Origin of the sequence: Streptomyces griseus, from assembly GCF_900460065.1 — a bacterium.
GTDB lineage: Bacteria > Actinomycetota > Actinomycetes > Streptomycetales > Streptomycetaceae > Streptomyces > Streptomyces griseus.
Map to the genome: position 1 here is coordinate 57,672 of NZ_UAVD01000026.1, position 230,686 is coordinate 288,357.

The window sequence follows — 230,686 nt, forward strand, 5'->3', positions numbered from 1 at the left end:
AGAATGTTGGCGCCATCACGGTTGATGGCGCCCGGCCCCAGGGCTCTCCGGGCAGGAAGCTCTCGACGCTGCCGCTGGCCGACTTTCGGCTTTCCCTGAGGGCGCCGACGCTGTCACGCTCGCCGGCCCGAATGCCGTGGCCGAAGCCGTGGCGCAGAGAGGCGCAACGTTTTCCAGCTGCGGATGGCTATGGCACGGGTGACGGCGCGTGAGGTCCGCGTTTGTGTAAGAGCCGGTGGTCCGTCATAGCTCCGTCCGAGTGACCCGGACGGCGAGGACCGCCACGTCGTCCCGTTGCGGGATGTCCGCCAGGCCCTCTGAGAGGGCTTCCAGAAGGAGGGGCAGGGGTCTGTCGTGGTGGCGGGCGAGCACCGCAGCCGTGCGGGCGGTACTGACGTCGATGTCCGCGTCGCGGCGTTCGACCAGGCCGTCGGTGTAAAGGAGGAGCACGCTGCCCGGCGGGAGGTCGCGCGCGTGGTCGTGGCGGGGCAGGTCGTCCTCCGACGTGCCGAGGAGGAGCAGATCGTGGTCGACCAGGGGCAAGACACCCTCCTCCCGGGTATGCAGCAGCGGCGGCGGGTGTCCGGCGTTGGACCACGTCAGCCGCCACTGACCGTCGTAGAGGTCGAGGCGGGCGTGGACCGCTGTGGCACCCAGCCCCAGGGGCAGGGTGCCGATGGCCCGGTCGATCGCGTCGAGGGCGGCGGACGGAGAGTGGGTCGGGTCGTCGAGGCTCGCCTGTCGGAGCATGCTGCGGATCTGGCCCATCACTGTGGCGGCCTGGACGTCGTGCCCGATGACATCGCCGATCGAGACCATCAGGGCGGGCCGGGTCGCGGGCGGCACCATCGGCAGCGGATACGCGTCGTACCAGTCGCCGCCGACCATGTCCTGGTCGGCGGCCGGCAGGTACAGGGCCGCCATGTCCAGGCCCGGCACGTCCGGCAGCTCAGTGAGCATCGCGGCCTGCAGCTGCTCCGCGGTGCTCAGCCGGTTGGCCACGAAACGGGTGCGCTCCACCGCCTGGCTCACGTACCCCGCCACCGTGGTGAGGACGGCCTCCTCCGTCGGTGCCAGCACATGGGGTCGGGACCAGCACCACGTCAGGACACCGCGCCGGTCCGGCAGCGGAACACACATCACGGACTCGAGGCCCAGCGAGTCGTACCCGGCGACGGCCTCGGGCCCGAAGCCGCGCAGGAGCGTGGGGCGGTCCGGTACGAAGACGGCGCGTTGCTCGCGCATGGCCAGGGTGCTGGGGAAGGAGGCGTCCCACTCCAGATGGTCGATGGCGCTCTCCACCGGCCGTACGTCCTCCGGGTCGATCACGCGCCACAGCTTTCCGCCGTCCGCCAGGAGCAGGCCCACGAACGTTGGCTCGGCCGGCCCCTGGAACAGGTGGCGCAGGCGCCGGGTCAGATCTGTGAGATCGCGGGCGTGGGCGAGCTCGATGGACGCGCGCAGAAGGAGGCCGGCGTGATCGCGGTCCCGCTGGATCAGCTCCGAGGCGATCCTCAGCCTCAGCTCCATCGAGCAGGCCGCAGCCAGATCCTCAAGATCGCGCATCTCTTCCGCTGTCCACTCGCGAGGCTCGTGATCGATGGCACAGAGCGATCCGAGGACGTGCCCGTCCGCGTCGGTGAGCGGCATACCGGCGTACGCGACCACCCGGAGGTCGGGGATGGCGAGGCTGTCGCAGGTGCGGGGAGACGACCGGGTGTCGCTGAGGATCAGCGGCTTGCCGTCCGCGACGACGTGCTGGCAGAAGGAGTGGCTCAAGGGGGTTTCGCGACGGGCCGCCCAGACCCCGGACAACCCGACCATCCCGGGAAACACCTGCCGGTCGGCCTCCAGCAGCGAGACCAGGGACACCGGAACGCGCAGAACGCGCGTGACCAACCGGGCGAAGCGGTCCATGCCGAGGTCGGCCGCCGCGGTCAGCCCCGCCAGCCGCAGCGCCTCCAGCCTTCCGGGTCCCTTCATCCTGCGACCTCCGTCGACCTGGCGGGGGGAGGCGTGACCTCTGTCGAGCGCATTATCAGAATATAAAATGAAAAGACCGTGATATCCCAGCTAGGTGCGGTGCCGAGATGTCCAGCGCAGGACGCGGCGTCGCCCAGGACGATCCAAGGAGACGGTCAGCGCGCGGCCGGACGGCCTTACGGCGAGGCGCCAATAATCGAATGTTCGTTCCCTTCTTCGCCTCTGTTGAGTACGCCGGCAAGTCGGCAGGCTGACTCGTCCGGCTCCGGACCGGCAGACCCTGCACCTGCTGATGCGCCCGCGCCACGGCGACGCCGACGCGTGCCTGGCCTCGGGCTTCAGCGTCGGAACCATGACGGCTCATCGACACTTCCGCGGGGCCGTCGACCTCCTTGCCGCACACACGCCCACGTCGGAACGGTCATGACGAAAATTCGAAAAGCGTACGCGATCCTCGGGAGCAGGATGTACGCCATCGACGCCACGGTCGCCGAGGTGCCCCTGCCAGGGTCCGCCGCACCGCCGCCCTCGTGCCCCCTCATGCCCCATCCGTGCCCAGCAGAACGGACAACAGCGGTCAGGTACAGCCTCCAGAGACCATGACCACCCCAGCTTCCCCTCAGGAAGAAGCAGGTCAGAGCACTTCCCGACACTCAAGCACCGCTGATTCCCAAGCTCAGAGCGCGAGTTCGATTCTCGTCACCCGCTCTTTGTTGGAAGGCCCTGGTCGGAGACCAGGGCCTTTCTTGCGTTCGGGATCGGCCCGACTGTGGAGGCTCTGAGGACGGCTGGAACTACGGGGTTGGCGGCGAGCGTGGTGTTCTAGCGTGTGCAGACGTGAAGGATCACAGCTCACGGGTGGGGAGGCTTCCAGTGGGTGACGGGGCAGCTCTGGCGGATCGGATAGCCGAGCGCCGGGCCGGGGTCGGTGATCCGCGGGCCTTGGTGGGTGAGCTGCGGCGGGTCCTCGTGCTGGTGCCGTTCGACCGTGGTGGGCTGTGGACCGCCGAGTTCGGGGGGATCCGGTGGGTGTGCGGGTTCACCGATGAGGCGGCGTTGGCCCGGTTCGCGGCGGAGCGGGCTGTGGTGGAGGGGGCCGGGGCCGCCTCGCGGAGTTGGGAGTATGCCGTGTTCCGGGGGGCTCGGTTGCTGGATGAGGTCATCCCGGCCATGGGGGTGCCGGCCGGCGTCGCGGTGAACGTGGCCGACCCGGACGGGTCGATGCTGTTTCCGCCGGTGGTGGGGATCGTGCCGGATGCTGTCGCCGTCGACGCGGACGTCCCGGGCGGGGGGCAGCAGCGGTGAGCGGTACGGGGGCGGAAGACCTCAACGTCGATCCGGTCAGTGTTCAGCAGATCACCAGCGGGCTGCGTGAGGCCGTTGCCGAGTTGAGGGAGATCGGTACCGGTACTGGCGCCGTGCTCGGCAAGGGGCTCTCGGACCTGTCGATGACCGGGATGGAAGCCGGTCACCACGGGCTGTCGGTGGACTTCGAGGACTTCTGCGAGCGGTGGGAGTGGGGCGTCCGCGCGCTGGTCCAGGACGCCAACGCCATCGCGGCGAAGCTGGGGCTCGCGGCGGGGATCGTGTGGGAGGAAGACCAGTACGTCCACGGGACGTTCAAGATCGCCGTGAACGCGGGCGTGGGGAATCCGCATGCGTCCGAGGACGAGATCGTCAAGCAGGACTGGGGCGATGTGTTCACTCCGGACTACCTGAGTCCGGATTACAGCCGCGAGTCGTTCGACCGGACTGCCGACGAGGCCGGTCAGACCTGGAAGGACACCGGGCGGGCGCTCGTCACCGAGGGGAACGGAGGACGTCAGGCGGACCAGCTGAACGAGATGTTCGGCCTGGACCAGGACACGTTCGACCGGTCCGTGGACGAGGCGTTCGGGCCTTCACCGGAGGAGCGGGCGGGACAGCAGGGGCAGGACGGGGGGAACTAGGTCATGGGGATCGGGGATTTCGTCCGGGACATCACGCCCGACGTCGTCGAGGACACGGTCGAGGACGGTGTCGAGTGGGTCGGTGACCGGGTCGAGGACGCCGGGAACTGGACCGGCGACCGGCTGGAGGACGCCGGCTGGGAGTCCGGGGCGGACTGGGTCCGGGAGAAGTCCCGGTCCGTCGCGAACCGGATGGGTGCCGAGGTCGACGAAATGGACCTCGGGCAGACCGAGGACAAGAGCAAGCTCATCTACGGCAGCCCGTCCGAGATCCGTTCCACCGCTACCCACCTGCGCAAGCTCCAAGGCGCGTTCGACAAGGTCGGCGGTGGGCTCAAGGGAGTCGATGCCTCTGCACTCAAGGGCCAGGCGGCGGACGCCTTCCGATCATCGGTGTCGGTCGAGCCGCCCAAGTGGTTCAAGGCCGCCGACGCCTTCGAGAAGGCGGCCGCCGCGCTCGACGCCTTCGCGGGGACCGTGGAGTGGGCCCAGGGGCAGGCGCAGACCGCGATCGACAAGTGGAAGGCCGGGACCAAGGCGTCGGAGGAGGCCCGGGACGCGTACAACGAGAAGACGACCACGTACAACAAGGCCGTCGACGCCTACAACGCCAAACCCGCCGACGAGCGCGACCCCTCCACCCTGCCGTCCAAGCCGGGCACCTTCAGCGATCCGGGCACCGGGCGGATGAAGGAAGCCCAGGAGTTGCTCGCCGAGGCACGCAAACAGCGCAACACCGCCGCCGAGACTGCCCGCAAGGCCGTGACCGCGGCCCGGGACGCCGCCCCTCAGAAGCCGCGCTACGCCGAGCAGGCCACGGACGGGCTCGCCGAGTACCAGGTGATCAAGACCCATCTCGCGGGCGGCGTCGTCAAGGGCGCGGCGGGCATCCTGACCTTCGCGCGCAGCGTCAACCCGATGGATCTGTACAACATCACCCACCCCGCCGAGTACGGGCTCGCGCTCAACAACACCGCCGCCGGGCTCGTCCGGGTCGCCAACGACCCCTGGGGCACCGGCAAGCAGATGGTCAGCGACTTCATGAGGGACCCGGCCGAAGGATTCGGCCGGCTTCTCCCCGACGCCGCCCTCACGCTTGCCACCGGCGGCGCCGGGGCGGGCGTCAAGGGTGCCCGGGTGGTGAAGGAGGCCGCCGACATCGCCTCCGACGCCCGCAAGCTGGAGAACCGCTCACCCGAAGGAACCCACAACCGACCCGACAGCGAGCGCGCCAGCGGGGACACCGACCCCGTCGACCTCGCCTCCGGTCGCATGTTCCTCCCCCAGACCGATGTGGTGCTCCCCGGTGTACTGCCCCTGACGTTCACGCGCCGCTTCGAGTCCGGGTACACCGTGGGACGCTTCTTCGGCCCCTCCTGGTCCTCCACCGTCGACGAGCGCCTGGAGGTCGATGCCGGCGGAGTCATCCACGTCACCGACGACGGGCTGCTGGTCACCTACCCGCACCCCGTGCCGGGGACGACCACGCTGCCGGACTCCGGGACCTCACGGAGCACCCTGAGCCGCGACGAGGCCGGCGACTACACCCTCACCGACCCCGACAACCGTCTGACCAAGCACTTCGCCGCCCCTCACGGGGCAGAGCCCGGTCAGGACGGAACCGCCTGGCTCATCCAGATCGGCGACCGTAACAGCAACACCATCAGCTTCGATCGGGCCGACGACGGCACACCGCTGGCGCTGGTACATTCCGCCGGCTACCACCTCGTCCTGGCCACCGTCGAAGCGCGGGTCACCGGGGTGTCCCTTCGGGACAAGGACGGGGCGGCGCTCCCCGTCAGGTCCTACGGCTACACAGAGGGCAACCTCACGACCGTCACCAAGCCCTCCGGCGCCACCCTCACGTTCACGTACGACGACCACCGCCGGATCACGGCCTGGATCGACTCCAACCGTCGTCGCTACGACTATGCATACGACGACCGCGACCGCGTCATCGCTGAAGGCGGCGAGCACGGGCATCTGCAGGTCGTCATCGATTACAGCGAACCGGATCCGGCCACCGGCCACCGCGTGACCATGCTGACCAACGTGCAGGGGCACACCACCCGCTACTTCATCGACGGCCACTGCCGCGTCGTGGCCTCCACGGACCCGCTCGGGCACACCACCCGCTTCGCGTACGACACGCACGGCAATCTGGTGTCCCGTACCGATCCGCTGGGCCGTACCACCTCCTTCGTCCATAACAGCGAAGGGCGCCTCACCACCGTCGTCCGCCCCGACGGCAGCGAACACCACAGCGAGCGGGACGCGACGGGCTTTCGGTCCACCTACACCCTTGCGGACGGCACCCGTTGGCAACAGCAGTTCGACGACCGAGGCAACCGCGTCGCGCTCACCGGCCCGTCCGGTCACACCACGCGCTACTCGTACGACAACCACGGCCGGTACGTCTCCGTCACGGACGCGCTGGGGGCCGTGACGGAGGTCCAGTGTGATTCCGCGGGATCCCCCCTCCGTCTGACCGATCCGCTCGGGGCCACGACCTGCTTTGAGTTGGATGCGTTCGGCCGTCCCGTACGGATGGAGGATCCGCTGGGAGCCGTCACGGAGTTCGAGTGGACGGCCAACGGCGAGTTGTCTCGACGCACGGGCCCCGGCGGTGTGGTGGAGAACTGGAGCTATGACGGTGAGGGCAACCGTCTCACCCACACCGACCCCGCGGGCGGTACAAGCCGTTTCGAGTACACCCACTTCGACCTGCTTTCCGCCCGCACAGGACCGGACGGCGCCCGCCACACGTTCGTCCACGACGCCGATCTGCGTCTGACAACGGTCGTCAACCCGCTGGGCATGGCCTGGTCGTACACCTACGATCCGGCTGGGCGGCTGATAGCCGAGACGGACTTCGACGGTCGCACCCTTGCGTACGGCGTCGACCCGGCCGGTCAGGTGACCAGCCGGACCGACGTGCTGGGTGACAGAGTGGATTACGAGCACGATCTGCTGGGCCGCGTGATCCGCAAGAACGTGGCGGGAGAGATCACGACGTACGCCTATGACAAGGCCGGGCGCATGATCCGGGCCGCCGCCCCGCAGAGCGAGCTGATCTACCAGTACGACCGATCGGGCCGGGTCAAGACAGAAATGGTCGACGGTCAGGTCATGACGTACGCCTACGACGCCCGGGGCCGCCGCAGCCGCCGCGTCACTCCCACGGGGCGGCTCACGACCTATGGGTACACCGACGCGGACCGTCTCGCCCATCTCACAACAGACGGTCATCGGATCGCCTTCGACTACGACGCGAACGGCCGCGAACGCGAGCGTTCCTTCGGTGACATGGTGACGCTCACGTCGAGCTTCGACGAAGCAGGCCGTCTCTGTGCCGAGCGTTTCGTCAACGCCACCCGAACGCTCATCAGTCGCACTTACAGCTACCGGCCGGACGGACATCTCCTAGGTCTGGACGACACCGCACGTGGCGCGAGGTCGTTCCGGCTGGACGCCGCAGGCCGAGTAACCGCAGTCACCGCGGCGGACTGGAGAGAGACGTACGCGTACGACTCGGCCGGCAACCAGACGGCGGCTTCGTGGCCGCCGTCCCAATCGGGCGGCGCAGCCAACGGCTCCCGCTCCTACGAGGGCACTGTCGTCACACGTGCGGGAGACACCCGTTACGAACACGACGCGCTCGGCCGCATCACCCTGCGGCAGAGGACCAGGCTGTCCCGGAAACCCGACACGTGGCGGTACACCTGGGACGCCGAGGACCGCCTCACGGAGGCCATCACCCCGGACGGCACTCGCTGGCGCTACGCATACGACGCGTTGGGGCGGCGTACCCGCAAGCAGCGACTGGGCGACGACGGGCAAACCGTGGTCGAGGAGACCAGGTTCACCTGGGACGGCTTCACCCTCTGCGAGCAGACCACCACCTCGGCGGACATGCCCCACACCGTCGCCCTCACGTGGGACCACCAAGGAGTGCGGCCACTGGCACAGAGCGAGCGCATCCTGGCCGGGGACGCCGCCCAGTCGACCATCGATCAACGGTACTTCGCCATCGTCACCGATCTGATCGGCGCACCGACGGAGCTGATCGACGAGTCCGGCGATCTCGCCTGGCGCACGCGGAGCTCTCTCTGGGGAACGACCACCTGGGCGAGGGACAGCACCGCTCACACCCCACTGCGCCTTCCCGGCCAGTACCACGATCCGGAAACGGGTCTGCATTACAACGTCAACCGCCACTACGACCCGGAAACCGCCCGCTACCTCACTCCGGACCCGCTCGGTCTCGGACCCGCTCCCAACCCGGTCGCCTACGTCCACAACCCCTATAGGTGGTGCGACCCGCTCGGCCTCGCCCCGTACGACCCTCTCCGCGAGGGCTACACCTCGTCACCGGGCTTTGAGAGGGACCCCTATCACCCTGACGTCGTCGAGAGGCGAATCGAGGGGAATCGCGAGCTTTACGGCGTCAAGGACCCTGACGCCAAGGGGATGATCGGGGCCAACGGCACGCAGATCACCAGCAAGACGTTGTGGAACCATGGACCGTACCGGATCGACGTGGAAAATCCGGACCCCGGCGGACGACCGGGACAGCTCCACTTCCAGGACCAGAGCAACAAGGCCGCGAAGTACCAGTACGACTTCGAGACCGGAAAATTCGAAGGGCTTCCACGCAGCGTCGAGAAAGCCGTCGGAAACAATCCGGGCTTCATCGCAGGGATCAGAAAGGGGCTCGCCGCACTCGGCGAGGGATAAGCATGCGGAGTAACCCTCGGATGCGGGAGATCCTGCGGACGGCAGAGATCACCAACCTGAGCGATCAGGACGTCCCCCCCATGTTCCGTGAGGTCGCGGAGCGCGGGTGGTCCGTCACAGCCGCCGGTGGGCGCGTACTGACCGATCTCCGTCCGGAAACATCTGGCACCTACGTCGACCGGCTCGCGGAGGAGACAACGATCAACGGGAGGGGAATGACCGACTACGACCTCCCGGCCGCACCGGGTGAGCGCACGCCCCTTCTCGTCCGGAGATGCCTGGCGTATGCGTGCGCCTGCCTCAGGAAGGCACAGGAGGAGTTCCGCGACACTCAGGTCAAGGCGTATGTCTCCCTCTCCTTCGCCGATACCGAGGAGGCCCTGCTCACCTCGAACGTCACCTTCTGCACCCCTCTTCCTGATGTTCGCCCTTACATCCCGAACCTGGAGACTGTGACGGGCGCGGCCATCGCGGAGATCTCGCTGGAGGACTGCTCGGCTTGGTCATGAGGACCCCCTTGGGCCTCTGCTCGTGCCCCATCCGTGACCAGCGGAGCGGACAACAGCGGTCGGATGTGGCTCCCAGAGACCGGGAGCCATTGATCTGCCCACCCCGAAATCGCATGTCAGAGCCTCTGCAGCAACCCAAGTCCCGCTGATTCCCAAGCTCAGAGCGCGAGTTCGATTCTCGTCACCCGCTCCACCACCTAGGCCTAGGTCATCGACCCGGGCATTGTTAGTTGTCCGGACCACTTCAGGCGTCGCGCACCAGATCCGGACCAGGCAGCGCGCCCTCAGTACGGACCGACCGGCCAACCAGCGGTCGCGCCCCTCCGACACCCGTCCTCCGCCGGGGCGCCCCCTCAAGGTCCGGGCTTCCCTTCCGTCGCCTCGCGCCGCCGAGCTCCGCCGCGAGAATCCGGGTGCCAGACGTCAACCGCTTCACCTCGCAGCTGCCTGCCCGCCCGCGCACGCCCGCTATAAACGATCTTGGTATGACGAGCCAGGAATGAGATCCTGTTCGCATCTGCATTCAGTGAACACAGCTTTGTTCGGGGGGACTTCGCACTGTGGCTGTAACCGTGCCCGATTGGGCCGACACCATGCTTGATCTCATCGGGATCAACTGGCCGAACGTCGACGAAGACGCGTACCGGGACATGGCCGACGCTCTCCGGGAGTTCGCCGACGATGTCGAGGACGACGGTCACCTTGCCAACCAGCACGTGCAACGTCTGCTGTCCTCCGGTAGCGGTGAAGCCCTCGATGCACTCAACGGTCACTGGGGCAAGGTCAAGAACAAGCACGTGAAAGACCTGGCCAGTGGCGCTCGCACGATCGCCGGCGCCCTGGACAACGCGGCCACAGCGATCGAAGCCATGAAGTACGCGGCAATAGTCCACCTGGGCGTGCTCGCCGGCAAGGCGGGCATCTCCATGGCGCTGATACCGGTGACCGGCGGGCTGTCCATGCTCATCGGCGGGGCGGCCATCGCCGTCGCCCAGCAGGCCATCCGCCGGATCATCAAGGAGTGCATGGAGGAGGTCGTCGGTTACATCGTCTCCGCCCTGACCGAGCCGGCCGTCGCCGCGCTGGAGAACATGGCCGCGGACCTCGCCGTACAGGTCGGTGCCAACGCGCTCGGCCTCCAGGACGGCGTCGACATGAACCAGGTCGGCCAGTCGGGCAAGGAAGGCTTCACGGAAGGAGTGGCGGGGGCCAAGGATTCCCTCCAACTCGCCTCGGCCGGTGGCTCCGGCCCCGGCCCCGCACCCGGCAAGGGCGTGCACATCGAGCACGCGGAACACACGCGCGCCGGTACCCAGCTGAACCTGGTCAGCGTCAACGTGCACGGCAGGACCGCGGGCAAGCTCTCCAAGGCCAGGACGTCCCACGGACGCACCCGCGGCAAGGACGACATCGCCGGCGCCCTGGACCCCGTGATCGACAAGGCCATGAATGCGCTCGGCAAGGCCAACAAGGCCATGGGCGACCACGTCGGCAAGGCCCTGCCCAAGGCGGTCAAGGAGATCTCCGACAACCAGAAGAAGATCGAACTGGACATCAAGGAGATGATGTCCAAGGGCGTCAAGGTGCAGAAGGGCGACAAGGAAGACGGTTCGCGCCCCGATGCGCCCCGGAACTCCGCACGCACCAGGGCCGATGCCCTGAAGAACGCCAAGGACGAGCCGCGCCGTAACGCCATCTCGCTGGAGAAGAAGACCTGCGAGAACGACCCGGTGGACGTCGCCACCGGCGAGATGACCCTCCCGCAGACCGATCTGGCCCTGCCCGGAGTCCTTCCTCTGGTCCTTCGCCGGACCCACCTGTCCGGCTACCGCTGGGGCCAGTGGTTCGGGCGTAGCTGGGCCTCCACGCTGGACGAGCGGATCGAACTGGACCCCCTCGGCGGGGGCGCGGTGTGGTCCCGGGAGGACGGTTCGCTCCTCGTCTACCCGCGGCTGCCCCTGCCCGAGGACGACGACGGGGTGCTCCCCGTGGAAGGCCCACGGCTGCCGCTCCGGCACGGAGGCCAGGGCAACGGCGAAACCACCTATCTCGTCTCCGACCCCCGTTCAGGGCTGACGCGTTCCTTCCGCGGCGGCCCCTACAATGCGTCCCCCGCCTACTGGCTCCGGGAGATCGAGGACCGCAACCTCAACCGGATCGACTTCGCCCGCCTCAAGGACGGCAGTCCGACCGCCGTCGTCCACTCCGGGGGCTACCGGGTCGCGCTGGCAGTCGAGGACTCCCGCGTACGGGAGCTGTCCCTGCGTACACCCGACGGTCCCGTCACCGTCCTGCGCTACGGCTACGACCCCCTCGGCAACCTCGACGCCGTCATCAACTCGTCCGGTCTGCCGCTGCGTTTCACGTACGACCCCGACGGCCGGATCACCTCGTGGACCGACCGTAACGACTCCACGTTCCGCTATGTGTACGACGAAGCGGGCCGCGTGGCCCGCACGGTCGGCCCGGACGGCTACCTGTCGTCGACGTTCGCCTACGACGTCCATCCGGTGACGGGCGACCGCGTCACCCGGTACACGGACTCCCTCGGGGCGACCAAGGTCCACCAGTTCAACGACCGGCTCCAGGCCGTCGCGGAGATCGATGCGCTGGGCGGCGTCACCCACCGCAGCTTCGACCGGTACGACCGGCTGCTGTCCCTGACCGACCCTCTCGGGCGTACCACCACGTACACCTACGACGATCGTGGAAACCCGGTCCGGGTCGAGCACCCCGACGGCACCGTCGCCCGGGTCGAGTACAACGAACTGAACCAGGTCGCCGGCGTCACCGGCCCCGACGGCGGGACTTCGCTGCAGGAGTACGACGACCGGGGCAACCCGACGCTCTTCACCCGGCCGGACGGGTCCACCACCCGGCTCACCCACGGCCCGCAGGGCCAGCTCCTCGGAGTCGACGACTCCCTGGGCGCGCTGGACCGGCTGCGCTGTGACGCGGCCGGTCTGCCGCTGGCGGTGCGCGGGCCACTCGGTACGGTCACCCGCTACGTCCGGGACGCATTCGGACGCCCGGTCCGTATCACTGATGCCCAAGGCCGCACCACCGAGCTGGAGTGGACGGTCGAGGGGAAGCTCGCCCGCCGGACGGACCCCGACGGCTCACAGCAGTCGTGGACGTACGACGGCGAGGGCAACTGCGTTGCGCACACCGACGCAGCGGGTGGTGAGACCCGCTTCGAATACACCCACTTCGATCTGGTCTCCGCCCGCACCACGCCGGGCGGCGCACGCCAGGAGTTCACCCACGACACCGAGCTGCGCCTGACCCGGGTCACCAATCCCCACGGCCTGAGCTGGGACTACACGTACGACGCGGCAGGTCGCACCAGCTCGGAAACCGACTACGACGGCCGCACCCTCCGCTACTCACACGACTCCTGCGGCCAACTCCTCTCCCGCACGAACGGACTCGGTCAGACGGTCCGCTACGAACGCGACCGCGCGGGCCGGGTCACCGCCAAGGACGCCGACGGGAGCGTCAGCCGCTTCACCTACGACATCCACGGTCGCCTGGTCTCGGCGATGGGCCCGGACAGCGAGCTGTCGTACGTACGCGACGTCTCGGGCAGGGTCCTCCGGGAGGTCTGCGACGGCCGCGAACTGGTCAACACCTACGACGAGACCGGGCGGCGCACCCGTCGTGTCACCCCGTCCGGTGCGGTCAGCTCCTGGTCCTTCCCGTCCGGTCGCACCGCTGAGCTGACCGCCTCCGGCCACCGGCTGGGCTTCCACTTCGACGGGACGGGTCGCGAGACCGGCCGCCGGATCGGTGACGCGCTGACCGTCGACCTCGCGTACGACCCGGCAGGGCGCCTGGTCGACCAGCTCGTCCGGACGACCGATGACCGGGTCCTCCAGCGCCGCACGTACACGTACGGCCTCGACGGCCATCTCTCCTCGGCCGAGGAGCTGAACGGAGGCCTCAAGCGGCTGGAGGTCTCCCGTGACGGCCGGGTCACCGGCGTCACGGCGGAGAACTGGTCGGAGCAGTACGCGTACGACGAGGCCGGGAACCAGACCAGTGGATCCTGGCCCGGTGCGGGCGATGCCTCCGGGCCGCGCGAGTACGCCGGAACGCGCATCACCCGCGCGGGCCGTGTCCGGTACGAGCACGACGCCCAGGGCCGCGTGATCCTGCGCCGGAGGACCCGCCTCTCCCGCAAGCCCGAGACCTGGCGCTTCGGCTGGGACGCGGAGGACCGTCTGGTCTCGGTCACCACACCGGACGGTACGCGTTGGCGCTACCTCTACGACGCCCTGGGGCGGCGCACGGCCAAGCAACGCCTGGCCGAGGACGGGGCGACGGTGGTCGAGGAGGTGGCGTTCACCTGGGACGGCGACACCCTCTGCGAACAGACCACATCCATGACGGGCTCCCCGAACTCCGTCGCCCTCACCTGGGACCACGACGGCGTGAAGCCGGTGACCCAGGTGGAACGCCGACTCGTGGAACAGGCGGAAGTCGACAGCCGCTTCTTCGCGATCATCACCGACCTCATCGGCACACCTCGTGAACTGGTCGACGAGCAGGGCGAGGTGGCGTGGCGCACCCGTTCCGCTCTGTGGGGCGCCACGTCGTGGAACCGCGACGCCGGCGCCTACACCCCTCTGCGCTTCCCCGGCCAGTACTTCGACCCGGAATCGGGCCTCCACTACAACCGTCACCGCCACTACGACCCCGAGTCGGGCCGCTATCTCTCCCCCGACCCGCTCGGTCTGACCCCGGCCCCGAACGCGGTCACCTATGTCGACGACCCCACGCGGTGGATCGACCCGCTGGGTCTTGCGGGGTGCCCGCACCGGAGCGGGGAGCACAGGCACAGTGTGGTACTGGGCATCAACAAGAAGCCCGACTTCGCCTCGAATTCCCTTGCCGAGCATCTCCGCGCAAACGGTGATCCGGGAGCCCACACCTATAACGGAGACGACTATGCCGGAGTCGAGGAAAGTGGGCCGGTCTGGATGACCAACGTGATGGGGGCCATCGGGGATCGCCGCACCTCTCTGTCGATCACACTCGACGGAATGCCCAACAGCAGCGGCAGGATCGGGAACTGGAGTTCACCCGAGGATATTGTCGACGCTTTCCAGAACGCGGCACGGAATGGAGCTCCGTTCAACACCCTGCACGAGGACAACTACCCGGGCCAAGGCCACGGCACAGCATGGGAGATGAGCGAAGTAGCCTACGCAGTGCGCAATTACGATGGGGCAGCCGCTTGGGGAGACCCGGATGACGAACGTCCTGGGCGACCGTGGGAGGAGATAACGTGGTACACGCGAACCGATGAGGGGGGATACAGAGAAGTCACCGTACCCAAGCCTGACATTCCCGAGATACAACCAGACCTGTCGAACCTGCCGGCACACTTGAGGAAATAAATCATGGCGAGCAACGAAAAGTCCCGAAGCGCGGCAGAGATCGTGGCAGCAGAGTGGTCCGATATCCTGTCCTACGGCAGGGACCTCATCAATCCGGCCGTTCCCCGAGCTGCTTACCAGCACCCGTCGCTGCGCGAGCTCTGGCCCATGGTCAGCCACGGCGTTCTGTATCTGAGCCGGTGCACCCGGTGGCCTTGGACGAACGATGTCGGTACGGCCTACCCGCTGGTGGAGGGTGGATACCGAGTGCGTCGCAGGTCCGACAAGTCCCTCCTCGGCGTGGTCGACACCGTCGAAGAGGCCTACGCGTTGATCGCCGCCAGTCTTCCCGACGGTTGCGGGCCTGCAGTCGACGGAACCCCTGACGATCTGTGATGACACCGTCGGAAGCGGGGATGTATCCCTATGCGCGGTTGATCTCGTGGAGGTGGCGTGGTCCCAGAACATGCCCGCCGAAGGCAGTGACCTGAGTATGAGCGCCCGTGCGGAACTGATCACCGCCGAAGAACCGTGCTTCCAGGAAATCGGCGCCGATGCCTCGCTCCCGCACTGCATGACCATCCGACCTCCGGCCTCTGGCCTCTACAAGCCCCGGTGGCCCCCGCATCGTGGACCTGCCCGCAGGACGCGGCTGGCTCATCCACACCTTCGTGCACCGCCACGCCGATCCGCAGATCATCGTCACCGAAGCCTTCTGAGCCTGACGTCTGCGCCACCGGAGCGTCTGCAGCACACCCGCTCCGGCCCAGAGCCTCAGACAGACCATGCCCATCTCCGTCGACCGAGGTAAAAGCGCAGCTCAGAGGCTCCTCTGCAAGCCAAGCACCGCTGATTCCGAGCTCAGAGCGCGAGCTCGATTCTCGTCTCCCGCTCTTTGATGAAGGCCCTGGTCAGTGATCAGGGCCTTCACCTTCTTCCGAGATCCATGCGGGTCCGTCGCGTGCGTATTCGGGGTCGCCCCGAAATGCGCGTGGATGTCCGAGGCGGGCCCTCTCAGCAACCGAGTGCCTCGGAGCCCCCAGGGCTCGGCGCGCCTGTACATGTCATGCGGTTCGCCGCCGCACGAGGAGTGGGCCGGCGCGTTTGATTCTGCGGCCGGTCAGCGCGGTCTCGACATGGCGGATTCCCTCCAGCGCTCCCAGCCGGTCCGTCAGGTAGTCGTGCAGGGCCGCGGGACTGCTGAGTTCGAGGAAGGCGAGAACGTTGGTCGGCCCGGTCGTCGTGGAGGCAAAGGCGACTTCGCCGTGGGTTGCGAGTTGCTTCCCGACGGCGGCCAGCCGGGCCGGTTCGACATCCAGCCAGCAGATCGCCTCGGCCGTGCGGCCGTAGAGCCGCGGGTCGATCTCGACCTCGAACAACAGCAGGCCGTTCTCGGTGAGATCGTTGACGCGGCGCCGTACCGTGGACTCGGGAGTGGCTGTCAGGTGCGCCAGGGCAGCGATGCTCGTACGGGCGTCCTCGGCGAGCAGGCGCAGGAGTCGTTGGTCCTCCGGAGTTGGTGTGACCCGGGCGTCACGCTCATGGGACATGACGGTGTTCGGGGCAAGTTCGGACTGCTCGTCCAAGGTCAGTGCGCCGAGACGTCCGGCCCAGCCGCCGACTCCGGCCACCGGGGCGAGCAGGCACTGTGCGGTGAGGGAGGAGATGTTCCTCCTGCGGCCGAGCTGGTCGAAGACGGTGCCAGGTCTGTCGACGTCCGCCGGGTCGGCCTGGACGATGCAGGTCAGCTCGGTTCCCGGGGCCATGGAGGCGACCCAGGAGGTGTCCTCACGACCGGCAAGCGCGGCGCCGATCGAGTCGACCGCTTCGGGCATCGAGCGGATCCGGACGAACCAGTCGAGATGACCAAGGCGCCGCGCGTCGGAAATGCCCACGACGCGGAGCGCGAGATGGGAGCGCAGGCGCTGGTAGCGCCGGGCCACCGTGCGCTCGCCGAGGTCCAGCACAGCCGCGATGCGGCTGAACGAAGCCCGCCCGTCGACCTGAAGCGCGTGAATGATCCGCCGGTCCGTGGCGTCGAGCGTGACGCGATCCCCCGTCATGTCCCCTTCCATGGACCTGTTCCACCGATGTGCGCCGATTCTACGTTCGAAAGCTGACCGGAACGCGAGGCTGAGAGCTCGGTTCCGCGGCGCGATCCCTCTGGGCCCACCCGCCGCACTCAGCAGTCTGCCGAGGAGAGAGCATGCTCACTGTCCTGCCCATCCGCTATGTCGCCGACATCGAAGCGTCCCGCAGCTTCTACACCGGGCTCGGTCTGATCTTTCGTTCCGAGGAAAGCGTGCCGGTCTGGGCGCACCTCGCCGCGGGGGCCGGTGCGGTTGGGCTCCACGACGCTTCGGTCTCCAAGGGCCGACCGGCCGGGACGGTGGAACTCGGCTTCTCCACCGACGAGAAGCTGGAGGATGTCGCCGCCCGGCTCACGGCCGCCGGCTACGCGCACGAACTCGTCGAGGAGGACTTCGGGCGCAGCATCCGCGTCACCGATCCGGACGGCGTCGTCGTCCAGATCCAGGAGATCGATACCGACACCATGCGCCGCGCGCAGTCACTGCTGTGACGTCTCGCAGGCCGTTCTGTCGAGAGGAGCATCATGGAACCTCTGATCACCCTGCTCGTCGTGTCCGGCGTCACTCTCGCGGCGAACGCCATGTGGTTCCACCGCGATCGGGGCCTTGAGCTCGCCCTTCGCGCAGGACTCTGCGCTCTGTTCCTGCTGACGGGAACCGTCCACTTCGTCGGCATGCGCGCGGAGCTCATCGACATGGTCCCGAGCCGACTGCCCTTCGCCGGGCTGCTGGTCACGGTGAGCGGGATCCTCGAACTCGCCGGTGCACTGGGCATGCTGGCGAGCAGACTCGTCCCCTGGGCGGGGCTGGGGCTGAGCACCCTGCTCGTGGCCGTGTTCCCCGCCAACGCCGTGTGGGCGCTGTCGGAGCCGAACCTCCCGTGGTGGGACGAGCTGCTCCCCCGCACCGTCATTCAGATGGTGTACCTCGCGGCGACGCTCACTCTGGTACGGCTGACGTCACCGCGGCGGACCCGGCCTGAGGGCCCGGTGGACGGCCCCTGCGCCGAGCCGGACCGGTCCGAGGCCACAGGCCGCCCGCCTCCGCCACGACGCTCCTGAAGTCGCGTGCGCCGCGTCGCGACAGCCACTCACCCGGCGGCGGCCAGACAGGGGACCAGCCGCCTGCCGGCTGGAGTAGCCCGGTTCCGACTCCCTCTGGCAGCCCCGGCTCGACGCCGATCAAGCTCGCGTCTACTGGACGAAGTCATTCCGGCCAGGGGAGTACCGGCAGGGTCGCGGTGAAGGCGGAACCAACGCCTCGTCAGTCGTGCGCTTGATCGTGACCCGGCTGTCGCTCATGCGCACTCCTGCGGCTCAGCCCGCCCTTGACCGCACCAGACTGCGACGAGGGATCGCCTACTCCCACATTCGTCGGCTGCACTGCGCGTTGCCCTTCAGCCCCGACCACCGGACGGGCGGCAGGGCGAAGTTCTAGTCTTTCCTGTCATGGAGTGGATACCGCTGGTCAGTACGGGACTTGGTGCGGCGATCGGGGTCGGCTCCACCTTGTTGGCCGATCGGGCCCGATGGCGCAGGGACCGCGCCGGCCAGGACCTCGATGTGCGCCGGCAGCTGTACGCCGACTACACCGCTGCCCTCTCACGGATCCGCTCGGCCCTCCATGAGTGCGCGCAGGAGGACACCCCGACCGCCGAGCGGACGCGGAGAGTCCGCGAGGAGTTCCTGGCGCCCGGCGCGTACGAGATCCGACACCAGTTGGCCATCGTGGCGCCACCGGAGATCGTGGACGCCGCACGATCCGCGTTCGTGGTCCTGAGGGACACCCGGGACCTGGTCGCGGCGGGTGCCTCGGTCGGCGACGTGGCCTATGCGGAATTGGAGGAGCGGCTCGACGCCGCCGTGGCCGCGCTCCGCGCTGTCATGCGCCTCGATCTCGGGGCGGCCAAGTCGATCACGCGGCGATGACAGGGCCCCGGTGGGACGCCAGCCCGTGGCCGCGGCAGGCTCTCAGCGGTTGTGCGGCAGTCCGGACGGCCCCCTGCGGTCAGCGGCGGCTGACGGTGAGGAAGGACCTGATGGTCCCGTGGGGCTGACGTCCCAGTGGAGCCTCTGCTCCTCATCCACTGCGGGCGTGTGGTTGCCCAGGGGCTGGCTGGTCTCGATCGATGTGGCGATCGCTTCCATGAGCGTCGGCAAGGACGCCCACGCCTCGTGTGATCCGCGCCGAACACCTTCCGTCGCCTCGGCCTGGTGGACGCGCCCCCGGTCGGTCTCGGGGCGGTGGTCCAGGAGCAGGTGGCCTCCGCCTGGCTCCCGCGCGAAAGGGATCAGCCGCGGGTGGCCGTACAGGACTCTGCTGGAGCCGGTCCTCATGAAGTCGTGGTCCACCTCCTCTCCCTCCATGTCCGCTGTTCGCTTGTCGTGGAAGCGCGTGAAGCGTTGCCAGTCAGCCGCCGCCTCTCGTGCGCTCATCGGCCGGTAGGACCCGGGGAGCAGCGAGCACGACGGGTCGACGATGCCGTCGTGCCGCAGCAGTGACGTCACCATGGGCCTCAAGAGCGGTCGTCCGACGGTGCGTTCGGCCGCGGCGATGTCCGCCGGGTTCGCGGGTGGCGCCAGTGCGGCGTAGGTGGCCGGAGCGTGCTCGGCCAGCCAGTTGTCGATGCGCGTCCACGACTCACTGATCGAAGCGGTCATGGCCGGCATCCTGTCATCCGGCGATGGCGGACCCCTGTCTGGCTCCCGCTCCGCGTCATCGCTCGCGGCGCTGGAGGATGTGCGGGATGCGGCGGTCGCGGGGATCTCCTCAAAGGGCCGCTCGGCGTGGTGCCGCGGCGCTCGGTCCGTCGGCCGGGACGTTGCACGCGGCAGGAGAGGGGAAGCAGGGGGACATGGGAGAACTCGTGGATCGCGTCGACGAGCATGACCGGGTCATCGGCGTCGTGGACCGGAGTGAGGCGGTGGCGGCCGGGTGGCTGTATCGCATGTCCATGGTGTTGTGCCGGGACGAGGAGGGCCGCTATCTGGTGCACCGGAGGCCCGAGGAGAGTTCGCGGTTCCCGGGCCAGTACAGCTGGTTGGTCGCCGGCGCGGTGGGGGCGGGTGAGTCGTACGGGGAGGCGGCCGTCCGTGAGCTCCGGGAGGAGATGGGGGTCCGGGCCGCCGTCCGCCCGCTGTTCACGTTCCTGTGCCGGGGCGAGCTGGGTCCGTACTGGTTCGCGGTGCACGAAGCCACCGTGGGCCAGGAGGAGATCCGCCCGCAGCCGGCCGAAGTGGCCTGGCACGGCTGGCTGTCGGCCGCGGGGTTGAGGGAGGCGATGGCCGGCTGGACGTTCGTGTCGGACAGCCGCGACGCCTACCTCCGCTATGTGCGGTTCACCGCGGACCGCCCGCTCTGACGGTGCTCCCGTCAGAGCGGGCCGGCTGCTCCGGCGTTGTTACGTCGCCCGGGCCGGCCGCTCCGGCGGTGCTCCGTCGCCCGGGGCCGCCCGCTCTCCCGGTGTCACGGCTCCCGGGCCGGCCTGTCCCCGCCGCCTTGGCGCCGCGGGTGCCCCGCCGCGAGGAGGGTCCGCTCCACCGCCGCCGGATGACCCGAGCGAGCTCAGCGTCAGGAACGTGTGGGACTCCGCGCCGGCACCGGCCGCGGGCCGACGCCGTCGGCGGGCGGCCGGCGGCCGGTTCTCGATGGGCTTCGCCACCTCTCCGATCGGCGCCGTCCTGGCACGGGGCCCCGGCCGTACGCCGTCAGCCGTGCATGGCGGAGGTGTACGCGAACAGGGCGATCAGACCGGCGACGAACACGATGATCACGCACGAGCCGAGACCGGTGTGCCTCCCCCGCCCGTTCCGTCGCGCGGATCCGCGGGATCGGCGGGGGCGCCGGGTCCGCCCCGAGGCCGCCCGGTCCGGGGCGGGACGGGCCGCGTCGGCCGCCGCGTCGGCCAGCAGGCGCCGGCAGGCCGCGGCGAGCACGCCCGTACCGGCGGAGAGAGGCACCACGGCCTCCGAACGCGCCGGAGCGGTGGTGCCGCCGTCCAGGATGCGACCGGCGCGTACGAGAATCTCGTCCCGGCCGCCCGCCGGAGCGAGGCTGATCCACCGCCGTACGTGCTCACCCCGGATGACCATCCCCCCGGACCGCTCCCGGTACACGGTGTGCTCCCGCCACAGCAGGACCGCCAACTCCTGGGCCGTCTCTCTCAGTTGTGCGCCCACCATCCATCCCCCCACCTCGCGTCGATTCGAACAAGCATCGAACTCTACTGGTGGGCGCGGATTCCGGGGCAGCAGCCCCACCACCGTGGCGATGACGGCCGGGGCAGGTAGGGGCGGGGGCTCGGTCAGCGCACGGGGAACCCGAAGGAGTAGCCCTGATCCGCCAGCCAGGGCAGGACCTCGCGCAGAGCGGCCAGCGTCTGGGAGCGTTCCCCGCCCGCGTCGTGGAAGAGGACGGTCGGCCCGCCCGCGATCTCGCGCTTGACGGTGGCGACCATGGTGTCCGCACCGGGGTGCTCGAAGTCCTTGGTGTCGACGTTCCAGCCCAGCGGTCGCATCCCGTGGGACGCGGCGAGCTGCCGGCTGTACGGGGTGAAGGCGCCGCCCGGGGCGCGGTAGTACTGCGACCGGACGCCCCCGGACGCCTTGACGATCATGGCCTCGGCGTCCAGGATCTGCTGCGCCTGGTAGGCCTCGGACTTGGTGTCCATGGCGGTGTCGTGCGAGACGGTGTGGTTGCACAGCCGGTGGCCGTCCGCCACGACCTGCTTGACCAGGTCCGGATACGCCCGGGCCTGGGTGCCCACCATGCAGAACGTGGCCTTCACGCCCTCGTCCTTCAGCAGGCGCAGCACCTGAGGCGTCCAGACCGGGTCCGGTCCGTCGTCGATGGTGATGTTGACGCCCCGGTCCCCGGCGTCCGAGGCGTGCGCGATGTCCGCCGCCACCTTGGCGGCGGGCCGGTCCCGCTCGTCCGGCGAGGCGACCCCGCCCGTCGGACGCCCCCCGGTCGTGTCGGCCTGCGCGGTCCACACGGAGGTGGCGGCGGCCAGCGCCGTCACGCCGAGCGCCGCCGCGAGGAGCCGGCTGTGCCATGCCCTTCCCTTGTGCTTCGCCATCTCCGCCCGCCCCTTCTGCCGTCTCCACCGATGCCGCGCACCCCTGCTGTGCACGCCTGCTGTGCACCCATCCAGACAGGCGAACCTCCCGGTGGGATGCCTCGGTTACCGTCCGGGGACACGGTTGCAGGCTGTCAGCGACAAACGGGGCCGTCGGGAGACCTGGTCAGCGGGGACCGCCCGCGCCCTCCGCGAGGGTGTGGGCGACCAGGGCGTTGGCGTGCCCGTGGCCCAGTCCGTGTTCGGACTTGAGCCAGGCCACCAGCTCCATGTGCCTGGTCAGCGGAGAGGTCCGGATGAGGTCCTTCCACTCGGAGACCGGGCGGCCGTACTTCTTCTCGATCGAGGGGAAGTAGCTGGCAGGGCCCTTCACGGCGTCGGTCATGGGGTGTCCCGTCTGTCGTGCCCTTCCCGTCCGGAAGGCGTCGGGGGTATGACCGGCGGCGAGCGGTGAATTCATCGGCTCCCGCGAGTGGTTCGGGTCACAGACCCACCCCCGCGCGGCGCGCGGATGAGGGCCCGAACCACCGGAGGCAGACTCCGTTCTTTACTCAGACTTTGCCCGGGTCGGGGTCGGTGCCGGGATGCCGGGGCGGCTCGGGCGTGTTGGGGCCGGGTGGACACCCCCGGCTATCGACAGGAAACCGACGTGACAGAAGTGACAGAACGTGCAGGCGTGACGGCCCACGACGCGCCGACAGGCGCGGCAGCCCGCGCGGCGGACATCCTCTCCCGCCCGTTCACCGTCCGCGGGCTCAGCAGCCGCAACCGGATCGCGATGGCCCCCATGACCCGGCAGTTCTCCCCGGACGGCGTTCCGGGACAGGACGTGGCCGACTACTACGCCCGGCGAGCCGCCGGTGACGTCGGGCTGATCATCACCGAGGGCACCTACGTCGACCACGCGTCCGCGGGAACCAGCGACGCCGTCCCGCGCTTCCACGGCGAGGCGGCGCTCGCGGGCTGGGCGGGCGTCGCGGACTCCGTGCACCGCGCGGGCGGGACGATCATCCCGCAGCTGTGGCACGTGGGCGTCACCCGCACCGAAGGCGCCGGGCCCGTACCGGCCGCCGAGCCGGTCGGCCCCTCGGGTCTGTCCCTGAGCGGCGAGCCCAAGGGGCGCGCCATGACGCAGCAGGACCTCGACGACGTCATCGCCGCCTTCGCCGACGCGGCGGCGAACGCCGAGCGCCTCGGCTTCGACGGCATCGAACTGCACGGCGCGCACGGTTACTTGATCGACCAGTTCCTGTGGTCCGGCAGCAACCGGCGTACCGACGCCTACGGTGGCGACCTGGTCGCCCGGACCCGTTTCGCGGCCGAGATCGTGGCGGCCTGCCGCGCCGCCGTCTCCGACGCCTTCCCCCTCTTCTTCCGGATGTCCCAGTGGAAGGCGGACAACTACGAGGCGAAGCTCGCCCGGACCCCGCAGGAGCTGGACGCCCTGCTCACTCCGCTGGCCGAGGCCGGTGTCGACGTCTTCCACGCGTCGACCCGCCGGTACTGGCTGCCGGAGTTCGAGGACTCCGACCTGAACCTGGCCGGGTGGGTGAGGAAGATCAGCGGCCGGCCGACCCTCACGGTCGGCTCGGTCGGCCTGGACGGCGACTTCTTCAGCGCCTTCCAGGGCAACGACTCCAAGGTCACCGGCATCGAGCAGCTGCTGGACCGGATGGAGCGCGACGAGTTCGACATGGTCGCGGTCGGGCGGGCGCTGATCGCCGATCCCGAGTGGGCGGCGAAGACCCTGCGCGGGCGGACCTCGGACATCACCCCGTTCACCGCGGAGATGCTGAAGACCCTGCGCTGAATTGTGGGTCCCGCCCCGGCGCCCGTGCCCGGTCCGCCGCCGCCGGGAGGTCCGCGCGGATCGCGGCGATCAGGGCGCGGCTGGCCTCGTGGGCGGCGGCGCTGCCCTCGGTGGGGTCGGTGCCGGCGCGCTGGTGCAGGACGACTCCGAGGATCAGGCGGGAGGCTCCGGCGACCTTCTGCGTGGTGGCCCAGACGAGGTTGCCGCCCGCCGGGGTGGAGGAGCCCGTCTTCAGGCCGATGACCCCGTCGCGCCCGAGCAGCTTGTTGGTGTTGCGGAAGGTCGCCCCGGCGCCCGGGGCCGTGACGGAGGCCGTCGCCACGACCTGCCGGAAGACCGGGTCCTTCATCGCGGCGCGGGCCAGTCGCAGCTGGTCGTCCGCCGTGCTCCTCGTACTCGTCTCCATGCCGCTCACCCCGGTGTACGTGGTGGCGCGCATCCCGAGGCCGGCGGCGGCCCGGTTCATCTTCGCGACGAACGCCTCCTCGTCGCCCGCGTCCCAACGGGCAAGCAGGCGGGCTACGTTGTTGCCCGAGGGCACCATCATCAGCTCCAGCAGCCGTCGTTGGGTGTACTCCTTCCCCGCGAGCACGGGGGCGGTCGTCTCGACGGAGGAGTACGACTCGTCGGCCGCCCGCCGGTCGGCGACCACGGTGGCGCCGTGGGAGTCCGCCCGCATCGGGTGGCCCTTGAGGATCACGTAGGCCGTCATGACCTTGGTGACGCTGGCGATCGGGACCGGCTTCTGCTCGCCCCGGGTGCCGAGGCTGCCGATCCCCTCGACCGTCACGCTCGCCTGGCCCTCGCGCGGCCAGGGCAGGTGCAGCGACCTGGCGAGCGGCGCCACCTTCTCGCCCGGGGCGTCGGCGGGGGCCGGCCCGACCGTGGAGCTGCCGCCGCCGGCCGCGTACCACCCGCCCGTACCGACCAGGAGGGCCACGGCCGCGGTCAGCGGTACGAGGACCGAGCGGCGGAGTCGGAAGCGGGAGCGGGAAGGGGAAGGGGAAGGGGAAGGGGAGAGGATCCGGAAGCTGCTCCTGGCGGCCGGGGAGGGGACAGGTTCGGCGGGGGCACGTTCGGCTGGGGCACGTTCGGCTGGGGTGTCGGGCATGGGCTCCTCCAGGTGACCGGTGCGGTTTCCCGTACGTCTGTCACCTTCGAGGAGTCGTTCTTCCGCACCCGTGCGGCACCGTTTCCGCTCCCGCGAGAGTGCGTATCGGTTCCGTATCAGGCGGTCGGGCGCGGGGCCAGGTCGAGGGTCGCGAGTGCCCCGCCGTCCGGGGCGTTCGTGAAGGCCAGCCGCGCTCCGAGCACCTCGGACTGGCCCTGGGCGACCGTCAGGCCGAGACCGTGGCCCCGGCCGCGTTCGCTCGCGCCGGTGCGGAAGCGCTGCGGGCCCCGCTCCAGCAGGTCGGACGGGAAGCCGGGCCCGTGGTCGCGTACGGCGATCCGCGCCCCGGTCACGGTCACCTCGACGGGGCCCGCGCCGTGCCGGTGGGCGTTGGCGACGAGGTTGACCACGATCCGCTCGACCCGGCGCGGATCGGTCTCCACCTCCTCGGCGGCCCCGACGTCGACCCGGGTGTCCGTGCCCGTACGCCGCACCACGTCGGCGACCAGCTCGCCCAGCGGAACCGGGTCGAGGCGGGCCAGTTCGACGCCCGCGTCGAGGCGGGAGATCTCCAGCAGGTCCTCGACCAGGGCGTTCAGGGCCCGCAGCCGGTCCCGTACGAGACCGGTCGCCTCGTCGTCGTCGGGCAGCAGCCCGGCGGCGGTGACCAGGCCCATGAGCGGGGTGCGCAGTTCGTGCGCGACGTCGGCGGTGAAGCGCCGCTCGGTCTCCAGCTTCTGCTGGAGGGCGCCGGCCATGTCGTCGACGGCCGCCGACATCTCGGTGATCTCGTCGCGGGCCCGCCCGGCGGAGCCGATCCGCGCGTCCAGGTCGCCGTCGGCGATCCGGCGGGCGGTACGGGCTCCGTGGCGCAGCCGCCGGTTGATCGGTTCGGTGGCGAGGGCGGCGAGCGGGACGACGAAGACGAGGGCGGCGAGAACGGATTTCGCGATGCTGCGGTCGAGCAGTTGGAGGCTCCGGACCTCGGCGCTCATGTCCTCCCGGACGACGAGGATCCGGTCGTCGCCGACGGCCGCGGCGCCCCACATCCAGTACCAGTTGGGCGGGTCCACGTCGTACCAGGTGGCGTACCCGCCGTCGGTGGCGGGGCGGCGTTCGGCGAGGTCGCGCGCCAGCGCCTCCGGCAGCTCGGCCCTGGTCCGTACGTCGATGTCGGCCGGCGCCTTCCCCGTACGGTCGAACTCCCGCTCGGCCGCGATCAGCCGGGTGAGGGTCCGGTCGTGGCCGAGGCGCAGCCCGCGCTCCCGCGTCGCGTCGTGCACGAGGAACCCGACCACGGCCGCGACCGCGCAGCACGCGGCGGCTGCCAGTGCGGCGATCTTCCAGCGCAGGGCGCGGGGGTTGAGGAAGCCCATCGGGTGCGTCGGCCGCTCAGCCGCGGACGAGCTTGTAGCCGAAGCCGCGGACGGTCTCGATCCGTCCGCTGCCGATCTTCTTGCGCAGCCGGAGCACGCACAGGTCCACCACCCGGGTGTCGCCCTCCCAGCCGTAGTCCCACACCTCACGCAGGAGGCGGCGGCGGTCGAGCACCGAGCCGGGCGCGGCGGCGAACTCCAGCAGCAGGCGCAGCTCGGTCGGTGTCAGCGACACGGGCTCGCCGGCCCGGCTCACCTCCATGCCGAGGGTGTCCACGCTGAGGTCGCCGAAGACCAGCACGTGGTCGGCCCGGCCGGAACTGCCGGCGGCCGCGGGGCCCTCCGGGTCCGGGCGGAAGGTGGCGCGGCGCAGCAGGGCGCGGATCCGGGCGACCATGACGCCGGTGTCGACGGGCTTGATCACGTAGTCGTCGGCGCCCGCCTCCAGGCCCGCGACCACGTCGAGGGCGTCGCCCCGCGCGGACATCATCAGGACCGGGACGGGGCTCTCCTCGCGGATCCGCCGGCACAGGCCGATGCCGTCCAGCTCGGGCAGCATCACATCGAGGATCAGCAGGTCGTGCGCGCCTGCCCGGAAGGCCTCCAGGCCGTCGAGCCCGTCGGCGGCCACGTCGACCCGGTAGCCGTAGCGTTCCAGGGCCAGTTGGACGGCGCGGCGGATCGTGGCGTCGTCCTCGACCACGAGCACGCTGACAGGGGCCGGGCCCCGGGCTTCGGACACGCTGCCTACCTGGGCGTTCGAGGTCATCGGTCGCTCGCATCGTAGTCGGGGGCGGGCGGCGTAGCGGGTCACGGGCCCAGCGTGGCCGCCACCGGAAGGTGGTCGCTGCCGGTGGCGGGCAGGGTCCAGGCGGCGCGCGGGGTCATCCCCCGTACCAGCACGTCGTCGATGCGGACCACGGGGAACGCGGCGGGCCAGGTGAACCCGAGGCCGTCGCCCGCCTCCCGCTGCGCGGAGCGCAGCTGCGAGGTCACGGGGGCCAGCGCGCCGTCCAGGTACGTTCCGTTGAAGTCGCCCAGCAGTACGACCCGGGGCGCGGGCTCCGCCCGGAGCGCGGCGGCGAGCTCCCGGGCCGCCGCGTCGCGCCGGTCCGTGGTGAACCCGGCCGCCGAGACCCGTACCGACGCCAGATGGGCCGCGTACACGGCGACGGGCCCGTCGGGGGTCCGGGCCGTGGCGCGCAGCGCGCGGGTCCACGGCATGATCGGCACCGCCTCCACGTCCGACAGCGGGTACCTGCTCCAGATGCCGACCCCGCCGATCACCGCGTGGTGCGGGAAGGCGGCGGCCAGTTCGCGGGAGTAGACGGTCGCCGACGCGTCGGACAGCTCCTCCAGCGCCAGGATGTCCGCGCCCGCCCCGACGAGTGAGCGGGCGGTGCCGGCCGGGTCGGTGTTGCCCTCGTTCACGTTGTGGCTGACCACCGTCAGGCCGCCGCCGCCCGAGCGCTTGTCGGTGAGCGCGCCGCCGAAGATCGTGGCCCAGACGACGGCGGGCGCGAGCACCGCGACGGCCGCGGTCCGGGACCGGCGTACGGCGGCGAGGACGAGGAGGAGGGGCACGCCGAGGCCGGTCCAGGGCAGGAGTGTCTGGAGGAGGCTCCCCGCGTTGACCCCCGTGTTCGGGACCCACGCGTGCAGCGCCATCGGTACGGCCCACAGCACGGCGACGACGGCGAGCAGCCGGCCCGGTCGGCGGAGGCCGCGCGGGCCGGCGTCCACCGTCGGGCCGTGGACGCCCGGGGGCTCCTGGCCCGCCACCGCCTCGTAGGCGCTCACCGTTTCTCCGGGGCCCACCGCCTCACGGCGGCCCGATGCTTCACCGGGGCCCATCGCCTCACGGCGGCCCGACGCCTCGCCGGGGGCCGACGCCTCACGCGGGCCCGGGCCGCCCTTCCGGGTGCTCTGCACAGCACGGGTCTCCCCACCTCATGTACACCGGAGGTCGGGTACGCCCCCAGCGTCCGCGAGCCGTGCTTCCAACCGGTCAGCGCACTGCTTCGGGGACCGCGCGGGTCTGTTTCGGTCGTGTGTCGGTCAGCGTCCCGGAAGGGATCCGCCGGCCCGGCGCACGGCCTCCTCCGGGTCCAGCCGGGCCCCCCTCCCGTACGCCTCCGTGAACGCGTCCGCTCCCAGCGTGGCCCTGACCCCGGCGGTGACACGGTCGACGTCGGCGCGTTCGGCGGGCGGCAGCGGGGCCCCGGCCCGTCGCCGGGCCGCCGCCGCCGCGCCCAGCAGGACGGCCGCCCGGGTGGCGGCGGGGGCGTCGCCGAGCAGCGCGGCCGCGCCTGCCAGGCCCTCCAGGGAGAGGGCCAGGGCGCGGGGCTCCGCGAGGGCGCGGGCGATCTCCAGGCCGGCCAGGTGGTGGGCGGCCGCCCCGTGCGCGTCGCCCCGCAGCTCGGCGACGAAGCCGAGCTCGGCCCGGAGCAGATGGTCGCCCGCCCGCGAGGAGACATCGGCGTGGCCGTCGCGGATGCGCAGCAGGTGCCGCTCGGCCCCGTCGAGGTCGCCCGAGCGGCGGGCCCCGAGGGCGAGGCCCATCTCGGAGTGGATCTCGCCGTACTTGTACCCCTGTTCGGCGGCGATCCGGCGTGCCTGTTCGTGCAGCTCACGGGCCCGGTCCCAGGCGCGGGCGAGCAGGGCGAGCCGGCCGAGCCCGGAGAGCCGCGCGGACACTTCCGCCTCCAGCCCCCACTCCCGGGCCAGGCGCAGCCCTTCGTGCTGGCGGCGCTCGGCGTCCTCGTACGCTCCCTTGATCTCGGCCAGCGCGGCGAGCGGGGACACGGTCTGCAACTCGCCCCACCGGTCGCCCAGTTCGCGGAAGATCAGGGCGCTGCGCGTACCGTCGCGACCGAGACCGTCGAGGTCGCCGGAGCCCAGCGCGAGCATCGCGCGCAGGCCGAGGGCGGCTGCGATGCCCCACGAGTCCTCCGCCGTGGTGAACAGGGACAGGGCCCGGGCGTTCAGCTCCCCGCTCCCCGCCGCGTCACCCGCGCTGAACAGGCCGTACGCGCAGAGCCAGAGCGCCCGGGCCCGGCGCACGGGGTCGGGGATCGCCGCGGCGACGAGGGCCGTGTCCGTACCGGGGCCGGGTCCGGGGCCGGCCGCCGTGGCCGCCACTGCCGCGGGATCTCCCGTGAGCAGCGCGAACGCGGTGTGCAGGAGGGCGAGTTCGGGTGGGCCGTCCGTCACGGCCAGCACCGCGCCCAGGCTCCGGCGGGCCTCGGTCAGCCGGCCGCGCAGCAGCCACCACCGCGCGAGTGCCGTGGCCAGCCGGACCGCCTCCGCCGGCTCCCCCGCCGCCGCCCTGCGCACCCCTTCGTCGAGCGCCGTCCGCAGGTTGCCGGCCTCGGCGTCCAGCCGGGCCAGCCAGGGCCGCTGCCCGGCCCCGCGCAACCGCGGCTCGGCCTCCTCGGCCAGCGCCCGGTAGTGGCGCAGATGGCGGTCCCGTACGGCGGTGAGGTCCTCCATCTCGTGGAGCCGCTCGGTCGCGTACGCGGCGACGGACTCCAGGAGCCGGTAGCGGGGGCCGACGGGCCCGTCCACCACGACCACCAGGGACCGGTCGACCAGCCGGGTGACGAGGTCGAGCACCTCGTCCCGGGCCACGCCGTCCCCCGCGCAGACCGCTTCGGCGGCGGCCAGGTCGCAGCCGTCGCTGTGGGCGGCCAGGCGGCGCAGCACGATGCGTTCGGGCGCGCTGAGCAGCTCCCAACTCCAGTCGATCACCGCCCGCAGCGTCTGCTGGCGGGCCGGAGCGCCGCGCTGTCCGAAGGTGAGCACCCGGAAGCGGTCGTTGAGTCGCCCGGCCAGCTCCCGCACTCCCAGGGCCCGTACGCGGGTGGCGGCGAGCTCCAGCGCCAGCGGGATGCCGTCGAGGCGGCGGCAGATCTCGGCGACGGCCCGGCGTTCGGGCTCGGCCGGTGCTTCCGGGTCGCGGGGGAAGCCCGGGGTGGCGGCGGCAGCGCGCTCCATGAACATCCGGACGGCGTCGGCGGGCGGCAGGGGCTCGACCAGGAACATCGCCTCGCCCGCCAGGCCGAGCGCCTCCTGTCCGGTGGCGAGGACCCGCAGGCCGGGGGCGGTGCGCAGGAGCAGCTCGGCGAGTTCGGCAGCCGCGTCGACGACCTGCTCGCAGTTGTCCAGGACGAGGAGGGTGCGCCGGTCGCGCAGGGCGGCGGCTAGGCGGTGCGGGAGGGAGGGCGTGGCGGACCCGGTGCCGGGCAGCGAGCTCGGGGCGTCGTCGCGGATGCCGAGGGTGGCGGCGACCACCTGGGCGAGGTCGGCGGGGGTCCCGGCGCGGATGCCGGAGAACTCCACGAGCCAGGCGCCGTCGGCCAGTTCACCGGGGCGGGCTCCGTCCCGCTCGGTGGTGGCCGCCGCCACGGCCAGCCGGGTCTTGCCCACACCGCCGGGCCCGGTGAGGGTCACCAGTCGTGCGTCCGCGAGGAGTCGGGCCAGGTCGGCGAGCGCCTGCCGACGGCCGACGAGGGGGGTGAGGGGGACGGGGAGGTTGGAAGGGACGGGTGCGGGGGCCGGGACAGGGGCCGGGCCGGAGGCCGGGGCGCGTGTCGCGTCGGGGGCCGGGGCGCGTGTCGCGTCGGGGGCCGGGGCTGAAGCGGGGCCCGAGGTGGGAAGCCGACCCGGAGCGGCGGCCGAGGACGGCGTCGGAGCAGGATCAGGAGCGGCGGCCGAGGACGGCGTCGGAGCCGGGGCAGAGGTAGGCGCAGGAGAGGCGGCCGGGTGTGGCGTCGGGGCCGGGGCGGCGTCCGAGGAGGGAGCCGACACGGAGCCGGCAGCCGGGGCGGCGGCCGGGGATGAAGCCCGGACCGGCGCGGGGGCAGGACCGGCGGCCGGGGAGGGAGACGGCCCAGAACCGGCAGCCAGGGCTGAGGCGGGGCCGGTGACCGCCGGGTACGAACCCGCGCTCAGCCCCGGCTCCTGGCGCAGCACCGCCCCGTGCAGGGCGGCCAGTTCGGGGCTCGGGTCGACGCCCAGCTCCCCCACCAGCCGGGTGCGCAGCTCCTCGTACGACGCGAGCGCCTCGCTCTGGCGGCCCGCCGCGTACAGGGCTCTCATCTGGACGGCGCGCAGGCGTTCCCGCAGCGGGTGGAGCGCCACGAGGTCGGCGAGCTCCCCGGCGAGGAGTGCGTGGTCCCCCGCCTCCACGCGCGCCTCCGCCTGCTCCTCCAGCACCGAGAGCCGCTGCTCCGCGAGGCGTTGGGCAGCCGCCCGTAGGAAGAGGCCGTCCGCGAAGTCCGCGTACGCCGGTCCTCGCCACAGCTCCAGGGCCTCGGTGAGCAGTGCGGCCCGTGCGCGCGGGTCGCGGACCGGGCGGGCCCGCCTCACCAGGGCCCGGAACCGTTCGGCGTCCACCTCGTCGCCGTCCCCGTCGAGCCGCAGCCGGTAGCCGGGGGGCTGGCGGACCACCCGGTCACGCCCGATGACCCGGCGCAGTTGGGAGACCTTGGCCTGGAGAGCGCCCGACGGCCTGCCCGGGGGCGCGTCGCCCCACAGGTCGTCGATGAGGCGGTCGGTGGAGACCGGGGCCCCGTCGTGCGCGAGCAGATCGGCCAGCAGGGCCCGGACCTTGGCTTCGGGGACCCTGACTTCCCGTCCCTCGCCGTCCCACACCACCAGTGGCCCGAGCACCCCAAACCGCATGGTGGCCACCGTACAGGGCCCTCGGACCGGCGCTCCGGCCCATCGGCCGCCCCGGCACCGGATCGGCCACCATCGCGCGTGGTCCCGCCGCCCGTTCCCACCCGGCCCTGCCCGGTCGCGCCCGGCCGCACCGCCCGGTCCGTCGGTCGTCCGAAGCTTTCCCGAAGGTTTCCCGAAGTGCCCGGGCGCAGAGTCGTCCCCGCCGGTGGCCCTGTTCCACCGGCGGGGAACGGGCGGCCCGGAGGGAGCGGCGACCATGACCAAGTACGCGCGCAGAAAGGCCCTGGTCGCCGGTGAGGCGACCGGCATCGGGCTGGCCATCGCCAAGCGCCTCGTGGAGGGCGGGGCGACGGTCCTGCTGACCGCCCGCACCGAGGAGGAGCGCGTACACGCGGTCGCCGAACTCGGCTCCGCCGCCCGCGTCGTCACACCGTCGGCCGTGTCGGCCGCCCTGGCGGGGGGCGGCGGGTCCGGCTTCCCCGCCGGTGGCGTCGATCTCCTCTTCGCCGACGCGATCCCCACCGCGCGCCCCCTGCTGCCGCACCTCGCGGACGGCGGCTCGATCGTGCTGACCGCGCCCACCCCGTGTCCCGACGCCGTGCGGGCGCTCGCCGCGGAACTCGCCTCGCGGGGCATCCGCGTCAACGCGGTGGCTCCGGGCTGTATCGAGTCGCCGGGCTCGGCCGCCGTGCCCCTGCCGCCGCTGGGGCGGCTCGGGGCGGCCGAGGAGGTGGCGCGTGCCGCGCTGTTCCTCGCCACGGAGGCGACGTTCACCACGGGGGCCCGGCTCCCCGTCGACGGCGGCCTCGGCCGCCCGTGAACCCGCGCCCGCCGCCGCACACCGGCCCGCGGCCTCTCCGTCCCGCTCTCCCGCCGCCGTTCCGCCTCCCCCTCCCTCCGTCCCTCCGTCCAGCCACCGTCCCCGCGTCCGTCCTCCACCACCCATCCGGAAACCAGGAGCACACCTCATGAGCACCGCACCCGACACGGCGTCCGCCGCCCCCGCGGCACCGGACCCGACGAACGCGGGCGAGGATCAGCAGAAGCTTCCGCTCTTCGCGCTGCTGGCCCTCGCCACCGCCGTCTTCATCACCAGCCTCACCGAGACCCTCCCGGCCGGGCTGCTGCCCGCGATGAGCGGGAACCTGCGGGTGAGCGAGTCCGCGACCGGCCAGACGGTCACCGTCTACGCGATCGGCACCGCGCTGACCGCGATCCCGCTCACCGCCGCCACCGCGGGCTGGCGGCGCAAGAAGCTGCTGCTCACGGCCATGGGCGGGTTCGCCCTCGCCAACACCGTGACGGCCGTCTCGTCCGTCTACGAGCTGACGATGGTGGCCCGGTTCGTCGCCGGTGTCGCGGCCGGCCTCGCCTGGGCCCTGCTCGCCGGGTACGCCCGCCGCATGGCCCCCGTGCACCTCCAGGGCAAGGCGATGGCCGTCGCCATGGCCGGTATCCCCGTAGCGCTCTCCCTCGGCGTGCCCGCCGGTACGTTCCTCGGCGACTGGCTCGGCTGGCGCGTGGCGTTCCTGTCGATGACGGCGCTCACCGTCGTCCTGCTGGTGTGGATCTTCGCGGCCGTACCGGACTTCCCGGGCCAGGAGCGCGGCGCGCGGCCGAAGCTGCTGCCGACCCTGAAGATCCCGGGGGTCTCCCCGGTCCTCTTCGTCACGCTGGTCTTCGTCCTGGCCCACACGATCCTGTACGCCTACATCGCCACCTACCTCGAAGACCTGGGCCTGGGCGGTTCCACCGGCCTGATCCTGCTGGTCTTCGGAGCCGCCTCGCTGGCGAGCATCTGGATCGTCGGCGCGCAGATCAACCGGCGGCTGCGCGGTCTCACCGTCGGCGGCGCGCTGCTGGTCGCCGTCGCCTCGCTGGTCCTGGCCGTCCTCTCCGACACCACCGCCCTCGTCTACGTCGCCGCGGTGCTGTGGGGACTGGGCTGGGGCGGGGTGCCGACCCTGCTCCAGACCGCCGTCGGCGACGCGGGCGGCGCTTCCGCCGACGCCGCGCAGGCGATGCTCGTCACCCTCTGGAACGTCGCGATGGCGGGCGGCGGCATCGTCGGCGGCATCCTCCTGGACACCCTCGGCAGCGAGTCCTTCCCCTGGGCGGTCCTGCTGCTCCTGCTGCCGGTGATCGCGGTCGTGCTCTACGCCCGCCGGGCGGGCTTCCCCGCCCGCCGGCCGGTGGCCGAGTCCTCGTCCGGGACGGAGTCCGAGACCGCCTCCGGGGCGGAGGGAGCCCCGGTCGCGGCAGCCTGAAGACCGACCGCCGGAGGACACCCCTCCCCCGTACTCCGGCGGTCCCCCTCCCCTCGCGGACGGTCCCGGGAAACGCTCCCGGGGACCGTCCCCGGGGCATGTTCATGATTTGTTGACACTTCACCGGACGCCCGCCGGGCAGGGTTCCACCCGGGTAAAAGCGGGTTTTCCGCCCAGACATGACCCCCGCCCTCGCCCCTACGCAGCGCGTTTACGCAGGTCAGACAGCGAACTTGCAAAATCGGCGGCCGACCCGGGCAAATTCCGCCACGGACGGTACTTTCACCCCGTACTGATGTGCCATGTATCCACTCGGGTGCGAGCGATGACGAGTATCGAGGGGGCGTAGCGTTTCATGTCGTCAACTGAGGTGCGCGCGGCGATGCCGGGCGAGGGCGCGTGCATGCGGACGTTCATGGACGAGATCTTCCGGGCGTTCCGGCGGCCGGAGCAGCGCCGTTGGGCCCAGGCGTACCTGTGGGCCCTGATCCACGCGTCGGGCAAGAAGACGCCCCGCCGCATGGCGCTGACGAAGCCCTTGCCCCCGGCCGCGGCACACGGTCTCCACCAGTTCATCAACGCCAGCCCGTGGGACTGGAATCCGGTACGCCACCGGCTCACCGGGCTGGTCGCCGAGCGGACGGCCCCGCACGCCTGGACCGTCGCCGAGCTCATCATCCCCAAGCGCGGCGAGCACTCGGTGGGCGTGCACCGCCGCGTGGACCCGGCGACCGGACGCACCGTCAACTGCCAGCGCGCGCTGGTCTTCTTCCTCGTCTCGGGCGGCCGGAGCTATCCGGTCGGCTGGAGCCTGCTGCTCGACCGTACGTGGGACTCGGACCGGGAGCGCCGGCGCCGTGCGCGCATCCCCGGCTCCGAGGCCGGACGCACCCCCGCCGACCACGTCACCGGGTACGCCGCCGAGATCGCGGCACAGCCCCGGCTGCCGCGCGTCCCCTGGGTGCTGGACCTCACCCGGTGCCCCGAGGCGGCCGGGGTCCTCGCGGGTCTCGCCCGGCAGCGGGCGGACGTGGTGTGCGAGGTCCCGCCCGATCATCACGTGCTCTCCGCGGGAGCTCACTCGCCCGTTGTGACAGGTGTCAGCGCGCTCATGGAGACGCGGCACGCCCGGCAGACCCATGTCCTGCTCGGGCGTGCCCCCGACGGCCGGGTCCGTGCCGTACCGGTCCACACCTACGCGGGCACGGTGACCACACCCCGGAGCGCCCACGGCGACGACGGGGGCGGACGCGCCTACCGTGTGCTGGAGAGACCCGACCCGGACGGCCGGCAGCCGTCCCGTTACTGGCTCACCACGCTCACCGAGCACCGGGTGGAGGAGATCCTGCGGCTGGCGCGCAGCCACACCTCGGCGCTGTCGGCCGTGGCCGTGCTGGGCCAGCGGTTCGGGGTCCTCGACTTCGAGGGCCGTTCCTTCCCCGGCTGGCACCACCACATGACCATGGCGTCGGCCGCCTACGTCCACCAGCGCCTGTATCCGGGCCCTGGTTCCGGTCCGGGTTCAGGTCCTGGCGCCGGTGCCGGTGCCGGTGCGGGTGCCGGTGCGGGTGCCGCGACCGCGTCGCCCGGGGCACCGACGCGCCGGGTCCCGGCCGCCGCGCTGACCGGCGCCTCCCACTGACGTGGGACCGAGGAGAGAGGTGGGGCAGATGAGACGGGTACTCGTGGTGGAGCCGGACGCCTCCGCAGCCGCGGCCGTGGTCGGCGATCTACGACGGCAGGGGTTCACCGCCCACGGTGTCTCCAGCGGGGAACGGGCGTTACGGGCGTACGGCTCCGCGGATCTGGTGCTGTTCTCCCTGGATCTGCCCGACATCGACGGCCTGGAATTGTGCCGGGCCCTGCGGAACGGCGGGGACACGGCATTGATAGCGGTCAGCGACGCCGAAGCGGAATGCGAACGGGTCCTGGTACTGCATGCGGGCGCGGACGACTGCGTGATGAAATCCTGGGGATTCCGGGAGATCGGGGCCCGCATCGAAGCGGTTCTGCGCCGCACCCGGCCCCGGCAGGCCCTTCCCGCCGCTATTTCCCTGCACGATCTGCATATCGATCCGGATCTGCGGGAAGTGCGGCTGCACGAACGCCTCATCGATGTCACGTCGAAGGAATTCGAGCTGCTGTACACCCTCGCGGCCACTCCGGAGACGGTCGTGACGCGGAAAGAACTCATGGCCCGGGTCTGGGGAAGCGACTGGGGGCACACCAGCCGCACGATCGACACGCATGTGAGCAGCCTCCGCGCGAAGCTCGGCTCCGGCGGCTGGATCATCACGGTCAGGGGCGTCGGCTACCGCATGGGCCACGCCTGGCGGATGCCGGAGACCTCCGCCGGCTGAGAGGACGCCCACCGCCCGAGCGGGCGTCCGTCGGCCGAGAGGAAACCGCCGGCCGGCCGTGGGTCCCGTCGGACGGGAAGACGCCCACCTCCGGGCCTGGGGCCCGTCGGCCGGGCGGGCGTCCGCCCGGTCGGCGGGACGCCCGCCGAACGCCGGCCGCCGTCAGGCCGCCGCTTCCTCCAGCCGCCGCAGCAGCGGGTGGTGGGCCCCGCCGCTCGCCCCCGCCGCCCGCCGCGCCCACCAGGCCGACGCCAGGTTCGAGGTCAGCAGCGGCCGGGGCGGGTCCTGCCGGGCCAGCTCGGTGAGGGCGGCGAGGGTGCCCATGCCCGTCCCTGTGAACAGCAGGGCCGTGTCCGCGGGCAGCTCCCGCTCCCGTATGCGCCGCAGGATCGCCCCGGTCGTCACCGCGTAGGGGTCGAACCGGGCCTGACCGCCCGGGGTCGCGGCCTCCTCCGCCGGGACGAGCACCACCCCGTCGACCGTGAGGCCGGCCTGCTCCCAGAAGGCGCGGGAGGTGTCGGTGAGCCACGGCTCGTACGGGGAGACGAGCGTCAGCCGGTCCACCCCCAGCGCCTCGCAGCACGCGAGGATCGCCTGCGTGGAGGAGTGCACCGGCGCCCCGGCGCGCTCGGACAGCTCCTCGCAGAAGGCCCGGTCGCCCTCCGGCTCCAGCAGGTAGTGCGAGGCGCTGCACGCGACCACGGTGGCGTCCAGCCGCAGTGCGCCGAAGCTGCCGAGCACGTCGGGAAGCACCGCGTTGTACGTCTCCAGCATCTCCCGGAGGCCGGCCCCGGGCGTCACCGGGAAGCGGGCGGTGTGCACATTCATTCCGGCCCCGAGCAGCTGGTTGAACTCGGGTTCCGCCGTGGGGTTCTCCGGCGGCACGACGACCCCCAGGCGGGGCAGCGAGAAAAGGTCCATGGCCGCACGGTAGGACGCACCGCCCGTCAAGGCGCTTCCCGTGTGTGCTATTTGGCACTCCCTTTCCTTCTCTGACGTCCCTTGACACTCCTTGACACTCCGCAACACAGCTCTGACACCACAGACATTGCCCTTTTCGGCCAGGAGCCGAAGGATACGAGTCAGCGAATGCAGCCCCGATCGCCCATCCCTTTCACGGAAAGCGGAGCAAAGGAAATGGCAGCAGAAGAACCGGAAAAGCAGGAGAGACCGCCCCTCGTTTCGGATGCGACGTTGCGGGATTCCGCGCACATGGCGGGGGTGGAGTTCAGCCCCGCCGATGCCGCCGCCATCGCGGATCTGCTGGTCCGGACGGGCGTCGAGCTCGTCGAGGTGGGCATGGTCTCCGGACCGGACTCGAAGGACGCCGAACTCGTCCTCGCCACCCATGAGGCGGTCACCCCCGAGCGCAGCATGACGCTCGTCGTCGTGCGCGACCGGCGGCAGGTCGCCCGCGCACTGGACGAGGCCGAGCGGCTGGGCGTGCGCCACATCATGTACTCCATCCCCACCTCCGAGGAGCACGCACAGCTGAAGCTCGACTCGGCGAGTCCCAAATTCCTCCAGGCGCTGGCCCGTTCGGCGATCCAGCAGGCGAAGGAGCGGGGCTTCCACGTCACCTTCAGCGGTGAGGACGGGGCCCGTACGCCCCGCGAGCGGCTCGTCCCCTACGTGGCGGCGGGATTCGCCGCGGGGGCGGACCGGTTCCGGCTCGCGGAGACCGTGGCCTACCTCTCGCCCTGGCAGATGGAGGAGGTCATCGCGGACCTCACCGCGATCGACGGCTCCGAGATCGAGATCCACTCGCACAACATGCTGGGCCTGGCCGTCGCCAACTCCCTGGCCGCCGTGCGGGCGGGGGCCCGGTGGATCTCCGCGACCGTCGGCGGCATCGGCGAGCGCGGCGGCAACGCCCCGCTGGCCGAGCTCCTCACCTCGCTGCGCGTCCTCCACGGCGACACCCGCTTCGACCTCACCCATCTCACCGAGCTGTCCCGCATCGCCCTGCGGGGCGCCGGGCTCGGGGACGCCTTCCAGTCCGGGCCGACCACCCCGCACGCCTTCGCGTACGAGCTGCCGGGCCAACTGAGCCACCCGCAGGCGTACGAGACGCTGCCCGCCGAACTCGTCGGCAACAGGCGCGAGTTGCGGGTCCGGACCCGCCTCACCACCGCCCTGGTCCGCTGGGCGCTGACCGACTCGGGCCTCGACGTCGACGTCGACGCCTTCACTCCGTGGCTGGCCGAGCGGCAGGAACGGGACGGCCGCCCGCTGCTGGACCGGGACACGATCCGCAAGGCCGCCGTGGACTTCCGCCCGGTCCCGGCGTAGTCCGGCCGGCACGCGCGCAACCCGCCCGACCAGCGTGGTCCGGCGGCCGGCACGCGCGCAACCCGCCCGACCAGCGTGGTCCGGCGGCCGGCACGCGCGCAACCCGCCCGACCAGCGTGGTCCGGCGGCCGGCACGCGCGCAACCCGCCCGACCAGCGTGGTCCGGCCCGCACGCGCGCAACCCGCCCGACCCCACGTGGTCCGGCCCGCACGCGCCCGGCCCACCCGGCCCCCGCGCAGCCCGGCCCGCGCGTGCCCCACCCACCCCGCACCGCGTCGCCCTGCCCGGCCCCGCCCGCGCGCCTGACTCACCCCGCTTCCGCGAGGCCCGGCCCCGCCCGGCGCTGCCCTGCCCGCACCCACGTATCCCATCCGCCCCCGCGTAACCCGCCCGACCCGTATACGGAGTTCACGATGCCCACCGCCACCCTGACCGGCGTATGCCCCGAGTGCGAGACCGATCTGACCGTCCCCCCGGTCACCCCGGGCGAGACCCTCTCCTGCCCCGAGTGCGTCCTGACCCTCCGCGTCGAGGCCGTCGAGGACGGCAGGCTGACGCTGGAGATGGTCGAGGTGCAGCTGCGCGACTGGGGCCAGTGAGATGGGCGCCGACCACCGCGTCGCCCTCGTCGCGGACCGGATCGCCTGGGAGGAACGCCTGCTCATCGAGGCGGCCCCGGCCTTCGGTCTGCGGATCGACTGGGTCAACGACGAGTCCCTCTCCCTGGGCCACCCGGACGCCCCGTCGATCAAGGGGTACGACGCCCTCCTCGTCCGCAGCCGCAGCTACACCCGGGGCGGGCTGATCGCCACCCTCGCCGAGGCCGCCGGGGTCCCCACCCTCAACACCGCCCGGGCCATCCACGCCTGCGAGAACAAGGCCGCCCTGCGCGCCCTGCTCCGGACCGCGGGCGTACCCGTCCCCGACCACCGGCTCGTCCTCTCCCGCAAGGACTTCGACCGGGCGCTCGCCGATCTGCCGCTGCCCCTCGTCCTCAAACCCGTCTTCGGCGGGATGGGCAAGCGGGTCACGCTCATCCGGCACGCCGACACCGCCCACTCCGTCTACGACTACGTCGAGGACCTGGCCCACGCCTTCGAGCAGGCCAGTGTGGTGGAGCCGTACCTCGGCGGCAGCTCCGTGCGCTGCCTGGTCGTCGGGCGGGAGCTGGTCGGGGCCGCCGAGTTCGAGAGCGGCGGCAGCGACTGGCGCAACAACGCGGCCCTCGGCAACAAGAACCGCGCCCTCGCCCACGACCCGGACGTCGTGAAGATCGTCGACGGTGTGGTCGACGTCCTCGGACCCGGGATCTACGGGGTCGACCTCTTCGCCACCCCCGACGGCCACGTCGTCAACGAGGTCAACCACGCCCCCGGCTTCCGGGCCGTCGCCTCGGCCACCGGAGCGGACATCCCCTCGGCCATCGGCCGCTATCTGCAGGAGTCGCTCGCATGATCCGCGCAGGAGTCGTCGGCGCCTCCGGGCTCGCCGGCGGCGAACTCATCCGCCTCATCACCCAACACCCGGACCTGGAGCTGGCCTTCCTCGGCGGCTCCTCCCACATCGGCCGCCGCCCCTCCGAGCTCCACCCCGGCCTCCGGCTCGGCAACGGGCTGACCGTCCGGCCGGTCACCGAGGACGTCGCCGACCAGGTCGACGTCCTCTACCTGGCCACCCCGGCCCCCGTCTCGGCCGAACTGTCCGCACGGTTCGCCGACCGCGTCCCGGCCATCGTCGACCTCAGCGGCGCGTTCCGCATCCGTACGCCGGAGCTGCACGACCGCTGGTACCCGAAGGTCCAGCGGCGCACCGACCTGGCGGACCGCTTCGTCTACGGCGTACCGGAGCTGATCGGCGACCAGCTGAAGGACGCCCCGCTGATCTCGCTGCCCGGCTGCTACGCCACCGCGATCACCCTGAGTCTGGCCCCGCTCACCCTCGGCCTCGGGCTCGACCTGAAGACGGTGGTGGTGGACGGCAAGAGCGGGTCCAGCGGCGGCGGCATCCAGCTGCGCACCTCCGACCTGCACCCCTTCCGGGCCGGGGCCATCGCCCCGTACTCCCCGACCGGGCACCGGCACGCCGCCGAGGTCGGCGACTTCCTGGAGCGGAGCAAGCCCGGCACCATCGGGAACCTGACGATGTCGGCGTACGGAGTCCCCAACGTACGGGGACTGCTGACCAGTTCCTACGTCTTCACCGACGAGAAGGTGGACCAGCGCGAGCTGAACCGGGCCTACCTCCGCTTCTACAAGGGGCGGCCCTTCGTCCGGGTGCGGCGGCACGACGAGACGCTCGTCCCGGTGCCCGACCCGCAGGTCGTCCTCGGCTCCAACTACGCCGACGTGACGGTCCTGCTCGACGAGGACGGCGGCCGGATCGTCGTGCTCGCCGCCCTCGACAACCTCGTCAAGGGAGCCGCGGGCCAGGCCGTGCAGGCGACGAACCTGCGGTTCGGCCTGCCGGAGGAGACGGGGCTGACGCAGCTGCCGGTGATGCCGGCATGAGCGCATCGCCCGCCACCCCCACGGTGGTCAAGCTCGGCGGCAGCTGCCTGGACGACCTCGACGGCACCTGGTGGGACGACCTGGCCCGGATCGGCCGGGACCGCCCGCTGATCCTCGTCCACGGCTGGTCCAAGCCGCTGAAGAAGCTCGACGCCCGCTACAGCGAACCGTCCGCGATCCTCCGCGACCGGTACGGCAACCAGAGCCGGTGGACCACCCCCGAGGTCATCGACGACATCAAGACCGTCAGCGCCGTGCTGGCGGAGGACGTCCTCGCCCGGCTGGCGGGCCGCGGCATCACCGCGGAGCGGCTCCTCGGCAGCGACGGGCTGGTCGCCGCGGGCCCAGGCGAACGGTGGTGGTGGCGACAGAAGCAGCTCGTCGAGCTGGAGAACCTCGTCGGCCCGATCACCGGGGTCGATCCGGCCCCGCTCAAGAACCTCCGGCCGGGCCACGCCCACCTCGTCACCCCGCTCGCCCGGAACGCGGCGGGCCGGGAGGTCAACACCGACGCCGACCGGGCCGCCGCCGCCATCGCCGGGGCCACCGGCGCACCGGACCTGGTCCTGGTCACCGACGTCGGCCACCTGCTGATCGACGACCGGCCGGTCCGCCGGATCAGCGCGGCGGACGCGGCGGCCTTCCGCGACAAGGGGGCCAAGGGCGGCATGCGCAAGAAACTGCGGGCCGCCGGCGAGGCCCTGGACCACGGCGTCGAACGCGTCGTCATCGGCAGCGCGGCCGTCTCCGAGCTGCTGGACGGCTCCACCGGCACGGTGATCACCGGTGCCCGCACCCCTACGACCGGAGTGAGCGCATGAGCCGCACCCGCGTGCTGGTGGTCAACAACGGAACGCTCTCCCTCCCACAGCTCCGCGCCCGCTTCGAGGAGCTGGGCTCGGACACCGAGGCCGTCGACGCCGCGTCCGTACCCGCCCGGCTGAACGGCCGCTACCAGGCGATCGTGCTGAGCGGCACCAAGGTGCGCGCGTACGACAGCACGTACTACCGGCCCCTGATCGACCTGGTCACCACGGCGGACGTACCGGTCTTTGGCATCTGCGGCGGGATGCAGATCCTCGCCGTCGCGGCGGGCGGGCGGCTCGTCGAAGGGCCGCAGCGGGTCGGCGGCCACGAGGCGCAGGTGGACACGGCGGAACCCCTCTTCAGCCATGTGAAGCCCACGGTCACCGTCTTCCACCGGCACACCCTCTACCTCCAGGAGGCCCCGCCCGGCTACCGCTCGATCGGCCGCTCCGAGCACGCGCCCGTGGAGTTCCTGCGCTCCGACGACGGCCGGATCCACGGATCCCAGGCCCATCTGGAGTTCCGCAGGGACGGCCTGGAGATCCTGCGGGGCTTCGCGCAGCTCTACCAGTGACCCGCGCCCGCGCCCGCGATCGTCAACGACCCTTCGTACCGGACAAGGACGTCACCATGAGTACAGCAGCAGTGGAAGAACCGCAGGATCCGGCCCTCACCGTGCATCTGGGCGGCAGCGGCGGCGACATCAAGGGATGGGTGGTGATCGACACCCTCGTCGACGGTCTGGCGATGGGCGGCACCCGGATGACCACCGGGGTGACCGAGGAGGAAGTCGCGGGCCTGGCCCGGGACATGACCGAGAAGTTCACCCTGGCGGGGCTGCGCATCGGCGGCGCCAAGGCGGGAATCGTCGCCGACGCCGTCAACTCCGTGGGCGCGGGGCGCGAGGAGACCTTCCGCACCTTCGGCCGCACGGTCAAACCCCTCCTGCACGGCGGCATCCACCTCGGCATCGACATGGGCGTCACCCCCGCCGACCGGGCCGTCTTCTTCGAGGAGGCGAAGTACGACCCCCGCTACCGGCTCGGGGCCCCGGACATGCCGATCGACTGGCGTACGTACTACGAGCCCCTGATCGACGCCACCGGCCACGGCGTCGGGGTCGCCGCGATCACCGCCCTGGAGGCGAGCGGCCGCACCGGACCCGCCCGGGTCGTGGTGCAGGGGTTCGGCGCGGTGGGGCGGGCGGTGGCACGGTTCCTGGAGGACCGGGGCCACACCGTCGTGGGCATCGCGGACGTCGGGGGAACGATCAGCGCCGACCGGCTGCCGGTCGCCGAACTGGTCGCCGTCACCGACCGGTTCGGGGCGATCGACCGCACCCGGCTGCCGCAGGACGTGAAGCTCTCCGGGGAGCCGGACGCCTGGCTCGACGTGGACGCCGACATCCTGATCCTGGCCGCGCAGAAGTACGCGATCAACGCCGAGAACGCCCACCGGCTGCGGGCCGGCCTGGTGGTCGAGGGCGCCAACCTCGCCTCCAGCGCGGCGGCCAAGGAGAAGGTGGCCGCCTCGGGGGCCCGGCTGGTCCCGGGCGTGATCGCCAACATCGGCGGCGCGGCCTCGGCCGCCCTGGCCGTGACCCGGGTCGTCCCCTTCGACCTGGCGGCCGAGGCGCGCAAGGCCTGGGTCTTCGACTGGGTCGGCGCCCGGGTCCGGCAGAACACCCGGGACCTGCTGGAGATCGCGGCCGCACGGGCGGGCGATCCGCTGCCCGAGCTGCTCGCGGCCCGCCGGAAGGAGCGCCGATGAGCACGTCGGCGAGGGAGCGGGCGACCGTGGCGGCGGGGGGCGCCGGGACGGTCTCCGCCGAGCGCGCCGCCGAGTACCGCCGCCGGGGCTGGTGGCGCGAGGAGACCTTCCTCGACGACCTGCGCCGCCGGGCGCGCGAGCACCCGCGCCGCCCGGCCGTCGCCGGCCGGCGCGTGGCGGAGTCCCGCACCGACACCCTGGACTACGCCGAACTGAACCGGCTGACCGACCGCTTCGCGCTGGCCCTGCTCGAACTGGGCGTCGGACAGGGCGACTTCGTCGCCGTACAGCTCCCCAACCGGTGGGAGATGGTGCCGCTGATCTTCGCCTCCATCCGGGTCGGCGCGGTCATCATCCCGATCTCGCCCATCTGCACGGAGGAGGAGCTGCGCCACCGCCTCGGCCTCACCGAGGCCAGGGTGTGCGTCACCCTCCCCGCGTGGTCGGACACCCCGCTGGCCGAGATCGCGACCCGGCTGAAGGACGAACTGCGCACGCTGGAACACGTGCTGGTGGTGGACGGGCCGGTGCCCGAGGGCGCGCTCCCCTTCCACGGCCACTTCGTGGCGGAGGAACGGGAGGAGCGGGAGGGCGCCGCCGCCCGGCTGGACGGGCTGGCGCTCGGCCCGGACGACCCGTTCGTGGTGCTGTTCACCTCCGGCACCACCGGTCCGTCCAAGGGCGTGCTGCACAGCCAGAACACCGTCCACTCGGCCGTACGCGGATACGTCGACGCGTACGGGGCGGGCGAGGACGCGGGGGACGGCGGCGGCTGGGTGGCGGCGGTCTCCACGCCGCTCGTCCACTACTCGGGCTTCGCCCAGGGGGTCCTGGCCGGGGTCATGCTCGGCGGCACCGTCGCCTTCCAGGACGTCCGCCACAACGAGGCGCTGCTGGACCTGGTGGAACGGTACGGGGCGACCCTGCTGTACGGGCCGCCCGCGACGCTGGCCGACGTGGTCGCGTCCCAGCGGGCCGAGCGGCGCGACACCAGCACGCTGCGGCACGTGGTGATCGGCTCGGCCCCGGTCCTGGAGGAGCTGGCCGACGAGGTGCACGCGGTCCTCGGCGCGCGCGCCCACTCGCTGTGGGGCATGTCGGAGAACGGCCCCGTGACGACCACCCGCCCCGAGGACCCCGAGGGTTGGGCGGCGCGGAGCAACGGCAGCGCGATCGACGCCATGGAGACCCGGATCGAGACGTCCCGGGCGTACGGGAGCACCGGGGCCACTGGCGCGGTGGGCCGGCTCAAGGTGCGCGGCGCGTCCCTCGCGCTCGGGTACCACCGGCGTCCCGAGGCGTTCGCCGCCGAGCTGGACGAGGACGGCTGGTTCGACACCGGCGACCTCGCCCGGGACGACGGGCGCGGCGGCATCCGCATCATCGGCCGGGCCCGGGACGCGGTGGTGCGGGACGGGCGGGTCGCGCCGATGACGGAGCTGGAGGCGGTGATCGGGAGCCACCCCAGGGCGGAGGAAGCCGCGCTGGTCGGTCTCGAAGCGCCCGGCGGGCAGGGCCCCGGCAACGTGATCGTCGCCGTCGTGGTCCCGCGCGGCGGCCGGGGGCCCACGCTGGAGGAGATCCGGGCCCGGGTCACGGGGGCGGGCCACGACGCCCGCTTCCTGCCGGACCGGGTGGAGCTCCTCGCCGCCCTCCCCAAGACCCTGACCGGGAAGGTCCGCAAGGCCGAACTGCGCGAGCGGTACGCCGCGGACACCGCCCCCGCCTGACCCCGCCGCCCCGCCCCTTCCCCACCGAGCGCTGGAGCTGTCGCCATGCCCGAACGCACCCCGTCCCCACCGGCCCCCGTGCCGGACCCCCCTCCCTCCGTGCCGGTCACCCTGTCGGCGACCCTCGCCGCCGACGAGGCCCTGGCCCGACGCCGGCGCGCCGGGGAGCGGGTCCTGTCGATGGCGAGCGGGGAGATCGGCCTGCCCGTGCTCCCGGCGCTCCGCGACCGGCTGGCGGCGGCGGCCGACGAGAACGCGTACGGCTCCGTGGCCGGGAGCACCGCCCTGCGCACCGCCGCCGCCGGCTACTGGCAGCGGCGCGGTCTGGGCATCGACCCGGGGCTGGTCGTGGCGGGTCCGGGCAGCAAGTCGCTGCTGTTCGCCCTGCTCCTGGCCATCGGCGGGGACGTGGTGGTGCCGGTGCCCAGCTGGGTGAGTTACGCCGCCCAGGCCCGGCTGGCGGGAGCCCGGGCCGTACCCGTGCCGATCCTGCCGGGGCAGGGCGGGGTGCCCGACCCGGACCGGCTGCGCGAGGCGGTCGCCGACGCCCGGGCCGCCGGGCAGCACCCCCGGGCCGTCGTCGTGACCGTGCCGGACAACCCGACCGGCACGGTCGCATCGGCGGCCACCGTACGGCGGTTGGCGGAGGCGGCCCGCGAGCTGGACCTGGTCGTCGTCTCCGACGAGATCTACGGCGACCTGGTGTACGACACCTCCGCACCGGCCGTCTCCCCGGCCCGGTACGCACCCGAGCGGACCGTCGTCACCACCGGGCTCACCAAGAACCTGGCGCTCGGCGGCTGGCGTACGGGCGTGGCCCGGCTGCCCGACAGCGAGCGCGGACGCGCCCTGCACACCCGGCTCGTGGCGGTCGCCAGCCAGATCTGGTCGAGCCCGCCCGCACCCGTGCAGACGGCGGCCGCGTACGCCTTCGGGGAGCCGCCGGAGGTCGTCGAACGGGTCGCGGCGAGCCTGCGGCTGCACGGGACCGTGGTGCGCGCGGTCGCCGCCCGCTTCACCGCCGTGGGCGCGGAGCTCGCCCCCACCGCCGCGACCTGCTACCTCTACCCGGACTTCGAGCCCCTGCGGGAGCGGCTGGCCGCCGCGCACGGCGTGCACGACGGGGACGGGCTGGCCGGGCTGTTCTCGGAGCGGTACGGAGTCGGCGTACTGCCGGCGAGCGCGTTCGGGGAGCCCGGCCGGCCCCTGCGCATCCGCGCGGCGACGAGCCACTTCTACGGCGACACCGCCGAGCAGCGGACGGCGGCCCTGGAAGCGGCGCGGGCGGCGGATCCGCTCGCCCTGCCGTGGATCCGGGGATCGGTCGACCGGATCGGCGAGGTGCTGGCCGATCTCGCGGGCGCCCCGGCCCCGGCCCCCACGCCCTCCCCGCACGCCTGACGCCGCCCGTCCGCCTCTGTCCTGTCCATCCCCGACGTCGATCCGTCCGACCATCCCCGTCCCTTCCCGTCGATTCCCGACCATCCCCGTCCCTTCCCGTCCGTCCCTGACCGTCCCCGTAACGAAGGAGCAGACCGATGCCCCACTCCCACCTCCCCGTCCTCTTCGAGGCCCTCTACGACGGCGAACGCCACGTCGGCTTCGGACACCCCGAGGACGGCGCCCCGCACACCCTGTACCGGGTGGAGGACGGCCGGGTCGCCGCCGCCTTCATCGCCACCGACGGCTCTCCGAAAGCCCTGCGGGCCGCCCTCACCGAAGGGGCGGCGAGCGTCGTGGTCCCGGCCGGGGATCCGGGGCTGCGGCTGCTGCCGCCGCTGCTGCCCGGGGGGTCCGGCAACGCGCTGCTGAGCGGCTTCATGGGCACGCACAAGAAGAAGTGGGGCGGCGAAACAGCGCCGGAGGACGGCGAGTTCACCCCGCCCAAGTGGTTCTTCAAGGGGTTCGGCGACTGGGTGAAGCTGCCCGGCGAGGACCTGAACGTGCCCGCACGGCCGGTCGCCCTCATCGAGGAGCCGGAGGTCGCCCTCGTCTACGTCAACGACGCGGACGGCACACCGCACTACGCCGGCTACACCTTCGGCAACGACCTGTGCGACATCGGCCTGCACCGCCAGGACCCGGGCTACAACCCGTACTGCAAGCTGTGCGACACCGCCCTCGCCCCGTGGCTGTTCCTCGGCCCGCCGCCGCGCACGGTCACCGGCCGGGTCACGATCGTGCGGGACGGCGCGACGGCCTGGGAGGGCCCCTTCGACTGCGGCGACGACGCCCTCTACTACCGGGTGCGGGACATGGCCGACCACCTGTTCACCTTCCCGGCGGTACGGCGGCCCGGCCTGGTCAACTACGTCCTGCTGGGCGCCGACGAGGCCAGCTTCCACGACGGGTTCCGGATCGCCGACGGCGACCGCATCGCCATCGACGTCAAGAGCCACGGGATCGCCTTCGAGAACCGGGTGCGGTACGTCTCGCCGACGCCGTCCACCACACCCGCCGCCGCCCCCTCCCCCGAGGCCGCCGAGGCGACCGAGACCGCTGAATCCGCCGCGACTGTCGCGACGGCATGAACACCTCGTGAAACGGGGCCGGTCGATCTGTGCAGAGGCAGTCCGGCACCGGCACGCTCTCATCACCACCATCCCCACACACCCCGACACCGCCGGACTTCGCAGGAGGAGACCGCACCGTGCCCGCCACACCCAAGAAACAGGTGCATCTCGCAGCGCAGCTGCCCGGCATCCACAACGTGACCGTCTGGTCGGACCCGCGCTCCGAGAGCCAGATATCGATCGACTCCTTCATCCGGCTCGCGCAGACCGTCGAACGCGGCAAGTTCGACTTCTTCTTCCTCGCCGAAGGGCTGCGGCTGCGCGAGCACAAGGGGCAGGTCTACGACCTGGACATCGCGGGACGCCCGGAAAACCTGACCGTGCTCAGCGCCCTGGCCGCCGTCACCACCCGTCTGGGCCTCGCCGCCACGGTCAACGCCACCTTCAACGAGCCGTACGAGGCGGCTCGCCGGTTCGCCACCCTGGACCGGCTCAGCGGCGGGCGGGCCGCCTGGAACGTCGTCACCAGCTACGACGCCTTCACCGGTGAGAACTTCCGCCGCGGCGGCTTCCTCCCCGAGGCCGACCGCTACACCCGCGCCGCCGAATTCCTCACCACGGCACGGGAGCTGTGGGACAGCTGGGCGAGCGACGATCTGCGGGCCGACGCGGCGGCGGGCGAGTTCACCGCCCCCGGGGCCGGCCGCTTCGCCCACCGGGGGCGGCACTTCGACATCTCCGGCCGGTTCACCACCCCGCCGGGCCCGCAGGGCCACCCGGTGATCATCCAGTCGGGCGAGTCCGACGCGGGACGGGAGTTCGCCGCGTCCGACGCCGAGGTCATCTTCAGCAAGCACAACCGCATCGACGTGGCCCGGGACTTCTACCGGGACGTGAAACGACGCCTCGCCGCGTACGGCAGGCGCCCCGAGGACCTGCTGATCCTCCCCACCGCCAACGCGGTCGTCGCCGACACCGACGAGGAGGCCGCCGCCTACGCGGAGGAGATCAGCCGCGAACTGGTCAGCCCGCAGACCGCGATCGCCCACCTGGAGGCGGTCTGGGGCCGCGACCTGTCCGCGTACGACCCCGACGGGCCGCTCCCCGACATCGAGCCCGAGGACGACGCCCACTTCCTGAAGGGGCACTCCGTCTTCCGCAAGGGCCGGGCGGAGACGGCCCGGCAGTGGCGCGAGCTCGCGGCGGAGCGGAAGCTCTCCATCCGGGAGCTGGTCATCGAGGTCGGCGGACGCCAGACGTTCGTCGGCAGCCCGCGAACGGTCGCCGACGCCATCGACGACTACGTCCAGACCGAGGGCGCCGACGGCTTCGTCCTGGTGCCCCACCTCACCCCGGGCGGTCTGGACGACTTCGTGGACCGGGTGGTGCCGATCCTCCAGGAGAAGGGCGTCCACCGCGACGACTACACCGGCACCACGCTCCGCGAGCACCTGGGCCTGTCCGACGCCCCCCGCCCGGCCGGATGGGGCGGCCCCGGGCAGCCCCTGCGCACCGGACGCGACGACAAGGAGACCTCCGCATGACCGGCACGACGCGCGCCCCCGGCGCCGGCGCCCCCCTCCATCTGGCCGTCGCCCTCGACGGGGCGGGCTGGCACCCGGCCGCCTGGCGCGAGGAGGGTGCGCGCCCCGGCGAGCTGCTGGACGCCGCCTACTGGGCCGACCTGGTCACCGAGGCCGAGCGCGGCCTGCTCGACTTCGTCACCTTCGAGGACGCCCTCGGCCTCCAGTCCGCCGTCTTCCACCTCCCCGACGACCGCACCGACCAGGTCAGGGGCAGCATCGACGCGGTGCTGCTCGCCGCCCATCTCGCCCCGCTGACCACGCACATCGGCCTGGTGCCGACCACCAACGTCACCCACACCGAGCCGTTCCACCTCGCCATCGGCATCGCCACCCTCGACCACGCGAGCCGGGGCCGGGCCGGCTGGCGCCCGCAGATATCCTCCCGCGCCGCGGACGCCGCCCACTTCGGCCGCCGCACCACACCGCAGCTCACCGAGGACGACGTGACGGACTCGGAGCGGATCTCCAGGCCGCTGCGCGCGCTTTTCACGGAGGGCGCCGAGGTGGTCGAGGCGGCACGGCTGCTCTGGGACAGCTGGGAGGACGACGCGGAGATACGGGACGCGGCGACGGGCCGCTTCATCGACCGCGACAAGGTCCACCACATCGACTTCCAGGGCACGGACTTCAGCGTGAAGGGCCCCTCCATCACCCCGCGCTCCCCCCAGGGCCGGCCCCCGGTGGTCAGCCTCGCGCACGCGACCACGCCGTACGAGTTCGCGGCGCGTGCCTCCGACGTCGTCGCCGTCACCCCGCACGACGGGGCGGGCACGGCCGCGATCCTCGCCCAGGTCGCCGAGGCGGTGGAGCGCACCGGCCGGGACGTGCGCGAGCGCCCGCTGCGGACCTTCGCGGACCTGGTCGTCCTCCTGGACGACGAACCGGGCGCCGCGGCCCGTCGCAAGGACCGGCTGGACCGGGTGGCCGGGGCGCCGCTCGCCTCCGACGCCGAGATCTTCACCGGCACGCCCGCCGAACTGGCCGACCTGCTGACCGACCGGCACTCCACCGGCCTGGACGGCTTCCGGCTCCGCCCCGCCGTCCTGCCGCACGACCTCACGGCGATCACCCGGGGCCTGGTCCCGGAACTCCAGCGGCGCGGGGTGTTCCGTACGGAGTACACCTCCACCACCCTGCGCGGCCATCTGGGTCTCGAGCGTCCCGCCAGCCGGTACGCGAAGGCCGGTTGACGCCCACGAGCGGGCCGGACGGGTGACCGGCCCCCGTCCGCGGGGGCCGGCGCCCCGGAGGCCGGCCGGCCGGCGTCAGTCGGTCACCGTGAGCGGACCGTACGCGTCCGGGCGGCGGGTGGTCAGGAACGGGAACAGCTCCAGCCAGTCGCGGCGGGCGTCGAGATCGAGATCGGCGACCAGCACGGCGGGCTCGTCGCGCGGGGCCTGGGCCAGGACGCGTCCGTACGGGTCCACGATGAAGGAGCTGCCGTAGAAGGTGAGGCCCCCCTCCGCGCCGATGCGGTTCGGCACGACCATGAAGGTGGCGTTGGCGATGGCGTTCCCGGTGATCACCTTCTGCCAGAGCGGCTGGGAGTCGAAGCCGGGGAAGCCGGGCTCGGAGCCGATGGCGGTCGGGTAGACGAGGACGTCGGCCCCGGCCAGCGAGTAGGCGCGGGCCAGCTCGGGGAACCACTGGTCCCAGCAGGTCGGCAGGCCGAGGCGGGCCTCGTCGACCTCGACCAGCGGGAAGGCGTCGTCGCCCGCGGGGCCGGCCCGGAACCAGTCGTCCTCGTAATAGCCCTCGGTCACCGGAATGTGGGTCTTGCGGGTCCGCTGGGCGAGGGTGCCGTCGGGGGCGACCAGGATCGCGGTGTTGTAGCCGAGGCCGTCGTCCTCGCCGCCGGGCGCCGGGGCCTTCTCGTACAGCGAGGCGTGCACGTACACCCCGTGCTCACGGGCCGCCCCGGCCGCGAACGTGAAGGTGGGCCCCGTCAGCAGCTCCTCCGGCGCGGCCGGCTCGGGGTGGTCGGCGCGGCGGACGACGGCGAAGTACGGCGAGAGCGTCAGCTCCTGGAGGCAGACCACCCGGGCGCCCTCCGCCGCGGCGAGCCGGATGCCCTCCAGCAGGGCGGCCCGGTGCTCGGCGGGGTCACGGTGCCAGCGCTGCTGGACCGCCGCCACACGCAGGGGTTCGCGTTCGGCGGGGCGGGTCCGGGTCGGGGCGGCGGGCGGGCCGTACGCGGTGATCAGACGCATGAGCGGTTCCTGGGGAGGGAGGGGCCGGCGGGGGTGGCACGACGGGCGCGAAGCGGGCCGAGCGGAGCGCCGGAACGTTCCGGCACTGGTCGGAATCTAACTCCGCCGGAACGTTCCGGCAACCCTTCGGCCCGCCCGTCGGCCACCGTCTAGACTTCACCCCCGTGACCTCCCGGACCGTGACCCTGCTCGACGTCGCCCGCGCCGCCGGGGTCTCCAAGAGCACCGTCTCCGACGCGCTCCAGGGCTCGGGACGGGTCGCGGAAGCCACCCGGGACCGGGTCCGCGCGGTCGCGGAGGAGCTCGGCTACCGCCCCAACAGCGCCGCCCGCCGACTGCGCCGCGCCAGCACCGGAGCCGTCGGTCTGCATCTGCCGGCGACCGCGACCCGGCTGGACTACTACATGAACCTCGCCTTCGGGGCGGTGGAGCGCGCCCAGGAGGACGGGCTCGACATGATGCTGCTCGGCCCCTCGGGGGCGACGGGCGGGCGGATCGCCTCACGCGTCGACGGCCTGCTGGTGATCGACCCCGAGTCCGGGGACAGCGCGGTGCCGGGACTGCTCGACGCGGGCGTCCCCGTGGTGACCGGCGAGCGCTACCTCGGCCCGGCCGGCGGCCCCAGCGGCGCCGTGGTCTGCGACAACGCCGCCTCCCTGACCGCACTCCTCGACCACGTCACCGAGCGCGGGGCCCGCCGCCCCGCCGTCCTCGCCCCGTCCGGCTCCTCCGCCTGGGCGACCGCCCTGCGCGCGACCGCCGGATCCTGGGGGCGGGCCCGCGGGGTGCCGGTGACCCTGCGCACCGTGCCGTTCGCCGCGACCCCGGCCGAGGCCGAGGCGGCCACCCGGGAACTGCTCGCCGCCGACCCCGCCGTGGACGCCGTGATCTGCGCCCCCGACGGCTCCGCCCCCGGCGTCCTGCGCGCGGCGGCGGCCCTCGGCCGGCCGGTCGGGAGGAGCGACGGAGCCAGCGGGAGCGACGGAGGCAGCGGAAGAGGCGGGAGCGGCGAAGGAGCCGTCCACACGGCCGACGAGAGCCGCGGGAGCCGAAGCGGACACGGCGGCGAGGGCGCCGGGCCCGGCGGGGGCGGGGCGACCGCCGACGGCTCCTCGGGCGCCCCCCTGCTCGTCGCGTCCTGCGTCGACGGCACCGCGACCCGGGGCGCCGAACCGCCCGTCACCGCGGTCGACCTGCGCCCCGCCGCGTACGGGCGCGCCTGCGCCGCGCTGCTCTGCGACATCCTGGCGGGGCGTACGGCCCCCGACACCGTCCGGGGCCACGCCTGGTCACTGGAGATCCGGGCCTCCACCGGGCCGTCGGCGGCGCCCGCGGGCCCGTAGCGGCCGGCGCCTCCGGCCGTCCGCCCGACCTCCGGCGAGCGACGACCGATTGCCGTCCTCCAGGTCTCCGCAATGTGAACGTTGTGAGTCGACTGGCAACTGGCGTGGCGGCCTTGACATTTCACCGCACGGCCGATGGTAAGATCATCTTACTTCCAGTGGGCTGATGGCGTATGGGGGCATTCCGGGAGGGATGAAATCCTCGGCCCCACCTTCGGAGGGACACCTCCCGAAGCGGCGCACGGTCGTGGCGAACGAGCCCTGGCTGCGTGCCGCCTGACGGGGTGTCAAGCCGTTTCCGCCATGGCACTTGAAGTGAGTCTCATGACATTTCCACAGGGCCCCGTCACCTGGGCGCTGGTTGTCGTAGCACTGGTCGCCGTGGGTGCCGTCCTGCGGGCTCGCGCGACCAACGTCAAGCTCCGCAGACACCACGCGGAGCTTCGCCAGGAGCGCGACGCCCTCCTGCACCAACGCGACGAACTCCACGTCGTCCACAACGGTCTGCTCCAGCGTCAGTCCACCGAGCTGGCCGAGGTCCGCAAGGACGCCGAGGAGGAGACCAAGGCGGTCCTCAAGGCCGCCGTCCGCACCCTCCAGGGCCTCGCGGACGAACAGCAGGTCGTGATCGAGAAGGCCCAGCGCAAGTACGGCGACGACCCCGGGATCCTCGCCGACCTGATGGCCATGGACCACGCCAACAGCCAGTTCGGCCGGCGCGCCCAGGGCATCGCGGTGCTCTGCGGCGGCTGGCTCGGCCGGCGCGAGACCGTGGCCTCCGTCTTCGACGTGGCCCGCAGCGCCCAGGGCCGCATCCGGCACTTCGACCGGGTCCGGGTCAACGGCCAGGTGAACTTCTCCGTCGTCAGCCGGGCCGTCGAGCCCGTCGCCGTGGTCCTCGCCGAGCTGCTCGCCAACGCCACGAACTACTCCGCCCCCGGCACCCCGGTCGAGATCAACATCCAGGCCGTGCCGACGGGCGTCTGCCTCATCGTCGACGACGCGGGTCTCGGCATGGGCCAGGAGGAGAAGGACCGCGCGGCGGCCCTCCTCTCCCCCCAGGCCGCGATCAGCGTCTCCAGCCTGGGCATCCCGCCGCAGTTCGGGTTCGCCGTCTCCGGGATGCTCGCCGCCCGCTACGGCTTCCGGGTCTCGGTGGACTCCGTTTCCCCCTATGGAGGAGTACGCGCGGTGGTCCTCATCCCCGACGAACTGCTCACCACGGAGGCGCCGCCCGCCGCGCCGGCCGAAGCGCCCGAAACGGCCCTTCCCCAGACGCCGCAGGTGCAGCCGGTGCGGCAGCCGGAGCAGTGGCAGGCCCCGGCCCCGGCGCCCACCCCGCTCTTCCCGCCCGCCCAGCAGCCCGACACCGCCACCCAGCCGCTGGCCCAGATCACCACCACCGCCGGGGGACTGCCGAAGCGTCGTCGTAAGAGCCCGGTCTCCGCCGTGCCCTCGGCGGAACCGGAGCCCGTGCGCAGCAACGAGGAGACCGCATCCCGACTGGGCGCGTTCCAGCGCGGCACCCGGTCCGGACGCGACACGACGACGACGGAAGGAACCGAGTTCCAGTGAACCCCGATCTGTCCTGGGTGCTCAACGACCTGCTCCAGGTACCCGGCGCCCGGCACGCGATCCTGGTGTCCGCCGACGGCCTGCTGCTCGCCAACTCCAGCGAGATCGGCCGGGACGACGCGGAGACCGTCGCCGCGGCGATGAGCTCCATGCAGTCCCTCAGCCGGGCCGTCGCCCCGTTCATCGGCACCCGTGACCCGGGCCGCTGGCGGCAGACGCTCCTGGAGTACGAGGACGGCTGGATCTTCCTCATCGCCGCCGGCACCGGCGCCTACCTGGCCGCCACCGCCGCCGCCGACGTGGACATGGAGGCGATGTCCTTCCGGATGCAGCAGCAGGTCACCGCGCTGGGGAAGGCGATGACCACGCCGCCCCGCCAGAACGCGAGCAGCGACATATGACGGCGCCGGGCGAGGAGCAGCAGGTCAGCAGCGGGTTCGTCCGGTCCTACGTCATCACCGGCGGGCGGGGGCTGCCCGACGCGGACGACCTCTCCCTGGTCACCCTGGTCACCCTCGCGCCCGACCGCCAGCCGCCGCCCAGCGCGAGCCCCGAGGTCAGGGCGATCTGGGAGCTGTGCTCCGGCGGCTATCTGTCGGTGGCCGAGGTCGCCGGCCACCTCGGCCTCCCGGTCGGGGTGGCCCGTCTTCTGCTCCAGGATTTAAACCAGCAGGGACACCTGCTGCGCCGGAAGGCGCCGCCGCCGGCCCAGCTCGTTGACAGGAAGATCCTCGAAGAGGTGTTGCATGGACTCCAAGTCCGGTTCGGCTGAGAGCATCTATGTCCCGGACGCGGTACAGCGCGCGGCGAAGATCCTCGTCGTCGGGCACTTCGCCGTGGGCAAGACGACGCTGATCGGCACACTGTCCGAGATCACGCCGCTGCGCACCGAGGAGCGGATGACCCAGGCCGCGGCCCAGGTCGACGATCTGCGGGGCGCCCCCGACAAGACGACGACGACGGTCGCCCTGGACTTCGGGCGCCTGACGCTCAGCGACGAACTGGTGCTGTACCTGTTCGGTACGCCGGGCCAGCAGCGGTTCGTCGAGCTGTGGGAGGACATGGCGCGCGGTTCGCTGGGGGCGCTGCTCCTGGTCGACCCGGCGCGGCTCGCCGACACGTTCCCCGTCATCGACCTGGTCGAGACGTACGGGCTGGAGTACGCGGTCGCCGTCAACAGCTTCGACCCGCACTCGCAGCACGCCGAGGACGAACTGCGCGAGGCGCTCGACCTGCTGCCGGACACCCCGGTCGTCTTCTGCGACGCCCGGGACCAGAACTCCTCCGCCCAGGCGCTGATCACCCTGGTCCGCCACCTGCTGGCGCACGCGGCCTGACGCACCCCCAGACGTATCCCGAGCCGGGGCCCACCGGGCCCCGCGAACACACCGAGGAAGCCGACATGGACCCGCAGCCGGGAGCCACCCCGTACACCGCCCCCGCCGGGTGCCCCATGCACCAGCAGCGGACGGCGCTGTACGGGCCGGAGTTCGCCGCCGATCCGCACCGCTTCTACGACGCGGCCCGGACGCACGGCCCCGCCGCGCCCATCGAGCTGTCTCCCGGGGTGGAGGCCACGCTGATCGTGCAGCACGAGGCGGCGCTGCGGGTGCTGCAGAACCCGGCGCTGTTCGCCCGGGACTCGCGGCGCTGGGCCGCGCTGCGCGAGGGCGCCGTGCCCATGGACAGCCCCGTCCTGCCGATGATGGTGTACCGGCCCAACTGCCTCTTCACCGACGGCGCGGAGCACCTGCGGCTGCGCAAGGCGGTCACCGAGTCGCTGTCCCGGCTCAACAGCTCCCGGCTGAGCCGGGACGTCGAGCGGATAGCCGACTACCTGATCGACCAGTTCATCGAGCGCGGCACGGCCGATCTGCTCAACGAGTACGCCAAGCTGCTGCCGCTGCTGCTGTTCAACCAGCTGTTCGGCTGCCCCGGCGACATCGGCGACCGGCTGACCCGTTCGATGTCCGCCATCTTCGACGGCGAGGACGTGCTCCGCGCCAACGCCGAGCTGACCGAGTGCCTGATGGAGCTGGTCGCGCTCAAGCGCCGCCAGCCCGGCGAGGACATCACCTCCTGGCTGATCCAGCACCCGGCGGGGCTGCGGGACGAGGAGCTGAAGGACCAGCTGGTGGTGCTGATGGGCGCGGGCGTGGAGCCGGAGCGCAATCTGATCGCCAACGCCCTGCTGCTGATGCTCGCGGGCGAGGCGCCGGGCGCGCCCGAGCGGCGCGGTTCGGGGATGCTCGTCGAGGACGCGCTGGACGACGTCCTGTGGAACAACCCGCCGATCGCCAACTACGCGACCCACTTCCCGGTGCAGGACATCGAGCTGGACGGGGTCGTGCTGAAGGCGGAGACCCCCGTGCTGATCAGCTTCGCCGCCGCGAACAGCGACCCGGGGCTCACCGACGCCCGGCAGACCCTCAGCAAGGGCGCCCACCTCGCCTGGGGCGCGGGCCCGCACGTGTGCCCGGCCAAGTCGCCCGCGACGCTGATCGCGCTGACCGCGATCGAGAAGATCCTCAACACCGTCCCGGACCTCGCGCTGGCCGTCCCCGCCTCGGGGGTGGCCTGGCGGCCCGGCCCGTTCCACCGGGCCCTGGTCGCGCTGCCCGTACGGTTCACCCCGACGGCGGCGCGGCGTGCGGCGACCGGGGCGCAGCCCGCGGCCCCGGTCTCGGCCCAGCTGCCCGACCCGTTCCGGAACACCCCCTCCGCGCCTTCCGCGGCACCCCGTCACGCCCAGGAGCCGGCCAAGAAGCAGAAGGGCTGGTGGAGTTCGTTCCTCGACGTGTTCCGCGTCTGAGCCGGGGGCGACGGCGCGGACGCCCCGGCCCGGGTGCCGGCCGCCACCCGGTTGGCCGATCCCGTGTTCCTCGGGCCGGAGCCGGTGGCACCGGCCGTGGCGGCCGGCCGGTGCTCCCCGGCGGGCGGCGACGGATCGGGCGGGTCACACTCGGAGAAAATCGAGTGGGAGGAGCCCGGCGTGGACGTGCCGGTGTGGCTCTGGATCGTGTTCGCCGTGACCGTCGTCGTCTCGCTGACGGTCGACCTCCTGGCACACCGCAAGGCGCATGTCATCGGCTTCAGGGAAGCCGGGCTGTGGAGCGCCCTGTGGGTGGGCCTCGCGCTGGTCTTCGGGGCGGTCGTCTTCCTGACGCTCGGATCCACGGCGGGGACGGAGTACACGACGGCCTGGCTGCTGGAAAAGAGCCTCTCGGTCGACAACCTCTTCGTCTTCGCGTTGATCTTTACGTATTTCAAGGTGCCCAGGGAGTATCAGCACCGGGTGCTGTTCTTCGGCGTCGTCGGCGCACTCGTGTTCCGCGCGGTGTTCCTGACGCTCGGCGTCGCGGTGGTCAACCGTTTCACGTTCGTCCTGTTCCTCTTCGCCGCGATCCTTTTCTACAGCAGCTACAAGATCCTCAGCGGTCAGGAAGAGAATTTCGACCCGGGGAAAAGCTTCGCGGTGCGGATGCTGCGGAAAGTGATGCCGGTCCAGGACCACTACTCCGGCACGCACTTCGTGGTCCGCGAGGAGGGGCGGCGGGTCGCCACTCCGCTGCTCGCGGTGGTCGCCGCGATCGAGGCGGCCGACCTGATCTTCGCGGTCGACAGCGTGCCGGCGGTGCTCGCGGTCAGCGACGACCTCTTCATCGTCTACACCAGCAACGCCTTCGCGATCCTGGGGCTGCGGGCCCTCTACTTCCTGCTGGCGGGGCTGCTGGACCGCTTCCACTACCTGAGTCACGGGCTGGCGGTCATCCTCGCCTTCATCGCGGTGAAGCTCGTGCTCCAGGCCTGCCACAAGATGATCAGCACCTCGATCCCGGAGATCCCGTCGCCGGTGAGCCTCGCGGTGATCGTCGTCATCCTGGCCGTTTCGGTGACCTTGAGCCTGCGCCGTCCGGCGAAAAGCACGGGCTCCGCGGACGCCTCCGACACCGATACGAAAGAGTAGGGTCACGGAAAGCAACGCCACTTCCCGGTCATGCGGAGGGAAAGACTTCCCAAAATATCCCGCCCTGCCTATCGTGAATAAATGGCAAGCAAAGAGCGTGATACCCGGCAGCGGGCCGCTTTCATGTGCCCGACCTGCAAACAGCCCGTCCCCTCCGAGATCCACCGCCACAAGTCCCTCGGGATCTTCGTCCCCGTGTGGCGCGCGGGTCCCTGCGCGAACCCCGACTGCGCGGACTACGCCGCCCCCGGGCGGCCCGCCCGGCACCGGGCCCGGGGGTGACACGGGAGCCCCCGGGCCGGCGGGGACACCCCGTCCGGCTCCTCTCGCCCGCCCTTCTCAGCCGGTGGCCAGGCGTTCGGTGAGCCGCGCCTTCGCCGCGGGCCACTCGTCGGCCAGCAGCGAGAAGTAGACGCTGTCCCGCCAGCTCCCGTCCGGCCGCCGCCGGTGCCTGCGCAGGACACCCTCGCGGCGGGCCCCGAGCCGGGCGATGGCCGCCTGGGAGCGCTCGTTGCGGTGGTCGGTCTTCAGCTGGACGCGCCCCATGCCCAGCTCCTCGAAGGCGTGCGTCAGCAGCAGGAGCTTGGTCTCGGTGTTCACCGCCGAGCGCCAGTACGCCCGGCCGTACCAGGTCCAGCCGATCTCCAGGCGCTCGTCCGCCACCGCCACGTCGAGATACGTGGTCCAGCCGACGGCCCGCCCGCTCGCGCGGTGGACGACGGCGAACGGCACGTACTTCGCGTTGCCGAGCACGCCCTCCATGCGCTCGCGCAGCTCCTCGCGGGTCCGCGGCGCCGGGCCGCCCTGCCAGCGCCACACCTCCTCGTCCCCGCCGCCCGCGGCGAAGAGGTCGTCGAGGTGATCGAAGGTCAGCGGGACCAGTTCGACGTGCTGCCCGGTCAGCGTCACGGGCCGAGGAGGAAGTGCGGACACGGACCGATCCTAACCCACGACCGCTTTCGTACTAGCACGCATTTTCCATGCACTAGTACATAACCGGCCCAACGCGCGGACCGGCCCCCGGCTGACTAGCGTTGCCGGTGCGGGCGGGGGCCCGCACGGGTGGGGCCGAAGGCAGGGACTCCAGGGAAGGACCGGCACCATGGCTGTACAACCCGAGGGCACTCCGTGCTGGGCGGACGCGATGTTCGCCGACGTCGAGGGTGCCAAGAGCTTCTACGGTGACGTGCTCGGCTGGACGTTCGGCGGCAGCGCGTCGGAGTTCGGCGACTACACGCAGGCGTACGCGGACGGGAAGGCCGCCGCCGCCGTCGTCCCGCCGATGCCGGGCGCGGAGGGCCAGTCGGCGTGGTGCCTCTACCTCGCCTCGCCCGACGCGGCGGCCACCGCGGCGAAGGTCCGCGCGAGCGGCGGCGAGGTGCTGATGGAGCCGATGAAGGTCGGTGAATTCGGCACGATGGCCCTGGCCCGCGACCCCGGGGGCGCGGTCTTCGGCATCTGGCAGGCCGGCAGCCACGAGGGGTTCGAGACGGAGATGGGCGCTCCCGGCGGGTACTGCTGGGGCGAGGTCTTCACCCGGGACCCGGAGAAGGTGGACACGTTCTACCCGTCGGTCTTCCCCTACACCCTGCGGAAGTTCGACGACGAGACGATGGACTTCTCCATGTTCGACGTCCGGGGGAAGACGGTCCTGGGCCGGATGGCGATGGGCGACGACTTCCCGCCGGAGGTGCCCTCGTACCTGAACGTGTATTTCGCCGTGCCGGACTGCGACGCCGCCGTGGCGAAGGCGACCGAGCGCGGCGGGGTGCTGCGGTACGGGCCGGTGGACAGCCCGTTCGGCCGGTTCGCGGCGCTGAGCGACCCGCAGGGCGCCTCGTTCACCGTGATCGACGTGACCACCACCGAGGGCGAGATGCCGGCCACGAGTCCGGCGACCTGACACGGGCCCTCACACGGCGCGGGCCGCGACCGGAGAACCGGCGCGGCCCGCGAACGCGCGCCCGGCGGGGCGATGCACGGCGTACGCGCCGCCCGTACGCTCGCCGCGCTCCCCGGCCCGTACGTTCCTCCGACACCTCTCGCACCTGCGATGGATCATCGTCCAGAGAATGGTAAATGCCAGCCCAAATGGCCTAGCGTGTCGCACATGCAGTCCTACACAATCGGTCAGGCAGCTCGACTTCTCGGGGTCAGCCCCGACACCGCCCGCCGCTGGGCCGACGCCGGCCGGGTCGCGACCCATCGCGACGAGGCCGGCCGCCGTCTGATCGACGGCCGCGCGCTGGCCGCCTTCTCGATCGAGGTCGGCCAGGGCGCGGGCGGCGAGGACGAGGCCGTGTACACCTCGGCCCGCAACGCGTTCCCGGGCATCGTCACCGCGGTGAAACTCGGCGACGTCGCGGCCCAGGTCGAGATCCAGGCCGGTCCGCACCGGCTCGTCTCGCTCCTGACCCGGGAAGCGGTGGAGGAGCTGGGGCTGGAGGTCGGCATGCAGGCGACCGCCCGGGTGAAGTCGACCAGCGTGCACATCGACCGCGTCTGAGACCGGCCGACGACGAGAATCCAAGGAGCCCGACCCTCATGTCCCCGCTGATCAACCACCGCCGCGCGATCACTCCCCGCCGTGCGGCCGCCGCCGTCCTGACCACCGCCCTCCTGATCCCGCTCGCCGCCTGCGGCGACGGTTCCGGCTCGACCGGGGACAAGAGCGAGGGCCCCGGCCCGGCGGCCACGAAGGGCGCCCCGAAGGCCGACCTGACCGTGCTGGCCGCCTCCTCCCTCACCGACGTCTTCAAGGCGGCGGGGGCCGCGTACGAGAAGGAGAACCCCGGCACGAAGGTGACGTTCTCCTTCGCCGGCTCCCAGGAACTGGCCGCCCAGGTCAAGCAGGGCGCCCCCGCCGACGCCCTGGTCACCGCCGACACCAAGACGATGGACGGCCTCTCGGGCGACACCGGGAAGCCGACCGTCATCGCCAAAAACCGCCTCGTCATCGCCACCGGCGAGGGCAACCCGGAGAAGGTCGGGAGCCTGAAGGACCTGGCCGACCCGAAGCTGAAGGTCGTCCTGGCCGCCCCCGAGGTGCCGGTGGGCCGCTACAGCGCACAGATCCTCGACGCCCGGAAGATCGAGGTGAAGCCGGTCTCCCAGGAGCCCAACGTGCGCGCGGTCCTGTCCAAGGTCTCGCTCGGCGAGGCGGACGCCGGGCTCGTCTACAAGACCGACGCCGCGACCGCCACCGACAAGGTCGACGCGATCGACATCCCGGACGCGGAGAACGCCATCGCCTCGTACCCGGCCGCCACGCTGAAGACGTCGAAGAACGGCGAGGCCGCCGACGCGTTCGTCGCCTGGCTCTCCACACCCGCCGCGCAGCAGATCCTCCGGGCCGCGGGCTTCCAGCAGCCGTGACCGCACCCCGCCGGCGTCCGTGACACACCCCGCCCGGCAGACCCGAACCACCCGGCAGACCGTCCCGTCCGACGGGCCTGCCGGGTACCGCACCGCACTCCGAGCCCGACGAGGTTCCCGATGAGACGTCCCGGCCGCCGCACCGCGGGGGCCCGCGCGCCCCTGCTGCTGACGGTGCCCGCCCTGCTGGCCGTGGCGTTCCTGATGCTGCCGCTCGCCGGGATCCTCGTCCGCACCTCCTGGGGCGAGCTCGGCGCCCACCTCACCGCCGCGGCCACCACCGAGGCGCTGCGGCTCTCGCTGCTGGTCTCCCTGTGGGCGCTCGGGCTCTCCCTGCTGCTCGGGGTGCCGCTGGCCTGGCTGCTGGCCCGGGTGCCGTTCCGCGGCAAGGCCTTCGTCCGCTCGCTGGTGCTGCTGCCGATGGTGCTGCCGCCCACGGTCGGCGGCGTCGCCCTCCTGCTGGCGTTCGGGCGGCGCGGGCTGCTCGGCCCCTGGCTGGAGGACACCTTCGGCGTCACGCTCCCCTTCCACACCTCGGGGGCCGTGCTCGCGGCCACGTTCGTCGCGATGCCGTTCCTGGTCATCTCCCTGGAGGGCGCGCTCGGCGGGCTGCGCCCCCGGTACGAGGAGACCGCGGCCTCCCTCGGGGCCTCCCCGGTCCGGGTGTTCCTCACCGTGACGCTGCCGATGGTCGCCCCCGGGCTGATCGCCGGGGCCGCCCTGACCTGGGCGCGGGCGCTCGGCGAGTTCGGCGCGACCATCACCTTCGCGGGGAACCTCCCCGGCACCACGCAGACCCTGCCGCTCCAGGTCTACCTGCTGCTCCAGGACTCGCCGGAGGCCGCCACCTCGGTGTCGCTGCTGCTCCTGGCCATCGCCATGATCGTCCTGATCGCGCTGCGGGGCCGCTGGACCGGCACCCCGGGCGACCACCGGGACCCCGCGAGCCGGGCGGCGGACGTGCGCCCCGAGGACCCGGCCGCCACGGCCCCCCTCCCCGAACCGGCCCTCCCACGCGCGTCCGCGCCGGAGCCCTGGCCGCTGCACGCCGACGTCACCGGCTTCACCCGCCTCACCCTGGACGCCGGCCCCGGCACCACCATCGCGGTGGTCGGCCCCAACGGCGCGGGCAAGACGACGCTCCTGCGGGCCCTGCTCGGCCTCACCCCCCGCGCCCACGCCGCTCTCCGCCTCGGCGACGACGACGTCACCGCCCTCCCCCCGCACCGCCGGGGCGTCGCCTGGGTGCCCCAGGACGGCGCCCTCTTCCCGCACCTGAGCGCCCTGGCCAACACGGCGTACGGGCTCCGCGCCCACGGCGAGCCCCGCGCCGCGGCCCGCCGCGCGGCCCAGGACTGGCTGGACCGCCTCGGGGTGGGCCACCTCGCCCACCGCAAGCCCGCCCAGCTCTCCGGCGGCCAGGCCCAACGGGTCGCCCTGGCCCGCGCGCTGGCGGCCCGCCCGCGCCTCCTGCTGCTGGACGAACCGCTCGCCGCCCTCGACCAGACCACCCGGGCCCGGGTGCGGCACACCCTGCGCCGCCACCTCGCGGAGTTCGGCGGGGTCTGCCTGATCGTCACCCACGACCCGGTCGAAGCGGTCTCGCTGGCCGACCGGGTCCTGGTGCTGGAGGACGGCCGGGTCCTCCAGGACGAGCCGCCCGCCGAGGTCACCCGCCACCCGCGCTCGCCGTGGGTGGCCAGGATGCTGGGCCGCAACGCCTGGCCCGGCACCGCCACCGCCGACGGCCTGGCCCTGGCCGGCGGCGGCCACCTCGTGGTCGCCGAACCGCTCCCGGCGGGCACGGACGCCCTCGCGGTCATCGCGCCGGAAGCCGTCTCCGTACACCGGGAGAGGCCCACCGGCTCCCCGCGCAACGTCTGGCCCGGCACCGTCCGGGAGATCACCTCGGCCGGCAGCCGGCTACGGCTGCTCATCACCTCCGCCGAGGCCCCGGACCTGGTCGCGGAGATCACTCCGGGGGCCGCCGCCGACCTGGGCATCGCCGACGGGAGCACCGTCTGGACCAGCGTGAAGGCCACCGAGGCGACCGCCGTCCCGCTGTAGGCGCGACGGCGGCCGGGAGGTGTCGGCCGGCCGGGTCCGGGAACCAGAACCCCCACGGCACACGTACTCCCGTACGACACCACGGAGAAGACGGAGAAACGGGGACCCCATGGCACTGTTCGGCAACGCCCACACGATCAACCCGGCCACCGCCCAGCAGGACTACGCACGGCTGCTCGGACAGGGCGAGCAGGTGCACGCCGCGTTCCTGCTGATCCGCGACACGATCCTGTTCACGGACCGGCGCCTCATCCTCGTCGACAAGCAGGGCATCACCGGCAAGAAGACGGAGTACCACTCCGTGCCGTACCGCAGCATCACGCACTTCGCCGTGGAGACCGCCGGGACGTTCGACCTCGACGCGGAGCTGAAGATCTGGATCTCGGGCAGCCAGACCCCGCTCCAGAAGACGTTCACCAAGGGCGTCGACATCTACGAGGTGCAGGCGATACTCACGCAGTTCGTCGCCCGGTAGCCCTCCGGAGCGGGAGCCCGGGACGTGCGGGCGCGTCAGACGTACGGGCGCAGCCGGGCCGCGGCCGAGTGGCCGGGGGCGGCGGCGCGGGTCTTGGCCACCCGCTCCCGCAGCTCGGGCAGCAGTCCGTAGAGCACATCCCCGGGGCAGCCGGTCTCGAAGCTGTCGCGGTGCCCGGAGATGACGTGCAGCCGGGCCACCTGGCCCTCGTCGAAACGGCTCTCGTCGTTCGTCGAGACCAGCTCGACCGTGCCCAGCGGGTCCGCCCCGGGCCGCAGTTTCCAGGCGGCCAGCTTCACCAGCGCGTCCATCATCGGCTTCGGGACCTCGGCGCCCGGGCCGAAGTCCCCGATCGCCGCGATGCCGACCGTGTCGGCGTTGAACCCCTTGGTGTGGGCTCCGAGCACCGAGCGGCCGACCCCGCCGGCGCGACCCTCGTAGATGGTGCCGCAGCGGTCGACGAGGAAGTTGTAGCCGATGTCGTCCCAGCCGTCCTGCCGGACGTGGTCGCGCTGGACCGCCCGGATCAGGTCGGGGGCGTCCGCGCAGTCGTAGTCGTTGGGGTTGCCGGTGTGGTGGACGAAGACCGCCCGGGCCGCGCCCGTGTAGTGCGGCCCCTCCCGGACCAGTTGCTCGTCCGCGTGCCATTCCCGGCGGCTGACGACGGCCGGCTGCGGCAGACCGCGCGGCGGGCGGGGACCGGAGGCCAGTTCGGCCCCCGGCACGCGGAGGGCCGGGCCGTCCCCGAACACCAGGAGGGCCAGGGGCAGGACCAGAGCGCCCAGGACGAGTCGGCGGGACCACATGCACTCCACCCTGCGCTCCGGCCTCCGGCTTCGCAGAGGAGCGGGCCGTTCGGGTGACGGGTCACCGGCGGGGGCGTTCCGTCCGGAATGCGGGTGTCGCCGGGTCTCCCTACGATGAGATCCGGATGATCGCCCGCTCCCGGCGGGGGTGCCCGGCGGAGCGAGGAACCATGGCCCACGACCATGTGCGGGAGGAACCGGCGGTCGGCCTCAGGCCGAACGCGATCGGGTTCGTCGACGCCCTTGTCATCGGTCTCAACGCGACCTCTCCCGCGTACTCGCTGGCCGCCGTGATCGGCCCGATCGTCGCCCTGGTGGGGATCTACGCCCCGGGCGTCATGTTCGCCTCGTTCGTGCCGATGCTGCTGATCGCCTCGGCGTTCTACTACCTGAACAAGGTCGACCAGGACTGCGGTACGACGTTCTCCTGGGTGACCCGGGCGATGGGCCCCTGGGCCGGCTGGCTCGGCGGCTGGGCGATCACCATGACCGGTGTCCTGGTGGTGGGCTCACTGGCCGACGTGGCGGTGAGCTTCACCCTGCTGGCGGTGGGCCTGGACGGCTGGGTCGAGAACGACTTCGTACGCCAGCTGCTCACCGTGCTGCTGATCATCGTGATGACCGGCCTCTGCGTGATCGGCACCGAGCTGTCCGCCAAGGTGCAGAACGTGCTGATCCTCCTCCAGATCGCGTTCCTGCTGGTCTTCGTCGTGGTGGCGCTCTACCGGGTGTACGCGGGCACCACCGGCTTCGACTCCGTCGAGCCCTCCGGGAGCTGGCTCAACCCGTTCGGCGCGGGCGGGGCGGCGCTGACCGGCGGGCTGCTGCTCGGGGTGTTCATCTACTGGGGCTGGGAGTCCGCGGTCAACCTCACCGAGGAGACGGAGAACTCGGCGAGCGCACCGGGCCGGGCGGGCCTCTGGTCCACCGTGGTGCTCCTGGTGACCTATCTGTCGGTCGCCATCGCGGTCGTCGCCTTCGCGGGGACGGCGTTCCTGGCGGAGAACGCGGGCGAGGAGGAGTTCATCTTCGCCCAGCTCGCCGGGGACGTGCTCGGCGGCTGGGACTGGATCCTGCTGCTGGCCGTCGCCACCTCCGCGATCGCCTCGACGCAGACCACGATCATCCCGGCGTCCCGGACCGCCCTGTCCATGGCCCGCCGCCAGGCGCTGCCGCGGCACTTCGGGCACATCAGCCCCCGGTTCCGCACCCCGGACGTCAGTACCTGGTGGGTCGCCGGGATCGCCATCGCCTGGTACGTGGTGGTCAACCAGATCTCCGCCAACGCCCTCTTCGACTCGCTCACCGCGCTGTCCCTGCTGATCGCCTTCTACTACGCGCTCACCGGGGTGGCCTGCGCCGTCTACTACCGGCGCCACCTCACCGAGAGCGTGCGCAACTTCCTGCTCATCGGCCTCGGCCCGGTGGTCGGGGCGGGACTGCTGACCTGGCTGCTGGTGCGCTCGGTCATCGACATGTCCGACCCGGCCAACTCCTACAGCGGCACCTCCTGGTTCGGCCTCGGCCCGCCCCTCGTCATCGGCATCGTGATCTCCCTCGTCGGGGTGGTCCTCATGGTGGTGTGGCGGCTGCGGGACGCGGTGTTCTGGCAGGAGCGGCCGGGGGTCGCGGACCCGGACCTGGTGCGCGCCACCACCCGGAAGGAACGCTGAGATGTCGGTCGTCCTCGGCTACGACGAGTCCCCCGGCGCGGCCCGTGCCCTGCGCATCGCCATCGAGGTGGCGGCGGCGTACGGGGAGGAGCTGGTGCTCGTCTACGGGGCCGCCGCCCCCGGGCTGCGCGACGGGGCGGAGTACCGCAGCCACTACGAAGCGATCCGGCAGGCCGGCCGCACCGGCCTGGAGCACGCCCTCACCGCCGCCGAGGAGGCGGGCGTACCGGCGAGCGTGGAGGTGCTGGACGAGAGCCCCGCGCAGGCCCTCCTGGAGGCCGCCGAACGGCACGGGGCCCGGGTCATCGTGGTCGGCACCTGGGGCGAGAGCCCGATGCGCGGGGCCCTGCTCGGCTCGACCCCCCACAAGCTGCTGCACATGTCCTCGATCCCGGTCCTGTGCGTACCGACCGAGGACAGCCCCTAGGGTCTCACCAGGCCTCGCCGGTCTCCGCCGTCCGGCCCGGCACGGCCCCGCCCCCGCCGTCTTCCTCCCGGCGCAGCAGCCGGAACGCCAGCAGCGGGAAGACCAGGACCGACACCATCGCGGCGGCGACCAGAGCGGCGGCCTCGCCCGCCCCGATCACCTTCTCGTCCAGGCCGATCGCGGTGATCGCGACCACCAGCGGCAGACAGGTGGACGAGAAGAGGCCGAGGGCGGCTCGCGGGGCGCGCCCGGTCAGGTCGCGCGGGGCCAGCAGATACGCCGGAACCCCGCGCACCAGCAGGAACAGCAGCAGGAAGACCGGCAGGAGCAGCAGCGGGCGCCCGCCGTCCAGGAGTGCCGCGAGGTCGAAGTCGATGCCCGTGACGATGTAGAAGAACGGCACGAGGAAGCCGAAGCCGATCGCCTCGACCCGCTCCAGGATCGCGTCGCTGCGCTCGGGCACCGCTCCCTGGAGCACGAGCCGGGTCAGCATCCCCGCGGCGAACGCGCCGAGCAGGGTGTCCAGGCCGAAGACATGGGCGAGCCCCAGCATTCCGGCGAGCAGCAGCATCACGAAGCGGACCGCGAACTGGCCGCTGGAGTGCAGCGTCACGGCGATGATCCGGGCGAACCACGGCGGCCGGGGCCGCATCGCCCAGAACACCGCGCCCGCCGTGACGATCGCGAACACCGCCAGCACCGCGCTCGCCGCCCCCGGGCTCCGGCCGCTGAACAGCAGGGCCATCGCGATGATCGGCCCGAACTCCCCGACCGACCCGAACGCCATCACCACCGAACCGAACCGCCCCTCCAGCCGCCCCGAGTCCCGCAGGATCGGCAGCACCGCGCCCAGCGCCGTACTGGTGAGCGCGGTGCCGATGACCAGACTCTTCGCCAGGTCCGCCCCGCTGAGCAGCAGCGCGACGCCGAGCCCGACGGCGAACGAGAGGACCCACGCCCCGCCGGCCCGGCGCAACGTGTCGCCGCGGACCTCGGCGAACCGGATCTCGTAACCCGCCAGGAAGATCAGCATCGACAGCCCGAGGTCGGACAGGGTGTCGATGACCTGGTCGTGGTGGGCCCAGCCGAGCACATCGGGCCCGGCCAGGACTCCGAGGACGATCTCGAAGATGACGACGGGGACCGGCAGCCACCGCCCGGTCGCGTAGCCGAGCAGCGGGGCGAGAACCGCCAGGGCCATGATCAGGACGAGGGTCCCGGGGTGCTCCATCGCTCGTGTATAGCAAGGAACATCCAGGAATCAGCCGTTATGACACCCCCGGGGCGGCGGCCCGGTCCGGACAGCGGGCGTCCCGGGCGGGCCGCTCCCCGGCCACCCGGAAGTCGCCGCCTTCCGGGTCCGGGCCGTCGGGGAAGGAGCCTTGCCGAACCGGGTCGCGCCGCCCGGCCGCCGCCGTCACCCGTTCCCCCGCACCGGCGTGCCGGGCGGCGGACCAAGCCGTTGAATGCGAAGTCCGAAGCGTCTCGGCCGGGGATCCGCGCCGGAGCGGGCAGGAAGCAGGCACCGCATGCCCTCGTCACAGGCCCCCACCGACGGGAAGGCCACCCCACGCCGCCGGGGCGCGCTGCGCCGCACCGGCGAATGGTGCGCCCGGCACTTCGTGACCGTCCTCGTCCTGTGGGTGGCAGCGCTCGCCGGGCTCCAGGTCCTCCAGCACGCGTACGGCGGCGACTACTCCGACGACTTCTCGCTGCCCGGCACCCAGTCCCAGGAGGGCCTCGACGTCCTGAAGGCGCACGCGCCGCAGGCGGGCGGCTACAACGCCCAAGTGGTGCTGCACGACGCGGACAAGCCGCTGACCTCGCTCTCCGACCAGGTCGCCACGGCCGTCGCCGACCTCCAGAAGCTCCCGGACGTGCTGTCCGCGCAGAACCCGCTCCCGCCGTCCGGCTCCACCCCGCCCCCGCCGCCCGACCCGAACACCGGCCCGCTCTCCACGGACGGGAAGACCGCCTACATCACCATCCGGTTCAGCTCCCAGCCCTCCACCTTCGACCCGTCCTACCTGGACGGCGTCGACCGGGCGGTGCAGCCGCTGCGGTCGGCCGGGGCGACCGTGGAGTACGGCGGGTCGCTCGGCGAACTGGCCCGGCCCGAGCCGAGCGACCGCACCAGCGAGGCGATCGGCTTCGGGGTGGCGATCGTGGTCCTGCTGATCGGCTTCGGCAGCCTGCTGGCCGCCGTGCTGCCGCTGGTCACCGCCCTGGTCTGCGCCCTGTGCGGGCTGGCCCTGCTCGGCCTCTTCGCCGCAGCCGCGACCTTCGCGACCGTCTCCCCGACGCTCGCCACGATGATCGGCATCGGCGTCGGCATCGACTACGCCCTCTTCCTGGTCACCCGGCACCGGCAGAACCTCGTCGACGGCCAGGACCCGGTGACCGCCGCCGGGAACGCCGCAGCCACCAGCGGGCACGCGGTGCTGCTCTCCGGCTGCACGGTGATCATCGCGCTGTCGGGGCTGTGGGTCTCCGGCATCGGCTTCATCGGCAAACTCGGCCTGGCCGCGGCGGTCACCGTCGTCACCGCGGTGCTCGGCGCCCTCACCCTCGTACCGGCGGTCCTCGGTCTGATCGGCCGCCGTATCGACCGCGTGCGGGTGAGGAGACCGGTCGCCGAGACCGTCCCGGCCCCCGAGGGCGCGAAGCCCGGCGGCTGGCACCGGTACGCGCGGCGGGTGGAGCGGCGGCCGTGGTGGTTCCTGGCCGGCGGGGTGGTGGTGCTGGCCGTCCTGTCCTTCCCCCTCCTCTTCATCCAGCTCGGCCACATCGGCGACGGCGCCGACCCGAAGTCGTTCACCGACCGGCGCGCCTACGACCTGATGTCGAGCGCCTTCGGCCCCGGCTCCAACGGCCCGCTGACCCTGGTGATCGACCAGACCAAGGTGTCCTCGTCCGACCGCTCCGCCCTCGCCGACCAGGCGCAGAAGGCGCTGACGGGCGTCCAGGACGCGGAGGTGATCACCCCGCTCACCGCCACCTCGGACGGGGACGTGCTGACCGCCACCGCCTACTCGGTGGCCGCGCCGCAGGACGGGCGGACGACGTCCCTGACGAACCGGCTCACCGACGACGTCCTGCCGCGGGCCGTCTCCGGCTACGACGCGAGCACCTACGTCACCGGCACGACCGCCGCCCAGGTCGACTTCCTGGACATCGTCTCCAGCAGGCTGCCGCTGATCATCGCGGTCGTCGTGGGCCTGGCGTTCCTGGTGATCCTGGCCGTCTTCCGGGGGCTGCTCGTCGCGGTGAAGGCCGCCGTGCTCAACGTCCTGTCGATCGCGGCCTCGTACGGGGTCGTGGTGGCCGTCTTCCAGTGGGGCTGGGGCGGTCCGGCCCTGGGGGTGTCGGGCGACGTCCCGATCGAGAGCTACGTCCCGATGATGATGTTCGCGATCGTCTTCGGGCTGAGCATGGACTACGAGATCTTCCTGCTCTCCCGCATCCACGAGGCGTGGGTGCGCACCGGGGACCCGCGCGCGAGCGTGGCGCACGCGCTGGAGATCACCGCCCGGGTCATCACCTGCGCGGCCCTGATCATGGTGAGCGTCTTCGCCGCCTTCGTCATCAGCGACAACATCGTCGTGAAGATGCTGGGGCTCGGGCTCGCCGCCAGCGTGCTCATCGACGCCACCGTCGTACGGCTGCTGCTGGTCCCCGCCGTGATGACCCTGCTCGGCCGGGCCGCCTGGTGGATCCCGGGCCCCCTGGACCGGATCCTGCCGCACCTGTCCGCCGAGGGCGGCGCGGAGCCGCCCGCCCCCACCGGGCGGGAGTGACGCACACCACATAGCCCGGAGGGAACGCTTCCGCGCTCTAGGGTGTCAGGATGCCTTCCCCCCTCACCTCCGAGCAGCCGCGCCCCACCGCCGCTGCCGGCGCCCCGGCGACCGGAACGCCGCCGCCCGCCGGCCGCGACCACTTCTTCGACAACGCGAAGTACCTGGCGATCGTGCTGGTGGCGATCGGGCACGCGTGGGAGCCCCTGCCCCCGGGCCGCCTCGTGGAAGCCGCGTACACCTTCGTCTACACCTTCCACATGCCCGTGTTCATCCTGATAGCGGGCTATTTCTCGCGGAACTTCGAACTGCGGCCGGACCGGGTGTGGAAGCTGGTCACCAGCCTGCTGGTGCCGTACGTCCTGCTCGAAATCCTCTACACGCTGTTCCACCGGGCGACCCGCGACCCGGACTTCGCCCTCTCGCTGCTGGAGCCCTACTGGCTGCTGTGGTTCCTGCCCGCCCTGTTCCTCTGGCGGCTGTCCACCCCGCTCTGGCAGACCGTGCGCTTCCCGGTGCTGGTCTCCCTCGCCATCGCCGCCCTGGCGACGGTGTCGCCGGCCGCCGACGGAAGCCTCCAGATCCAGCGCATCCTGCAGTTCCTGCCGTTCTACGTCCTCGGCCTGCGGCTGCGCCCGGAACACTTCGCGGCTCTCCGCTCCACCTGGGTGCGGATCGTCTCGATCCCGGTGTTCGTGGCGGGGATGCTGCTGGCGTACTGGCTGGTGCCCCGGACCTCGACCTCGTGGTTCTTCCGCAAGAACAGCACCGAGGAGCTCAGCGTCTCCGAGTGGACGGGCCCGACCGCCACGCTCCTGCTGTTCGCCGCCGCGATCGTGCTGGGCGCGTGCTTCCTCTCCTGGGTGCCCAAGGGCCGCAGCTGGCTGACCACGCTCGGCATGTGCACGCTGTACGGGTACCTGCTCCACGGCTTCGTCGTCCGGGGCCTGCGGTACGGCGGCTTCTACGACGACCCGTTCTTCGACACCACCATGGGCACGGTCGCCGTCACCCTGGGGGCGGTCGTCATGATCACCCTGCTCTGCACGCCGCCGGTCCGGTGGCTGCTGCGCCCGCTGCTGGAGCCGCGCATGGCGTGGGCCCGGCAGAAGCCACCGGCCGCCCGCGCGTCCTGAGACGCCGAACGGCCGGGATCCGGCGGGAGGTTCAGTCCACGATGATGTTGTGGCCGAGGACCGCGACGTGCTCCAGCACGTCCTCCAGCGGATCGTCGATCTGGCCCGTCGCGATCAGGGCCACCTGCGGGCCGTTGTGAGCGTCGGTGTGCGTCTCGTCGGCGTGCGCTGCGGTGGCGGGCAGTACGGCCGCCACCACCGTCACGCCCAACGCGGTCAGCTTCCTCATCATGGCGGCGATCATCGCACGCCCCGCGACGCCGGAAGCCGGCGTCGCGGGGCGGGAAAGCAGGGCTCAGACCCCGTCCGCCCGGGGCGCGGAGACCGCTCCGGGTGCCCCGCTCCGCACCTCGGCCGGAGTTCCCAGGAGCGCGGAGGCCGTCTCCAGCGGGGTGCGGGCGGGGGCAGGCGCGGGCACGGCCGCCTCAGCGGTACGACAGGTGAAACCGAGCCTGGACAGCGCCCGGACCACCTCGGCGGAGCTGAAGTCCCGGCGGTCCTGCCGGGTGATGACCTCACCCACCTGCTTGACGGGGTAGACCCGTCGGCTGATGACCACCGCGTCGCCGGTGACGGGCTCGGGCTTGATGCCCCTCATCGAGTCCTCCACCTCGTTCTTGAACAGATCGAAGGGGAAGCGGGCGATGACACAGCGCATGGTTCCTCAGCAGGGGTCGAGTGCACGGAGGGACGTGAAGGAGCACGGACGAGGGGCCCGGGTGCACGCACCGGCGGCGGACCGCCGGCCGCACGGATCACGCGGCGCGGTTGTTCCGGCGCTGCGCGGCGGCCGCACGGGCCTCGGGCGTCGGCACACCGGGACGGCCGCGCCGGGACGGGGCCCCGCCGCCGCGCTTGGTGCCGCGCCCCATGAACGCGGCGCCGCCGCGGCTGCCGCGCTCCTTGGGCGGGGCGGAGACGACGACCGGGACGCCGGAGGGCGCCTGCGCACCGGTGATCCGGCTCAGCTCGGCCTCGCCGGAGCGGACCTGGGCGATCTGCGGGGTGATCCCGGCGTCCGCCATCAGCCGGGTCATCTCGCGGCGCTGGTTCGGCAGCACCAGCGTGACGACGCTGCCGGACTCCCCGGCGCGGGCGGTCCGGCCGCCGCGGTGCAGGTAGTCCTTGTGGTCGCTCGGCGGGTCCACGTTGACGACCAGGTCGAGGTTGTCGACGTGGATGCCGCGCGCCGCGACGTTGGTGGCGACCAGCACCGTGACGTGCCCGGTCTTGAACCGCTCCAGGGTGCGGGTGCGCTGCGGCTGGGACTTGCCCCCGTGCAGCGCCGCCGCCCGGACCCCGCTGTGCAGCAGGTGATCGGTGAGCTTGTCCACCGCGTGCTTGGTGTCCAGGAACATGATCACGCGGCCGTCGCGGGCCGCGATCTCCGTCGTGGTGGCGTACTTGTCCGCGCCCTGGACGTACAGGACGTGGTGCTCCATCGTCGTGACGGCGCCCGCGGCCGGGTCGACGGAGTGCACGACCGGGTCCTTCAGATACGTGCGGACCAGCAGGTCGACGTTGCGGTCCAGGGTGGCCGAGAACAGCATCCGCTGCCCGTCGGGGTTGACCTGGTCGAGCAGCTCGGTGACCTGCGGCATGAAGCCCATGTCGGCCATCTGGTCGGCCTCGTCGAGGACGGTGATGGTGACCCGGTCCAGCCGGCAGTCGCCGCGCTCGATCAGGTCCTTGAGGCGGCCCGGCGTCGCGACGACGACCTCGGCCCCGCCGCGCAGCGCTCCGGCCTGGCGGCCGATGGACATGCCGCCGACCACGGTGGCGATGCGCAGCTTCAGCGACCGGGCGTACGGGGTGAGCGCGTCGGTGACCTGCTGGGCCAGCTCCCGGGTGGGGACGAGCACCAGGGCGAGCGGGCGCTTGGCGTCGGCGCGGCGGCCGGCGGTGCGGGCCAGCAGCGCGAGGCCGAAGGCCAGCGTCTTGCCCGAGCCGGTGCGACCGCGGCCCAGGACGTCCCGGCCGGCCAGCGAGTTCGGCAGGGTGGCCGCCTGGATCGGGAAGGGCACGGTCATGCCCTCGGCGACCAGCGCCGCCTTCAGCGGAGCGGGCATCTCCAGCTCGCCGAAGGTCTCGGCGGCGGGGAGGGCCGGGGTGACCGTCACCGGCAGGGCGAACTCGCCCTTGACGCCGGAGGCGGAGCGGCGGCCGTAGCCACCGGACCGGCCGGAGCCGCCGGAGCGCTTGGGTCCGCCGCCGAAGCCCGCGGCGCGGCGCTCTCCGCCGCCACCGGAGTAACGGGGGGCGCCGCCGGAGCGGGTGCGGGAAAAACGGTCGTTCGAGCGGGGGGTGCGTTCGCGGTTCATTCAGAACCTTTCCTCGATGGGGCACGTATCGAGGGATTCTTTTTCGGGAAGCGACCGTGAACGGCACCCAGAATCGCAAGAACGAGCCGATGAAATGACAAAAGAAAACGAAGCCCGGCCGCCGGGAAAAAGTGCACCGGACGCGGCTCCGTCGAGGGGCGCGCGGTGCGGGCCCCGGAAACGACAACGAGCCGGGGCCCGCACCCCAAGGTGCGGGCCCCAGCTGCGCCGTACTGCCCGAGTGATCAGGCGGGGGTGATGTTCTCGGCCTGCGGGCCCTTCTGGCCCTGCGTGACGTCGAAGTTCACCTTCTGGCCCTCCTGCAGCTCACGGAAGCCGGAGGCGGCGATGTTGGAGTAGTGGGCGAAGACGTCGGCGCCGCCGCCGTCCTGCTCGATGAAGCCGAAGCCCTTTTCCGAGTTGAACCACTTCACGGTTCCAGTAGCCATGTCATATCTCCTTAGGGGCAGAGCCCGCGGGCCCACACTGTGCGGGCCCCACGTCGCGCGATGATTACCCCGTCCGGAAGAACACCGGAAATACAAAAGCATGCCCGCCGACATCTGACCGGCAAGAACACTTGAAGTTTTGGGAACCACAACTGCAACTGAGATCAACACTAGCACGGTGGGTACGGAAGATGCGGGTGCCTTATATCACCGGCCGTGTCGGAACAGACCGGGAAGAGAAAAGCCTCATCGCGCATTGCGCGAAATTCTGTGCTGGCGAATACAGATATCCGCCCGGGGTCGCCGGCGGCCCGGCGTGGCCGGTGGCGCGGCGCCCGTCAGCGCTCGGCGGAACCGCCGGAGCGGGCGGACCGGCCGCGCAGCTCCTCGTTGAGGCGCAGCGCCTCCTCCAGCTGGTCCTCCAGGATGACGATGCGGCAGGCGGCCTCGATGGGCGTGCCGGCGTCGACCAGTTCGCGGGCGCGGGCGGCGATGCGCAACTGGTAGCGGGAGTAGCGGCGGTGGCCGCCCTCGGACCGCAGGGGGGTGATCAGCCGGGCTTCGCCGATCGCCCGGAGGAACCCCGGCGTCGCACCGATCATCTCGGCGGCTCGCCCCATCGTGTAGGCGGGGTAATCGTCGTCGTCGAGCCGGTCGGTGGCGTGCGAGGGGGTCTCCGGGGGCATCTGCACCTCTTCCGTCACGCGCGACCGGAGGAGCCGGGCGCCGTACGCCTGCGGGGTGCGCCTCTGCTGCGTACACCTGTTTCACGTGACTGCACGAGAAACCCTAATCGCCGGACAAGGTCATGTCTATCGCGGCCGGAACAGATTTGGACCCCCGGGAAGGGCTCGGCGGAACCGCCCTCGCGGATCACTGACCGACCGGTCAGTTGTCGCCGGGAGGACGGTGGGGCCATAATGCACGCGTAGCCCTTCACGCATCCCCCGTCGTGAAGGGCTACACCCCTGTCCGGAGCCCGCTCCGGGCGTCGTGGGGCACAGGCTCATTCACGGGCAAGGGACTCCCCTCGTGGTCCCCTGCCCGTGTTTTTTCGAGTTAACAGTGACGTAGAGTGTTTACGCAAGCTCAGTTCCGACTCCGAGGTGATCGTGGAGGCCCGGATGGCCATGGAGGACGGCGACGAACGCGGTCCGGAACCCGTCGAACCCCCCGGTCCGGACGAGCTTCCCCGCCTCGGCTCGCTGCGGGAAAAAGTCGAGTACATGGTCGAGAAGACCTTCCCCGGCCAGAAGATCTCGGGCCGGGTCTTCGCCGAGCTGGTCCGCGACCGCGGCGGCTCGCTCTCCCACAGCTACTTCTCCAACATCCTGGCCGGCAAGGTCACCCAGCCCTCCGAGGACATCCTGAAGGCCCTCGGCCTGGGGTTCGGCGTGGACTGGCGCTTCTTCAAGGAGGAGTCCGAGGTCGTCGACGACGTCGTCGCCGGACTCCAGTTCCTGGCCAAGCGGCGCACCGGGGAGATCAGCGGCCTGGCCGGCCGGGGCCTGGACGACGACGGGCTCCCGCCGGAACTGCTGCGGTTCGCCCTCTCGCTGCTGGAGGACGCGGCACGCGAGAAGGACGGGCCGGAGGGGAGAAGCGGCGGCAACGATTCCGCCGCGAACCACCGCCCGGCGGGCCCGGCAGCGTAGCGTCTTCGTCATGTCCCTGCGGAAACTGCGGAAAGAGTGCGAGGCCGGGCTCGCCGACCTGCCCATTCCGGTTCCCTTCACGCTGGACCAGCTCGTCGCCAACATGGAGGAGGCGAGCGGGCGCACGATCCGGCTGCACGAGATGCCGGACCGCCTCGCCCGCGTCAACGCCGCCTGCGGGCTGCGCCTGAAGGCGGGCGGCACCAGCCTCGTCCTCTACCGCCGCAGGCCCACCGCCTACCAGACCCAGCACGTGATCCTGCACGAGCTGTGCCACGAGTGGTTCGACCACGGGACGACGCTCGACGCGGAACAACTCCGCACGCTCCTCCCGGTCTTCGACACCTCGCTGATCGCCCGGATGATCTCCCCGGCCGCCGCCCGGTCCTTCGCCTCCGGCGGCGGCACCGTCCAGGCCCGCGCGCAGTACGACACCCACGACGAACGCATGGCCGAATTCGGTGCCTCGCTGATCCCCCGGATGGCGCGGGACCTCACCACCGATGACATGGTGGGGCGGCTGGACAACTCCCTGTCCCGCCCGGTGGCCCACCGACGGCGCGGTCTCTTCCCCGGAAGACGCTCCGGCGAAGCCTGACACGTGCCACCGGCCCCGCAGCGGGCCCCCGCCCCGCGCTCCCGACCCCGAGGACGAAGACCGCCGTGACCCCCCTCGATCTCGCCGGCTACCTGATAGCCGGCCTGATGACGGCCGTTGCCCTGTGGCGTATGCCCGCTGCCCTGTGGGGCGACGAGGAGGACCGCAGACGCCGGGCCCTGTGGGGCTGCTACGCCGGATTCGCCATCGCCCTGTGGACGAAGACCGAGGCGGTGCGCATCGGCCTCAACAACAGCGCCGTCACCGACCTCGCCGTCCTCATCAAGCACTACACCGCCACCGTGGCAATTCTGGCCATCCTCAGCTACATCGTGGCCATCTACGGCAGCTACCCGGAAGCGGGCGCGGTCCCCCGGCACGTACGGTTCGCGCGGCTCGTCCAGAAGCTGGCGGCCAAGGCGTCCGTCGCCACGCTGATCCTGCTGACCGTCCTCTTCTTCACCGTCGTCGACCGCTCCGAGCCCTCGGACCGCTTCGTCTCCGACCACGCCGGGGAGTGGGGCGCCACGCTCTACATGAGCGTCTTCTACCTCTACCTCGGGGCCGCGTCCGCCGTCTGCGCCTTCCAGTGGGCGCTGGCCACCCTCGACGCCCGCCGCCGCCACCTGCGCATCGGGCTCGGGATGATGACCTTCGCGATGTTCATCGGGGTCGGCTACACCGTCAGCCGCACCCTGTTCCTGTGGATCAGCGTGGTGGACGAGCCGAGCGAGGCGTTCGCCCTGAGGTTCGACCAGATCACCGAGGCCGCGCAGCTGGTGCTGTTCGCCTTCTTCGCCCTCGGCGCGTCGGTCCCCGCCTTCGCCGCCGGAACCCGCCGCGCCCGGCTCTGGCGGGCCCAGGTACGGCTGCACGCCCTCTGGTACGAGCTGATGACCGCGTTCCCGGACCAGCCGTTCGACCCGCCCGCCTCGCTGGGACGCGAGCTGACCCGGTTCAACGTCCCGGCCGACCTGCGGGTGGACCGCTGGGCCGCCGACATCGCGGACGCCGCCGAGAAACTGCGCCACTACGTGCCCGACGGGCTGCTCGCCGCCGCCGGGCGGGCCGCCGCCCGCGACACGGACGACCCGCGCCGGGCCGAGCCGCTCACGGACGCCTACTGGATCCGGGCCGCCCTGCTCGCGAAGGACTCCGGCGCGCCCGCCGGCGGGGCCGCGACGGTGGCCGCCCAGCACGCGGCGGACCAGGACGGCGAGGTGGCCCGGCTGGTCCGGGTCGCCGCCGCCTACCGGACGGTCGACGAGGAGCGCGCCCGCGCCGTCCTCGCGGACGCGACGGCCGAGGCCGCCCGCACGGCGGGGACGAGCTCATGAGCGGCGGCACGGCCCCCACCACCGACGGCGCCCCGGGCCGGGGGGCGCCCGGCGAGGGGATCCCCACCGCCTCCGCCCGCACGGCCTCCGTCGCGCGCACCGTCACCGACGTCCTCCAGCCGCGCAACGTCCTGCTGGCGGGCATGCTGGGCATCGGTCTGGCGGCGGCCGGCGACTGGACCGGACTGCTCTGGGGCTTCCTCGGGGCGCTCTGCGCCGGGCTGGTCCCGGCGGGGTACATCGAGTGGGAGCGCGGGCGCGGCACCTGGGGCGACCGCCATGTGGTGGACCGCACCAAGCGGGCGCCGATCTTCTTCGTGATCCTGGGCTCGATCGGCGCCGGCTCGGTGGTGATGGTGCTGGGGAACGCGCCCACCGGCATCCTGCTCGCGATGCTCGCGCTGTGGGTGATGACGATCGGCCTGCTGGCCGTCAACACGGTGTGGAAGATCTCGGTCGACTCGGCGGTGGCCTCGGCGGCCGTCTCCCTCCTCGCCGTCGTGCACTCCCCCTGGTGGATCGCCGCGTACACGGTGACCACGGCGGTCTGCTGGTCCCGGGTCGCCCTCGGCTACCACACCGTCGCCCAGACCGTGGCGGGCGCGGGCCTGGGCGCGGCGACGACGGTGGCGTACGTGTTCGGCTGAGGGCCACCGGGACCGGGCGACCGGATCACGCCGACCGGGGCCGCGCGACCCGGGGCACGGCGACCCGGGCCGCGTGACCGGGTCAGAGCTCGGCGCACTGCCCGGTGCGCGGGCCGCCCACCTGGTTGGCGCGGCCCGTGTCGTCCACTCCCGGCCGGTTGCCGGAGCACACCAGCGGGCCGCCGACCGTGTTCGCGGCGAGCAGCACGCCGCCCGCGTTGCCGGTGAGCACGACGGGGCCGGTGACCGTGTTCGCGGTGCAGCCCGGGCCCCCCACCCGTACGGGACCGGTGGTGCGGCCCACGGAGACCGGGCCCTCGACGCGCGAGCCGCAGAGGTGGACCGCCGCCGCCCGGTCGGCCTGGAGCGGGCCGTCCAGCGTGGAGCCGGTGACCACGAGCGCCGCGCCGGGGCGGACGACGACCGGGCCCCGCTGGGCGGCGCGGTCCAGGCAGGTGACGCCGCTCGCGACGGTCAGCGGGCCGTTGCGGGGGCCGGTGACCGTACGGGTGCAGGCGGGGGCGGCCACGACGCGGGCCTTGTGGTCGAGGGCCTCCGCGAGCTTGCCCGGCTTGGGGTCGCTCAGCGGTCTGCCCAGCTTGGCGAACTCCCCGCCGGTCTCCTTCTTCCCGCCGTTCCACGCGTCGATCCGGCCGAGCTGGGCGGCGGTCCTCCCGTCGTCGACGACCGCGTCGGCGTCCAGGGCCGCCATCGACTTCGAGGCGCCCTTCACCAGGTCGAGGTAGGGGCCGGGGGCCGTCAGGTCGTACGCGCTCACGTCGTGCTCGCCGCGCAGCCACGAACCCCACGAGAACTCCAGGAACTCCGTGGCCCCGTCCGGGACCTCGTAACCGATGTCCCGGGTGAAGTAGACGAGGCTGCGGTACGGGTCGTCGCGGAAGTGCGTGATGCCGAGCCGGTCCGGCAGCCGCTCCACCCCGAGCGGCCGGTCGTCCTCGTCGCGCAGCCAGACCTTCTTCTGCTCGGTCATCCGCTGCCAGAAGGCCGGGACGGACAGGGAGCTGAAGTTGTCGGTGACGCGGAGCCGGACGCGCAGGTCGGCGGAGCCGTCGGGCCCTTCCAGGAAGGACGTCAGCGTGTGGTGCCCGTCGGTCAGGTACAGCTTGCCGCCGGGTCCGACCACGGCCGTCTTCATCGGGGCGATCGTCCCGGCCGTCTCCTGCCCGACCGGGACGGTGCAGGAGAAGCTCGACGGGTCGTCCAGCCGCGCGCCGGGGCCGGCCGCCGCCGCCTTCTCCTGGCCGTTGGTCTCGCACCAGTCGTCGAACCGCTTGTTGACGCCGCCCGCCGCCTCGTCGCGGTCGCTTCCGTACCGGCCGAGCTTGTAGAAGACCTGGTCGAAGCCGAGGACGGCCTGCGTCGGGTGCAGCTCGCCGAGCCTGACGTCGATCAGGTCCCCCGGCTGCGCGCAGACGCGCGGCAGCGGCCCGCTCCCGGCGCACGGGCCGGCGGCGGCCCCCGTGCCCGCACCGGCCACGACCGTGCCCGCCGCCAGCGCCCCGGCCAGCAGCAGCGCCCCGCTCCGCGGCATCCGTGCTCCCGCCCTCGATCCGTTCATGAACATCCCCTCCCGTGTGGTGGTCTTCCCGCGGGGACCATCGCAAGGCGCGACGACGCCCGCGCGGACATGGTGTGAACGAGGGATGGCGCCGGGGTGCCGCGGTGGGACGGGGCCGCGCGGCGTCCGCGCGGCCCGTCCCGTTTGCGGGGGCGGCGGACACCCGGTTACGTGGACGGGGAGGGCGGCCCCGACCGGGACGCCCCGCAGGCTGGAGGTGCCTCCGATGGCGAAGAACCGGTCCGCGCCCGCCAAGGGGCTGCGCGGCAGCAAGGCCGGGCTCGTGCTGAGCCTGGGCAGCAGCGCGCTCGCGGTCGTCAGGGCGTCCAAGCAGGTGCGCCGGGCCAGGGGCACGCACGACAAGCTGAACACCGCCGACGCGGTGGCGGGGCTGCTGCCGCTGATCACCTCGGCCGCCCTCGTCCTGCGTCAACTGCGCGGGCGGCGCGGGGAGGACCCGGAAGCGGCCTGAGCGCGGCCGGCCCTCCGGGCGGAACCGGCGCCCGGGCCGGCGTCGTCCGAAAGGCCGGAAATCGCCCTGCCCCGGGCCACTGAACGGCCACCCGCCGGGGTACGACTGTGCCGTGCCGAAACCTTTCGAGATCACCGCGGCCCGCGCCGAGGACATCGTGACGCTGGGCGAGTGGGCCCACGAGGAGAGCTGGAACCCGGGCCTGGACGACGGCGGGGTGTTCTTCGCGACCGACCCCGGCGCCTTCCTCTTCGGCCGGCTGGACGGCGAACCGGTCACCTCCGTCTCCGTGGTCCGCTACGGCAGCGACCACGGCTTCCTGGGCTTCTACCTGACCCGCCCCCATCTGCGCGGACAGGGCTACGGGCTGCGGACCTGGCAGGCCGGCACGGCCCGCCTCGCCGGACGCTCCGTCGGACTGGACGGAGTACCCGCCCAACAGGACAACTACCGCCGCTCCGGTTTCCGCACCTGCTGGAGCAACGCACGGTACGAGGGCACGCCCCCGCCCCCGCAGGACGTCCCGCCGCCGGACGGCACCGAGCTGGTCGACGCCAGGAGCGTGCCGTTCGACCTGCTCGCCGCCTACGACCGCCGCTACTTCCCGGCCGCCCGGGACACCTTCCTGGCCGCCTGGATCACCGCCCCGGGCCGCACCGCCCTGGCGGCGGTCCGGGACGGCCGGCTCCAGGGCCTCGCGGTGCTGCGGGCCTGCCGCGCCGCGTCCCGGATCGGCCCCCTGTACGCCGCGTCCCCCGCGGTGGCGGCGGCGCTGGTCGGCGCGCTCGCGGCCACCGCCCCGGAGGCGCCGGTCGCGATCGACGTGCCCGACGCCAATCCGGCGGCGGTGCGGCTGGCGGAGGCGCTGGGCCTGGCCCCGTCGTTCGACACCGCGCGGATGTACAGCGGCCCGGAACCGGTCGTCGACCGGACCGGCATCTACGGCATCACCAGCCTCGAACTGGGCTGACCCCGCCTCACCCCGCGGCAGCGGTCACCGCGTCGCTCCGTCGCTCCCGGAGGGGGTCGGCCGCACGACCGGCGGCCCCTCGCGGATCCGGGAGGCCAGGACGGCGATGTCGTCCTCCGCGTCCTCGCCGAACCGGTCCAGCACCCGGTCCAGCAGGTCCTCCAGGCGCCCGCCGGGCGGCAGGGTCAGCGAGGCCAGCCGCTCCACGGACACGTCGATGTCCTCGCCCCGGCGCTCCACCAGGCCGTCGGTGTACATGAACAGCACGGTCCCGGGGCCGCAGGGCACGGACGCGGTCCGGTACCCGCCGAACCCGGTGCCGAGCGGCGGCCCCACCGGCACCGGGACGACCCGGGCCCCGGCGGGGTCGGGATCGATGAAGACCGGGGGCAGGTGGCCCGCGCTGGCCACCTCGCACACCCCGCCGAACCGGTCGACGACGGCGAGCAGACAGGTCGCCGCCCGGTCCAGGCCCGACCGCTCCACCATGGTGTCGAGCCGCTCCAGGATCTGGTGGGGCGGCAGGTCCTCCCCCGCCAGCAGCCGCAGCAGGGAGCGGTACTGGCTCATGGCGACGGCCGCCTCCACCCCGTGGCCCATCACGTCGCCCATCGCCTTGAGGTGCCGGCCGTCCTGGAGCGGCACGACGTCGAACCAGTCGCCGCCGACCAGGACGCCCTCGTCGGCGGGGCGGTAGCGGGTGGCGATCTCGACGTGCGGGTGGGGCCCCCAGGGCTCGGAGAGCAGGGAGCGCTGGAGCTCCCGGGCGATGCTGTGCTCGTGGTCGTAGCGGCGGGCGTGGTCGAGGCCGACGCCCGCCCGGACGGCGAGTTCTCGGGCGACGGCCACGTCCTGGTCGCTGAAGGCCGGTGAGCCCTCCGCCCGGACGAGGGTGAGCGCGCCGATCGGCCGGCCGCGGGCGGTGAGCGGGACGACGAGCGCCTCGCGCAGCCCCAGCGCCCGGGAGGCGGTGATCCGGTCGGAGGTGATGGCGCTGCGCCCGCGCTGGTGGTTCTCCCAGTCGTCGAGGACCGGCTCGTTCTCCGCCAGGCAGCGGGTCACCGCGGAGTCCGCCGCGAAGTCGACGTACTCCCCGGGGTGGCCGAACCGCTGCACCTGCTCGTCGAGTTCGCCGTCGCCCCGCAGCGCGGCCCGCCGGAGCCGTACGACGCCGGGCGCCGGTCGGCGTACGGCGTGGCCCACCTCGGACGGGAAGACGTCGACCGCCGCGACGTCGGCGAAGTCGGGCACCACGAAGGCGGCCAGCTCCCGGCAGGTGGTGTCCATGTCGAGCGTCGTGCCGATCCGGACGGCGGCGGTGCTGAGGAGGGCGACGTGGACCCGGGCCTCCGCCAGTTCCTCGCGCTGGCGGGTGAGGTCGGTGATCTCGACGACGATCGCCATCAGACCGCACGCCGCCCCGCCCGCGTCCAGCCGGCTGTAGGTGGCCCGCCAGAACCGCTGTCCGTCGTCCGGCCCCTCCACCGCCCAGGTCCGCCCCCGGATCGTCTCCTCGCGGGGCTTCCCGTCGGCCAGGACGTCGTTGAGGACGTCCTCCAGGTCGGCGCTCTGACCGCGCAGCTCGGGCAGCACCTGGGAGAACGTCCGCCCGATGTGGGAGGCGGCGGGGAGCCCGTTGAGCCGTTCGAGGGCCGGGTTGACGTAGGTGTAGCGGAGATCGTGGTCGAGGACCGCGACGGCGGCCGGATTCCCGTCGAACATGGCCGCGACGGTCCTGGGATCGAAGGACGACGGCATCCCCTCGTCGCACGTGTCGGCCTGCAAGAGCCCGCCTCCCGCCGTCGTCGGCTCCCGGACCCCTGCTCCGGATCCCGGCTCCCGGCCCCCCATCGTCGGCCGCCCGCTCCCGTACCGCATCCTCAGCGCGGCCGGTCAGCGTGCGGCGCCCGTCCGGTCCTGGAACGGACCGGGGCCGAGATCGGCGTCCAGGTCGAGGGTGCCCTCGGTGGGCTCGGCGGTGGGCGGCAGGGCGAGTGCCGCGCCGACCGGACCCGGCAGACTGCCGGAACCGAGCAGCCCGGTGACCAGCGCCGTGGTGAGCCGGTGCCAGGCGGCGGCCCGGCGGATCATGGCGTGGTCGCCGCCCCGGACGGTGACCATGCAGCTCCGGGCTCCGGCGCGACGGGCCCGGGCGGTGAGGGACTGGGTGGCCTGGGGACTGGTCATCCGGTCCCGGTTGCTGTGGACGAGGACGATGTCGCGGCCCGCCAGCTGGGTGACCGGGTCGCCCGGCGGACACCAGGGGGCGAGCCCGACGACGCCCCGCACCAGGGGGTGCCCGGCGGCGCGGAGGGCGGCGCGTGCCCCCATGGAGTGGCCCAGGAGCACCACCGGCAGCTCCTCGCCCGCCTCCTCCCGCAGGACGTCGAGGGCGGCCACGGCGTCGTGCAGGGGGTCCGCGCGGGCGCCGTTCCAGCCCCGGTGGGCGTACCGCACCTGCCGCACGAGCACCTCGTCGCCGGAGGCGCGGGTGGCCCTGGAGACGGCCCGGACGAAGGGGAGCATCCGGGTGCCGGGCAGATTCAGCGGCCCCGACGGCGGGGGCCCGGTCCCGGTCTCACGCCCCCCGTGCAGGACGAGAACCGCTGCCGACGCCGGTCGTTGGGCCACGCGTACCTCCAGGTGCGGGTGCGGGGCGCGCTGCCCCTCGCCCCGTATTCGGCGCCGGAGCCGCTTCGGATGGGCGTACGGACCCGCCGGACCGAAGGACCCCCGTCGCCGCCCGACGGGCCGGCCGGGGGCGGAGTGTCCTCCACTGTACGGTCACGCTCGCGGAACCATCCGTACCCCCGGCACCATCCCCGTATCCGACAGCGAAGGAGCCTCCCATGGCATCAGGACCTCAACTCGGCAGCCCCGCACCGGACTTCACCCTCCCGGGCGGCGTCCTGTCGGGCGACGCCTTCGAGCGCGCCGAGTACCGGCTGTCGTCCGCCCGCGGCCGGTCGGTGGTGCTGGCGTTCTACCCGGGGGACAACACCAGCGTCTGCACCAAGCAGTTGTGCTCGTACTCCTCGGGCATGGAGGCCTTCGAGGGCCTCGACGCCGACGTCTGGGGAATCAGTCCACAGGGTGTGGACAGCCACGAGTCCTTCGCCCGCTCCTTCGGGCTGCGCATGCCGCTGCTGGCCGACGAGGGCCGGGAGACCGCCCGCGCCTACGGGGTCGCGGCGCCGGGCATCGGGGTGCGGCGGGCGGTCTTCCTCATCGGCCCGGACGGGGTGCTGCGCTGGAAGCACGTGGCCCTGCTCGGTGCGACGTTCCAGTCGCTCAGCACGCTCACGGACCGGCTGTCCGGCATCAAAGACGCGTAAAGATTGCCGGAATCCGGCAGTGACCGAAGCAGGTGCTGTATGGGATCATCCAGCCAGATCGACGGAAAACACTCGGGGGACGTCGGCAGCGGCGGCAACAGGGGAGTGATCGCGTGACCATTTTTCTCGGTCTCGGCATTGCGGGGATCGTGCTGCTCACGCTCTCCCTGATCTTCGGCGGAGTCCTCGAAGGGCTCCTCGACGGTGTGCTCGACGGCCTCTTCGACGGGCTGCTGTCGCTGCCGGTGATCGCCGGCTTCATCTCGATGCTCGGCTTCGGCGGAGCGATCGTGCTCGGCTCGACGAGCGCCGGAACCCTCGTGGCCACGGCCGTCGGCGTCGCCGCCGGCCTGGTCGCGGGCTGGCTCACCTGGAAACTCAGCAAGGCCCTGATGCGCGACCAGACGGACGCCACCCCGCGCGGCTCCGACCTGATCGGCACCTCGGGGTCCGTCGTGACGGCCATCCCGGCCGGAGGTTACGGCGAGGTGCTGCTGCGCCTGGGCGGCCAGCCCGTGAAGTTCTCGGCCAAGTCGGCCGCGCCCGTCGCCCGCGGCACCGAGATCTGGGTGGAAGAGGCACTGTCGACCACCTCGGTCGCGGTCCGCCCGGTGGAGCGCTGACCACGCGTCCACCCCGACGACCCACCGTTCCGCGGCACCCACCGCACCGGTCAACTCCACAGCACCGCCACGCTCCACAACAATCTGCCGTCCCCCACGGGAGGCAGGGGGGACACATCACATGAGTCCAGTAGTCATCGCCGTCATCGGCATCGTCGTACTCCTCGTCCTGCTCGGCCTCGTCGTCATCACGCGCTACAAGGTGGCCGGGCCCAGCGAGGCGTTCATCATCACCGGCCGCCGCGGCAAGAAGTCGACGGATCCGGTCACCGGCCTCACCAGCATCGACAACAGCGGCCAGAAGGTCGTGGTCGGCGGCGGCGTCTTCGTCGTACCGTTCGTCCAGCAGAAGTTCACCCTCGACCTGTCCAGCCGGCACATCCCGATCGCCGTGCGCGGCGCGGTGACGCTTCGCGGCGTCAAGTCGAACCTCGAAGGCGTCGCGATCGTCAAGGTCGGCGGCAGCGAGGACGCGATCCGCGCCGCGGCGCAGCGCTTCCTCCAGCAGCAGGACGGCATCGTCGGCTTCACCCAGGAAGTGCTCTCCGGCGCGCTCCGCGCGATCGTCGGCCGGATGTCGGTCGAGGACATCATCCGGGACCGGGCCGCGTTCGCCGGGCAGGTCGCGGAGGAGGCCGAGGCCAGCCTCTCCGGCCAGGGCCTCATCCTGGACGCCTTCCAGATCCAGGACATCACCACCGAGGGCTCCTACCTGGAGGACCTCGGCCGCCCGGAGGCCGCCCGCGCCAAGCAGGAGGCGGACATCGCCGAGGCCATCGCGAAGCGGGCCTCCGAGCAGGCCCGGCTGAAGGCGGCCGAGGAGATCGCCATCGCCGAGCGGACCTACTACCTGAAGCAGGCCGAGATCAAGGCCGAGACGGAGGCCGCGGCGGCCAAGGCCAACGCCGCGGGACCGCTCGCCGAGGCGGCCCGCCAGCAGGAAGTCCTCACCGAGCAGGAGAAGGTCGCCGAGCGCCAGGCGGCGCTGACCGACCGCGAGCTGGACACGAAGGTCCGCAAGCCCGCCGACGCCGCCCGCTACCAGGCCGAGCAGGAGGCGGAGGCCCGCCGCATCGCCCAGGTCAAGGAGGCCGAGGCCGACGCGGAGCGCTCGCGCCTGACCGGTCAGGGCGAGAAGCTGCACCGTTCGGCGCTGGCCGACGCCGTCCGCATCGAGGGTGAGGCCGACGCCGCGGCGATCGCCGCCAGGGGTGCGGCGGAGGCGGAGGCCATGCAGAAGAAGGCCGACGCGTTCGCGCAGTACGGCGACGCGGCCGTCCTCCAGATGCTGGTCGAGGTCCTCCCGAGCGTCGTGGCCAAGGCCTCCGAGCCGCTGAGCGCCATCGACAAGATGACGGTCATCTCCACGGACGGCGCGAGCCAGCTGGCCCGCACGGTGACCGACAACGTCGCGCAGGGCATGGAACTGCTGACCTCGACGACGGGCGTGGACCTGGCGTCCCTCCTCCAGAACCTGAAGGGCCGCGCGGGCACGGTGCCCGCTCTCACGACGCCGGACGCCCCGGAGACAGACGCGGCGGCCTCGAAGAACGGCGAGATCGAGATCAAGGGCTGACGCGCGAGGCGTCCCCGGGGGCTCGGCCCCTCACCCGTGCCCGTGCCCGGCAGCGACCCGTTCGCCGCCGGGCACGGGCACGTCCGCGTCGGCCTCCGCCCCCCGCGCCGACCGGACCGGGGCGGGAAACCCGTGGCCGACGGCGAAGCGCCTGCGGGATGCTGAGCGGGCGAGCGAGGGGGAACGGCATGACGCGGTCATGGGGGCGGGCCGGGGCGGAGGACGCCGGCGGAGCGTTGGACCGGTACGCGTACGCGTACCTCGCGGGCGGTGGCCGGCGCGTGGCCGAGTCCGCCGTCGTGGCCCTCACCGAACAGGGGGCGCTGTCCCTGCGGGCGGGACGGCTCCGCCCCACGGGCGACGGCGTCCCGGCCGCCCACGCCGTCGAGCACGCGGTCATCGCCGCCTGCCCCCGCAGCACCCGCGTCCGGGAAGTGACCGAAGCCGTCGGGCGCTCCCAGCCGGTCGACGACATCGCCCGGCGGCTGGTGCGCCTCGGGCTGCTCGGCGGGAGGCGACGCCGGACCACCCGCGCGGGACGGCGGCTGCTGGCCGCCGCCGCATCGGAAGGGGCGCTGCCCGGATACGTACTTCACGGCCCGACCGCTCTGGCCACCGGCCCGATCCGGCACGGGCTGCTCGGCGCCCACCCGGTCCCCGACGGCCTCGGCCGCACCCTCCGCCGCATGGGCAAGGCCCTGGACGACGACCACGGCTCCTCCGCGGAGGCCGCCCCCGGTGGCGGCCACGGGTGCGGCGGCTCGTCGGGGGGCGACTGAACGACGCCACGCCCCGGGCGGGCCGCCCCGGCGCGGTGGCCCGTCACACCTCACCCCGCGGGTCCGCCCCGCACGCCCCACCGCGCCCTCAGCACGCTCCCCGGTCCCGCCCCACCGCGTAGAGGTGGCTGTCCCGGAACTGCTCCGCGCCCAGCGTCCGGCCCACCATGATGACGGCCGTCCGGATCACCCCCGCCGCCTTCACCTGCTCGGCGATCGAGTCCAGCGGGCCCCGCAGGATGATCTCGTCGGGGCGCGACGCCATCGCCACCACCGCCGTCGGGCAGTCCGCCCCGTAGTGCGGGAGCAGCTCGTCGACCACCCGGTCCACGTAGCGGGCCGCCAGGTGCAGCACGATCAGGGCGCCGCTGCGGCCCAGTGTGGCCAGGTCCTCGCCCTCCGGCATCGCCGTGGCGCGCTGCGCGACCCGGGTCAGGATCACCGTCTGGCCGACCGTCGGCACCGTCAGCTCGCGCTTCAGCGCCGCCGCCGCCGCGGCGAACGCGGGCACGCCGGGGACCACTTCGTACGGGATCCCCGCCTCGTCCAGGCGCTTCATCTGTTCGTTCACCGCGCTGAACACCGACGGGTCGCCCGAGTGCAGCCTCGCCACGTCGTGGCCCTCCGCGTGGGCCCGGACCAGCTCGGCGGTGATCTGCTCGATGTCCAGCTCCGCCGTGTCGATCAGGCGGGCGCCCTCCGGGCACTCGGCCAGCAGCTCCACCGGGACCAGGCTGCCCGCGTACAGGCAGACCGGGCTGGCGGCGAGGACCCGGGCGCCGCGCACCGTGATCAGGTCGGCCGCGCCGGGGCCCGCGCCGATGAAGTACACCGTCATGATCGATCTCCCTTGTGCGTACGTGCCCCGGAACCCGGGGGCTTGACGGCCGACCACTGCGTCACGGGCATGGCCTGGCGCCAGCCGGTGAAACCGCCGACCGGGACCGCGTGGGCCACCGCGAGGCGCACCAGTTCGCCGCCGTGCGCCTTGTGCCACTCGGCCAGCAGCGCCTCCGACTCCAGCGTCACCGTGTTCGCGACCAGCCGGCCCCCCGGCCGCAACGCCGCCCAGCACGCGTCGAGCAGGCCCGGCGCGGTCAGGCCGCCGCCGATGAACACCGCGTCAGGCGCCGCCAGTCCGGCCAGGGCGGCCGGCGCCGGGCCGGTGACGACCTTCAGCGCGGGGACTCCCAGGCGTTCCGCGTTACGGGTGATCCGCTCGGCCCGCACCGGGTCCCGCTCCACGCTCACCGCCCGGCAGGACGGGTGCGCCCGCAGCCACTCGACCGCGATCGAGCCGGAGCCGCCGCCCACGTCCCAGAGCAGCTCCCCGGGCGCGGGCGCCAGGGTCCCGAGCGTGGCCGCCCGGACATGGCGCTTGGTGAGCTGGCCGTCGTGCTCGTACGCCTCGTCCGGCAGCCCGGGCACCGCGCCCAGCCGCAGGGCGTCCGCCGACGCCCGGCAGTCGATCGCGATCACGTTCAGCCGGTCTCCCGGGGGGTGCTCCCAGCTCTCCGCGAGACCGTCCGCGCACGCCTCGTCCGCCGCGCCCAGCTGTTCCAGCACCCGCAGCCCGCTCGGTCCGAAACCGCGCTCCGTGAGCAGCGCGGCGACCGTCGCGGGGGTGCTCGCGTCCGCGCTCAGGACCAGCAGGCGCCGGCCCTCGTACAGCGACGCCGCGAGGCGCGCCGCCGGACGGCCCACCAGCGTCACGACCTCCGTGTCCTCCACCGGCCAGCCCAGGCGCGCGCAGGCGTACGCGACGGACGACGGGTGCGGCAGCACGCGCAGCCCCTGCGGGCCCAGCTCCTGGGCCAGCGCCCGCCCGATCCCGTAGAACATCGGGTCCCCGCTCGCCAGCACCGCGACCCGCCGCTCCCGGTGCTCGGCCAGCAGCCGGGGGACGGCCGGCCTCAGCGGGGACGGCCAGGCCACCCGGACGCCGGCGCACTCCGGCGGGAGCAGATCCAGCTGACGCGCCCCGCCGATCAGCACCTCCGCCTCCCGCAGCGCCCCGCGGGCCGTACCGGACAGGCCGGGCCAGCCGTCCGCGCCGATCCCCACGACGGAGACGGGGTGCGTGGGTGCGGCGGGGGGAGGGGCGGCAGACACGGTCGGGACCTCGTTCGGCGGGGCAGGAGGCGTGGGGACAACGCTGCCGAACTTTACTGAACCCCCGCTTCCGCCCCCTCCGGCGGGTGAATCCGGAAAGACTCCGCGCGTGGTGTCGAGAACCCCGCACCGGCTCCGACGTCCCCTGTGCAGGAGGAAGAAACGGCACCGAGCGACCAGGAGGCGACGGTCATGAAGTATCTGGTGATGGTCCAGGGCAGCCAGGCGGACTACGACGCGCAGACCGGCAAGGGGAGCGCGGACAGCCCGGCCTGGGACGAGAAGGCCATGCGGGAGATGTTCGCCCACATGGGCAGCATCAACGACGACCTCGCCGAGTCGGGCGAGCTGGTCACCGGCTACGGGCTGCGGGAGCCGGCGTCGGGCCGGGCCGTCAGCCTCGACGCCGAAGGCCGCCCGGTGGTCTCGGACGGGCCCTACAGCGAGACGAAGGAGCTGCTCGCCGGGTTCTGGGTGCTCGACTGCGAGAGCCTGGAAAGGGTGACCGAGATCGCGGCCCGCGTGGCACGCTGTCCGCAGCCGGCCGGGGCGCCCGCGTACCCGGTGCTCATCCGGCCCGTCGACGGCGGGATCGACGACTGACGGACCGATCCCGAGGACACGGATGGATCGCAGGACCGACGTCACCGTCGAGGAGCTGCTGCGCCGCCACGCGCCGCAGGTCCTCGGCGCGCTCGTGCGCCGGTACGGGCACTTCGACCAGGCCGAGGACTCCGTCCAGGAGGCCCTGATCGCGGCCGCCGGGCAGTGGCCGGGGGACGGGGTCCCCGACAACCCGCGCGGCTGGCTGATCCGGGTCGCCTCCCGCCGCCTCACCGACCGGCTCCGCAGCGACGAGGCCCGCCGCCGCCGGGAGGAGACCGCGGCGGCCCTCACCCCGGCCGACGCGTTCGTCGCGCCACCGCCCGGCGAAGACCCCTCCGGCACGGGCCGGGCCCCCTCCGAGGACGACACGCTCACTCTCCTCTTCCTCTGCTGCCACCCCGCGCTCTCCCCCGCCGCCCAGATCGCGCTGACCCTCCGCGCGGTCGGTGGCCTGACCACGGCGGAGATCGCCCGCGCCCATCTGGTGCCGGAGGCGACGATGGCGCAGCGGATCAGCCGGGCCAAGCGGACGCTGCGCGGTACGCGGTTCCGGCGGCCGGACGCCGAGGACCGCGACCGGCGGCTCGCCGCCGTGCTCCAGGTGCTCTACCTGATCTTCAACGAGGGCTACACCGCCACCGCCGGCCCCGACCTCCACCGCACCGACCTGGCCCGCGAGGCGATCCGGCTGACCCGCGCCGTCCGTCGGCTGCTGCCCCACGAGGGGCGCGTGACGGGGCTGCTGGCGCTGATGGTCCTCACCGAGGCGCGCGCCCCGGCACGCACCGGACCGGACGGCGAGCTGGTCCCGCTCGACGCACAGGACCGGGCGCTCTGGGACCGTACGGCCATCGCGGAGGGCACCGCGCTGGCCGAGGAGGCGCTCGCCCAGGGCCCCGTCGGGGACTACCAGCTCCAGGCCGCCGTCGCCGCCCTCCACGACGAGGCGGAGCGCCCGGAGGACACCGACTGGCCGCAGATCCTCGCCCTCTACGACCTCCTCGTGCGGCGCACCCCCGACCCCGCCGCCGCGTTGGGCCGGGCGGTCGCCGTGGCCATGGTGGACGGGCCCCGGGCCGGGCTGGCGGCGGTGGACGCCCTGACGGGCACGGTGGAGCCGCGCTTCCGCCTCGACGCCGTGCGCGGGCACCTCCTGGAACGGGCCGGGGAGCCGGCCGCGGCCCGCGCCGCCTACCGCTCGGCCGCCGACGGCACGCTCAGCGAACCCGAGGCCCGCTACCTGCGCAGGCGCGCGGACCGGCTGGACCCGTAACGGCCCCTCCGGGCCACCCCGTTCACTCCCGCCCGGTGGGCCCGCTCGCCGGACACCTCGGCAGCCGTTTCCGCCGCGCCGCTCATCGCGCTCGCGGGCCCGATCCAGCCCGCCGTGCCCGTCGTCCCCGCCGTGTCCGTGGTGCTCCTGCTCGATGTCGTGCGCGTCCATGCCGGGGCATCCGGAACCGCCTCATCGGGCAGCACGGCGACACGCACGGACGCGCACTCCACGGCCGCCCCACTCCCCTGCCCCTCCCCGCTCCCCGCGCCCCTCCCTACTCCCTTCGGCCGACAGGGAAGAGGCCATCGGCGCAGTACCGGTCGCCGTCGTCCGCCGTGCTCGCGATGATCGGCAGCATGACCACGCGCGACAGCGGCAAGGACCTCACCCTGCGGATCGCCCAGAACCCGGAGGCCGACGAGCTTCTCGGCCGCAGCCCGCTGGCCGCTCTGGTCGGCATGCTGCTGGACCAGCAAGTCCCGATGGAGTGGGCGTTCACCGGCCCGTACACCCTCGCGGAACGCATGGGCTCCGACGACCTGGACGCGGGGCGGATCGCCGCCTACGACCCGGACGCCTTCACCGAACTGTTCACCACCAAACCGGCCCTGCACCGCTACCCCGGCTCCATGGCCCAGCGGGTGCAGCAGCTGTGCCGCTTCCTGGTGGCGGAGTACGACGGCGACGCGAGCGCGGTGTGGCGGGGCGCGTCGACCGGCAACGAGCTGCTGAAACGGCTCAACGCGCTGCCCGGCTTCGGCGAACAGAAGGCACGGATCTTCCTGGCGCTGCTCGGCAAGCAGTTCGGCGTACGGCCGACGGGGTGGCGGGAGGCGGCGGGCCCGTACGGGGAGGCCGGATCGCACCGGTCGGTCGCCGACATCACGGGGCCGGAGTCGCTCGCGGAGGTGCGCGCGTACAAGCAGGAGGCCAAGGCGGCGGCCAAGAAGGCGAAGTCGGCCAAGGCGGGCAGGGCGGCCAAGAAGCCGGGCGGGCCGTCGGGCACGTAGTCATCGAGCAGTGACGTGGTCGAGTGCCGGATCAGGCCGACACCCGCCCTTCACCGATCGAATCCGGCCACATCTGTTCACAGGCGTCACCCCACTCGCTAGCTTTCGCAGCACATTTGTTCAGCCGTTCAGGTGCTGAGCCGCTCGGAGCGCCGGCGGTTCAGGTACTGAGCCGCTCCGAGCACCAGTCGTTCAGACCGGAAGGACTCCTGTGCACGCAACACGTCGCAGAGCCATAGCCGTCGTGGCCGCCACCGCCCTGGCCACACCGCTCCTCCTGGCCGCGTCCCCGCACCCCGGACGCCCCGCGCCGCACGACCCCGGCAAGGAAGCGGCCAAGCTGTCGAAGGAGCTGGTGAAGAAGGCGTCCGCACGCGACGCCTACCGCCACCTCCAGCAGTTCCAGGCGATAGCCGACTCGACCGACGGCCACCGCGCCGCCGGTTCGCTGGGCCACGACGCCTCGGCGGCGTACGTCTACCGCCAGCTCCAGCGGGCCGGGTACAAGGTCTCGTACGAGAACTTCCGCTTCACCTACACGGAGACGCTGGCCGAGAAGCTCGCCGTGGTGACGCCGACGCCCCGCGACGTCACGATCAAGGCCATGACGTACACCCCGTCGACCAAGGTGGGAGGCCTGACGGCGGCGCTCGTCGCGGTGCCCGTCGACGCGACGACGGGCTGCGAGGCCACCGACTACGCGTCCGCGACCTTCACCGGCAAGATCGCGCTGATCAAGCGCGGCGGCTGCTCCTTCGCCGAGAAGCAGGCTGCCGCCGCCGACGCGGGCGCGGCCGGGGCGGTCATCTACAACAACGTCGAGGGCGCGCTGTCCGGCACGCTCGGCGAGGTCGCGGCGGGCAGGATCCCGACCGGGGGCCTCACCCAGGCCGAGGGCGAGAAGCTGGCCGCCGACCTCGCGGGCGGCGAGGTCACGGTCTCCTTCGAGATCCGCGAACTCCAGCAGGACCGCCCCACCCGCAACGTCATCGCGGAGACGCCCGGCGGCAGCCCCGCGCGCACCGTGATGCTCGGCGCCCACCTCGACTCGGTGACCGAGGGCCCCGGCATCAACGACAACGGCTCCGGCTCCGCCGGCCTGCTCGACGTCGCCCTGAAGCTGGCGAAGTCGCAGAGCAAGCCCGCCAACAAGGTGCGGTTCGCCTGGTGGTCGGCCGAGGAGAACGGCCTGATCGGCTCGGAGAAGTACGTCGCGGCGCTCTCCGAGAAGCAGCGCGAGCAGATCGCGCTCTACCTGAACTTCGACATGATCGCCTCGCCGAACGGCGTCCAGTTCGTCTTCGACGGCGACAACTCCGACGAGGTCGGGGAGGGCCCCGGCCCGGAGGGCTCGGCCCAACTGGAGCGCGACATCAACGACTTCCTCGACGGCAAGGGCAAGCCGCACGAGGGCACCGACTTCACCGGCCGCTCGGACTACGGGCCGTTCATCGAGGTCGGCATCCCCTCCGGCGGCACGGACACCGGGGCGGAGGGCATCAAGACGGCGGCCCAGGCCGAGGTGTTCGGCGGCGAGGCGGGGATCGCGTACGACCCCTGCTACCACGCGGCCTGCGACGACCTGGACAACATCGACATGGGTCACTTCGACACCAACATCGACGTGATCGCCAACGCGGTCGGGACGTACGCGCACGACCTGCGCTCGCTGACCCGCCCGGTCGACGCCGGCACCGGCACCCCCGGCAGCGGCGGCAGCGGCGGCGGCCTGCGCGAGGGGCACGGCCGGGTCGCGGAGTAGCGGCGGCGGCCCGGAGCGGTCCGTCCCGTCGGCGGCGGAACCCGGGCGCGCGGGACACACCACCAGTGGGCCCGGTACGGAATCCGCGGCGATTCCGTACCGGGCCCACTCCCGCGACCACCCCGCGGCTCCCCCGACCGTCCGCCACCGCCCACGACCACCCCCCCGCTCACCCCCGCGGCCACCGGCACGCCCCCCGACCGACCTGCCGCGCCCCCTGCGCACCCTGCGCCCCCTGTCCAGGTATCCAGCCTTATACGGCCTTGCACGACTTTTGCGCCGTCGGCGCTGTGCGCTTCCCTGGCTGCGCCCGGTGGCCCTTGCCCGGTAGGCTTTCCGTGTGATCTTCAAGCGCATCGGAAATGGGAAGCCATACCCCGACCACGGCCGGGAAAGCACCCGACAGTGGGCGGATGTCGCGCCGCGTCCGGTTCGCCTGGACCAGCTCGTGACCACCAAGGGCCAGCTGGACCTGGAGACCCTCCTCGCCGAGGACTCCACGTTCTACGGCGACCTGTTCGCCCACGTCGTGAAGTGGCAGGGCGACCTCTACCTGGAGGACGGCCTGCACCGGGCGGTCCGGGCCGCGCTCCAGCAGCGCCAGGTCCTGCACGCCCGCGTCCTCGACCTGGGCTGACACCGCCCGGCCGAGCGCACCCCACCGCGAGGGCGCCCGCACACCCCACCCGGGTTTCCGCACCGCACCGACGCCCGGTTCGGGCCTTTCGGGTGCTTTCCCGCTCATCCGGGTGCCATACGTTGATCATTTAGTACGCATCATCACCGGGTCGCACTACGCTGCGTCCATGAGCATGCTCACTCCCCCCGGCATGGGCGGAAAGTACCGCATCACGGGCGACGCCTATCCCCGTATGCGCCGACCCCGGCACCGCCGCAGGCTGGTCCTGGCGGGTATCGGAGCCGTCGTCGCCCTCAGCCTGGCCGGCTGGGGCACGTTGCAGCTCATCGACGTCTTCACCGGCGGCGACAAGAGCGTCGGCGCGGCCGACCACAAGCGGGACTGCCCCACGCCGAAGCCGTCGGCGGCCCCCGCCAAGGCGCTGCCGAAACCGGCCGCCATCAAGGTCAACGTCTACAACGCGACGCCCCGCAGCGGGCTGGCCAAGTCCGCCGCCGAGGAGCTCAAGAAACGCGGTTTCACCATCGGCGAGGTGGGCAACGCGACGAAGGCGTACGACAAGAAGGTGCCCGGCACGGGCGTCCTCCTCGGCGCACCGACCGCGACGAACGGCAGCTTCACCGTGCTCGGCACCCAGCTGGCGGGCACGGTGCAGAAGACGGACACCCGAAAGACGGGCGAGGTCGACCTGATCCTCGGGACGAAGTTCAAGGCGTTCAGCACCCCGCAGGAGGCCACCGCCGCGATGACGGCACTGACGAAACCGGCCCCGGCCCCGTCGCCCTCCTGCTGACCCCCGGCACGATGGAGCGCCCCGTTCCCGGCGACGCACACCCCCGCGCGTCGCCGGAAACGGGGCGCGCACGCGTGGACGACCCGACCCGACCGGAACCGACCGGACCCGGCACGGCCTCAGGCGCGGGTCCGGCACCCCGTGCGGGTCCGTCCCCGCAGGCCCGGCCCTATTCGGCCGTGCCGTACATCCGGTCGCCCGCGTCCCCGAGGCCCGGCACGATGTAGCCGTTCTCGTTGAGCCGCTCGTCGACGGAGGCGGTGACGACGGTGACCGGGGTCCCGGCCAGCTCGCGCTCCATCACCTCGACGCCCTCGGGCGCCGCGAGGAGGACGACGGCGGTGACGTCGTCGGCCCCGCGCTCGATCAGCTCGCGGATGGCCGCGACCAGGGTGCCGCCGGTGGCCAGCATCGGGTCCAGGACGTAGACCTGGCGGCCGGAGAGGTCCTCGGGCATCCGGGTCGCGTACGTCTCCGCCTTGAGCGTCTCCTCGTTGCGGATCATGCCGAGGAAGCCCACTTCGGCGGTGGGCAGCAGCCGCACCATGCCGTCCAGCATGCCCAGACCGGCCCGCAGGATCGGAACGACCAGCGGCCGGGGGTGCGAGAGCTTCACCCCGGTCGTGGGGGTCACCGGGGTCTCGATGTCGACCAGCTCGGTGCGCACATCCCTGGTGGCCTCGTAGGCGAGAAGGGTGACCAGCTCGTCGGCGAGCCGCCGGAAGGTCGGGGAGTCGGTGCGCTTGTCGCGCAGCGTGGTGAGTTTGTGCGCCACCAGCGGGTGGTCGACGACGTGGATCCGCATGTGTCAACAGTAACCGCGTCGCCCCGGCACTCTGCGCTGGCATCAACCACCTGTTCGGGGGGAAGGTGGGGGCATACGGACCCAGCACTGGGGTGGTGTGTCGATGGCTGACGGCGAACTGCGGCGTGACCCGGCCGCGCGCGGGCCGCGCGAGGAGCGCGAGGCCGAGGGCGCGGCGAGTGACGTCGAGGACGCGCAGGAGAGTGACGCCGCCCGCCGTCGCCGACGCGCCCAGTTCCTCCGTGAGCTCCACGAGGCCAAGCAGTTGCGCGACCGCGTGCAGCCGCGCCGAGCCCGTGCGGCCCGTATGCGGCAACAGATGCGGATGCGCACATTCCGTTGGTGAATCCTGCTCGTACCACCGGCGCACTCCCCCCGCTGATCGCCTCGTCAGGGCGACGGCCGACCAGGCACTCCTGGAACTGATGGCCGACGCAACGGCCGAAGAGGTCTCGCTCAGCGCTTGTTTCTGCCACGATGCCGGTTGGGCGGGGCGCAGGGCGGACGGATCACCGTTCGTCCTCCCGCCGGACCGATTCGCCTATGACCAGTGGGAGAGTCACGGTGTACTTCGCCGCACTGCTCGCGCGCACCGAAGACGGGTGGGAAGCGAGCGACACAGAGCTTGACGACGTGGAGACCCTGTCCGATCTGACAGATCTGGCCCGGGAGGCCTCGGTGGACGAGGACACGGTCCTGGTCTACATCGAGCAGGAGGACGCCTGGTTCGGCGTCGTCCGGGTGGACGGTGAGGAGGACCCCCGGATCTACGTCTCGGACGCGTCCGCCGCCGCCCGGTCCTCGTACGGGGAGATCCTGCTCACCGACGAAATGCTCGGCCGCGAACCGGGGGCCGAGGACGAGATCGCCGCCCTGGAGGAGCTCGTCGACCTCGACGGCACCGAGGACGGCGAACCGGAACGATCCGCGCCCGCGCCCGTCGACCCGGACGAGGACGGCTCCGACCCGGACGCCGTGCCGGCGGGACCGATCGGCGAACTCGGGGTCCTCGCCGACCTCGGGATGTCCGAGAAGGAGCTGCTCACCCTGCAGACCGACGCACTCTCCGAGATCGCGGAGGCCGTGGGAGCGGCGGAGGTCCTGGAGTCGGTCCGCTAGGCCGACCGGCAGGCGCCCCCGTCACTCCACCACCCATCCCACCCATCCCACCCGCCCCGTCCCTCCTGTCCCGTCCGTTAGGGTCCGCGGGGTGACCGCACGACCGTCGGACCCCTCACCCGATCCCGCCCCGGAACCCGTACGCGTACCCGAGCCCGACCCCGTACGCGCCCCCTGGCAGGCACCGATGCGCCGCGCCCTGGCCGAGGCCGGGCGGGCGGCGTCGGCCGGCGATGTGCCGGTCGGCGCCGTCGTCCTCGGCCCCGACGGCACCGGGCTCGCCACCGCCCACAACGAGCGCGAGGCCACGGGCGACCCGACCGCGCACGCCGAGATCCTGGCCCTGCGCCGGGCGGCCGAGGCCCACGGGGAGTGGCGGCTGACCGGCTGCACGCTGGTGGTCACCCTGGAGCCCTGCACGATGTGCGCGGGCGCCCTGGTCCAGTCCCGTATCGCCCGGGTCGTCTACGGAGCCCGCGACGAGAAGGCGGGCGCGGCCGGCTCCCTCTGGGACGTCGTCCGCGACCGCCGCCTCAACCACCGCCCGGAGGTCATCGCGGGCGTCCTGGAACGGGAGTGCGCGGAGCAGCTGACGGCCTTCTTCCGAACCCTCTGACCAGGCCAGGCCTCAAGTCCTGGCCACGTTGGGCTCCTCCCCCGAGAACCGATTTCTGTCCACGGCCCGGGATGGTCTAAGCTCTCTCTCGGTAGCGTGTCCGAGCGGCCGAAGGAGCTCGCCTCGAAAGCGAGTGTGGCGTAACCCGTCACCGTGGGTTCAAATCCCACCGCTACCGCTCTTACAGAAACCCCCTTGATCCGCGGAGACGCGATCAAGGGGGTTTCTGCGTTGGGTACCTGCTCCATGGCCCGAAGGCCATGGCTGACTAGCGGCCCTGCCCATGGCGGGACCATGCGCACGTGCGGCGTCCGCGTACGCGCCTGCGGACGAGACCACCGCAAGGAAGTCCGCCGTATCGGACGCGCTCACGAACCACCTGTCACGCCCCCTCTCTCGGCTGACCGTCATTTCCCCAACCGAGATCGCCGCCGCCGACGCGTCGAAGCCGCTGAGATGCGAGCCTGGACGGCCACCAAGCGTCCTGGCCGCGCTCGCGGTTGCCACGGTGACCACCACTCTCTTTTCAGGAGGCTGCTCTTATGGACTGAAGAGAGGCAGAATGACTGCTGCCGCACAGCGCTCTGCGAGTACGATCACCTTCGAGGTGGGCGATATGTCTCTTTCTGAAGAAGTAAGTAAATTCAGCTCCGTCACCTCATAAAACCGCAGGTCACGAAGTGTGGTCCCCGCGCGTGCGGGGGTGTTCCCCCGTTGGCTGACCAGCACGGTTCGCGCGCGATGTGGTCCCCGCGCGTGCGGGGGTGTTCCCATCAGCGGCCCTGGAGGGTCTTGGCCACGCGGGTGGTCCCCGCGCGTGCGGGGGTGTTCCCATTGCTACAACCCCCCAGAGTTGAACATGCGCGTGGTCCCCGCGCGTGCGGGGGTGTTCCCAGATCGGGACCGTTGGCCGTGGGCACGTTCTCGTGGTCCCCGCGCGTGCGGGGGTGTTCCCGTCGCCGAAGCAGTTCGCATCATTCGACCGGAGTGGTCCCCGCGCGTGCGGGGGTGTTCCCCGCCAGCGACAAGTTGATGTCCCGCTCTGCAAGTGGTCCCCGCGCGTGCGGGGGTGTTCCCCTTACGTCACTTGCATGCCGCGCGGGAGGATTGTGGTCCCCGCGCGTGCGGGGGTGTTCCCCAGAGGCACGGTGATGGCAGCGTGGGTGGAGGGTGGTCCCCGCGCGTGCGGGGGTGTTCCCTGCACTCCGTCCGCGACGCCCACGGCCGGGTCGTGGTCCCCGCGCGTGCGGGGGTGTTCCCGACTGCGGCTCCGTGACCATCGGCACGACGACGTGGTCCCCGCGCGTGCGGGGGTGTTCCCGATGTCGGCGACGGCATCCGGTCCGTGGCGTCGTGGTCCCCGCGCGTGCGGGGGTGTTCCCCACTGCGACGCCAGCTCACTCGATGACCCGATGTGGTCCCCGCGCGTGCGGGGGTGTTCCCGGACCGCCGTCGGTGATCACGGCCGCCACCAGGTGGTCCCCGCGCGTGCGGGGGTGTTCCCGCGGCAGCTACCAGTTCCGTGGCGTCGACTCTGTGGTCCCCGCGCGTGCGGGGGTGTTCCCCGGCAGGGCCCCAGGAATTCGACAATCGCCAGGTGGTCCCCGCGCGTGCGGGGGTGCTCCCGGAGCCGCGAGACGGCCGGCCGCACCCACCGCGTGGTCCCCGCGCGTGCGGGGGTGTTCCCGAGCACGACCGTTCTGCGCTGTCGTGAGTCTCGTGGTCCCCGCGCGTGCGTTCCGTGCCGCCGTGATCGTTGCGTAGACGCGCGGGGTCCACCTCAAGAGCGTCCGCGACCGCTTTGAGCACCTCGTCGCTGGACCGTCGGACACCTCGCTCGATGGCACGAACCATGGCATAGGAAACGTGGGGGGCGCCGCGAGTTCGGTTTGTGTGAGCCGGCGACAGGCGGCGATTCGCCTGCCGATTTCCTGCGGACTACCGAAAGACACCCGCTGACCGTACGCACACGAAGAGTTTCCGGCGGTAGATTCCTCTACTTCTGTGCGATCTCGATGAGTTACGTCAGTGACTGGATCACCCAGTCGGCAGTTGCGTGCACTTGGTGGTCACCGCCCCATAGTGCCCCCATGGGCCGCGGCGGATAGGGGCCATGCGCAGCCCGGCCTGGCGGCGGGGAATGCGTCGTTCACCGGGTGATCACCGACGTACACGGTTCCTCCCGCCGGAGCACCGGACGTGTCGAGGATCCGTTCGAAGAACTGCGCCGACGGTTTGGCACAGTCCCACTCCTCGGAGGTGACGACGAGATCGGCGGGCAGGTCCAGCGCTCGGAGCAGTTCACCTGCGCGGACAGTCTGGTTGCCGACGACGACTACGCGCATGCCGAGATTCCGCAGCCCCGTGAGCGCGGGTCGGACGTCCTCGTAGAGGTAGAACTCGTCGAGGTGCTCGCCTCGTCCGGCTGCCTCGCGGGCGGCGTACTCGGCCGGAATATCCATGCCCGGCTTCATTAGCCTCAGAGATTCGGTGTTGTCGAGTCCCCGCGCGGTCACGGCACCGACCAGGGCTGACAGCGTGTGCCTTGGCGCATCTAGCCAATCGGCCCAGGAACCCCAGTAACGGTCGTCGCGGACGAGAGTCTCACCGATGTCGAATACGAACGTTTCCACATATCGGGCGTAGGGGGATCATCAGACGCTGCGACGGTCTCCCGGCCATGGGCCCGGGCCGCATGGCACGATGCGCGATTGGCCAGGGTCGTGCCGAGGTCCTGGCACCGATGATCGAGGGGACTGACGATGGGCAAGGATCCACTGCCGGACGATGAGATTGCCCTGAGACTGACCGAGCTACCGGGATGGGTACGCGAAGGACACGCAATTGCCCGTACGTTCGGGATTCGCTACCACGGCGGCGTCGCGCTGATCGTGAGCGTCGCGGACGTCGAACGGCTCGTCGGACACCATGCGGACATCGACCTGCGCTGGGACCACGTGCGATTCCGGATCACGACGCACGACGCCGGGCACCGGCTCACAGCGGCCGACTTCGAGCTGGCCGCACGGATCGACCGGATCGCTGCGGCGCACCAGGCACAACCTCACAACTCCTGATCGGGCAAGCGGCCCCCTCACCTGAGCCCGAGCGGGAGCGTCGCGACTGATGACCTGTCGGCGATGGACCGCTTCCCGTACGACGCAGGCGCGCTCAAGCAGACGTCACGCAGAGGGTGGTGGGTGGCCGGGGCGCGGAAACTCGGGGCCCGAGCGCCGGGACTCGGGACTCGGGACAGCCTGGTCACCCTTCCGGGTGTACGTGAGCAGAGCTGCGGCCCGAAGCTCGGGTGCCGGGACTCGGGGGTCGGGACGCGGGACCCGAGGTTCGAGCGCCTTCTCTAACCGGTAGGTAGCAGTAGGGGTTTGGAAGAACCTCCCCCGCCTCCCCACCTCTGGCGCAACCAGCAAATATTACTAATCGTGACAACTTGCGGCGCAGCGTGACGACTGTTTACGGTGCGAGAACCGAACGACCCCGACGCGGTGTTGTCGCACCAGGCCGGGGTCTCACCACAAGATCACTACCCAGAGAGACGATCCCGTGGCTACCCAGCACCTTAGCCCTGCCCTGCGTGCCCCAGCAGCCTCACCCGCCTACCCGATGGCCAAGCCCGGCTACGGCAAGCGCAGCGCTCCGGACCAACAGGAGCGCACACCACGCGACTTCGCCCTCCTGCCGACCCGTGAGCGGTACGTCGCCGGGTTCATCGACCACCTCCCCGAGGGCGCCGCGATGAGCGTGAAGGAGCTCGCCAAGCAGCTCCCGCTCTACGGCCAGCAGGCCATCTCCACCTCCCTGACCAGCCTGTCCGTCGCCGGGCACCTACGACGCGTCCGGTGCCCCCTCGGCATGGGCGACGAGACCCGCTGGATCTTCCGCACCTTCTGGTCCCGCACCGCACGCGACAACGAGTGGTGGAACGCCTACCTCGCCACCGAGCAAGCCGCCCTGGCCACCGCCCCCATGGCCAAAACCCCCGCCCTGGACACGGCCCCACCTCCGAGGCCCCCGGCCGAAGAGGCCCCGCCGCCGCCCGCACCGGAAACTCCCCTCGCGGAAGCCCCCTGCCCGGAACAGGCCCCCGAACCCACCGCCGTACCGCACCAGCGCACCCCGGCCGGCTCACCGTTCGACGAGGCCGCACCGCACGCCCCGGACACCCAAACCGCAAGGCCCCACACTTCCCCGGCCGGCCCTTCCCCCGCCTACCTCGCCTTGGCCCGCCTCGGCCGCGACGACCACCGCCTCATCCTCTCCGCCGACGACTGCACCACTCTGGAACCGCAAGCCGCCCAATGGCTCGACCGAGGCGTCGATACCGACCACCTGACCCACGCCCTCACCGCAGGACTCCCTGCCCAAGTCGACAACCCCCGCGCCTTCCTCCATCACCGCCTCACCCACAAAATCCCACCCCGGCTCACCACCGACCATGCACAACCCCCCGCCCCCACCCGCCGCATCCTCATGGAATGCACCGACTGCGGACGCCCCGGCCCACCGGAAGCCCTCCCCGACGGCCTCTGTCACCCCTGCCGCACAACCCACACCGCAGACCCCGAAAACACACCCCACCCCGCCGACATCGCCGACATCAGGGCCCACATGAGCAACCTCCGCAGCCTCCTCAAACCCGTCTGAGCTCAACAACCCGCCTGCCTCACAGCCCCGGCACGGACAGGCCTCAGCGAGGTGCACCGACGTCCTCCTTCAAGAGGCCGCCTCTCGCCGCCTTGGAAGGGCAGAATCACTCCCGACACGCTTAAAGCTTCGAGCAGGCCTATGCACACCAACCAGAGGGCGATATGTCCATTTCTCGGGAAGTTGTCAAAAAGCACCACGCGCCTGAGTAAACCCGCAGGTCACGGACTGTGGTCCCCGCGCGTGCGGGGGTGTTCCCGTCACCGCCGTCGACATGAGCGACGACCTGACGTGGTCCCCGCGCGTGCGGGGGTGTTCCCCACCGGTTGGACCGACAGCGCCGGCCGCGCCTGTGGTCCCCGCGCGTGCGGGGGTGTTCCCACCGGGCAGGACGTCCTGACCCGGGTGCGCGCCGACGTGGTCCCCGCGCGTGCGGGGGTGTTCCCATCGCCGAGGCCGACACCTACGGGCCCGCCACGTGGTCCCCGCGCGTGCGGGGGTGTTCCGTGCTTGAGCAGCCCGAGCAACGTTGTCGCCGAGTGGTCCCCGCCCGTGCGGGGGTGTTCCCTCGGGCGGGCGGAGCGGGCGCGCAGCACCCGGGTGGTCCCCGCGCGTGCGGGGGTGTTCCCCGCGACCTGAACCGCATCCTCGGATGGCCCGAGTGGTCCCCGCGCGTGCGGGGGTGTTCCCTCTCGCCCCGCCCCGCCGGGCCCCGACCGCATGTGGTCCCCGCGCGTGCGGGGGTGTTCCCGGGCGGGGACTGCGTATGGCGGGCCCCCTCCAGTGGTCCCCGCGCGTGCGGGGGTGTTCCCGGCGCGCAGTCCCATGGCCGCGCCCCTCTAGTGGTCCCCGCGCGTGCGGGGGTGTTCCCGCGACACCGCCCCTGACCACTGGAACAACACCGTGGTCCCCGCGCGCGCGGGGGTGTTCCCCCGCCGCCGGTGAGCCAGCCGAGGGGGATCTCGTGGTCCCCGCGCGTGCGGGGGTGTTCCCCGCCGACCGACTGCTCAAGGCCCTGCGCGACGGTGGTCCCCGCGCGTGCGGGGGTGTTCCCTCGGCGTGACCGGACCTCAGATGATGGGGGCCGTGGTCCCCGCGCGTGCGGGGGTGTTCCCTGACGCTGACGCAACGAGCCCAGCAGCGCCCAGTGGTCCCCGCGCGTGCGGGGGTGTTCCCAACACCCTGTTGTAAGAGGTTGATGTGAGCGAGTGGTCCCCGCGCGTGCGGGGGTGTTCCCGACGACGAGAGGTCGTGGTCGTAGGCGAGCATGTGGTCCCCGCGCGTGCGGGGCTTTCCCATCCGGTCGACGGGGTAGAAAGACGCCCCCCTTTGCATGGGCCCGACGCGCAGGGGCGCTCCCCCACAGCACACTCGATCAAATACGCGCACTTGTATTCACTCTCGGTCATCGCGACCGTGCGGGACGTCGACGATGTCCAATACGCCCATGAGCCGCGATCATCCGGAAAGCCTTTCGGCATACGCCCGCCTGTCCCCCGTATCCCGCACCGCCTGGGGCAAGCACGATCGGCAGACCGAGCAGTGGCTCCCCCTCTGGCGGCACATGGCGGACAGCGCCGCTGTCGCGGAGCGGCTCTGGGACCAATGGGTGCCCGACAACGTCAAGGCGCTCATCGCGGACGCGTTCCCGCAAGGCGCTCAGGACGCCCGGCGAGTGGCCGTCTTCCTCGCCTGCGTCCATGACATCGGAAAGGCCACACCCGCCTTCGCCTGCCAGGTGGACGGGCTCGCCGACCGGATGCGGGCAGCCGGGCTCTCCATGCCGTATCTGAAGCAGTTCGGACTGGACCGCAGGATGGCTCCGCACGGGCTGGCCGGGCAACTGCTTCTCCAGGAGTGGCTGGCGGAGCGGTTCGGGTGGAGTGAGCGGGCCTCCGGGCAGTTCGCGGTGGTAGCGGGTGGTCACCACGGCACGCCGCCGGATCACCAGCACATCCACGATCTCGGACTCCGGCCCCACCTGTTGCGTACTGCCGGGGAGAGCCAGGACACGTGGCGGAGCGTCCAGGACGAGCTGATGGACGCCTGCGCCGTTCGGGCCGGCGTGGGGGGCCGGTTCGGCGCGTGGAGGTCCGTCCGGTTGCCGCAGCCCGTTCAGGTCGTGCTCACCGCGATCGTCATCGTCTCCGACTGGATCGCCAGCTCCTCCGAGCTGTTCCCGTACGATCCCGCCTCCTGGTCTCCCGTGGGGCCGGAAGGGGAAGGCCGCCGGCTCACGGCCGCCTGGGGTGGGCTGGACCTGCCGGGGCCCTGGCGCGCCGATCAACCGGACTGCACCGCGGCCGAGTTGTTCGGGAAGCGGTTCGACCTACCGGAGGGTGCCGGGGTCAGGCCCGTACAGGAGGAAGCCGTACGGGTCGCCCAGGAGCTGCCGGGCCCCGGGCTCCTGATCATCGAGGCGCCCATGGGCGAGGGCAAGACCGAGGCCGCCTTCGCGGCTGCGGAAATCCTGGCCGCCCGGACGGGCGCCGGCGGGTGCCTCGTGGCGCTGCCGACCCGTGCCACCGGGGACGCCATGTTCCCCCGTCTGCTGCGCTGGCTGGAGCGACTGCCCTCGGACGGACCGCGCTCCGTGGTCCTCGCCCACGCCAAGGCGGCCCTCAACGAGGTGTGGGCCGGGATGACGAAGGCCGACCGGCGGAAGATCACGGCAGTCGATCTGGACAGCCAGGTGGAGGACGTCTCCAGCGCGGGAGGCGCGCGCCGGGCCAACCCGGCGTCGCTCCACGCCCACCAGTGGCTCCGCGGCCGCAAGAAGGCCCTGCTGTCGTCCTTCGCCGTCGGCACCGTCGACCAGGTGCTCTTCGCCGGGCTCAAGAGCCGGCACCTGGCACTGCGGCACCTCGCCGTCGCCGGCAAGGTCGTCATCGTCGACGAAGTGCATGCCTACGACGCGTACATGAGCGCCTACCTCGACCGCGTACTGGAGTGGCTGGCCGCCTACCGGGTGCCCGTCGTCATGCTCTCCGCCACCCTGCCCGCGCACCGCCGGCGCGAGCTGGCCGCCGCGTACGCCGGGGAGGAGACCCCCGAACTCGCCGATGCCCTCGCCCTGCCCGACGACGCCTATCCGTTGATCACCGCCGTCGCCCCCGGAGGGCTCGTCCTGACGGCCCGGCCCGAGCCCGCCTCCGGGCGGCGCACCGAAGTGGTTCTGGAGCGGCTGGGCGACGGACCGGCGCTGTTGGCAGCGCGGCTGGACGAGGAGCTGCGGGACGGCGGCTGCGCCCTCGTCGTACGCAACACCGTCGACCGGGTCCTGGAGGCCGCAGAGCACCTCCGCGCCCACTTCGGTGCGGAGGCCGTCACCGTGGCGCATTCCCGGTTCGTCGCAGCCGACCGGGCACGCAACGACACGGTGCTGCGCGAGCGGTTCGGGCCCGGTGGCGACCGCCCCGCCGGGCCGCACATCGTCGTGGCCAGCCAGGTCGTCGAACAGTCCCTGGACATCGATTTCGACCTGCTGGTCACCGACCTCGCCCCCGTCGACCTGGTGCTCCAGCGCATGGGGCGGCTGCACCGCCATCCGCGTACCCGGCCGCCCCGCCTCTCACGGGCCCGTTGCCTGATCACCGGGGTGGAGGACTGGCATGCCGAACGGCCCGTGCCCGTACGCGGCTCCCTCGCCGTGTACCAGGGGCCGCACACCTTGCTGCGGGCCCTCGCCGTGCTGGGGCCGCACCTCGACGGCGTACCGCTGGTGCTGCCGGACCACATCAGTCCCCTGGTGCAGGCCGCCTACGACGAACGGCCGGTCGGGCCCGCGCACTGGGCGCCCGTGCTGGACGAGGCCCGGCGTCAGTACCTGACCAGGCTGGCCGAGAAGCGGGAGCGGGCCGATGTGTTCCGGCTGGGGCCGGTGCGGCGGCCCGGTCGGCCCCTGTTCGGCTGGCTCGACGGCAACGCCGGGGACGCGGACGACAGCCGCACCGGGCGTGCGCAGGTGCGGGACAGCGAGGAGAGCCTTGAGGTTCTGGTGGTCCAGCGCCGCGCGGACGGCAGGCTGACCACGGTGAGCTGGCTCGACGGCGGTCGCGGCGGGCTGGATCTGCCGGAGCATGCGCCTCCGCCGCCCCGGGCCGCCGAGGTCGTCGCCGCGTGCGCGTTGACACTGCCCCGGTCGCTCACGCATCCGGGAGTGATCGACCGGACCATCGCGGAGCTGGAGCGCTTCGTCGTACCGGCCTGGCAGGTGAAGGAATGCCCCTGGCTGGCAGGCGAGTTGTTGCTCGTTCTGGACGAGGACTGTCAGACCCGTCTGTCAGGGTTGGAGGTCCACTACAGCACCGACCAAGGACTCCGGGTGGGTTCTGTCGGCACGCGCAGCACGAACAGAGCAAAGGGGCTCGAAGCGGTGTCAGTGGCTTCTTTCGACCTGGTCTCCCGGCCGTGGCTGCCCGTCCAGTACGAGGACGGCGCCACCGGCGAGCTGTCGCTGCGGGAGGTCTTCGCGCGGGCGGGCGAGGTCCGACGGCTGGTGGGCGACCTCCCGACACAGGAGCTGGCCCTGCTGCGCCTACTGCTGGCGATCCTGTACGACGCCTACGACGAGGCCCCGGGCCGATCGGGCGGCGCCCCGGCGCAGTTGGAGGACTGGGAGGCGCTGTGGGACGAGCCGGACTCCTTCGCGGTCGTCGCCGGCTATCTCGACCGCCACCGGGACCGCTTCGATCTTCTCCATCCGGAGCGCCCGTTCTTCCAGGTCGCGGGATTGCACACGCAGAAGCACGAAGTCGCCTCGCTGAACCGGATCGTGGCGGACGTGCCGAACGGCGAGGCGTTCTTCTCCATGCGCCGGCCCGGTGTCCATCGGCTCGGTCTCGCCGAGGCCGCCCGGTGGCTCGTCCACACCCATGCGTACGACGCGTCCGGGATCAAGTCCGGCATGGAGGGCGACGCACGGGTCAAGGGCGGAAAGGTCTACCCGCAGGGCGTCGGCTGGGTGGGCGGGCTCGGCGGCGTCTTCGCCGAGGGCGCGTCCCTGCGCGAGACCCTGCTGCTCAACCTGATTCCGACGGACGAGGACATCCTGACGTCGGAGCCGAAGGCCGATCTTCCCGTATGGCGCCGTGAGACGCCCCCGGGGCCCGGCGTGGTGGAAGGCGACCCTTCCGCCCCTCGCCCGGCGGGGCCCCGCGACCTCTACACCTGGCAGTCCCGGCGGCTTCTCCTCCACACCGAGGGCTCCGACGCCATCGGGGTCGTCCTCGGCTACGGCGACCCGCTCTCCCCCGCCAACCGGCAGAAGACGGAGCCGATGACGGGCTGGCGCCGCAGCCCCGCGCAGGAGAAGAAGCTCGGCCGTCCCCTGGTCTACCTCCCGCGCCAGCACGACCCCGGCCGGGCGGCGTGGCGCGGCCTGGCGAGCCTGCTGTACCCCCAGGGGGAGGACGGCGACACGACCGGGCGGGGCACGGACCGGAGCCGTCCGGCCGGGATCGTGCGCTGGCTGGCCCTGCTCAGCACCGAGGGCGTGCTGCCGAAGGGTTCGCTGATCCGTACGCGGTTGGTCGGCGCGGTCTACGGAACGCAGCAATCCGTGGTGGACGACGTGGTGGACGACTCCATCGCCCTGCCGGTCGTACTGCTCCACCAGGACCGACGCCTGCACGGGGCGGTCGCGGTCGACGCGGTCGCCGACGCGGAGCGGGCCGTGTCCGCGCTGGGGCACCTGGCCGGGAACCTGGCGCGGGCGTCCGGTTCGGAGGCCGGGCCGGCCACGGCCACCGCCCGGGACCAGGGATTCGGCGCACTGGACGGGCCGTACCGGCGCTGGCTGGTGGATCTCGCGGAGGACACGGATCTGGAGCGGGCCCGTGCCGCGTGGCGGGACACCGTCCGGCTCGTCGTGCTCGGCATCGGCCGTGAGCTCCTCGACGCGGCGGGCCGGGCGGCGGCCGAGGGGCGGGTGATCGAGCTGCCGGGTGTGGGCAAGCGCTGGATCGACAGCTCCCGGGCGGACCTGTGGTTCCGGACCCGGATCAACAGGGTGCTGCCCAGGCCGCTACCGGAAGCGCACGCTCCGACCGCTGACATCCACGCCGGCCACGCCGTGCGCGCCGACGAAGCTCTCTCGGAGGAGACCGTATGACCATCACCCCTACGATGACCGGCGCCGACGCCTCACAGCCGCGCCGGGACCGTGGTCCCGCCGCCGAACGGCTGCCCGACCACCGGCTGGTCGCCCACGCGACGGGCAGGTACATCGCACGGATCCAGCCTCAGTATCTGTCCAACACGTCCTCCGCCGTGGCGGAGCTCGCGCGACTGCGACGCGGCGCGGGAAAGCGGGTCCACCAGGTCCAGGACCTGTGGGGCATCGGTGGGACGGAGGAGTTGGCCCGGCTGCTCGACGGCCGGGATGAGTTCATCCGCCCCGCATTCGCCGAGGAGGCCGTCTTCCTCGCCTCCACCCTGTGGGCCCTGCACCAGCAGTCGTGCCGGGACGCAGGCATGCACGATAGGCGGCAGAACCTGGGCGGGGCCGTCCGCACGCTGATCCGGCTGAAGGGGGCCTCGGCCGAGGACGAGGAGGACTCCCCGCTGCGCAAGCGCCTGGTGCGGGCCGGGACGGCGGAGTCCCTCGATTCGGTCGCCGTACGGCTGCGCGAGATCGTGCTGCTCCTGCGGGGTGCGCGGGAACCCCTCGACTACGCCCGCCTGGCCGGTCAGCTCTACCGCTGGCAGCACCGCCCGGACCGGGCCGGAGTGCAGCGGGAATGGGGCCGCGAATTCCATCTCGCCGCGGTCACGGGCAAGGGCAGGCCGGGCTCGGTCCACGACACCGGCGACACCGGCAAGGCGGGCGACGCGGTCGACCGGGCACTGACCCCGGACGAGGAGTACGGAGGCTACGCGGCAGGGGAATGAAGCTCCGCGCTCACCCCACGGCCACCCCCCTCGGCCCTTAGCCCTTAGCCCTTAGCCCTTGGCTTGTCCTCCTCCCAGGACATCTCTCACGCACGACGAACAAAGGAATTGAGCACGCGTGGCCCTGAACCGGACGATCCTCGACATCCACATTCTTCAGACCGTTCCCCCGAGCAACCTGAACCGCGACGACACGGGGACGCCGAAATCGGCGACCTACGGGGGCGTGCGGCGCTCCCGCGTGTCCAGCCAGGCATGGAAGCGAGCGACCCGTAAGGCGTTCGCGGAGCTGCTCGACCCGTCCGAACTCGGCATTCGCACCAAGAAGGTCGTGGAGGTCCTCGCCGACCGGATCCTGGATCTGGATCCGTCGCTCTCGCGTGCCGACGCTCAGGGCCTGGCGGCGGAGACCATCACCACGGCCACCGGCTCGAAGGTCGTCCCCGCCCGCAAGAGCAAGCAGGACGGGGAGGATCCCGCCGCGGAATCCGCCTACCTGATGTTCCTGAGCGGACGGCAGTACGACGCCCTCGCGGCGATGACGGTGGAAGGGGGGAAGGGGGGCGACGTCAAGGCGCTCAAGGAGTTCTTCAAGGACAAGGAGAACAGGTCGCGGGTCAAGCAGCTCGTTCTCACCGAACACTCGGTGGACATCGCCCTGTTCGGCCGCATGGTCGCCGATTCGACCGACCTGAACGTGGACGCTGCGGCCCAGGTCGCCCATGCGCTGAGCGTGCACGCGGTCGAGGTCGAATCGGACTACTACACAGCGGTCGACGACAGGAACACGGACGCCGAGACCGGTGCCGGGATGATCGGAACCGTCGACTTCAACTCCGCCACCCTGTACCGCTACGCCGCACTCGACGTGAACCGCCTCCAGGAGAACCTGGGCGCCGGGCACGACGGCGCCCGGCCCGCGGAGCCGACCCGGCGGGCTGTCACGGCCTTCCTCGAAGGGTTCATCACCTCCCTCCCCACCGGGAAGATCAACTCCTTCGGCAACCAGACCCTGCCGGCCGCGGTGATCGTGAAGATCCGCTCCCGGCGCCCGGTCAGTTACGTGGCAGCGTTCGAGGAGCCCGTGACCGTGGGCAGGGAAGGCGGGTTCCTCACGGGGAGCTGCGCGAAGCTGGCCGAGTTCGTGCCGGACCTGGAGGCGGGCTTCGGTCTCTCCGACGGCCCGGAGGGCTGGGTCGTCCGAGTGGGCAGGGAGACGAAGGCGCTGGAGGCGCTGGGCACGTCCGTGACCCTGCCCGAGCTGCTGGCCTCCGTAGGGGACGCCGTGGCCGCCCGCCTCGCCCCCGAGGCCGCAGGACGAACCGCCGACGGATCGGGCCCCGGCACGGCCGATGCCCCGGACCTCGCGGCGGAGCTCAGGGCATGACCGTGCTGCTGTTGCGGCTCGCGGGCCCTCTCCAGTCCTGGGGGTCCGCTGCCCGCTTCACCCGACGGACCACGGAGAACGCGCCGACCAAGAGCGGTGTCATCGGCCTTCTCGCCGCCGCACAAGGCCGCAGGCGGGACGCCGATCTCACCGACCTCGCGGCGCTGGAGTTCGGTGTCCGCATCGACCAACCGGGGAGCCGGCTGCGCGACTTCCAGACGGCACGCCACAGCGACACGCTCAAGGCCATGCCGCTGTCGGAGCGCTTCTACCTCGCCGACGCGGTGTTCGTAGCCGGAGTGAGCGGTGAGGCCGGGCTCGTACAACGACTGTACGAGGCACTGCTGGAGCCGGTGTTCCTCCCCTACTTGGGCCGTCGTTCCTGCCCGCCGTCGCAGCCGGTGACGATCACCGAGCCACTGGACGGGGAACTGGAGCAGGCCCTCAGGGAAGCACCGTGGGAGGCGTCCGGCTGGTACCGGACCCGCCGCGACACCTCGTTCCGACGCCAAGGCCAGTCACCGCCCGCCGAAGTGCGCCTGGATCTCCTGCTGGACAGCCCGCCCGGCCCTGGCCGGTTGCCGGACATCACGCTGCGGGATCTCCCGGTGAGCTTCGATCCGCGTCACCGCCGGTACGGGCTGCGGGGTGTACGGACGACCGAGGCCAGCGTGCCCACAACGGTCGGGACCCGAACGGCACAGCCGCCCCACGAACCCACGGCCCTGCTCACGCCCGTCACGCCCACCACGTCCGCCATGCCCGTCACGCCCACCACACCCGTCCCGCCCGTAACAAGGACCGACTGATGTACCTCACCCGATTCCGCGTGAACACCGGCCGGTCAGAAGGCCGTCGGCTGCTCGGCTCACCACATCGCGTGCACGGCGCGGTGAACGCCTCCTTTCCCACCCCGCCCTCCCGCGACGGTTCCGGCCCCCGGGTGCTGTGGCGGGTGGACCGCAACACGACCTCCGAGACGCTGCTCTACGTCGTCAGCCCCAACCGCCCCGACCTGACCCACCTGGTCGAGCAGGCGGGCTGGCCCGCCTCGGACGAACCCGGGTGGACGACGTTCGCGTACGCCGATTTCCTCTCCGCGCTCCACCCGAACGACATCTGGGGATTCAGGCTCACCGCGAACCCCGTGCACAACGTGCGCCACGCGTACGTGAAGGAGGGGGAGCGGACCAAGCGGGCCGCGCACCGGACTCCCCGTCACCAGATGAACTGGCTGCTGGCGCGGCAGGAGAAGGCCGGCTTCGAGGTCGTGCGCAAGCCTGTGGAGCGACAGCTGCTGCCCGAGGGCGACGCGTACGAACTGATCGTCCGCGACCAGATCCCGCTCCAGTTCCGACGTACGTCGGAGCCGGCGCGCGGGAGCGGCGACGTACAGATCACCAAGGTCACCTTCGACGGGCGCCTCCGCGTCACGGACCCGGACCTCTTTCGCCGCACGCTCACCCACGGTCTGGGAAAGGCGAAGGCGTACGGCTGCGGTCTGATGACGCTGGCCCCGGTACGGCGGGAGGGGGAAGGGTGAGCACGGTCGGCCGCCGGGGGGCCTCCGCTCCTCGCGAGCTGACCCGGGTCGGCGACCGGCTCTCGTTCGTCTACCTGGAACGGTGCACGGTCCACCGGGACTCCAACGCCATCACCGCCGAGGACGCGGACGGCGTCACGCACATCCCGTCCGCCACGATCGGAACCCTGCTGCTCGGCCCCGGCACTCGCGTCACCCATCAGGCGATGGCGCTCCTCGGCGACAGCGGCGCGGGCGTGGCTTGGGTCGGCGAGCACGGAGTCCGCTACTACGCGGGCGGCCGGGCGCTCACCCGTTCCTCGGGCCTGATCGAGGCCCAGGCGACGGCCTGGGCGAACCGGCGCACCAGGCTCGACGTGGCGCGCGCCATGTACCGGCTGCGGTTTCCGGGCGAGGACACGACAGGCTGCACCCGGCAGAATCTCCTCGGCATGGAAGGCCGACGGCTGAAGGAGTGCTACAGACGGGAATCCGTACGCACGGGCGTCCCTTGGCGACGCCGCGAATACCACCGCGGGGACTTCTCGGCCGGTGACGCCCCCAACCAGGCCGTCACGGCCGCCGCGCAGTGCATGTACGGGGTCTCCCACTCCGTGGTCGCGGCACTTGGCTGCTCCCCCGGGCTGGGATTCGTCCATTCCGGACACGAGCGCTCGTTCGTCATGGATGTCGCGGACTTCTACAAGACGGAGATCGCCATTCCGGCCGCCTTCGACGCGGCGGTCGAGGGGACGGACGACATCGCCTCCCGGACCCGCCGGATGCTCCGGGACCGCATCAATCGGGCGGGGCTGCTGGACCGTTGCGTTCAGGACATCAAGGACCTCCTCGGCTACGACGGCACCCGCGACACGGCCCGGGAGGACGGCACGCCGTCGGATCGGGTCACGCTCCAGTCCGACGGAGACGTCCTGGTCGAGGGCGGCCGCAACTACGGAGACGAGATCGTCTGGTGACCGTCATCGTCCTCACCAATTGCCCGCTGGGCCTGAGGGGTTTCCTCACCCGCTGGCTGCTGGAGATCTCCCCGGGCGTCTTCCTCGGAGCCCCGTCCACCCGCATCCGTGACCTTCTGTGGACCGAGGTACGCACGTACGCCGGCCAGGGCCGTGCCCTGCTCGCCTACCAGACGGACAGCGAGCAGGGCTACGCCTTCGAAACCCACGACCACACCTGGCACCCGACCGACCACGAAGGCCTGACACTCATCCACCGCCCGACCGCCCGCGTCCCACGCGCGGAAAGCCCGGGGAGCCCGGGGAGCCCGACGGTCGATGTACCCCGCCAGGGCTGGAGCAAGGCGTCGAAGCGACGGCGGTTCGGGGGCGGGAGGTAGCCGGGGGTGCGAGGGCAGGGATGGACCGATGTCCGATAGAGGACACAAGGACGGATATGCCGGAATTCGGAGAAGTGAGTAAAAACAGGACTCCGTGTACATAGAACACCAGGTCAGCGAGTGTGGTCCCCGCGCGTGCGGGGTTGTTCCCACTACGCCCGCAGCCCGTACCCGATCAAGCCGGTGGTCCCCGCGCGTGCGGGGTTGTTCCCCACGCACACACGGAGGCCCGCCATGGGTGACAGTGGTCCCCGCGCGTGCGGGGTTGTTCCTCCTCGCCGGAATCCTCCTCGGCCTCTCCCAAGGTGGTCCCCGCGCGTGCGGGGTTGTTCCCACCCCCTGACCCCCGGGCTGCCCTGTCGCCCCGTGGTCCCCGCGCGTGCGGGGTTGTTCCTTCGGCGGGGGTGTTGATCGGGGGCCCGTGCATGTGGTCCCCGCGCGTGCGGGGTTGTTCCCATGCCCCAAGCGCCTATGTGCCGGGTCTACGAGTGGTCCCCGCGCGTGCGGGGTTGTTCCTCCGCGGCGCTCGTACGGCATCCACTCGGCCCGGTGGTCCCCGCGCGTGCGGGGTTGTTCCCTCGGCCTGTGTCAGGCGCCCATGTTTCTGCCAGTGGTCCCCGCGCGTGCGGGGTTGTTCCCGTCCACTCGGGCTCGACGCCTTGTTCGTCGAGGTGGTCCCCGCGCGTGCGGGGTTGTTCCCCGGCCGGACACGTACTGCCAGATCTCCGGGGAGTGGTCCCCGCGCGTGCGGGGTTGTTCCGATCATCGGCTGGACTACAGCCGCTTGGGACTGGTGGTCCCCGCGCGTGCGGGGTTGTTCCCTGGACGCTCAGCAGGGGGGACATCGGCGTGAGGTGGTCCCCGCGCGTGCGGGGTTGTTCCCAGGCCCTTGTGGGCCTCTTGTTTCGTGATCCGTGGTCCCCGCGCGTGCGGGGTTGTTCCCCTGCGGCAGATCGCGGGCTCGTGGACCGTCCCGTGGTCCCCGCGCGTGCGGGGTTGTTCCCTGGCTGATGCCTGCGTTACGCGGCCGGAGCAGGTGGTCCCCGCGCGTGCGGGGTTGTTCCCTGGCTGATGCCTGCGTTACGCGGCCGGAGCAGGTGGTCCCCGCGCGTGCGGGGTTGTTCCCTGGCTGATGCCTGCGTTACGCGGCCGGAGCAGGTGGTCCCCGCGCGTGCGGGGTTGTTCCCTTCTCCGGCGCCGACCAGGCCCGCACCGTCATGTGGTCCCCGCGCGTGCGGGGTTGTTCCCGGGGGCAGCCTGTTCCCGTACGCCGACGCGTCGTGCTCCCCGCGTGCGGGGTTGATCCCCCGAGGACGGACGCGCGGGACTTGGTGCGGCCGGTGGTCCCCGCGCATGCGGGGGTGTTCCCAGGTCCCGGCCGCAGTAGTCCTCGACGAGCCCGTGGTCCCCGCGCGTGCGGGGTTGTTCTGCCGCAGACGGTCAGGCCCGTGTGCGTGCTCTCCGTCTCCTCAGGTGCGAGGTCGCTCTCTGGTCGGGCGGCTCCCGCTCTCCCGCTGGACGCCCAGGGGGCTCACGGCGGGAAGCCTGCGCCGGTCGTCGCCCTGCCTTCGATCGCGGTCGCCGCCGCCCGTCGCGCTGCGGTCGGCGTACGGCGGAACGGCAGAGCGCCCGGCCGCCGTACAGAGAAGGTACGGCGGCCGGGCGCTCCGGTTCACGGTTCAGGTCGGGGGAAGCGGCATCGGGGGGACAAGCCGCTTCCCCCGGTGAGAACAGGGCCTGCTGGTCCTCCGCCGCGGTCAGGGGGGATCGCGCGGCGGTGACCCCACAGAGAGGCCCTGTTCCGGGCCCTCCGGGTCCTGCCTGGTCCCGTTGGGCTCGCTCTCCATCCTGCCGGGCGGCGGGAGCCGTGTGGTCGGGCGAAAGGCCTCGATGGTGGGGACGTAGGTCCCTAAAAGACGCATCAGTGATCGAAAACGGCCACCGGATGCGCCCATCCGTGCGGATACAATCGCCCGATCGCACACGGGGTCGACGGGGAGGCAGGATTGTGGCCAAGGCAAAGACGATCATCATCTACATAGTGGTGGTCTTCGTGCTGTACACGATCATCATGTCTCCGCAGCGGGCCGCCGAGCTGGTCCAGGTAGGGTTCGAAGGCATTTCCACCGCCGCGCAGAGCGTCGGTGACTTCATGTCAGAGCTGGTGAAGTAGGAGTAGTGCGATGATCCGCCACCTGGTCCTTTTCAAGCTGAACGAGGGCGTCGAGCGGGACGATCCGCGGGTCGTCGCCGGGGACCGGGCGTTCCGGGAGCTGGAGGGGCAGGTTCCGGAGCTGGAGTTCTGGGAGTGCGCCTGGAACATCACCGACCGGCCGATCGCGTACGACTACGCCATCAACTCCGCCGTCGCCGATGAGGACGCGCTCAAGCGCTACATCGAGCACCCGGCCCACCAGGCCGCCGCCGGCCAGTGGCGGGAATTCGCCACTTGGGTGATCGCCGACTACCCCTTCTGACCACCCCCCGGCGCCGGCTCGTCCCGGTCCCGGCAACCCCTCGCCCGCCGGGTGGGGGGTTTCTTTTGTTCTGTTTAAACCCTTATGAACTCAACACGGCACTATGAGGTGCTTGCACACAGTGGACATGTCTTGTGATGCTATGACCGCTTTTGACGGATGAGTTGACCGTAGTTGACCGCAAAGGGGTGGCGTCACCGTGCCGGCCAGTACAGCGCCTCAAGTGCCTCCCCAGACCGTCCAGACCGTTCAGGCCGTCCGGGCCGAGGAGATCCAGACCGAGACCCCGGACCCCTCCGCGCGGCCCGCCAGAACCCGCGGCGCCGACACCAGGGCGCTCACCCAGGTCCTCTTCGGCCAGCTCAAGGGCCTGGAGCCGGGCACTCCGGAGCACCGCCGGGTCCGGACCGCCCTCATCGAGGCGAACCTCCCCCTCGTGCGGTACGCCGCGGCGCGGTTCCGCAGCCGCAACGAACCGATGGAGGACGTCGTCCAGGTCGGCACGATCGGTCTGATCAACGCCATCGACCGGTTCGACCCGGACCGCGGGGTCCAGTTCCCCACGTTCGCGATGCCCACCGTCGTCGGCGAGATCAAGCGGTACTTCCGTGACAACGTGCGCACCGTCCACGTCCCCCGCCGGCTGCACGAGCTGTGGGTCCAGGTCACCGGCGCCACCGAGGACCTGACGACCGCCCACGGCCGGTCCCCGACCACCGCCGAGATCGCCGAGCGGCTGAAGATCTCCGAGGACGAGGTGCTCGCCTGCATCGAGGCGGGGCGTTCGTACCACGCCACCTCCCTGGAGGCGGCCCAGGAGGGCGACGGGCTGCCGGGGCTGCTCGACCGGCTCGGTTACGAGGACCCCGCACTCGCCGGCGTCGAGCACCGCGACCTCGTACGCCACCTCCTCGTCCAGCTCCCCGAGCGCGAGCAGCGGATTCTTCTGCTGCGCTACTACAGCAACTTGACCCAGTCTCAGATCAGCGCCGAGCTGGGCGTCTCCCAGATGCATGTGTCAAGGCTTCTCGCCAGAAGTTTCGCCCGGCTGAGATCCGCAAACAGGATCGAGGCGTAGTCGGAACGGGTAGACCGTCCAGAGAGCAGTTCTGACGGCATAAAAGACCTACACCCCCTGTTTCCAGGGCGGATTCGGCGCTGACTTGTCGACATGTCACTACAGCGTGTTGCCGACATGTGACATTCTGCTCGAAGCGCGTTTGCCGCAGCCCCGCCTCCGGTATTCAGGTGGAGGCTGCGTTCCTCCGATGGTCGCGGTCACCGCGACCGTCCGCGACCTCAAGGGGGTGGCATGTCCGAAGAACAGGGCAGCTCGAAGGTGCTCACGCTCACGAAGAGCGTGCCGGCACCCGCCGTGCTCACCAGCTCGCCGGAAGCCATCGACACCCGCACGCTGTCCCGCTCCCTGTTCCTGCGGCTCGCCGCGCTCGGCCCCGCTTCGGGCCCCGAGGGAACGGACAGTCCGGAGCGGACCTATGTGCGGGACACGCTGATCGAACTGAACCTCCCGCTGGTGCGGTACGCCGCGGCGCGGTTCCGCAGCCGCAACGAACCGATGGAGGACATCGTCCAGGTCGGCACGATCGGCCTGATCAAGGCGATCGACCGGTTCGACTGCGAACGCGGCGTCGAGTTCCCGACCTTCGCGATGCCCACCGTCGTCGGCGAGATCAAACGCTTCTTCCGCGACACCTCCTGGTCCGTGCGGGTCCCCCGACGCCTCCAGGAGCTGCGGCTCGCCCTGACCAAGACCAGCGACGAGCTCGCGCAGAAGCTCGACCGCTCGCCGACCGTGCCGGAGCTGGCCCGGGCGCTCGGGGTCTCCGAGGAGGACGTGGTCGACGGTCTCGCCGTCGGCAACGCCTACACGGCCTCCTCCCTGGACTCCCCCTCCCCCGAGGACGACGGCGGCGAGGGCTCCCTCGCCGACCGCCTCGGGTACGAGGACGCGGCGCTGGAGGGCGTCGAGTACCGCGAGTCGCTCAAGCCGCTGCTGGCCAAGCTCGCCCCGCGCGAGCGCCAGATCATCATGCTGCGGTTCTTCGCGAACATGACGCAGTCGCAGATCGGCGAGGAGGTCGGCATCTCCCAGATGCACGTGTCCCGGCTGCTGACCCGCACACTCGCGCAGCTCAGGGAAGGGCTCATCGCGGACTGAGCCCGCCCGTCGGAGTCCGGCCGGACTCCGACGGTCCCCGCACCGGGGTTCTTATTTGACGGACCGTCAGCCACACTGGCGCGATGCGACGTCAGACATTCGGCTCGACCGGCCGCCGGGGCACCGCCATCGCCGCCTCGGCGGCCGCGCTGTGTCTGGGCGGCGGCCTCCTGACCGCCTGCGGAAGCGGACCGGGCGACGACGGATACGTGGCCGTGGGCGCCGCCGCCGACGGGGACCGGCCGTCGAACGGCGACGGAAAGCCCTCGGGCAAGGTGACCCTGGTCCCGCTGGACGCGAACGGCCCCGAGGGCGGCAGGAGCGGTGAACGCGGCCCCGGCGGTCGCGGGGCCGACGGTCCCTCGTCCGCGCCCTCCTCCCCGGGTACGAGCGAGCCCGGGCGCGCCCAGGACGGTCCCGGCGGGGCGGGCACCCGGACGCCGGGCGGCCAGGGGGGCGGTTCGCCCCGCGGGCCGGGTGCGAAGCCCTCGGGCCCGGCCGATCCCTCGAAGCCGTCGAAGCCGGGCGGCGGGCCCGGCACGCCTTCCCCTCCGGGCGACGGCGAACCCGGCACCGGCAACCCCGGCAACCCCGGGGGCCCCGGCAGCCCCGGAAATCCGGAACCTCCCGCTCCGCCCGCGACCCCGGCCGCGCTGACGTTGAGCACACCGCAGCGCGAGGCGGCGGACAAGCGGTGGTGCGAGAAGGTGACCGTCGAGTTCCACAACACCGGCGGCTCCCCGGCGCGCTCGGGGACCGTCACCTTCGCCACCCACATCATCGGCGCCCTGGGCGTCGACTGGGCGACCATCACCTCGTCGCAGCCCCTGCCCGCGCCCATCCGCGCGGGCGCGGCACGCTCGGAGACGTACACCGTCTGTGTGGATTCCTGGCGGGTCCCGCTGGGGATGCGCGTCGAGACACGCGACGTCACGGCCGTGTGGAAGTGAGCTGACCGGCCGACCGGAGGCGGGGAGCCCGTCACGCGCGAAGGCCGCCCGGGGCGGAGCGGCGGCCGATCGCGCGGCTCCGCCTTCCGTCTCCCGTGCGGCCGGATCGAGCGGTCGTACCCGTTCCGCGGTCCTACCCGTGCCGGCGGTCGTACCCGTTCCGCCCGCCGTACGTGGCGTTGTGGTCGCCGCGGGCGCGCACGCGTAGGTTCCGCCGCACGCGTTGCCTCGCCGCCGTACGCGCAGCACGCGTCGCGGCGCCGCCCGACGCGGTCGCACCCGCCCGACCCGTCGTACGTGGAGAACGCGTCGTACAGGGCGCGCACGCGCCGCCCCGGGCGGCACTACGAGCGCTGGTCAGCCCAGGGCGAGCCAGGCCACCGCGCCGAGGACGACGACGACCGCGATCACCGCCGCGATCACCCCGACCTTCGGCCCGGAAGAGGTCGCCGCCGGCTGCTGCCGGCGCTGCGGCTCGCCCTCGTCGACGAAGGCGCGGAACATCTGCGTGCTGCCCGCCGGGTCAGGGGTGCCCTCGGGGCCCGGCTGAGGGGCGTGGGGGTTGTGTGCCATGGGGCAGGACCCTAGCGAACTCGGGCCCACCACCCAACCCCCGGGCCACCTCGCACCCCGTCCGACCTGCGTCGCCGCAGCCGGGGAACGGGCTTGACCCGGACCCTACGGAGGCTTTTGCGTTCCTTTACTTCTGCAAGGCCGTTTTCGTTTGCCTGTAGCAACCAACGGCTTCTATCGTTGCCCTAAGCAACAACATGGTCGTGAGTGTGCTGGGGGTTCCCGTGGCCGCACGGAGTAGTTACGAGGAACTGGCCCGGCAGCTCAGCGCCGTCGGGGCCGTCAAGAGAGGGCTGGCCCGGGCACTGCCCCACGAATGTCCCGCGGGATCCGCCGCCGTACTGACCCTCCTGGACCGGCACGGCGAGATGCGGATCAGCCGGCTCGCCGAGCTGCTGTCCGTGGACATGTCGGTGACCAGTCGCCACGTGGCCCATGTGGCCGATCGCGGCTGGATCGAACGGTCTCCGGACCCGACCGACAAGCGGTCCCGCATCCTGCGGCTGACCCCCGGCGGGCACGAGCAGCTCGACGAACTGACCCGGCGGACCACCGAGGTGTTCGGCCACAACCTCCAGGACTGGACCGACGACGACGTCGGCCGGCTCGTCGCGCTGCTGTCCCGGCTGCGCGACAGCTTCGCCTGTCGCGGCTCCGGCGGTTGCACCCCCGGAAGCCACAGCGGCGAGTGCAGGACCCGCCTCGGCGACGAGGCTCACACCCGTACACCTGTGTAACAGAAGCAAATTCGCACGGATAAGGAACTCAATGGCTACGACCACACCCACCGGTGTGCGGGGCGGCCACGCCAAGCACGGAGGGCACGGTGGCGCCGGCGCCACCGGCGCCTCCGACGGCACGCCGATGACACACCGGCAGATCATGGAAGCACTGACCGGGCTGCTGCTCGGCATGTTCGTCGCGATCCTGTCGTCGACGGTCGTCTCCAACGCCCTGCCCGAGATCATCTCCGACCTCGGCGGCGGCCAGAGCGCCTACACCTGGGTCGTGACGGCCTCGCTGCTGGCCATGACCGCCACCACCCCGCTCTGGGGCAAGCTCTCCGACCTCTTCAGCAAGAAGCTGCTGGTCCAGATAGCCCTGATCATCTACGTCCTGGGCTCGGTCGTCGCCGGTCTGTCGACCAGCAGCGGCATGCTCATCGCCTGCCGCGTCGTCCAGGGCATCGGCGTCGGCGGCCTCTCCGCCCTCGCCCAGATCGTCATGGCCGCGATGATCGCCCCGCGCGAGCGCGGACGCTACAGCGGTTACCTGGGCGCGGTCTTCGCCGTCGCCACCGTCGGCGGTCCGCTGCTCGGCGGCGTCATCACCGACACCAGCTGGATGGGCTGGCGCTGGTGCTTCTACGTGGGTGTGCCGTTCGCGATCATCGCGCTGATCGTGCTCCAGAAGACCCTGAAGCTCCCCGTCGTCAAGCGCGAGGGCGTCAAGGTCGACTGGACCGGCGCGTTCTTCATCAGCGCCGCCGTCTCCCTGCTGCTGGTCTGGGTGACCTTCGCGGGTGACAAGTACGACTGGCTGTCGTGGCAGACGTACGTGATGGTCGCGGGCTCGGTCCTGCTCGGCCTGATCTTCGTCTTCACCGAGTCGCGGGCCAAGGAACCCATCATCCCGCTGCGCCTCTTCCGCAACCGCACCATCACGCTGGCCTCGATCGCCTCGCTGTTCGTCGGCATCGCGATGTTCGCGGGCACCGTCTTCTTCAGCCAGTACTTCCAGTTGGCGCGCGGCAAGTCGCCGACGATGTCCGGCGTCATGACCATCCCGATGATCGCGGGCCTCTTCCTCTCCTCGACCGTCTCCGGCCAGATCATCACCAAGACCGGGCGCTGGAAGGCGTGGCTGGTCACCGGTGGCTTCCTGGTCACGGCCGGGCTCGGCATGCTCGGCACGATCCGGTACGACACCGCGTACTGGCACGTCGCGGTCTACATGTTCGTCATGGGTCTCGGCATCGGCATGATGATGCAGAACCTGGTCCTCGCCACCCAGAACCAGGTCGCTCCCGAGGACCTCGGTTCCGCGAGCTCGGTCGTCACCTTCTTCCGTTCCCTCGGCGGTGCGATCGGCGTCTCGGCGCTCGGCGCGGTCCTGGGCAACCGGGTCACCCACTACGTCAAGGACGGCCTCGCCGACCTCGGCCCGGAGGGTGCGGCGTTCGGCCACGGCGGCACCGGCGGCGGGGGCATCCCCGACCTGGACAAGCTGCCCGAGCCGCTGCGCCTGGTCATGGAGGCCGCGTACGGGCACGGCGTCGCCGACGTCTTCCTGTACGCCGCTCCGGCCGCGCTCGTCGCCTTCATCGTGACGATCTTCATCAAGGAGGTGGCGTTGAAGAGCAGCGTGGCGAACGACGCCGCCGCGGACGCTCCCACCGGCCCCTCCGCCGACGCCCCGTCCGCCGTGGAGACGGCCGAGGTCCCCGTGCCCGCCGCCGTCGGCGCCGCCGGGCTCGCCTCCGAGGGCGCGGCCGGGGTCACGACGGTCGACACGGCCGAGGCCCCCGCGCCCACCCCCGCCACCGGGTCCGCCCCGTACGGCACCGGCGACCCCGCCCAGGGCACCCCGGTGCACGGTGTAGTGCGCGGTGCGGAGGGCGCTCCGGTCGCCCGCGCCGCCGTCACCCTGATCTCGCTGGGCGGCCGGCAGCTCGGCCGCTCCGTGGCCCGGCCCGACGGCGGCTACACCCTGGACGCCCCCGGCTCCGGCAGCTACGTGCTGATCGCCTCCGCCGACGGCTTCCAGCCGCAGGCGTCCACGGTGGTCGTCGGTGAGGAGCCGCTCGCCTTCGACATCCTGCTCTCCGGTACGAGCGGACTGGCCGGAACGGTCAAGGCCGCCGAGTCCGGCGCACCCGTCGACGGCGCGATGGTCGTCGTGACCGACGTCCGGGGCGACGTGCTGGCCACCGGCGCGTCCGGCCCGTCCGGTGAGTTCGCCTTCGGCGAGCTGATCCCGGGCTCCGTGACCGTCGCGGTCAACGCGGCCGGTTTCCGTCCGCTGGCGCTGCCCGTGGAGATCGGCGGCCAGGGCGTCACCCGCGTCGAAGCCGCGCTGCGGTCCGGTGCGCTGGTCCGGGGCGTCGTGCGGGCCGGGTCCGCCCGGAGCCCGCTGACCGACGCGCGGGTCACGCTGATCGACGCGGCGGGCAACGTGGTCGCCACCGCGACGACCGGCGAGGACGGGGCGTACGCCTTCACCGACCTGGACGCGGGCGAGTACGCGGTCATCGCGACCGGCTACCCGCCGGTGGCCGGATCGCTGACCGTGAGCGGCCCGGGAGTCGACGGGCACGACATCGAACTCGTTCACCCCGGTGAGTGATTGATCCCCGCGGCACCGGCGCGCGTGCACCTATAGGGATGCGCGCCGGCACGTGAAGGGATCGCGAAGACCCCTGGTCGGACGGCACTTTCAGCGGAGAGGCTGTCACGACCGGGTGGAAATGGGCCCCGGTGGCGGGTACGGCGAGCAGGGGACGGCCTGCCGTGACCGCCCCGGGGCCCGACTCATGTGGCCCCGGGTTCCTTCGGGCCGGCCCCGGGTCATCGAGCTAGAAGAGAGAGATACGGGATGGGACTTCGCGCACAGGTACGGACACGGGACGGCTGGGCGGTCCAGCACGCCGTCGTCACCGTCACCGACATGACCGGCGCCCAGGTGCTGCGCGCCGCGGCCGACGAGGACGGGGCCGTCCGCACGGACGGTTCCCTGGCGGCCGGCGCGTACACGGTGATCGTCACGGCGGTCGGGTACGCGCCCGCCGCCTCCACCGCCCTCGTCACCGCGAGCGGTCGGATCGAGGGCGGCCAGATCGTGCTGGCCCGCCAGGGCGGGGTGGAGCTGCCGCCGCCCGGCGTCTGGTCGCTGGACCCCGCGCACTCCTCGGTCGGCGCGGTCGCCCAGCACCTCGGGATCTCCAGCGTGCACGGACGCTTCACCGACTTCGGCGGCCGGATCGAGATCGCCGAGGACGTCTCCCGCTCCCGGGTCGACGCGGTGATCAGGGCGGCCGGCATCGACACCGGCAACGAGATGCGGGACAAGCACCTGCGCTCACCGGACTTCCTGGACGTGGACCGGTACCCGGAGATCGCCTACCGCTCCACCGGCCTGGACCCGGCGGGCCCCGACCGCTGGACCGTCCACGGCGAGCTGACCATGCACGGTGTCTCGCGCCCCGTCGACCTGGACCTCAGCTACCTCGGCACCGGGCCCGACCCGTGGGGCGGGGTGCGCGCGGCCTTCCACGCCACCGCCGAACTGCGCCGCGCCGACTTCGCGATGAACTACAACCAGGTCGTGCAGGCGGGCATCTCCGCGATCGGCACGACCCTGCGCGTGGAGCTGGACATCCAGGCGGTCCAGGGCGAGGCGCTGCCCGGCTAGGCCCTGTCGTCGGGGCGCTTCCCCGGGCCGGGCCCGGGCCGGTCGTAGGGTGGTGGGCATGGCACCGAACATCGCGACCAACACCGCCGTGGAGCTCGACGAGTTGCTGGCGTTCGTACGCCCCCGGCACCGGGCGGTCCTGCTCACCGTCCGGGCCGACGGCCGCCCCCAGGGATCCCCGCTGACCTGCGGCGTGGACGACGCGGGGCGGATCGTCATGTCGACGTACCCCGAGCGCGCCAAGACCCGCAACGCGCGGCGCGACGAGCGGGTCAGCGTGATCGTCCTGTCGGACGAGTGGGACGGGCCGTGGGTGCAGGTCGACGGTTCGGCGGAGGTCATCGACGCCCCGGACTCGGTCGAGCCGCTCGTCGAGTACTTCCGGAACATCTCGGGCGAGCACCCGGACTGGGACGAGTACCGGGCCGCGATGGTGAAGCAGGGCAAGTCGATCATCCGGGTCACCCCGGAGCGCTGGGGCCCCGTCGCCACCGGAGGCTTCCCGGCCCACCTGGCCCCGGGGAGCTGACCGCGCGATGACCGGAGAAGCCGGAAGGGCCCGTGAGGCCTCAGCGGCCGGTGGGGCCTCAGGGGCTGGTGGGGACTCAGGGGCCGGTGGGACCTCAGGGGCTGGTGGGGCCAGTGGGGTGGCAGGGGCCGACAGGGCAACAGGCACCGCGGGCGGCGGGGAGAGCGGGAACGCCGCCTCCGTTCCGCCGATAGCCGTCCCCGGGCAGCCCCACTCCCTCCTCGGGTGCGGGATGCCCGTCCCGACCCCACTGCCCTCGCCCGACGCCCTCGCGAAGGCCCGGCTGCTGGTCGCGCCCTCACTCGACGGCGGTCTGGTACGGGACCTGGAGCGGATCACCGGGCGGGACGCGGCGCCCCTGGAGTCGGTCCCGCCGCCCTCGGACGCGCCCCTCCTGTGCGTGGGCGAGACCCTGCCCGACGCGCTGCGGACGAACCGGCTGCTCTGGTTCCACAGCGTCAACGCGGGGACCGACCCGCTGTTCGCCGGAGGGCCCTGGCCCGGATCAGCGCTCCTGACCCGGACCGTGGGCCGGATGGGCGAGCGGATCGCCCAGTACGTCCTGGCCTGGATGCTCGCCGAGTGCCAGTCCGTACCGGAGTTCACCGCCCTGCACGACCGCGCGCACTGGGAGCGTCTCCCCTCGGAGCTGGTCGTCGGGCAGACCGCGGTGATCTACGGGACCGGGCGCATCGGAGCTGCCGTCGGGCGGCTGCTGGGCGCCTGCGGGGTGCGCACGGTGGGCGTCGCCCGCACCACACGGTTCGGGCCCGCTCCGGGCACCGCCCGGGTGGTGCCCGGCTTCGACCGCGTGATCGGGGCCGCCGAGGACGGCGAAGCGCTGGGCGGGGCGCGCTGGGTGATCTCCACGCTGCCGCTGACCGGGGCCACGGAGGGCTTCTTCGGGGCCGCCCGGTTCGCCGCGGTGCGCGGGGCGACGTTCGTCAACGTCGGGCGCGGCGCGACCGTGTACATGGGGGCGCTGGAGGCCGGGCTGCGTGACGGCCGGGTACGGCGGGCGGTGCTGGACGTCCTGCCGCGGGAACCGGCCGCGCCCGGCGACCCGGTGTGGCGGCTGCCCCGTACGGTCATCACCGCGCACTCCTCGGGGATCACCACCGACGAGGACGTCTCCGCCGACTTCAGCGCCTGCTGGGAGGCCGTGACGGCGGGCCGACGGCCCGAGCTGACCGTGGACCCGGGGCGCGGGTACTGACACCGGTGCGCGACCGACGAACGCCCGGTACCGCGATGCGGGGGCCCGGGAGCGGGATCAGGGGCCCCGGGCCCGGTAGCCGAGGCCCGAGCCGCCCCGGGTACGCGGCTCCGGGCTCGGTACCGCGAGCCCGGGACCCCGGATACCCGGTCCTGGGCCCGGCTCAGGTACGCGGAACACGGTGCCGGGGCGTCGCCCGGAGAAGCGGCTACCGGGTCGCCGAGCCCGACCGGTCGCGGACCGCCTCGATGCCCGCGATCAGCAGGTCCAGCGCGAACACGAAGTCCCGTTCGCGCATCTCCTCGACCGTGTCGCCGCCCCGGGCCGCCATCAGGTCGTCCGACGCCTCGGTGATCTGCCGCAGGTGCGGCTGCGCCCGGATCGTGGTCATCGCCTGCCGGTGGTACTCGTCCTGGGTCAGCCCCGTCGCGTCGCACCGCGCCTTGAAATGGCCCTCGACGGTGCCGAATCCGTACACGAACTGGAAGACCGCCGAGAGCGCCCCCGTCTGCCGTTCGAGCGGCAGCCCGGTGGCCCGGACGATGTCCTGGACGGCGTACGAGAACAGCATCGAGTTCGGGCCGATGTTGAGGAACGTCCCGGCCAGCGGGGAGATCCAGATGTGGCGGACGAGGAGCTCGCGGTAGCTGCGGGCCAGGTCCCGCAGCCGGTCCTGCCACGCGGCGTCCTCGCGGGGCGGGGCGATCTCCGCGTAGACCGAGTCGAGCGCCAGTTCCAGCAGGTCGTCCTTGGTGTCGACGTACCAGTAGAGGGACATCGCGGTGACGTCCAGCTCGGCTGCGAGCCGGCGCATCGAGAACTTGGCGAGGCCGTCGGCGTCCAGCAGCCGCACCGAGGCCTCGGTGATCCGGTTGCGGTCCAGGCCCGCCGGGGACTCGGACCTGCGCGAGCGCGAGGGGGCCCGGTGGTCCAGCCATACGCTGGTCCGCGCGGCGTTGTTCGCCGGGCCCGAGCCGGAGTCCGCGGACCCGTGCCCGGTCCCGGCCCCGGTCGCGTCCGCGGACTCCGGCTCGGGCCCGGTCCCGGGCTCCCGGTCGGACCCGCGGTCGGCCTCGCCGTCGGACTCGGACACCATGGCGCACTCTCCTCGTCTCGCGCGGGCCTGCCGGAAGGGCGGGACCGAGCCGTCCTGCCGGAAGGACGGCCCACCGGACGCTGACGGTCCGGTACGCGCGTCCGGTCCGATGCTATGCCGCCGGTCCCGTCGAGTCTGCCCGGTCCCCGGGCTTCGCGCCCCCGGCCTGCGCGGCCCCGGCCACCGGCGGCTCCGCGGCCTCACCGTGCGGTGCCTCCACCGCATCGGCCCGCGGCGTCTTCGCGGCGCCGGCCGGCGGCGTCTCTGCCCGCTCGGCGCGGCGCAGCAGCAGCGCGGCGAGCAGACCGCCCGCCAGCACCGCGACCGCGCCGACCAGTTGGCTGACCTCCAGACCCGAGGCGAAGGCGTCCTTGATCTGCTCCCGGGCCGCGGGGCCGTCGGCGGCGGCCAGGGCCGCGGGCAGCGAGGCGGCGCCGACGGCGGCCGGCACGAGGGCGGCGAAGCGGGCGTTCAGCACCGCGCCGAGCACCGCCACGCCCAGTCCGTTGCCGAACTCCGCGAGCATGCCGTTGACCCCCGCACCCACTCCGGCCTTCTCCGGCGGGATCGCGCTCATGATGGCGTTGGCCATCGCGGGCATGGCGAGGGCGACGCCCGCACCCATCACGACCAGGCCGAACAGCATGCCGCCGTACCCGCCGTCGCCCCCGCCGAGCACCGCGATCGCCGCGAGACCGGCGGCCAGGCAGCTCATCCCCGCCGCGATGACGACGGGCGTGCCGAACTTCAGCACCGCGCGCGCCCCGAGGCCCGTGAGATTGAGGACGACCACGGTCAGCGCCATCGGCGCCGTCCGCAGGCCGGCCTCCAACGGCTCGTAGCCGAGGACGAACTGCAGGTGCTGGGTGAGCAGGAAGAGGGACCCGGTCATCCCGAAGGCGACCAGGATGGCCCCCGCCACCGCACCGACGAACTTCTGGTTGCGGAAGAAGTGCATGTCGAGCATCGGGTGCGGAACGTGGAGCTCCCACAGCACGAACCCGGCCAGCACCGCGACCCCGACGAACGCCGTGAGCAGCACCTGGCCGGACGTCCAGCCGTGCTCGGGCCCCGAGATGATCGCGAAGACGACGGCGGTCATGCCGATCGTGGAGAGCAGCGCGCCCAGCAGGTCCGGCCGCTCCCCCCGGCCGCTCCTCGACTCCGGTACGAGCCGGACGACGGCGACCAGGGCGATCAGGGCGACCGGGATGTTGATGAGGAAGATCGCGCCCCACCAGAAGTGGTCGAGGACGAACCCGCCGAACAGCGGGCCGGCCGCGAAGCCGAGGGAGGAGACGGTCGACCAGATGCCGATCGCCTTGACGCGCTCGGTGTCGTCGAAGATCTGGACCACGACGGCGAGCGTGGTGGTGAGCAGCAGCGCGCCGCCGACTCCCATGCCGGCCCGGGCCGCGATGAGCTGGGCCGAGGACTGGGAGAGCCCGGCCACGAGCGAGCCGACGCCGAACAGGCCGAGGCCCACCAGCAGCATCTTCTTGCGCCCGTAGCGGTCGGCGGAGCTGCCGGCGGTGAGCAGCAGCCCCGCCTGGACGAGGGAGTAGGCGTTGATCATCCACTGGATGTCGGCCGTGGAGGCGTCCAGCTCCGCGGTGAGGGAGGGGATCGCGACGTTGAGGACGGTGTTGTCGAGCAGCACCGTGAGCTGGGCCAGGCAGATGACGCCGAGGATCAGCCAGCGTTGCGGATGCCGCCCCTGGGGGGCGAGGTCGGGTCGCTGTGCGGCGGGCGCCGTCATGCGGGCTCCTTGGGCTCCGGTGTCCGGTGCGGTGGCAGCTCGCTCCGGAAGGGCCGCGCAGCACGGGAAGTCCGGGACTGTACGGCGTATGGCAGGATGTGACTTACACCGTAAGGCAGCCCTGTACAACGTACAAGTCCATTCCGTGCCCCCGGACCCGTCGCGCCGGTGGGTCCCCCGGGGCGGCCGAGCGGTACGGTTCTCGACGCTGACCTGACAAAGAGCGCGATTCTCGGCCGGTTGGAGAGCCATGCCCCTGCGTCGCCGCACCTCCCGTCTCCCTCGACTCCTCCTCACCGCGGCCCTCTTCGGCGCGCTCGTCGCGCCGCCCGCCGCAGCGGCCACCACGGACCGCTCCCCTTCCGGCCGGGACGTGCCGCTGCGGGTCGCCACGTACAACATCCATGCCGGGGCGGGCGTGGACGGCGTCTTCGACCTGGACCGGCAGACGGCGGAACTCCGCGCCCTGCGCGCCGATGTGATCGGCCTTCAGGAGGTGGACCGGCACTGGGGGGACCGCAGCGAGTGGCGGGATCTCGCGGGAGAGCTCGCGCGGCGACTGCGCCTGCACGTCTCGTTCGCCCCGATCTACAGCCTGGACCCGGCCCGGCCCGGCGACCCCCGGAAGGAGTACGGGGTGGCCGTGCTGTCGCGGTACCGGATCGTGAGCGCCGAGAACCACGAGATCACCCGGCTCTCCACCCAGGACCCCAACCCGGCCCCCGCTCCCGCGCCGGGCTTCGGCGAGGTCGTCGTACGGGTGCGAGGACTTCCCGTGCACGTGTACACGACCCACCTCGACTACCGCCCGGACCCCGCCGTCCGCGTCGCCCAGGTCGCCGACACCCGGCGGATCATGGCCGAGGACCGGGGCCCGAAGATCCTGCTCGGCGACTTCAACGCGGAGCCCGCCGCCCCCGAACTGGCCCCGCTGTGGCGGGAGCTGGCGGACGCCGACCCGGGCGCGCCGACCTTCCCGGCGCAGGACCCGGTCAAGCGGATCGACTTCGTGGCCGTGTCGAGGGGCGGACCGGGCACCGGGATCACCGTGCGGAAGGCATGGGTTCCCGAGAGCGTCGCCTCCGACCACCGCCCGGTGGTGGCGGACCTGTCGGTGCGGGGAGGAAGGGACCGATGAGTCCCGGGCGGGCCGGGAGTCATCCGTCCCGGCACACGCGGTCATCGACGAAGGACGGCCCATGACCACCACCACGCCCCTGCTCGACCTGCTGGACGCCCACATCGCCGAGGGGTCGATGCCGGGCGCGGTGGCCCTGGTCGCCCGGGACGGGAGGACCGAAGTGGCGACGGCCGGTACGGCCGGCCTCGCCGGATCCGCGCCGATGCGGCGGGACTCGGTCTTCCGCATCGCCTCGGTCACCAAGCCGATCGTGGCGGCGGCCGCCATGACGCTCGTCGAGGACGGCCTGATCGCCCCCGCCGACCCGGTCGCGGCATGGCTGCCCGAGCTGTCCGCGCCCCTGGTCGTACGGACCCCGCGGAGCCCGGTCGACGACGTGGTGCCGGCCCTCCGCCCGATCACGCTGCTGGACCTGCTGACGTTCCGGGCCGGCTACGGCATCCCGTCCGACTTCTCGCTCCCGGCCGCGGCCCCGCTGCTCGGCGAGCTCAGGCAGGCCCCGCCGCCGCCGGGGGCCGTCCTCGCGCCGGACGCCTGGATGGCCGCGCTGTCCCGGGTCCCGCTGCTGCACCAGCCGGGCGACGGCTGGCTCTACAACACGTGCTCCGACATCCTCGGCGTCCTCGTCTCCCGGGTCGCCGGCCGCCCGCTGCCCGCGTACCTGGCGGAGCGGCTGTTCGAGCCCCTCGGCATGAACGACACCGGGTTCGCCGTGGAGCCGGCCGCGCTGGACCGGTTCACCAGCTGCTACCGGCCCGGGGCGGACAGCGGAAGCGAACCGGTGCTGGTCGACGCCCCGGACGGGCGGTGGAGCAGCCCGCCCGCCTTCCCGTCCGGGGCGGGCGGGCTGGTCTCGACCGTCGACGACCTGGCCGCCTTCGGGCGGATGCTGCTCGCCGAGGGCCTCGACGACGCCGGTGACCGGGTGCTCGCGGGCGAGTCCGTCCGCCAGATGATCACCGACCACCTCACCCCGGAGCAGCGCGCCGCGAGCGGGCTGTTCACGGAGGGGCAGGGCTGGGGGTTCGGCGGGTCGGTGGACGTCGAGATCACGGCCCCCTGGAACGTGCTCGGCCGCTACGGCTGGGTCGGCGGCACCGGCACCACGGCCCACGTCATCCCGGCCACCGGCACGGTCGCCGTGCTCCTCACCCAGATGAAGATGACCGGGCCCACCGCGCCCGGGGTGATGCGGGACTTCTGGACCTACGCGGCCGGGTTCTGAGCCCTTGCGCCGACCCCGGCCGCCGTCGCCCCCGGTGCGTCAGCCCGTGGGCTGTGTCAGGTCGTAGAACGTGGCGCCGCCGACGGTGACCTCGGTGAAGTTCTCCGTCACCCAGGAGGTGATCAGGGCGGAGGCGCCGGAGGATCCCCCGGGGCCGCCGCCCATGCCGCCGCCCGAGACGAAGTAGTGGATCCTGCCGTCCGCCACGTACCTCCTGAACTGGGCGAGCGTCGGCGACGGGTCGCTCCCGTTGAAGCCGCCGATCGCCATCACCGGTTCCCCGGTCGCGAGTTGGTAGCTCGCGGCGTTCTGCGCTCCGACGGCTGCGGCGACCCAGGTGTAACCGTCCGCGCCCTTCGTCAGGAGCGCCTCGGCCTCGGCGCCGACGGTCGCGCCGTTCAGCAGGCCGCCCCTACCGCCGCCCCGCATTCCCTCGCCGGAACCGGGAAGAGTGCCGGGGCCGGTGCCCGTAGCGCCGGGCGCGGTTCCGCCGTCGGGCGGGGCGGGCATGCCCCCCGGAGCGTTGCCCTGCTGGTTGCCCCCGGCCTGGCCCTGGGGCGCCTGCCTCTGGGCCTGGGGCCGCTGCCCCTGCTGCCCCTGGCCCTGGCCGGGGGGCTGCTGCGCGCCGCCGCGCTGCCCGCCGTCGCCGCCGCCGGGTCCGCCGGGTCCGCCCCGGCCGCCGCCGCCCGGCCCGCCCATGCCGAACCCGCCCGCCGAAGGACCGGCGGTCACGATCGAGCCCTGGTGACCGCTGTTCAGGGTGGAGACGGTGTACGCCGCCGGCCCCGCCAGCGACGCCGCGCAGCTCAGCCCCACCGCGACCGCCGCCAGAACCCGCCCGCCGAACCGGCCCACGACCAGCAGCCCGAGCGCACCGGTCAGCCCTGATGCCAAGACCGCCCACCGCAGCCACGGCAGGTATTCCGGCGTACGGCCCAGCAGGACGAACGCCCAGCCGGCCGTCACCCCGACCGCGCCCGCGAGCACCGCACGCGGCCACCACGCGCCCCGCTCCTCCCACAGCACCGTGACGCCCATGGCGACGAGCGCCGCGATGTACGGGGCGAGGGCCACCGTGTAGTACTGGTGGAAGATCCCGGCCATGAAGCTGAACACGGCCGCGGTCATGACCAGCGCCCCGCCCCAGGCGACGAACGCCGCCCGCGCGGAGTCCGTCCGCGCCGCCTTCCGGGTCAGCCAGAGACCGGCCACCAGCAGGATCAGCGCGGCGGGCAGCAGCCACGCGATCTGACCGCCCACCTCGGCGTTGAACATCCGCCCGATGCCGGTCTCGCCCCAGCCACCGCCCCCGCGGCCACCGCCGCCCCCGCCGACGCTTCCGGTCTCCTCGCCGTTGATGCGGCCGAGCCCGTTGTAGCCGAAGGTGAGCTCCAGGAACGAGTTGTTCTGCGAGCCGCCGACGTACGGCCGCGAGGACTCCGGCATCAGCTCCACGATCGCGACCCACCAGCCACCGGCGACGACCGTCGTCAGCGCGGACAGGGCGAGCTGGCCGAGCCTCTTCCGTACGGGGACCGGGGCGCACACCGCGTACAGCACGGCCAGCGGCGGCAGGATCAGGAACGCCTGGAGGGTCTTCGTCAGGAACGCGAACCCGACCGCCGTCCCCGCCCACAGCAGCCACGCCGTCCGCCCCCGCTCCAGGGCCCGCAGCACGCACCACACGGTGACCGTCATCAGCAGGGCCAGCAGCGCGTCCGGGTTGTTGAAGCGGAACATCAGCGCCGCGACGGGGGTCAGCGCGAACACGCCCACCGCGAGGAGCCCGGCGACCGGCCCGAAACGACGGCGTACGGCGGTGTTCAGCACGGCCCCCGTGGCGACCGCCATCAGCACCTGAGGGGCCAGGATCGCCCAGGAGCCGAGCCCGAACAGCCGCACCGACAGGGCCATCGGCCAGAGCGCGGCGGGCGGCTTGTCGACGGTGATGGCGTTCGCCGCGTCCAGCGACCCGAAGAAGAGGGCCTTCCAGCTTTGGCTGCCCGCCTGGACGGCGGCGGAGTAGAAGGAGTTGGCGTAACCGGAGGCGCTGAGGTTGTAGAAGTAGGCGAGGCCGACGGCGAGCAGCAGCCCGTACAGCGCGGGGCGCGCCCAGCGGGGGTCTTCCCTCCCGGTCGGCGGCGCGGCGACGGGGGTCGCGGGGGCGGCGGTCGTGGTCATCGGACGTCCTCGGGTTCGGGGCAGGCGCGGGCCGGGAAGACCCAGGCGCGCAGGAGCAGGAAGCGCAGCACGGTGGCCGCGAGGTTGGCGGTGATCAGCACGGCCAGCTCCGTGCCGTGCGAGGCCGATCCGGAGGCCGCACCGAGCGCCGCGAGCGAGCCGCTGGTCAGTGCGAGGCCGATCGCGAACACGACCAGGCCCTGGGCCTGATGGCGGACGGCCCCGCTCCGGCCGCGCACGCCGAAGGTGAGACGGCGGTTGGCGGCGGTGTTGGCGACGGCGGAGAGAAGCAGCGCGCCGCCGTTGGCGAGCTGCGGGCCGACGCCGAGCCGGAAGAGGGAGTAGAGCGCGAGGTAGAACAGCGTCGACAGCGCGCCCACGACGCAGAACCCGACGAGCTGGCGGGCCAGTCCGCGCTCCACCCCGGTCACCGCCCGGTCGCGCGGATCGTCCCCGAAGGGCCGGGCCAGCCGGTCCAGCGGCAGCGCGCCGACGGCCAGCGCCCGTCCCACCCGCCACACCCCTTTCAGGTCCTCGGTGGCCGTCCGCACGATGTGGACGCTCGATTCGGGGTCGTCGATCCAGTCGACGGGCACCTCGTGGATGCGCAGCCCGGCCCGTTCGGCCAGCACCAGGAGCTCGGTGTCGAAGAACCAGCCGCTGTCCTCCACCATCGGCAGCAGCCGCTCGGCGACCTCGCGCCGGATCGCCTTGAACCCGCACTGGGCGTCGCTGAACCCGGCGGCCAGCGAGGAGCGCAGGATCAGGTTGTAGGCGCGCGAGACGAACTCCCGCTTCGGCCCCCGCACCACCCGCGAACTCCGGTCCAGCCGGGAGCCGATGGCCAGGTCGGAGTGGCCGGAGATCAGCGGGGCGACCAGCGGGAGGAGGGCGTTGAGGTCGGTGGAGAGGTCGACGTCCATATAGGCGAGGACCGGGGCGTCGGAGGCCGACCACACCGTCCGCAGGGCCCGACCGCGCCCCTTCTCCTCCAGCCGCGCGTACCGCACCCCGGGCAGCTCGGCGGCGAGCGCGGCGGCCACGGCCGGGGTGGCGTCGGTGCTGGCGTTGTCGGCGACGGTGATGCGGAAGGGGTACGGGAAGGTCCGCGCGAGATGGCCGTGGAGGCGGACCACGCAGGGGCGGAGGTCCTTCTCCTCGTTGTACACGGGGACGACGACGTCGAGCACCGGCACGGCGGCTGCCGTGGCGACCGGCTGCCGGGCCGGAAGGTGCTCCCGGCCCGGGAGCCGATGGTCGGCCCCGCCGTCCCCGCCGTGCCTGCTGCTACTGCGGCGGCCGGTCGTTCCGGGGCCGCTCCGGAGGCTGCTGTCGGTGGTCATGCTCCGACACTCGCCAACCGCGCTGTCACACCGGTGTGGTGAGCCTGTCCCCGACCTGTGAGTCCACGCGGACCACGTCGTGGCCCGCCGGTTTTCCGTCCGCCGAGACGCAGTCCGCCGGTACGCGGCCCGTCGGCAGCTCGACCGCGAACACCGTGCGGCCCGGCGCGGACTCCACCCGTACGTGCCCGCCGTGCGCGGAGACGACGGCCTGCACGATGGCGAGGCCGAGCCCGGTGGAACCGGTCGCTCCGCCGCCGTCGGCGCCCCGCGCCCGGGAGGCGTCCCCGCGCGCGAACCGTTCGAAGACGTGCGGCAGCAGCTCCGCCGGGATGCCGGGCCCGTCGTCGCCCACCTCCACCGTGACCGGCCCCCCGGCGCGCGCCGGAGGCCTGACCGCCACGGTGACGGTGGTCCCCGGCGGAGTGTGGGTGCGGGCGTTGGCCAGCAGGTTGACCAGGACCTGCTGGAACCGGTCGGGATCGGCGCGTACGGTCACGGGCTCGGCGTCCTCGGGCAGTTCGAGCCGCCAGCGGTGCCGGGTCTCCCGGTCCTGCGGCCCCCGGTCCACCGCCCGGGCGTCGCTCACCGCGTCCACGACCAGCGGCAGCAGATCCGTGGTGCCGTACGAGAGCGGGCGCCCGGCGTCCAGCCGGGCCAGCAGCAGCAGATCCTCCACCAGTCCCGTCATCCGGTCCGCCTCCGACTCGATCCGCCCCAGCGCGTGGCGGGTGACGGGGCCGGGCTCCGGGCCCGCCGTCTCCCCGGCGGCCCGCCGGGTCAGCTCGGCGTAGCCCCGGATCGAGGCCAGCGGGGTGCGCAGCTCATGGCTGGCGTCCGCGACGAACTGCCGGACCCGCGTCTCGCTCTCCTGGCGGGCGGCGAGTGCCGAACCGACGTGCCCGAGCATCCGGTTGAGCGCCGCGCCCACCTGCCCGACCTCGGTGCGCGGGTCGGCCTCGGCGCCCGGCACCCGCTCCAGGAGCGCCACCTCGCCGCTGTGCAGGGGGAGTTCGGAGACCCGGGTGGCCGTGGCGGCGACCCGGCGCAACGGCCGCAGGGCGACCCCGACGAGCACCGTGCCCGCGATCGACGCGGCCAGCAGCCCGGCGGCGGTGACACAGACCTCGACGACGATCAGGGTGGTCAGCGCACCGCTCACCTCGGCACTGGGGATGCCCACCAGGACCGTGTACCCCTCGGCGGTGCTCGCGGCCTCCACGCGATAGCCGCCGAGCCCCGGAAGATCGACGCTCCGGGCCCCCTCGCCGGTGGCCGGAGCGGCCGATTCCAGGGCGCTCCGCTGCTCGCCGGTCAGCGGCTTCGCGCTCTCCTGGGCGCGCAGCCCGCTGTCCACGACGACCTTCGACGCGGTGACGTCCCCGTCCTCGCCGAGAAGGGCCCCGAACGTGCCGAGCGGCTGCCCGCCCCCGCCGACGAAGCCGAGCGGCCCCGCCTCGCGCAACGCCTGCGGCACCGGGCCCGGCGGGCGCTGGGCCCGCTCGGCGACGGAGCGCAACTGGTCGTCGAGCTTGCCGTACATGTAGCTGTGGAAGGCGATCGCGGTGACGGACCCGATGACGGCGGCGACGACGGCGATCAGCGAGACCGCCGACACGACGAGCCGGGTCCGCAGCGTCCAGGGCCGGCGCGGCGCCCTCATGGCGGGGCCCCTACTCACCGGGCTTGATCAGATACCCCGCGCCGCGCCGGGTGTGGATCATCGGCGTGCGCCCGGCGTCGATCTTCTTGCGCAGATAGGAGATGTAGAGCTCGACGACGTTGGCCTGGCCGCCGAAGTCGTAGTTCCAGACCCGGTCGAGGATCTGCGCCTTGCTGAGCACCCGGCGCGGATTGCGCATCAGGAAGCGCAGCAGCTCGAACTCGGTGGCGGTGACGTGGATCGCGTCCCCGCCCCGGCTCACCTCGTGGCTGTCCTCGTCGAGCACCAGGTCCCCGACGGTGAGCGTGGACTCGGCGCGGCCGGCGGCGACGGCCGAGCCCGAGCGGCGGATGAGCCCGCGCAGCCGGGCCACGACCTCCTCCAGGCTGAACGGCTTCGTCACATAGTCGTCGCCGCCCGCCGTGAGCCCGGCGATGCGGTCCTCCACGGCGTCCCGGGCGGTCAGGAAGAGGACCGGCACATCGTCGTACTCACGGCGCAGCCGGCCCAGCACGGACAGCCCGTCCATGTCCGGGAGCATCACGTCCAGGACCACGGCGTCCGGGCGGAAGTCCCGCGCGGCCCGGACCGCACCGGCCCCGTCACCGGCGCTGCGCACCTCCCACCCCTCGTACCGCAGGGCCATCGAGAGCAGCTCGGCGAGCGGAGCCTCGTCGTCCACGACCAGGACCCGCACGGGGGTACGGTCCGGCCTGAGCAGTTCGGTACGCCCCTGGGGCGAGGTCGTCGTCGTCATGGGCACCACTCTGTGAGGCACCCGTGAGAGAACCCTGACCCGTTCCTGTGAATTTCCTGAGAAAGCGGCACGCGTGCGGACACGACAGGACCTAGGAGCCGTCCGCGGGGAACAACGCGGCGGCGTTCCCATGGCAGACCGCCCGCAACCACGCGTCCCCCAGCCCGAGCCGTTCCAGCGCCTCGAGCTGATGGACGTACGGGTAGGGGATGTTCGGGAAGTCGGTCCCGAGCAGCACGCGGTCCCCGAGGTCGGCGAGCCGCCCCCGCTCCGCCGCCGGGAAGGGGCTGAACCCCTCGCTGAAGTCGGTGAACGCCATCGTCGTGTCGAGCCGGACCTCCGGATACGCCGCCGCCAGCGCCAGGAACTCCGCGTACTCCGGCATCCCCATGTGCGCGACGACCAGCCGCAGCCGGGGGTGGCGCGCCAGCAGCCGGCCGATCGGCTCCGGCCCGGTGTGCGCGCCCGGCGCGGGCCCCGACCCGCAGTGCGTGACCACCGGGATCCCGGCCTCCGCGAGCAGCCCCCATGCCGGCTCCAGGAGCGGGTCGTTGGGGTCGTACGCGCCGACCTGGAGGTGCGCCTTGAAGACCCGCGCCCCCGCCTCGACGGCCTCCTTGACGTACACCTCGACGCCCTCCTCCGGGAAGAGGGTCGCGGTGTGCAGGCAGTCGGGCGTGCGGGCGGCGAAGCCGGCGGCCCAGCCGTTCAGCCAGCTCGCCATGCCCGGCTTGTGCGGGTAGACCATGGAGGTGAAGCGCCGCACCCCGAACGACCGCAGCAGCTCCAGCCGCCGCTCCTCCTCGTAGCGGTAGGTGATCGGCCACTCCAGGCCGGTGAGCGGTCCGGCGGCGTCGAAGTAGGCCCACACCTTGCGCAGGACCCGTTCCGGCATGAAATGGGTGTGCACATCGATGATTCCGGGCAGCCCGAGCCGTTCCCAGAACCGCACCACGTCATCGCTCTCCGGCCCCACGGACGCGCTCCCTCGGTCGACGGTCAGAACAACCCACCCTGCACACCGCCGGAGCCGATGTCGATGAGGGGGACACGTACACCACTCTCCGCCACGGCGGGCGCGGTCTCCGCGGCGCCGGTCCCTTCGGCCGCGGTCCCCTCGGCCGCATCCGCGGGGACGGCCTTCGCGGGAACGGCCTCTGCCGGGACGGCGGCGAGGTCCCACCCGGTGATCAGCCGCGTGTCCAGAACGACCACGCCCACGCCGTCCACCGCCAGGTGCAGATCGGGCCCCGCCGCCGCGACCAGCCGCCCCGCGACGACGCCCCCGTCCACCAGCTCCCGCACCGCCCGCACCGGAGCGGGGGCCCGGTCCAGCCCGAACAGGGCGACCTGATCGACGACTTCGAGGGGCAGCCGCTCCAACGACTCGGGCCAGCCGCGCCCTTCGAGCCGCTCCGCCCGCCCGTACAGCTCCGCCACCTCGGCGGCCCGCTCCTCGCGCCCCGGAAGCCGCCCGCGCACGGCCCGCTTCCCGGCGTACGGGATCCGGTCGGGCACTCCGAGGGCCGCCCGGAGCACCTCCTCGGTCCGCCGGGCCGCCATGAGGGGCCCGCGTCCCAGCCAGCTGAAGGCCACGGCCCCCTGTTCGCGCAGCCGGGCCGCCCCGCGCTCCTCACCGGTGATCCCGACCTTGACCATGCCGGGCCCGAACCACGCGAGGTAGACGCGGTACGTCCGGGGGTCGTCCGCCATCGTGTCGGCGGCCACCGAGTGCGCCCGGTCCAGCCGCGCGCACTCGGCGCACCGCCCACCGGTGGAACGCCCCGGCACCACCGCGCCCAGCGGGCACACGTTCCCCCGGGCGCCCTTGCAGTGCCGCTCCCCGAGGGCCCGGAAGCCGAGGCCGCCCCCGTACGCGAGCACGCTCACCCGCCGGTCGCCGCCCCTGCTCCACCCCAGCTCGGGCGCCTGCCCGGGCCACCGCACCCCGGCGCACCACCACCCACCGGACACCCGGACCCCGCTCTCTCCTCCACCGGCATCGGATCACCGGTCGCATCGGTCCGGCGATGCTACGCGTAGCCTCCGACACCCTCGATCCGCCGCCTCATCGCGGCCATCCGGCGCTCGAACCGCCGGTTGAGCCAGATGATCCAGCCCATGAACCCCACGCCGAAGCCGAGGCCCCACAGCCCGATCGGCACATTGCCCGCGGCGAACCAGAGGACCGGCATCCCGAGGAAAAGCAGCCCGAGGAAGGGCAGGGCCCACCACCGGTTGCGCCGCAGCTTCTCCTCCCGCCGCCGGATCAGCCGGACCATGGCCGCCTGTTCGGCCGGGTCGTCGGGCAGTTCGCCGTTCCTCGCGATGCGCCGCTCCAGCTCCGGCACCCGGGCCGCCTCGGTACCCACGGCACGCGCGTCCCGCCGCCGGCGCCACATCAGGATCGACGTCATCAGACCCGCGTACACGAACCCGCCGACGAGGATGCCCGGCCACCCCGACCACCCGTAGAAGGCCAGCTGGATGCCGACCCACACCACCAGCACCAGCAGCCCCATCGCCCACCACCGGTCCTGCCAACGATCTTCCCGCCCGTGCTGCTCCTTCGATCTCATCGTCGACCTCCGAGAGGAACGCGTCCGTCACGCCCCGTACCACGTCGGCTACCCCGCCATCGGCCCTCCGAACGACCGCCGCGGCGGGCCGTTATGATCCGGCCCATGGCGCTGACCGGGGACCAGGTGGATCTGTTCGAGGCTTCCATGCCCCGGCTGAAGGCCATCGCCTACCGCCTCCTCGGCTCCGCGAGCGATGCCGAGGACGCCGTCCAGGACACCTTTCTGCGCTGGCAGTCCGCCGACGCCGACCGCGTCGAGGTCCCCGAGGCCTGGCTGACGAAGGTCCTCACCAACCTCTGCCTCAACCAGCTCACCTCGGCGCGCGCCCGGCGCGAGACCTATGTGGGCCAGTGGCTGCCCGAACCGCTGCTCGCCGGGGACCCGATGCTCGGCCCCGCCGACACCGTCGAGCAGCGCGAATCGGTCTCGTACGCGGTCCTCGCCCTCATGGAACGCCTCTCCCCCAACGAGCGGGTGGCGTACGTGCTGCGGGAGGCGTTCGCGTATCCGCACGGGAGGATCGCCGAGATCCTCGACACCACGGAGTCCGCGAGCCAGCAGCTGTACCACCGCGCCAAGAAGCACATCGCGGACGGCCGGACCCGGACCGAGATCGACGAGGCCGCCGCCCGGCGGATCGTCGAGGAGTTCCTCACGGCCGCCACCAGTGGCCGGACCGAACCGCTCGTCCGGTTGCTCACCGCGGACGCGGTCGCGATCGGCGACGGCGGCGGGAAGGTGCCGGCCCGCGCCAAGCCGTTCGAGGGCGCGGCGGCCGTCGCGACGTTCATGCGGAGCCTGTTCACCCCCAACCAGGCCGCCCGCAGACTCCTCGGCGGCACGGCGGAGGTCCACGTCTCGTACGCCAACGGGCTGCCCGCACTCGTGATCACCGTCGACGGCCGGGTCATCGGCGTCATGTGCCTGGAGATCACGGCGGACGGCATCGCCGCGTTCCGCAACCAGGCCAACCCCGACAAGCTCGACCGCGCGACGCGTCAGTGGGCGGCGACCGACCACGGAGAACCGACCCTCCGCATCCACTGAGCCATGTGACGCACGTCACAGCTTCCACCTGTCAGGAATCGCCGGGCTGCCCTGTTCAAGGGGCGAAACCGCGCGAGACAGGAGCGAAGGACATGCAGCAGAACATCCAGCGGCACCGCGTCGTCGTCATCGGAGCGGGCTACACCGGAGCGAGCGCCGCCGGCCGCCTCGCCCGGCGACTGCGAAGCGAGGACGTCTCCATCACCCTCGTCAACGCCGAACCGGACTTCGTCGAGCGCGTCCGGATGCACCAGCTCGCGGTGGGCCAGGACCTCCGCCCCCGCCCCTTCCACCGGATGTTCGCCGGCACGGGCGTCCGGCTGAAGCTCGCGAAGGTCACCGGGATCGACGTCGACCGCGGAACGGTCTCGGTCACCGACGCGAACGGCGCCGGGCAGCCGGAGGACCTGGAGTACGACACCCTCGTGTACGCCCTCGGCAGCGCCTGGAACACCCGGGGCGTCCCCGGCGCCACGGAGCACGCCCACGAGATCGCCGGCCGCGAGGGAGCCCTGCGCCTGCGCGACCGGCTGGCCGCCCTCGCGCCCGGCAGCCCCGTGACCGTCGTCGGCGGCGGGCTCACCGGCGTGGAGGCCGCGACGGAACTGGCCGAGGCCCGCCCGGACCTCGACGTCTCCCTGGTGGCCCGGGGCGGCCTGGGCGACTGGCTCTCCCCCAAGGGCGCGCGGCACCTGCGGAAGGTCTTCGGCGACCTGCGGATCACCGCCCACGAACACACCGCCGTCACCGCCGTGGAGGCCGACCGCGTCATCACCGCCGCGGGCGACATCCCGGCCGCGGTCACCGTCTGGACGACGGGCTTCGCGGTCCACCCCATCGCCCGGGCCACGGCCCTGGAGACCACCGACGACGGCCGGATCCCGGTCGACGGCACGATGCGCTCGACCTCGCACCAGGACGTGTACGCCATCGGCGACGCGGCCCTGGTCGCGGGCCCCGGCGGCAAACCGCTGCGCATGTCGTGCGCCTCGGGCGTCCCCACCGCCTGGCAGGCCGCCGACGCCATCGCGGCCCGCCTCACCGGCGGCAAGCTCCCGACCACCGCGCCCCGCTACTTCAACCAGTGCGTCTCGCTGGGCCGCAAGGAGGGCCTGATCCAGTACGTCACGGCCGACGACCGAGCCGTCAGCGCCGCCCTGACCGGCCGGGTGGCCGCGCTCTACAAGGAACTGGTCTGCAAGGGAGCGGCCTGGGGCGTCGCCAACCCCACCATGGGCCTGCCGACCCGCCGCCGCCGCGTCACCGCGCAACGGGCCGGGGCCACCGCTCCAGCCGCCTGAGGTTCCGTCCCGGGACCGCCCTGAGCCGCTCCACGCCCTCGGGGCCCTGGGCGCCCCTCCGGCAGACCACCAGCGCGCCGAACAGCACGGGCGCCGACAGACCGACGACCACCCCGAAGACCGCCGGAGCACCGACGGACGCCACCGGCACCGCGAACGCCTGGAAGGGCCCCACCCCGGTCCGCAACGCCCAGGCACGCAGGGCCTCTTCGAATTCGTCGGCGGTCACCTGTAGTCGAACTCCACGCCGTCCCCGCCCTTGGCCGCCATGGCCGGGATCCCGGCGAGGGACGGCGAACGCCCACGCCGCCACCCACACACGCTGAAGGGGCCGGAACACCGAGCGAGAACGCGAAAAGCCCCTGCGTGTGCAAGGGGCGGTTGACGTGGTCGAGGTACCGCGACTGCTGTACTGCTGCCGCGCTACCGCGCCGACTTGGCGACCCTCCCGTTCCGGCGGCCCATCCCGCGGTAGATCACCCAGAGGCTGACCAGCACGAGCACCGCTCCACCGACGGGCCAACCCAGGGAGCCCCCATCGCGGTACTCCAGAACGCCGGTCGCAAGAATAAGGACCGAAACGGACAGACCCACCCAGTCGAGGGCCCTGTCGAATCTCTCGAACACCGAAGGCTGATTCACAGCTCGATCCTGGCCGACGCCCGCGCCCTCCACCAGCCCCGAGCCCACCACGTGTCCGGAGGTTCATCCCCCGTTCACGCCCCGTCCTCGCCCGAACGGCGAAGGCCCCACGACAGCAGCGACACGACCGCCCACGAGCCGCGGCCGACCCCCCATCCAGTTTCGCCGATTCCCTACGCGCCTCTCGACCTGCTGTCAAACTGGAGCCACAGGTCCCGTGGGTAAGGCTTCGCCATTCCAGCGAGCGTGGCCTCGGGGCAGAACTGGGGGGCCAGGCCGTGTCATATCCTGTCGAGCGTCCAAAAGGTAAGGCTCACACCCCGCCGTCCCGCGATATACGGAAGGGCGCCTCCTACTGCCAGAAGTGCGGATTGCGGCTGCCCAGGGACATGCGGGACAGAGTCGGGCCGTGCCCCTGCGTGGACACGAAGTAGACGACCGTCATGGCAGCGATGCCATCGTGAGTTCACATCCCACACCCATCGCAGGTGACCGCCGCTGAACAGGCCTTCTTGGTCGGTGGCGTTCTGCTAGATGAGGTGGAGAAACCTGTAACAACCGGCCCAGCACACATCCGCTCCGGCCCGTCCAACAGCCGACGAAGCCCAGGCTCATTCACCGGAAGACATGAGCATGGTGCTTCTCGTGGGGCATCCCTGACGTGCCCTGTCGCACCCCTGCCCTGTATGCGTCAATGTGACGCGAACTTCTCCGATGCACAGTTGATACGCCAGCAGCTCTGCGATGCTGAAGCCCGATCGAGAGGGGCGGCAGGGATGCAGTGGAAGATCCACGGGGAACGTCCGATCTACGAGAACAACTGGGTGAACCTGTGGCTCACCGACGTCGAGACCCCGGACGGGAACCGCTGGGAGCACCACGTCGTCAAGCTCCGCCACCTGGCCGTGGCCGCCGTCGTCAACGAGCGCCGCGAGATTCTGATGATGTGGCGACACCGCTTCATCACGAACGCCTGGGCGTGGGAACTCCCCATGGGCCTGGTCGAGGAGGGCGAGACGCCCGCAGAAGCGGCGGCCCGTGAGGTGCTGGAGGAGACCGGCTGGCGGCCCGGCCCGATCGCGCCGCTGATCTACGCCGAGCCGGCGAATGGCATCACCGACTCCCAGCACCACATCTTCCGGGCCGACGGGGCGACATACGAGGGGCCACCGACCGAGAAGAACGAGTCGGACCGGATCGAGTGGATCCCGCTGACCGACGTACGGGGCATGATCGACCGTCGCGAGACCGTCAGCAGTGGCTCTCTGGTCGGACTGCTCTACGTCCTCATGGACGAGGCGATCCGCTGAGGACCTGGCCCACCGGGCTGGGGTCTCCCGAGACACGGTCCAGCGGATCGAGCACGCCACGAACAACCCTCGGCTCACTGGCCTGCTCCTGGTAGCCCGCGCGCTGGAGACAGAGCCGGCCGACCTCCTTGAGGAGCGATCCACAGACCCGGGCTCCAAACCGCCCGCAAACGACAGCAGATAGCGGCCCCCGCGCTCGAGAGGCGGGGGCCTGCCTGTACCTAAGCCCTGCTGGGCTGGACGACCAGGTTCGGACTGCGCACCCAAACCTGGTGGCCTCGGGGCGTCACGGTCAGACCGAACTCGCTGGCGTCAGGCCTGCCGGCCTCCTCGTACTCCCGCCAGGCCTGCTCGATCTCCTCCCACAGGAACCCGGGCCCGTACTGCAGGACGTCCTCGCCGGTCCCGGCCATGACGCCCGCTCCGTCCGCGCTGCTGACCCAGACCCGGGCGCCGTCGGCGGTGTCGTGGCCCGATACCCGGACGCCGGGCAGTCGCGCCCCCGCGTACAGGGCGAACCCGAGGTCGAGAATCCGCGCGGGATCCAGGCCCGCGGCACGGGGCCGGCCATTGCCCTCGATCTCGTGGAGGACCGGGCGGTGCGCACGCATCGGCATGTACATCGCCGACCCGCAGAACGGACCGACCGCGGTCCCGTCCTCCTGGACGTGAAGTCGGACCAGAGCGCCCGACCAGAAGTCCCGAGCCACCGGGGCCACGAGGATCCCACCGGGCCGGAGCTGCCGGAGCAGCGTGTACGGGACGTACCGCAGCGCGCACGTGGCGATCAGCCGGTCGACGGGGCCCATTCCGGGGATCTGCTCGGCCCCGTCGCCGACGTGGAGGTGGGGCCGGTACCCGGCCCCAGCGATGGCGTCCGCGGCCTGCTGCGCCAGCCCGGGGTCCACCTCAACGCTGTAGACCTGCTCCTCGCCGAGCCGCTCGCTGAGCAGCGCGGCGACGTACCCGGTGCCGGTGCCGATCTCGAGGACTCGGTGACCGTCCTCGACGCTGAGGAGCCCAAGCATCCGGGCCACCATCGAAGGCTGCGAGTTCGACGACGTCGCGATGCCGGGCCCGTCCTCGGCGCCGTCGTCGAGCTGGGTGACCACCGGCTCGTCGCTGTTCACCCGGGCCAGCCAGTCGGCCCTCCCCACCACCGGCTCGCACCGGTCGGGCAACTGCCGCCAGATGTCCGGCCCGATGAACTGGGAGCGCGGCACGGCCTCCCAGACCTACCGCCAGCGGGCATCGAGTAACCCCCGGTCGGCGAGGTCCTGGACGAGGGCCGGGTACGTGCCAGTCTCCCGCACGGTGCTCACTGCTCGGTGCGCTTCTGCGGACGGCTGCCGTCGGGGGACGGCGCGGGCTGCGGGTCCGGCACCCACGGTTTGTCCGACGGCTGCCCGCCGTGCTTACCGCCGTCGGCCTGTGCGATGTGCGTGGTCATCCTGTCTCCTTCGTGAGAGGGAACGTGGTCGTGCCGGAGCAGGGAGATGCCGTGCTCGGGCAGTGGGCGCCGGTGGCGTCCTCGACGAGGAAGGGGTGCGCGCCGCCTTCGGCACAGCGCGTCGTCACCGTGCGGGCGTCTTGCACTCGGGGCACTCGCAGGCGGGGAACCGGTTCGAGGCCTCGGGCTGTTCGAGGGCCACGGCCTCTGCCTCCTCGCGCACGATCCGGGTGTGGCCCTCTCGGTCCACCTCGTACACCTTCATCGTCATCGCCATGGGCTTCTCCATCGCTGGCGGTTGCCGTCGCCATACGAGAATCGGCCCGGTAGCCCACTTTCGGGATGACCGGCGGGGGTTACCGAGGCGGTAATACACTCGTCGGCGCTCCAGTCAGGCGCCTGCGCGTGCAGAGGATCGCAACGGAAGTCAGAGCCCATGGATGCCGCCGCCCCGGCCTGCTCGCCCCCGACGTGCTCGACAGAGCAGACGTACGGGCAGCACTCGCGGAGCACGACTTCGCCGCCTCCTTCACCCTGTTCAAGAAGTGGGGCGGCCTCTCCCAGAACCGCATCGCCTCCGCCTGCCGGCTCACCCCCGGCAAGGTGTCCACGATCATCAGTGGATCCCAGCGCGTGACGTCCTTCGACGTGGTGTGCCGGATCGCTGACGGCCTCCGCATTCCGGGCGGCCTGCTCGGGCTCGCACCGCGCCCCTGGGAGGGCACGCCCACCGCACCGCACCCGCCAGAGGCTCCAGGTGTCCGGCCGGACGCAGACGAGATCCCGTGGCGGCCTGACGCCACCGTGGACTTGGCCACCCACCTCACCAGGAGTGATCTCGTGATGGACCGCCGTGCCCTCACCCGCGCACTCGCCGGTGCCGCCGTCACCGGCGCCGCCCTCCTCGACAGCCTCGAAGGGTGGCTCGTCCCGGCGGCCACCGTCACCGGGCGGCGCCGGCCGGGGCGTCTCGGCATACGCGAGGTGGAGGAACTGGAAACGACCGCGCGCGCCTTCCGCCAGTGGGACCACCAGTACGGCGGCGGCCTGCGAAGGAAGGCGGTCCTCGGTCAGCTCGCGGAGGTCTCCGGCGCGCTCGACGACCACCAGGCGTCCGCCGTCGCGGACCGCCTGTACCGCGTCATGGCGCAGCTGGCCGGCACCGCGGCGACCATGGCATGGGACTCCGGGCTCCACCGGCGAGCACAGGACTACTACCGCCTCGCGCTCCGCGCCGCCCACGCCGGAGGCGATGTCGTCTTCGGGGCGAACGTCTTGGCCGGGATGGCCCGGCAGATGCTCTACCGAGACCGGGCCGATGACGCGCTCCAGCTGATCCACCTCGCCCAGGAGGGCGCCCGCGACGTGATCGGCCCCCGGGTCCGAGCCATGCTCCACACCCGCGAGGCCTGGGCCTACGCGGCGCAAGGGCGCACCGCCGGGTTCCAGCGGGCGACCGCCAAGGCCGCCGAGGACCTCGCCGCCGCCGGAGCGGACGACGAGCCGTACTGGATCGCCTACTTCGACGAAGCCGAGCTCGCGGGCGTCACCGGGGGGCGGCTTCTGGACCTCGCCCGCACCGACCCGCGCCGCCACGCCGTCCAGGCCGCAAACAGGATCCGTACCGCTCTGGCGACCCGCGGTCCCGAAGCGGGACGCTCCCACGCACTCGACCGCATCGGCCTCGCCGAATGCGCCTTCCTCGCCGGAGACATCCAGGGAGCTGCCGCCGAAACTGCCCTGGCGGTGCAAGCCGCACGGGGCACACAGTCGGGGCGTGTCCGTACACAGCTGGGGCAGCTGTACCCGTACACCGTGGGACACAGCGCCTCGCGTCCGGTGCGCGAGGCGCGCGATAGTATCCGCGACCTGCTGTCGAGCTGAGGAGCCGGGCGCATGACGACACTTGCCGTCACCGGGCACATGGACCTGACCGACGAGACCGTACCTCTGGTCCGGGCCGCGCTGCGCGAGCTGCTCACCGAGCACAGCGACGACTTGACCGGAGTGTCATGCATCGCGGCCGGGTCAGACAGCCTCTTCGCGGAGGAGGTCTCCGCCATCGGTGGCCGCCTCATCGCGGTCATCCCTTCCGAGGACTACCGCGCCGCGAAGGTGAAGCCCGAGCACCAGGCAGTCTTCGACCACCTGGTCGCGGCCGCCACAGAGGTGGTGACGCTGCCGCACGCCACAGCGAACCGATCCGCGTACGAGGCAGCCAATGCCGAGCTGCTGCGCCGAGCCGACCGCCTCGTCGCGGTCTGGGACGGTACGCGCCCGTCGGGCAAGGGCGGCGGCACCGCCGACACCGTCGGGCAGGCCCGGCAAGCCGGTCTTCCCGTAGATGTGGTCTGGCCGGTGGGAGCCGCTCGGCGAGGGTGACTGGTACGCAAGAACTCACCCTGCCCGGTCTCGACGGCCGGGCAGGGGGAGTTGCGGACCATGGGTACTGCCTGCGCGGCCCCTCCGTCCGGTGACGAGGGGGCCAACCCCGCACGCGCGGGGACCACCCCAGGATCGCTGCCCCGGCGTCGCCGTAGTAGGGAACACCCCCGCACGCGCGGGGACCACAGTGTGAAGGTTTTGACGGACCGGCTTACCCGGGGGCCAACCCCGCGCGCGGGAACCACCCACCCCAGATTTTGCGGGGACCCTTCTCCAAGGGACCAACCCCGCGCGCGCGGGGATCACAGTTCCTGACCTGCGACTTTAACGGCCACCAGCCCGAAAATCGGCAACTTCGGTTCACGTGATGTTAGCCGGTGGATCCTACGCCACGGCCCCGGAACGACGAGGATCCCCCGCCGCCGGCCGAAGCCGGGGCGGGGCGTTTCATCGGGCGTCGCGGGCAGCGACCAACTCGGGATCCATCGAACGAGCGGCGTGCCGGCCACGCGGACCTGTCCTTCACGCAGCGGATCCATGTGCACCCTGAACCGCAGTCACTCCGGGCCGGAAGCAAGAAGTTGAACGAACTGCTCGGATGATCGGGCGATCAAGATCAAAAGGGCGTGTGAGAAAAAGTGAGACGAAACGAGGAAGGCCCCGATCCTCCGGGGGAGGATCGGGACCTTGACCTGGTGCTTCTTGTGCACTCGGCAGGATTCGAACCTGCAACCTTCTGATCCGTAGCTCTAGCCGGATCGGTCAGCCACGGCCATACCGGCCGCTACGAGGTCCCGAAGAGACGGCAGCAAGCAGAGGCGGTTTCTGTGGTTGCGGTACCGCGCTGCTGTACACGAGCAGCCCACAATTCTGGCGAGACTCAGTGAACGCCCTCGGACGAAATGGCCTCCTGCGTGGGCTGCGGGATCAACGGATTCTTGGGGATGACGGGGACACCGATCGCCTCCATGACCTTGCGGGCTGCAATCCGCCCCGGAGACCTGGTGGTGGTGATCTTGTCTCCAGTAATGATGTTCCCCTCCCAGATCTGCGCGTTCCGGCGCCAATCAATCTTTGTGGCAAGGTCAAGGTATCGAGCCTTCCGCCACTCCGGGTCCAGGTTCTTCTCGATCTCGAAGGCCACGTGCCCGATGATGACAAGACCAGTCGCGGTCATGTTGATGTAGTGCTTACGGAAGTCCACCACCTGGTTGGCCGGCCCTCCGCTCGTGGGCAGTTCGGCCACTGCATGCCAAGGGTCCATGTGCTGCGTGAGGATGCCGAGCATGGCCAGGGTCCTGCTGACGAAAGCGTCCTGCTTCTCGGTGGTACCGATGGCCTGGAAGCTGCGAGCCGGGATGCTCGCCTCGCTGAGCGCATAGTCCTGAAACAGCAGTTCCTTGACCAGCCCACGCACCTGGTTGAGCAGGAAGATGGCCGATGACAACTTCGACAGGCTCTTGGACGTCTCATCGATGCGTCCCGCGAACAGGGCAGACCCATCCACGATCTTCGTCAGAACTCGGTTCAGGGGCTCACGCGTGTTGTATGCAGCCAGAAGACTTGCCGGAATCTGCTTGGTCTGTGCTGCGTCGGCAAAGTCCTGGTGGATACGGGCAACGTCCGGTTCCACGACGATGACGACAGAGATGCTGTCGCTCGGGAAAGGGGAGTCCGTGTCGATGAGGCTCTCGCTACGCTTGGCGATGGCAGCGAGCCTGTGCTGACCGTCAGTCACAGAGAACTTGGTCTCGTCGCCGATGACGACGAAACCAGCCGTCATGGCAAAGTTTCCTCGCGGGATATGGATGGCCGGGACAGCACGGACGTTCAGCGTGACCGGCGGGAGGATGTAGTCGTTCTCGTTCTCGGTCAGGTACTTAGTGATGGACCTGACGTGGCTAGTGTCAATCGGGCGGTTGGTGGCCGTGCGCGGGTTGCCGCCCTTCACAGCCGCATCGGAAACCACGTGCTTGACGAGGAATGCGTACGAGAAGGCAGTCGTCAGCATGAGGCGCCCCCCCTGCTGGAAGACGACGCAGGTGAAGACGCGGCCCCCCGACGCCGTGGCGGCCTCACTCGCGGCTGCCTGAGCAGCCGTCAGCGAATCGTGCTCTGTGAGTCCGAAGTGTGCGATGGACACGGGATCCCCCTGCGTTGAGGCAAAGTTGAGTGGACATCAGAAACGTACGACAGGCCAACGTATTACGTCAACTTATCCACGTAGAACGCTGCCTGTTGCACGTTTTGATGATGGGCGCCTTACCTGCTTGATCGCTTTAGATCGACTCTCGACTCCTTTTGATCGAAACGGCGCGTTCGCAACAGAACCCACCACTCACCCCGGCTCCCATCCCGTCCGCCTTCGACCCACACGTCGTGGAGCGGTCGTGGTTCAGGGCGTCAAGGTGGAGCGCGCCACTGTACGAACGACCTTGACGCCCTGGGCCGCGACTGCTCGGCTCTGCACGGGTCGAAGGTGGTCGGGATGGGAGCCCCACGACGCTCACCCCGCCCCGGCCGGCACTCGCGAACGGTGCCCCGTCCATCCCGGAGTCTGAGCGCCCCCGCCGGAGGCATCCTTGAAGCCGCGGGCTTGGTTCTCATCTCATGCCTCGGGCCTATCCAGTTGTGGGCGCGCGTCGGCGGCGGCAGCGCCGAGCGGGCCGAAGGCAGGAGCGCGGGCGCAGCCAGAGCCGGGAAGCGCGCCCGGCGGAGCGGAGCGCAGCCGGGTGCCTTGATCGTGAAGCCCAACCTGGCTCCGTTGACGCACGTCTCGTACGAGGGGTACGTGCGGCTCTACATCGCCCCGCAGCTCGGTGCGAAGCGGCTCGACAAGCTGACCGTGCGGGACGTCCGCGAGTGGCTCACCAAGCTCGCGACGCTCTGCCAGTGCTGTGCCCAGGGCAAGGACGCCAAGCGGGACCCCGGTCGGCGGAAGTGCTGCGCGGTCGGGGACTGCTGCGAGTCCTACCCGTCCCGCCGGGTGGTCCAGGGCTCCCGTGATGCCCTGCGGGCCGCGCTGAGCCACGCGGTCACGGAGGAGGAGATCAGCAAGAACTTGGCCTCCCTGGTGAAGGTGCCCAAGCCTCGTCGCCGACGGATCAAGCCGTGGTCCGCTACCGAGGCCAGTCTCTTCCTCGCTGACGCTGCGGCCCGGGATGACCATCTCTTCGCGGCCTGGGTCCTCGTGCTGACGCTCGGGCTGCGCCGCGGGGAGGTCCTGGGACTCACCTGGAAGTCGATCGACTTCGAGACCGGCGAGCTGTACGTGGACCACCAGATCCAGCGGGCCGGGCGCGCGATCCTCCACCGTGAGACCAAGACGGAGGACTCCGACGACTTCCTCCCTCTGCCGGCCGTTTGCCTCAAGGCCCTGCGGATGCGCCGCGCCCAGCAGCTCGGGGACCGGAAAGCCGCCGGAGAGCTGTGGCAGGGCTCGCACGACCTCGTCTTCACGACGAAGTACGGCACCCCGATCGAACCGGGGAACCTCACCCGGATGTTCGCTTTGCGGTCCCGTCGCGCAGGCCTGCGGGTCATCCCGCTCCGGAACACCCGGCACACCACCGGCTCGCTCCTGGTCGTCCTCAAGGTCCACCCGAAGGTCGCCCAGCGGATTCTGCGGCACTCGCAGATCGCCACGACGATGGACGTCTATGCGGACGCGGCCGACGAAGAGGTGCGCGAGGCGATCGGCAAGCTCTCCGACGCGATGGGCGGTACCGGCTGACACGGTTGCTGTACTTCGCTGCTGTACGGGCAACGCGAGAGGCCCCCAGGATTTCTCCTGGGGGCCTCTGGCCTGCTGTGCACTCGGCAGGATTCGAACCTGCAACCTTCTGATCCGTAGGCGTGTGCACTGCCAACGGGGACCCCCGCCAGACCAGCGTTCAGGGACTCATCCACCAAGGTCGTGTGTGTCGCTGTGTCCAGTTGTGCACCGTTGTTGATGTCACCCATTGATGTCAGCCGAGAAGCCTTGGACCTGCGACTTCGCCTCGGAGGCTTGCAGTCTGCGACGTGGCTGGAGGTTGCGCTGACCGTCCAACGGATCGTCCAGTCCTCCACCACATTCATACCAAAGAGCATCGAGACACCTCTGCACAAGAGGTACCGCGTACGCCATGATGGAGGCGGCCCATTGCGCAACCGAACCAACCTTCGAACATCAGGGCCGACGAGTAGAAGGACGCACCATGACCACCATGACTCCTGAGCAGATGGACCTGCTCGCCCTCTGCGCTCTGCGAGTGGAGAGTAAATCAGTCGACTGGAACCTGCTTGCCCGGATCTGCCAGTCACGTGAAGCGCTAGATGTCGTACTAAGCGGAGATCTACCTGAGGATTCCGCGATCGCTCGCCGTAATCGACCGCTCTTGCGCGAAGCACTCACCTCCTTGACCGAGGCGCGTTCGCGGGTTGCATCGGAGTGCGAGGCCGCCGAACGCGCAGGGGCTCGGCTAGTAACAGTCCTTGACCCGGACTACCCGGCAAACCTACGTGTGATCCCGAACCTCCCGCCGTTCCTCTTCTACCTCGGCTACCTCGAAGAGCGTGACGCTCGGTCAGCTGCAGTGGTCGGTACGCGCAATGCTAGCGAGGAAGGATTGCAGCGCGCCGCCCGCATGGCGCGGGGTCTCGTTGAGCACGATGTCGTGGTCTTCAGTGGTCTCGCAAAGGGCGTCGATACCGCCGCTCATACCGCGACCGTGGAAGCTGGCGGCAGAACCGTTGCTGTCATGGGAACGGGAATCGCCAATAAGATTTACCCTGCACAAAATAAGTCTCTCGCTGCGCGCATCGTTGAAAGCGGCGGTGCACTGGTTTCCCAGTTCTGGCCTACATCCAGCGCAGCAACGTGGACCTTCCCACGGAGAAACGTTGTCACATCAGGCTCCACTATGGGCAGCATCGTCGTCGAGGCGTCATCGACGTCCGGAGCGAAGATGCAGGCGCGAATCGCGCACGAGCACGGCAAGCACGTCTTTCTATTGCGGTCTCTGGCTACGAAGGAGCCATGGGCGGCGAAGATGATCGCCGAGCGCAAAGCCGTGGAAGTGACTGAGCTGAGCGACGTTCTTGAGCTTATGGGCGAAGCAACACGCGTACAACAAGCCGGACAGCAACGCCTTCAGCTCACGCTGGCGGGTCTGTGACCCACGCTGCGGACCTACCTCTGCCTCTTGGCTTTCCAAAGTGTCGCACCTGCGCATACGTTCGCACCGGTTCACCCGACGTATGCGCAGAGTGCGCAGGACAAACTCTGCAGCCTCTCGCTGAACACCATTGCGATCTTTGCAGTCAATCCCTGAATTCACTTAATGACGAGTGCCGGAACCCCATTTGCCGCTGGACCCCGAGGCAACGGCATTTCACGCGCGTCGACGCTATCGCAATGTTCGCCGATCCTTTAGAGCAAAAGATCAAGCGTTTTAAATACGATGGATACACCGGCTGGGGGCTAATCTTCGGCCGCCTAATCGTCGGCTGGCTCAATGCCCACGAGGCTGATGTTGAGGACATCGACCTCATTCTTGGTAATCCCACAGCTCCGGACAGAACGCCAGTACGCCACATTGAGGTCATGATGAAATCAGCGTACGCGGAAGACAATCGCGGGCGTTGGCCGATAGCTGACCCCGATAGTCCCGTGCTGATCAAGAAATACGAGACCGACAAGTCGGCCGGCAAGGGTTGGTCTGCGAAAATGGACATTGCACGACAACATGCGGCAGCTTTGCAGCTACGCCAAAGCGTTGAAGGTCAAAGAATTCTGCTTGTGGACGACGTTTTCACTACAGGGGCAACCTTTCATACAGTTGGCAAACGGCTCATTACCGAATGGGGAGCCACTGAGGTGCGCGGCCTGGTCCTTGCGCGAGTGCCATTCGGCCTACCATAGCTCGATACAGGCATCCATTAGAGGACATGCCTTCGCCCTGTACTCAGCCGAATCAAAATTAGATTTCCCTACTCCCAGTATCCCCATCCCTAAACTGCTGTAGCTTAGCTGCAGGGAAAAAATCTTCCTCCAGTCCCCAACCATGCCTCAATTCGAACATTAGATTAATGTTCGACGCAGGAAATATCTTGTTCTCGAAGAGCATTTCCCAGAGCGGCTCGATCGTCAATGCTGCCCCGTAGCCAAGCTCAGGAGCGGCATGGTCCGTAAGCAGGGAGGAGGTAACAACCCCCAGCAACCAACCGTTCTCAGTTAGGACGGGACCTCCACTGAAACCGCCACGCGCCATTGGGGATATGATAAAGAGCGGATTGCGTGATCCCACGTATGGATCAATGATCGTGTTCACCTCACCCCGAACGGCAACTAGCCGTGGATCCGGGGAGGTCGGAATCGGCGGGTACCCGAATGCCACAACCTTCATTAGGACCATAGAGTCGCCAATCCAGTCATTCAGATGCCCCCCGATCTCAATATGATCGACTTTTTTGACATCATCCCGCCCCCAGAAACGCACTCCGCGCATGTAATACTCAAGCGAAAAATCCGTCTTAAGTATGGCGAGATCTACCGTCGAATCAGACGGATATATAATCTCTACAGACTCCAGAGATACAGAACCGTAGCTCGCCGGGATGAGACTCGTTAGCTTTCTGCCTTCAACGACATGACGAGCGGTCACTAGGTATCCATCACCGATATGAAAAGCTGTCCCTATCCCAAGCTCTCCGTCTTCACCCTGCGTTTCAACGCACAGGAGACAGGGCGAATACAGACTGTAGAAACCTAGTTGTGGGGTAGTCATAGCGGCATTCTAGCGACGCACGGGCTCTCCCGGAGTTCTTTTAGCGAACTAAGCGTGGTCGCACGAACGGTCACCTTCCTCGCCGGTTCCAAGCTAGGATCACCCAGCACGACAGCCTCAGTGGGCCCCTGCCCCGGCCGGCTTGATGGCGTGGGCCTCCTGCTTGCGACTCTCCACGCCCAATAATCGGTGTCACGGGACAGCAGCGTCCGGATCCACTTTTCCGCATTCAGGTCACCACTGGCAGAACGCTACGGCGGCGTCATCACCAGACTTGTAGCGAGGCCATCGGCGTCCTGTCGGGTCCGTCGCTTCAACATCGCGCACTCTTTCGATGAGTGCGCTGGGCCCCCCTGCCCGCAACAACTCAAAGGTGTCGGCCCAAGTCGCCATCTTGTACTCGGTAATGAGCCTCGACACTCCGTCGGACATCACTGCAGCCGCGCTTACGTCCGCTAGAGCCGTAGTACCCGTCAAAGCGTATTCCGCCACATCCTGGTCTGCTGCCGCAACCCAATAGCCTTCCGGCGTGTTACGTACCTGACGCTGGGCAATCACGAGTTCTTGTAGCGCCTTTTTGTGCTCTGGCGTGTACGTCTCATGACGTTCGACTTCGGTCCTCAACTCCGGCAGGATCACATCTACCCGAAGGTCGGTAATTACTGAGTATCCCGAGACACCTTCAAATACGATGGGTGAGTCGGCGAGAACCAGATGATCAAATGCGTCCGATCTCTGCCTTAGAATTGCAACCGTGGCGGAAGGTGTACCTGGGTTCTGGAGGTCGCATTGAGGATGCATTCCTGCTACTCCTTCAATAGCGTCAGCCAAGCCATCAGAGAGCGAGCGCTGCGAATCCGCGAGCTTCGCGAGCAGATGTCCGCCGAGCTGGGCCACGTACCAGGGAACGCCGTGTTGGCATCCTGTGGAAAGCCCCACTGTACTGAGTCCGTCCAGCACGACGGCGAGCGTGGGCGATCCGGCTACCCAATCCTCGTTCGGGTTCGCCCCACCGGGGCGAGTGTCCAGACAGATTCGCATGTTCATCCCTCATGTCGGTACAACGGCGTGACGCGGCGGCTCTCCAACACGGCGAGCGTGTCGGGGTCGTAACGGCAGGAGATGAGCGTCGAGAACCGCTTGGTCCGGACCTCCCTGTACAGCTCAGCAAGGTTGTTTTCCAGGTAGTGCACGACACCGTTCGCGCCTATGGCGTGGACGCCCGCGATGTAGAGGAACGTGCCCCGCCCGTCCAACCGCGGAAGTCGCCCCAGATAGCCCAAGTCGCCCGGCGAGCCGTCCTCGTCCAGGGGCGAGCGGTACTCCTTTCCTGCCTTCCGGTCGAGTAGGTGCCACGCCCGATCCTTCTCAAACCGCAGGTTGTCGTCCCCCTCAAGCACCTGGGCAACGATGGGTGACAGGCGCGGGCCGCAAACGACGACATGGTTGTCCCGATTGAGGTTGACGATCCCCGTCGTCGGGATCACCTCGTACTCCGCTTCCAGCTTCATGCCACCCAGCAACTTGCGCAGGTGCTCGAAGTTGTCGAGGTCTTCCCTGGTCACAACCTCACTGGGGTTCTGGTCAGGCCCCTTGCCAGCTTCGTACTTGCCGCCAAGCGAGACCGTTACCTGCCCGGTGCCGAAGAACGCTCGCTCGGGAGGCGGGCCGGCAGAGGCTAGTTGACCAACCCGCCCACGGCTGACCCCGAGTTTCGTAGCGATCTCAGCCTGAGTCATGCCCGAAGCCTGCGCTTCCTCGATGGCTTCACGCCGGACCCGGGACAGCTCCAAAACCCAGCCTTGATACGTCGCCATCAGGTCGATTGCAGCTTTGGCCCTGTCGACCGGTGCCGCGATTTCCGTGACTCGCTTCATGTCATCGTGCACGGCTCTCCAATGCTCGCCTAGGGGGGCTAACGAACCGTACCGCAAGAGGGGGTTGCGCGCAGCCCGCGGTTTGCCTACGGTACCTAACAAGCAACACGGCAACCCCCCCTAAGCAAGGTCGAAAGGGGACCCGTGAAGCGTTTCTTACCTGCAAGAACGCAACGCACGGGCCCGTGAGGGCCATGAGTACCTGCTTTGGCAGGGGCGAGGGACCCGGACCCCTTGGCAGTCCGGAGGGCTTAGACCGAAAGGTCATGTCTCCATACGCCTTCGCCGGGACTCCGCTCTACCTAAAACGGGAGCGGCCCCGAAGGAGACATCTGCACGATCACAACTTCCGCAGCTCATCGGCTGTGGGCCGGCTGCCTCCGCTGCTCGTCTCGTACGAGCAGCGCTGAGGGGAGCCGGAGATCCGACTTCAACGGCGCGCGGCCCCGGTGCTGGAACACCGGGGCCGCTGTTCGGGCCGTTCACTCCCTGAGAGGAACCACGACCCATGAAGCACATCGGTGCTGTTCAGGCGGTTGTTACCGCCGACCTTTCCGACCGCGAGCCCACGGCCGCGGAGCTGGACCTGATCGAGCAGGAAATGCCCGTGATCCGGGCGGAAATCGAGTTGCTGGACGCGCAGATCATCGCGCTGGACCACACGCCCAACGAGCTGGACGCACGACGGATCCGCCGGGCGAGCCGCAAGGTACTGGCCGCCCGCCTCGCAGCGGCCAACCTGACCGTGATGCGCATCCCCGGAGCGTCCGCATGAGCGCCCCCACCACGCTGGCCGCCGCGCATGCGGAGGTGAAGGCGGAGATCGTGCGGACCGACACGAAAACCGGTCTGCTGCTGGCGTTCGTCGGCGCGGTCCTCGCCGGATCATGGACCGTCGCCAAGGACGTCCCCCTGACCGCCCCCGCCTACGTCGCGGGCGCCTTCGGGCTGGCGCTGCTGGTCGTGGCGGCTGGTCTGCTGCTGCGGTCGGTGCGGCCGAACCTGCGCGGCGGACACGGCTTCCCCCTGTGGGCGACCCTGACCGCCGACCAGATCACCGCCACCCTTACCACCGACCAGGCGGCGGCGGTGGCGAACCTCTCGCGCATCGCCATGGCCAAGTACACCGGCCTGCGCCGCGCCATCGACCTGACCTTGGCCGGCGGGGCGCTGCTCATCCTGGCCGCGCTGCTCGCCCTCGGGGGTGCGGTGTGAGCGGGTTGGAGGGGGCGCGGGAGTTCACCGCGCAGATGTCCATCCGTACCGGTCACTGGCGTCTGTACGTGGTGCTGCCGAACAGGATCGAGGTGTGGCCGGCATACCTGTTCGGGCGCGCGATCCCGACGTTCACCGACCGTACGGACGCGCTCAGCGTGCTCGGCTTCGAGCCGGTACCGGGCGCCGAATGGGAGTGGACCGAGGACAGCGAGATCCACGACGACCCCACCTCCGCGGCCGTGCTGATCGCTGCGATCCGGGTGCGTTCACAGTCGGGGGTGAGCGTATGAACGCCGTTCACATCCGTTCAGCCGAGCGTGCGCTGTCGGTAGGCACGTGGCTGATCGTGGCGGGCGCCATGCTCTACTCGATCCTCACCGTCACCCCGCTCGCCGCCGCGCACACCCCCGACAAGTGGGACTGGACCGCCCCCATCCTCCCCCTCGTGGTGGATGCGGCGGTGGTCATCGTGGTCCGCCTGGACGCGGTCCTCGCGAGGCTTGGGGGCAACGGTGGGCGGTGGCCCATCGCGCTGCGGTGGATGACCGGCTGCATGACCCTCGCCCTGAACGTCGCGGACTCCGCACTGAAGAACGACCTGGTGGGCGTGGCCGTGCATGCGGTCGCGCCACTGCTGCTGATCGTCACGGCAGAGACCGGCCTCGCCTACCGGCGGGCCATCACCGCCGCCGTGATGGAGCTGGAGGCCAAGCAGCACGCCGAGCGCGAAGCCCATGAACGCACCGCCATCGAGCGGCGCGAGGAGAGCGCCCGACGGGCCCGCGAGGAGCGCGAGCACGCCGCCGCGCTGGTGCGTGAGCAGCGTGAGCACGAAGCGCGCATGGTCCGTGAACAGGCCGAGCGGGAGGCCGCTCTACGGCGCGAGGAACGCGAGCGCGAGCAAGCTCGGGAGGACGCTGAGCGGGCCGAGCGTGAACAGCGCGAGCGGGAGCGTGAACAGTCCCGGCGCGAGCGTGAACGCCGTGAACGCGAGGCCGCCGAACGCGCCGAGCGCGAGCAGCGGGAGCGTGCCGAGCGGGAGCGCCGTGAACGGCAGGAGCGGGAGGAGCGGGCCGCGCGTGAACGCGCCGCGCTGCTGTCCGCCGGTCCGGCCACGGACAAGCTGCCCGAGGACGACGCGCGCGCCATCGTGGCCGCCGCCCGCGCGGAGGGCATGTCGGTGCGCACCGCCGCGGAGCTGTGCGGCTGGTCGGTGGGCTGGGTCTCCACCCGGTACGCCGAACTGCGCGGCCCCGTCAACGGCACCTCGGTTGATCTCGCCGGTACGGGCCGCTGATGACCACCGTCCCGGTCGGTGGCTCGCTGCCGGTGTACCGGTGGCGCCTGGCCTCTGAGGGTCTGGCTACCCGGCGGCAGCTCCGTGCGTTGGGGCTGCGTCCGGGTGGTCAGGACGTGGTCGCTGAACTCCAGCGGCCCCGCCGACGGCGGGGCCCGCTGGTCGCCTACCTCTACCGCCTCGACCTGGCCAAGCCGGTCCGGCCGATGACCCCCGGCCGGTGGGCAGCTCTCGCCAGGGCCAACCGCGCCCGGCGGATCTGTCCCGCCTGCCGGCGTGATGCCGGATACGTCATCCCCACCTCGCTCGGTGCCTGCGTTCCCTGCACCGACACCCCGCCTGACCTCAGGAAGGAGTCCTGATGGCCCACCGTGACCCGCCGGGAATCATCGCCCCGCACATCCCCGCCGACGCCTACCGCCGCGCCGAAGCCACCGGGCAGCCGGTCGTCATCGTCGTGCACACCACCGACCAGAGCGGGCGCCCGCTGCACCACTACCTGTTCCCGATCGTCATCGCGGGCGCGGGGGTGGCGGGGGTGTTCGGTCTGGTGGCCGCGTTCCTCGCGCTGCTCGACTTCGCCGCACAGACCGCCACTGCGGTGGGCGGCGCCGCCGGGACGCTCGGCATCGGCGGCATCACCCTGCGCCTGGCTCGCCCCAAGGACTGAACGAAATGGCCCCCGCTCGCCCTCGAAGAAAAGGGAGCCACAGGCGGCCCGCAGGACGCCCGGCCCCCTCTCCGTGTGGGGCGAGACCCCCGGGCCCGCGAACGGCCGTTCAGGGCCCCGCGCAGAGGTTGCACAGCCTGATTTTCCGCCGCCCTACGCGCGCGTGCGCGTAGGGCCCCCACCCCTCCCACGGCTCAACTCTGCAACTTCGCAGGTCAGAAGTGGTTGCAGGGGTTCAACCGGTGCTGTCGATGCAACCGACAGCACTGCCCTGTGCAACTTGGTCGGGCCGGTGACGCCATGCGACGGCGCACCGGCCCTCATCCACGGTCTTGGAGGACCCTCACGTGGACTGGAAGCAAGCATGGTCGACCACCGCCCACACCACCAACAGCGCACTCGATTCCCTCACCCCCCTGTGCGCGCCGTTCGCCGCCCGTTGGGATCTTGAGGCGGACCGACGGAACAAGCTCCGCACCCCGGAGCACCTCAAGGCGCTCATGGCAGCGCAAAAGGAGCACAACGGCGCGCGCTCCACGCACGCCACCGCCAAGAGCCAGCAGCTCACCGCGCGCGCCGCATCCAACAACCCGTTCGCCGCCGGACGTCGGGCCGCGCGGGTGGCGAGCAAGGCCGCCGCCCGGCACGAGCGCGACACCCGCGCCAAGCTCAAGGCCGCGCGGGTGAACTACCCCAGCACGCTCAAGGCCCGTGCGATTCAGGCGCACTCGGTGCACGCCGTGCCGAGCGCTGTTGCGTCCGCGCTCATGTCCACCTCGCACCTCACCCTGTGGCCGGCCGCCACCTCGGCCGTGCTGGTCGGGGCGAACGTGGCCGCGCTCGCGCTCGGGCGGCGCAAGCTGCGGGTGGCGGTCGATGAGTCGGTGTCGCTGGAGGAGCGGCAGCTCATGGAACGGCTGGATCCGTCGTACTGGGTGGAGCACGCTCCGGATCGTGGTCTGTCGGGCACGGTGACCACGCCCCCTGCCATCGAGCCGGGCGGCATCCGCTGCGAGATCCGTCTAGATGGGACGTGGACGGTCAAGACGCTCGCGGACAAGGCCGACTCGGTGCGGGCGCTGCTCGGGGCGCGCACCGCGCTGCGCATACGGATCACGTCCGCCTCGCGCGGCGGGTGGGCCGTGGTGACGTTGGCGACGCGGTCGGCAGCCGCGGGGGTTTCCTCGCTGTGGACCCCGGACCGGATTCCGTCCGACCCGCTGATGATGAGCCTCGCGCTGGATACCGAGACCGGCGATGAGGTCCTGGTGCCGTTCGATGAGCGGCTGTTGGTGTCCGGCGCGTCCGGTACCGGCAAGTCCTGGTCGTTCCGCCCACTCATGGCCACCGCGCACCTGCGCGGGGACCTGCTGCTCATCGACGGCAAGGGCGAAGAGGCCAATATCTGGGAAGCCGCGTGCCGCGTCGCCGTGGAACGCGACGAGATCACCGACGCCGTGGACGAAGCACACGGCGAGATGACCCGCCGCAAGGTCGACATGAAGCAGCGCGGGATCAGCGTGTGGGACGGCCGACAGCTCACCGTCGTCGTGGACGAGGGACAGGTCATCCTCGCCCTGATCGCCAAGGACAAAGACCGCCTCCAACGCCTGATCGAACTCTCCTCTCTCGGGCGCTCGCGCGGCGTCGTGCTGTGGTGGGCCACCCAGTACCCGCTCACCGACGGTGGGGCGCCGGGCGTGCACAAGCTGATCGCCCCCAACCTCCTCACCCGGTTCTCGCTGCGAGTGGCCGGCACCACCCAGGCCCAGGTGGCGCTGGACGACTGCGCGCACTACGCCCCGCACCAGATCCCCGACGGGCGCGAGTACCGCGGGCACGGCTATCTCAAGGGCTACGGGCCGCGCATGCTGCGCACCTGGACCCTGGACGACGCAGGCGTACGAGCCCTGCCCAAGTCGATTTGGTCCCCCGCGAAGACGTCGGGTGGCTCCTCGCTGCGCCCGCCGCTGCACCTGGTCAAGGGCACCGCCGCGCCGTCCGGGATGGCGTCCAACCGGGACAAGGTGCTCGCCGCGGTGCAGTCCGGGGCGCGCACCGCGCGGGACGTGGCAGATGCGACCGGCCTGAACAAGGGCACCGTCTCCCGCGAGATCAAGGCCCTCACCGCGAGCGGAGCACTGCACCGCACCGCTGACGGGATGCTCCTGCCCGGCCAGCAAGCAGCCTGACCACTCCAGCGGAATGACAACGGCGGCCCCCTCACGCCAATGAATCGGGGCCGCCGCCAATCCAGCACGTCTAGGAACTGGAGACCTCCAGCATGACCCAACCCACCGACATCCGGCGAGTCCCCGCCGGTCTCGAACCCTTCCGTGTGCTCGATGCGTTCTCGTGCATCGGGGGCGCCACTCGTGGCTACCGGCGCGCGTTCGGGCCGAACTGCCACGTCACCGGCGTGGACATTCAGGCGCAGCCGGACTACTGCGGTGACGTCTTCCACCAGGGCGACGCGATCGAGTACATCCGCGCGCACGGCCACAAATTCGACTTCATCCACGTCTCCCCGCCGTGCCAGGGCGAGGGCGCCCCGACCAAGGGCACCAACGCCGCTCGCAACGCCGCGATCGGCCGCACCTACCCCCGGCTCATCGTGCCGACCCGGGCCGCGCTGGAGGCAACGGGCCGGCCGTACGTGATCGAGAACGTGGCTGGCTCCGACGTGCGCAAGGACATCCGCCTGTGCGGAGAACAGTTCGGCCTGGCGGTGCTCATGCACCGCTACTTCGAACTCGGAGGCTGGACGTTCCCGCAGCCTGCCCACCCGCGCCACCGTGGACGGGTGCGTGGTTGGCGGCACGGCGAGTACCACGAGGGCCCCTACGTCGCCGCGTACGGCAAAGGCGGCGGCAAGGCCACGGTGGAGGAGATCCGGGAAGCCAAGGGAATCGACTGGTCCACTGATCACCTGCGTCTGCGTGAAGCGCTCCCGCCCGCATACACGCAGTGGATCGGGGCCGCCTACCTCACCACCCTCGCCCCCCGGCTGGAGGTGGCGGCATGAGCGAGCACCTGCGCACCGCGCTCACCCTCGCCGCCCACGGCGTGCCCCCGTTGCCACTGCGAGTGGGCAAGGTGCCGTTCGGGAACTGCCCGACCTGCGCGCGCAACGCGTGCGGTGGCCGGCCGAACATGAAGACCCCCGGCCCCTGCACCTGCTCGCAGCCGTGCCACGGGTGGGCCGCCGCCACCACCGACCCGAACGTCATCAACTCGACGCCGTGGGAGCGGGCGTGGCGGAAGGCGGCGGGCGTGGCCTACCACCCCGGCGGCGCCGGGGTGACCGTCGTGGACCTCGACAACGCGAAAGCCATCGCGTGGGCCCGTGCGAGCCTGCCCGCCACCCGGACCGTGCCGACAACCCGAGGCGAGCACTGGATCTACCGGGGCATCATGCAGGGTGCCAACGGCGTGCGACCCGGCGTCGACATCAAGTCGACCATGGCCTACGCGCGGTGGCTCGGGCCCGGCGCCGGCACCATGGCGGCCCTGCCGGACGTCGTGCGCGCGCTGACCGTGAAGGCGCCGGCCCCGGCCCGGCCGGTGGCCGTCACGGTGCCCGCGTCGAGCGCGAGCGGGGTCTGCCCGCACCGCACGCCGACCTATCTGGACCGTGGGATCGCGATGGCGGAGCAGCGCATCACCGAGGCCCGAGAGGCGGTGCACGCGACCGTGTACCGGGCGTTCCTGGCGGTGCTGTCCACGCACGGCCGGTGCGGCTGCCTCACCGAGACGCACACCGCCCGGTTGTTCACCGCCGCGCAGGCCAAGGGCGAGAGCGCCCGGCACTGCACCGAGGCGTGGACCAACGCCCTGACCACGTTGGGACTGTAGCCATGGCTGAGGACGACAAGACCCCTGCCCGCGAGATCATCGCGGACTACGCGCAGGAACACTTTCGGTACTTCCGAACCGCTGATGGGACCGTGTACGCGCAGAAGAACGGCCACCCCGTCGCCCGTCCGATCCGCTCCCAGGGCACCACCGGCAGCCACCGACAGGAACTCATGGTCGGCCTGTACCGGGACGGGCGCGGCGCGTTCAACGGGTCCGCGATCAAAGAGGCGCTGGACCTGATCGAAGCACTCGCCCTCACGGAGCAGGTGCAGCCCGTGTACATCCGCGTGGCTCCCGGGTTCGACGGGGCGACGTGGCTGGACCTGGGCCGCGACGACGGGAAGTCCGTGCGCATCCACCCCACCGGGTGGGACATCACCGTCCCCGACCCGCGTGAGGTGTGCTGGCGGCGCACCCAGCTCACCGGGGAACTGCCCCTGCCGGCCAAGGACACCGGCGGCAAGGGCATCGACCTGCTGATGCGGCTGTGCAACTTCGCCAACGCCGAAACCGAGTGCCTGGCCATCGTGTGGCTGATCGGCTGCCTCGGACCGTCCGTGCCGGTCCCCGCGCCGTTCCTCACCGGCCCGCAGGGAGCGGGCAAGTCCACCGGGGGCCGGATGCTCACCCGGATCATCGAAGGGATGAGCGGTGACCTGCGCCGTGCGCCGAAGGACGAGGAAAGCCTGATCGCGGCCGTGGCCGCGGGATGGGTCACCGCACTGGACAACCTCTCCCACGTGACGCCGGACCTGTCGGATGCGATGTGCTGCATCGTGACCGGAGCCGAGAGCGTCAAGCGGGCCCTGTTCACCGACGGGGACGTCTTCCGCGTCGGCTACCGCCGGCCCCTGCTCCTGACCGGCATCGACGTCGGTGTCATCCGCCCCGACCTCGCGGATCGGCTCCTACCGCTGCGGTTGGAGCGGCCCAAGGTCCGGCGCACCGAGGCCGAACTGTGGGCCGACTACGCCGAAGTGCTGCCCGTCGTGCTCGGCTCGCTCCTGGACCTCACCGTCAAAGTCCGCGCCGTGCAGGCGGAGACCCCCACCGATCTGCGCATGGCGGACTTCGCCCATCTGTGCGCGCAGTTCGACGCCGCGACCGGCCTCGGGGCGCTGCCCGCCTACCGGGCCAGTCTGGACGACCTGAATGACGACGTGATCGAGGGCGACCTGTTGGCGCAGACCGTCCTTCTGCACGCCGAGACCATCGAGCCGTGTACGGCGCAGCGGATGACGTCCACGGAGTGGCTTGCCTGCCTCAGCGGCCTCTACAGCGGCGAAGGCTGCCGTCCCCTGCCCAAGGGGTGGCCGACCACCGGCAAAGTCCTCTCGGACCGCCTCAAGCGCCTCCAGCCCACCCTGGCGGCTCGCCGTGTGGTCGTGGACGCGGGCCGCACCAAAGCGGGCCGCTACCTCGAAATGACCCGCACACTCCCCCCTGCCCCGCACGAGCAGAAACGGGCGTTCTGACCCGCGACCCGCACGCTCAAGCGAACTGCAAGAGGAGCACGTGCTCCTCTTGCAGTTCGGCGGAACGCCGCCCCAAAGTCGCGCCGCGCAGCGGCCCCTTCTTCACGCTCTGAGGCGCACCCAAGTACTACAGACAAGCCCCTTCTTTGTCCTAAGTAGGAAGGCGTTGCGTCACCCACGTCACCCGGGCCGGAAAACGGCTGCTGACCTGCGCCTACAGCGGTGACGCAGACGGTTTTCTCTGCGTCATCCTGCGTCATCTGCGTCACCCGGTGACGCAACCAATGACGCGGCGGTGACGCAGACCCGATCCACCATGTCACCCAAAACCGCAGGTCAGAGCACCAAATGACGCTGGTGGCGAGGGTGACGCAGAAATCCAAGCCTCGGACACGTACGGGCCCTATCTCAAATAGTCCACCTCTTCCGCCACGCTCCCGGAGGTTCGTCGTCGTGCCCAGCGCCATTCCTGATCTACCCGAAGCGCTCACCGTTCCCGAGGTCATGCGCGCGCTGCGTCTCAGCCGCAGCAAGGTCTACGACCTCTTTCGCTCCAGACAACTCGAAAGTTTCACCGCTGGCCGTGCCCGTCGAGTCCCGGTCGCCGCCGTACGCCAATACATGCAAGACCGACTTGAGGAGGCCGCCTGATGGCCAAGCGCCGCGCTAATGGCGAAGGAACGATCACCAAGCGCAAGGATGGTCGCTACCAAGCAGCCGCTTACGTCTTCCGCCCCGATGGGACCCGGACGAGGAAGTTCGCCTACGGCAAGACCCGCGAGGAAGTCGCCTCGCAGCTCACGGAGATGCAGGAGATGACCCGACAGGGCATCCCCGCGGCCTCGTCCACGATGGCGTTCGGGGACTACCTGACCTACTGGTTGGCCACCATCGCCCCGGAACGGCTCAAGCCCGCGACGCTGAACAGTTATGAGGGACTGTCCCGCCTCTACATCCGCCCCGCGCTCGGTAAAAAGCGTCTCAACCGACTGTCTCCGGCAGACGTGCGGCGGTTCCTAGCCGAATTCAAGGCTGCCTGCCTCTGCTGCCTGCGGGGTGCCGACGAGGAGCGGCCGGAGGACAAGCGCACGTGCTGCGCCGTGGGCCGCTGCTGCAAGCGCCGCCCATCGGCCCGCACGGTCCAGTACATCCACGCGGTGTTGCGGTCCGCGCTGCAACAAGCGATCCGGGAGGAACTGATCGCGCGCAACGTCGCTCGGATCGTGGAAACTCCCACGGTCGAACCCAAGGAGGTGCGTCCGTTGGACGCAGCCGAGGTCCGCCTGCTGCTCAAGACCGCTCGGCCTCATCGCCTCTACGCTCTTTGGCTGCTGCTCGTGTCCACCGGCCTGCGCCGCGGGGAAGCTCTCGGGCTCACGTGGGCAGACGTCGACCTCACGGCCGGCACGCTCCGGGTTCGGCGGAACGTGCAGCGCATCCGACGGGAATTGATCTTCGGTACGCCCAAGACGATGCGGTCCGTCCGTACGATCTCCTTGCCCAAGAGCTGCGTGCAGGCGCTCACTGCGCACCGGACGCAGCAGGAGCGCGAGCAGAAGGTGGCCGGAGCCAAGTGGCAGCAGACTCCGGGGCAACCGGCCGGACTCGTCTTCACCACGTTGACCGGTCGGGTGACGGACCCGCGCAGCCTGAACCGGATGCTCACCATCCTGTGCCGCGACGCGAAGGTGAGACGCGTACGCGTGCACGACCTTCGGCACACCTGCGCGTCCCTGCTGCTCGCTCAGGGCGTCGACGCGCGGACCATCATGGAGACGCTCGGGCACAGCACGATCACGATGACGCTCGACACCTACGCCCACGTGATGGGGTCGACGCTGCGCGCGGCTGCGGAGCAGATGGACGACGCGCTCGGACTCGAAGATGTGGACGACGACCCGGAGGGCGAGAACGCCGCCTGAGGGGCCATTCCGGGGGCGTTGATGTCACCCGCTGATGTCAAAGGCCCCGCCGGGCGAACCGGCGGGGCCTTTGACCTGTGTGCACTCGGCAGGATTCGAACCTGCAACCTTCTGATCCGTAGTCAGATGCTCTATCCGTTAAGCTACGAGTGCTTGGCGTTCCGGGCTTTTTTCTCCCCGGTCGGCGTTGCGAGAACAACATTACATGACCTGCGCCGTGACGCGAAATCCATTGGCCGCACCGCCGCCGACCTGCGGAAACAGCCTCCAGCGGACCGTCTCGGCCACCCTCCCGGACCAGCCGTCGGCCGGCTTCGGCACCCCCCTGCGCGCCCCCCAGGTGTCCCGGAACGGCCGAAGCCCCGTGCCAGGGGCACGGGGCTTCGGGGTGGAGCGGAGGCGGAGGGATTTGAACCCTCGATGGGCTTTAAGACCCAAACCGCATTAGCAGTGCGGCGCCATAGACCGGACTAGGCGACGCCTCCTCCACACACCTCGCGCGGACGCGAGTGGTGCGTGCAGATGATGACACAGTCGAGCGTCGTGCCACCAATCGCCGCCAACGTTACTAGGCCCGCGGGTGCCAGGGCAAAGCAGTTCGGCGTGGTGCCGCAACGTCCGGGCGTGGTGCGCGTTAGAGAGGGGTGGGGGCCACGGTCTCCGCCAGTCGTCCGTCGTCGTCGCCCGTCAGTCGTCCGTCAGCCGTGGCGTCCGGGCGGGTCGGTGATCACCCGTGACCACCGCCCGTGGCCGACACCGCCGCAGAGATCCTGGAGCTTCCGCATGCTGCGCCGTCTCGCCCTCACCGCCGTCGTCTCGCTCGCCGCCCTCGCCGCCGCCGTGCCGGCGTCCACCGCCACCGCCTCCGGGTCCCTCGGCCCCACGCCCGCCGCCGTGCCCACCTCCGGGCCGCTCGCCGCCGCCCGGCCCGCCCTCGGGCCGCTGCCCATGCCCATGCCCCTCCCGCTGCCCGGCTTCCTGGACGGCGGGGACGGGGCGGGCCCGGGCGAGGCGGGCGAGGCGCTGACGCGGCTCACCGTGTCCGTCGAGAACACCGGGGTCGCCGGGGCCGACGGCACCTTCGAGCTGGAGTGCGGGCCCACCGGGGGCAGCCACCCGCGGGGGCAGGCGGCCTGTGACCGGCTGGCGGAGGCCGGCGCCACCCGGGCCGGGCGGCAGGAGCTGTTCCGGCCGACCCCCGAGGGCACGATGTGCACGATGATCCACGGCGGTGACGCCTTCGCACGCATCGTGGGCACCTGGGAGGGGCGGGCCGTGGACACCACCGCGAGCCGCCGCGACGGATGCGAGATCGCCCGCTGGAACAGCCTCGTACCGGTGCTCCCGGACGTCCGATAGCCCGTCGGCGACGGCGCGAAAGCGTTCTCCTTCCCGCCCCTGACGCGGTCGGCCCCGGGCATGGGCGCGCCCCCGAAAGGGGCGCCCGCGCCCGGTGTCCGCGCACGTCACGGGGTGCGAGGACGCTCACGTCATGGGCCCGTGGCGTACACGGCGCGCACAGAACCTTGGTGAGAGCTCCCCCTCATCCGCCGCCCCCGGGGCCTCCCCTGGCCTTAGACTCCTCCAGTGACAGTCTGCGGCCCGAGGGGCAAGATGGGGCCCGCTGTCGGCAAGGTGCGGTAATCAGGGAGGAAGCGTCGTCGTGAGCAGCAGGCCATCCCGAGGCACTGCTCGCCTCGCAGCCATACTCGATGCCCTTCCTGACGGGCTTCTGCTCGTCAATTGCAACGGCACGGTCGTCAACGCCAACGCCATCGCCCTCGAAATGTTCGAGACGCCGGGCACCGCGCTGGTCGGCCGCGGACTGCTCGATCTGCTGCCGGAGTTCGACTCCAAGCTGATCCCGGGTTCGATGCGCCGGCCCGAGGCCGCGGACGAGCAGGGCAGGACCAAGCCGACGCGGATGACCGCGCGCCGTACCGACGGCCACGCCTACCCGGTCGAGGTCACCAGCGCGAGCCTCGACAGCGGGCAGGCCGCGTACAACGACATCCACTCCAGCTTCACCGGCGACGAGCTCCTCATGATCGTCGTGCGGGACCTCTCCGGCACCGTCGACACCGAGGCGGAGCTGGCCCGTTCGCAGCGGCAGACGGAGATGATCCTGCGGGCCGCCTCCGAGGGCGTCGTCGGCACGGACACCGACGGGCGCGTCGTCCTCGTCAACCCGGCCGCCGCGCAGATCCTCGGCTTCCGGGCCAGCGACCTCGGCGGTCAGGAGCTGCACCCGCTGATCCTGCACTCGCGGGCGGAGGGCGAGCCGTTCCCGTACGAGGACTCCCCGCTCGCCGACACCCTCAAGTCCGGGCGCAAGCACCGGGTGCGCGGGCAGGTGCTGTGGTCCAAGAGCGGCGCGCAGGTACCGGTGGACCTCACGACCGCGCCGGTACGCGACGGGGACCAGCTCGTCGGCGCGGTGATGACGTTCACCGACCGGCGGCCGTACGAGGAGCTGTCGACGCAGCACGAGAGCGTCGTCGCCGAGCTGACCACCAGCCACTCCGCCGAGGTCACCGCGCTCAAGAAGGCGCACGCCGCCGAGATCGAGGCGCTGGAGGAGGCCCACGCCGCCGAACTCGCCGACCGCAGCGAGCGGTACGCCGCCGAGATCGAGGGACAGGCCGAGCTGCTCGCCTCCCTGGGCGCCCAGCACGCCCAGCTCACCGCCGTCCTCGGCGGTTCGCTGCGCGGGCCCCTGGAGGAGCTGCGCGGCGAGCTGTCCACGCTCGCCTCCGACCCGGCCGGGCAGCTGTGGCCCGAGGCCAACCAGATCCTGCACCACCTCGCCGCCGGGTACGCCCGGATGACCACCCTCGTCGACAACGTGCTGGGGTACCAGCGCCTGGACGCGGGGACGGAGGGGCTGCACAAGGCCCCGGCGATGGTGGACGGCATCGTCACGGGCGGTATCGACGGGGCGGTCGAGCTGATCGGCCCCGGGCGCGCCCAGTTCGCCGTGCACGCCCCGCCGATCGAGGCCGAGGTCGACGCGCCCCGGCTGGCGACCGCCATCGCCCACCTCGTCGCGGACGTCTGCGGCGTCGACTCGACCGGCAAGACCCGGGCCGTCCCCGGCGGCGGGTACGTCGACTCCACCGTGGTCGTGGCCGCGGCCCAGCGCGGTGACGTCGTACGGATCGAGGTGCGCGGCCCGTTCGCCGGGGGCGACCCGGTGCACGAGCCGATCGTGCGCGGCATCGTCCGGGCCCACGGCGGAGTCCTCCAGACGCACGAGATGCCGGGTATGAGCGGCAGCGCGTACGTGCTCGACCTGCCCATCGGCGCCGCGTCCGGCACGATCGCGCCCCCGGAGGCGGACGGCGGCGCCCCGCTGCCGGAACCTTCCCCGGTCGCCTCCTCGTCGCCCGAAGGGGTGGGGGCGCCGGGCGTCACCAGCGGCGGTCGGCGCCGGGCGCGCAGGTCGTCCACCGACGCGTTCCTGGACGGCCCCGGCGGTACGCCGGAGAGCGTCGGGGACAACGCGGTCGGTGCCGTGGCGCCCGCTCCGGACGACCGCCCCGACGCGGAGCCGACCGGGCGGCGAAGGGCGCGCCGTGGACCGGCCGCCCCGGAGGAGCAGGCCGCCGAGTTGATCCCGGCCCAGCAGGGTGAGGGCTCCGGGCGCCGGCGCGGCCGGCCCAGCCCGGCCGAGGCGGCCCCGGGCGCGGTTCCGGCCGACGCCGCCCGGCAACAGCCCCAGCCACCGCAGCGGGGGGCGCTGGCCCTGACCTCCGCCCCGTCCGCGGCTCCCGCGGCCCCGTCCGAGGGGTCGGTCGTCACCGCGGCCGAGAACGCCCAGGGCGGCGGTCGCCCGCAGCTCGGCCAGACCGTGCCGCCGCAGGGCGTCCCGGTGGACCCGCAGCAGCCCGTACCGCCCACCGGACGGCGGGCCCGTCGCGAGGGCGAGCCCGACCGCCCGGCCCTGCCCGCCCTCGCCTCCGGAAGCAACGGCAGCGGCGACAACAGCGGTGGCCCCGGCACCGGGGGCGACGGCGGTCGCCCGGGTCCGGACCAGTCCCAGCAGCCCGGGGGACGGCGTGCCCGGCGCGCGCTGGCCGCCGCGCAGGAGCGCACCGCGGCCGATGCCGGGCCGCGTACCGCCTTCGCCCTGCCGCCCGCCGACGCGGACCGGGCGCCGCTCGCCCCCGACGCCCCGGTGGCCCCCGGCGACGGGGCGGGCACGCACCACGCGCGTACCGCGCCGGAGGCCGGTCACACGCCTCCGCAGGCGCATCCCGGCCCGGGGACCGACGGGCCCTCCGCACAGGGTTTCCCGGCCCCGCCCGCGGCGGCCCACGCCCCCCGCCTCCCCGAGGCGGTACCGCACGCGCCCGGCCCGAACGGCGGCGCGCCGGAGGCTCCGGGTCCGGCGCCGGACCTCGTGCCGTGGGGCGACACCGGCCAGAACGCCCACTCCGGGACCGGGCAGAACACCGGGCGGACCGCCCACACCACCGGTGTCGCGGCCGTCTCCGATCCGGTGGCGCACCCGGCCGACGGTGACGCGGGCGTCCCGGCCCCGGACGCGCGGCAGCCGCTGCCCGCCGAGGAGCCGATGCCGGACGGCAGCAACCCCGACTCGACGCAGGGGCGGGCCTTCAGCGTGCGCACGCTGGGCCAGGGCGTGCCGTTCGCCCAGCACCTCGCGCACCAGCAGAACCAGCCGCATCAGAGCCTCGGCGGGGCCGGCCGGCGCCGCAAGCTCGCCGCCCCGCCGGAGGGCGACCGCACCCCGTCCCGGCCCGCCGGCGACGGGTCGGGCCAGGCCCAGCCGTCGGGTCCCGCACCGGCTGCCGCGCCGCAGCATCAGCGCCGCGCCCAGCCCCAGGAGCAGGGTCAGGATCTGGCGCAGGAGCCCGGCCGGCCCGGCCAGCCGGGTCAGTCGGCGCAGGGTGGGCCCGGCGCCGCCTACGGCGAGGGTCAACTGCTCGCGCAGCCCGTCGCGGAGGGGCGCGCGTACGCCATAGGGGCGCCCGACGAAGGGGCGGAGGGCCCCGAGCCGCTGGACGGGCCCGGCGGCGCGGTCGAGGTCGCCAACCGGCCGCACCCGCACCCGGTCGACGACGAGCTGCCGCCCGAGCCGTTGGACAACCCGCGCCGGCTGCTGGTCTGGCCCGCCCCCGACGTGCCGACCCAGCAGGCGCTCAGCGACCGGGGCTACCGTCCGGTGATCGTGAACTCCCGCGAGGAGGTCGACGCCCAGATCGCGGCGTTCCCCGCCGCTCTCTTCGTCGACCCGTTGACCGGCCCCATCACCCGTACCGCGTTGCAGTCGCTGCGTCAGGCGGCCGTCGCCGCCGAGGTCCCGGTGCTGGTCACCGCCGGTCTGGGGCAGGCGACCCGGGAAGCCGCGTACGGTGCCGACCCGGCCGTCCTGCTCAAGGCGCTGGCCCCCCGCGACAGCGAACAGCATCCCTCCCGGGTGCTCCTGATCGAGGAGCACGAGGAGATCGCGGTGGCGCTGACGCAGACCCTGGAGCGGCGCGGCATGCAGGTGGCGCGGGCCGCGACGGACAGCGAGGCCGTCGACCTGGCGGGCCGGATGCGGCCGAACCTCGTGGTGATGGACCTGATGCAGGTACGCCGTCGGCGCGCCGGGATCATCGACTGGCTGCGGGCCAACGGGCAGCTGAACCGCACCCCGCTGGTCGTCTACACCTCGGCCGGGATGGACCGGGCGGATCTTCCGCTGCTCGCCTCGGGCGAGACCGTCCTCTTCCTGGCGGAACGGTCGACCAGCAACGAGGTCCAGTCACGGATCGTCGACCTGCTGGCGAAGATCGGCACCAACTAGGGCGTGTTGAGATCGGAACAGGGCGGGGGCGGTACGGGTCGACCCGTACCGCCCCCGCCCTGTTTCACGTGAAACCGGAGCGGAACCGAAGCCTCAGAGCTGGGTGACGTCCAGCTCGCCCTCCGCGTACTGCTTGCGGATCACCTTCTTGTCGAACTTGCCGACGCTCGTCTTCGGCACCGCGGCGATCACCGACCAGCGCTCCGGCAGCTGCCACTTGGCGACACCCGACTCCGCGAGGAACTCCTTGAGCGCCTCGTAGTCGGTCTCGGTGACGCCCTCCTTGAGGACCACGGTCGCGAGCGGCCGCTCGCCCCACTTCTCGTCCGGCACGGCGACGACGGCCGCCTCCGCGACGTCCGGGTGGGCCATCAGCGCGTTCTCCAGCTCGACGCTGGAGATCCATTCGCCGCCCGACTTGATGACGTCCTTGGCCCGGTCGGTGAGGGTGAGGTAGCCATCGGTGCTGATCACACCGACGTCGCCGGTCTTCAGCCAGCCGTCCTCGCTGAACTTGTCCTCGGGGCGCAGGTGCTCGCCGTCGGCGCCGCCGTAGTACGCGGCGGCGATCCAGGGGCCCCGCACCTCCAGCTCACCGGCCGACTCGCCGTCCCACGGGAGGTGTTCCCCGCCGGGGCCGACCAGCCGCGCCTCGACGCCGGCGGGGAAGCGGCCCTGGGTGACCCGGTAGGTCCACTGCTCCTCGTCGCTCAGACCGGCCGGCGGGTGGGCCATGGTGCCGAGCGGAGAGGTCTCCGTCATGCCCCAGGCGTGGCAGAGCCGGACGCCGAGCCGGTCGTACGCCTCCATCAGCGAGGGCGGACAGGCCGCGCCGCCGATGGTCACGTTGGCCATGGAGGTGAGGTCGCGCGGGTTGGCGGTGACCTCGGCGAGCAGCCCCTGCCAGATGGTGGGAACGGCGGCGGCGTGCGTCGGACGCTCGCGCTCGATCATGTCGGCGAGCGGGGCGGGCTGGAGGAAACGGTCCGGCATGAGCATGTTGACGCCGCTCATGAAGGTGGAGTGCGGCAGGCCCCAGGCGTTCACATGGAACTGGGGCACGACGACGAGCGTGGTGTCCTGGTCGGTCAGTCCCATCGACTCGGTCATGTTGACCTGCATCGAGTGCAGGTAGATCGAGCGGTGCGAGTAGACGACGCCCTTGGGGTCGCCCGTGGTGCCGGAGGTGTAGCACATGGCGGCGGCCTGGCGTTCGTCCAGCTCCGGCCAGTCGTACGTGGTGGGGCGGCCCGCGATCAGTTCCTCGTACTCGTGCACGCGCGGCGTGACGCCGGCGAGGGCGGAGCGGTCGCCGGGGCCGGACACGACCACGTGCTCGATGCTCGGCAGGTGGGGCAGCAGCGGCGCGAGGAGCGGCAGCAGCGAGCCGTTGACGATCACCACCTTGTCGTCCGCGTGGTTGACGATCCAGGCGAGCTGCTCGGGCGGCAGCCGGAGGTTGAGGGTGTGGAGCACGGCGCCCATGGAGGGAATGGCGAGGTAGGCCTCGACATGGGTCGCGTTGTTCCACATGAGCGTCGCGACCCTCTGGTCGCCGTCGACGCCCAGTTCGTCGCGGAGCGCGTTGGCCAGCCGGGTGGCGCGTGCGCCGATCTCGGCGAAGGTGACACGGTGCGGCTCGGGTTCGCCGGTCCAGGTCGTGACCTGCGACTTCCCGTGAATCGTCATCCCGTGGTGCAGGATGCGGGTGACAGTCAGCGGTACGTCCTGCATGGTGCTCAGCACGGCGTCCTCCCGGTGGGCGCTACGCGGCAGTAGGGTTCCGCTGATTCTGCGCACATACCAAGCGGTATGTCACTACTCGCGGGAAAATATCTGCCGGGGACTCCTGCTGAGAAGCCGGGTCAGGGCCCTCCGCCGGGGTGTGCCGGGGCCTCCCCGAAGCGGTGTGCCGGGGCGCCCGGATCAGCGCACGGGGGTCAGCTCCGGGTCCTCGCGGAGCTTGCCGAGCGCACGGGAGACGGCGCTCTTGACCGTACCGATCGACACGCCGAGCACCTCCGCCGTCTGCGCCTCGCTCAGGTCCTCGTAGTAGCGCAGGACGACCATCGCGCGCTGGCGGTCCGGAAGCTTGAGCACCGCTCGCCACATCGCGTCGTGCAACGACTGCTGCTCGGCCGGGTCCGGCGCGGGGAAGGCCTCCCGCTCGGGCAGCTCCTCGCACGCGAACTCGTCGACCTTGCGCTTGCGCCACTGCGAGGTGCGGGTGTTGAGCAGCGCCCGCCGGACGTAACCGTCGAGCGCCCGGTGGTCCTCGATCCGCTCCCACGCGACGTACGTCTTGGCGAGCGCGGTCTGCAGCAGGTCCTCCGCGTCGCACGGGTTCGCGGTGAGCGAGCGCGCGGTGCGCAGCAGGACCGGCCCACGGGCCCGTACGTACGAGGAGAACGACGCGTAGGGCGCGTGGGGGTGGCCGGCGGCGGTGGCAGAGGCCGCCCTGGAGGCGCCCGTGCAGACTGGCGTGGTCATGTACTCAACGCTAGGAGCGGGCACCGCCGAGGGGATCGCCCCCAGGTCCCGAAGACGCGTCCGCCTCAGGTTGTAGGGGGTGTGCACCCTGCACCTCCTGAAGGTGGACGGGCACCGGCCCGGCCGTAGGGGTCCGCCCCCGAGAGCCTCCGGGTGCCGGGCGTCGCCGCTCAGCCGTCCGCACCGATGACCAGGCCCGACGTCGGAACTCCCGTACCCGCTGTGACCAGCGACCTCGCCGCCCCCGCCACCTGGTTCACCGAGGTACCCCGGATCTGCCGGACGGCCTCCGCGATGCCGTTCATCCCGTGGAGGTACGCCTCCCCCAGCTGACCCCCGTGGGTGTTCAGGGGCAGCGCGTCCGCCGCGACGAACGCCCCGGCCTCCCCGGGTCCGCAGAAACCGAACTCCTCCAGCTGCATCAGGACGAACGGGGTGAAGTGGTCGTAGAGGATGCCCACGTCGATGTCGGCCGGCGACAGTCCGGAGGTGCGCCAGAGCTGCCGGGCGACCACGGCGGTCTCCGGCAGCCCCGTCAGCCCGTCCCGGTAGAAGCTCGTCATCTGCTCCTGCGACCGGCCCGCGCCCTGGGCCGCCGCGACGATCACGGCGGGCGGCCGGGGCAGGTCCCGGGCGCGCTCCACGCTGGTGACGACGAGGGCCTGGCCGCCGTCCGTCTCCTGGCAGCAGTCCAGCAACCGCAGCGGCTCCACGATCCAGCGGGACGCGGCGTGGTCGGCGAGGGTGATCGGCTTCCCGTGGAAGTACGCCGCCGGGTTCCGCGCCGCGTGCCGCCGGTCGACCACCGCCACGTGCCCGAAGACCTCCGGGCCGAGGCCGTAGGAGTGCAGGTAGCGCTGGGCCGCCATCGCCACCCAGGAGGCCGGGGTGAGCAGCCCGTAGGGGAGGTTCCAGCCGAGCGCCGCCCCCTCGGCGGTGGGCTCGCGCCGCTGGACGCCGGAGCCGAAGCGGCGGCCGGAACGCTCGTTGAAGGCCCGGTAGCAGACGACGACGTCCGCGATCCCGCTCGCCACCGCGAGGGCGGCCTGCTGCACGGTGGCACAGGCGGCGCCGCCGCCGTAGTGGATCCGCGAGAAGAACGACAGCTCGCCGATCCCGGCCGCCTGGGCGACGGTGATCTCGGGGCTGGTGTCCATGGTGAAGGTGACGAGCCCGTCCACGTCGCCGGGGGTGAGACCGGCGTCGTCGAGGGCGGCGCGGACGGCCTCGACGGCCAGCTTCAGCTCGCTGCGCCCGGAGTCCTTGGAGAACTCGGTGGCCCCGATGCCGACGACGGCCGCCTTCCCGCCGAGCGAGTCGGCCCTGCGGATGCTCATGCTCCGGCCCTTTCGCCGCTCGGGGCCGGCGGGGCCGCGGCGGCCGGGAGGACCACGGTGACCGTGCCGGTGACATGGCGTCCCAGGGCGTTGTCGCCGGTGACGGCGACGGCGACGGTCGCGCGCTCGGGCTCGTCCCCGGTCGGCCCGGTGGCGGTCAGATCCGTGATGCGCCCCGCCAACCGCAGCACGTCCCCCGGGTAGTTGGGGGCGCCGAGTCGGATCGCGACCTTGCGCAGAACGGCGTCCGGGCCGAAGTGGTCGGTGATGTAGCGGCCGACGAGCCCGTTGGTGGTGAGGATGTTCATGAAGATGTCGGGGGAGCCCTTCTCCCGGGCCAGCTCCGCGTCGTGGTGCACGTCCTGGTAGTCGCGCGAGGCGATGGCCCCGGCGACGATCAGGGTCCGGGTCAGCGGGATCTCCAGGGGCGGCAGCTCATCACCGACGCGGTACGGGTGCGTCACGACACGGTGGGGGTGCGTCACGCCACGGTGCGGGTGCGTCACGGCGTGCTCTCCTGACGGTCGGCGGCCAACAACAGGCCCAGCTCCTCCAGCACCTCGCTGCCGCATCCGAGGTACGCGTCGAGCTGACGGCCCCAGAGGAAGTGCCGGTGGACCGGGTGGTCGAGGTCGGCGCCGGTGCCGCCGTGCAGATGCTGGCCCGCGTGAACGACCCGTTTGCCCGCCTCCGAGGCCCACCAGGCGGCGGTCAGCGCCGCCGCCCCGTACTCCCGTCCGTCGTCCCGCCGCCAGGCCGCCTCGTACGCGGTCACCCGGATCGCCTCGGTGTCCATGTGGGCGTCGGCGGCGCGGAGCAGGACGCCCTGGTTGGTGGAGAGCGGGCGCCCGAACTGCTCGCGGGTGACGGTGTGGTGGACCGCCCGGGCGAGTGAGCCCGCGCACACCCCGGCCTGGAGTCCGGCGAACGCGGTACGGGCGGTGGCGAGGACCGCCGCGTACGCCTCCGGCCCGCCCCCCAGACGCTCCCCGCGCACGCCGTCGAGGACCAGCCGCCCCGCCGACCAGGGCGCGGTCGTCTCCACCGGCGCCACGGTCACGCCCGGCGTGTCCGCCCCGACGATCCACAGGGCCCGGTCGGCGTCGGCCACCAGCACCTGGGTGGCGTCGCGCAGCCACGGCACCCAGGGCACGGCCCCGTACAGCGCACCGTCCTCCGCGATGTGCACGCCGCCCCGCGCCGGGAACGCGCCCGTCGCCACCGCCGTACCGTCGCGCAGCCACGGCAGCAGCCGCTCGCGCTGCTCGGCCGTGCCGTGCTCGGCGACGGCGAGCAGCCCGTACACGCAGGTGACCGCGAACGGGACCTGGGCGGTGGTCCGGCCCTGTTCCTCCAGGAGCAGGACGAGGCCGAGCAGCCCGATGTCCTCCACCGCGCCGGGCAGCCCGGCCGCGCACAGCTCCTTCCACAGGTGTGCGTCGGTGCCGGTGCCGGCCGCCGCCAGCCGCTCGTGGGTGGACAGGTCGCCGAAGACACGCGCGGCCAGTCCCTGTGCGGCGGACTGCTCCTCGCTCGGGGTGAAATCCATCTCAACCGCCTTCGCTCGCCCGGAAGACGGGCAGTTCCAGGTCGGGGTCCGTGACGAGGAACTCCAGGTGTACGGGCATGCCGACGCGGACCTTGTCGTACGGCACACCGATCACGTTGCTGACGATGCGGACGCCCTCGGCGAGCTCGATCAGCGCGACGGCGTACGGTCCGCCCCCGCCGTCCGGAGCGAAGGCCGGGAACGGCGGGTGATGCATCACGACATGGCTGAAGACCGTGCCCCGGCCGTCCGCCTCGACCGTGTCCCACTCCGCGCCGCCGCAGGCGTTGCAGCCGGGCAGCCACGGGAGGCGCAGGGTCGCGCAGTCGGTGCAGCGCTGGATGAGGAGCCGGTGCTCGGCGACTCCGGCCCAGAAGCCGGCGTTGTCGCGATTGATCACGGGCCGGGGGCGCGGCGGAGGGGCGGCGGGCTTCTCGCGTCGCGCGGGGCGGTACTTGAGGATGCGGAAGCGGTGCGTTCCGGCGGGCTCGCCGTCGGCGCGGACGTCCGTGCGGGTGGTGACGAAGTAGCCGGTGCCGAGTGTGGTCGTCTTGCGCCGGGAGACGGACTCGATGACCGTGTCGAAGGTGATCCGGTCGCCGGGACGCAGCGGGCGCGTGTACTCCTGCTCGCAGTCGGTCGCGACGACCGAGGTGTAGCCCCCGCCGTCGAGCAGGGCGAACATCTCGTCGTACGCCGCGGAGCGCCCCGTTCCGTCCGTGTGCCCGGAGAGCCCGCCCATCGTCCACGCCTGGAGCATCGTGGGCGGGGCGACGGCGTCCGGGCCCCGGTAGGCGGCCGAGGTGTCGCCCATCGCCTCGCACCAGTGCCGGATCATGGGCTCGTTGACCGGGTCCTTGCCCGTGCCCCCGGTGGCGGCGGCGCGGCCCTCGTAGGCGGCGAGCCGCTCGTACAACCGGTCCCGTTCGTCGTGCGCCCGCCCCGACCGGCCGTCCTGCTCCCGGGCCTCCCGCTCACCCGCACCGCGCTCCCCGGCCTCACGCTCACCCGCATCACGCCCCCCGGCCTCACGCTCACCCGCACCGCGCTCCCGGGCTTCGCAACGGGCCTCGTGCGCCCGCGCGTCACGCTGCCGGACCTCGTGCTCGGCCTCGTGATCGACGGCGGCCCCGGCCTCCCGCTCGCTCATCGCCTGCTCCGGGTCATCCCGAGCCGGGCCGTGGCGACGATCTCGCGCTGCACCTCGCCGACACCGCCACCGAAGGTGTTGATCTGGGCCGCGCGGTTCATCCGCTCCAGCTCACCACCGGGTCCGAAGCAGCCGGGAGAGCCTCCCCGGAGCAGGGCGGTGTCCCCGACGGCCTCCTGGCACATCCGGTAGACCTCGACCGCGCTCTCGGTGCCCGCGAACTTCACCCCGCTGGCCTCTCCGGGGGCGGGCGCTCCGGCGCCGACGGCGTCGACCAGCCGCCAGTTCAGCAAGCGCGTGGCCGTGAGTCGGGCGTACGCCTCCGCGAGCCGGGCGCGCACCCACGGTTCGTCGATCCGGCGGCGACCGGTCGCGGGGTCGGGGGTACGGGTGTGGGCGAGGGCCTCCTCGTAGCAGTCCTCGGCCTGCATGCCGATCGCGGCCAGCGCGACGCGCTCGTGGTTGAGCTGGCTGGTGATGAGCTGCCAGCCGCCGTTCTCCTCGCCGACGAGGTTGGTGGCCGGCACCCGTACGCCGTCGTAGTAGGTGGCGGTGGTGGTGACCCCGCCCACCGTACGGATCGGCGTCCAGGAGAAGCCGGGGCCGTCCGTGGGCACCAGGATGATCGAGATGCCCCGGTGCTTGGGGGCCTCGGGGTCCGTACGGCAGGCGAGCCAGATCCAGTCCGCCTGCTGGGCGTTGCTGGTGAAGATCTTCTGGCCGTCGATGACCCAGTCGTCGCCGTCCCGCACGGCACGGGTCCGCAGGGCCGCCAGGTCCGTACCGGCGTCGGGCTCGCTGTAGCCGATCGCGAAGACGAGCTCGCCGCCGAGGATGCGGGGCAGGAAGTACGCCTTCTGTTCCTCGGTCCCGTACGCCATCAGGGTCGGGCCCACGGTGTTGAGGGTAACCATGGAGACCGGGGCGCCGGCCCGGTACGCCTCGTCGAAGAAGACGAACTGCTCGTCGGGGCCCCGGCCCCGGCCGCCGTACTCCTCGGGCCAGCCGAGACCGAGCAGCCCGTCGGCGCCGATCCGGCGGAGCAGCCGCCGCTGTTCGCCCGCGTCCGCCCCACCGCCCCCGCTCGCCACCTCCCCCTTGGCTTCGCCCGCCGCATCGGGCATCAACGCACGAAAATAGGAGCGTAGTTCGGCACGGAGCCGCTGCTGGCTTTCCGTCGGAGCGAGATGCACGGAGGGGCCTCCAGAGCCGCGGATACGGAAAAGCCGGAGCGCTCCCGTCCGGCGACCGGCGCTCCCGGCGACCGGTGGTCCGCGTTCCGACGTTTCTGACTGTCCGTCAGATACGAATCCCTGTCAAGACGGCGGCAGCCCGCGCGGGGACACCTGAGTGCCCTCGCGCGGGCTGCCGTTCGGTCCGCCGGAACCCACCCCCCGGGAGGTTCCGACGACCGCGTCACCTGTGCCACCTGTGTCGACCGCGCGGGCCGACGAGGATCACCAGAAGAAGGGCGTGAAGTTCACCGCCACGCTGTGGTCCGACTGGTCGATGGGCACGAAGGCCGAATTGCTCACCTGGGCGGACGTGTTCTGGTTCGACGCACCGGCCCCGACCGCCTGCTGCTGGGTCGTGGACGCGTTGCCGGCGTTGTTGCCACCGACGCCGCTGCCGCCGGCCGTCGCCACAGCCGCGTTCGATCCGTCGTTCGCGAAGGAGCCGTTGTCCGCCATGGCGACCCCGCCGCAGAGCGCGACGGTCAGGGGCAGGGCGGCGACAGCGGCGAGGGCGCGAGCGGTACGGATACTTGCCATGTCAGGTCCTCCAGGAAACGGAATTACGGCTTCATGTTCGTTTGATCCCGGGGGAGTTGGCCGACCGCCCCGGTGCTGTTCACGACGTCGCGAGACCAGAGTTGCCCAGCGCTCCCCCGGAGAACCCCTCCCCACCCCCCGTTCCCCCTCAGGTATGACGACGAGCGGATAAACATCCGAAGCCGCACGAAAGCCCAGGTCGGTGGGGCGGCCCCGGTGACCCGTTGGCACGCGGGGGAAGAAGCGTTCCGCCACCGCCCCTCCCGGACGCCTCCCCCACCCCTCCCTCAACCCCCCCTTCCCTTCTTCGAACGTGTGTACGAAACTAATTCCATGGCCACCATCGACCGGCAGACCCCCGCCCTGGCCCTCGCCCACGCCCTCGCCGCCGCCGGGCGCGGCCTCCCCGTCTTCCCCCTCTCCGCCACCAAGCTCCCCGCACTGCGCTCGCCGCACCGCGGAGAGCAGTCGCCGACGCACTGCCGCTGCCGGGGAGAATGCGGGCTGCCCGGGCACGGGGTGCACGACGCCACAACCGACCCCGCGGCCGTCCGCGCCCTCTTCGCCGCCGCGCCCCGGGCCACCGGCTACGGGATCGCCTGCGGACGCGCCCCGCACCGCCTCATCGGGGTCGACCTGGACATCGACCCCTCGTACGGCAGCGACGCGGCGGGCGCGCTGCGGCAGCTGGGCCTCCAGCACCTGTTCACCATCCCGCCGACGGTCACCGTGCTTACCCCGAGCGGCGGCCGCCACCTCTGGCTGACCGGCCCGGCCGACGCCACGGTCCCCAACTCCGCCGGCCGCCTCGCCCCGGGCATCGACATCCGCGGCAGCGGCGGCTACCTGGTCGGCCCCGGCTCGGTCACCACCCACGGCCGCTACCGGCTGGCCCCCGGCACCGCCCACCTCACCCCGGCCCCCTGCCCCCGCGCCCTGCTCCGCCTCCTGACCCCACCGCCCGGCCGTGCGTCCCGTACGGGCAGGGGCCCGGCCCCGGGCGGCGCGTCCGGGCCGGGCACCGGCCCGGGCCCCGGTTCACCGGTGACCGCGGCCCGTCGCGGAGAGGGCCTGATCCAGTTCGTGCTGGCCGCCCACGAGGGCCAGCGCAACACCCGCCTGTTCTGGGCGGCCTGCCGCGCCTACGAGCACGGCTTCGGCGACGCCCTGGCCGACGGGCTCACCGCCGCCGCCGTCCGCACCGGACTGCCGGAACACGAGGCCCGCGCCGCAATCGCCTCGGCCGCACGGCTGACCCAGGGCCGCGGCGAGGAACACCACGGCGCGGCCTGACGGGGACCCTCACCCAGGCCCCGGGGCGCCTACGCCGCACGCCACCCCGGGCCCGGTGGCTCCCCGCCACGGGTGCCTACGGCCGGGCGGTAGTCGCGGAGTGCGAGGACAACGACGCGCCGCCGCTCGCCGCCACCCGGAGGAGGACGCCCCCACGGTCCTCGGCCCGCTCAGTCCCGTCGGGGCGGAGCAACGCCACCCGGGCCGTCCCCGGCGGAGCAACCCCCAACCCGGCGCACCTCAGCGTCGTACCGATCGGCGTCGAAGTGGAACTCCGGCAGAGCGTCCCCCGTGGCCGGCACCTCCCAGCCGGACCACCGCACGATGCCCCCGAGACGCTGAACGACCACGGTCAGAAACCCGCAGCACCCTCCCGAACACTCCGGCTCCCCCAACACCACCCGGCGAGCCTCGCCGGTCGCCCACAGCAACCCGGACCCGTCGGCCGGCAACGCCTCCACGACCAGCGGCCCCCGGCCCCCGTCACCGACCGCGCCCGCCACGACGTCCTCGCCATTGACCAGCATGCGCAGACTCGGAGGGAACCGGCGCCCCCGCGGCAGCACACCGATCTCCAGAACATCGAACATCCAGCCACACTAACGACGAAACCCCAGCAGGAAGCAGGTCGTTCGCCATCGACGGACCAGCCCCACACGTGCCGGGCCCCGACCGGATCTCTCGGTCGGGGGCCTGGCACCTGCGGCGGGTAGGTGATTCGAGCCCACGGTGACATCGCTGCCACGAAGGTTCGCGCGACCTTGTGCCGGGCGGATGACGAGCAGGTCCAGCGCGTTCTCCGAGCCCCCAACCGAAACCGTCCAGCTGATCGGCTCTGTGCAACTGACGATGCGGTCGGTAGCTTCCTGATGTGCCACGAACGAGCGTGAACAACGAGACGGACAGCCTGTTGTGCGTGTGGGTTGAGCCGTGGGGAACGGATCATTGGATGCGCCCTGGTGAGGTGTTCACCGTGGTGACCGAGGCGGACGCCGAGGAAGCGTCGTTCGACGTCGTGGTTCATGACCAAGGCGTCAGCGTGTGGGTGAATGCCGGATTCAGCGCCGAGGTCATCGACCAGGAAGGGCGCGCGGCGGTCTGTGGTCACCAGCGTCCCGACGGTTTCGACGCGGACTCGCGCTGGCTCACGGCTTGGGAAAAGGGCCGCACGGAAAAGCCGAAGACCAAAGAGGAGTAGGGGCACCTCTTCACGAGACACCCCTACAAACCCGTCGACGTTCAAACAGAAGTGGATCCGTCATCGCCCTCGGGCCCTCTGTCCGTCCGCTTGTGATCGTGCCCGTTGAGCCAGAAGTCCGATGCTTCCGCTACCTGCTCATCCCGATACCTGCTCATCCCGACCGGCGACCGGGCGGGCGTAGTGCCGGGCGGTCACGCTCGCGTTCGAGTGCCCAAGCCGGCCCCCGCCGGGCAGCGTCTCCCAGTGCCGGCCGATCCGCGCAGCGAGTGACGGCCCGGTCCGCAGGACCCGCTTCAGATGGGACTTGGGAGCGTCGAAGACGAGAGGGCCGTTCGCTTCGGCCGGGTTCCCATCGACGAGGACCAGGCCTCCGGACACGTCGATCTCCACTCGCCGCAACGCGAACGCCTCCCCGACCCGCAGGTGGCGTGTGCGCTGTTGTGCCGATGCTGCCACCGCTTGAGGCGAACCGCCTCCCGTCCCGCGCCCGGATCGGCCAGGAGTGCGGCGTGGGCGAGAACGTGGTCCGCAGGGCACAGGAGTTGCTGATCTCCCAAGGCGTGCTGGAAGGCCGGGCCGGATCGGGGCGAGGTCGTCTACGAGATCCCGATCAACCGCTGACGGGTGCCCCAGAGCAGCTCCAATGCTGTGGGCCAGCCGCGTGCCCCCGCGTGCCCGACAGAGCGGGAAACCAGGGGGAACAGCGGTGCCCGGCAGGGAGCGGGCATGGCAGAGGCCCCGACCATACGTACTGGTCAGGGGCCTCTCGCCTGCGGTGGGTGTGGGATTTGAACCCACGGTGACATCGCTGCCACGACGGTTTTCAAGACCGTTCCCTTAGGCCGCTCGGGCAACCCACCCCGCGTCGGCCGCCCGGTCGCTGTGCAAGCCGATGGGCCGTCAGGCCCGTGAGGGGCGGTTCGACGCGTGGGACAGCCTAGCCGGTCAGCTGTCGCCCTCGCGCTGGCCCAGGGTGACTTCGGCCGTGGCCTCCTTGCCGTCGCGCTCGTACGTCAGGGTGACCTTCTCGCCCGGCTTGCGGGTCCAGATCTCGCCGATCAGGGTCGGGCCGCTGTCGATCACCGTGTCGTTGAACTTCGTGATCACGTCGCCCGCCTTCAGGCCCGCCTTGGCCGCCGGGCCGTTCGGGGTGACCGCGGGGGTGCCGCCCGCGCCCTCGGCGGAGATGGCCGCGCCGCCCGTCTTCTCCTCCATCGTGACCGTCGCGCCGATCACCGGGTAGACCGGCTTGCCGGTCTTGATCAGCTGCTCGGCGACGTTCTTGGCCTGGTTGATCGGGATCGCGAAGCCGAGGCCGATGGAGCCGGCCTGGGACTGGCCGAGGCCGCCGCCGGTCGACTGGATCGCGGAGTTGATGCCGATGACCGCGCCCGTCGCGTCCAGCAGCGGGCCGCCGGAGTTGCCCGGGTTGATCGAGGCGTCCGTCTGCAGGGCGCTCATGTACGAGTTCTTGTTGCTGGAGCCGTCCCCGGACGCCACCGGGCGGTTCTTCGCGCTGATGATTCCCGTGGTGACGGTGTTGGAGAGGCCGAAGGGCGCGCCGATCGCGATCGTCGAGTCGCCGACCGCGACGCCCTCGGAGTTGCCGAGGGGGAGGGGCGTCAGGCCCTGCGGCGGGTTCTTGAGCTTCAGCACGGCCACGTCGTAGCCCTGGGCCCGGCCGACCACCTCGGCGGCGTACTTCTTGCCGTCGGAGAAGGTCGCCGACAGTTCGCCGGACTCCGCGGCGGACGCCACCACGTGGTTGTTGGTGAGGATGTGGCCTTCCTTGTCGTACACGAAGCCCGTGCCCGTGCCGCCCTCGCCCTCGCCGCCCTGCGCGTCGATGGTGACCACGCTGGGGAGCGCCTTCGCCGCGACCCCGGCCACCGTGCCCGCCGGGCGCTTCAGGTCCCTCGGGGTGTCCGACGCCGAGACCGTGGTCGAGCTGCCGGAGGAGCCGTCGCCGTTGCGGTCGGCCGCCCAGAAGCCGAGGGCCCCGCCGATGCCGCCCGCGACGAGCGCCGCGACGGCCACGGCCGCCACCAGTCCGCTCCCGCGGCGCTTGCCGCTCTTTCCGCCCGGCGACTCGGAGCCGGGCGGGACCGGAGCGCCCCAGACCGGTCCGTGACCGCTGCCGTTGCCGATACCGCCGGACGCGTGACCGGCGCCCCCGTCGGCGTACGACGGGACGGCGGGCGGGGGCGGCGGCCAGGACGCGGCGCCCGCGGGGAGCCCGGGCTCCGATCCGTATCCGGGCGCCGCTCCGTACGGGGGGTGCCGCGGCGGCTCGGACGGCGTCGCGTGGCCGCCCTGGGCGTACGCGGGGGAGGCCGGGGCGCCCTGGTGCGTGGGGTCGTGGCGCGGCGCCTCGGCGTGCGCCGGTGCTGCCGGGGGCGCGGGGGAGGCCGGCGCGCCGGGGGTGTGCGGAGCGGCGGCCTCCGCGCCGGTGTCGTGGACGGGAAGGCGCGCGGTGTCGTGCGCCGCGCCGGGCCCCGTCGTGTCCTGGACGGGGTCCGCCGGGGCCGGCGGCGTGGCTCCGTCGGTCGCCGGTTCGGGAGTGGCGGCCGGCCCGGGAGGTGCGGACGGCACGGCCGGTACCGCGTTGCCCTCGTTGCCCTCGTTCTCGGTGCTCACAGCTCTCTACTCCTCGGTTCCACTCGGCATCCAGTCGGCGTTCGGCAAGAAATCCGCTGTGCACGTGTCTGCGGTCAGCTTTTCCCACGACCCGTCGGGCCACTGTAAGCAGGACCTGTGCATCCGCACACCAATCTTTACATCCGACAAAACAGACCTCCAGGGTGACATGTGCTCAGCCTTCCCCGCGGCGGTGACACCATGGCGAGGGTGACCCACGCACGGCAGCGCAGCGCGCGCACCTCCATCCAGGTCATCGCCCACCGCGGGGCCTCCGACGACGCCCCCGAGCACACCCTGGCCGCCTACCGCAAGGCGATCGAGGACGGTGCCGACGCCTTGGAATGCGACGTCCGGCTCACCGCCGACGGCCACCTCGTCTGCGTCCACGACCGGCGGGTGAACCGTACGTCCAACGGGCGCGGCGCCGTGTCGGCGCTGGAACTCGCCGACCTCGCCGCCCTCGACTTCGGCTCCTGGAAGGACCGCGAGGAGTCGCCCGACTGGGATCCGGTGCCGGGCGAGCTCACCTCCGTACTGACCCTGGAACGACTCCTGGAGCTTTTCACCGAGGTCCGGGCAGGCGGGCGACCGCTGCAACTGGCCGTCGAGACGAAGCACCCCACCCGCTGGGCCGGGCAGGTCGAGGAGCGGCTGCTGCACCTCCTGAAGCGCTTCGGGCTGGCCGATCCGCCCGCGGACGCCCCTTCGCCCATCCGCGTCATGAGCTTCTCCGCCCGCTCCCTCCACCGCGTCCAGGCCGCCGCGCCCACCCTGCCGACGGTCTATCTGATGCAGTTCGTCTCGCCCCGGATGCGCGACGGCCGGCTGCCCGCCGGGGCCCGGATCGCCGGTCCGGGCATGCGGATCGTGCGCAGCCACCCCGGCTACATCGAACGGCTGCACCGCGCGGGCCACCGGGTGCACGTGTGGACGGTGAACGAGCCGGCCGATGTCGACATGTGCGCCGAACTCGGCGTCGAGGCGATCATCACCAACCGCCCCAAGCAGGTTCTGTCCCAACTGGGCCGCATTCAGCACGGATGAGGGCCACCGGGCCCCGACCTCGGCGTCTACGGGGTGTGCACCGGCGCACTCGCCAAGCGTTCGATCGTTACGAGTGCGTCACCGGGGATGCATTGGCCGGTTTCCGGCGCAGCTCAGTGGGGCATCCAACCCGTGGCGTGGGGCAAAGGAGGTCTCGGGGGTGGCGTTGGTGGTGGCACGAGAAGTGCCCGCGTCGTCGAGCATGGCCATTCCTCATGGCCCTGCCGGCGTGGGGCAGGCACGACACCGGATGCGTGAGCAGTTGCGCGGCAACGGGGTGTCGGACGCGGTCGTCGACGACGCTGTGCTGATCCTCTCCGAACTCCTCAGCAACGCCTGTCGGCACGGCAGGCCCCTGGGGCGGCACACCGACGTCGGCGACGGAGACGTCCGCGCCGCCTGGCGGGTGGACACCGCCGGCGGGCTCACCGTGGAGGTCACGGACGGCGGCGGGCCGACCCGCCCGGTTCCGGCCACCCCTTCGGTGACGGCACGCGGCGGCCGGGGCCTCAACATCATCAGCGCCCTGGCCCAGGAATGGGGCGTACGGGACGAATCCTCCGGCGAGGTCACCGTCTGGGCCCTGGTCTCCTCGGAGAAGCCGCCCGGAATCGACGGCACCGGATCCGCGCCCGGCGGAAGCGGCACCGACGGCGCCGAGGGAACCGGTGCCAACGGCTCGGGAGCACGGTCCATCGCCGCCCACGGCATCGGCGGGCTTCCCGGGTTCGAGGGACTGGACCTCTCCGAGGCCTTCGACGACGTGGGCTGACGCACCCGCACGACGTGGGCCGAGCACCCGCACGACGTGGGCCGAGCACGAGGACGACGGGGGCCGGACCCGTACGGCGGACGAGCGGGGCTCCCCGGGCGGCTAGGCTCGCGCCGAGTCCGCACTGTCGCAATCGGGAGAATGCCCACCATGGCCAAGAAGCGCCCTCAGTCCAAGGCCGGGAAGCAGCAGCTCAAGGACGGTGAGATCCCGGTCGTCGGGGCCCGTGAGCCCTGCCCGTGCGGATCGGGCCGCCGCTACAAGGCATGTCACGGACGTGCCGCCGCCCAGGCCGTGACCGAGCTCGTGCACCGCCCCTTCGAGGGGCTCGCCGGCGAGTGCGACTGGGTCGCGCTGCGCGAGCTGGTGCCCGCCGCCACGGTCGAACTGACCCTCAAGGACGGGCTGCCCGAGGGCGTTCCGTCGGTGACGCTCGCGACGGTCCTGCCGATGGCCTGGCCGGCGCTGCGCCGCGACGACGGCTCCGTCCTGCTCGCCCTGCAGAACGACACCTCCTCCGGCGACCTCAGCCGTGACCTCGCGGACACGCTCCAGCGCGCTCTGGAGGTCGAGCCCGGCTCCCCGGTCACCGCACGCCGTGTGCCGGCCGACGGTCCGCGCCTCCAGGACCTCCTCGACCCGGACGCCGCCTTCGAGCCGAACGTGCACTCCGGGTTCGAGTTCTGGGTTCCGGACGCGGAGAACGCCACGCCGGAGGTGTCCGCCTCGCTGGAGCGCGCGAACGCCGCCGCGATCCCGACGACGCTGCTGTCCGGCGTCGACGCCGCGTACTGGTGCGAGACCCCGGAGAAGAACCACCTGCGCTGGGTCATGCCGCACCCCGAGGAGAAGCTCCTCGACGCGCTCGCCCGGCTGCACGCCGCGGGCACCTCCTCGCTCGGCGACGACACCCGGCTGGTCGGGTCGTTCCGGGCGCACGGTCTCGTGGTCCCCGTCTGGGACCTGCCCGGCTCGATGGGGGCCGAGGCGTGCGAGAAGCCCGCCGTCGAGTTCGCCGAGCGACTGGCCGCGGCGCTCGCGTCCGACGCCCCGCTCACCGCCGAGGAACGCCGCGCCCGGGGCGGTCTCACCAACCGCCAGGTGACCCTCAGCTGAAAGTGACGCCAGGACGCCCCTGACGGTGACCCGCGTCACAACTCGCCGTACTCGTAAGTAAATCGCCGTCTTTAAAGGCGAGATCGAATTTGCGAACGGCAGATCTCTTGTTACGGTTCTAGAAGCCCGGTCGCTGGTGCATCCCCCGTCGCCAGCGATCGGGCGTCTTCGTGTTCGGCCGCGGAGCGCCTGTGACACCCCCGGGCGCGGAGGGCGAACCTCCGAGAGACCCGGCCGTCCGCCGCGTCGCGCCCTCGTGCCGGAGTCCGTCGGGAGAGTGCTCAGCCGCAGGCGGTGCGGCCCCGGTCCGCACGCCCCCGGTCCGTACGCCCCCGATCCGTACGCCCCCGCCGGACCGCGCCGGTCAGCCCGCGGCGGGCGACGGCCGTTCGGATCCGGCGCGGAGCAGCAGCGGCGCCTCGTCCACCGGCCCGGCCCCCACGAACTCCGCCACCGCCGTCGCGGACCGGGGCGCACCCGAGGACGGCACGCGCGGCGTCTCGCAGATCCCCGGTTCGTCGTGGGTGGCCGGCTCGCAGCGCAGCTCCACGGTCCGCCCGCCCGGCCCCATCAGCGTGAGCACCGAGCGGAGTTCCTCCCCGGTCGTGTTCCGGTAGTAGAGGCGGGCCCAGGTCTCGCCGCCCCGGGCCAGGACGCAGGTCTGCGCCTCCACGCCCTCCGGTGCGACCAGTTCGGGACCGCACCGGATCACGGCGTCCGGGCGTCGCACCCCGTCCCTGCCGTCGATGGCGGGCGTGCCGCCCCTGCCGTACCCGTGATCGTGGCCGCGCCGGTGATCGTGGCCGTCAGAAGCGGGGGGAAGATAGAACGCGGGCGGGAAGGCCGTCTCCGCGCTCATGCCCGACGGCGATTTCAGCGACGTCGGAGAGAAGGCGGACGGCTCTTTTCCGGACAGGCCATCAGGCACGCCGATCCGCGCGTTTCCTGGCGAATCGCCAGGTGATTGCGCATCGGATGATGATGCCGGTTCGCCCGATACGGCGTCCGGGACAAGGGCGGGGTCCGCGGAAGCGACCAGCGGAGCCAGCCAGGCGAGAACAGCGGCGCCCGCGAGACCGATCATGCGGAGATTCATGGTGGCCCCACCTGGCGACTGCGCGGAATTCCTGACGACGGGCGACGATATCGGCGCGAGGCGCACCGCCGCGTCGCCCGCCACCCGTTCACCGGTGATCCGGCCCGGCTCACACCCGTTCGAGTGAGCCCGGGCCCCGACTGTCGTGCGCCCGGGCACCGGGTGCCGTGAGCCCCGCGCCCGACGTCGGACGCCACGAGCCCTCCGCCAGGAAACCGGGCGCGCCGGGCATCTCCCGGCCGGGCGGTCGACCGCCCGGCCGGGTCAGTGCGCGAGCCGGCTGCCGCCGCCCGGGGCGCCGGTGCTCGCCTCGACCAGGGCGTCCAGGACCGCTTCCACATCCGGGAGCCACGGCGCCGCGGCCGCGGGAGCCCCGCCCTTGGCCCGCCGGTACGACACCGGGGCCGCGCCGGAGGTCTTCACCGGTGCGGGGGGTCGCTCCCAGCGGACCTGCCCCGCCCCGGTCCGGGACGACGGCAGGACGAGATAGCCGCCCTCTCCGTGGAACCGGAGCGAACTCGGCACCCAGTCCTTCGCGTACAGCAGTTCGCCGAGCCGTTCCAGGCCGTACGGGGCGACCAGCAGCGACCACCGGGTGGGCGTCGCCACGACGGGGCCGAGCCGCATGCCGAGGACGTCCAGGGCGCTGAGTGCTCTGGCGCCGGCCACGGCGGGCAGGCTCACCGCGCAGGGCGCACGGCCGCCGGTCGCCAGCATCACGGGGGCGGTGGGTCGGTGGGTCCACCACCAGCGCACCATGCGCTCGTCCGTGGTGGCCGCCAGCAGACCGGGATCGAGGGGGTGTGCGCCCGGTACGGCGCAGTCGGGTTCGGGGCAGGCGCAGCCGAGGCCGCCGCTCTCACCGTGCGGGCCGGCCTGTGCCGTCCCCACCCCGGGGAGCACGGGCCACTGCCATACGGTGGCGCAGGTCAGGGCCGCGTCGAGCCGGGCGGCCCCCTCCTTGCGCCGGAGCCGGAGCCTGCGTCGCCTTCCGAGGATCTCGCGCATGAGCGCTCGTTCCTTTCCGTTGAACGCCGAGTCCACATGACACACGCGTGGGTGGCACCACGTGCGTGTCTCTTCGCTGTGCGTACGTGCTCATCAGTTCCGCGGTGCGGGCGTGCCGCCGGCACCGTGCGTGAGCCGAGCCGAGCCGAGTGGAACCGATCCGAATAGAACCGATCTGGGGTGGAGCCGAACCGAGCAGAGTCGAGCGGAGTCGAACCGAACGGGGCCGAACCGACCGAACGAGTCGAACTGACCGAGAGGAATCGTGCTGCCCTGGCAGAGTCGTGCGGGTCGAACCGAGCGGGTCGAGCCGGACCGGCAATCGCTGGATGAGGGCGGCCTGCGCCTCGCCTGCCGTCCCTGGTGCGAACACCGCCGTCCGGGGCGGGTGCGTCACCTCTTCACGGGTAAGGACGCCGGAACCCGCTGCCGGGTTCCTTGGCGATCACAACCGCACCCGCGCATCACCGTTTACGTACCCAGCATGCCCGGAATGACGCTCCTCCGGCGACTTGGCCCCGGAGGTACCCCTGTTGAGCAGCCCCAGTCGATCGTAAATAGCGTCCATAGGGTGCAATTTTCGGCCAAGTTAGCCGACACTGGGAGGGCACGAATCGCCCGGACCCAGAAGGGGCAATGCTGGACATCGGGTTACTTGTGCGTGTACATGTGGATGCATTGATAGTGGCGCAGAATCACATGGGGGTTTGCGGTGCTATTCGACGAATCACACCGGTCGGAGAGCTGGCTGCCATGAGCGCCCCACACCTGCCGAAAGTGGCTGGAATCGATCCAGAGGTTACGGTTTCAACACAGACTCGCGCTCCTTTGACGGAGGTCCCGGGACCTCCCGGGCCCTTCCTCCAGGACCGGCTCGCGGGCTGGGTCTCGGACCTCACCACCCTGCACGAACTCACCGAGCGGCTGGCCGGGACGAACACCCTCGACGACGCCCTGAACGAACTGCTGCACGCCGGAGCCGCCCTCGTCGGCGCCCGCCGCGGACTTCTCGTTCTGGAACCCGCGAACGGTGAGGGCCCCTCCGCCACGGTCGGCCTCGGGCTCAGCCGCGCCGACCTCGGCCACCTGGAGACCGTGCCGCGCGCGGCCACCGCACTCGGCCGGGCCCTCGACGGGCCGCCGGACACCGCGGACGGGATCGCCAGCCCCGACCTGCTCGGCGAGAAGGACCTCGACCCCCGGCACCGCGAGGTCGCCATCCGGCTCGGCTACGCCGCCAGTTACGCCCTGCCGCTCGCCTCCGGGCCGGCCGGCCGCCTCGGCGCTGCCGTCTGGCTCTACGACGAACCGGCCGAGCCCGCACAGAAGCAGCGCCACCTCGCCGGCCTCTACGCGCGCTACGCCACCGAACACCTGGCCCGCCTGATCGAGCTGGAGCACGCCCGCGCGTCCGTCGCCGCCGTCGCCGAGGAACTGCTCCCCAGCCGACTGCCCCGGATCCCCGGCGTCCGGCTCGCCGCCCGGCACCGCACCGGCCCCCGGGGCGGCGGCGACTGGTACGACGCGCTGCCGCTGCCCGACCGCGCGCTCGGCCTCGCCGTGGGCTCCGTCGGCGGGTCCGGACCGAGCGCCATGGCCGCCATGGGCCGGCTGCGCGCCAGCCTGCGGGCGTACGCCGTGATGGAGGGGGAGGACCCCGTCGCCGTCCTCTCCGACCTGGAACTGCTGCTCCGGCTGACCGAACCCGCGCGGACCGCGACCGCCCTCTTCGCCTACTGCGAGCCGGCCGCCCGCAAGGTCGTGCTGGCCGGGGCCGGGCACACCCCGCCCCTGGTGCTCGGCGAGCGGCGCTGCGCGTTCGTCGAGACCACGCTCTCCGCCCCGCTGGGCATGCTCGCCTGCTGGGAGGCGCCGAGCGTGGAGTTCAGCCCGGCACCAGGCGAAACGGTGCTGCTCTACACGGACGGGCTGCTGCGCCGCACCGGGGACGCCATGGACCGGGCCTTCACCCGGCTGCACTCCGCCGCCGCCTCCGTACCGAAAGCGGAACGGAACGATCCGGCGGCCGTCGCGGACCACGTCCTGCGCACGATGCTTCCCGACGGCCTCGACCGGAACGACTCCGCCGAGGACGTCGTGATCCTCGCCGCCCACTTCGACTGACCGCGCACCGCGGCGGGCCGCCGCTGCGACCGCCCCCTCACCCCCGCCCCGCCCCTCACCCCATCGCCCGTCACACCGACCGACCGGCGTTCCCGACCGACCGCCGCTTCGGCTCGCCGCCCCCGTCCGCCCGGCCGACCGCGCCGGCCCGTCGACCGGCACTCCGGCCGATCCGGCGGCAGTCTCCGGTAACAGGTCCTTCGGCCCTGGGCCCCCTTCCGTACGCCCGTACGATGGTGATGGTCCAGTGTCGTACCCCAAGGAGAAAAACATCGTGTCTGAGGAGCTCGTCCCGGAGAACCCGGAGCAGGAGACCGAGGAGAACGAAGCAGAAGCGGTCAAGCAGCGGAAGAACGGCCTGTACCCGGGCATCTCCGACGAGCTCGCCGACAACATGAAGTCGGGCTGGGCCGACACCGAGCAGCACGGCCTCCAGCCGATCGCCCAGGCCGAGCACACCGCCGCCCGGCGCGCCGCGCTCTCCGCCCGCTTCCCCGGCGAGCGCCTGGTCATCCCCGCGGGCAACCTGAAGACCCGCTCCAACGACACCGAGTACGCCTTCCGGGCCTCCACCGAGTACGCGTACCTCACCGGTGACCAGACCCAGGACGGCGTGCTCGTCCTGGAGCCGAAGGACGGCGGCCACGAGGCGACCCTCTACCTGCTGCCCCGCTCCAACCGGGAGAACGGCGAGTTCTGGCTCGACGGCCAGGGCGAGCTGTGGGTCGGCCGGCGGAACTCCCTCTCCGAGGCCGAGCAGCTGCTCAGCATCCCCACGAAGGACGTCCGTGAGCTGACCGCCGCACTGACCGAGGCCACCGGCCCGGTCCGCAACGTGCGCGGGCACGACCCGTCCGTCGAGGCCGCCCTCACCGACAAGGTCACCGCGGAGCGCGACGAGGAGCTGCGCGTCTACCTCTCCGAGGCACGCCTGGTGAAGGACGCCTTCGAGATCGCCGAGCTGCAGAAGGCGTGCGACGCCACCGCGCGCGGCTTCGAGGACGTCGTGCGGAGCCTGGACAAGGCCGAGGCGACCAGCGAGCGCTTCATCGAGGGCACGTTCTTCCTGCGCGCCCGCATCGAGGGCAACGACATCGGCTACGCCTCGATCTGCGCCGCCGGCCCGCACGCCACCACCCTGCACTGGGTCCGCAACGACGGCGACGTCCGCTCCGGGGAGCTGCTGCTCCTGGACGCCGGCGTGGAGACCAACGACCTCTACACCGCCGACGTGACGCGCACCCTGCCGATCAACGGCACGTTCTCGCCGCTCCAGCGCAAGATCTACGACGCGGTGTACGAGGCCCAGGAAGCGGGCATCGCCGCCGTGCGGCCCGGCGCCACCTTCCGCGACTTCCACGAGGCCTCGCAGCGCGTCCTCGCCGAGAAGCTCGTCGCCTGGGGCCTGCTCGGCGACCTGGACGTGGAGAAGGTCCTGGAGCTCGGCCTCCAGCGCCGCTGGACCCTGCACGGCACGGGCCACATGCTCGGCATGGACGTCCACGACTGCGCCGTCGCGCGCACCGAGGCGTACGTGGACGGCGTCCTGGAGCCGGGTGTCTGCCTGACCGTGGAGCCGGGTCTGTACTTCCAGGCCGACGACCTGACCGTGCCCGAGGAGTACCGGGGCATCGGCGTCCGGATCGAGGACGACATCCTCGTCACCGAGGACGGCAACCGGAACCTCTCCGACACGCTGCCCCGGCAGGCGGACGAGGTCGAGGCCTGGATGGCGCGGCTGAAGGGCTGACCCACCGCCGTACCTCCCGTGGGGGCGCGCCGTTCACTACACCGTGAGCAGCGCGCCCTCGCGCCATTTCAGGACCTTGTCGAAGCGCACCACCGCGCCGTGGCCCGGCCGGTTGCCGAACTGGACGTGGTCGGAGAGCTGCTGGATGAGGTCGAGACCCCGGCCGCTCTCGGCTTCGTCGTCCCGCGCCGGGAGCGGGGACGGCAGGTGCTGCGGGTGCTGTTCGGTGGGCGCGGCTGGGCGAAGCGCGCGGCGGGCGGGAAAGCCCGGCCCCGAGTCGCTGACCTCGATACGGCATTTCTCGCCGTCCAGATAGGCCGTGACCCGGTACTGCCCGGAGTCCGCGGCGGGGCGTCCGCAACCGGAATCCCCCGGCTCCCCGAGAACCATCCGGTCGCCGCCGTGTTCGACGGCGTTCGCACAGGCCTCGCTGAGCGCGACCGACAGGTCGAAGGAGATGTCCGGATCCACCCCTGCGGTTTCCATGGTGCCGAGCAGAAAACGACGGGCGAGCGGGACGCTCGCAGCTTCGCGCCGCAAATGGAGAGACCACCAGATGCTCATCTTTCAGCCTCCTGGCTGCGGCTCGACGTATCGATACGTATTGCCGCCCTCGACACTTCGTAAGCACGGATCGGGTGGGAAAGCCCTCATACGGCGGATGTGGATATTCGGCCGCCCGGTGTATGGACCTGCCCGGCACCAGGTCACCGGGGGTCCCTCCGGTGACCTGGGACGCGCTCCCCCGGTCCGTACATCCCCCGCGAACGGGCTCAACAAGCACGGTTGGGGACGGAGCCTGATCTTCCGGACCTGCCGTACCGGACAGGGGGGTGCAGTGCGATGATGTTCCGGCCATGTCCACGCCTCTCGCACACGCAGGAGCCGGTCTGCGGCTCATGAGGGCCGCGGTGTTCACCGCGGTCTGCGTCGTGCTGTCCGCGGCCGGACACGCGCTCGCCGCCGGAGCGCCCGTCCCCGCGTGGACCCTGCTCGCCGGATTCCTCGGCGTCCTCGCCGTCGCCACGGCCCTCGCCGGACGGGAACGTTCCCTTCCGTCGATCGCGGGCGCGCTGGCCGGCGGGCAGATCCTCCTGCACGTGCTGTTCGCGTACGGCAGCCACGCCGGGGCCCCGGCCGCCGCGGCGCCCACGGGCGGCGACAACCCGGTCATCCGGTTCGCCGCCGGTCTCGTCTGCGGTGCCGGACCGGAGCAGCTGAGCGCGGCGGACGCCCACCGCATCGTCTCCTCCGCCGGCATCGACCCGTCGACGCTCGCGGCGGGGTCCCACGGCCACCTCGCGGACGGTGGTGTCGCCGGAGCGGTCGGGACCGCCGCGTCGGCGGCCCCGGACGGCGCCTGGGGAATCGCGCAGCTCTGCGCGACGGTCTCCGCGCTGCTGCCGAGCCTGTCGATGTTCCTGGCCCACGTCCTCGTCGCGCTCGCCACCGGGTGGCTGCTGCGGCGCGGCGAGATCGCCCTCTTCGGGCTGGCCCGGCTCTCCGCGCACAGCGCCCAGGCGCTGGCGGCCGGGGCCCGGCTGCGGTCCCTGCGGGCCGCGCTCGCCCTCGTCCGCGCGCTGCGGGCCGGGGAGCGCGAGCAGCTCATGGCCGGGCCGCGGGTTCCGCGCCCCTCCGACGACGTGCCGGTACCGGCCGCCGGGGATCCTCTGCAGCACCTGGTGATCAGGCGCGGGCCTCCGGCCCCGTACGCCCTCGCAGCCTGACGCGACGCCTCCACCGAACCGACGGGAACCGTCCGCGCACACCCCTGTGCGCGCACGCCCGCGGAACCGGACCACGAGGCGTCGTGATGCCGCCGCGCACCCGCGCGCCGGACCACCGTGTTCCGTTTCCCCAGTGGAGATTCCTGCCATGAAGCTTTCCCGTATCGCCCTCGCCGGCGGCGTCGCCGCGTCCACCGTCCTGCTGATCGCCGGCCCGGCCGCCGCCCACGTCAGCGTCCAGCCGGTCGGCGAGGCCGCCAAGGGCGGATACGCCACGCTCAACTTCAAGGTCCCCAACGAGCGCGACCAGGCCTCGACGGTGAAGCTCGAAGTCAACTTCCCGGCCGACCACCCGCTGTCCTCCGTCACCCCGCAGGCCGTCCCCGGCTGGAAGATCGACATCACCAAGAGCAAGCTCGACAAGCCTCTTGAGGTGCACGGCAAGAAGATCACCGAGGCCGTCTCCAAGGTGACCTGGACCGCCGACGAGGGCGAGATCGCCCCCGGCTACTTCCAGCAGTTCCCGGTCTCCGTCGGCGCGCTTCCCGAGGACGCCGACCAGCTCGTCTTCAAGGCGATCCAGACGTACGACAACAAGGAAGTCGTCCGCTGGATCGAGGAGCCCACGGCCGGCGGCGAGGAGCCCGACAGCCCGGCCCCCGTCCTGAAGCTGACCGCCGCCGCCGAGGACGGCCACGGCGGCGGCGCCGCGGACGACGCCGGGAAGACCGACGACCACAAGGCCGCCGACGCCGACGCGTCGGCCAAGGAGAGCAGCACCGCCGCGTCCTCCTCCTCCAGCGACACCACCGCCCGCACGCTGGGCATCATCGGCATCGTCATCGGCATCGGCGGCATCGCGTTCGGCGTACTCGCCGGACGTCGCCGCTCGGCCTGACCGGCCGGTTCCCTCACCCGCACCACGTTCAGGACATCTCTTTCATGCGCAACAGAAAAGCAGTGACGGCCGTGGCGTTCGCCGCCGCGGCCGCACTGGCCCTCTCCGCCTGCGGCACCGGTGACGACAAGGCGGGCTCATCGGCCGTCGCCGACGTCAGCGCCGCGCCGAAGGACAAGGCCGCGACCGTCCTCGACCAGCCGTTCACCAAGCCGAACCTCGTCCTCACCGACACCGACGGCAAGGAGTACGACCTCCGCGAGGCGACCCAGGGCAAGCCGACGCTCATCTACTTCGGCTACACCAACTGCCCCGACGTCTGCCCGCTGACCATGAGCAACATCTCGCTCGCCAAGCGGGAGCTGCCCAAGGCCGACCAGGAGAAGCTCCAGGTCGTCTTCGTCACCACCGACCCCGAGCGCGACACCCCCGCCTCGCTCGGCAAGTGGCTCTCCGCCCAGGACCCCACCTTCACCGGTCTCACCGGCGACTTCCCGACCATCCAGGCCGGGGCCCGGCAGATCGGGATCGGCATCGACGCGCCGAAGAAGGAGAAGGACGGGACCGTCGTCTCGATGCACGGCGCCCAGGTCATCGCCTTCTCCCCGAAGACGGACGAGGGCTATGTGCTCTACGGCGAGGACACCTCCGCCGAGGAGTACGCGAAGGACCTCCCCGAGCTGATCAAGGGGGAGACGCCGTGAACCGCCGCCGCACGGCTCTCGCCGGCGTCCTCGCCCTCACCGCGGGGGCGGCGCTGGCCGGGTGCTCGTCGGACGGCGCGCCCGATCTGAAGGTCGTCGGCGCGTATCTGCCGCAGCCCGTCAGCGACATGGCCGCCGGGTTCCTCGTCGTCCAGAACAGCGGCGATGCCGGGGACCGGCTCACCTCGGTGACCAGTCCGCTCTCCGACGACGTCACGATCCACGAGACGAAGAACCAGAAGATGCGCGAGGTCTCCTCGTTCGAGGTGCCCGCGAACGGCGAGCTCGATCTCGAACGCGGTGGCAACCACATCATGTTCATGAAGCTCAAGCAGAAGCCCAGACAGGGCGAGAAGGTCTCCGTCGAGCTGCACTTCGAGAAGGCCGACCCGATCAAGGTCGACCTGCCGGTGAAGGAAACCACCCACAACCCGAAGAAGCAGTGAGGGACTGAATCGATGTCTGCCACCGCCCCGTACGCCGGGCCGTCCCGGATACGACGGCCCGTCGCCGCCGCCGCGCTCCTCGCCGCACTGGTCAGCCTGGTCTTCGGGCTGCTGCTGGCCGGCGCGGGCTCGGCGTCCGCGCACGCCGCTCTCACCGGGAGCGACCCCGGGGACGGGGCGGTGGTGGACACCGCACCCAAGGAGGTCACCCTCAGCTTCTCCGAGGCGATCGCCGTGGGCGACGACTCCATCCGCGTCCTCGACCCCAACGGCAAGCGCGCCGACACCGAGGCCGAACCGCGCGACCTCTCCGAGGGCTCCACCGTCCGCTACGGCGTCGCGCTCCACTCCGGCCTGCCGGACGGCACCTACACGGTGGCCTGGCAGGCGATCTCCGCCGACAGCCACCCCATCTCCGGCGCGTTCACGTTCTCCATCGGCGCCCCGTCCGAAACCACGGTGGCCCTGTCCTCCCAGGACGTGGGCGGCGGCCCGGTCGGCGTCGTCTACGACATCGCGCGCTACGCCGCCTACGGCGGGTTCGTGCTGCTCGTCGGCGGCAGCGCGTTCGTCCTGGTCTGCTGGCGGCGGGGCGCGTCCGCCCTGCCGATGCAGCGGCTCGTGGTGCGCGGCTGGCTCACGCTGACCGCGGCGACCCTGGTCATGCTGCTGCTGCGCAACCCGTACACGGGCAGCGGGAAGTTCGCCGACGCCTTCGACCTCGCCGGACTCCAGTCGGTCCTGGACACCAAGCCCGGCGCCGCCCTCGTCTCCCGGCTGCTGCTGCTCGGAGCCGCCGCCCTGTTCATCGCCGTGCTGTTCGGCACGTACGCCCGGCGCGAGGACGAGCGGGAGAAGAAGGACCTCACCTTCGGCCTGGCCGTCGGCGGCGGGGTCGTCGCGGCCGGCATCGCCGCCACCTGGGCGATGTCCGAGCACGCCTCGACCGGCATCCAGGCGTCCATCGCCATGCCGGTGGACGTGGCGCACCTGCTGGCGGTCGCCGCGTGGCTCGGCGGACTCGCCTCGCTCCTGGTGGCGCTGTACCGCACGCCGGACATCGGGAGCGCCGCGGTCCGGCGCTTCTCCACGGTCGCGTTCGCCAGCGTCGTGGTCCTGGCGGCGACCGGGATCTACCAGTCCTGGCGGCAGGTCGGCTCCTGGTCGGCGCTGACCGGGACGCGCTACGGGCAACTGCTGATCATCAAGGTGGCGCTGATCGCCGTCCTGCTCGCCGTCGCCTGGTTCTCCCGGCGCTGGACGGCACGGCTGACGGACACCGCCGCCTCGTCCGACGCCGAGGGAGCCACGGCGGAGGACGCCCCGACCGGGCCGGAGGAGACCTCCCCGGCCGCGTCCGACGAGACCTCCGACGACGTCGCCCCCGAGCGCGCCGCGCAACTGGCCCGTCAGCGGGCCGTGCTGACCGCGACGAAGAAGAAGCGGATACGGGACGCGGACCCGGAGCGCTCCGGGCTGCGCCGCTCGGTCCTGGCCGAAGCCGCCGTCGCCGTCGTCCTGCTGGCCGTCACCACCATGCTGACGTCCACGGAACCCGGCCGTACGGAGGAGGAGGCCGCGGCCGGCGCCACGGCGGCCACCGCCCCCGCCGCCGGCGGCCCGGTCAACCTGAGCATGCCGTTCGACACCGGCGGCGAGCAGGGCAAGGGCACCGTCCGCATCGACATCGAGCCCGCGCGCACCGGGTCCAACGACCTGCACGTGTGGATCGACGGCAGCGACGGCGAGCCGATGGACGTGCCCGAGCTGAAGCTGGCCCTGACCCTGGAGTCGAAGGACATCGGCCCGCTGCCGGTCGTCCCGGACCGGCTGGCCGAGGGGCACTGGACGGCGAGCGGCGTACAGATCCCGATGGCCGGGGAGTGGAAGGTCGACGTGACGGTACGGACCTCCGACATCGACCAGGTCACCATCGACAAGAACGCGAAGATCGGCTGAGCACGGTGAGCAAGACCCAGAAGCAGACCCTGGCCAAGACCGCCGCCACCGGTCCCCCGGGCAGCCCCGCCACCCGCTCCCCGGGCGCCGGCACCGCCGGTGGTACCGGCGTGTCGCGGCGGCGGCTGCTGGGCACGGCCGGTGCGGCGGGCGCCACGGGGCTGGTGCTGGGGGCCGCGGGCGGGGCCGCCGGGTACGCCGCCACCCGCCCCGAGGAGACGGCCGCGCTGACGACCGTCGGGGCCACCGAGGCGATGTTTCACGGGAAACATCAACCGGGGATCACCACTCCGCTGCAGGCCCGGGGCCACCTCGTCGCGTTCGACCTGGCGGCCGGCGCCGGGCGCAAGGAGGCGGCGGCGCTGCTGCGACGCTGGTCGGCGGTGGCGAAGGAGCTGATGGCGGGCCGTCCGGCGGCGGGCGGCCCGGACGGCCCCGGGCACGACACCGGGATCGCCCTGGACGCGGGACCCTCGTCCCTGACAGTCACCTTCGGCTTCGGCCGTACGTTCTTCGCGCGCACCGGGCTGACCGCCCGCCTGCCGGCCGCCCTCGACCCGCTGCCCGCGTTCTCCGCCGACGCCCTCGACGCCGGCCGGTCCAACGGCGATCTGTGGGTGCAGATCGGCGCGGACGACGCGCTGGTCGCCTTCCACGCGCTGCGGGCGCTCCAGAGGGAAGTCGCGGACACGGCACGCGTGCGGTGGCAGATGAACGGTTTCAACCGCACCCCCGGCGCGACCGCCCGCCCGATGACCGCCCGCAACCTGATGGGCCAGATCGACGGGACCGGCAACCCGAAGCCGTCCGAGGAGGACTTCGACCGGCGCGTCTTCGTCCCCGCCTCCCCCGGGAAGCCGCAGGAGTGGATGGAGGGCGGTTCGTACGCCGTCGTCCGCCGGATCAGGATGCTCCTGGACGACTGGGAGAAGCTCCCGGTGGACCGCCAGGAGCGGGTCATCGGGCGGCGCAAGGCGGACGGGGCGCCCCTGAGCGGGGGAACCGAGACCACGGAGATGGACCTCGACAAGGCCGGCCCGGACGGCAGGCTCGTGATCCCCGACAACGCCCACGCCCGGATCTCCTCGCCCGAGAAGAACGGCGGGGCCGCCATGCTGCGCCGCCCGTTCTCGTACCACGACGGCATCGCGGAGGACGGGGCCCCGGACGCCGGGCTCCTCTTCATCTGCTGGCAGGCGGACCCGTTCCGGGGCTTCGTGCCCGTGCAGCGCAAGCTCGACCGGGGCGACGCGCTGTCGCCCTTCCTCCGGCACGAGGCGAGCGGGGTGTTCGCGGTGCCGGGCGGGGCGGCGGAGGGGGAGTACGTGGGACAGCGGCTGCTGGAGTCGTAGGCCGCTGGGTGCGTGGGGCGCTGGGTGCGTGGGGCGCTGGAGTCGTGGGGCGAGTGGAGTCGTGGGAGGCACCCGCACGGCGAACGCCCCGCGTCCACACCCCCGTCCCGTCCCCGGGCCACCCACGCCCTGCGTCCGCGCGGTCGGCCCCTCTTTCGTGCGCGCTTCCGTTCTCGCGGCCGGTCCCGCTTCCGGCCGGCCGCGCGGCGCGGGTCCTCCCGCACCCTCCCGACCGCATTCTGAGACAGCGCGGCGGGCCTCGCGGGGCGCACTAGGGTGACCGTATGTCAGCCACGCGCTACGCCTATCTCGGTCCCGAGGGCACCTTCACCGAGGTCGCCCTCCGTACGCTCCCGGAAGCCGCCACCCGGGAACTCGTCCCGATGGTGTCCGTGCCGGCCGCCCTGGACGCCGTGCGCAACGGCGAGGCGGCGGCGGCGCTCGTACCGATCGAGAACTCGGTCGAGGGCGGCATCACCGCGACGCTGGACGAGCTGGCCGGCGGGGACCCGCTGATGATCTACCGCGAGGTGCTGCTCTCCATCACCTTCGCGCTGCTGGTACGGCCCGGGACCAAGCTGTCGGACATCAAGACGGTCACCGCGCACCCCGCCGCCCAGCCGCAGGTCCGCAACTGGATGGCGACCCACCTCCCGGGGGTTCTGTGGGAGTCGGCGGCGTCCAACGCGGACGGCGCCCGACTGGTCCAGGAGGGGCGGTACGACGCCGCGTTCGCCGGAGAGTTCGCCGCCGCCACCTACGGCCTGGAGCCGCTGGTGACGGAGATCCACGACGCGGAGAACGCCCAGACGCGCTTCGTCCTGGTGGGCCGGCCCGCCCGGCCCTCCGCGCCGACCGGCGCCGACAAGACCTCCGTGGTGATCTGGCTGGGCGACGACCGCCCCGGCGCCCTCCTGGAGCTGCTCCAGGAGTTCGCGGTGCGCGGCGTCAACCTGATGCTCATCCAGTCCCGCCCGACCGGCGAGGGCATCGGCAACTACTGCTTCGCCGTGGACGCCGAGGGACACATCTCGGACCGGCGGGTCGGGGAGGCCCTGATGGGGCTGAAGCGGATCAGCCCGAAGGTGCGGTTCCTCGGCTCGTACCCGCGGGCCGGTGTCTCCCCGGACGAGGTGGGGCCGCTGCGGGAAGGCACGTCGGACGCGGCGTTCACGGAAGCGTCCGACTGGCTGGCGCGCAGCCAGGACGGCCGGATCTGACAGAGGGGCGGAAGAGATCCCGGCGCGAAGGCTCCCGGAGCGAAGGCGCCGGGCGCGGCCCGGGTGGCCTTCTTGCGCGCTCCGCAGTGGTGCGATCTACAGATAGTCACGCACTCCGGAAAGTTATCCACAGGATGGCTCTCGCCTTGGGGACAAGTCGACACCGCAATGCGACATCATCGACAAATCAACCCAGCCGCCCTGGGGTCATCCACAGAGACGCAAGGCGCCGCGGTGCGCCCACGCCGCCCTCATTCCCTTGATCAACTCTTCCAGACGGTGAATTCCCACCCGAACGAGCACACGGAACGGGTTTGGGTGGGGATTACGCGGAACTTCGCCCGAGTTCCGGAGTAAATGCCCTCCGGCATCCACAGAACTTCCACACAGCCTGTGGATAACTATTCCGAAACAGAAACCCCTGTGGACAACAGCGGCCGACGCGCCCCCAACTCCCGCCCCGCTCAAGGCGGGTACGTCAAGGCAGGTCACACCTTCTGCCCTGTTCAGGGGAGTTAACCACCGTTATTGACACCCCCTCGGACCCCCTCCGCACCCTCACCGCACCGGTGCGGGATCGGCGCCGATACCGATACCGGGACCGGCGCCGACGTCGGAGCCCGCACCACCGGCGATTCCCCTCAGAAATATCAATTCCGGCAATTCGGTCAAAGTGACACGCTCGGCGATATCGGTTCGAGTACGAGATCCGCGCACCGGTAGCCTGGAGGGGTGATTGACCTTCGCCTGCTCCGTGAGGACCCCGACCGTGTTCGCGCCTCCCAGCGCGCCCGTGGAGAGGACGTCGGCCTCGTCGACGCCCTGCTCTCCGCCGACGAGCTGCGCAGGTCGTCCGGCGTCCGCTTCGACGAACTCCGCGCCGAACAGAGGTCGCTCGGCAAGCTGATCCCCAAGGCCACCCCCGAGGAGCGCACCGAGCTCCTCAAGAAGGCCGAGCAGCTCAAGGCCGACGTCAAGGCGGCCGACGCCGCCCAGGACGAGGCCGCCGCCGACGCCAAGCGCCTGCTGCTCCAGCTCGGCAACATCGTCCACGAGGACGTGCCGGTCGGCGGCGAGGAGGACTTCGTCGTCCTGGAGACGCACGGCACCATCCGGGACTTCGGCGCCGAGGGCTTCGAGCCCAAGGACCACCTGGAGCTCGGCGAGGCGCTCGGCGCCATCGACATGGAGCGCGGGGCCAAGGTCTCCGGCTCGCGGTTCTACTACCTCACCGGCGTCGGCGCGCTCCTGGAGCTCGCCCTCGTCAACGCGGCGATCGCGCAGGCCACCGAGGCCGGCTTCGTCCCGATGCTCACCCCGGCGCTGGTCCGCCCCCGCGCCATGGAGGGCACCGGCTTCCTCGGCCAGGCCGCGGAGAACGTGTACCACCTGGAGAAGGACGACTACTACCTGGTCGGCACCTCCGAGGTCCCCCTCGCCGCGTACCACATGGACGAGATCATCGACGCCGACAAGCTGCCCCTGCGGTACGCCGGGTTCTCCCCGTGCTTCCGCCGGGAGGCCGGCACGTACGGCAAGGACACCCGCGGCATCTTCCGCGTCCACCAGTTCGACAAGGTCGAGATGTTCTCGTACGTCGACCCCGCGGACGCCGAGGCCGAGCACCGCAGGCTCCTGGACTGGGAGAAGCAGTGGCTCACCGCCCTCGAACTGCCCTTCCAGGTGATCGACGTCGCCACCGGTGACCTCGGCTCCTCGGCCTCGCGGAAGTTCGACTGCGAGGCGTGGATCCCGACCCAGGGCAAGTACCGCGAGCTCACCTCCGCCTCCAACTGCGACGGCTTCCAGGCCCGCCGCCTGTCCGTCCGGATGCGCGAGGGCAAGAAGGTCCAGCCGCTGGCCACGCTGAACGGCACGCTCTGCGCCGTACCGCGCACGATCGTGGCGATCCTGGAGAACCACCAGCTCCCCGACGGTTCGGTCCGGGTGCCCGAGATGCTCCGTCCGTACCTGGGCGGGCGCGAGGTCCTGGAACCGGTCGCCAAGTGACCTTCCCCTACAAGCTCGTCGCGACCGACCTCGACGGCACGCTGCTGCGCGGGGACGACACGGTCTCCGAGCGCACCCGCGAGGCTCTGGTCGCCGCCACGGAGGCCGGCGCCGCGCACATCATCGTCACCGGCCGTGCGGTGCCCTGGACCCGGCACATCCTGGACGACCTCGGTTACGAGGGGCTCGCGGTGTGCGGTCAGGGCGCGCAGGTCTACCACGCGGGCGAGCACAAGCTGCTGACCTCGCTGACCCTGGACCGGCAGCTCGCCGGTCTCGCGCTGTCCAAGATCGAGGCGGAGGTCGGCCCGCTGCACCTGGCCGCCAGCCGCGACGGCCTGGACGGCGAAGTGCTGGTGGGTCCCGGCTACCAGGTGCAGGAGGGGCCGCTCCCGTACCTCTTCGTGGACGACGCCACCGAGATGTGGACGGCCCCGCTCAACAAGGTCTACATACAGCACCCGGAGCTGGACGACGACGCGCTGGCCTTCGCCGCGCGGGCGGCGGTCGGCAGCCTGGTCGACGTGGTCATGGCCGGGGCCGGTGTGGTCGAGATCCTGCCCCTGGGCCTGAGCAAGGCGACCGGCCTCTCGCTGGCCGCCCGTCGGCTCGGCGTGAAGGCGGCCGACACCATCGCCTTCGGTGACATGCCGAACGACATCCCGATGTTCGGCTGGGCCCACCACGGCGTGGCCATGGCCAACGCCCACGAGGACCTGAAGGCCGTCGCCCACGAGATCACGGCGTCCAACGACGACGACGGCATCGCGGTGGTGCTGGAGGACCTGCTCCGCTCGGCGCCCGTTCAGTAGGACGCCCACCCGGCGGCGCGACAGCGGCCCGGCACCGATGTCCTGGGGGCCGGGCCGCCGTTCTGCGCGGGACCCGCTCTATCCGCGCTGCCCGCTACGGCGGCGCAGATCCTTCAGCTGCCGGGCGACGGAGTCCAGCCGCCCGTCCAGCCGCACGACGTCCTGCTGCACGTCCGCCAGCCGCAGGCTCATCGCCCCGATCACCCGGTGCGTCACCTCCACCTTCCGGTCCAGACTGTCGAGCCGCTCCGACATCCGCACCAGCACCGGCCCGAGTTCCTGCAACGCACTGCCGACGCCGGTGAGGCAGCTCTCGATCCGGGTGACGCGCTGGTCGAGGGAGGCGTACTGCGTGCGCAGCGACTCCTCGGCGTCGAGGAGGTACGTACGCACGCAGCGGGCGATGTCGCTGTCGCGAAGAAGCATGGCGACGTTGAGGACGGTTCGGCGGGGGTAGAGCCGCAGTTGCGTGGCCGCCTGTGGATAACTTTCCACCCCTTCGCCGCCCCATAGCGACATCATGTCGCTATGGAAGGCGTGCAGGTCAGCGCCGCGCAGCACGCGGAGCCCACTCTCGGCCAACTCCTCCTGGTGTCGATCGGTCAGCCTTCTGACCGCACCTGTGGATACTTCGAAGTAACGAGCCACATCCTCTGTGCGAACGTGAATTCCGTCCGGGAGCATGACAAGGGCCTTCACCTGGTCGAGGACATCTACGCGCCCCATCTGCTCCCCGCGCAACGCGCGCGATTCGAGCAGGGCGACTTCCGTGGGCATGGGTGTGCCTTTCGTACGAGGGAATGACGAGGACGGCCCACACCCCGGGCTTCAGGGGTGGAGGACGCTCACGGTTGCCACTCACTCGATGACCGGTCCGGTGGGCCGAGCCTCACCCGGTGCCGGCACTCCCCGATTTCACGAACGCCACGACGCCACGGATTCCAGTTGCCTCCACGCGCCCTGCCCAACGACCCGATAAACACAACGTCACGCGTACACCTGTCCGCTCGTACGACGACCCCCGCCCAGGGTTCGGAAGGGCGGGGGTCGGCGGGGCGCGGAAGGGCTCAGGCCGCGGGCGTCACTCCTCGCCCGCCAGCTTCAGCGCCCGCAGCTTCTGGCCCGCGTACCAGGTGGCGGCGACCGTGACCGCGACCAGCAGGACCGTGGCGAGCGGCAGGCCGACGTCCGAGGTCACCGCGCCGTCGCCCGCGACCTTCTGGGCCACGGCCAGGGACCACTGCTGGACGCTGAGCGTCCGTGCGCCGGGGACCAGGCTGCCGAAGAGGGCCTCCCAGACCAGCGCGTAGACCAGGCCGAGGACGTCCGCGTGCCGGCTGACCGTGCCGAGCAGCAGGAACAGGGCGCTGTACGCGATCGAGGCGACCAGCGCCGCGATCGTGTAGGCGACGGCGACCTGCTGGCCGTTGCCGTTGAGGATCAGGCCCGCGAGGAGCGTCGGCAGGGCGGAGAACACCATGGTCACCGCGATGGCCACGATCAGCTTGGTGAAGATGATCGTGGGCCGCTTCACGGGCTTGGCGAGCAGGTAGACGATCGAGCCGTCGTCGATCTCGGGGCCGATCGCCCCGGTGCCCGCGATCACGCCGATCAGCGGGACCATCGTGGCGATGGCGAAACCGCCGAGGACGTCCGAGGCGATCTGGTCATCGGCCCCGGCGAACATGCGCACGGCCGCGGCGATGACCAGCAGCAGTGCGGGCAGGACGAACAGGATGGCGGCCCGGCGCCGGCCGAGCAGGGCCCGGTAGGTGAGCCGGGCGACTGTGGGGTCGTACATGACGGTGCACAGCTCCTTTCAGGCCACTACTCAGGCCGCTACGAGGTAGGAAAAGACCGATTCGAGGGACTCGTCGGACGGTGAGACGGTGAGCAGCCGGATGCCCTGCTCACGGGCCACCCTCGGCAGCAGCTCGGTGAACCGGCCGAAGTCGACGGCCTGGATCCGCAGCGCCTTCTCGGTCACGTCGACCTCGATGCCCGCCGTGGACGGGTCGGCGATGAGCGCGGCCGCGAGGGCCCGGTCGTCGCTGGAGCGCACCAGATAGCGGTGCGGGCGGTCGGTCATCAGCCGGCGGATCTTCCGGAAGTCGCCGGACGCGGCGTGCCGGCCGGCCACGATCACCTCGATGTGCGAGGCCAACTGCTCGACCTCTTCGAGGATGTGGGAGGAGAACAGGACCGTGCGCCCCTCGGCCCCCATCCGCCGCAGCAGTTCCATCAGCTGCATCCGCTGGCGCGGGTCCATCCCGTTGAACGGCTCGTCCAGGAGCAGCACCGAGGGCTCGTGGACCAGCGCGGACGCCATCTTCACGCGCTGGCGCATGCCCTTGCTGTACGTGGAGATCTTGCGGTCCTGCGCGTACTCCATCTGGACCGTGGCGAGCGCCTTCCGCGCCTCGGCCCCGCCCAGACCCTGGAGTTCGGCGTTGGCGACGACGAACTCCTTGCCGGTGAGGAAGTCGTACATCCCCTCCCGCTCGGGGACGATGCCGATCTTCTTGTAGACGCTCTCGTTGCGCCAGATCTGCTGTCCGTCGAGCGTGACCTTCCCCGTCGAGGGGGCGAGGAATCCGCCCATCATGTTGATGAGGGTGGACTTTCCCGCGCCGTTCGGGCCGAGGAGTCCGGTGACGCCGGGCCCCACGGTCATGGAGACGTCGTTGACGGCGACCACGTTGCCGAACCAGCGCGAGGTGTGGTCGATCTCGATGGTGGTCACAGCCCGACCCTCCGGTAGCGGCGCATCAGGACGGCGTAGGAGCCGGCGACGAGCGCGAGAACAACGAACAGGTAGACCACACCGGTACCGGTGCCCGGGCCTTCCCCTCCGGGGAAGGCAGAGGTCGCGCCGAGGAACGCGGTCTGGACGCCGTCGATCAGCGTGATCGGCGAGAAGAGGCCCAGCCACTGCACGGCCCCTTCCGAACCGGTCTCCCAGGCGATGGCCTGGACCGTGGAGACGGCGCCGTAGGTGATGGTCAGGAGGGCGATCACCGCGGCGACGCCGAAGCCGCGGCGCGGGGTCAGGGCGGCCATGACGAGGCCGAGGCCGGCGAACAGCACGGACAGCAGCGCCACCGACACCAGCCCCTGGCCGAACCACTTGGTCTGGTCGGCGAAGTCGAACTTCGCGAGCAGAGAGCCCACATAGAGGATGAGCAACGGCGCACCGGTGAGGATGAAGAGTGCGGACGCGGTCGCGGCGAACTTCGCGATCACGTAGTCGGCGTGCTCGATCGGCCGCGAGAAGTACAGGGGGACGGTCTTGAAGCGGAGGTCCCTGGAGACCGCCTGCGGGGCCTGCGCGGCGATGAAGAGGCCGATGACGGCCTGGAGGTAGATCGCGTACGAGGTGTACTTGACCACCAGCTTGCTGGCGTCCGGGGCGGCCATGGAGACCGCCACCAGGATCGCCGCGACCAGCGCCATCACGCCGAACAGCAGCATGGGCAGCACCTTGGACTTGGCGGAGCGGCCCAGTCCGAAGGAGCCCCGCAGGGTCTGCGAGAACAGGGAGCGGCGGGCGTAGGCCCGGCCGAGCCGCGGTCCGTCGTAGGAGCGGTAGCCGATGTTGTGGATCCGGGAGGCGTCGCGCCCGGCCGCGGCCTTGGTCTCAGTGCTCATCGCGACCGCTTCCCTTCTGCTGGTCGGCCCCGGCGGTGGCCGCGGCCGGGGCGGCGGTGCCCTGCGCCCCGCCCTGTCGTGACGCGTGCTGTTCGGTACGGAAGACCTCGGCGATGTGGTGGCGGCGCTGTTCCATGCGGACCAGGCCGAGGCCGAGGCCGGCGACGCTGTCGCGGACCAGGTCGTACGTGTCCTCGCCGGCCGCCTCGATCAGCAGGATGTGGCCCGCGCCCGGCAGCCCCTCCGTGTCGATCCCGTCGTGGCCGACGAGGGTGACCCCGGCGTCGGTGAGGATCCCGCGCAGCGCGGCGGTGCCGTCGGGGTGGGTGTCGCTGTCGGTCACCTCGACCGCGAGGGTCGCGGTGGTCTGCGTGAAGTCGCTGGTGGAGCTGGAGCGCAGGAGCGTCCCGCCGTCGATGACGACGACGTGGTCGCAGGTGCGTTCCAGCTCGCCCAGGAGGTGCGAGGTCACCAGCACGGAGATGCCGAAGTCGGTGTGGATCCGGCGGATCAGGCCGAGCATCTCGTCCCGGCCGACCGGGTCGAGGCCGTTGGTCGGCTCGTCGAGGAGGACCAGCTGGGGGTCGTGGACGAGGGCCTGGGCGAGCTTGACCCGCTGCTTCATGCCGGTCGAGTAGCCGCCGATGGGGCGGTAGCGCTCCTCGTAGAGGCCGACGTGGCGCAGCGTGTCGGCCGTGCGCTCACGGGCCGCCGTGGGCGGCAGCCCCGACATGCGGGCCATGTGCACGACGAACTCGGTCGCCGAGACGTCGGGCGGCAGGCAGTCGTGCTCGGGCATGTACCCCACCCGTTCCCGGATGGCGGCGCCCCGGGTCGCGACGTCGAGCCCGAGCACCGCGGCCCGGCCTTCGGTGGCGGGGGAAAGACCCAGCAGGATCTTGATCAGTGTGGACTTGCCGGCTCCGTTGGAACCCACCAGACCGGTCACACCCGGTCCGATGTCCAACGTGAGCCGGTCAAGCGCGGTCACGCGGGGGAACCGCATGCTCAGGGCTTCGGTAGCGATAACGGCTGTCACGGAAACGACGTTAGTGGCGCGGGCCACAGGGGTCGTCAGCCCTGACGGCTGGATCCGCGTCAGACTCCAGGCGTACGCGCCCGTAGGGGGACCCCGCGCAGGACGAGGCCGGAACTCCGGGGCGGGCGGCGCGACCGGGCCCACCGGGGATGCGGCGGAGGGACCGGCACTCCCGCAGGCGGGCGGGAGTTCTCCACAGGCGGGACGCCCACTTGTCCACAGGGACCGGGGCCCCCTTGACGCAGCCGCCGGACATTGTCACATTCATCAGTGTCACGTTACGGGCGCGTACCGCACACGGCAGGGAACGGACGGTGGCATGACCGGCATGACCTCGGCAGTGCAGCACGAAATCACCCCGGAGCTGCGGGGGTTCAGGGAAGTCCAGCGTCTGGCCTACGCCTGCGCGGAGGCGGTCGCCGGCCAGCTGCGGTCGGGGGTGACCGAGCGCGAGGCGGCCCGGATGCAGCGGGTGTGGCTGCGTGAGCGGGGCGTGCGCGACTGGTTCCACCTCCCGTTCGCCTGGTTCGGGGACCGTACGGCGTTCGCCGGGTTCAAGGTGCCGCTGCAGTTCTTCCCGACCGACCGGAGGCTGGAGCCGGGGATGCCGTTCATCCTCGACATGGCCCCGGTGTACAAGGGCTTCACCGCCGATGTGGGGTATGCGGGGTGCCTCGGCCTCAATCCGCTGCACGACAGGCTGCTGGCCGATCTGGAGGCCCACCGCGAGCTGATCCTGCGGGAGGTGCGCGAGCGCCGTTCGCTGCGCGAGATCTACGAGGACGTGGAACGCCTCATGACCACGCAGGGATACACGAACAGGCACCGGGCCTACCCCTTCGGCGTGATCGCGCACAAGATCGACCGCGTCACCGAACGCCGTTGGTCGCCGCGGCTGTTCGGCTTCGGCACCCAGGCCCTCAAGGGACTGGTGAGTGACGCCCTGCACGGTCACCGGGACGGCTGGTCGCCGCTGTGGAGCCCCTACCGCTTCTCCGACCACCCGCCGCAGCCGGGCCTGTGGGCGGTCGAACCCCACCTCGGATTCCGGGGTACGGGCGCGAAGTTCGAGGAGATCCTGGTCGTCACCGACTCCAAGGACCCCGAGCAGAGCGCTTTCTGGCTGGACGACGATCTGCCGCATGTGCGGCGCTGGGCCGAGGAGAAGGTGGCGGCGTGAATCTGTCTCAGGCGCGTGAGCGACGCGTGGTCACGGGAGGCGTCGAGCTGTGCGTCGCCGAGCTGGGCGACGCGGGCCGGCCGACCGTGGTGCTGGTCCACGGCTATCCGGACAGCAAGGAGGTCTGGTCGGACGTCGCCGTCCGGCTGGCCGAGCACTGGCACGTGGTGCTGTACGACGTGCGGGGGCACGGCGGGTCCACCGCCCCGAAACCGCTGCGCGGCGGCTTCACCCTGGAGAAGCTGACCGACGACTTCCTGGCCGTCATCGACACGGTCAGCCCGGACCGGCCGGTGCACGTGGTCGGTCACGACTGGGGGTCTGTCCAGGCCTGGGAGTTCGTCACGGTCGGCAGGACCGAGGGCCGGATCGCCTCCTTCACCTCGATGTCCGGGCCGTCCCTGGACCACTTCGGGCACTGGATCAAACGCCGGATGACCCGCCCCACCCCGCGCCGGGTCGGCCAGCTGCTCGGCCAGGGCGCGAAGTCCTGGTACGTGTACATGCTCCACACCCCGGTCCTGCCGGAGCTCGCCTGGCGCGGCCCGCTCGGGAAGCGGTGGCCCCGGATCCTGGAGCGCATGGAGAAGGTGCCCGCGGGCGACTACCCCACCGCCTCCCTGCCGAGCGACGCGGCGCACGGCGCCTGGCTCTACCGCGACAACGTCCGCGCCCGGCTCAGCAGGCCCCGCGCCGACGCCTACGCCCACGCGCCGGTCCAGCTGATCACTCCGACCGGGGACTCCTTCCTCTCCGAGCGGCTCTACGACGGGCTGGAGGACTGGGTTCCCCGGCTGGTGCGCCGCTCGCTCCCGGCCAAGCACTGGGTGCCCCGCACCCGGCCGGACCAGCTCGCCTCCTGGGTCGACGAGTTCATCACCGCGAACGAGTCCGCGGGGCGGGAGGGCGCGCCCGCGCAGCCGACGCCCGCCCAGAGCCCCTACGCGCAGCGGTTCGGCGGTCAGCTGGTCCTGGTGACCGGCGCGGCCTCCGGGATCGGGCGGGCCACGGCGTTCGCGTTCGCCGAGGCGGGCGCCCGGGTCGTGGCCGTGGACCGGGACGCGGAGGGGGCCGCCCGGACCGCGGAGATGGCGCGGCTGATCGGGGCGCCCGCCGCGTGGGGCGAGGCGGTCGACGTCAGCGACGAGGACGCGATGGAGAAGCTCGCCGCCCGGGTCGCCTCCGAGTACGGCATCGTCGACGTCCTGGTCAACAACGCCGGGATCGGGTTGTCCGGCTCCTTCCTGGAGACCACGAGCGAGGAGTGGAAGAAGGTCCTCGACGTCAATCTGTGGGGGGTCATCCACGGCTGCCGGATCTTCGGCAAGCAGATGGCGGACCGGGGGCAGGGCGGCCACATCGTCAACACGGCGTCGGCCGCCGCCTTCCAGCCCTCGCGAGTGCTGCCCGCGTACAGCACGTCGAAGGCGGCCGTGCTGATGCTCAGCGAATGTCTGCGGGCCGAGCTGGCGGAGAAGTCGATCGGGGTGAGCGCGATATGTCCCGGCATCGTCAACACCAACATCACCGCCACCACGCGTTTCGCGGGGGCCGACGCGGCGGAGGAGGAGCGGCTGCAGAAGCGGACGAGCCGTCTCTACGGGCGGCGCAACTACCCGCCTACGAGGGTCGCCGACGCGATCCTGCGGGCGGTCGTGCGCAACCAGGCGGTGGTGCCGGTGACCCCGGAGGCGCGTGGCGCACGGCTGCTCTCCCGGCTGAGTCCGGGGACCCTGCGCTCCGTCGCCCGGCTGAAGCCTCCGCTGTGACCGGGGCCGGTGCGGGCACCGGGACCGCCGAGTACCGGATCGAGGACCTGGCCCAGGCCAGCGGGGCCACGGTGCGCACGATCCGCGCCTATCAGGACCGGGGACTGCTCCCGACGCCCGAGCGGCGCGGACGGGCCAATGTGTACCGGGAGACCCATCTGGCCCGGCTCCGGCAGATCGCGGACCTGCTCGACCGGGGTTACACCCTGGCCAGCATCAAGGAGCTGCTGGAGGCGTGGGACGCGGGGCGGGGTCTCGGCGGGGTGCTCGGTCTGGTCGCCGAGGTCCACGGCCCGTGGACGGACGAGGAGTCCGACCGGATCAGCCGCCGGGAGCTGGACGCGCGGTTCGGCGGCCGGCAGGACGACGAGGCCATCGCCGAGGCGGTGGAGCTCGGCGTGCTGGAGCGGGTGCCCGGCAGGGACGACGAGTTCCTCGTACCCAGCCCCCAAGAGCTGGCGGTGGCGGTGGAGTTGTACGCCGCCGGGGTGCCCCTGCCCGCGATCTCCGGCCATCTGCGGGAACTTCGCGGTCAGGTGGAGCACATCGCCTCCCGTTTCCTCGAGTTCACCACCGAGCACGTCTTCGCCCGCTACCTCGGCCACCGTCCGCCCACCGACTCCGACGCGGCCGAGGCGGCGTCTCTCGTGCGCCGCCTGCGACCGCTCGCACAGCAGACGGTGGACGCGGAACTGGCACGGGCCATGCGGACGTTCGCCACCCGCCACCTGCACCACCACCTCGGCGCGGAGCCGACCCCCCTTTCCGATGACGCGCTCCGGCCCGTGCTGCTCCCCTCCCGGACAACACAGGCTGTGCGCGCGTTGGTTGGAGAGGAGCACGTTTCCGCCTTCGTGGCCGCGGCCACCGAAAGGGAGGTGCAGGCACGCACCTTGGACGGGCTGACCGCAACTCACGTCAAAAGCCGCAAAATTGACGAAAGCGCTTAAAGAGGAAGCGCGTTGTCCACAGAAACGCCAAATAGTCTGTGGATAACCTGAGTTGGCTGTGGATCAAACCTGCGGCGGGAAAAAGATCGAAGAACCGCGGAAGAACGAAGAACCTACGAGGTGCCGAAATGACCAGCTGACGAGGCGACAAGGCGGCGAGGCGGTGGGAAATGCGGATGCACCGACCGGCCCGCCACGGGCACTCTGACGCCATGGACGAACGTCGCACCGTCAAGGTGTCCAAGTACCTCTCGAAGCATCTGAGGCATCAGCCGGAACGCATCGGCCTCACCCTCGACGAGAACGGCTGGGTGGCGGTCGAGGAGCTGCTGCGCGCCGCGGCCCGGCACGGCTTCGCCTTCTCCCGCGCCGAGCTCGACCACGTCGTCGCCGCGAACGACAAGCGGCGCTTCACCGTCGAGAACGGCTGCGCCGCCGACGGCGTCCACGGCGACCGCATCCGCGCCAATCAGGGCCACACCGTCGCCGTCGACCTGGACCTGCCGCCGGCCGAGCCGCCCGCGCACCTCTACCACGGCACGGTCGCCCGGGTGATGGACGCGATCCGGACCGAGGGCCTGCGCCCCATGGCCCGCCACCACGTCCACCTGTCGCCCGACCGGGAGACGGCCACCCGGGTCGGCGCCCGTCGCGGCCGGCCGCTCGTCCTCACCGTGGACGCGGGCGCGATGCACCGCGCCGGCCACGTCTTCCGGGTGAGCGCCAACGGGGTCTGGCTCGCCGACGCCGTACCCCCGCGGTTCCTGCTCCTGCGCGGCTGAGAGCCTCCCGACGCCGGATGCCGGGGTCACCACCGGTCCGATCCCGATCCCGGTGGACCGCTTCCCCGCGCCCCGCTGCCCGGTTGCCCCGTCGGCCCATCGGCCCGTTGGCCCATCGGCCCGTGCCGCTGTATCCCGTGTACCCGGACGAGGCAGCCCCTGACGCTTCCCACCCGGCCGTCCCGCCGCTACGCCAGCTGCGCGGGCGCCTCGGTCGCGATGCGCTCGAAGACCTTCGGGTCCACGTCGAAGACCGAGTCCGGGATCGGGGCGTGGATGACGATCTCGGTGAAGCCCAGTTCCGCGTGGCGCCCCGCGAAGTCGACGAAGGCGTCCACGGACTCCAGCGGGCCGTTGCGGTCCGGTGTGAAGGCGGTGAGCAGGATGCGGTCCAGCTCGGACACGTCCCGGCCGATCTCCGCGCAGGCCGCCGTGAGCCGCTCGTTCTGCCCCCGCAGCGCCGCCCGTGACTCCTCCGGGGTGCCGTTCTCGTACAGCTTGGGGTCGCCGGTGGTGACCCAGGCCTGTCCGTGGCGGGCGGCGAGCTTCAGGCCGCGCGGTCCGGTCGCGGCGACCGCGAAGGGCAGCCGGGGGCGCTGGACACAGCCGGGAATGTTGCGGGCCTCCTCGGCGGTGTAGTGCGTCCCGCGCTCGGTCACCGCGCCTTCGGTGAGCAGCCGGTCCAGGAGCGGAACGAACTCCGCGAACCTGTCGGCGCGTTCGCGCGGGCTCCACGCCTCCTGGCCCAGTGCGGTGGCGTCGAAGCCGCTGCCACCGGCGCCGATGCCGAGGGTGACCCGACCGCCCGAGATGTCGTCCAGGGAGATGAGCTCCTTGGCCAGCGTGACCGGGTGGCGGAAGTTCGGCGAGGTCACGAGGGTGCCGAGCCGCAGGCGTTCGGTGGCCGTGGCCGCGGCGGTGAGCGTGGGCAGCGCCCCGAACCAGGCGCCGTCCCGGAAGGTGCGCCAGGACAGGTGGTCATAGGTGTAGGCGGTGTGGAAGCCCAGCTCCTCCGCCCGACGCCAGCGGTCGCGACCGCCCTCGTGCCAGCGATGGACGGGGAGGATCACGGTGCTCAGGCGGGGACTCATGCCCCCGAGCCTACGGCCGTACGGACCCGGGACGGCGACCTGATGGCTTTGGCATATGCCGGAGGACTTTTCCGCAGATCAGCGTCCTGACCACTCAGATGTGCGCCCCTCCGCACGCACGTGCACCTTTATGGGCGAGAATGGCCCGGTGACCTCAGTGACCGATACGCCTCTTCCCGCCGTGACCCGGCTGATCGCCACCGACCTCGACGGCACGCTGCTGCGCGACGACAAGACGCTGTCCGCGCGCACGGTCGCGGCCCTCGCGGCGGCCGGGGAGGCCGGGATCGAGGTCTTCTTCGTCACCGGCAGGCCGGCCCGCTGGATGGACGTCGTACGGGACCACGTACAGAGCCACGGCACGGCGATCTGCGCCAACGGCGCCGTGGTCACCGACCTGCGGACGGACGGCGAGCTGCTCTCCGTACGGCCGCTGGAGCGCGCCGCCGCCCTGCACGTCGTGCGCACCCTGCGCGAGAGGGCTCCCGGCACCTCGTTCGCCGTCGAGATGACCACCGGCATCAACTACGAACCGGCCTACCCGCCCTTCCACCTGGACCCGGGTGCGACCGTGGCCGTCGCCGAGAAGCTGCTGCACGAGGACGCCCCGGGCGCCGGCGCGCAGGTGATCAAGCTGCTGGCCCACCACACCGAGCTGGCTCCCGACGCCTTCCTCGCCCTGGCCCGTACGGCCGCCGGAGACCGGGCCGCCTTCACCCGGTCCAGCCCCTCCGCGCTCCTGGAGGTCAGCGGGCTCGGCGTCTCCAAGGCCACGACGCTCGCCGCCTGCTGTGCCGAGCGCGGCATCTCGCCCGCCGAGGTGGTCGCCTTCGGCGACATGCCCAACGACGTCGAGATGCTCAGCTGGGCCGGCGCCTCCTTCGCGATGGGCAACGCCCACCCGGACGCGGTGGCCGCCGCGTCGGGCCGGACCGCGACCAACGAGGAGGACGGGGTGGCGGTCGTCATCGAGCGGATCCTCGCCGCCCTCCCGGACAAACGCTGAAACCTTTCGGCACACCGAAGCCCAGCCCACCGGAGCCCAGCCCAGCCACCGGAACACACCAGCACACCGCCACCGGTCCCGGCGGGGCGCGCCCTGTCCTGACCCGCCCCACCCCGCGGGGCGGGTCAGCTCCGCCCCCTCACAGCGGCGCCTCCCACACCACCGTCGTACCGCCGCCGTCCTCCCCGATCCCCGGTTCGATCCGGCTCGCACCCCCCAGGGACTCGGCCCGGCGGGCCAGGTTGCGCAGGCCACTGCGCCGGCCGCCCTCCGGGATGCCCACCCCGTCGTCGGCGACCGAGAGGCGCACCGCGCCCCGGCCGTCCGGCAGGGTCACCGTCGCGTCGACGACCACATCGATCAGCGACGCGCCCGCGTGCCGGAACGCGTTGGAGAGGGCCTCGCGCAGCGCGGCGACCAGGTTCTTGCCGGTCAGCTCGCCGACGAGCGAGTCCACCGGGCCCAGGAAGCGGTGCGAGGGCTTGAAGCCGAGCGGGACGGCCGCCATGTTGATCTCCCGCAGCACGCGGGTGCGCAGCCCCGACGGGGCCTCGGCCGGTTCCTGCTGGAGCGCGAAGATGGCCGTGCGGATCTCCTGGATCGTCACGTCCAGCTCGTCCGCGGCCCGGCCGACGCCGGTCCGCACCTCGGGCACCACCGACCGGCGCTGGGCGCTCTCCAGCATCATCCCGGTGGCGAACAGCCGCTGGATGACCAGGTCGTGGAGGTCACGGGCGATCCGGTCGCGGTCCTCGTACACCGCGAGCCGCTCCCGGTCCCGCTGCGCCTCGGCCATCATCAGCGCGAGGGCCGCCTGGGAGGCGAACTGGGTGGCGAGCGTCCGCTCGGTCTCCGTGAACGGGCGCGCGCCCCGCGCCCGGGGGGTGGCCAGCGCGCCGAGCACCCGACCGCCGCTGTGCAGCGGCAGCATCATGCTGGGGCCGAACCGCTCGGCCAGCCTGGTGATCATCCGGCGGTCGGTGGCCGAGTCGTCGATGAACACCGCCTCGCCCGCCAGGAGTTTCGCCACCACCGCGCTCCGGGGCGGGATGATCACGCCGAGCGAGGACGCGGGGTCGTCGGACGATACGGCGACGATCTCCAGCCCGCCCTCCTCGGCGGGCAGCAGCACGATCCCGGCGGCGGAGTCGGCGAGCCGGCGGGCCTGTTCGGCGACCACGGACAGCGCCTCGTCCGCGTCCCCGCCCGACAGGAGGGCCGTGGTGACCGCGACCGAACCGTCGATCCAGTGCTCCCGCTGCCGCGCCGCCTCGTACAGCCGGGCGTTGCCGATGGCGATCCCGGCCTCGGTGGCGAGCACCCGGACCATGTGGAGGTCGTAGTCGCTGAATTCGGCGCCGTCCTGCTTCTCGGCCAGGTAGAGGTTGCCGAAGACGTCGCCCTGGACCCGGATGGGCACCCCCAGGAAGGTCCGCATCCGGGGGTGTCCCGACGGGAAGCCCGCGTACCGGGGATCGGTGGTCAGGTCGGCGAGACGGACCGGGGCGGGGTCGTGGATCAGCGCGCCGAGCAGACCCCGGTGGCCGTCGGGACGCCGTCCGATCGCCTCGGCCACCTCCCGCGGAACGCCGTACGTGACGAAGTCCGAGAGCCCCTCACCCAGCTCGTCGACGACCCCGATGGCGGCGTAGCGGGCGTGGGCGAGCTCAGCCGCCGTCTCGCAGATCCGGTCCAGGGTGGAGTGCAGTTCCAGACCCGCGCCGACGGAGCGCATCGCTTCCAGGAGCTGCGGCACCCGGGCGGTCAGCTCGGTGGACAGACCCTGGAGGCTGCGCGTGGCCCGGGTGGCGGCGTCCAGGGAGTCCTGCGGGTCGGGCTCGGCCATGGACCGAGCCTAGTTAGTACCGTTTGGGGGCGAAAGTCGAGAATGCGATCGACGGGGGAAGGGCGCCGGTCGTCCCCGGGGTCGGTGCCGCCGCCACGGCCTGTCCGGCCGTCCCGTCCGCCGCGCGACGGGACGGACGCGGTCGCGCCGCACCGGGTCCCGTGTCCGAGTACGTCCCGTACGGGAGCCGGGGGCCGGCGCCACCGGGAGCACGCACCCGACGCCGCGCGTCCGCCCTGCGGGCGACGACGGGAGGGGGCGGACAGCCCTATCGGGCCCCCGCCCCGACCGTCTCCCCCTCGCGCTCCAGCATGGTGCGCAGCGGCCCCTCCTCGGCGGCGAGTTCGGCGTACGGTCCGCGCTGCACGACCCGGCCCGCGTCCAGCACCAGCACCTCGTCGACCGTGTCGAGGCCGGTCAGCCGGTGGGTGATCAGTACCGTCGCCCGGCCCCGCGTCGCGTCGAGCAGGTCGGCGGTGAGCGCGTCGGCGGTCGGCAGGTCGAGGTGCTCGGCCGGCTCGTCCAGGACGAGTACGGGGAAGTCGGCGAGCAGCGCGCGAGCCAGGGCCAGGCGTTGACGCTGACCGCCGGAGAGCCGTGCGCCGTGCTCGCCCACCGGGGTGTCGAGCTTCTCCGGCAGGGCCAGCACCCAGTCCAGGAGCCGGGCCCGGGAGAGCACGTCGAGCAGTTCGGCGTCGGTCGCCCCGGGGCGGGCCAGCCGCAGGTTCTCGCGGATCGTGCTGTCGAAGACGTGCGCGTCCTGGGCACACAGCCCGACCGAGCGCCGCACCGTCTCCGACTCCAGCGCCGACGCCTCGACGCCGCCCAGCCGGTACGTCCCCGAGGAGGCGTCCAGGAAGCGCAGCAGGACCTGGGCAAGCGTCGTCTTGCCCGAGCCGGAGGGGCCCACGACCGCGATGCGCCGGCCGGGCGTCAGCGTCAGGTCGAGCGCGACCAGCGCGTCGTGCCGGGCCCCGGGGTAGCGGGCGCTCAGCCCCCGCACCTCCAGCGGGAAGGGGGACGCGGGCTCCTCGGCGGGGGCCGCGGGCTCCCGTACGGGCACGGGGGCGTCCAGCACCTCGAACACCCGCTCGGCGCTCCGGGCGACGCGCTGGCGGTACTGCACGGCGAGCGGCAGTCCGGTGACCGCCTCGAAGGCGGCGAGCGGGGTCAGCACCACCACGGCGAGCGCGACGCCGGACAGCCGCCCGTCCTGCACCGCGGGGACGGCGACGGTCGCGGCGGCCACCACGGTGAGCCCGCAGACCAGGGCGGAGAGCCCACCGCCGAGGGCCGTCGCGGCGGCGGCGCGGGAGGCGATCCGGGTCAGCAGGGTGTCGGCCGCGCGCAGCCGCTCCTGCCGGGCGGGCAGCGCGCCCGCGACGGTCAGTTCGGCGGTGGCGCCCAGGAGGTCGGTGACCCGGGTGGCCAGGGCGGCGCGGGCGGGCGCGAGCTGACGTTCCGTACGGCGGGCACAGGCGCCGCTGACGAGCGGGACGCCGACCCCGGCGACCAGCAGCCCCACGGCCAGGATCACGCCCGCCTCGGGGAGCAGCCAGCCGGTGAAGCCGGCGGCGCCGGCCCCCACCACGACGGCGGTGCCGACCGGCAGCAGCCAGCGCAGCCAGTAGTCCTGGAGCGCGTCCACGTCGGCGACGAGCCGGGACAGCAGGTCCCCGCGCCTGGTGGTGCGCAGGCCTCCTGGGGCGATGCGTTCGAGACCGCGGTAGACGGAGACCCGCAGGTCGGCGAGGAGCTTCAGGACGGCGTCGTGCGAGACGAGCCGCTCGGCGTAGCGGAAGACCGCCCGGCCGATGCCGAAGGCGCGGGTCGCGGTGACCGCCATCATCAAGTACATGACCGGCGGCTCCTCGGAGGCGCGGGAGATCAGCCAGCCGGAGACCGCCATGAGCCCCACGGCCGACCCGACCGCCAGGCTGCCGAGCAGCAGGGCCAGGGTCAGGCGCCCCCGCTGCGCGCCGGCGGCCTCGCGGACCCGGGCGAGCACCCGTCCCGGGCGGGTGCCCGTCGGGAGGGGGGAGCCGAGGGACTCCAGGGGCCGGGCGCCCGGCGGTTCGCCGCCGGCGAGCGGCTCCGGGACGGCGGGGCCGGGGGCCGCGAGGCCCGCGCCGGGCTCCCCGTACGTCTCCGCGGGCACGGGGGTACGCGGCTCCAGCGTCACCACGCGGTCGGCGACGGCCAGCAGGGCCGGGCGGTGGACGACCAGCAGCACGGTCCGTCCGGCGGCGAGCCTCCGTACGGCGTCGACGATGCCCGCCTCGCTCTCACCGTCCAGGCTCGCGGTCGGCTCGTCCAGCAGCAGGACCGGCCGGTCGGCGAGGAACGCCCGGGCGAGGGCGAGGCGCTGGCGCTGGCCCGCCGAGAGCCCGGCGCCGTCCTCGCCCAGGGCCGTCCGCATCCCGTCGGGCAGCGCCGCGACGAAGTCGTACGCGCCCGCGTCCCGCAGGGCCGCGAGGACCGCCTCGTCGTCGGCGTCGGGCCGCGCGAGGCGCACGTTCTCGGCGACGGTGTCCGCGAAGAGGTGGGGGCGCTGGGGGACCCAGGCGATACGGCTGCGCCAGCGTTCGAGGTCCAGGCGGTCGAGGTCCCGGCCGCCGACCCGGACGCGCCCCTCGTCGGGTGAGGCGAACCCGAGGATCACGTTCAGCAGGGTGGACTTGCCGACCCCGCTCGGGCCGACCAGGGCGACGGTCTCCCCCGGCTCCACGGTGAGCGACGCGGCGTCCAACGACGGTTCGGCGCGGCCCTCGTGGCGTACGGTCACGTCCGTCAGTTCCAGGCGCAGCGCGTCCGGCACGTCCTCGGCGCCCGAGGCCCTCGGTTCGGTCTCCAGGACCGCGAAGATCTCCTCGGCGGCCGACAGCCCCTCGGCCGCCGCGTGGTACTGCGCGCCGACCTGGCGGATCGGCAGATACGCCTCCGGGGCGAGGATCAGGACCACGAGTCCCGTATAGAGGTCGAGCTCCCCGTGGACGAGCCGCATGCCGATCGTGACGGCGACGAGGGCCACCGACAGGGTCGCCAGGAGCTCCAGGGCGAACGAGGACAGGAAGGCGATCCGCAGGGTGCGCAGGGTGGCCCGGCGGTAGTCGGAGGTGATCGTGCGGATCGATGCGGCCTGGGCCTTGGCCCGCCCGAAGACCTTCAGGGTCGGCAGCCCGGCGACGACGTCCAGGAAGTGCCCGGAGAGCCGGGACAGCAGCTGCCACTGGCGGTCCATACGGGACTGGGTGGCCCAGCCGATCAGGATCATGAACAGCGGGATGAGCGGCAGGGTGACGACGATGATCGCCGCCGACACCCAGTCCTCGGTGACGATCCGGGCGAGCACCGCCACGGGCACCACGACGGCGAGTCCGAGCTGGGGGAGGTAGCGGGCGAAGTAGTCGTCGAGCGCGTCGATGCCCCGGGTCGCCAGCGCGACGAGCGAACCGGTGCGCTGCCCGCTCAGCCAGTCGGGGCCCAGTCGCGCGGCCCGTTCCAGGAGCCGGCCGCGCAGTTCCGACTTGACGGCCGCGCTGGCGCGGTGGGCCGCCAGCTCGGTGAGCCAGGCGACGAAGGCGCGGCCGAGGGCGACCGCGGCGAGCAGCAGAAGGGGGGTGCGCAGCGCGGTGACCGTGAGTCCGCCCTCGAAACCGCCCACCACGATCTCGGCGATGAGCATCGCCTGGGCGATCACCAGCAGGGCGCCGACCAGGCCGAGGGCCACCACGGCCGCCAGGAAGAGGCGGGTGGCGCGTGCGTGGTGGAGCAGACGCGGATCGATCGGTTTCACGTGAAACATCCCCCCGGCGGGGTCGGTGAGCTGCTGCGGGACGGTGAGCCGCCGCGGACCTCGCGGAACCGCGGCGGCTCATCGGAGTCAGTGCGCGTCGGCGATGTGCTGGGTGCCGATGCGCTTGCGGAAGACCCAGTAGGTCCAGCCCTGGTAGAGCAGCACGACGGGCGTGGCGATGCCCGCGCACCAGGTCATGATCTTGAGCGTGTACGGGCTGGACGAGGCGTTGGTGACCGTGAGGTTCCAGGCGTCGTTCAGCGAGGACGGCATGACGTTCGGGAAGAGGGTCAGGAAGAGCATCGTGACCGCCGCCGCGATCGTCACGCCCGAGAACGCGAACGACCAGCCCTCACGGCCCTTGGCGATGGCACCGATGGCGGCCAGGAGCGCCACCACCGCCACGATCATGGCGCCCATGCTCCAGGCGTCGCCGTTGTCCGCCTGCGTCCAGACCAGGAAGCCCAGCGCGAGCACCGCGGTGACCGGCCCCAGCTTCAGCGCCAGCGCGCGGGCCCGGACCCGGATGTCGCCCGCCGTCTTGAGGCCGGCGAACACCGTCCCGTGGAAGGTGAAGAGGGTGAGCGTGACGAGGCCGCCGAGGATCGCGTACGGGTTGAGGAGGTCGAAGAAGTTGCCGACGTACTCCATGTCGGCGTCGATCTTCACGCCCCGCACGATGTTCCCGAACGCCACACCCCACAGCACCGCGGGGATCAGGGAGGTCCAGAAGATCGCGTTCTCCCAGTTCGTCTGCCACCGCTCCTCGGGCCGCTTGGCGCGGTACTCGAAGGCGACGCCCCGCACGATCAGGCAGAACAGGATGATCAGCAGCGGCAGGTAGAAGCCGGAGAACAGGGTGGCGTACCACTCGGGGAAGGCGGCGAAGGTCGCACCGCCGGCGCTGAGCAGCCAGACCTCGTTGCCGTCCCAGACGGGCCCGATCGTGTTGATCAGGACCCGCCGCTCCTTGCGGTCGCGGGCCAGCAGCTTGGTGAGGACCCCGATGCCGAAGTCGAATCCCTCCAGGAAGAAGTAGCCGGTCCAGAGGACGGCGATGAGCACGAACCAGACGTCGTGGAGTTCCATCTCTCAGCTCCTGTGCTCAGTACGAGAAGGCCATGGGCCGGTCGGCGTCTTCTTCGTCGTGCCCGCCGATCTTCGTGGGCGGGTTCAGGTCGTCCTCGGTGAGTTCCGGCGGCCCGGCCTTGATGTACTTCACGAGCAGCTTCACCTCGATCACGGCGAGCACCGCGTAGAGCAGGGTGAAGACGATCATCGAGGTGATGACCTCGCCCTGCGAGACGCCGGGGGAGACCCCCGCACGGGTCTGGAGCACCCCGTAGACGACCCACGGCTGGCGGCCCATCTCGGTGAAGATCCAGCCCCAGGAGTTGGCGATGAGCGGGAAGAGGAGCGTCCAGAGCGCGACGAGCCAGTAGAGCTTGGTGAGCTTCGGGCTCAGTGCCTTGTTCTTGAAGAGGACCAGATGCGGCACTTCGTCCTCACCGGTCCGCAGCGCCGGTGGCAGCAGGAACTTCTTCCGGGTCAGCCAGAGCCCCAGGAGGCCGAGGCCGAAGGAGGCCATACCGAAGCCGATCATCCACCGGAAGCTCCAGAACGCGACCGGGATGTTGGGGCGGTAGTCGCCGGGCCCGTACTTCTCCTGCGACTCCTTGTTGATGTCGTTGATGCCGGGGACATAGGAGTTCGGGTCGTTGTTGGCGAGGAAGGACAGTATCCCGGGGAGCGAGATCTCCACGGAGTTGTGGCCCTTGCTGACGTCCCCGTACGCGAAGATCGAGAACGGCGCCCGCTCCTGCCCGTCCCACAGGGCCTCGGCGGCTGCCATCTTCATCGGCTGCTGCCGGAACATGACCTTGGCGAGGCTGTCGCCGCTGACGGCGGTGAGCAGTCCGGCGACCACGACGGTGATCAGGCCCAGGCGCAGCGAGGTCCGCATCACCGGGATGTGCTTCTTGCGCGCCAGGTGGAACGCGGCGATGCCGACCATGAAGGCCCCGCCGACCAGGAACGCCGCCGTGATGGTGTGGAAGAACTGGGTGACCGCGGTGTCCTGGGTGAGCACCCGCCAGAAGTCGGTGAGCTCGGCCCGGCCGCGCTCCTCGTTGATCCGGTAGCCGACCGGGTGCTGCATCCAGGAGTTGGCCGCCAGGATGAAGTAGGCGGAGAGGACCGTGCCGATCGAGACCATCCAGATGCAGGCGAGGTGGATCTTCTTCGGCAACTTGTCCCAGCCGAAGATCCACAGCCCGATGAAGGTGGACTCGAAGAAGAAGGCGATCAGGGCCTCGAAGGCGAGCGGGGCGCCGAAGATGTCGCCGACGAAGCGCGAGTAGTCGGACCAGTTCATGCCGAACTGGAACTCCTGGACGATGCCCGTGACGACGCCCATGGCGATGTTGATCAGGAACAGCTTGCCCCAGAACTTGGTCGCCCTGAGGTACTTCTCCTTCTCCGTCCGCACCCAGGCGGTCTGCAGGCCGGCGGTGAGCGCGGCGAGCGAGATCGTCAGGGGGACGAAGAGGAAGTGGTAGACGGTGGTGATGCCGAATTGCCATCGCGCCAGGGTCTCCGGCGCCAGAGCGAGGTCCACGTCGTCAGTCTCCTTACATCGCCGTGGTCGTACCGGCACTATGCCCCTTTGATCCGGCCGATTACGGGAGGAACCAGGGCACGCTTGTGAACGCGTTCACATTCACAAGCAATTATGGCGCACACGCTTTCGGGCCCTTCGCCGGGGGTACCCCTTTTCGGCCTCGCCCCCGAAAATCGGCCCCGCCGGCCACACAAAGGGCCCCGGACCTCACGATCGAGGTCCGGGGCCACCAGGCCGTACGGGCGCGTGCGCTACGGCTCGCTACAGCTCCGCGCGGAACGCCTCCGCCGCCTTCAGGAAGAGGTCGTTGCCCTCGCCCTCGCCGATCGAAACCCGGACGCCCTCCCCCTGGAAGGGCCGCACGACCACCCCGGCCCGCTCGCAGGCCCCGGCGAAGTCGAGGGTCCGCTCGCCGAGCCGCAGCCAGACGAAGTTCGCGTGCGACTCCGGCACCGTCCAGCCCTGACGCGTCAGCTCCGCGCTCACCCGGGTGCGCTCGGCGACCAGCGAGCCCACCCGGCCCAGCAGCTCGTCCTCCGCGCGGAGCGAGGCCACCGCCGCGTCCTGGGCGAGCTGGCTCACCCCGAACGGGACGGCCGTCTTGCGCAGCGCCGCGGCCACCGGCTCGTGCGCCACCGCGAAGCCGACCCGCAGCCCGGCCAGTCCGTACGCCTTGGAGAAGGTCCGCAGCACCGCCACGTTGGGCCGGTCCCGGTAGATCTCGATGCCGTCCGGCACCTCGGCGTCGCGGATGAACTCCTTGTACGCCTCGTCGAGCACCACCAGCACATCGCTCGGCACCCGGTCGAGGAATCGTTCCAGCTCGGCCCGGCGCACCACCGTGCCGGTGGGGTTGTTGGGGTTGCAGACGAAGATCAGCCGGGTCCGGTCGGTGATCGCCTCCGCCATCGCGTCGAGGTCGTGCACCTCGCCGTCGGTCAGCGGGACCTTCACCGAGGTCGCGCCGCTGACCTGCGTGATGATCGGGTACGCCTCGAAGGACCGCCAGGCGTAGATGACCTCGTCGCCGGGCCCCGAGGTCGCCTGGAGCAGCTGCTGGGCCACCCCCACCGAGCCGGTGCCCGTGGCGAGATGCCCCAGCGGCACACCGAAGCGGTCGGCCAGCTCGTTCATCAGGCCGGTGCACGCCATGTCCGGGTAGCGGTTGAAGCTCCCCGCGGCGGCGAGCGCCGACTCCAGCACCCCCGGCAGCGGCGGATAGGGATTCTCGTTGGAGGACAGCTTGTACGCGACCGGTCCGCCGGCCGCCGCCGGCTTACCCGGCACATAGGCGGGAACGCCGTCCAGCTCGGCGCGCAGCTTGGGGCTCGTCTCGCTCACCGCAGGTCCTCCTCGACCGTCCGTTCACAGCAATACTGCTCACCTTAAGAGGATTGGGCCCCGCTGCGAATGGCCCGAGCGGGAAATCGACCGCAGTGCCCGGGAATGGGGGCCCGCGCGAGGCCGGTACGCGGCCTCTCCCGGGGGGAGCGTTCCGCGTTCCGGCGCGCGCCGGTGGCTCGCGCCGTGGCGCGCGTCCCCCGAAGTGGTGAGTTGAGACCTCTTCGAGACATCGCACATTCAGCAGGCTGCCGCCCTCCAGTACCTGAAACACTGATGCAATAGCGGCCAACTCCCTTGCATTACAAGGATTCTGATGGGTAGTGACCTTGCAGAAACGTGCCTGTCAACGTGTGCATATGCGACCGGACCGACCACCCTTCGGAGCCCTACTATCGGCTCGCCATGACAGCAGCAGGGAAGCACCAGGTGAGCCGGACGGAGACCCCCCGGCGCAGCGGCCGGCCAGGACGGGCGGGGATCCGCGACGTGGCCGCCGCGGCCGGAGTCTCGATCACGACCGTCTCCGACGCGCTCAACGGCAAGGGCAGGCTCCCGGACGCCACCCGCCGCCATGTCCGCGAGGTCGCCGAGCGCCTGGGCTACCGCCCGTCCGCCGCGGCCCGAACCCTCCGTACGGGCAAGTCGGGCCTGATCGGCCTGACCGTGACCACGTACGGGAATGAACCTTTCACCTTCACCGAATTCGCGTACTTCGCGGAGATGGCGAGAGCCGCGACCTCCGCGGCGCTCGCCCGCGGCTACGCCCTCGTCATCCTCCCCGCCACCTCCCGGCACGACGTCTGGTCGAACGTCGCGCTCGACGGAACCGTCGTCATCGACCCCTCCGACCAGGACCCGGTCGTCACCGAACTGGTCCGCCAGGGGCTGCCCGTGGTCTCGGACGGCCGCCCGGCCGGGACGCTCCCCGTCACCGCCTGGGTCGACAACGACCACCGGGCCGCCGTGCTCGACCTCCTCGACCACCTCGCCGCCGCCGGAGCGCGCCGCATCGGCCTGCTGACCGGGAACACCACCGACACGTACACCCGGCTGTCCACCACCGCGTACCTCCACTGGTGCGAGCGGGTCGGCCAGGATCCGGTCTACGAGTCCTACCCGGCCCACGACCCCTGCGCGGGGGCGGTCGCCGCCGACCGGCTGCTCGCCCGACCCGACCGCCCCGACGCGGTCTACGGACTCTTCGACCCCAACGGCACCGATCTCCTCGCCGCGGCCCGCCGCTACGGACTGCGCGTCCCCGAGGACCTGCTGCTGGTGTGCTGCAGCGAGTCCACCGTGTACGCCGCCACCGAGCCGCCCATCACCACGCTCTCGCTGAAGCCCCGCCGCATCGGCACGGCCGTCGTCCAGCTCCTCATCGACGCCATCGAAGGGGTCGAGCACGACGGGCCGGTGGAGCAGGTCATACCGACGGAGCTCATCGTCCGGACCTCCTCGCAACGGCGTCCCCCGCGCACCACGGTCAGCGCGCCGCGCTCCCCCAGCGGGGACTGATCAGCTCTTTTCGGACTAATCAGCCGGTGATCCGTGCGTGCGCCCGGATTCACCACCCCTGGTGCGTCACACAGATCGATCCGCATTCCTATGATGGGCGCACGACACCGCGGACCACCTCTACCAGGCAGGGCCCGTCAGGTGTACGGCGGCGCGACGGTGGTGGAGGGGTCGATGACTCAGGGGGCCGGTCAGGAACCCGTGGTGCGGACGGCGACGTT

Annotated in this window: 198 protein-coding genes, 4 tRNA genes, 2 pseudogenes and 3 CRISPR repeat arrays (1 of these 207 running past the window's edge); of the genes and pseudogenes, 132 read left to right on the forward strand and 72 right to left on the reverse strand. The window is 71.8% G+C overall.

Going from position 1 to position 230,686, the window contains the following annotated elements; translation table 11 throughout:
• Positions 1-243: 243 nt before the first annotated feature.
• Complete coding sequence (locus DTB53_RS14210; protein WP_012379897.1) at positions 244-1,983, reverse strand: GAF domain-containing SpoIIE family protein phosphatase; 1,740 nt, start codon at positions 1,981-1,983, stop codon at positions 244-246.
• Between the two features lie 280 nt (positions 1,984-2,263).
• Between DTB53_RS14210 and DTB53_RS14215 the strand changes: the two genes are divergently transcribed.
• The 7 genes from DTB53_RS14215 to DTB53_RS14245 all read left to right on the forward strand — a co-directional run bounded on the left by DTB53_RS14215 (position 2,264) and on the right by DTB53_RS14245 (position 14,955).
• On the forward strand, positions 2,264-2,410 hold the full coding sequence (locus DTB53_RS14215) for a transposase family protein (RefSeq protein WP_256090761.1): 147 nt from the start codon (positions 2,264-2,266) through the stop codon (positions 2,408-2,410).
• 446 nt (positions 2,411-2,856) lie between these two features.
• Entirely contained in the window at positions 2,857-3,288 is a 432-nt protein-coding gene (locus tag DTB53_RS14220; RefSeq protein ID WP_042496646.1) for a hypothetical protein, read from the forward strand.
• Positions 3,285-3,932: a hypothetical protein gene (locus tag DTB53_RS14225; RefSeq protein WP_012379899.1), complete on the forward strand. Its 648-nt coding sequence runs from the start codon at positions 3,285-3,287 to the stop codon at positions 3,930-3,932. Before DTB53_RS14220 ends, DTB53_RS14225 begins: the two co-directional genes overlap by 4 nt.
• A 3-nt stretch (positions 3,933-3,935) precedes the next feature.
• A complete protein-coding gene (locus DTB53_RS14230; RefSeq protein WP_012379900.1) occupies positions 3,936-8,669 on the forward strand; it encodes a putative T7SS-secreted protein in 4,734 nt (1,577 codons plus the stop codon).
• 20 nt (positions 8,670-8,689) lie between these two features.
• Positions 8,690-9,178 (forward strand): hypothetical protein, encoded by a 489-nt coding sequence (locus tag DTB53_RS36845; RefSeq protein ID WP_042496650.1) that lies wholly within the window; start codon positions 8,690-8,692, stop codon positions 9,176-9,178.
• A 560-nt stretch (positions 9,179-9,738) separates the two neighbouring features.
• On the forward strand, positions 9,739-14,580 hold the full coding sequence (locus DTB53_RS14240) for an RHS repeat-associated core domain-containing protein (RefSeq protein WP_440862148.1): 4,842 nt from the start codon (positions 9,739-9,741) through the stop codon (positions 14,578-14,580).
• A 3-nt stretch (positions 14,581-14,583) separates the two neighbouring features.
• The gene (locus tag DTB53_RS14245) at positions 14,584-14,955 is read left to right on the forward strand and encodes a DUF6193 family natural product biosynthesis protein (RefSeq protein WP_012379903.1); all 372 of its coding nucleotides are present in this window, start codon (positions 14,584-14,586) and stop codon (positions 14,953-14,955) included.
• Positions 14,956-15,623: 668 nt separating this feature from the next.
• Here the strand turns inward: DTB53_RS14245 and DTB53_RS14255 are convergent.
• A complete protein-coding gene (locus tag DTB53_RS14255; RefSeq protein ID WP_012379905.1) occupies positions 15,624-16,634 on the reverse strand; it encodes an Lrp/AsnC family transcriptional regulator in 1,011 nt (336 codons plus the stop codon).
• Positions 16,635-16,765: 131 nt separating this feature from the next.
• On the opposite strand from DTB53_RS14255, the gene DTB53_RS14260 reads away from it, so the two are divergent.
• From DTB53_RS14260 to DTB53_RS14270, 3 genes are all read left to right on the forward strand, one after another.
• On the forward strand, positions 16,766-17,140 hold the full coding sequence (locus DTB53_RS14260; RefSeq protein ID WP_012379906.1) for a VOC family protein: 375 nt from the start codon (positions 16,766-16,768) through the stop codon (positions 17,138-17,140).
• Positions 17,141-17,173: 33 nt separating this feature from the next.
• Entirely contained in the window at positions 17,174-17,710 is a 537-nt protein-coding gene (locus DTB53_RS14265; RefSeq protein ID WP_012379907.1) for a DoxX family protein, read from the forward strand.
• A 387-nt stretch (positions 17,711-18,097) separates the two neighbouring features.
• Positions 18,098-18,577: a hypothetical protein gene (locus DTB53_RS14270; protein WP_012379909.1), complete on the forward strand. Its 480-nt coding sequence runs from the start codon at positions 18,098-18,100 to the stop codon at positions 18,575-18,577.
• A 42-nt stretch (positions 18,578-18,619) separates the two neighbouring features.
• Here the strand turns inward: DTB53_RS14270 and DTB53_RS14275 are convergent, their stop codons facing one another.
• Positions 18,620-19,309, reverse strand: coding sequence for an SMI1/KNR4 family protein (locus DTB53_RS14275; protein WP_042498484.1), 690 nt, complete (start codon positions 19,307-19,309; stop codon positions 18,620-18,622).
• Positions 19,310-19,503: 194 nt separating this feature from the next.
• On the opposite strand from DTB53_RS14275, the gene DTB53_RS14280 reads away from it, so the two are divergent.
• Entirely contained in the window at positions 19,504-20,010 is a 507-nt protein-coding gene (locus DTB53_RS14280) for an NUDIX hydrolase (RefSeq protein WP_012379911.1), read from the forward strand.
• A 346-nt stretch (positions 20,011-20,356) separates the two neighbouring features.
• Here DTB53_RS14280 and DTB53_RS14285 read toward each other — a convergent pair whose 3' ends face one another.
• The 3 genes from DTB53_RS14285 to DTB53_RS14295 all read right to left on the reverse strand — a co-directional run bounded on the left by DTB53_RS14285 (position 20,357) and on the right by DTB53_RS14295 (position 22,111).
• On the reverse strand, positions 20,357-20,830 hold the full coding sequence (locus DTB53_RS14285; protein ID WP_042496651.1) for a hypothetical protein: 474 nt from the start codon (positions 20,828-20,830) through the stop codon (positions 20,357-20,359).
• Positions 20,831-20,952: 122 nt separating this feature from the next.
• A complete protein-coding gene (locus tag DTB53_RS14290; protein ID WP_012379913.1) occupies positions 20,953-21,726 on the reverse strand; it encodes a polysaccharide deacetylase family protein in 774 nt (257 codons plus the stop codon).
• 166 nt (positions 21,727-21,892) lie between these two features.
• Entirely contained in the window at positions 21,893-22,111 is a 219-nt protein-coding gene (locus DTB53_RS14295) for a DUF4287 domain-containing protein (protein ID WP_003967597.1), read from the reverse strand.
• Between the two features lie 291 nt (positions 22,112-22,402).
• On the opposite strand from DTB53_RS14295, the gene DTB53_RS14300 reads away from it, so the two are divergent.
• A complete protein-coding gene (locus DTB53_RS14300; protein ID WP_012379914.1) occupies positions 22,403-23,536 on the forward strand; it encodes an NADH:flavin oxidoreductase in 1,134 nt (377 codons plus the stop codon).
• Here the strand turns inward: DTB53_RS14300 and DTB53_RS14305 are convergent.
• From DTB53_RS14305 to DTB53_RS14325, 5 genes are all read right to left on the reverse strand, one after another.
• Positions 23,505-24,476, reverse strand: coding sequence for a D-alanyl-D-alanine carboxypeptidase family protein (locus tag DTB53_RS14305; protein ID WP_012379915.1), 972 nt, complete (start codon positions 24,474-24,476; stop codon positions 23,505-23,507). The genes DTB53_RS14300 and DTB53_RS14305 overlap by 32 nt on opposite strands.
• Before the next feature lie 287 nt (positions 24,477-24,763).
• A complete protein-coding gene (locus tag DTB53_RS14310; protein WP_012379916.1) occupies positions 24,764-26,023 on the reverse strand; it encodes a sensor histidine kinase in 1,260 nt (419 codons plus the stop codon).
• Positions 26,024-26,039: 16 nt separating this feature from the next.
• Complete coding sequence (cseB, locus tag DTB53_RS14315; RefSeq protein WP_012379917.1) at positions 26,040-26,792, reverse strand: two-component system response regulator CseB; 753 nt, start codon at positions 26,790-26,792, stop codon at positions 26,040-26,042.
• 41 nt (positions 26,793-26,833) lie between these two features.
• Positions 26,834-27,955, reverse strand: coding sequence for an endonuclease/exonuclease/phosphatase family protein (locus tag DTB53_RS14320; protein ID WP_078562755.1), 1,122 nt, complete (start codon positions 27,953-27,955; stop codon positions 26,834-26,836).
• 126 nt (positions 27,956-28,081) lie between these two features.
• Positions 28,082-31,708, reverse strand: a complete 3,627-nt coding sequence (locus DTB53_RS14325) for an AfsR/SARP family transcriptional regulator (RefSeq protein ID WP_012379919.1) — start codon at positions 31,706-31,708, stop codon at positions 28,082-28,084.
• A 256-nt stretch (positions 31,709-31,964) separates the two neighbouring features.
• Here DTB53_RS14325 and DTB53_RS14330 point away from each other — a divergent pair, with 256 nt between their 5' ends.
• The 4 genes from DTB53_RS14330 to DTB53_RS14345 all read left to right on the forward strand — a co-directional run bounded on the left by DTB53_RS14330 (position 31,965) and on the right by DTB53_RS14345 (position 36,335).
• Positions 31,965-32,528 carry an SDR family NAD(P)-dependent oxidoreductase gene (locus tag DTB53_RS14330; RefSeq protein ID WP_012379920.1) on the forward strand — a complete coding sequence of 188 codons (564 nt, stop codon included), beginning with the start codon at positions 31,965-31,967 and terminating at the stop codon, positions 32,526-32,528.
• 148 nt (positions 32,529-32,676) lie between these two features.
• Positions 32,677-33,975, forward strand: a complete 1,299-nt coding sequence (locus tag DTB53_RS14335; protein WP_012379921.1) for an MFS transporter — start codon at positions 32,677-32,679, stop codon at positions 33,973-33,975.
• 355 nt (positions 33,976-34,330) lie between these two features.
• Complete coding sequence (locus tag DTB53_RS14340) at positions 34,331-35,617, forward strand: IS701 family transposase (protein ID WP_012379922.1); 1,287 nt, start codon at positions 34,331-34,333, stop codon at positions 35,615-35,617.
• A 28-nt stretch (positions 35,618-35,645) separates the two neighbouring features.
• Positions 35,646-36,335 (forward strand): response regulator transcription factor, encoded by a 690-nt coding sequence (locus DTB53_RS14345; RefSeq protein WP_003967610.1) that lies wholly within the window; start codon positions 35,646-35,648, stop codon positions 36,333-36,335.
• A gap of 162 nt (positions 36,336-36,497) precedes the next feature.
• Here DTB53_RS14345 and DTB53_RS14350 read toward each other — a convergent pair whose 3' ends face one another.
• Positions 36,498-37,256, reverse strand: a complete 759-nt coding sequence (locus tag DTB53_RS14350; protein ID WP_012379924.1) for a maleate cis-trans isomerase family protein — start codon at positions 37,254-37,256, stop codon at positions 36,498-36,500.
• A gap of 216 nt (positions 37,257-37,472) precedes the next feature.
• Here DTB53_RS14350 and DTB53_RS14355 point away from each other — a divergent pair, with 216 nt between their 5' ends.
• The 12 genes from DTB53_RS14355 to DTB53_RS14410 all read left to right on the forward strand — a co-directional run bounded on the left by DTB53_RS14355 (position 37,473) and on the right by DTB53_RS14410 (position 50,731).
• Positions 37,473-38,627, forward strand: a complete 1,155-nt coding sequence (locus tag DTB53_RS14355) for a hydroxymethylglutaryl-CoA lyase-like TIM-barrel protein (protein ID WP_012379925.1) — start codon at positions 37,473-37,475, stop codon at positions 38,625-38,627.
• A gap of 414 nt (positions 38,628-39,041) precedes the next feature.
• On the forward strand, positions 39,042-39,227 hold the full coding sequence (locus DTB53_RS14360) for a hypothetical protein (protein ID WP_003967615.1): 186 nt from the start codon (positions 39,042-39,044) through the stop codon (positions 39,225-39,227).
• A gap of 1 nt (position 39,228) precedes the next feature.
• On the forward strand, positions 39,229-40,083 hold the full coding sequence (locus DTB53_RS14365) for an ATP-grasp domain-containing protein (protein WP_012379926.1): 855 nt from the start codon (positions 39,229-39,231) through the stop codon (positions 40,081-40,083).
• The gene (argC, locus tag DTB53_RS14370) at positions 40,080-41,135 is read left to right on the forward strand and encodes an N-acetyl-gamma-glutamyl-phosphate reductase (protein WP_012379927.1); all 1,056 of its coding nucleotides are present in this window, start codon (positions 40,080-40,082) and stop codon (positions 41,133-41,135) included. Before DTB53_RS14365 ends, argC begins: the two co-directional genes overlap by 4 nt.
• Complete coding sequence (locus tag DTB53_RS14375; protein ID WP_012379928.1) at positions 41,132-41,956, forward strand: amino acid kinase family protein; 825 nt, start codon at positions 41,132-41,134, stop codon at positions 41,954-41,956. The genes argC and DTB53_RS14375 overlap by 4 nt, the downstream gene beginning before the upstream one ends.
• Positions 41,953-42,516, forward strand: coding sequence for a type 1 glutamine amidotransferase (locus tag DTB53_RS14380; protein ID WP_003967619.1), 564 nt, complete (start codon positions 41,953-41,955; stop codon positions 42,514-42,516). The genes DTB53_RS14375 and DTB53_RS14380 overlap by 4 nt, the downstream gene beginning before the upstream one ends.
• Before the next feature lie 56 nt (positions 42,517-42,572).
• Complete coding sequence (locus tag DTB53_RS14385) at positions 42,573-43,712, forward strand: Glu/Leu/Phe/Val dehydrogenase dimerization domain-containing protein (RefSeq protein ID WP_042496657.1); 1,140 nt, start codon at positions 42,573-42,575, stop codon at positions 43,710-43,712.
• Positions 43,709-45,442: an AMP-binding protein gene (locus DTB53_RS14390; protein WP_012379930.1), complete on the forward strand. Its 1,734-nt coding sequence runs from the start codon at positions 43,709-43,711 to the stop codon at positions 45,440-45,442. The genes DTB53_RS14385 and DTB53_RS14390 overlap by 4 nt, the downstream gene beginning before the upstream one ends.
• A 45-nt stretch (positions 45,443-45,487) precedes the next feature.
• Complete coding sequence (locus DTB53_RS14395) at positions 45,488-46,843, forward strand: pyridoxal phosphate-dependent aminotransferase (protein ID WP_012379931.1); 1,356 nt, start codon at positions 45,488-45,490, stop codon at positions 46,841-46,843.
• Positions 46,844-46,980: 137 nt separating this feature from the next.
• Positions 46,981-47,973 carry a hypothetical protein gene (locus DTB53_RS14400; protein WP_012379932.1) on the forward strand — a complete coding sequence of 331 codons (993 nt, stop codon included), beginning with the start codon at positions 46,981-46,983 and terminating at the stop codon, positions 47,971-47,973.
• 119 nt (positions 47,974-48,092) lie between these two features.
• Complete coding sequence (locus DTB53_RS14405) at positions 48,093-49,499, forward strand: NtaA/DmoA family FMN-dependent monooxygenase (RefSeq protein ID WP_003967625.1); 1,407 nt, start codon at positions 48,093-48,095, stop codon at positions 49,497-49,499.
• Positions 49,496-50,731, forward strand: a complete 1,236-nt coding sequence (locus DTB53_RS14410) for an LLM class flavin-dependent oxidoreductase (RefSeq protein WP_012379933.1) — start codon at positions 49,496-49,498, stop codon at positions 50,729-50,731. Before DTB53_RS14405 ends, DTB53_RS14410 begins: the two co-directional genes overlap by 4 nt.
• A gap of 75 nt (positions 50,732-50,806) precedes the next feature.
• On the opposite strand, the gene DTB53_RS14415 is transcribed toward DTB53_RS14410, so the two are convergent.
• On the reverse strand, positions 50,807-51,751 hold the full coding sequence (locus DTB53_RS14415; RefSeq protein ID WP_012379934.1) for a carbon-nitrogen hydrolase: 945 nt from the start codon (positions 51,749-51,751) through the stop codon (positions 50,807-50,809).
• Between the two features lie 164 nt (positions 51,752-51,915).
• On the opposite strand from DTB53_RS14415, the gene DTB53_RS14420 reads away from it, so the two are divergent.
• From DTB53_RS14420 to DTB53_RS36690, 8 genes are all read left to right on the forward strand, one after another.
• A complete protein-coding gene (locus DTB53_RS14420; protein ID WP_012379935.1) occupies positions 51,916-53,094 on the forward strand; it encodes a LacI family DNA-binding transcriptional regulator in 1,179 nt (392 codons plus the stop codon).
• Between the two features lie 324 nt (positions 53,095-53,418).
• A complete protein-coding gene (locus tag DTB53_RS14425) occupies positions 53,419-54,669 on the forward strand; it encodes an ATP-binding protein (RefSeq protein WP_012379936.1) in 1,251 nt (416 codons plus the stop codon).
• Positions 54,666-55,070 (forward strand): roadblock/LC7 domain-containing protein, encoded by a 405-nt coding sequence (locus DTB53_RS14430; protein ID WP_003967630.1) that lies wholly within the window; start codon positions 54,666-54,668, stop codon positions 55,068-55,070. The genes DTB53_RS14425 and DTB53_RS14430 overlap by 4 nt, the downstream gene beginning before the upstream one ends.
• Positions 55,067-55,441: a DUF742 domain-containing protein gene (locus tag DTB53_RS14435; protein ID WP_003967631.1), complete on the forward strand. Its 375-nt coding sequence runs from the start codon at positions 55,067-55,069 to the stop codon at positions 55,439-55,441. Before DTB53_RS14430 ends, DTB53_RS14435 begins: the two co-directional genes overlap by 4 nt.
• Complete coding sequence (locus DTB53_RS14440; RefSeq protein ID WP_003967632.1) at positions 55,416-56,006, forward strand: GTP-binding protein; 591 nt, start codon at positions 55,416-55,418, stop codon at positions 56,004-56,006. Before DTB53_RS14435 ends, DTB53_RS14440 begins: the two co-directional genes overlap by 26 nt.
• 65 nt (positions 56,007-56,071) lie before the next feature.
• Positions 56,072-57,481, forward strand: coding sequence for a cytochrome P450 family protein (locus DTB53_RS14445; RefSeq protein WP_012379937.1), 1,410 nt, complete (start codon positions 56,072-56,074; stop codon positions 57,479-57,481).
• A 180-nt stretch (positions 57,482-57,661) separates the two neighbouring features.
• Complete coding sequence (locus DTB53_RS14450) at positions 57,662-58,636, forward strand: TerC family protein (RefSeq protein WP_030701225.1); 975 nt, start codon at positions 57,662-57,664, stop codon at positions 58,634-58,636.
• An 81-nt stretch (positions 58,637-58,717) separates the two neighbouring features.
• Complete coding sequence (locus tag DTB53_RS36690; RefSeq protein WP_012379939.1) at positions 58,718-58,918, forward strand: hypothetical protein; 201 nt, start codon at positions 58,718-58,720, stop codon at positions 58,916-58,918.
• A gap of 57 nt (positions 58,919-58,975) precedes the next feature.
• Here the strand turns inward: DTB53_RS36690 and DTB53_RS14455 are convergent, their stop codons facing one another.
• Positions 58,976-59,569 carry a GNAT family N-acetyltransferase gene (locus tag DTB53_RS14455; RefSeq protein WP_012379940.1) on the reverse strand — a complete coding sequence of 198 codons (594 nt, stop codon included), beginning with the start codon at positions 59,567-59,569 and terminating at the stop codon, positions 58,976-58,978.
• 169 nt (positions 59,570-59,738) lie between these two features.
• Here DTB53_RS14455 and DTB53_RS14460 point away from each other — a divergent pair, with 169 nt between their 5' ends.
• The 5 genes from DTB53_RS14460 to DTB53_RS14480 all read left to right on the forward strand — a co-directional run bounded on the left by DTB53_RS14460 (position 59,739) and on the right by DTB53_RS14480 (position 64,553).
• Complete coding sequence (locus tag DTB53_RS14460; protein ID WP_012379941.1) at positions 59,739-60,539, forward strand: VOC family protein; 801 nt, start codon at positions 59,739-59,741, stop codon at positions 60,537-60,539.
• A gap of 207 nt (positions 60,540-60,746) precedes the next feature.
• A complete protein-coding gene (locus tag DTB53_RS14465; RefSeq protein ID WP_003967638.1) occupies positions 60,747-61,142 on the forward strand; it encodes a TOBE domain-containing protein in 396 nt (131 codons plus the stop codon).
• A gap of 38 nt (positions 61,143-61,180) precedes the next feature.
• Complete coding sequence (modA, locus tag DTB53_RS14470) at positions 61,181-62,011, forward strand: molybdate ABC transporter substrate-binding protein (RefSeq protein ID WP_069455836.1); 831 nt, start codon at positions 61,181-61,183, stop codon at positions 62,009-62,011.
• Positions 62,012-62,131: 120 nt separating this feature from the next.
• Positions 62,132-64,078 (forward strand): ABC transporter permease, encoded by a 1,947-nt coding sequence (locus tag DTB53_RS14475; RefSeq protein WP_012379943.1) that lies wholly within the window; start codon positions 62,132-62,134, stop codon positions 64,076-64,078.
• Between the two features lie 109 nt (positions 64,079-64,187).
• On the forward strand, positions 64,188-64,553 hold the full coding sequence (locus tag DTB53_RS14480) for a PH domain-containing protein (protein ID WP_003967642.1): 366 nt from the start codon (positions 64,188-64,190) through the stop codon (positions 64,551-64,553).
• Between the two features lie 35 nt (positions 64,554-64,588).
• On the opposite strand, the gene DTB53_RS14485 is transcribed toward DTB53_RS14480, so the two are convergent.
• Positions 64,589-65,359, reverse strand: a complete 771-nt coding sequence (locus tag DTB53_RS14485; protein WP_042496662.1) for a peptidoglycan recognition protein family protein — start codon at positions 65,357-65,359, stop codon at positions 64,589-64,591.
• A 170-nt stretch (positions 65,360-65,529) separates the two neighbouring features.
• Here DTB53_RS14485 and DTB53_RS14490 point away from each other — a divergent pair, with 170 nt between their 5' ends.
• On the forward strand, positions 65,530-67,032 hold the full coding sequence (locus tag DTB53_RS14490) for an APC family permease (protein ID WP_042496665.1): 1,503 nt from the start codon (positions 65,530-65,532) through the stop codon (positions 67,030-67,032).
• 1 nt (position 67,033) lies between these two features.
• Positions 67,034-67,459 carry a universal stress protein gene (locus DTB53_RS14495; RefSeq protein ID WP_012379946.1) on the forward strand — a complete coding sequence of 142 codons (426 nt, stop codon included), beginning with the start codon at positions 67,034-67,036 and terminating at the stop codon, positions 67,457-67,459.
• Between the two features lie 4 nt (positions 67,460-67,463).
• On the opposite strand, the gene DTB53_RS14500 is transcribed toward DTB53_RS14495, so the two are convergent.
• Entirely contained in the window at positions 67,464-68,690 is a 1,227-nt protein-coding gene (locus tag DTB53_RS14500; RefSeq protein ID WP_003967646.1) for a cation:proton antiporter, read from the reverse strand.
• Positions 68,691-68,988: 298 nt separating this feature from the next.
• On the opposite strand from DTB53_RS14500, the gene DTB53_RS14505 reads away from it, so the two are divergent.
• Positions 68,989-71,256, forward strand: coding sequence for an MMPL family transporter (locus tag DTB53_RS14505; RefSeq protein ID WP_012379947.1), 2,268 nt, complete (start codon positions 68,989-68,991; stop codon positions 71,254-71,256).
• A gap of 50 nt (positions 71,257-71,306) precedes the next feature.
• On the forward strand, positions 71,307-72,392 hold the full coding sequence (locus DTB53_RS14510; RefSeq protein WP_003967648.1) for an acyltransferase family protein: 1,086 nt from the start codon (positions 71,307-71,309) through the stop codon (positions 72,390-72,392).
• Positions 72,393-72,423: 31 nt separating this feature from the next.
• On the opposite strand, the gene DTB53_RS14515 is transcribed toward DTB53_RS14510, so the two are convergent.
• From DTB53_RS14515 to DTB53_RS14535, 5 genes are all read right to left on the reverse strand, one after another.
• Complete coding sequence (locus DTB53_RS14515; RefSeq protein WP_234345296.1) at positions 72,424-72,624, reverse strand: hypothetical protein; 201 nt, start codon at positions 72,622-72,624, stop codon at positions 72,424-72,426.
• 63 nt (positions 72,625-72,687) lie between these two features.
• Entirely contained in the window at positions 72,688-73,050 is a 363-nt protein-coding gene (locus DTB53_RS14520; RefSeq protein ID WP_003967651.1) for an SCO5918 family protein, read from the reverse strand.
• Between the two features lie 97 nt (positions 73,051-73,147).
• Positions 73,148-74,713 (reverse strand): DEAD/DEAH box helicase, encoded by a 1,566-nt coding sequence (locus DTB53_RS14525; RefSeq protein ID WP_012379948.1) that lies wholly within the window; start codon positions 74,711-74,713, stop codon positions 73,148-73,150.
• Between the two features lie 245 nt (positions 74,714-74,958).
• Positions 74,959-75,162: a cold-shock protein gene (locus tag DTB53_RS14530; RefSeq protein ID WP_003967653.1), complete on the reverse strand. Its 204-nt coding sequence runs from the start codon at positions 75,160-75,162 to the stop codon at positions 74,959-74,961.
• A 338-nt stretch (positions 75,163-75,500) separates the two neighbouring features.
• Positions 75,501-75,848 carry a MerR family transcriptional regulator gene (locus DTB53_RS14535; RefSeq protein WP_012379949.1) on the reverse strand — a complete coding sequence of 116 codons (348 nt, stop codon included), beginning with the start codon at positions 75,846-75,848 and terminating at the stop codon, positions 75,501-75,503.
• Between the two features lie 438 nt (positions 75,849-76,286).
• On the opposite strand from DTB53_RS14535, the gene DTB53_RS14540 reads away from it, so the two are divergent.
• From DTB53_RS14540 to DTB53_RS14555, 4 genes are all read left to right on the forward strand, one after another.
• Entirely contained in the window at positions 76,287-76,817 is a 531-nt protein-coding gene (locus DTB53_RS14540) for a hypothetical protein (RefSeq protein ID WP_042498500.1), read from the forward strand.
• Between the two features lie 10 nt (positions 76,818-76,827).
• Positions 76,828-77,415: a hypothetical protein gene (locus DTB53_RS14545; protein ID WP_012379951.1), complete on the forward strand. Its 588-nt coding sequence runs from the start codon at positions 76,828-76,830 to the stop codon at positions 77,413-77,415.
• A gap of 65 nt (positions 77,416-77,480) precedes the next feature.
• Positions 77,481-78,752 (forward strand): MAB_1171c family putative transporter, encoded by a 1,272-nt coding sequence (locus DTB53_RS14550; RefSeq protein ID WP_012379952.1) that lies wholly within the window; start codon positions 77,481-77,483, stop codon positions 78,750-78,752.
• Entirely contained in the window at positions 78,749-79,399 is a 651-nt protein-coding gene (locus tag DTB53_RS14555) for a phosphatase PAP2 family protein (protein ID WP_012379953.1), read from the forward strand. Before DTB53_RS14550 ends, DTB53_RS14555 begins: the two co-directional genes overlap by 4 nt.
• A gap of 82 nt (positions 79,400-79,481) precedes the next feature.
• Here the strand turns inward: DTB53_RS14555 and DTB53_RS14560 are convergent, their stop codons facing one another.
• Positions 79,482-80,978, reverse strand: a complete 1,497-nt coding sequence (locus tag DTB53_RS14560) for a ParB-like protein (RefSeq protein ID WP_042498503.1) — start codon at positions 80,976-80,978, stop codon at positions 79,482-79,484.
• Positions 80,979-81,204: 226 nt separating this feature from the next.
• On the opposite strand from DTB53_RS14560, the gene DTB53_RS14565 reads away from it, so the two are divergent.
• Together DTB53_RS14565 and DTB53_RS14570 are read left to right on the forward strand one after the other, a co-directional pair.
• Complete coding sequence (locus DTB53_RS14565; protein ID WP_003967661.1) at positions 81,205-81,450, forward strand: hypothetical protein; 246 nt, start codon at positions 81,205-81,207, stop codon at positions 81,448-81,450.
• A gap of 112 nt (positions 81,451-81,562) precedes the next feature.
• On the forward strand, positions 81,563-82,420 hold the full coding sequence (locus DTB53_RS14570; protein ID WP_012379956.1) for a GNAT family N-acetyltransferase: 858 nt from the start codon (positions 81,563-81,565) through the stop codon (positions 82,418-82,420).
• Between the two features lie 24 nt (positions 82,421-82,444).
• On the opposite strand, the gene DTB53_RS14575 is transcribed toward DTB53_RS14570, so the two are convergent.
• Together DTB53_RS14575 and DTB53_RS14580 are read right to left on the reverse strand one after the other, a co-directional pair.
• Positions 82,445-84,178: a SpoIIE family protein phosphatase gene (locus tag DTB53_RS14575; protein ID WP_032773761.1), complete on the reverse strand. Its 1,734-nt coding sequence runs from the start codon at positions 84,176-84,178 to the stop codon at positions 82,445-82,447.
• 135 nt (positions 84,179-84,313) lie between these two features.
• Entirely contained in the window at positions 84,314-85,051 is a 738-nt protein-coding gene (locus DTB53_RS14580; protein ID WP_012379957.1) for an alpha/beta family hydrolase, read from the reverse strand.
• A 218-nt stretch (positions 85,052-85,269) separates the two neighbouring features.
• On the opposite strand from DTB53_RS14580, the gene DTB53_RS14585 reads away from it, so the two are divergent.
• From DTB53_RS14585 to DTB53_RS14600, 4 genes are all read left to right on the forward strand, one after another.
• A complete protein-coding gene (locus DTB53_RS14585) occupies positions 85,270-85,755 on the forward strand; it encodes a peroxiredoxin (protein ID WP_003967667.1) in 486 nt (161 codons plus the stop codon).
• Between the two features lie 113 nt (positions 85,756-85,868).
• Complete coding sequence (locus DTB53_RS14590; protein WP_003967668.1) at positions 85,869-86,378, forward strand: NfeD C-terminal domain-containing protein; 510 nt, start codon at positions 85,869-85,871, stop codon at positions 86,376-86,378.
• Positions 86,379-86,499: 121 nt separating this feature from the next.
• A complete protein-coding gene (locus tag DTB53_RS14595; protein WP_012379958.1) occupies positions 86,500-87,954 on the forward strand; it encodes a flotillin family protein in 1,455 nt (484 codons plus the stop codon).
• A gap of 188 nt (positions 87,955-88,142) precedes the next feature.
• Positions 88,143-88,733, forward strand: a complete 591-nt coding sequence (locus DTB53_RS14600) for a TIGR04222 domain-containing membrane protein (RefSeq protein ID WP_042496672.1) — start codon at positions 88,143-88,145, stop codon at positions 88,731-88,733.
• 88 nt (positions 88,734-88,821) lie between these two features.
• On the opposite strand, the gene cobM is transcribed toward DTB53_RS14600, so the two are convergent.
• Positions 88,822-89,571 carry a precorrin-4 C(11)-methyltransferase gene (gene cobM, locus DTB53_RS14605; RefSeq protein WP_003967671.1) on the reverse strand — a complete coding sequence of 250 codons (750 nt, stop codon included), beginning with the start codon at positions 89,569-89,571 and terminating at the stop codon, positions 88,822-88,824.
• Positions 89,568-90,845 (reverse strand): bifunctional cobalt-precorrin-7 (C(5))-methyltransferase/cobalt-precorrin-6B (C(15))-methyltransferase, encoded by a 1,278-nt coding sequence (locus tag DTB53_RS14610; protein ID WP_012379960.1) that lies wholly within the window; start codon positions 90,843-90,845, stop codon positions 89,568-89,570. Before DTB53_RS14610 ends, cobM begins: the two co-directional genes overlap by 4 nt.
• Positions 90,846-91,037: 192 nt before the next feature.
• Here DTB53_RS14610 and DTB53_RS14615 point away from each other — a divergent pair, with 192 nt between their 5' ends.
• From DTB53_RS14615 to DTB53_RS14640, 6 genes are all read left to right on the forward strand, one after another.
• Entirely contained in the window at positions 91,038-91,448 is a 411-nt protein-coding gene (locus DTB53_RS14615; protein WP_003967673.1) for a YciI family protein, read from the forward strand.
• 22 nt (positions 91,449-91,470) lie between these two features.
• Positions 91,471-92,724 carry an RNA polymerase sigma factor gene (locus DTB53_RS14620; protein WP_012379961.1) on the forward strand — a complete coding sequence of 418 codons (1,254 nt, stop codon included), beginning with the start codon at positions 91,471-91,473 and terminating at the stop codon, positions 92,722-92,724.
• A gap of 359 nt (positions 92,725-93,083) precedes the next feature.
• Entirely contained in the window at positions 93,084-93,737 is a 654-nt protein-coding gene (locus tag DTB53_RS14625) for an HhH-GPD-type base excision DNA repair protein (RefSeq protein ID WP_042498504.1), read from the forward strand.
• 211 nt (positions 93,738-93,948) lie between these two features.
• Positions 93,949-95,499, forward strand: coding sequence for a M28 family metallopeptidase (locus DTB53_RS14630; RefSeq protein ID WP_236586378.1), 1,551 nt, complete (start codon positions 93,949-93,951; stop codon positions 95,497-95,499).
• A gap of 340 nt (positions 95,500-95,839) precedes the next feature.
• Complete coding sequence (locus DTB53_RS14635; protein WP_003967677.1) at positions 95,840-96,136, forward strand: type II toxin-antitoxin system VapB family antitoxin; 297 nt, start codon at positions 95,840-95,842, stop codon at positions 96,134-96,136.
• Positions 96,137-96,329: 193 nt separating this feature from the next.
• Positions 96,330-96,932 carry a LytR C-terminal domain-containing protein gene (locus DTB53_RS14640; RefSeq protein WP_012379964.1) on the forward strand — a complete coding sequence of 201 codons (603 nt, stop codon included), beginning with the start codon at positions 96,330-96,332 and terminating at the stop codon, positions 96,930-96,932.
• A gap of 169 nt (positions 96,933-97,101) precedes the next feature.
• Here the strand turns inward: DTB53_RS14640 and upp are convergent, their stop codons facing one another.
• Positions 97,102-97,737: a uracil phosphoribosyltransferase gene (gene upp, locus DTB53_RS14645; protein WP_003967679.1), complete on the reverse strand. Its 636-nt coding sequence runs from the start codon at positions 97,735-97,737 to the stop codon at positions 97,102-97,104.
• A 103-nt stretch (positions 97,738-97,840) separates the two neighbouring features.
• On the opposite strand from upp, the gene DTB53_RS14650 reads away from it, so the two are divergent.
• From DTB53_RS14650 to DTB53_RS14665, 4 genes are all read left to right on the forward strand, one after another.
• Positions 97,841-98,083 (forward strand): hypothetical protein, encoded by a 243-nt coding sequence (locus DTB53_RS14650; protein WP_030701269.1) that lies wholly within the window; start codon positions 97,841-97,843, stop codon positions 98,081-98,083.
• Positions 98,084-98,301: 218 nt separating this feature from the next.
• On the forward strand, positions 98,302-98,856 hold the full coding sequence (locus DTB53_RS14655) for a tRNA adenosine deaminase-associated protein (RefSeq protein WP_003967681.1): 555 nt from the start codon (positions 98,302-98,304) through the stop codon (positions 98,854-98,856).
• A gap of 187 nt (positions 98,857-99,043) precedes the next feature.
• Positions 99,044-99,472, forward strand: a complete 429-nt coding sequence (gene tadA / locus DTB53_RS14660; protein ID WP_003967682.1) for a tRNA adenosine(34) deaminase TadA — start codon at positions 99,044-99,046, stop codon at positions 99,470-99,472.
• Positions 99,473-99,562: 90 nt separating this feature from the next.
• A tRNA-Ser gene (locus DTB53_RS14665) sits at positions 99,563-99,650 on the forward strand.
• 504 nt (positions 99,651-100,154) lie between these two features.
• Positions 100,155-101,159: a CRISPR direct-repeat array (repeat unit 29 nt; unit sequence GTGGTCCCCGCGCGTGCGGGGGTGTTCCC).
• A 333-nt stretch (positions 101,160-101,492) separates the two neighbouring features.
• Here the strand turns inward: DTB53_RS14665 and DTB53_RS14670 are convergent.
• Positions 101,493-102,105: pseudogene (locus DTB53_RS14670) on the reverse strand (HAD family hydrolase).
• Between the two features lie 129 nt (positions 102,106-102,234).
• Between DTB53_RS14670 and DTB53_RS14675 the strand changes: the two are divergent.
• The 14 genes from DTB53_RS14675 (at position 102,235) to DTB53_RS14740 (ending at position 120,897) form a co-directional block, all read left to right on the forward strand.
• The gene (locus DTB53_RS14675) at positions 102,235-102,549 is read left to right on the forward strand and encodes a 4a-hydroxytetrahydrobiopterin dehydratase (RefSeq protein ID WP_012379966.1); all 315 of its coding nucleotides are present in this window, start codon (positions 102,235-102,237) and stop codon (positions 102,547-102,549) included.
• Positions 102,550-103,093: 544 nt separating this feature from the next.
• Complete coding sequence (locus DTB53_RS14685; protein ID WP_012379968.1) at positions 103,094-104,134, forward strand: MarR family transcriptional regulator; 1,041 nt, start codon at positions 103,094-103,096, stop codon at positions 104,132-104,134.
• A gap of 230 nt (positions 104,135-104,364) precedes the next feature.
• Positions 104,365-105,432: a CRISPR direct-repeat array (repeat unit 29 nt; unit sequence GTGGTCCCCGCGCGTGCGGGGGTGTTCCC).
• Between the two features lie 149 nt (positions 105,433-105,581).
• Positions 105,582-110,246, forward strand: a complete 4,665-nt coding sequence (gene casA / locus DTB53_RS14690) for a type I-E CRISPR-associated protein Cse1/CasA (RefSeq protein ID WP_236586379.1) — start codon at positions 105,582-105,584, stop codon at positions 110,244-110,246.
• Entirely contained in the window at positions 110,243-111,025 is a 783-nt protein-coding gene (gene casB, locus DTB53_RS14695) for a type I-E CRISPR-associated protein Cse2/CasB (RefSeq protein ID WP_012379970.1), read from the forward strand. The genes casA and casB overlap by 4 nt, the downstream gene beginning before the upstream one ends.
• Positions 111,026-111,143: 118 nt before the next feature.
• Positions 111,144-112,412, forward strand: a complete 1,269-nt coding sequence (gene cas7e, locus DTB53_RS14700) for a type I-E CRISPR-associated protein Cas7/Cse4/CasC (protein ID WP_012379971.1) — start codon at positions 111,144-111,146, stop codon at positions 112,410-112,412.
• Entirely contained in the window at positions 112,409-113,221 is an 813-nt protein-coding gene (gene cas5e, locus DTB53_RS14705) for a type I-E CRISPR-associated protein Cas5/CasD (protein WP_012379972.1), read from the forward strand. Before cas7e ends, cas5e begins: the two co-directional genes overlap by 4 nt.
• Positions 113,221-113,955 carry a type I-E CRISPR-associated protein Cas6/Cse3/CasE gene (cas6e, locus tag DTB53_RS14710; protein WP_012379973.1) on the forward strand — a complete coding sequence of 245 codons (735 nt, stop codon included), beginning with the start codon at positions 113,221-113,223 and terminating at the stop codon, positions 113,953-113,955. The genes cas5e and cas6e overlap by 1 nt, the downstream gene beginning before the upstream one ends.
• Positions 113,952-114,911, forward strand: a complete 960-nt coding sequence (gene cas1e / locus DTB53_RS14715) for a type I-E CRISPR-associated endonuclease Cas1e (protein ID WP_012379974.1) — start codon at positions 113,952-113,954, stop codon at positions 114,909-114,911. Before cas6e ends, cas1e begins: the two co-directional genes overlap by 4 nt.
• A complete protein-coding gene (gene cas2e / locus DTB53_RS14720; RefSeq protein ID WP_012379975.1) occupies positions 114,908-115,291 on the forward strand; it encodes a type I-E CRISPR-associated endoribonuclease Cas2e in 384 nt (127 codons plus the stop codon). Before cas1e ends, cas2e begins: the two co-directional genes overlap by 4 nt.
• Positions 115,292-115,413: 122 nt before the next feature.
• Positions 115,414-116,539: direct repeats of the CRISPR family, unit length 28 nt; unit sequence GTGGTCCCCGCGCGTGCGGGGTTGTTCC.
• A gap of 760 nt (positions 116,540-117,299) precedes the next feature.
• Entirely contained in the window at positions 117,300-117,464 is a 165-nt protein-coding gene (locus tag DTB53_RS36850; protein WP_003967683.1) for a hypothetical protein, read from the forward strand.
• A gap of 10 nt (positions 117,465-117,474) precedes the next feature.
• Complete coding sequence (locus tag DTB53_RS14725) at positions 117,475-117,768, forward strand: Dabb family protein (RefSeq protein WP_003967684.1); 294 nt, start codon at positions 117,475-117,477, stop codon at positions 117,766-117,768.
• Between the two features lie 199 nt (positions 117,769-117,967).
• Entirely contained in the window at positions 117,968-118,846 is an 879-nt protein-coding gene (locus DTB53_RS14730; protein WP_003967685.1) for an RNA polymerase sigma factor SigF, read from the forward strand.
• Between the two features lie 234 nt (positions 118,847-119,080).
• Positions 119,081-119,947 (forward strand): RNA polymerase sigma factor SigF, encoded by an 867-nt coding sequence (locus DTB53_RS14735; protein ID WP_003967686.1) that lies wholly within the window; start codon positions 119,081-119,083, stop codon positions 119,945-119,947.
• 83 nt (positions 119,948-120,030) lie between these two features.
• Complete coding sequence (locus tag DTB53_RS14740) at positions 120,031-120,897, forward strand: hypothetical protein (RefSeq protein ID WP_012379976.1); 867 nt, start codon at positions 120,031-120,033, stop codon at positions 120,895-120,897.
• 357 nt (positions 120,898-121,254) lie between these two features.
• Here the strand turns inward: DTB53_RS14740 and DTB53_RS14745 are convergent, their stop codons facing one another.
• The gene (locus DTB53_RS14745) at positions 121,255-121,470 is read right to left on the reverse strand and encodes a hypothetical protein (protein WP_003967688.1); all 216 of its coding nucleotides are present in this window, start codon (positions 121,468-121,470) and stop codon (positions 121,255-121,257) included.
• A gap of 224 nt (positions 121,471-121,694) precedes the next feature.
• On the opposite strand from DTB53_RS14745, the gene DTB53_RS14750 reads away from it, so the two are divergent.
• From DTB53_RS14750 to DTB53_RS14770, 5 genes are all read left to right on the forward strand, one after another.
• A complete protein-coding gene (locus DTB53_RS14750; protein ID WP_012379978.1) occupies positions 121,695-122,207 on the forward strand; it encodes a MarR family winged helix-turn-helix transcriptional regulator in 513 nt (170 codons plus the stop codon).
• Positions 122,208-122,334: 127 nt separating this feature from the next.
• Positions 122,335-124,815 carry an MFS transporter gene (locus DTB53_RS14755; protein WP_459565346.1) on the forward strand — a complete coding sequence of 827 codons (2,481 nt, stop codon included), beginning with the start codon at positions 122,335-122,337 and terminating at the stop codon, positions 124,813-124,815.
• A gap of 249 nt (positions 124,816-125,064) precedes the next feature.
• Positions 125,065-125,880 carry a YceI family protein gene (locus DTB53_RS14760; RefSeq protein WP_012379979.1) on the forward strand — a complete coding sequence of 272 codons (816 nt, stop codon included), beginning with the start codon at positions 125,065-125,067 and terminating at the stop codon, positions 125,878-125,880.
• Between the two features lie 58 nt (positions 125,881-125,938).
• Complete coding sequence (locus DTB53_RS14765; RefSeq protein ID WP_003967693.1) at positions 125,939-126,409, forward strand: PPOX class F420-dependent oxidoreductase; 471 nt, start codon at positions 125,939-125,941, stop codon at positions 126,407-126,409.
• 232 nt (positions 126,410-126,641) lie between these two features.
• Positions 126,642-127,625 carry an NAD(P)-dependent oxidoreductase gene (locus tag DTB53_RS14770; RefSeq protein WP_012379980.1) on the forward strand — a complete coding sequence of 328 codons (984 nt, stop codon included), beginning with the start codon at positions 126,642-126,644 and terminating at the stop codon, positions 127,623-127,625.
• A 208-nt stretch (positions 127,626-127,833) separates the two neighbouring features.
• Here DTB53_RS14770 and DTB53_RS14775 read toward each other — a convergent pair whose 3' ends face one another.
• On the reverse strand, positions 127,834-128,721 hold the full coding sequence (locus DTB53_RS14775; RefSeq protein ID WP_172595260.1) for a TetR/AcrR family transcriptional regulator C-terminal domain-containing protein: 888 nt from the start codon (positions 128,719-128,721) through the stop codon (positions 127,834-127,836).
• A 112-nt stretch (positions 128,722-128,833) separates the two neighbouring features.
• On the reverse strand, positions 128,834-130,480 hold the full coding sequence (locus DTB53_RS14780) for an MFS transporter (RefSeq protein ID WP_012379982.1): 1,647 nt from the start codon (positions 130,478-130,480) through the stop codon (positions 128,834-128,836).
• A gap of 250 nt (positions 130,481-130,730) precedes the next feature.
• On the opposite strand from DTB53_RS14780, the gene DTB53_RS14785 reads away from it, so the two are divergent.
• Positions 130,731-131,618: an endonuclease/exonuclease/phosphatase family protein gene (locus tag DTB53_RS14785; protein ID WP_012379983.1), complete on the forward strand. Its 888-nt coding sequence runs from the start codon at positions 130,731-130,733 to the stop codon at positions 131,616-131,618.
• A gap of 61 nt (positions 131,619-131,679) precedes the next feature.
• Positions 131,680-132,846 (forward strand): serine hydrolase domain-containing protein, encoded by a 1,167-nt coding sequence (locus DTB53_RS14790; protein ID WP_012379984.1) that lies wholly within the window; start codon positions 131,680-131,682, stop codon positions 132,844-132,846.
• Positions 132,847-132,885: 39 nt separating this feature from the next.
• Here the strand turns inward: DTB53_RS14790 and DTB53_RS14795 are convergent, their stop codons facing one another.
• The 7 genes from DTB53_RS14795 to DTB53_RS14825 all read right to left on the reverse strand — a co-directional run bounded on the left by DTB53_RS14795 (position 132,886) and on the right by DTB53_RS14825 (position 141,369).
• Positions 132,886-135,027: a mannosyltransferase YkcB-related protein gene (locus tag DTB53_RS14795; protein ID WP_012379985.1), complete on the reverse strand. Its 2,142-nt coding sequence runs from the start codon at positions 135,025-135,027 to the stop codon at positions 132,886-132,888.
• A complete protein-coding gene (locus DTB53_RS14800; RefSeq protein ID WP_012379986.1) occupies positions 135,024-136,370 on the reverse strand; it encodes a bifunctional glycosyltransferase family 2/GtrA family protein in 1,347 nt (448 codons plus the stop codon). The genes DTB53_RS14795 and DTB53_RS14800 overlap by 4 nt, the downstream gene beginning before the upstream one ends.
• 25 nt (positions 136,371-136,395) lie before the next feature.
• The gene (locus DTB53_RS14805) at positions 136,396-138,033 is read right to left on the reverse strand and encodes a sensor histidine kinase (RefSeq protein WP_042496678.1); all 1,638 of its coding nucleotides are present in this window, start codon (positions 138,031-138,033) and stop codon (positions 136,396-136,398) included.
• A 10-nt stretch (positions 138,034-138,043) separates the two neighbouring features.
• A complete protein-coding gene (locus DTB53_RS14810) occupies positions 138,044-138,790 on the reverse strand; it encodes a response regulator transcription factor (protein WP_003967705.1) in 747 nt (248 codons plus the stop codon).
• A 91-nt stretch (positions 138,791-138,881) separates the two neighbouring features.
• Entirely contained in the window at positions 138,882-139,766 is an 885-nt protein-coding gene (locus tag DTB53_RS14815) for an amidohydrolase family protein (RefSeq protein WP_012379988.1), read from the reverse strand.
• Between the two features lie 23 nt (positions 139,767-139,789).
• Positions 139,790-140,764, reverse strand: a complete 975-nt coding sequence (locus tag DTB53_RS14820; RefSeq protein ID WP_012379989.1) for a DUF2797 domain-containing protein — start codon at positions 140,762-140,764, stop codon at positions 139,790-139,792.
• Positions 140,765-140,823: 59 nt separating this feature from the next.
• Positions 140,824-141,369, reverse strand: coding sequence for a hypothetical protein (locus DTB53_RS14825; RefSeq protein ID WP_003967708.1), 546 nt, complete (start codon positions 141,367-141,369; stop codon positions 140,824-140,826).
• Positions 141,370-141,474: 105 nt separating this feature from the next.
• On the opposite strand from DTB53_RS14825, the gene sigJ reads away from it, so the two are divergent.
• Both sigJ and DTB53_RS14835 read left to right on the forward strand, forming a co-directional pair.
• On the forward strand, positions 141,475-142,419 hold the full coding sequence (gene sigJ, locus DTB53_RS14830; protein ID WP_042498524.1) for an RNA polymerase sigma factor SigJ: 945 nt from the start codon (positions 141,475-141,477) through the stop codon (positions 142,417-142,419).
• 92 nt (positions 142,420-142,511) lie between these two features.
• Complete coding sequence (locus DTB53_RS14835; protein ID WP_012379990.1) at positions 142,512-143,720, forward strand: NAD(P)/FAD-dependent oxidoreductase; 1,209 nt, start codon at positions 142,512-142,514, stop codon at positions 143,718-143,720.
• On the opposite strand, the gene DTB53_RS14840 is transcribed toward DTB53_RS14835, so the two are convergent.
• Positions 143,680-143,949, reverse strand: a complete 270-nt coding sequence (locus DTB53_RS14840; protein WP_012379991.1) for a hypothetical protein — start codon at positions 143,947-143,949, stop codon at positions 143,680-143,682. The two genes, DTB53_RS14835 and DTB53_RS14840, sit on opposite strands and share 41 nt — an antisense overlap.
• 1,189 nt (positions 143,950-145,138) lie before the next feature.
• Here DTB53_RS14840 and DTB53_RS14850 point away from each other — a divergent pair.
• Positions 145,139-145,672: an NUDIX hydrolase gene (locus tag DTB53_RS14850; protein ID WP_012379994.1), complete on the forward strand. Its 534-nt coding sequence runs from the start codon at positions 145,139-145,141 to the stop codon at positions 145,670-145,672.
• Positions 145,620-145,856, forward strand: a complete 237-nt coding sequence (locus tag DTB53_RS37995) for a helix-turn-helix domain-containing protein (RefSeq protein WP_075025221.1) — start codon at positions 145,620-145,622, stop codon at positions 145,854-145,856. The genes DTB53_RS14850 and DTB53_RS37995 overlap by 53 nt, the downstream gene beginning before the upstream one ends.
• Before the next feature lie 37 nt (positions 145,857-145,893).
• Here DTB53_RS37995 and DTB53_RS14860 read toward each other — a convergent pair whose 3' ends face one another.
• The 3 genes from DTB53_RS14860 to DTB53_RS36855 form a co-directional block, all read right to left on the reverse strand.
• The gene (locus tag DTB53_RS14860; RefSeq protein WP_012379995.1) at positions 145,894-146,895 is read right to left on the reverse strand and encodes a methyltransferase domain-containing protein; all 1,002 of its coding nucleotides are present in this window, start codon (positions 146,893-146,895) and stop codon (positions 145,894-145,896) included.
• 95 nt (positions 146,896-146,990) lie between these two features.
• On the reverse strand, positions 146,991-147,122 hold the full coding sequence (locus DTB53_RS37410; RefSeq protein ID WP_256090752.1) for a hypothetical protein: 132 nt from the start codon (positions 147,120-147,122) through the stop codon (positions 146,991-146,993).
• 124 nt (positions 147,123-147,246) lie between these two features.
• On the reverse strand, positions 147,247-147,399 hold the full coding sequence (locus DTB53_RS36855) for a hypothetical protein (RefSeq protein WP_172595261.1): 153 nt from the start codon (positions 147,397-147,399) through the stop codon (positions 147,247-147,249).
• Between the two features lie 128 nt (positions 147,400-147,527).
• Here DTB53_RS36855 and DTB53_RS14865 point away from each other — a divergent pair, with 128 nt between their 5' ends.
• Complete coding sequence (locus tag DTB53_RS14865; RefSeq protein WP_328707294.1) at positions 147,528-149,006, forward strand: NsdA family TPR-like regulatory protein; 1,479 nt, start codon at positions 147,528-147,530, stop codon at positions 149,004-149,006.
• Positions 149,007-149,018: 12 nt separating this feature from the next.
• Entirely contained in the window at positions 149,019-149,504 is a 486-nt protein-coding gene (locus DTB53_RS14870; protein ID WP_012379997.1) for a TIR domain-containing protein, read from the forward strand.
• An 883-nt stretch (positions 149,505-150,387) separates the two neighbouring features.
• Here the strand turns inward: DTB53_RS14870 and DTB53_RS14880 are convergent.
• Complete coding sequence (locus DTB53_RS14880; RefSeq protein ID WP_012379999.1) at positions 150,388-151,650, reverse strand: DNA sulfur modification protein DndB; 1,263 nt, start codon at positions 151,648-151,650, stop codon at positions 150,388-150,390.
• Positions 151,651-152,247: 597 nt separating this feature from the next.
• Between DTB53_RS14880 and DTB53_RS14885 the strand changes: the two are divergent.
• From DTB53_RS14885 to DTB53_RS14895, 3 genes and pseudogenes are all read left to right on the forward strand, one after another.
• Positions 152,248-153,240, forward strand: a pseudogene (locus DTB53_RS14885) (tyrosine-type recombinase/integrase); the annotation flags it as partial.
• Between the two features lie 466 nt (positions 153,241-153,706).
• A complete protein-coding gene (locus DTB53_RS14890; RefSeq protein ID WP_042496683.1) occupies positions 153,707-154,666 on the forward strand; it encodes a DNA-processing protein DprA in 960 nt (319 codons plus the stop codon).
• Positions 154,667-154,905: 239 nt separating this feature from the next.
• A complete protein-coding gene (locus DTB53_RS14895; RefSeq protein WP_236586390.1) occupies positions 154,906-155,412 on the forward strand; it encodes a ComF family protein in 507 nt (168 codons plus the stop codon).
• A 58-nt stretch (positions 155,413-155,470) separates the two neighbouring features.
• Here DTB53_RS14895 and DTB53_RS14900 read toward each other — a convergent pair whose 3' ends face one another.
• The 3 genes from DTB53_RS14900 to DTB53_RS14910 all read right to left on the reverse strand — a co-directional run bounded on the left by DTB53_RS14900 (position 155,471) and on the right by DTB53_RS14910 (position 158,166).
• The gene (locus DTB53_RS14900; RefSeq protein WP_012380003.1) at positions 155,471-156,277 is read right to left on the reverse strand and encodes a S1 family peptidase; all 807 of its coding nucleotides are present in this window, start codon (positions 156,275-156,277) and stop codon (positions 155,471-155,473) included.
• Positions 156,278-156,511: 234 nt separating this feature from the next.
• Positions 156,512-157,237 carry a hypothetical protein gene (locus tag DTB53_RS14905; protein WP_236586389.1) on the reverse strand — a complete coding sequence of 242 codons (726 nt, stop codon included), beginning with the start codon at positions 157,235-157,237 and terminating at the stop codon, positions 156,512-156,514.
• 83 nt (positions 157,238-157,320) lie between these two features.
• Positions 157,321-158,166, reverse strand: a complete 846-nt coding sequence (locus tag DTB53_RS14910; protein WP_042496687.1) for a sigma factor-like helix-turn-helix DNA-binding protein — start codon at positions 158,164-158,166, stop codon at positions 157,321-157,323.
• Positions 158,167-158,662: 496 nt separating this feature from the next.
• Here DTB53_RS14910 and DTB53_RS14915 point away from each other — a divergent pair, with 496 nt between their 5' ends.
• The 12 genes from DTB53_RS14915 to DTB53_RS14970 all read left to right on the forward strand — a co-directional run bounded on the left by DTB53_RS14915 (position 158,663) and on the right by DTB53_RS14970 (position 168,594).
• Positions 158,663-158,929, forward strand: coding sequence for a DUF6284 family protein (locus tag DTB53_RS14915; protein ID WP_012380006.1), 267 nt, complete (start codon positions 158,663-158,665; stop codon positions 158,927-158,929).
• On the forward strand, positions 158,926-159,369 hold the full coding sequence (locus DTB53_RS14920; protein ID WP_012380007.1) for a Pycsar system effector family protein: 444 nt from the start codon (positions 158,926-158,928) through the stop codon (positions 159,367-159,369). The genes DTB53_RS14915 and DTB53_RS14920 overlap by 4 nt, the downstream gene beginning before the upstream one ends.
• Entirely contained in the window at positions 159,366-159,662 is a 297-nt protein-coding gene (locus tag DTB53_RS14925) for a DUF6303 family protein (RefSeq protein ID WP_012380008.1), read from the forward strand. Before DTB53_RS14920 ends, DTB53_RS14925 begins: the two co-directional genes overlap by 4 nt.
• The gene (locus DTB53_RS14930; protein ID WP_012380009.1) at positions 159,659-160,669 is read left to right on the forward strand and encodes a hypothetical protein; all 1,011 of its coding nucleotides are present in this window, start codon (positions 159,659-159,661) and stop codon (positions 160,667-160,669) included. The genes DTB53_RS14925 and DTB53_RS14930 overlap by 4 nt, the downstream gene beginning before the upstream one ends.
• Positions 160,669-161,031 (forward strand): RRQRL motif-containing zinc-binding protein, encoded by a 363-nt coding sequence (locus DTB53_RS14935; RefSeq protein WP_012380010.1) that lies wholly within the window; start codon positions 160,669-160,671, stop codon positions 161,029-161,031. Before DTB53_RS14930 ends, DTB53_RS14935 begins: the two co-directional genes overlap by 1 nt.
• A complete protein-coding gene (locus tag DTB53_RS14940; RefSeq protein ID WP_012380011.1) occupies positions 161,031-161,339 on the forward strand; it encodes a hypothetical protein in 309 nt (102 codons plus the stop codon). Before DTB53_RS14935 ends, DTB53_RS14940 begins: the two co-directional genes overlap by 1 nt.
• Positions 161,340-161,686: 347 nt before the next feature.
• The gene (locus DTB53_RS14945; RefSeq protein ID WP_042496691.1) at positions 161,687-163,531 is read left to right on the forward strand and encodes a P-loop NTPase family protein; all 1,845 of its coding nucleotides are present in this window, start codon (positions 161,687-161,689) and stop codon (positions 163,529-163,531) included.
• Positions 163,532-163,623: 92 nt separating this feature from the next.
• Complete coding sequence (locus tag DTB53_RS14950; protein WP_012380013.1) at positions 163,624-164,364, forward strand: class I SAM-dependent methyltransferase; 741 nt, start codon at positions 163,624-163,626, stop codon at positions 164,362-164,364.
• Positions 164,361-165,194, forward strand: a complete 834-nt coding sequence (locus DTB53_RS14955; RefSeq protein ID WP_012380014.1) for a bifunctional DNA primase/polymerase — start codon at positions 164,361-164,363, stop codon at positions 165,192-165,194. Before DTB53_RS14950 ends, DTB53_RS14955 begins: the two co-directional genes overlap by 4 nt.
• A gap of 2 nt (positions 165,195-165,196) precedes the next feature.
• A complete protein-coding gene (locus tag DTB53_RS14960; RefSeq protein ID WP_012380015.1) occupies positions 165,197-166,672 on the forward strand; it encodes an AICE element replication initiation protein in 1,476 nt (491 codons plus the stop codon).
• Positions 166,673-167,125: 453 nt separating this feature from the next.
• A complete protein-coding gene (locus DTB53_RS14965; protein WP_042496694.1) occupies positions 167,126-167,323 on the forward strand; it encodes a helix-turn-helix domain-containing protein in 198 nt (65 codons plus the stop codon).
• Entirely contained in the window at positions 167,323-168,594 is a 1,272-nt protein-coding gene (locus tag DTB53_RS14970; protein WP_012380017.1) for a tyrosine-type recombinase/integrase, read from the forward strand. Before DTB53_RS14965 ends, DTB53_RS14970 begins: the two co-directional genes overlap by 1 nt.
• Before the next feature lie 80 nt (positions 168,595-168,674).
• Here the strand turns inward: DTB53_RS14970 and DTB53_RS14975 are convergent.
• Together DTB53_RS14975 and DTB53_RS14980 are read right to left on the reverse strand one after the other, a co-directional pair.
• Positions 168,675-168,747 (reverse strand) — tRNA-Arg (locus tag DTB53_RS14975).
• A gap of 241 nt (positions 168,748-168,988) precedes the next feature.
• Positions 168,989-169,079 (reverse strand) — tRNA-Ser (locus DTB53_RS14980).
• Positions 169,080-169,377: 298 nt separating this feature from the next.
• Between DTB53_RS14980 and DTB53_RS14985 the strand changes: the two genes are divergently transcribed.
• Positions 169,378-169,953, forward strand: a complete 576-nt coding sequence (locus tag DTB53_RS14985; protein ID WP_042496697.1) for an SSI family serine proteinase inhibitor — start codon at positions 169,378-169,380, stop codon at positions 169,951-169,953.
• 304 nt (positions 169,954-170,257) lie between these two features.
• Positions 170,258-174,409, forward strand: coding sequence for a PAS domain-containing protein (locus DTB53_RS14990; protein ID WP_012380019.1), 4,152 nt, complete (start codon positions 170,258-170,260; stop codon positions 174,407-174,409).
• A gap of 93 nt (positions 174,410-174,502) precedes the next feature.
• Here DTB53_RS14990 and DTB53_RS14995 read toward each other — a convergent pair whose 3' ends face one another.
• The 8 genes from DTB53_RS14995 to DTB53_RS15030 all read right to left on the reverse strand — a co-directional run bounded on the left by DTB53_RS14995 (position 174,503) and on the right by DTB53_RS15030 (position 182,707).
• Complete coding sequence (locus DTB53_RS14995; protein WP_003967766.1) at positions 174,503-176,155, reverse strand: long-chain fatty acid--CoA ligase; 1,653 nt, start codon at positions 176,153-176,155, stop codon at positions 174,503-174,505.
• 180 nt (positions 176,156-176,335) lie between these two features.
• A complete protein-coding gene (locus DTB53_RS15000) occupies positions 176,336-176,899 on the reverse strand; it encodes a SigE family RNA polymerase sigma factor (protein WP_012380021.1) in 564 nt (187 codons plus the stop codon).
• Positions 176,900-177,069: 170 nt separating this feature from the next.
• On the reverse strand, positions 177,070-178,236 hold the full coding sequence (locus tag DTB53_RS15005; RefSeq protein ID WP_003967768.1) for a lipid-transfer protein: 1,167 nt from the start codon (positions 178,234-178,236) through the stop codon (positions 177,070-177,072).
• The gene (locus tag DTB53_RS15010) at positions 178,233-178,700 is read right to left on the reverse strand and encodes a MaoC family dehydratase (protein WP_042498538.1); all 468 of its coding nucleotides are present in this window, start codon (positions 178,698-178,700) and stop codon (positions 178,233-178,235) included. The genes DTB53_RS15005 and DTB53_RS15010 overlap by 4 nt, the downstream gene beginning before the upstream one ends.
• A 38-nt stretch (positions 178,701-178,738) precedes the next feature.
• A complete protein-coding gene (locus DTB53_RS15015) occupies positions 178,739-179,785 on the reverse strand; it encodes an acyl-CoA dehydrogenase family protein (protein ID WP_012380023.1) in 1,047 nt (348 codons plus the stop codon).
• 1 nt (position 179,786) lies between these two features.
• Positions 179,787-180,935 (reverse strand): bifunctional MaoC family dehydratase N-terminal/OB-fold nucleic acid binding domain-containing protein, encoded by a 1,149-nt coding sequence (locus tag DTB53_RS15020; protein WP_106431704.1) that lies wholly within the window; start codon positions 180,933-180,935, stop codon positions 179,787-179,789.
• Entirely contained in the window at positions 180,932-182,128 is a 1,197-nt protein-coding gene (locus tag DTB53_RS15025; protein ID WP_012380025.1) for an acyl-CoA dehydrogenase family protein, read from the reverse strand. Before DTB53_RS15025 ends, DTB53_RS15020 begins: the two co-directional genes overlap by 4 nt.
• 264 nt (positions 182,129-182,392) lie before the next feature.
• Entirely contained in the window at positions 182,393-182,707 is a 315-nt protein-coding gene (locus DTB53_RS15030; RefSeq protein WP_003967773.1) for a hypothetical protein, read from the reverse strand.
• 333 nt (positions 182,708-183,040) lie between these two features.
• On the opposite strand from DTB53_RS15030, the gene DTB53_RS15035 reads away from it, so the two are divergent.
• Entirely contained in the window at positions 183,041-184,000 is a 960-nt protein-coding gene (locus DTB53_RS15035; protein WP_012380027.1) for a bifunctional DNA primase/polymerase, read from the forward strand.
• A gap of 886 nt (positions 184,001-184,886) precedes the next feature.
• Positions 184,887-185,198 carry a hypothetical protein gene (locus tag DTB53_RS15045; RefSeq protein WP_003967776.1) on the forward strand — a complete coding sequence of 104 codons (312 nt, stop codon included), beginning with the start codon at positions 184,887-184,889 and terminating at the stop codon, positions 185,196-185,198.
• Between the two features lie 776 nt (positions 185,199-185,974).
• Here DTB53_RS15045 and DTB53_RS15055 read toward each other — a convergent pair.
• Positions 185,975-186,061: transfer RNA gene (locus DTB53_RS15055), tRNA-Ser, on the reverse strand.
• Positions 186,062-186,146: 85 nt separating this feature from the next.
• Positions 186,147-187,838 (reverse strand): S1C family serine protease, encoded by a 1,692-nt coding sequence (locus DTB53_RS15060; protein WP_003967799.1) that lies wholly within the window; start codon positions 187,836-187,838, stop codon positions 186,147-186,149.
• 201 nt (positions 187,839-188,039) lie between these two features.
• Here DTB53_RS15060 and DTB53_RS15065 point away from each other — a divergent pair, with 201 nt between their 5' ends.
• The 3 genes from DTB53_RS15065 (at position 188,040) to DTB53_RS15075 (ending at position 190,773) form a co-directional block, all read left to right on the forward strand.
• Positions 188,040-188,885, forward strand: a complete 846-nt coding sequence (locus tag DTB53_RS15065; protein ID WP_012380032.1) for a glycerophosphodiester phosphodiesterase — start codon at positions 188,040-188,042, stop codon at positions 188,883-188,885.
• A gap of 73 nt (positions 188,886-188,958) precedes the next feature.
• Positions 188,959-189,657: an ATP-binding protein gene (locus DTB53_RS15070; RefSeq protein ID WP_012380033.1), complete on the forward strand. Its 699-nt coding sequence runs from the start codon at positions 188,959-188,961 to the stop codon at positions 189,655-189,657.
• 150 nt (positions 189,658-189,807) lie between these two features.
• A complete protein-coding gene (locus tag DTB53_RS15075) occupies positions 189,808-190,773 on the forward strand; it encodes a DUF5926 family protein (RefSeq protein WP_012380034.1) in 966 nt (321 codons plus the stop codon).
• Positions 190,774-191,137: 364 nt separating this feature from the next.
• Here DTB53_RS15075 and DTB53_RS15080 read toward each other — a convergent pair whose 3' ends face one another.
• A complete protein-coding gene (locus tag DTB53_RS15080) occupies positions 191,138-191,632 on the reverse strand; it encodes a hypothetical protein (protein WP_078562756.1) in 495 nt (164 codons plus the stop codon).
• A 501-nt stretch (positions 191,633-192,133) separates the two neighbouring features.
• On the reverse strand, positions 192,134-192,877 hold the full coding sequence (locus tag DTB53_RS15085; RefSeq protein ID WP_042496704.1) for a bifunctional DNA primase/polymerase: 744 nt from the start codon (positions 192,875-192,877) through the stop codon (positions 192,134-192,136).
• 636 nt (positions 192,878-193,513) lie between these two features.
• On the opposite strand from DTB53_RS15085, the gene DTB53_RS15090 reads away from it, so the two are divergent.
• Positions 193,514-195,001: a PP2C family protein-serine/threonine phosphatase gene (locus tag DTB53_RS15090; protein ID WP_172595263.1), complete on the forward strand. Its 1,488-nt coding sequence runs from the start codon at positions 193,514-193,516 to the stop codon at positions 194,999-195,001.
• 274 nt (positions 195,002-195,275) lie between these two features.
• On the forward strand, positions 195,276-196,751 hold the full coding sequence (locus tag DTB53_RS15095; protein WP_012380038.1) for an aminopeptidase P family protein: 1,476 nt from the start codon (positions 195,276-195,278) through the stop codon (positions 196,749-196,751).
• A 36-nt stretch (positions 196,752-196,787) separates the two neighbouring features.
• On the opposite strand, the gene DTB53_RS15100 is transcribed toward DTB53_RS15095, so the two are convergent.
• Positions 196,788-197,315: an ATP-binding protein gene (locus tag DTB53_RS15100; RefSeq protein ID WP_012380039.1), complete on the reverse strand. Its 528-nt coding sequence runs from the start codon at positions 197,313-197,315 to the stop codon at positions 196,788-196,790.
• A 293-nt stretch (positions 197,316-197,608) separates the two neighbouring features.
• Here DTB53_RS15100 and DTB53_RS15105 point away from each other — a divergent pair, with 293 nt between their 5' ends.
• The 9 genes from DTB53_RS15105 to DTB53_RS15145 all read left to right on the forward strand — a co-directional run bounded on the left by DTB53_RS15105 (position 197,609) and on the right by DTB53_RS15145 (position 207,879).
• Positions 197,609-198,478 (forward strand): hypothetical protein, encoded by an 870-nt coding sequence (locus DTB53_RS15105; protein ID WP_012380040.1) that lies wholly within the window; start codon positions 197,609-197,611, stop codon positions 198,476-198,478.
• A gap of 148 nt (positions 198,479-198,626) precedes the next feature.
• Complete coding sequence (locus DTB53_RS15110) at positions 198,627-199,376, forward strand: YcnI family copper-binding membrane protein (RefSeq protein ID WP_012380041.1); 750 nt, start codon at positions 198,627-198,629, stop codon at positions 199,374-199,376.
• 44 nt (positions 199,377-199,420) lie between these two features.
• Positions 199,421-200,080, forward strand: coding sequence for an SCO family protein (locus DTB53_RS15115; protein ID WP_003967810.1), 660 nt, complete (start codon positions 199,421-199,423; stop codon positions 200,078-200,080).
• Positions 200,077-200,526 (forward strand): copper chaperone PCu(A)C, encoded by a 450-nt coding sequence (locus DTB53_RS15120; RefSeq protein ID WP_012380042.1) that lies wholly within the window; start codon positions 200,077-200,079, stop codon positions 200,524-200,526. Before DTB53_RS15115 ends, DTB53_RS15120 begins: the two co-directional genes overlap by 4 nt.
• Positions 200,527-200,538: 12 nt before the next feature.
• Entirely contained in the window at positions 200,539-202,485 is a 1,947-nt protein-coding gene (locus tag DTB53_RS15125; RefSeq protein WP_012380043.1) for a copper resistance CopC/CopD family protein, read from the forward strand.
• Between the two features lie 5 nt (positions 202,486-202,490).
• Complete coding sequence (efeB, locus tag DTB53_RS15130; protein ID WP_012380044.1) at positions 202,491-203,837, forward strand: iron uptake transporter deferrochelatase/peroxidase subunit; 1,347 nt, start codon at positions 202,491-202,493, stop codon at positions 203,835-203,837.
• Positions 203,838-204,121: 284 nt separating this feature from the next.
• Positions 204,122-205,057 (forward strand): prephenate dehydratase, encoded by a 936-nt coding sequence (gene pheA, locus DTB53_RS15135; protein ID WP_003967814.1) that lies wholly within the window; start codon positions 204,122-204,124, stop codon positions 205,055-205,057.
• Positions 205,058-205,789: 732 nt separating this feature from the next.
• Positions 205,790-207,067 (forward strand): serine--tRNA ligase, encoded by a 1,278-nt coding sequence (gene serS, locus DTB53_RS15140; RefSeq protein ID WP_003967815.1) that lies wholly within the window; start codon positions 205,790-205,792, stop codon positions 207,065-207,067.
• A complete protein-coding gene (locus tag DTB53_RS15145) occupies positions 207,064-207,879 on the forward strand; it encodes an HAD family hydrolase (RefSeq protein ID WP_003967816.1) in 816 nt (271 codons plus the stop codon). The genes serS and DTB53_RS15145 overlap by 4 nt, the downstream gene beginning before the upstream one ends.
• Positions 207,880-207,957: 78 nt before the next feature.
• Here DTB53_RS15145 and DTB53_RS15150 read toward each other — a convergent pair whose 3' ends face one another.
• The 5 genes from DTB53_RS15150 to DTB53_RS15170 all read right to left on the reverse strand — a co-directional run bounded on the left by DTB53_RS15150 (position 207,958) and on the right by DTB53_RS15170 (position 212,533).
• Positions 207,958-208,656, reverse strand: a complete 699-nt coding sequence (locus DTB53_RS15150; protein ID WP_012380045.1) for a hypothetical protein — start codon at positions 208,654-208,656, stop codon at positions 207,958-207,960.
• 304 nt (positions 208,657-208,960) lie between these two features.
• On the reverse strand, positions 208,961-209,680 hold the full coding sequence (locus DTB53_RS15155) for an ABC transporter permease (protein ID WP_012380046.1): 720 nt from the start codon (positions 209,678-209,680) through the stop codon (positions 208,961-208,963).
• Positions 209,681-209,710: 30 nt separating this feature from the next.
• Positions 209,711-210,622, reverse strand: a complete 912-nt coding sequence (locus DTB53_RS15160) for an ABC transporter ATP-binding protein (RefSeq protein WP_012380047.1) — start codon at positions 210,620-210,622, stop codon at positions 209,711-209,713.
• A complete protein-coding gene (locus DTB53_RS15165) occupies positions 210,619-211,527 on the reverse strand; it encodes an ABC transporter permease (protein WP_003967820.1) in 909 nt (302 codons plus the stop codon). The genes DTB53_RS15160 and DTB53_RS15165 overlap by 4 nt, the downstream gene beginning before the upstream one ends.
• On the reverse strand, positions 211,517-212,533 hold the full coding sequence (locus DTB53_RS15170) for an ABC transporter ATP-binding protein (protein ID WP_003967821.1): 1,017 nt from the start codon (positions 212,531-212,533) through the stop codon (positions 211,517-211,519). Before DTB53_RS15170 ends, DTB53_RS15165 begins: the two co-directional genes overlap by 11 nt.
• A 352-nt stretch (positions 212,534-212,885) precedes the next feature.
• Here DTB53_RS15170 and DTB53_RS15175 point away from each other — a divergent pair, with 352 nt between their 5' ends.
• From DTB53_RS15175 to DTB53_RS15190, 4 genes are all read left to right on the forward strand, one after another.
• Positions 212,886-213,746, forward strand: a complete 861-nt coding sequence (locus DTB53_RS15175; RefSeq protein WP_003967822.1) for a M24 family metallopeptidase — start codon at positions 212,886-212,888, stop codon at positions 213,744-213,746.
• Entirely contained in the window at positions 213,743-215,515 is a 1,773-nt protein-coding gene (locus tag DTB53_RS15180) for an SDR family oxidoreductase (protein ID WP_012380049.1), read from the forward strand. The genes DTB53_RS15175 and DTB53_RS15180 overlap by 4 nt, the downstream gene beginning before the upstream one ends.
• Positions 215,512-216,465 (forward strand): MerR family transcriptional regulator, encoded by a 954-nt coding sequence (locus tag DTB53_RS15185; protein ID WP_012380050.1) that lies wholly within the window; start codon positions 215,512-215,514, stop codon positions 216,463-216,465. Before DTB53_RS15180 ends, DTB53_RS15185 begins: the two co-directional genes overlap by 4 nt.
• 212 nt (positions 216,466-216,677) lie before the next feature.
• Positions 216,678-217,247 (forward strand): RNA 2'-phosphotransferase, encoded by a 570-nt coding sequence (locus DTB53_RS15190; protein ID WP_012380051.1) that lies wholly within the window; start codon positions 216,678-216,680, stop codon positions 217,245-217,247.
• A gap of 188 nt (positions 217,248-217,435) precedes the next feature.
• Here DTB53_RS15190 and DTB53_RS15195 read toward each other — a convergent pair whose 3' ends face one another.
• Positions 217,436-218,338 carry an LLM class flavin-dependent oxidoreductase gene (locus DTB53_RS15195; RefSeq protein ID WP_012380052.1) on the reverse strand — a complete coding sequence of 301 codons (903 nt, stop codon included), beginning with the start codon at positions 218,336-218,338 and terminating at the stop codon, positions 217,436-217,438.
• A 130-nt stretch (positions 218,339-218,468) separates the two neighbouring features.
• On the opposite strand from DTB53_RS15195, the gene DTB53_RS15200 reads away from it, so the two are divergent.
• Complete coding sequence (locus DTB53_RS15200) at positions 218,469-219,344, forward strand: HAD family hydrolase (RefSeq protein WP_172595264.1); 876 nt, start codon at positions 218,469-218,471, stop codon at positions 219,342-219,344.
• A gap of 139 nt (positions 219,345-219,483) precedes the next feature.
• Here the strand turns inward: DTB53_RS15200 and DTB53_RS15205 are convergent, their stop codons facing one another.
• The 5 genes from DTB53_RS15205 to hisC all read right to left on the reverse strand — a co-directional run bounded on the left by DTB53_RS15205 (position 219,484) and on the right by hisC (position 228,947).
• Entirely contained in the window at positions 219,484-221,190 is a 1,707-nt protein-coding gene (locus DTB53_RS15205; RefSeq protein WP_012380054.1) for a sensor histidine kinase, read from the reverse strand.
• A 268-nt stretch (positions 221,191-221,458) separates the two neighbouring features.
• Positions 221,459-224,986, reverse strand: coding sequence for a thiol reductant ABC exporter subunit CydD (gene cydD / locus DTB53_RS15210; protein ID WP_069456001.1), 3,528 nt, complete (start codon positions 224,984-224,986; stop codon positions 221,459-221,461).
• Between the two features lie 87 nt (positions 224,987-225,073).
• Positions 225,074-226,075 carry a cytochrome d ubiquinol oxidase subunit II gene (cydB, locus tag DTB53_RS15215; RefSeq protein WP_003967830.1) on the reverse strand — a complete coding sequence of 334 codons (1,002 nt, stop codon included), beginning with the start codon at positions 226,073-226,075 and terminating at the stop codon, positions 225,074-225,076.
• Between the two features lie 16 nt (positions 226,076-226,091).
• Positions 226,092-227,603, reverse strand: a complete 1,512-nt coding sequence (locus tag DTB53_RS15220) for a cytochrome ubiquinol oxidase subunit I (protein ID WP_003967831.1) — start codon at positions 227,601-227,603, stop codon at positions 226,092-226,094.
• A gap of 264 nt (positions 227,604-227,867) precedes the next feature.
• Entirely contained in the window at positions 227,868-228,947 is a 1,080-nt protein-coding gene (gene hisC / locus DTB53_RS15225) for a histidinol-phosphate transaminase (protein ID WP_012380056.1), read from the reverse strand.
• 405 nt (positions 228,948-229,352) lie between these two features.
• On the opposite strand from hisC, the gene DTB53_RS15230 reads away from it, so the two are divergent.
• Together DTB53_RS15230 and DTB53_RS15235 are read left to right on the forward strand one after the other, a co-directional pair.
• Positions 229,353-230,465, forward strand: a complete 1,113-nt coding sequence (locus DTB53_RS15230) for a LacI family DNA-binding transcriptional regulator (RefSeq protein WP_006126041.1) — start codon at positions 229,353-229,355, stop codon at positions 230,463-230,465.
• A gap of 159 nt (positions 230,466-230,624) precedes the next feature.
• Positions 230,625-230,686 carry the beginning of a metallophosphoesterase gene (locus DTB53_RS15235; protein WP_012380057.1) on the forward strand. Its footprint extends 1,120 nt past the window's final position, so the window shows 62 of its 1,182 coding nt (coding positions 1-62); the start codon lies at positions 230,625-230,627; its stop codon lies beyond the right edge, outside the window.

What these genes read in the sequence shown, in the direction of transcription:
- DTB53_RS14210 (WP_012379897.1), bottom strand. Translation starts at nt 1,983, where the DNA reads ATGAAGGGACCCGGAAGGCTGGAGGCGCTGCGGCTGGCGGGGCTGACC.
- DTB53_RS14230 (WP_012379900.1), top strand. Translation starts at nt 3,936, where the DNA reads ATGGGGATCGGGGATTTCGTCCGGGACATCACGCCCGACGTCGTCGAG.
- DTB53_RS36845 (WP_042496650.1), top strand. Translation starts at nt 8,690, where the DNA reads ATGCGGGAGATCCTGCGGACGGCAGAGATCACCAACCTGAGCGATCAG.
- DTB53_RS14245 (WP_012379903.1), top strand. Translation starts at nt 14,584, where the DNA reads ATGGCGAGCAACGAAAAGTCCCGAAGCGCGGCAGAGATCGTGGCAGCA.
- DTB53_RS14255 (WP_012379905.1), bottom strand. Translation starts at nt 16,634, where the DNA reads ATGGAAGGGGACATGACGGGGGATCGCGTCACGCTCGACGCCACGGAC.
- DTB53_RS14260 (WP_012379906.1), top strand. Translation starts at nt 16,766, where the DNA reads ATGCTCACTGTCCTGCCCATCCGCTATGTCGCCGACATCGAAGCGTCC.
- DTB53_RS14265 (WP_012379907.1), top strand. Translation starts at nt 17,174, where the DNA reads ATGGAACCTCTGATCACCCTGCTCGTCGTGTCCGGCGTCACTCTCGCG.
- DTB53_RS14270 (WP_012379909.1), top strand. Translation starts at nt 18,098, where the DNA reads ATGGAGTGGATACCGCTGGTCAGTACGGGACTTGGTGCGGCGATCGGG.
- DTB53_RS14275 (WP_042498484.1), bottom strand. Translation starts at nt 19,309, where the DNA reads ATGACCGCTTCGATCAGTGAGTCGTGGACGCGCATCGACAACTGGCTG.
- DTB53_RS14280 (WP_012379911.1), top strand. Translation starts at nt 19,504, where the DNA reads ATGGGAGAACTCGTGGATCGCGTCGACGAGCATGACCGGGTCATCGGC.
- DTB53_RS14285 (WP_042496651.1), bottom strand. Translation starts at nt 20,830, where the DNA reads ATGGTGGGCGCACAACTGAGAGAGACGGCCCAGGAGTTGGCGGTCCTG.
- DTB53_RS14290 (WP_012379913.1), bottom strand. Translation starts at nt 21,726, where the DNA reads ATGGCGAAGCACAAGGGAAGGGCATGGCACAGCCGGCTCCTCGCGGCG.
- DTB53_RS14295 (WP_003967597.1), bottom strand. Translation starts at nt 22,111, where the DNA reads ATGACCGACGCCGTGAAGGGCCCTGCCAGCTACTTCCCCTCGATCGAG.
- DTB53_RS14310 (WP_012379916.1), bottom strand. Translation starts at nt 26,023, where the DNA reads ATGGGCTTCCTCAACCCCCGCGCCCTGCGCTGGAAGATCGCCGCACTG.
- cseB (WP_012379917.1), bottom strand. Translation starts at nt 26,792, where the DNA reads ATGACCTCGAACGCCCAGGTAGGCAGCGTGTCCGAAGCCCGGGGCCCG.
- DTB53_RS14325 (WP_012379919.1), bottom strand. Translation starts at nt 31,708, where the DNA reads ATGCGGTTTGGGGTGCTCGGGCCACTGGTGGTGTGGGACGGCGAGGGA.
- DTB53_RS14330 (WP_012379920.1), top strand. Translation starts at nt 31,965, where the DNA reads ATGACCAAGTACGCGCGCAGAAAGGCCCTGGTCGCCGGTGAGGCGACC.
- DTB53_RS14335 (WP_012379921.1), top strand. Translation starts at nt 32,677, where the DNA reads ATGAGCACCGCACCCGACACGGCGTCCGCCGCCCCCGCGGCACCGGAC.
- DTB53_RS14340 (WP_012379922.1), top strand. Translation starts at nt 34,331, where the DNA reads ATGTCGTCAACTGAGGTGCGCGCGGCGATGCCGGGCGAGGGCGCGTGC.
- DTB53_RS14345 (WP_003967610.1), top strand. Translation starts at nt 35,646, where the DNA reads ATGAGACGGGTACTCGTGGTGGAGCCGGACGCCTCCGCAGCCGCGGCC.
- DTB53_RS14350 (WP_012379924.1), bottom strand. Translation starts at nt 37,256, where the DNA reads ATGGACCTTTTCTCGCTGCCCCGCCTGGGGGTCGTCGTGCCGCCGGAG.
- DTB53_RS14355 (WP_012379925.1), top strand. Translation starts at nt 37,473, where the DNA reads ATGGCAGCAGAAGAACCGGAAAAGCAGGAGAGACCGCCCCTCGTTTCG.
- DTB53_RS14360 (WP_003967615.1), top strand. Translation starts at nt 39,042, where the DNA reads ATGCCCACCGCCACCCTGACCGGCGTATGCCCCGAGTGCGAGACCGAT.
- DTB53_RS14365 (WP_012379926.1), top strand. Translation starts at nt 39,229, where the DNA reads ATGGGCGCCGACCACCGCGTCGCCCTCGTCGCGGACCGGATCGCCTGG.
- argC (WP_012379927.1), top strand. Translation starts at nt 40,080, where the DNA reads ATGATCCGCGCAGGAGTCGTCGGCGCCTCCGGGCTCGCCGGCGGCGAA.
- DTB53_RS14375 (WP_012379928.1), top strand. Translation starts at nt 41,132, where the DNA reads ATGAGCGCATCGCCCGCCACCCCCACGGTGGTCAAGCTCGGCGGCAGC.
- DTB53_RS14380 (WP_003967619.1), top strand. Translation starts at nt 41,953, where the DNA reads ATGAGCCGCACCCGCGTGCTGGTGGTCAACAACGGAACGCTCTCCCTC.
- DTB53_RS14385 (WP_042496657.1), top strand. Translation starts at nt 42,573, where the DNA reads ATGAGTACAGCAGCAGTGGAAGAACCGCAGGATCCGGCCCTCACCGTG.
- DTB53_RS14390 (WP_012379930.1), top strand. Translation starts at nt 43,709, where the DNA reads ATGAGCACGTCGGCGAGGGAGCGGGCGACCGTGGCGGCGGGGGGCGCC.
- DTB53_RS14395 (WP_012379931.1), top strand. Translation starts at nt 45,488, where the DNA reads ATGCCCGAACGCACCCCGTCCCCACCGGCCCCCGTGCCGGACCCCCCT.
- DTB53_RS14400 (WP_012379932.1), top strand. Translation starts at nt 46,981, where the DNA reads ATGCCCCACTCCCACCTCCCCGTCCTCTTCGAGGCCCTCTACGACGGC.
- DTB53_RS14410 (WP_012379933.1), top strand. Translation starts at nt 49,496, where the DNA reads ATGACCGGCACGACGCGCGCCCCCGGCGCCGGCGCCCCCCTCCATCTG.
- DTB53_RS14415 (WP_012379934.1), bottom strand. Translation starts at nt 51,751, where the DNA reads ATGCGTCTGATCACCGCGTACGGCCCGCCCGCCGCCCCGACCCGGACC.
- DTB53_RS14425 (WP_012379936.1), top strand. Translation starts at nt 53,419, where the DNA reads ATGACATTTCCACAGGGCCCCGTCACCTGGGCGCTGGTTGTCGTAGCA.
- DTB53_RS14435 (WP_003967631.1), top strand. Translation starts at nt 55,067, where the DNA reads ATGACGGCGCCGGGCGAGGAGCAGCAGGTCAGCAGCGGGTTCGTCCGG.
- DTB53_RS14440 (WP_003967632.1), top strand. Translation starts at nt 55,416, where the DNA reads ATGGACTCCAAGTCCGGTTCGGCTGAGAGCATCTATGTCCCGGACGCG.
- DTB53_RS14445 (WP_012379937.1), top strand. Translation starts at nt 56,072, where the DNA reads ATGGACCCGCAGCCGGGAGCCACCCCGTACACCGCCCCCGCCGGGTGC.
- DTB53_RS36690 (WP_012379939.1), top strand. Translation starts at nt 58,718, where the DNA reads ATGGCAAGCAAAGAGCGTGATACCCGGCAGCGGGCCGCTTTCATGTGC.
- DTB53_RS14460 (WP_012379941.1), top strand. Translation starts at nt 59,739, where the DNA reads ATGGCTGTACAACCCGAGGGCACTCCGTGCTGGGCGGACGCGATGTTC.
- DTB53_RS14465 (WP_003967638.1), top strand. Translation starts at nt 60,747, where the DNA reads ATGCAGTCCTACACAATCGGTCAGGCAGCTCGACTTCTCGGGGTCAGC.
- modA (WP_069455836.1), top strand. Translation starts at nt 61,181, where the DNA reads ATGTCCCCGCTGATCAACCACCGCCGCGCGATCACTCCCCGCCGTGCG.
- DTB53_RS14475 (WP_012379943.1), top strand. Translation starts at nt 62,132, where the DNA reads ATGAGACGTCCCGGCCGCCGCACCGCGGGGGCCCGCGCGCCCCTGCTG.
- DTB53_RS14480 (WP_003967642.1), top strand. Translation starts at nt 64,188, where the DNA reads ATGGCACTGTTCGGCAACGCCCACACGATCAACCCGGCCACCGCCCAG.
- DTB53_RS14485 (WP_042496662.1), bottom strand. Translation starts at nt 65,359, where the DNA reads ATGTGGTCCCGCCGACTCGTCCTGGGCGCTCTGGTCCTGCCCCTGGCC.
- DTB53_RS14490 (WP_042496665.1), top strand. Translation starts at nt 65,530, where the DNA reads ATGGCCCACGACCATGTGCGGGAGGAACCGGCGGTCGGCCTCAGGCCG.
- DTB53_RS14495 (WP_012379946.1), top strand. Translation starts at nt 67,034, where the DNA reads ATGTCGGTCGTCCTCGGCTACGACGAGTCCCCCGGCGCGGCCCGTGCC.
- DTB53_RS14500 (WP_003967646.1), bottom strand. Translation starts at nt 68,690, where the DNA reads ATGGAGCACCCCGGGACCCTCGTCCTGATCATGGCCCTGGCGGTTCTC.
- DTB53_RS14505 (WP_012379947.1), top strand. Translation starts at nt 68,989, where the DNA reads ATGCCCTCGTCACAGGCCCCCACCGACGGGAAGGCCACCCCACGCCGC.
- DTB53_RS14510 (WP_003967648.1), top strand. Translation starts at nt 71,307, where the DNA reads ATGCCTTCCCCCCTCACCTCCGAGCAGCCGCGCCCCACCGCCGCTGCC.
- DTB53_RS14515 (WP_234345296.1), bottom strand. Translation starts at nt 72,624, where the DNA reads ATGATGAGGAAGCTGACCGCGTTGGGCGTGACGGTGGTGGCGGCCGTA.
- DTB53_RS14520 (WP_003967651.1), bottom strand. Translation starts at nt 73,050, where the DNA reads ATGCGCTGTGTCATCGCCCGCTTCCCCTTCGATCTGTTCAAGAACGAG.
- DTB53_RS14525 (WP_012379948.1), bottom strand. Translation starts at nt 74,713, where the DNA reads ATGAACCGCGAACGCACCCCCCGCTCGAACGACCGTTTTTCCCGCACC.
- DTB53_RS14530 (WP_003967653.1), bottom strand. Translation starts at nt 75,162, where the DNA reads ATGGCTACTGGAACCGTGAAGTGGTTCAACTCGGAAAAGGGCTTCGGC.
- DTB53_RS14535 (WP_012379949.1), bottom strand. Translation starts at nt 75,848, where the DNA reads ATGCCCCCGGAGACCCCCTCGCACGCCACCGACCGGCTCGACGACGAC.
- DTB53_RS14540 (WP_042498500.1), top strand. Translation starts at nt 76,287, where the DNA reads ATGGCCATGGAGGACGGCGACGAACGCGGTCCGGAACCCGTCGAACCC.
- DTB53_RS14545 (WP_012379951.1), top strand. Translation starts at nt 76,828, where the DNA reads ATGTCCCTGCGGAAACTGCGGAAAGAGTGCGAGGCCGGGCTCGCCGAC.
- DTB53_RS14555 (WP_012379953.1), top strand. Translation starts at nt 78,749, where the DNA reads ATGAGCGGCGGCACGGCCCCCACCACCGACGGCGCCCCGGGCCGGGGG.
- DTB53_RS14560 (WP_042498503.1), bottom strand. Translation starts at nt 80,978, where the DNA reads ATGAACGGATCGAGGGCGGGAGCACGGATGCCGCGGAGCGGGGCGCTG.
- DTB53_RS14565 (WP_003967661.1), top strand. Translation starts at nt 81,205, where the DNA reads ATGGCGAAGAACCGGTCCGCGCCCGCCAAGGGGCTGCGCGGCAGCAAG.
- DTB53_RS14575 (WP_032773761.1), bottom strand. Translation starts at nt 84,178, where the DNA reads ATGCCGTCGTCCTTCGATCCCAGGACCGTCGCGGCCATGTTCGACGGG.
- DTB53_RS14585 (WP_003967667.1), top strand. Translation starts at nt 85,270, where the DNA reads ATGGCATCAGGACCTCAACTCGGCAGCCCCGCACCGGACTTCACCCTC.
- DTB53_RS14595 (WP_012379958.1), top strand. Translation starts at nt 86,500, where the DNA reads ATGAGTCCAGTAGTCATCGCCGTCATCGGCATCGTCGTACTCCTCGTC.
- DTB53_RS14600 (WP_042496672.1), top strand. Translation starts at nt 88,143, where the DNA reads ATGACGCGGTCATGGGGGCGGGCCGGGGCGGAGGACGCCGGCGGAGCG.
- cobM (WP_003967671.1), bottom strand. Translation starts at nt 89,571, where the DNA reads ATGACGGTGTACTTCATCGGCGCGGGCCCCGGCGCGGCCGACCTGATC.
- DTB53_RS14615 (WP_003967673.1), top strand. Translation starts at nt 91,038, where the DNA reads ATGAAGTATCTGGTGATGGTCCAGGGCAGCCAGGCGGACTACGACGCG.
- DTB53_RS14620 (WP_012379961.1), top strand. Translation starts at nt 91,471, where the DNA reads ATGGATCGCAGGACCGACGTCACCGTCGAGGAGCTGCTGCGCCGCCAC.
- DTB53_RS14625 (WP_042498504.1), top strand. Translation starts at nt 93,084, where the DNA reads ATGACCACGCGCGACAGCGGCAAGGACCTCACCCTGCGGATCGCCCAG.
- DTB53_RS14640 (WP_012379964.1), top strand. Translation starts at nt 96,330, where the DNA reads ATGGGCGGAAAGTACCGCATCACGGGCGACGCCTATCCCCGTATGCGC.
- upp (WP_003967679.1), bottom strand. Translation starts at nt 97,737, where the DNA reads ATGCGGATCCACGTCGTCGACCACCCGCTGGTGGCGCACAAACTCACC.
- DTB53_RS14650 (WP_030701269.1), top strand. Translation starts at nt 97,841, where the DNA reads ATGGCTGACGGCGAACTGCGGCGTGACCCGGCCGCGCGCGGGCCGCGC.
- tadA (WP_003967682.1), top strand. Translation starts at nt 99,044, where the DNA reads ATGCGCCGCGCCCTGGCCGAGGCCGGGCGGGCGGCGTCGGCCGGCGAT.
- DTB53_RS14675 (WP_012379966.1), top strand. Translation starts at nt 102,235, where the DNA reads ATGGGCAAGGATCCACTGCCGGACGATGAGATTGCCCTGAGACTGACC.
- DTB53_RS14685 (WP_012379968.1), top strand. Translation starts at nt 103,094, where the DNA reads ATGGCCAAGCCCGGCTACGGCAAGCGCAGCGCTCCGGACCAACAGGAG.
- casA (WP_236586379.1), top strand. Translation starts at nt 105,582, where the DNA reads ATGAGCCGCGATCATCCGGAAAGCCTTTCGGCATACGCCCGCCTGTCC.
- casB (WP_012379970.1), top strand. Translation starts at nt 110,243, where the DNA reads ATGACCATCACCCCTACGATGACCGGCGCCGACGCCTCACAGCCGCGC.
- cas5e (WP_012379972.1), top strand. Translation starts at nt 112,409, where the DNA reads ATGACCGTGCTGCTGTTGCGGCTCGCGGGCCCTCTCCAGTCCTGGGGG.
- cas6e (WP_012379973.1), top strand. Translation starts at nt 113,221, where the DNA reads ATGTACCTCACCCGATTCCGCGTGAACACCGGCCGGTCAGAAGGCCGT.
- DTB53_RS14725 (WP_003967684.1), top strand. Translation starts at nt 117,475, where the DNA reads ATGATCCGCCACCTGGTCCTTTTCAAGCTGAACGAGGGCGTCGAGCGG.
- DTB53_RS14735 (WP_003967686.1), top strand. Translation starts at nt 119,081, where the DNA reads ATGTCCGAAGAACAGGGCAGCTCGAAGGTGCTCACGCTCACGAAGAGC.
- DTB53_RS14740 (WP_012379976.1), top strand. Translation starts at nt 120,031, where the DNA reads ATGCGACGTCAGACATTCGGCTCGACCGGCCGCCGGGGCACCGCCATC.
- DTB53_RS14745 (WP_003967688.1), bottom strand. Translation starts at nt 121,470, where the DNA reads ATGGCACACAACCCCCACGCCCCTCAGCCGGGCCCCGAGGGCACCCCT.
- DTB53_RS14755 (WP_459565346.1), top strand. Translation starts at nt 122,335, where the DNA reads ATGACACACCGGCAGATCATGGAAGCACTGACCGGGCTGCTGCTCGGC.
- DTB53_RS14760 (WP_012379979.1), top strand. Translation starts at nt 125,065, where the DNA reads ATGGGACTTCGCGCACAGGTACGGACACGGGACGGCTGGGCGGTCCAG.
- DTB53_RS14765 (WP_003967693.1), top strand. Translation starts at nt 125,939, where the DNA reads ATGGCACCGAACATCGCGACCAACACCGCCGTGGAGCTCGACGAGTTG.
- DTB53_RS14770 (WP_012379980.1), top strand. Translation starts at nt 126,642, where the DNA reads ATGCCCGTCCCGACCCCACTGCCCTCGCCCGACGCCCTCGCGAAGGCC.
- DTB53_RS14775 (WP_172595260.1), bottom strand. Translation starts at nt 128,721, where the DNA reads ATGGTGTCCGAGTCCGACGGCGAGGCCGACCGCGGGTCCGACCGGGAG.
- DTB53_RS14780 (WP_012379982.1), bottom strand. Translation starts at nt 130,480, where the DNA reads ATGACGGCGCCCGCCGCACAGCGACCCGACCTCGCCCCCCAGGGGCGG.
- DTB53_RS14785 (WP_012379983.1), top strand. Translation starts at nt 130,731, where the DNA reads ATGCCCCTGCGTCGCCGCACCTCCCGTCTCCCTCGACTCCTCCTCACC.
- DTB53_RS14790 (WP_012379984.1), top strand. Translation starts at nt 131,680, where the DNA reads ATGACCACCACCACGCCCCTGCTCGACCTGCTGGACGCCCACATCGCC.
- DTB53_RS14795 (WP_012379985.1), bottom strand. Translation starts at nt 135,027, where the DNA reads ATGACCACGACCGCCGCCCCCGCGACCCCCGTCGCCGCGCCGCCGACC.
- DTB53_RS14800 (WP_012379986.1), bottom strand. Translation starts at nt 136,370, where the DNA reads ATGACCACCGACAGCAGCCTCCGGAGCGGCCCCGGAACGACCGGCCGC.
- DTB53_RS14805 (WP_042496678.1), bottom strand. Translation starts at nt 138,033, where the DNA reads ATGAGGGCGCCGCGCCGGCCCTGGACGCTGCGGACCCGGCTCGTCGTG.
- DTB53_RS14810 (WP_003967705.1), bottom strand. Translation starts at nt 138,790, where the DNA reads ATGACGACGACGACCTCGCCCCAGGGGCGTACCGAACTGCTCAGGCCG.
- DTB53_RS14825 (WP_003967708.1), bottom strand. Translation starts at nt 141,369, where the DNA reads ATGAGATCGAAGGAGCAGCACGGGCGGGAAGATCGTTGGCAGGACCGG.
- sigJ (WP_042498524.1), top strand. Translation starts at nt 141,475, where the DNA reads ATGGCGCTGACCGGGGACCAGGTGGATCTGTTCGAGGCTTCCATGCCC.
- DTB53_RS14835 (WP_012379990.1), top strand. Translation starts at nt 142,512, where the DNA reads ATGCAGCAGAACATCCAGCGGCACCGCGTCGTCGTCATCGGAGCGGGC.
- DTB53_RS14850 (WP_012379994.1), top strand. Translation starts at nt 145,139, where the DNA reads ATGCAGTGGAAGATCCACGGGGAACGTCCGATCTACGAGAACAACTGG.
- DTB53_RS37410 (WP_256090752.1), bottom strand. Translation starts at nt 147,122, where the DNA reads ATGACCACGCACATCGCACAGGCCGACGGCGGTAAGCACGGCGGGCAG.
- DTB53_RS36855 (WP_172595261.1), bottom strand. Translation starts at nt 147,399, where the DNA reads ATGGCGATGACGATGAAGGTGTACGAGGTGGACCGAGAGGGCCACACC.
- DTB53_RS14870 (WP_012379997.1), top strand. Translation starts at nt 149,019, where the DNA reads ATGACGACACTTGCCGTCACCGGGCACATGGACCTGACCGACGAGACC.
- DTB53_RS14890 (WP_042496683.1), top strand. Translation starts at nt 153,707, where the DNA reads ATGACCACCATGACTCCTGAGCAGATGGACCTGCTCGCCCTCTGCGCT.
- DTB53_RS14895 (WP_236586390.1), top strand. Translation starts at nt 154,906, where the DNA reads ATGTTCGCCGATCCTTTAGAGCAAAAGATCAAGCGTTTTAAATACGAT.
- DTB53_RS14900 (WP_012380003.1), bottom strand. Translation starts at nt 156,277, where the DNA reads ATGACTACCCCACAACTAGGTTTCTACAGTCTGTATTCGCCCTGTCTC.
- DTB53_RS14915 (WP_012380006.1), top strand. Translation starts at nt 158,663, where the DNA reads ATGAAGCACATCGGTGCTGTTCAGGCGGTTGTTACCGCCGACCTTTCC.
- DTB53_RS14920 (WP_012380007.1), top strand. Translation starts at nt 158,926, where the DNA reads ATGAGCGCCCCCACCACGCTGGCCGCCGCGCATGCGGAGGTGAAGGCG.
- DTB53_RS14930 (WP_012380009.1), top strand. Translation starts at nt 159,659, where the DNA reads ATGAACGCCGTTCACATCCGTTCAGCCGAGCGTGCGCTGTCGGTAGGC.
- DTB53_RS14935 (WP_012380010.1), top strand. Translation starts at nt 160,669, where the DNA reads ATGACCACCGTCCCGGTCGGTGGCTCGCTGCCGGTGTACCGGTGGCGC.
- DTB53_RS14940 (WP_012380011.1), top strand. Translation starts at nt 161,031, where the DNA reads ATGGCCCACCGTGACCCGCCGGGAATCATCGCCCCGCACATCCCCGCC.
- DTB53_RS14950 (WP_012380013.1), top strand. Translation starts at nt 163,624, where the DNA reads ATGACCCAACCCACCGACATCCGGCGAGTCCCCGCCGGTCTCGAACCC.
- DTB53_RS14955 (WP_012380014.1), top strand. Translation starts at nt 164,361, where the DNA reads ATGAGCGAGCACCTGCGCACCGCGCTCACCCTCGCCGCCCACGGCGTG.
- DTB53_RS14960 (WP_012380015.1), top strand. Translation starts at nt 165,197, where the DNA reads ATGGCTGAGGACGACAAGACCCCTGCCCGCGAGATCATCGCGGACTAC.
- DTB53_RS14970 (WP_012380017.1), top strand. Translation starts at nt 167,323, where the DNA reads ATGGCCAAGCGCCGCGCTAATGGCGAAGGAACGATCACCAAGCGCAAG.
- DTB53_RS14985 (WP_042496697.1), top strand. Translation starts at nt 169,378, where the DNA reads ATGCTGCGCCGTCTCGCCCTCACCGCCGTCGTCTCGCTCGCCGCCCTC.
- DTB53_RS15000 (WP_012380021.1), bottom strand. Translation starts at nt 176,899, where the DNA reads ATGACCACGCCAGTCTGCACGGGCGCCTCCAGGGCGGCCTCTGCCACC.
- DTB53_RS15005 (WP_003967768.1), bottom strand. Translation starts at nt 178,236, where the DNA reads ATGAGCATCCGCAGGGCCGACTCGCTCGGCGGGAAGGCGGCCGTCGTC.
- DTB53_RS15015 (WP_012380023.1), bottom strand. Translation starts at nt 179,785, where the DNA reads ATGGATTTCACCCCGAGCGAGGAGCAGTCCGCCGCACAGGGACTGGCC.
- DTB53_RS15020 (WP_106431704.1), bottom strand. Translation starts at nt 180,935, where the DNA reads ATGAGCGAGCGGGAGGCCGGGGCCGCCGTCGATCACGAGGCCGAGCAC.
- DTB53_RS15030 (WP_003967773.1), bottom strand. Translation starts at nt 182,707, where the DNA reads ATGGCAAGTATCCGTACCGCTCGCGCCCTCGCCGCTGTCGCCGCCCTG.
- DTB53_RS15035 (WP_012380027.1), top strand. Translation starts at nt 183,041, where the DNA reads ATGGCCACCATCGACCGGCAGACCCCCGCCCTGGCCCTCGCCCACGCC.
- DTB53_RS15065 (WP_012380032.1), top strand. Translation starts at nt 188,040, where the DNA reads ATGGCGAGGGTGACCCACGCACGGCAGCGCAGCGCGCGCACCTCCATC.
- DTB53_RS15075 (WP_012380034.1), top strand. Translation starts at nt 189,808, where the DNA reads ATGGCCAAGAAGCGCCCTCAGTCCAAGGCCGGGAAGCAGCAGCTCAAG.
- DTB53_RS15080 (WP_078562756.1), bottom strand. Translation starts at nt 191,632, where the DNA reads ATGAGCGCGGAGACGGCCTTCCCGCCCGCGTTCTATCTTCCCCCCGCT.
- DTB53_RS15085 (WP_042496704.1), bottom strand. Translation starts at nt 192,877, where the DNA reads ATGCGCGAGATCCTCGGAAGGCGACGCAGGCTCCGGCTCCGGCGCAAG.
- DTB53_RS15090 (WP_172595263.1), top strand. Translation starts at nt 193,514, where the DNA reads ATGCTGGACATCGGGTTACTTGTGCGTGTACATGTGGATGCATTGATA.
- DTB53_RS15100 (WP_012380039.1), bottom strand. Translation starts at nt 197,315, where the DNA reads ATGAGCATCTGGTGGTCTCTCCATTTGCGGCGCGAAGCTGCGAGCGTC.
- DTB53_RS15105 (WP_012380040.1), top strand. Translation starts at nt 197,609, where the DNA reads ATGTCCACGCCTCTCGCACACGCAGGAGCCGGTCTGCGGCTCATGAGG.
- DTB53_RS15110 (WP_012380041.1), top strand. Translation starts at nt 198,627, where the DNA reads ATGAAGCTTTCCCGTATCGCCCTCGCCGGCGGCGTCGCCGCGTCCACC.
- DTB53_RS15115 (WP_003967810.1), top strand. Translation starts at nt 199,421, where the DNA reads ATGCGCAACAGAAAAGCAGTGACGGCCGTGGCGTTCGCCGCCGCGGCC.
- DTB53_RS15125 (WP_012380043.1), top strand. Translation starts at nt 200,539, where the DNA reads ATGTCTGCCACCGCCCCGTACGCCGGGCCGTCCCGGATACGACGGCCC.
- pheA (WP_003967814.1), top strand. Translation starts at nt 204,122, where the DNA reads ATGTCAGCCACGCGCTACGCCTATCTCGGTCCCGAGGGCACCTTCACC.
- DTB53_RS15150 (WP_012380045.1), bottom strand. Translation starts at nt 208,656, where the DNA reads ATGCCCACGGAAGTCGCCCTGCTCGAATCGCGCGCGTTGCGCGGGGAG.
- DTB53_RS15155 (WP_012380046.1), bottom strand. Translation starts at nt 209,680, where the DNA reads ATGTACGACCCCACAGTCGCCCGGCTCACCTACCGGGCCCTGCTCGGC.
- DTB53_RS15165 (WP_003967820.1), bottom strand. Translation starts at nt 211,527, where the DNA reads ATGAGCACTGAGACCAAGGCCGCGGCCGGGCGCGACGCCTCCCGGATC.
- DTB53_RS15170 (WP_003967821.1), bottom strand. Translation starts at nt 212,533, where the DNA reads ATGCGGTTCCCCCGCGTGACCGCGCTTGACCGGCTCACGTTGGACATC.
- DTB53_RS15175 (WP_003967822.1), top strand. Translation starts at nt 212,886, where the DNA reads ATGACCGGCATGACCTCGGCAGTGCAGCACGAAATCACCCCGGAGCTG.
- DTB53_RS15190 (WP_012380051.1), top strand. Translation starts at nt 216,678, where the DNA reads ATGGACGAACGTCGCACCGTCAAGGTGTCCAAGTACCTCTCGAAGCAT.
- DTB53_RS15195 (WP_012380052.1), bottom strand. Translation starts at nt 218,338, where the DNA reads ATGAGTCCCCGCCTGAGCACCGTGATCCTCCCCGTCCATCGCTGGCAC.
- DTB53_RS15200 (WP_172595264.1), top strand. Translation starts at nt 218,469, where the DNA reads ATGGGCGAGAATGGCCCGGTGACCTCAGTGACCGATACGCCTCTTCCC.
- DTB53_RS15205 (WP_012380054.1), bottom strand. Translation starts at nt 221,190, where the DNA reads ATGGCCGAGCCCGACCCGCAGGACTCCCTGGACGCCGCCACCCGGGCC.
- cydB (WP_003967830.1), bottom strand. Translation starts at nt 226,075, where the DNA reads ATGGAACTCCACGACGTCTGGTTCGTGCTCATCGCCGTCCTCTGGACC.
- DTB53_RS15230 (WP_006126041.1), top strand. Translation starts at nt 229,353, where the DNA reads ATGACAGCAGCAGGGAAGCACCAGGTGAGCCGGACGGAGACCCCCCGG.